The sequence below is a fragment of the Halodurantibacterium flavum genome (genome assembly GCF_042681825.1).
Classification (GTDB): domain Bacteria; phylum Pseudomonadota; class Alphaproteobacteria; order Rhodobacterales; family Rhodobacteraceae; genus Halodurantibacterium; species Halodurantibacterium flavum.
The window spans coordinates 1-218583 of sequence record NZ_JBHUGH010000005.1 but is presented as its reverse complement, the minus strand read 5'-3'; the positions used below and the strand labels follow the sequence as shown (position 1 = coordinate 218583).

219 protein-coding genes, 3 tRNA genes and 5 pseudogenes (1 of these 227 only partly in view) are annotated in these 218583 nt (G+C 65.4%); 89 read left to right on the top strand and 138 right to left on the bottom strand.

Going from position 1 to position 218583, the window contains the following annotated elements:
• The 5 genes from ACFSGJ_RS07700 to ACFSGJ_RS07680 form a co-directional block, all read left to right on the top strand.
• A protein-coding gene (locus ACFSGJ_RS07700) for an FAD-dependent oxidoreductase (RefSeq protein WP_390260432.1) crosses the window boundary here: on the top strand, window positions 1-482 show its 3' end. 739 nt of this gene lie to the left of the window's left edge; the window shows 482 of its 1221 coding nt (coding positions 740-1221); its start codon lies beyond the left edge, outside the window; it ends in the stop codon at window positions 480-482.
• Window positions 483-616: 134 nt separating this feature from the next.
• Window positions 617-2197 carry a sodium:solute symporter family transporter gene (locus ACFSGJ_RS07695; protein ID WP_390260430.1) on the top strand — a complete coding sequence of 527 codons (1581 nt, stop codon included), beginning with the start codon at window positions 617-619 and terminating at the stop codon, window positions 2195-2197.
• A gap of 12 nt (window positions 2198-2209) precedes the next feature.
• Entirely contained in the window at window positions 2210-2938 is a 729-nt protein-coding gene (locus ACFSGJ_RS07690; protein WP_390260428.1) for a hypothetical protein, read from the top strand.
• 70 nt (window positions 2939-3008) lie between these two features.
• Window positions 3009-3503 carry a ferritin-like domain-containing protein gene (locus ACFSGJ_RS07685; RefSeq protein ID WP_390260426.1) on the top strand — a complete coding sequence of 165 codons (495 nt, stop codon included), beginning with the start codon at window positions 3009-3011 and terminating at the stop codon, window positions 3501-3503.
• Between the two features lie 132 nt (window positions 3504-3635).
• On the top strand, window positions 3636-4727 hold the full coding sequence (locus ACFSGJ_RS07680; RefSeq protein WP_390260424.1) for a DNA topoisomerase IB: 1092 nt from the start codon (window positions 3636-3638) through the stop codon (window positions 4725-4727).
• On the opposite strand, the gene ACFSGJ_RS07675 is transcribed toward ACFSGJ_RS07680, so the two are convergent.
• From ACFSGJ_RS07675 to ACFSGJ_RS07665, 3 genes are all read right to left on the bottom strand, one after another.
• A complete protein-coding gene (locus ACFSGJ_RS07675) occupies window positions 4715-5308 on the bottom strand; it encodes an exopolysaccharide biosynthesis protein (RefSeq protein ID WP_390260422.1) in 594 nt (197 codons plus the stop codon). The genes ACFSGJ_RS07680 and ACFSGJ_RS07675 overlap by 13 nt on opposite strands.
• Window positions 5309-5370: 62 nt before the next feature.
• A complete protein-coding gene (locus ACFSGJ_RS07670; protein ID WP_390260420.1) occupies window positions 5371-5499 on the bottom strand; it encodes an entericidin EcnAB in 129 nt (42 codons plus the stop codon).
• A 59-nt stretch (window positions 5500-5558) separates the two neighbouring features.
• On the bottom strand, window positions 5559-8021 hold the full coding sequence (locus ACFSGJ_RS07665) for a penicillin acylase family protein (protein ID WP_390260417.1): 2463 nt from the start codon (window positions 8019-8021) through the stop codon (window positions 5559-5561).
• An 86-nt stretch (window positions 8022-8107) separates the two neighbouring features.
• Here ACFSGJ_RS07665 and ACFSGJ_RS07660 point away from each other — a divergent pair, with 86 nt between their 5' ends.
• Window positions 8108-8986 carry an NAD(P)-dependent oxidoreductase gene (locus tag ACFSGJ_RS07660; protein WP_390260415.1) on the top strand — a complete coding sequence of 293 codons (879 nt, stop codon included), beginning with the start codon at window positions 8108-8110 and terminating at the stop codon, window positions 8984-8986.
• Window positions 8987-9111: 125 nt separating this feature from the next.
• Here ACFSGJ_RS07660 and ACFSGJ_RS07655 read toward each other — a convergent pair whose 3' ends face one another.
• Together ACFSGJ_RS07655 and ACFSGJ_RS07650 are read right to left on the bottom strand one after the other, a co-directional pair.
• Window positions 9112-10488: a GntP family permease gene (locus tag ACFSGJ_RS07655; protein WP_390260413.1), complete on the bottom strand. Its 1377-nt coding sequence runs from the start codon at window positions 10486-10488 to the stop codon at window positions 9112-9114.
• 952 nt (window positions 10489-11440) lie between these two features.
• Window positions 11441-11713, bottom strand: a complete 273-nt coding sequence (locus tag ACFSGJ_RS07650) for a metal-sensitive transcriptional regulator (RefSeq protein WP_390260411.1) — start codon at window positions 11711-11713, stop codon at window positions 11441-11443.
• Window positions 11714-11915: 202 nt separating this feature from the next.
• On the opposite strand from ACFSGJ_RS07650, the gene ACFSGJ_RS07645 reads away from it, so the two are divergent.
• Window positions 11916-12776, top strand: a complete 861-nt coding sequence (locus ACFSGJ_RS07645) for a DUF305 domain-containing protein (protein ID WP_390260409.1) — start codon at window positions 11916-11918, stop codon at window positions 12774-12776.
• Window positions 12777-12829: 53 nt separating this feature from the next.
• A complete protein-coding gene (locus tag ACFSGJ_RS07640; RefSeq protein ID WP_390260407.1) occupies window positions 12830-13441 on the top strand; it encodes a class I SAM-dependent methyltransferase in 612 nt (203 codons plus the stop codon).
• Between the two features lie 17 nt (window positions 13442-13458).
• Here the strand turns inward: ACFSGJ_RS07640 and ACFSGJ_RS07635 are convergent, their stop codons facing one another.
• The 5 genes from ACFSGJ_RS07635 to ACFSGJ_RS07615 form a co-directional block, all read right to left on the bottom strand.
• Window positions 13459-13923: a c-type cytochrome gene (locus ACFSGJ_RS07635; RefSeq protein WP_390260405.1), complete on the bottom strand. Its 465-nt coding sequence runs from the start codon at window positions 13921-13923 to the stop codon at window positions 13459-13461.
• A 159-nt stretch (window positions 13924-14082) separates the two neighbouring features.
• A complete protein-coding gene (cueR, locus tag ACFSGJ_RS07630) occupies window positions 14083-14481 on the bottom strand; it encodes a Cu(I)-responsive transcriptional regulator (protein ID WP_043869430.1) in 399 nt (132 codons plus the stop codon).
• Between the two features lie 120 nt (window positions 14482-14601).
• The gene (copM, locus tag ACFSGJ_RS07625; RefSeq protein WP_390260402.1) at window positions 14602-15096 is read right to left on the bottom strand and encodes a CopM family metallochaperone; all 495 of its coding nucleotides are present in this window, start codon (window positions 15094-15096) and stop codon (window positions 14602-14604) included.
• A gap of 41 nt (window positions 15097-15137) precedes the next feature.
• Window positions 15138-15509, bottom strand: coding sequence for a hypothetical protein (locus tag ACFSGJ_RS07620; RefSeq protein WP_390260400.1), 372 nt, complete (start codon window positions 15507-15509; stop codon window positions 15138-15140).
• 98 nt (window positions 15510-15607) lie between these two features.
• On the bottom strand, window positions 15608-15805 hold the full coding sequence (locus ACFSGJ_RS07615; protein ID WP_390260398.1) for a heavy-metal-associated domain-containing protein: 198 nt from the start codon (window positions 15803-15805) through the stop codon (window positions 15608-15610).
• Between the two features lie 158 nt (window positions 15806-15963).
• Here ACFSGJ_RS07615 and ACFSGJ_RS07610 point away from each other — a divergent pair, with 158 nt between their 5' ends.
• Entirely contained in the window at window positions 15964-18477 is a 2514-nt protein-coding gene (locus ACFSGJ_RS07610) for a heavy metal translocating P-type ATPase (protein WP_390260396.1), read from the top strand.
• A 119-nt stretch (window positions 18478-18596) separates the two neighbouring features.
• On the top strand, window positions 18597-19070 hold the full coding sequence (locus ACFSGJ_RS07605; protein WP_390260395.1) for a DUF411 domain-containing protein: 474 nt from the start codon (window positions 18597-18599) through the stop codon (window positions 19068-19070).
• 25 nt (window positions 19071-19095) lie between these two features.
• On the opposite strand, the gene ACFSGJ_RS07600 is transcribed toward ACFSGJ_RS07605, so the two are convergent.
• The 7 genes from ACFSGJ_RS07600 to dsbD (ACFSGJ_RS07570) form a co-directional block, all read right to left on the bottom strand.
• A complete protein-coding gene (locus tag ACFSGJ_RS07600) occupies window positions 19096-19353 on the bottom strand; it encodes a hypothetical protein (protein ID WP_390260394.1) in 258 nt (85 codons plus the stop codon).
• Window positions 19354-19455: 102 nt separating this feature from the next.
• The gene (locus tag ACFSGJ_RS07595; protein ID WP_390260392.1) at window positions 19456-19986 is read right to left on the bottom strand and encodes a hypothetical protein; all 531 of its coding nucleotides are present in this window, start codon (window positions 19984-19986) and stop codon (window positions 19456-19458) included.
• 325 nt (window positions 19987-20311) lie between these two features.
• Window positions 20312-21256, bottom strand: coding sequence for a phage minor head protein (locus ACFSGJ_RS07590; protein WP_390260391.1), 945 nt, complete (start codon window positions 21254-21256; stop codon window positions 20312-20314).
• Between the two features lie 241 nt (window positions 21257-21497).
• On the bottom strand, window positions 21498-22202 hold the full coding sequence (locus tag ACFSGJ_RS07585; RefSeq protein WP_390260390.1) for a L,D-transpeptidase: 705 nt from the start codon (window positions 22200-22202) through the stop codon (window positions 21498-21500).
• 54 nt (window positions 22203-22256) lie between these two features.
• Complete coding sequence (locus ACFSGJ_RS07580) at window positions 22257-22892, bottom strand: DsbA family protein (protein WP_390260389.1); 636 nt, start codon at window positions 22890-22892, stop codon at window positions 22257-22259.
• On the bottom strand, window positions 22889-23722 hold the full coding sequence (locus ACFSGJ_RS07575) for a prolipoprotein diacylglyceryl transferase family protein (RefSeq protein ID WP_390260388.1): 834 nt from the start codon (window positions 23720-23722) through the stop codon (window positions 22889-22891). The genes ACFSGJ_RS07580 and ACFSGJ_RS07575 overlap by 4 nt, the downstream gene beginning before the upstream one ends.
• Window positions 23719-25533, bottom strand: coding sequence for a protein-disulfide reductase DsbD (dsbD, locus tag ACFSGJ_RS07570; RefSeq protein WP_390260387.1), 1815 nt, complete (start codon window positions 25531-25533; stop codon window positions 23719-23721). Before dsbD (ACFSGJ_RS07570) ends, ACFSGJ_RS07575 begins: the two co-directional genes overlap by 4 nt.
• Before the next feature lie 81 nt (window positions 25534-25614).
• Here dsbD (ACFSGJ_RS07570) and ACFSGJ_RS07565 point away from each other — a divergent pair, with 81 nt between their 5' ends.
• Complete coding sequence (locus ACFSGJ_RS07565; protein ID WP_390260386.1) at window positions 25615-26274, top strand: response regulator; 660 nt, start codon at window positions 25615-25617, stop codon at window positions 26272-26274.
• Window positions 26271-27647, top strand: a complete 1377-nt coding sequence (locus tag ACFSGJ_RS07560; RefSeq protein WP_390260385.1) for an ATP-binding protein — start codon at window positions 26271-26273, stop codon at window positions 27645-27647. The genes ACFSGJ_RS07565 and ACFSGJ_RS07560 overlap by 4 nt, the downstream gene beginning before the upstream one ends.
• A gap of 35 nt (window positions 27648-27682) precedes the next feature.
• Here ACFSGJ_RS07560 and ACFSGJ_RS07555 read toward each other — a convergent pair whose 3' ends face one another.
• Window positions 27683-28000: an ArsR/SmtB family transcription factor gene (locus ACFSGJ_RS07555; RefSeq protein ID WP_390260384.1), complete on the bottom strand. Its 318-nt coding sequence runs from the start codon at window positions 27998-28000 to the stop codon at window positions 27683-27685.
• Between the two features lie 87 nt (window positions 28001-28087).
• Here ACFSGJ_RS07555 and ACFSGJ_RS07550 point away from each other — a divergent pair, with 87 nt between their 5' ends.
• From ACFSGJ_RS07550 to ACFSGJ_RS07530, 5 genes are read left to right on the top strand one after another with little or no spacing between them, the layout of a single operon-like run.
• Window positions 28088-28546 (top strand): YeeE/YedE family protein, encoded by a 459-nt coding sequence (locus ACFSGJ_RS07550; protein WP_390260383.1) that lies wholly within the window; start codon window positions 28088-28090, stop codon window positions 28544-28546.
• Window positions 28546-28983: a DUF6691 family protein gene (locus ACFSGJ_RS07545; RefSeq protein WP_390260382.1), complete on the top strand. Its 438-nt coding sequence runs from the start codon at window positions 28546-28548 to the stop codon at window positions 28981-28983. Before ACFSGJ_RS07550 ends, ACFSGJ_RS07545 begins: the two co-directional genes overlap by 1 nt.
• Entirely contained in the window at window positions 28983-29894 is a 912-nt protein-coding gene (locus ACFSGJ_RS07540) for an MBL fold metallo-hydrolase (protein WP_390260381.1), read from the top strand. The genes ACFSGJ_RS07545 and ACFSGJ_RS07540 overlap by 1 nt, the downstream gene beginning before the upstream one ends.
• A gap of 10 nt (window positions 29895-29904) precedes the next feature.
• Entirely contained in the window at window positions 29905-30288 is a 384-nt protein-coding gene (locus ACFSGJ_RS07535) for a rhodanese-like domain-containing protein (protein ID WP_390260380.1), read from the top strand.
• Window positions 30289-30291: 3 nt separating this feature from the next.
• Window positions 30292-32088 carry a SulP family inorganic anion transporter gene (locus ACFSGJ_RS07530; protein WP_390260378.1) on the top strand — a complete coding sequence of 599 codons (1797 nt, stop codon included), beginning with the start codon at window positions 30292-30294 and terminating at the stop codon, window positions 32086-32088.
• A gap of 78 nt (window positions 32089-32166) precedes the next feature.
• On the opposite strand, the gene ACFSGJ_RS07525 is transcribed toward ACFSGJ_RS07530, so the two are convergent.
• From ACFSGJ_RS07525 to ACFSGJ_RS07445, 17 genes are all read right to left on the bottom strand, one after another.
• A complete protein-coding gene (locus ACFSGJ_RS07525; protein WP_390260377.1) occupies window positions 32167-32889 on the bottom strand; it encodes an OBAP family protein in 723 nt (240 codons plus the stop codon).
• A 33-nt stretch (window positions 32890-32922) separates the two neighbouring features.
• Window positions 32923-33369, bottom strand: a complete 447-nt coding sequence (locus ACFSGJ_RS07520) for a hypothetical protein (protein ID WP_390260376.1) — start codon at window positions 33367-33369, stop codon at window positions 32923-32925.
• A 302-nt stretch (window positions 33370-33671) separates the two neighbouring features.
• The gene (locus ACFSGJ_RS07515) at window positions 33672-33929 is read right to left on the bottom strand and encodes a hypothetical protein (RefSeq protein WP_390260374.1); all 258 of its coding nucleotides are present in this window, start codon (window positions 33927-33929) and stop codon (window positions 33672-33674) included.
• Window positions 33926-34600 (bottom strand): YcbK family protein, encoded by a 675-nt coding sequence (locus ACFSGJ_RS07510; protein WP_390260373.1) that lies wholly within the window; start codon window positions 34598-34600, stop codon window positions 33926-33928. The genes ACFSGJ_RS07515 and ACFSGJ_RS07510 overlap by 4 nt, the downstream gene beginning before the upstream one ends.
• A 74-nt stretch (window positions 34601-34674) precedes the next feature.
• Window positions 34675-34962: a DUF6127 family protein gene (locus tag ACFSGJ_RS07505; RefSeq protein ID WP_390260372.1), complete on the bottom strand. Its 288-nt coding sequence runs from the start codon at window positions 34960-34962 to the stop codon at window positions 34675-34677.
• Window positions 34963-34981: 19 nt separating this feature from the next.
• On the bottom strand, window positions 34982-36058 hold the full coding sequence (locus ACFSGJ_RS07500) for a DUF2793 domain-containing protein (protein WP_390260371.1): 1077 nt from the start codon (window positions 36056-36058) through the stop codon (window positions 34982-34984).
• A 74-nt stretch (window positions 36059-36132) separates the two neighbouring features.
• Window positions 36133-36513 carry a hypothetical protein gene (locus ACFSGJ_RS07495; RefSeq protein WP_165828115.1) on the bottom strand — a complete coding sequence of 127 codons (381 nt, stop codon included), beginning with the start codon at window positions 36511-36513 and terminating at the stop codon, window positions 36133-36135.
• Window positions 36514-36566: 53 nt separating this feature from the next.
• Window positions 36567-40532 (bottom strand): baseplate multidomain protein megatron, encoded by a 3966-nt coding sequence (locus tag ACFSGJ_RS07490; RefSeq protein WP_390260370.1) that lies wholly within the window; start codon window positions 40530-40532, stop codon window positions 36567-36569.
• Window positions 40533-40541: 9 nt separating this feature from the next.
• The gene (locus tag ACFSGJ_RS07485; RefSeq protein WP_390260369.1) at window positions 40542-40976 is read right to left on the bottom strand and encodes an NlpC/P60 family protein; all 435 of its coding nucleotides are present in this window, start codon (window positions 40974-40976) and stop codon (window positions 40542-40544) included.
• A complete protein-coding gene (locus ACFSGJ_RS07480; RefSeq protein ID WP_390260368.1) occupies window positions 40973-41857 on the bottom strand; it encodes a DUF2163 domain-containing protein in 885 nt (294 codons plus the stop codon). Before ACFSGJ_RS07480 ends, ACFSGJ_RS07485 begins: the two co-directional genes overlap by 4 nt.
• A gap of 10 nt (window positions 41858-41867) precedes the next feature.
• Window positions 41868-43328 (bottom strand): SGNH/GDSL hydrolase family protein, encoded by a 1461-nt coding sequence (locus tag ACFSGJ_RS07475; RefSeq protein WP_390260367.1) that lies wholly within the window; start codon window positions 43326-43328, stop codon window positions 41868-41870.
• Window positions 43329-43339: 11 nt separating this feature from the next.
• Window positions 43340-43990: a phage distal tail protein, Rcc01695 family gene (locus ACFSGJ_RS07470; protein WP_390260366.1), complete on the bottom strand. Its 651-nt coding sequence runs from the start codon at window positions 43988-43990 to the stop codon at window positions 43340-43342.
• Complete coding sequence (locus ACFSGJ_RS07465) at window positions 43990-46167, bottom strand: phage tail tape measure C-terminal domain-containing protein (RefSeq protein ID WP_390260365.1); 2178 nt, start codon at window positions 46165-46167, stop codon at window positions 43990-43992. The genes ACFSGJ_RS07470 and ACFSGJ_RS07465 overlap by 1 nt, the downstream gene beginning before the upstream one ends.
• A complete protein-coding gene (locus tag ACFSGJ_RS07460) occupies window positions 46148-46288 on the bottom strand; it encodes a DUF7697 family protein (RefSeq protein ID WP_390260363.1) in 141 nt (46 codons plus the stop codon). The genes ACFSGJ_RS07465 and ACFSGJ_RS07460 overlap by 20 nt, the downstream gene beginning before the upstream one ends.
• A 98-nt stretch (window positions 46289-46386) precedes the next feature.
• Window positions 46387-46842, bottom strand: coding sequence for a hypothetical protein (locus ACFSGJ_RS07455; RefSeq protein WP_390260362.1), 456 nt, complete (start codon window positions 46840-46842; stop codon window positions 46387-46389).
• Entirely contained in the window at window positions 46842-47783 is a 942-nt protein-coding gene (locus ACFSGJ_RS07450; protein WP_390260361.1) for a phage tail tube protein, read from the bottom strand. Before ACFSGJ_RS07450 ends, ACFSGJ_RS07455 begins: the two co-directional genes overlap by 1 nt.
• A 24-nt stretch (window positions 47784-47807) precedes the next feature.
• Entirely contained in the window at window positions 47808-48227 is a 420-nt protein-coding gene (locus ACFSGJ_RS07445) for an acyl-CoA transferase (protein ID WP_390260360.1), read from the bottom strand.
• Between the two features lie 99 nt (window positions 48228-48326).
• Between ACFSGJ_RS07445 and ACFSGJ_RS07440 the strand changes: the two genes are divergently transcribed.
• Entirely contained in the window at window positions 48327-48587 is a 261-nt protein-coding gene (locus tag ACFSGJ_RS07440) for a helix-turn-helix domain-containing protein (RefSeq protein ID WP_390260359.1), read from the top strand.
• 74 nt (window positions 48588-48661) lie between these two features.
• Complete coding sequence (locus ACFSGJ_RS07435; protein ID WP_390260358.1) at window positions 48662-50383, top strand: SulP family inorganic anion transporter; 1722 nt, start codon at window positions 48662-48664, stop codon at window positions 50381-50383.
• A 42-nt stretch (window positions 50384-50425) separates the two neighbouring features.
• Here the strand turns inward: ACFSGJ_RS07435 and ACFSGJ_RS07430 are convergent, their stop codons facing one another.
• From ACFSGJ_RS07430 to ACFSGJ_RS07395, 8 genes are all read right to left on the bottom strand, one after another.
• Window positions 50426-51055: a DUF6441 family protein gene (locus ACFSGJ_RS07430; protein ID WP_390260755.1), complete on the bottom strand. Its 630-nt coding sequence runs from the start codon at window positions 51053-51055 to the stop codon at window positions 50426-50428.
• Window positions 51056-51060: 5 nt separating this feature from the next.
• The gene (locus ACFSGJ_RS07425) at window positions 51061-51372 is read right to left on the bottom strand and encodes a head-tail joining protein (protein WP_390260357.1); all 312 of its coding nucleotides are present in this window, start codon (window positions 51370-51372) and stop codon (window positions 51061-51063) included.
• Window positions 51372-51707, bottom strand: a complete 336-nt coding sequence (locus tag ACFSGJ_RS07420; protein WP_390260356.1) for a DUF2190 family protein — start codon at window positions 51705-51707, stop codon at window positions 51372-51374. The genes ACFSGJ_RS07425 and ACFSGJ_RS07420 overlap by 1 nt, the downstream gene beginning before the upstream one ends.
• Before the next feature lie 74 nt (window positions 51708-51781).
• Window positions 51782-53821 carry a prohead protease/major capsid protein fusion protein gene (locus ACFSGJ_RS07415; RefSeq protein WP_390260355.1) on the bottom strand — a complete coding sequence of 680 codons (2040 nt, stop codon included), beginning with the start codon at window positions 53819-53821 and terminating at the stop codon, window positions 51782-51784.
• Window positions 53822-53824: 3 nt separating this feature from the next.
• Window positions 53825-55321 carry a phage portal protein gene (locus tag ACFSGJ_RS07410; RefSeq protein WP_390260354.1) on the bottom strand — a complete coding sequence of 499 codons (1497 nt, stop codon included), beginning with the start codon at window positions 55319-55321 and terminating at the stop codon, window positions 53825-53827.
• On the bottom strand, window positions 55321-55530 hold the full coding sequence (locus tag ACFSGJ_RS07405; protein WP_023851464.1) for a phage head-tail joining protein: 210 nt from the start codon (window positions 55528-55530) through the stop codon (window positions 55321-55323). Before ACFSGJ_RS07405 ends, ACFSGJ_RS07410 begins: the two co-directional genes overlap by 1 nt.
• Before the next feature lie 2 nt (window positions 55531-55532).
• The gene (locus ACFSGJ_RS07400; protein ID WP_390260351.1) at window positions 55533-57536 is read right to left on the bottom strand and encodes a phage terminase large subunit family protein; all 2004 of its coding nucleotides are present in this window, start codon (window positions 57534-57536) and stop codon (window positions 55533-55535) included.
• A complete protein-coding gene (locus ACFSGJ_RS07395) occupies window positions 57484-58080 on the bottom strand; it encodes a hypothetical protein (protein WP_390260349.1) in 597 nt (198 codons plus the stop codon). Before ACFSGJ_RS07395 ends, ACFSGJ_RS07400 begins: the two co-directional genes overlap by 53 nt.
• A 112-nt stretch (window positions 58081-58192) precedes the next feature.
• On the opposite strand from ACFSGJ_RS07395, the gene ACFSGJ_RS07390 reads away from it, so the two are divergent.
• From ACFSGJ_RS07390 to ACFSGJ_RS07380, 3 genes are all read left to right on the top strand, one after another.
• On the top strand, window positions 58193-58417 hold the full coding sequence (locus ACFSGJ_RS07390; protein ID WP_390260347.1) for a hypothetical protein: 225 nt from the start codon (window positions 58193-58195) through the stop codon (window positions 58415-58417).
• A 90-nt stretch (window positions 58418-58507) separates the two neighbouring features.
• Window positions 58508-59080 (top strand): DUF3489 domain-containing protein, encoded by a 573-nt coding sequence (locus ACFSGJ_RS07385; RefSeq protein WP_390260345.1) that lies wholly within the window; start codon window positions 58508-58510, stop codon window positions 59078-59080.
• Window positions 59081-59197: 117 nt separating this feature from the next.
• Window positions 59198-59584 (top strand): nuclear transport factor 2 family protein, encoded by a 387-nt coding sequence (locus tag ACFSGJ_RS07380; protein WP_390260343.1) that lies wholly within the window; start codon window positions 59198-59200, stop codon window positions 59582-59584.
• Window positions 59585-59624: 40 nt separating this feature from the next.
• Here the strand turns inward: ACFSGJ_RS07380 and ACFSGJ_RS07375 are convergent, their stop codons facing one another.
• From ACFSGJ_RS07375 to ACFSGJ_RS07290, 18 genes and pseudogenes are all read right to left on the bottom strand, one after another.
• On the bottom strand, window positions 59625-59840 hold the full coding sequence (locus ACFSGJ_RS07375; RefSeq protein WP_390260342.1) for a DUF7220 family protein: 216 nt from the start codon (window positions 59838-59840) through the stop codon (window positions 59625-59627).
• Window positions 59837-60319, bottom strand: coding sequence for a hypothetical protein (locus ACFSGJ_RS07370; RefSeq protein ID WP_390260763.1), 483 nt, complete (start codon window positions 60317-60319; stop codon window positions 59837-59839). Before ACFSGJ_RS07370 ends, ACFSGJ_RS07375 begins: the two co-directional genes overlap by 4 nt.
• A gap of 205 nt (window positions 60320-60524) precedes the next feature.
• Window positions 60525-61031: pseudogene (locus tag ACFSGJ_RS07365) on the bottom strand (DNA cytosine methyltransferase); the annotation flags it as partial.
• A 1-nt stretch (window position 61032) separates the two neighbouring features.
• On the bottom strand, window positions 61033-62406 hold the full coding sequence (locus tag ACFSGJ_RS07360; protein WP_390260340.1) for a site-specific DNA-methyltransferase: 1374 nt from the start codon (window positions 62404-62406) through the stop codon (window positions 61033-61035).
• A 406-nt stretch (window positions 62407-62812) separates the two neighbouring features.
• Window positions 62813-63193: a DUF6362 family protein gene (locus tag ACFSGJ_RS07355; protein ID WP_018303644.1), complete on the bottom strand. Its 381-nt coding sequence runs from the start codon at window positions 63191-63193 to the stop codon at window positions 62813-62815.
• Window positions 63186-63386, bottom strand: a complete 201-nt coding sequence (locus ACFSGJ_RS07350; RefSeq protein ID WP_390260339.1) for a hypothetical protein — start codon at window positions 63384-63386, stop codon at window positions 63186-63188. Before ACFSGJ_RS07350 ends, ACFSGJ_RS07355 begins: the two co-directional genes overlap by 8 nt.
• On the bottom strand, window positions 63383-63922 hold the full coding sequence (locus tag ACFSGJ_RS07345; RefSeq protein ID WP_390260338.1) for a hypothetical protein: 540 nt from the start codon (window positions 63920-63922) through the stop codon (window positions 63383-63385). The genes ACFSGJ_RS07350 and ACFSGJ_RS07345 overlap by 4 nt, the downstream gene beginning before the upstream one ends.
• A gap of 340 nt (window positions 63923-64262) precedes the next feature.
• On the bottom strand, window positions 64263-66584 hold the full coding sequence (locus ACFSGJ_RS07340; RefSeq protein WP_390260337.1) for an AAA family ATPase: 2322 nt from the start codon (window positions 66582-66584) through the stop codon (window positions 64263-64265).
• Window positions 66581-67351 carry a hypothetical protein gene (locus tag ACFSGJ_RS07335; protein ID WP_390260336.1) on the bottom strand — a complete coding sequence of 257 codons (771 nt, stop codon included), beginning with the start codon at window positions 67349-67351 and terminating at the stop codon, window positions 66581-66583. Before ACFSGJ_RS07335 ends, ACFSGJ_RS07340 begins: the two co-directional genes overlap by 4 nt.
• Complete coding sequence (locus ACFSGJ_RS07330) at window positions 67348-67758, bottom strand: DUF6511 domain-containing protein (protein WP_390260335.1); 411 nt, start codon at window positions 67756-67758, stop codon at window positions 67348-67350. Before ACFSGJ_RS07330 ends, ACFSGJ_RS07335 begins: the two co-directional genes overlap by 4 nt.
• A gap of 3 nt (window positions 67759-67761) precedes the next feature.
• Window positions 67762-69450 (bottom strand): DEAD/DEAH box helicase, encoded by a 1689-nt coding sequence (locus ACFSGJ_RS07325; protein WP_390260334.1) that lies wholly within the window; start codon window positions 69448-69450, stop codon window positions 67762-67764.
• Between the two features lie 14 nt (window positions 69451-69464).
• Complete coding sequence (locus tag ACFSGJ_RS07320; protein WP_390260333.1) at window positions 69465-70088, bottom strand: hypothetical protein; 624 nt, start codon at window positions 70086-70088, stop codon at window positions 69465-69467.
• A gap of 101 nt (window positions 70089-70189) precedes the next feature.
• The gene (locus ACFSGJ_RS07315) at window positions 70190-71065 is read right to left on the bottom strand and encodes an ATP-binding protein (protein ID WP_149894354.1); all 876 of its coding nucleotides are present in this window, start codon (window positions 71063-71065) and stop codon (window positions 70190-70192) included.
• On the bottom strand, window positions 71065-71361 hold the full coding sequence (locus ACFSGJ_RS07310; RefSeq protein ID WP_390260332.1) for a hypothetical protein: 297 nt from the start codon (window positions 71359-71361) through the stop codon (window positions 71065-71067). The genes ACFSGJ_RS07315 and ACFSGJ_RS07310 overlap by 1 nt, the downstream gene beginning before the upstream one ends.
• A gap of 38 nt (window positions 71362-71399) precedes the next feature.
• Window positions 71400-71594: a hypothetical protein gene (locus ACFSGJ_RS07305; protein WP_390260331.1), complete on the bottom strand. Its 195-nt coding sequence runs from the start codon at window positions 71592-71594 to the stop codon at window positions 71400-71402.
• Window positions 71595-71678: 84 nt separating this feature from the next.
• A complete protein-coding gene (locus tag ACFSGJ_RS07300) occupies window positions 71679-72401 on the bottom strand; it encodes an RNA polymerase sigma factor (protein WP_390260330.1) in 723 nt (240 codons plus the stop codon).
• Window positions 72402-72500: 99 nt separating this feature from the next.
• Window positions 72501-72746: a hypothetical protein gene (locus tag ACFSGJ_RS07295; RefSeq protein ID WP_390260329.1), complete on the bottom strand. Its 246-nt coding sequence runs from the start codon at window positions 72744-72746 to the stop codon at window positions 72501-72503.
• A gap of 78 nt (window positions 72747-72824) precedes the next feature.
• Window positions 72825-75074 (bottom strand): hypothetical protein, encoded by a 2250-nt coding sequence (locus tag ACFSGJ_RS07290; RefSeq protein WP_390260328.1) that lies wholly within the window; start codon window positions 75072-75074, stop codon window positions 72825-72827.
• A gap of 390 nt (window positions 75075-75464) precedes the next feature.
• On the opposite strand from ACFSGJ_RS07290, the gene ACFSGJ_RS07285 reads away from it, so the two are divergent.
• From ACFSGJ_RS07285 to ACFSGJ_RS07250, 8 genes are all read left to right on the top strand, one after another.
• Window positions 75465-75920 (top strand): DUF2924 domain-containing protein, encoded by a 456-nt coding sequence (locus tag ACFSGJ_RS07285; RefSeq protein WP_390260327.1) that lies wholly within the window; start codon window positions 75465-75467, stop codon window positions 75918-75920.
• Entirely contained in the window at window positions 75917-77242 is a 1326-nt protein-coding gene (locus ACFSGJ_RS07280) for a recombinase family protein (RefSeq protein ID WP_390260326.1), read from the top strand. Before ACFSGJ_RS07285 ends, ACFSGJ_RS07280 begins: the two co-directional genes overlap by 4 nt.
• Window positions 77239-77622 carry a hypothetical protein gene (locus tag ACFSGJ_RS07275; protein WP_390260325.1) on the top strand — a complete coding sequence of 128 codons (384 nt, stop codon included), beginning with the start codon at window positions 77239-77241 and terminating at the stop codon, window positions 77620-77622. Before ACFSGJ_RS07280 ends, ACFSGJ_RS07275 begins: the two co-directional genes overlap by 4 nt.
• A gap of 403 nt (window positions 77623-78025) precedes the next feature.
• Entirely contained in the window at window positions 78026-79069 is a 1044-nt protein-coding gene (locus tag ACFSGJ_RS07270; RefSeq protein WP_390260324.1) for a DNA adenine methylase, read from the top strand.
• Window positions 79066-81288, top strand: a complete 2223-nt coding sequence (locus ACFSGJ_RS07265; protein WP_390260323.1) for an Eco57I restriction-modification methylase domain-containing protein — start codon at window positions 79066-79068, stop codon at window positions 81286-81288. Before ACFSGJ_RS07270 ends, ACFSGJ_RS07265 begins: the two co-directional genes overlap by 4 nt.
• The gene (locus tag ACFSGJ_RS07260; RefSeq protein WP_390260322.1) at window positions 81285-81851 is read left to right on the top strand and encodes a hypothetical protein; all 567 of its coding nucleotides are present in this window, start codon (window positions 81285-81287) and stop codon (window positions 81849-81851) included. The genes ACFSGJ_RS07265 and ACFSGJ_RS07260 overlap by 4 nt, the downstream gene beginning before the upstream one ends.
• Entirely contained in the window at window positions 81844-82962 is a 1119-nt protein-coding gene (locus ACFSGJ_RS07255; RefSeq protein WP_390260321.1) for an AAA family ATPase, read from the top strand. Before ACFSGJ_RS07260 ends, ACFSGJ_RS07255 begins: the two co-directional genes overlap by 8 nt.
• Before the next feature lie 5 nt (window positions 82963-82967).
• Window positions 82968-84257 (top strand): 5-methylcytosine restriction system specificity protein McrC, encoded by a 1290-nt coding sequence (locus ACFSGJ_RS07250; RefSeq protein ID WP_390260320.1) that lies wholly within the window; start codon window positions 82968-82970, stop codon window positions 84255-84257.
• Between the two features lie 361 nt (window positions 84258-84618).
• Here the strand turns inward: ACFSGJ_RS07250 and ACFSGJ_RS07245 are convergent.
• The 3 genes from ACFSGJ_RS07245 to purB all read right to left on the bottom strand — a co-directional run bounded on the left by ACFSGJ_RS07245 (window position 84619) and on the right by purB (window position 87913).
• Window positions 84619-84708 (bottom strand) — tRNA-Ser (locus tag ACFSGJ_RS07245).
• Between the two features lie 740 nt (window positions 84709-85448).
• Window positions 85449-86450 (bottom strand): flagellar motor switch protein FliG, encoded by a 1002-nt coding sequence (locus tag ACFSGJ_RS07240; protein WP_390260754.1) that lies wholly within the window; start codon window positions 86448-86450, stop codon window positions 85449-85451.
• A gap of 152 nt (window positions 86451-86602) precedes the next feature.
• Entirely contained in the window at window positions 86603-87913 is a 1311-nt protein-coding gene (purB, locus tag ACFSGJ_RS07235; RefSeq protein WP_390260319.1) for an adenylosuccinate lyase, read from the bottom strand.
• Between the two features lie 181 nt (window positions 87914-88094).
• Between purB and sugE the strand changes: the two genes are divergently transcribed.
• A complete protein-coding gene (gene sugE / locus ACFSGJ_RS07230) occupies window positions 88095-88409 on the top strand; it encodes a quaternary ammonium compound efflux SMR transporter SugE (protein ID WP_390260318.1) in 315 nt (104 codons plus the stop codon).
• A gap of 25 nt (window positions 88410-88434) precedes the next feature.
• On the opposite strand, the gene moaA is transcribed toward sugE, so the two are convergent.
• Window positions 88435-89439 (bottom strand): GTP 3',8-cyclase MoaA, encoded by a 1005-nt coding sequence (gene moaA / locus ACFSGJ_RS07225; RefSeq protein WP_390260317.1) that lies wholly within the window; start codon window positions 89437-89439, stop codon window positions 88435-88437.
• Between the two features lie 148 nt (window positions 89440-89587).
• Here moaA and ACFSGJ_RS07220 point away from each other — a divergent pair, with 148 nt between their 5' ends.
• Window positions 89588-90076 carry a hypothetical protein gene (locus ACFSGJ_RS07220; RefSeq protein WP_390260316.1) on the top strand — a complete coding sequence of 163 codons (489 nt, stop codon included), beginning with the start codon at window positions 89588-89590 and terminating at the stop codon, window positions 90074-90076.
• On the opposite strand, the gene ACFSGJ_RS07215 is transcribed toward ACFSGJ_RS07220, so the two are convergent.
• From ACFSGJ_RS07215 to glmU, 3 genes are read right to left on the bottom strand one after another with little or no spacing between them, the layout of a single operon-like run.
• Entirely contained in the window at window positions 90066-90749 is a 684-nt protein-coding gene (locus tag ACFSGJ_RS07215) for a DNA alkylation repair protein (protein WP_390260315.1), read from the bottom strand. The two genes, ACFSGJ_RS07220 and ACFSGJ_RS07215, sit on opposite strands and share 11 nt — an antisense overlap.
• Window positions 90750-90757: 8 nt before the next feature.
• Window positions 90758-92569, bottom strand: coding sequence for a glutamine--fructose-6-phosphate transaminase (isomerizing) (gene glmS, locus ACFSGJ_RS07210; RefSeq protein ID WP_390260314.1), 1812 nt, complete (start codon window positions 92567-92569; stop codon window positions 90758-90760).
• 1 nt (window position 92570) lies between these two features.
• Window positions 92571-93911 carry a bifunctional UDP-N-acetylglucosamine diphosphorylase/glucosamine-1-phosphate N-acetyltransferase GlmU gene (gene glmU / locus ACFSGJ_RS07205; RefSeq protein ID WP_390260313.1) on the bottom strand — a complete coding sequence of 447 codons (1341 nt, stop codon included), beginning with the start codon at window positions 93909-93911 and terminating at the stop codon, window positions 92571-92573.
• A 161-nt stretch (window positions 93912-94072) separates the two neighbouring features.
• Between glmU and ACFSGJ_RS07200 the strand changes: the two genes are divergently transcribed.
• Window positions 94073-94741, top strand: coding sequence for an HAD-IA family hydrolase (locus tag ACFSGJ_RS07200; RefSeq protein WP_390260312.1), 669 nt, complete (start codon window positions 94073-94075; stop codon window positions 94739-94741).
• A 5-nt stretch (window positions 94742-94746) separates the two neighbouring features.
• On the opposite strand, the gene ACFSGJ_RS07195 is transcribed toward ACFSGJ_RS07200, so the two are convergent.
• From ACFSGJ_RS07195 to ACFSGJ_RS07185, 3 genes are all read right to left on the bottom strand, one after another.
• Complete coding sequence (locus ACFSGJ_RS07195; protein WP_390260311.1) at window positions 94747-96453, bottom strand: ABC transporter ATP-binding protein; 1707 nt, start codon at window positions 96451-96453, stop codon at window positions 94747-94749.
• Window positions 96454-96547: 94 nt separating this feature from the next.
• Window positions 96548-98677: a TonB-dependent siderophore receptor gene (locus tag ACFSGJ_RS07190; RefSeq protein ID WP_390260310.1), complete on the bottom strand. Its 2130-nt coding sequence runs from the start codon at window positions 98675-98677 to the stop codon at window positions 96548-96550.
• Between the two features lie 117 nt (window positions 98678-98794).
• A complete protein-coding gene (locus ACFSGJ_RS07185; protein ID WP_390260309.1) occupies window positions 98795-99379 on the bottom strand; it encodes a DUF2238 domain-containing protein in 585 nt (194 codons plus the stop codon).
• A 129-nt stretch (window positions 99380-99508) separates the two neighbouring features.
• Here ACFSGJ_RS07185 and ACFSGJ_RS07180 point away from each other — a divergent pair, with 129 nt between their 5' ends.
• The 4 genes from ACFSGJ_RS07180 to ACFSGJ_RS07165 are packed head-to-tail and all read left to right on the top strand — an operon-like array spanning window position 99509 to window position 104354.
• Window positions 99509-100744, top strand: coding sequence for a glycosyltransferase (locus tag ACFSGJ_RS07180; protein ID WP_390260308.1), 1236 nt, complete (start codon window positions 99509-99511; stop codon window positions 100742-100744).
• Window positions 100741-101919: a lycopene beta-cyclase CrtY gene (gene crtY / locus ACFSGJ_RS07175; RefSeq protein WP_390260307.1), complete on the top strand. Its 1179-nt coding sequence runs from the start codon at window positions 100741-100743 to the stop codon at window positions 101917-101919. Before ACFSGJ_RS07180 ends, crtY begins: the two co-directional genes overlap by 4 nt.
• The gene (locus ACFSGJ_RS07170; protein WP_390260306.1) at window positions 101916-103406 is read left to right on the top strand and encodes a phytoene desaturase; all 1491 of its coding nucleotides are present in this window, start codon (window positions 101916-101918) and stop codon (window positions 103404-103406) included. Before crtY ends, ACFSGJ_RS07170 begins: the two co-directional genes overlap by 4 nt.
• A 6-nt stretch (window positions 103407-103412) precedes the next feature.
• Window positions 103413-104354: a phytoene/squalene synthase family protein gene (locus tag ACFSGJ_RS07165; RefSeq protein WP_390260305.1), complete on the top strand. Its 942-nt coding sequence runs from the start codon at window positions 103413-103415 to the stop codon at window positions 104352-104354.
• On the opposite strand, the gene ACFSGJ_RS07160 is transcribed toward ACFSGJ_RS07165, so the two are convergent.
• The 3 genes from ACFSGJ_RS07160 to ACFSGJ_RS07150 form a co-directional block, all read right to left on the bottom strand.
• Window positions 104342-104857: a sterol desaturase family protein gene (locus ACFSGJ_RS07160; protein ID WP_390260304.1), complete on the bottom strand. Its 516-nt coding sequence runs from the start codon at window positions 104855-104857 to the stop codon at window positions 104342-104344. The genes ACFSGJ_RS07165 and ACFSGJ_RS07160 overlap by 13 nt on opposite strands.
• Window positions 104854-105765: a polyprenyl synthetase family protein gene (locus tag ACFSGJ_RS07155; protein WP_390260303.1), complete on the bottom strand. Its 912-nt coding sequence runs from the start codon at window positions 105763-105765 to the stop codon at window positions 104854-104856. The genes ACFSGJ_RS07160 and ACFSGJ_RS07155 overlap by 4 nt, the downstream gene beginning before the upstream one ends.
• 410 nt (window positions 105766-106175) lie before the next feature.
• A tRNA-Gln gene (locus ACFSGJ_RS07150) sits at window positions 106176-106250 on the bottom strand.
• 122 nt (window positions 106251-106372) lie between these two features.
• Between ACFSGJ_RS07150 and ACFSGJ_RS07145 the strand changes: the two genes are divergently transcribed.
• Window positions 106373-107548, top strand: coding sequence for a BaiN/RdsA family NAD(P)/FAD-dependent oxidoreductase (locus ACFSGJ_RS07145; protein WP_390260302.1), 1176 nt, complete (start codon window positions 106373-106375; stop codon window positions 107546-107548).
• A 16-nt stretch (window positions 107549-107564) separates the two neighbouring features.
• Here ACFSGJ_RS07145 and ACFSGJ_RS07140 read toward each other — a convergent pair whose 3' ends face one another.
• The 6 genes from ACFSGJ_RS07140 to ACFSGJ_RS07115 all read right to left on the bottom strand — a co-directional run bounded on the left by ACFSGJ_RS07140 (window position 107565) and on the right by ACFSGJ_RS07115 (window position 113819).
• Window positions 107565-109061 carry a phosphomannomutase/phosphoglucomutase gene (locus tag ACFSGJ_RS07140; protein WP_390260301.1) on the bottom strand — a complete coding sequence of 499 codons (1497 nt, stop codon included), beginning with the start codon at window positions 109059-109061 and terminating at the stop codon, window positions 107565-107567.
• Between the two features lie 72 nt (window positions 109062-109133).
• Window positions 109134-109967, bottom strand: a complete 834-nt coding sequence (gene kdsA / locus ACFSGJ_RS07135; protein WP_390260752.1) for a 3-deoxy-8-phosphooctulonate synthase — start codon at window positions 109965-109967, stop codon at window positions 109134-109136.
• Window positions 109968-109975: 8 nt separating this feature from the next.
• Window positions 109976-111646, bottom strand: a complete 1671-nt coding sequence (locus ACFSGJ_RS07130) for a KpsE/RkpR family capsule polysaccharide export protein (protein ID WP_390260300.1) — start codon at window positions 111644-111646, stop codon at window positions 109976-109978.
• Complete coding sequence (locus tag ACFSGJ_RS07125) at window positions 111624-112283, bottom strand: ABC transporter ATP-binding protein (RefSeq protein WP_390260299.1); 660 nt, start codon at window positions 112281-112283, stop codon at window positions 111624-111626. The genes ACFSGJ_RS07130 and ACFSGJ_RS07125 overlap by 23 nt, the downstream gene beginning before the upstream one ends.
• Window positions 112284-112411: 128 nt before the next feature.
• Entirely contained in the window at window positions 112412-113491 is a 1080-nt protein-coding gene (locus ACFSGJ_RS07120) for a permease (protein WP_390260298.1), read from the bottom strand.
• Window positions 113484-113819, bottom strand: coding sequence for an ArsR/SmtB family transcription factor (locus tag ACFSGJ_RS07115; RefSeq protein ID WP_390260297.1), 336 nt, complete (start codon window positions 113817-113819; stop codon window positions 113484-113486). Before ACFSGJ_RS07115 ends, ACFSGJ_RS07120 begins: the two co-directional genes overlap by 8 nt.
• A gap of 91 nt (window positions 113820-113910) precedes the next feature.
• Here ACFSGJ_RS07115 and ACFSGJ_RS07110 point away from each other — a divergent pair, with 91 nt between their 5' ends.
• From ACFSGJ_RS07110 to ACFSGJ_RS07085, 6 genes are all read left to right on the top strand, one after another.
• Window positions 113911-114504 (top strand): uracil-DNA glycosylase family protein, encoded by a 594-nt coding sequence (locus ACFSGJ_RS07110; protein WP_390260296.1) that lies wholly within the window; start codon window positions 113911-113913, stop codon window positions 114502-114504.
• Complete coding sequence (locus ACFSGJ_RS07105; RefSeq protein ID WP_390260750.1) at window positions 114491-115273, top strand: SseB family protein; 783 nt, start codon at window positions 114491-114493, stop codon at window positions 115271-115273. The genes ACFSGJ_RS07110 and ACFSGJ_RS07105 overlap by 14 nt, the downstream gene beginning before the upstream one ends.
• A 159-nt stretch (window positions 115274-115432) precedes the next feature.
• The gene (gene rplM / locus ACFSGJ_RS07100) at window positions 115433-115897 is read left to right on the top strand and encodes a 50S ribosomal protein L13 (protein WP_390260748.1); all 465 of its coding nucleotides are present in this window, start codon (window positions 115433-115435) and stop codon (window positions 115895-115897) included.
• 2 nt (window positions 115898-115899) lie between these two features.
• Window positions 115900-116385 carry a 30S ribosomal protein S9 gene (rpsI, locus tag ACFSGJ_RS07095; protein WP_390260295.1) on the top strand — a complete coding sequence of 162 codons (486 nt, stop codon included), beginning with the start codon at window positions 115900-115902 and terminating at the stop codon, window positions 116383-116385.
• Between the two features lie 432 nt (window positions 116386-116817).
• Window positions 116818-117072 carry a hypothetical protein gene (locus tag ACFSGJ_RS07090; protein ID WP_390260294.1) on the top strand — a complete coding sequence of 85 codons (255 nt, stop codon included), beginning with the start codon at window positions 116818-116820 and terminating at the stop codon, window positions 117070-117072.
• Between the two features lie 887 nt (window positions 117073-117959).
• Window positions 117960-118655, top strand: a complete 696-nt coding sequence (locus ACFSGJ_RS07085; RefSeq protein WP_390260293.1) for a hypothetical protein — start codon at window positions 117960-117962, stop codon at window positions 118653-118655.
• Here ACFSGJ_RS07085 and ACFSGJ_RS07080 read toward each other — a convergent pair.
• The 7 genes from ACFSGJ_RS07080 to ACFSGJ_RS07050 form a co-directional block, all read right to left on the bottom strand.
• Window positions 118652-119269, bottom strand: coding sequence for a TetR/AcrR family transcriptional regulator (locus ACFSGJ_RS07080; RefSeq protein WP_390260292.1), 618 nt, complete (start codon window positions 119267-119269; stop codon window positions 118652-118654). The genes ACFSGJ_RS07085 and ACFSGJ_RS07080 overlap by 4 nt on opposite strands.
• Entirely contained in the window at window positions 119262-120140 is an 879-nt protein-coding gene (ppk2, locus tag ACFSGJ_RS07075) for a polyphosphate kinase 2 (RefSeq protein WP_390260291.1), read from the bottom strand. The genes ACFSGJ_RS07080 and ppk2 overlap by 8 nt, the downstream gene beginning before the upstream one ends.
• A gap of 26 nt (window positions 120141-120166) precedes the next feature.
• Entirely contained in the window at window positions 120167-121171 is a 1005-nt protein-coding gene (locus tag ACFSGJ_RS07070) for an alpha/beta fold hydrolase (protein WP_390260290.1), read from the bottom strand.
• Window positions 121146-122063 carry a homoserine O-acetyltransferase MetA gene (gene metA, locus ACFSGJ_RS07065; protein WP_390260289.1) on the bottom strand — a complete coding sequence of 306 codons (918 nt, stop codon included), beginning with the start codon at window positions 122061-122063 and terminating at the stop codon, window positions 121146-121148. Before metA ends, ACFSGJ_RS07070 begins: the two co-directional genes overlap by 26 nt.
• 48 nt (window positions 122064-122111) lie before the next feature.
• On the bottom strand, window positions 122112-122975 hold the full coding sequence (locus ACFSGJ_RS07060) for an ATPase (RefSeq protein ID WP_390260288.1): 864 nt from the start codon (window positions 122973-122975) through the stop codon (window positions 122112-122114).
• 111 nt (window positions 122976-123086) lie between these two features.
• Entirely contained in the window at window positions 123087-124169 is a 1083-nt protein-coding gene (locus tag ACFSGJ_RS07055; protein WP_390260287.1) for an OmpP1/FadL family transporter, read from the bottom strand.
• Between the two features lie 87 nt (window positions 124170-124256).
• Window positions 124257-125174, bottom strand: a complete 918-nt coding sequence (locus ACFSGJ_RS07050; protein ID WP_390260286.1) for a DMT family transporter — start codon at window positions 125172-125174, stop codon at window positions 124257-124259.
• A gap of 149 nt (window positions 125175-125323) precedes the next feature.
• Here ACFSGJ_RS07050 and ACFSGJ_RS07045 point away from each other — a divergent pair.
• The 5 genes and pseudogenes from ACFSGJ_RS07045 to arsB all read left to right on the top strand — a co-directional run.
• A pseudogene (locus ACFSGJ_RS07045) lies at window positions 125324-125605 on the top strand (hypothetical protein); the annotation flags it as partial.
• A gap of 304 nt (window positions 125606-125909) precedes the next feature.
• Entirely contained in the window at window positions 125910-127349 is a 1440-nt protein-coding gene (locus ACFSGJ_RS07040; RefSeq protein WP_390260285.1) for a hypothetical protein, read from the top strand.
• A gap of 562 nt (window positions 127350-127911) precedes the next feature.
• Window positions 127912-128229 (top strand): ArsR/SmtB family transcription factor, encoded by a 318-nt coding sequence (locus ACFSGJ_RS07035; protein WP_390260284.1) that lies wholly within the window; start codon window positions 127912-127914, stop codon window positions 128227-128229.
• A gap of 193 nt (window positions 128230-128422) precedes the next feature.
• Entirely contained in the window at window positions 128423-129664 is a 1242-nt protein-coding gene (locus tag ACFSGJ_RS07030) for an MFS transporter (protein ID WP_390260283.1), read from the top strand.
• A 120-nt stretch (window positions 129665-129784) separates the two neighbouring features.
• On the top strand, window positions 129785-130837 hold the full coding sequence (arsB, locus tag ACFSGJ_RS07025; protein WP_390260282.1) for an ACR3 family arsenite efflux transporter: 1053 nt from the start codon (window positions 129785-129787) through the stop codon (window positions 130835-130837).
• A 396-nt stretch (window positions 130838-131233) separates the two neighbouring features.
• Here the strand turns inward: arsB and ACFSGJ_RS07020 are convergent, their stop codons facing one another.
• Window positions 131234-131344: an entericidin EcnA/B family protein gene (locus ACFSGJ_RS07020; protein ID WP_390260281.1), complete on the bottom strand. Its 111-nt coding sequence runs from the start codon at window positions 131342-131344 to the stop codon at window positions 131234-131236.
• Window positions 131345-131358: 14 nt separating this feature from the next.
• Complete coding sequence (locus tag ACFSGJ_RS07015) at window positions 131359-133158, bottom strand: extracellular solute-binding protein (RefSeq protein WP_390260280.1); 1800 nt, start codon at window positions 133156-133158, stop codon at window positions 131359-131361.
• A 287-nt stretch (window positions 133159-133445) separates the two neighbouring features.
• Here ACFSGJ_RS07015 and ACFSGJ_RS07010 point away from each other — a divergent pair, with 287 nt between their 5' ends.
• Together ACFSGJ_RS07010 and ACFSGJ_RS07005 are read left to right on the top strand one after the other, a co-directional pair.
• A complete protein-coding gene (locus tag ACFSGJ_RS07010; RefSeq protein ID WP_390260746.1) occupies window positions 133446-134219 on the top strand; it encodes a 3-hydroxybutyrate dehydrogenase in 774 nt (257 codons plus the stop codon).
• A complete protein-coding gene (locus ACFSGJ_RS07005) occupies window positions 134219-135256 on the top strand; it encodes a patatin-like phospholipase family protein (protein ID WP_390260279.1) in 1038 nt (345 codons plus the stop codon). The genes ACFSGJ_RS07010 and ACFSGJ_RS07005 overlap by 1 nt, the downstream gene beginning before the upstream one ends.
• Window positions 135257-135259: 3 nt before the next feature.
• Here the strand turns inward: ACFSGJ_RS07005 and ACFSGJ_RS07000 are convergent, their stop codons facing one another.
• The 3 genes from ACFSGJ_RS07000 to ACFSGJ_RS06990 form a co-directional block, all read right to left on the bottom strand.
• A complete protein-coding gene (locus ACFSGJ_RS07000) occupies window positions 135260-135943 on the bottom strand; it encodes a DUF502 domain-containing protein (RefSeq protein ID WP_390260278.1) in 684 nt (227 codons plus the stop codon).
• Window positions 135944-136009: 66 nt separating this feature from the next.
• Window positions 136010-136924 carry a pseudouridine-5'-phosphate glycosidase gene (locus ACFSGJ_RS06995; RefSeq protein ID WP_390260277.1) on the bottom strand — a complete coding sequence of 305 codons (915 nt, stop codon included), beginning with the start codon at window positions 136922-136924 and terminating at the stop codon, window positions 136010-136012.
• Window positions 136921-137802: a PfkB family carbohydrate kinase gene (locus ACFSGJ_RS06990; protein WP_390260276.1), complete on the bottom strand. Its 882-nt coding sequence runs from the start codon at window positions 137800-137802 to the stop codon at window positions 136921-136923. Before ACFSGJ_RS06990 ends, ACFSGJ_RS06995 begins: the two co-directional genes overlap by 4 nt.
• A 200-nt stretch (window positions 137803-138002) precedes the next feature.
• Between ACFSGJ_RS06990 and rpsB the strand changes: the two genes are divergently transcribed.
• The 3 genes from rpsB (at window position 138003) to ACFSGJ_RS06975 (ending at window position 141077) form a co-directional block, all read left to right on the top strand.
• Window positions 138003-138761, top strand: coding sequence for a 30S ribosomal protein S2 (gene rpsB, locus ACFSGJ_RS06985; RefSeq protein ID WP_390260275.1), 759 nt, complete (start codon window positions 138003-138005; stop codon window positions 138759-138761).
• Window positions 138762-138881: 120 nt separating this feature from the next.
• Window positions 138882-139757 (top strand): translation elongation factor Ts, encoded by an 876-nt coding sequence (gene tsf, locus ACFSGJ_RS06980; protein ID WP_390260274.1) that lies wholly within the window; start codon window positions 138882-138884, stop codon window positions 139755-139757.
• A 135-nt stretch (window positions 139758-139892) separates the two neighbouring features.
• Window positions 139893-141077 (top strand): NAD(P)/FAD-dependent oxidoreductase, encoded by a 1185-nt coding sequence (locus tag ACFSGJ_RS06975; RefSeq protein WP_390260273.1) that lies wholly within the window; start codon window positions 139893-139895, stop codon window positions 141075-141077.
• Here ACFSGJ_RS06975 and gph read toward each other — a convergent pair.
• Window positions 141070-141726, bottom strand: coding sequence for a phosphoglycolate phosphatase (gph, locus tag ACFSGJ_RS06970; RefSeq protein ID WP_390260272.1), 657 nt, complete (start codon window positions 141724-141726; stop codon window positions 141070-141072). The two genes, ACFSGJ_RS06975 and gph, sit on opposite strands and share 8 nt — an antisense overlap.
• Window positions 141723-142424: a ribulose-phosphate 3-epimerase gene (gene rpe, locus ACFSGJ_RS06965; protein WP_390260271.1), complete on the bottom strand. Its 702-nt coding sequence runs from the start codon at window positions 142422-142424 to the stop codon at window positions 141723-141725. Before rpe ends, gph begins: the two co-directional genes overlap by 4 nt.
• A gap of 149 nt (window positions 142425-142573) precedes the next feature.
• On the opposite strand from rpe, the gene ACFSGJ_RS06960 reads away from it, so the two are divergent.
• Together ACFSGJ_RS06960 and ACFSGJ_RS06955 are read left to right on the top strand one after the other, a co-directional pair.
• Window positions 142574-143125 carry a putative pterin-binding protein gene (locus ACFSGJ_RS06960; RefSeq protein WP_390260270.1) on the top strand — a complete coding sequence of 184 codons (552 nt, stop codon included), beginning with the start codon at window positions 142574-142576 and terminating at the stop codon, window positions 143123-143125.
• Between the two features lie 5 nt (window positions 143126-143130).
• Window positions 143131-145851 carry an ATP-binding protein gene (locus ACFSGJ_RS06955; protein ID WP_390260269.1) on the top strand — a complete coding sequence of 907 codons (2721 nt, stop codon included), beginning with the start codon at window positions 143131-143133 and terminating at the stop codon, window positions 145849-145851.
• Between the two features lie 42 nt (window positions 145852-145893).
• Here the strand turns inward: ACFSGJ_RS06955 and ACFSGJ_RS06950 are convergent, their stop codons facing one another.
• Entirely contained in the window at window positions 145894-146934 is a 1041-nt protein-coding gene (locus ACFSGJ_RS06950; RefSeq protein WP_390260268.1) for a sensor histidine kinase, read from the bottom strand.
• A 199-nt stretch (window positions 146935-147133) separates the two neighbouring features.
• Here ACFSGJ_RS06950 and ACFSGJ_RS06945 point away from each other — a divergent pair, with 199 nt between their 5' ends.
• A complete protein-coding gene (locus tag ACFSGJ_RS06945; RefSeq protein WP_390260267.1) occupies window positions 147134-147517 on the top strand; it encodes a hypothetical protein in 384 nt (127 codons plus the stop codon).
• Window positions 147518-147580: 63 nt separating this feature from the next.
• Here the strand turns inward: ACFSGJ_RS06945 and ACFSGJ_RS06940 are convergent, their stop codons facing one another.
• From ACFSGJ_RS06940 to ACFSGJ_RS06925, 4 genes are read right to left on the bottom strand one after another with little or no spacing between them, the layout of a single operon-like run.
• Complete coding sequence (locus ACFSGJ_RS06940; RefSeq protein ID WP_390260266.1) at window positions 147581-148756, bottom strand: trans-sulfuration enzyme family protein; 1176 nt, start codon at window positions 148754-148756, stop codon at window positions 147581-147583.
• Between the two features lie 25 nt (window positions 148757-148781).
• Window positions 148782-149306 carry a gamma carbonic anhydrase family protein gene (locus ACFSGJ_RS06935; protein ID WP_390260265.1) on the bottom strand — a complete coding sequence of 175 codons (525 nt, stop codon included), beginning with the start codon at window positions 149304-149306 and terminating at the stop codon, window positions 148782-148784.
• A complete protein-coding gene (gmk, locus tag ACFSGJ_RS06930; RefSeq protein WP_390260264.1) occupies window positions 149303-149941 on the bottom strand; it encodes a guanylate kinase in 639 nt (212 codons plus the stop codon). The genes ACFSGJ_RS06935 and gmk overlap by 4 nt, the downstream gene beginning before the upstream one ends.
• Window positions 149942-149943: 2 nt before the next feature.
• Entirely contained in the window at window positions 149944-150837 is an 894-nt protein-coding gene (locus ACFSGJ_RS06925) for a YicC/YloC family endoribonuclease (RefSeq protein WP_390260263.1), read from the bottom strand.
• A gap of 208 nt (window positions 150838-151045) precedes the next feature.
• Between ACFSGJ_RS06925 and ACFSGJ_RS06920 the strand changes: the two genes are divergently transcribed.
• Window positions 151046-151678, top strand: coding sequence for a PAS domain-containing protein (locus ACFSGJ_RS06920; RefSeq protein ID WP_390260262.1), 633 nt, complete (start codon window positions 151046-151048; stop codon window positions 151676-151678).
• Between the two features lie 79 nt (window positions 151679-151757).
• On the opposite strand, the gene ACFSGJ_RS06915 is transcribed toward ACFSGJ_RS06920, so the two are convergent.
• The gene (locus ACFSGJ_RS06915; RefSeq protein ID WP_390260261.1) at window positions 151758-153131 is read right to left on the bottom strand and encodes a class II 3-deoxy-7-phosphoheptulonate synthase; all 1374 of its coding nucleotides are present in this window, start codon (window positions 153129-153131) and stop codon (window positions 151758-151760) included.
• 157 nt (window positions 153132-153288) lie between these two features.
• Between ACFSGJ_RS06915 and ACFSGJ_RS06910 the strand changes: the two genes are divergently transcribed.
• Window positions 153289-154290, top strand: coding sequence for a GlxA family transcriptional regulator (locus tag ACFSGJ_RS06910; RefSeq protein WP_390260260.1), 1002 nt, complete (start codon window positions 153289-153291; stop codon window positions 154288-154290).
• Between the two features lie 63 nt (window positions 154291-154353).
• On the opposite strand, the gene ACFSGJ_RS06905 is transcribed toward ACFSGJ_RS06910, so the two are convergent.
• Window positions 154354-155499, bottom strand: a complete 1146-nt coding sequence (locus ACFSGJ_RS06905; RefSeq protein WP_390260259.1) for a PQQ-dependent sugar dehydrogenase — start codon at window positions 155497-155499, stop codon at window positions 154354-154356.
• A gap of 182 nt (window positions 155500-155681) precedes the next feature.
• On the opposite strand from ACFSGJ_RS06905, the gene ACFSGJ_RS06900 reads away from it, so the two are divergent.
• From ACFSGJ_RS06900 to ACFSGJ_RS06870, 7 genes are all read left to right on the top strand, one after another.
• Window positions 155682-156869, top strand: coding sequence for an ABC transporter substrate-binding protein (locus tag ACFSGJ_RS06900; RefSeq protein WP_390260258.1), 1188 nt, complete (start codon window positions 155682-155684; stop codon window positions 156867-156869).
• 119 nt (window positions 156870-156988) lie between these two features.
• A complete protein-coding gene (locus ACFSGJ_RS06895; RefSeq protein WP_390260257.1) occupies window positions 156989-157774 on the top strand; it encodes an ABC transporter ATP-binding protein in 786 nt (261 codons plus the stop codon).
• On the top strand, window positions 157771-158475 hold the full coding sequence (locus ACFSGJ_RS06890; RefSeq protein WP_390260256.1) for an ABC transporter ATP-binding protein: 705 nt from the start codon (window positions 157771-157773) through the stop codon (window positions 158473-158475). The genes ACFSGJ_RS06895 and ACFSGJ_RS06890 overlap by 4 nt, the downstream gene beginning before the upstream one ends.
• 4 nt (window positions 158476-158479) lie before the next feature.
• On the top strand, window positions 158480-159490 hold the full coding sequence (locus tag ACFSGJ_RS06885) for a branched-chain amino acid ABC transporter permease (RefSeq protein ID WP_390260255.1): 1011 nt from the start codon (window positions 158480-158482) through the stop codon (window positions 159488-159490).
• Window positions 159487-160788, top strand: a complete 1302-nt coding sequence (locus ACFSGJ_RS06880; RefSeq protein WP_390260254.1) for a branched-chain amino acid ABC transporter permease — start codon at window positions 159487-159489, stop codon at window positions 160786-160788. Before ACFSGJ_RS06885 ends, ACFSGJ_RS06880 begins: the two co-directional genes overlap by 4 nt.
• A 151-nt stretch (window positions 160789-160939) precedes the next feature.
• Window positions 160940-163342, top strand: coding sequence for a GcvT family protein (locus tag ACFSGJ_RS06875; RefSeq protein ID WP_390260253.1), 2403 nt, complete (start codon window positions 160940-160942; stop codon window positions 163340-163342).
• Complete coding sequence (locus tag ACFSGJ_RS06870) at window positions 163335-163925, top strand: nucleotidyltransferase family protein (RefSeq protein WP_390260252.1); 591 nt, start codon at window positions 163335-163337, stop codon at window positions 163923-163925. Before ACFSGJ_RS06875 ends, ACFSGJ_RS06870 begins: the two co-directional genes overlap by 8 nt.
• A gap of 33 nt (window positions 163926-163958) precedes the next feature.
• Here ACFSGJ_RS06870 and ACFSGJ_RS06865 read toward each other — a convergent pair whose 3' ends face one another.
• Window positions 163959-164393 carry a hypothetical protein gene (locus ACFSGJ_RS06865; RefSeq protein ID WP_390260251.1) on the bottom strand — a complete coding sequence of 145 codons (435 nt, stop codon included), beginning with the start codon at window positions 164391-164393 and terminating at the stop codon, window positions 163959-163961.
• Window positions 164394-164780: 387 nt separating this feature from the next.
• Here ACFSGJ_RS06865 and ACFSGJ_RS06860 point away from each other — a divergent pair, with 387 nt between their 5' ends.
• Window positions 164781-164969: a hypothetical protein gene (locus ACFSGJ_RS06860; protein ID WP_390260250.1), complete on the top strand. Its 189-nt coding sequence runs from the start codon at window positions 164781-164783 to the stop codon at window positions 164967-164969.
• Between the two features lie 182 nt (window positions 164970-165151).
• Here the strand turns inward: ACFSGJ_RS06860 and ACFSGJ_RS06855 are convergent, their stop codons facing one another.
• Both ACFSGJ_RS06855 and ACFSGJ_RS06850 read right to left on the bottom strand, forming a co-directional pair.
• Entirely contained in the window at window positions 165152-165433 is a 282-nt protein-coding gene (locus tag ACFSGJ_RS06855) for a hypothetical protein (RefSeq protein ID WP_390260249.1), read from the bottom strand.
• 108 nt (window positions 165434-165541) lie between these two features.
• Entirely contained in the window at window positions 165542-166177 is a 636-nt protein-coding gene (locus ACFSGJ_RS06850; protein ID WP_390260248.1) for a helix-turn-helix domain-containing protein, read from the bottom strand.
• Between the two features lie 64 nt (window positions 166178-166241).
• Here ACFSGJ_RS06850 and ACFSGJ_RS06845 point away from each other — a divergent pair, with 64 nt between their 5' ends.
• The 3 genes from ACFSGJ_RS06845 to ACFSGJ_RS06835 all read left to right on the top strand — a co-directional run bounded on the left by ACFSGJ_RS06845 (window position 166242) and on the right by ACFSGJ_RS06835 (window position 169793).
• Complete coding sequence (locus ACFSGJ_RS06845) at window positions 166242-167765, top strand: class I adenylate-forming enzyme family protein (RefSeq protein ID WP_390260247.1); 1524 nt, start codon at window positions 166242-166244, stop codon at window positions 167763-167765.
• The gene (locus ACFSGJ_RS06840) at window positions 167762-168397 is read left to right on the top strand and encodes a DsbA family oxidoreductase (protein ID WP_390260246.1); all 636 of its coding nucleotides are present in this window, start codon (window positions 167762-167764) and stop codon (window positions 168395-168397) included. Before ACFSGJ_RS06845 ends, ACFSGJ_RS06840 begins: the two co-directional genes overlap by 4 nt.
• A 187-nt stretch (window positions 168398-168584) precedes the next feature.
• Entirely contained in the window at window positions 168585-169793 is a 1209-nt protein-coding gene (locus ACFSGJ_RS06835; protein ID WP_390260245.1) for a multidrug effflux MFS transporter, read from the top strand.
• On the opposite strand, the gene mfd is transcribed toward ACFSGJ_RS06835, so the two are convergent.
• Both mfd and ACFSGJ_RS06825 read right to left on the bottom strand, forming a co-directional pair.
• Entirely contained in the window at window positions 169790-173239 is a 3450-nt protein-coding gene (gene mfd / locus ACFSGJ_RS06830; protein WP_390260244.1) for a transcription-repair coupling factor, read from the bottom strand. The two genes, ACFSGJ_RS06835 and mfd, sit on opposite strands and share 4 nt — an antisense overlap.
• Before the next feature lie 31 nt (window positions 173240-173270).
• Window positions 173271-173801 (bottom strand): component of SufBCD complex, encoded by a 531-nt coding sequence (locus tag ACFSGJ_RS06825; RefSeq protein ID WP_390260243.1) that lies wholly within the window; start codon window positions 173799-173801, stop codon window positions 173271-173273.
• Window positions 173802-174081: 280 nt separating this feature from the next.
• Here ACFSGJ_RS06825 and hemB point away from each other — a divergent pair, with 280 nt between their 5' ends.
• The gene (gene hemB / locus ACFSGJ_RS06820) at window positions 174082-175086 is read left to right on the top strand and encodes a porphobilinogen synthase (RefSeq protein WP_390260242.1); all 1005 of its coding nucleotides are present in this window, start codon (window positions 174082-174084) and stop codon (window positions 175084-175086) included.
• 182 nt (window positions 175087-175268) lie between these two features.
• On the opposite strand, the gene ACFSGJ_RS06815 is transcribed toward hemB, so the two are convergent.
• The 5 genes from ACFSGJ_RS06815 to tgt form a co-directional block, all read right to left on the bottom strand.
• Entirely contained in the window at window positions 175269-175829 is a 561-nt protein-coding gene (locus ACFSGJ_RS06815) for a lipid-binding SYLF domain-containing protein (protein ID WP_390260241.1), read from the bottom strand.
• Window positions 175830-176428: 599 nt separating this feature from the next.
• Window positions 176429-176503: transfer RNA gene (locus tag ACFSGJ_RS06810), tRNA-Val, on the bottom strand.
• Window positions 176504-176881: 378 nt separating this feature from the next.
• On the bottom strand, window positions 176882-179287 hold the full coding sequence (gene lon, locus ACFSGJ_RS06805; protein WP_390260240.1) for an endopeptidase La: 2406 nt from the start codon (window positions 179285-179287) through the stop codon (window positions 176882-176884).
• Between the two features lie 178 nt (window positions 179288-179465).
• Window positions 179466-180035, bottom strand: coding sequence for a hypothetical protein (locus tag ACFSGJ_RS06800; RefSeq protein ID WP_390260239.1), 570 nt, complete (start codon window positions 180033-180035; stop codon window positions 179466-179468).
• 35 nt (window positions 180036-180070) lie between these two features.
• The gene (gene tgt, locus ACFSGJ_RS06795; protein ID WP_390260238.1) at window positions 180071-181201 is read right to left on the bottom strand and encodes a tRNA guanosine(34) transglycosylase Tgt; all 1131 of its coding nucleotides are present in this window, start codon (window positions 181199-181201) and stop codon (window positions 180071-180073) included.
• Window positions 181202-181293: 92 nt separating this feature from the next.
• On the opposite strand from tgt, the gene rimK reads away from it, so the two are divergent.
• A complete protein-coding gene (gene rimK, locus ACFSGJ_RS06790; RefSeq protein WP_390260745.1) occupies window positions 181294-182706 on the top strand; it encodes a 30S ribosomal protein S6--L-glutamate ligase in 1413 nt (470 codons plus the stop codon).
• A 110-nt stretch (window positions 182707-182816) separates the two neighbouring features.
• Window positions 182817-183182: an SUF system Fe-S cluster assembly protein gene (locus ACFSGJ_RS06785; protein WP_390260237.1), complete on the top strand. Its 366-nt coding sequence runs from the start codon at window positions 182817-182819 to the stop codon at window positions 183180-183182.
• 3 nt (window positions 183183-183185) lie between these two features.
• Here ACFSGJ_RS06785 and tspO read toward each other — a convergent pair whose 3' ends face one another.
• On the bottom strand, window positions 183186-183647 hold the full coding sequence (gene tspO, locus ACFSGJ_RS06780; RefSeq protein WP_390260236.1) for a tryptophan-rich sensory protein TspO: 462 nt from the start codon (window positions 183645-183647) through the stop codon (window positions 183186-183188).
• A 136-nt stretch (window positions 183648-183783) separates the two neighbouring features.
• Between tspO and ACFSGJ_RS06775 the strand changes: the two genes are divergently transcribed.
• Window positions 183784-184140: a HesB/IscA family protein gene (locus ACFSGJ_RS06775; protein ID WP_390260235.1), complete on the top strand. Its 357-nt coding sequence runs from the start codon at window positions 183784-183786 to the stop codon at window positions 184138-184140.
• Between the two features lie 133 nt (window positions 184141-184273).
• Window positions 184274-185011 carry a triose-phosphate isomerase gene (tpiA, locus tag ACFSGJ_RS06770; RefSeq protein WP_390260234.1) on the top strand — a complete coding sequence of 246 codons (738 nt, stop codon included), beginning with the start codon at window positions 184274-184276 and terminating at the stop codon, window positions 185009-185011.
• Window positions 185012-185085: 74 nt separating this feature from the next.
• Here tpiA and ACFSGJ_RS06765 read toward each other — a convergent pair whose 3' ends face one another.
• From ACFSGJ_RS06765 to ACFSGJ_RS06740, 6 genes are all read right to left on the bottom strand, one after another.
• Window positions 185086-185688, bottom strand: coding sequence for a superoxide dismutase (locus ACFSGJ_RS06765; RefSeq protein WP_390260233.1), 603 nt, complete (start codon window positions 185686-185688; stop codon window positions 185086-185088).
• A gap of 151 nt (window positions 185689-185839) precedes the next feature.
• The gene (locus ACFSGJ_RS06760; RefSeq protein ID WP_390260232.1) at window positions 185840-186406 is read right to left on the bottom strand and encodes a sarcosine oxidase subunit gamma; all 567 of its coding nucleotides are present in this window, start codon (window positions 186404-186406) and stop codon (window positions 185840-185842) included.
• Window positions 186399-189347 (bottom strand): sarcosine oxidase subunit alpha family protein, encoded by a 2949-nt coding sequence (locus tag ACFSGJ_RS06755; protein ID WP_390260231.1) that lies wholly within the window; start codon window positions 189345-189347, stop codon window positions 186399-186401. The genes ACFSGJ_RS06760 and ACFSGJ_RS06755 overlap by 8 nt, the downstream gene beginning before the upstream one ends.
• Window positions 189344-189667, bottom strand: a complete 324-nt coding sequence (locus ACFSGJ_RS06750; protein WP_390260230.1) for a sarcosine oxidase subunit delta — start codon at window positions 189665-189667, stop codon at window positions 189344-189346. Before ACFSGJ_RS06750 ends, ACFSGJ_RS06755 begins: the two co-directional genes overlap by 4 nt.
• 36 nt (window positions 189668-189703) lie before the next feature.
• Window positions 189704-189868 (bottom strand): hypothetical protein, encoded by a 165-nt coding sequence (locus ACFSGJ_RS06745; protein ID WP_390260229.1) that lies wholly within the window; start codon window positions 189866-189868, stop codon window positions 189704-189706.
• 73 nt (window positions 189869-189941) lie between these two features.
• Window positions 189942-191189, bottom strand: a complete 1248-nt coding sequence (locus ACFSGJ_RS06740; protein WP_390260228.1) for a sarcosine oxidase subunit beta family protein — start codon at window positions 191187-191189, stop codon at window positions 189942-189944.
• A 241-nt stretch (window positions 191190-191430) separates the two neighbouring features.
• On the opposite strand from ACFSGJ_RS06740, the gene ccmI reads away from it, so the two are divergent.
• The 3 genes from ccmI to ACFSGJ_RS06725 are packed head-to-tail and all read left to right on the top strand — an operon-like array spanning window position 191431 to window position 193428.
• Window positions 191431-192690 (top strand): c-type cytochrome biogenesis protein CcmI, encoded by a 1260-nt coding sequence (gene ccmI / locus ACFSGJ_RS06735; protein WP_390260227.1) that lies wholly within the window; start codon window positions 191431-191433, stop codon window positions 192688-192690.
• Between the two features lie 7 nt (window positions 192691-192697).
• The gene (ruvX, locus tag ACFSGJ_RS06730; RefSeq protein WP_390260226.1) at window positions 192698-193177 is read left to right on the top strand and encodes a Holliday junction resolvase RuvX; all 480 of its coding nucleotides are present in this window, start codon (window positions 192698-192700) and stop codon (window positions 193175-193177) included.
• Window positions 193174-193428, top strand: coding sequence for a DUF1289 domain-containing protein (locus ACFSGJ_RS06725; RefSeq protein ID WP_390260225.1), 255 nt, complete (start codon window positions 193174-193176; stop codon window positions 193426-193428). Before ruvX ends, ACFSGJ_RS06725 begins: the two co-directional genes overlap by 4 nt.
• 6 nt (window positions 193429-193434) lie before the next feature.
• Here ACFSGJ_RS06725 and ACFSGJ_RS06720 read toward each other — a convergent pair whose 3' ends face one another.
• Together ACFSGJ_RS06720 and dusA are read right to left on the bottom strand one after the other, a co-directional pair.
• A complete protein-coding gene (locus ACFSGJ_RS06720) occupies window positions 193435-194259 on the bottom strand; it encodes a sulfite exporter TauE/SafE family protein (RefSeq protein WP_390260224.1) in 825 nt (274 codons plus the stop codon).
• A gap of 475 nt (window positions 194260-194734) precedes the next feature.
• Window positions 194735-195757 carry a tRNA dihydrouridine(20/20a) synthase DusA gene (dusA, locus tag ACFSGJ_RS06715; protein ID WP_390260743.1) on the bottom strand — a complete coding sequence of 341 codons (1023 nt, stop codon included), beginning with the start codon at window positions 195755-195757 and terminating at the stop codon, window positions 194735-194737.
• A 125-nt stretch (window positions 195758-195882) separates the two neighbouring features.
• Between dusA and ACFSGJ_RS06710 the strand changes: the two genes are divergently transcribed.
• Complete coding sequence (locus tag ACFSGJ_RS06710) at window positions 195883-196953, top strand: tyrosine-type recombinase/integrase (RefSeq protein ID WP_390260223.1); 1071 nt, start codon at window positions 195883-195885, stop codon at window positions 196951-196953.
• A 136-nt stretch (window positions 196954-197089) separates the two neighbouring features.
• Here the strand turns inward: ACFSGJ_RS06710 and ACFSGJ_RS06705 are convergent, their stop codons facing one another.
• Window positions 197090-197299, bottom strand: a complete 210-nt coding sequence (locus ACFSGJ_RS06705) for a hypothetical protein (protein WP_390260222.1) — start codon at window positions 197297-197299, stop codon at window positions 197090-197092.
• A gap of 116 nt (window positions 197300-197415) precedes the next feature.
• On the opposite strand from ACFSGJ_RS06705, the pseudogene ACFSGJ_RS06700 reads away from it, so the two are divergent.
• Window positions 197416-197775, top strand: a pseudogene (locus ACFSGJ_RS06700) (transposase); the annotation flags it as partial.
• Window positions 197776-197915: 140 nt separating this feature from the next.
• Here ACFSGJ_RS06700 and ACFSGJ_RS06695 read toward each other — a convergent pair.
• From ACFSGJ_RS06695 to ACFSGJ_RS06635, 13 genes are all read right to left on the bottom strand, one after another.
• Complete coding sequence (locus ACFSGJ_RS06695) at window positions 197916-198515, bottom strand: class I SAM-dependent methyltransferase (protein ID WP_390260221.1); 600 nt, start codon at window positions 198513-198515, stop codon at window positions 197916-197918.
• On the bottom strand, window positions 198512-198748 hold the full coding sequence (locus tag ACFSGJ_RS06690) for a rhodanese-like domain-containing protein (protein WP_390260220.1): 237 nt from the start codon (window positions 198746-198748) through the stop codon (window positions 198512-198514). The genes ACFSGJ_RS06695 and ACFSGJ_RS06690 overlap by 4 nt, the downstream gene beginning before the upstream one ends.
• On the bottom strand, window positions 198748-198861 hold the full coding sequence (locus tag ACFSGJ_RS06685; RefSeq protein WP_390260219.1) for a rhodanese-like domain-containing protein: 114 nt from the start codon (window positions 198859-198861) through the stop codon (window positions 198748-198750). Before ACFSGJ_RS06685 ends, ACFSGJ_RS06690 begins: the two co-directional genes overlap by 1 nt.
• A gap of 2 nt (window positions 198862-198863) precedes the next feature.
• On the bottom strand, window positions 198864-199763 hold the full coding sequence (locus ACFSGJ_RS06680; RefSeq protein WP_390260218.1) for an MBL fold metallo-hydrolase: 900 nt from the start codon (window positions 199761-199763) through the stop codon (window positions 198864-198866).
• Window positions 199764-199782: 19 nt separating this feature from the next.
• Complete coding sequence (locus ACFSGJ_RS06675) at window positions 199783-201522, bottom strand: SulP family inorganic anion transporter (RefSeq protein ID WP_390260217.1); 1740 nt, start codon at window positions 201520-201522, stop codon at window positions 199783-199785.
• Window positions 201523-201615: 93 nt separating this feature from the next.
• The gene (locus tag ACFSGJ_RS06670) at window positions 201616-203295 is read right to left on the bottom strand and encodes a bifunctional protein tyrosine phosphatase family protein/NAD(P)/FAD-dependent oxidoreductase (protein WP_390260216.1); all 1680 of its coding nucleotides are present in this window, start codon (window positions 203293-203295) and stop codon (window positions 201616-201618) included.
• Window positions 203296-203374: 79 nt separating this feature from the next.
• The gene (locus tag ACFSGJ_RS06665; protein ID WP_390260215.1) at window positions 203375-203866 is read right to left on the bottom strand and encodes a bacterioferritin; all 492 of its coding nucleotides are present in this window, start codon (window positions 203864-203866) and stop codon (window positions 203375-203377) included.
• Window positions 203867-203900: 34 nt separating this feature from the next.
• On the bottom strand, window positions 203901-204782 hold the full coding sequence (locus ACFSGJ_RS06660; RefSeq protein WP_390260214.1) for an MBL fold metallo-hydrolase: 882 nt from the start codon (window positions 204780-204782) through the stop codon (window positions 203901-203903).
• 29 nt (window positions 204783-204811) lie between these two features.
• Window positions 204812-205243, bottom strand: coding sequence for a DUF6691 family protein (locus ACFSGJ_RS06655; RefSeq protein ID WP_390260213.1), 432 nt, complete (start codon window positions 205241-205243; stop codon window positions 204812-204814).
• A 3-nt stretch (window positions 205244-205246) separates the two neighbouring features.
• Window positions 205247-205678, bottom strand: coding sequence for a YeeE/YedE family protein (locus ACFSGJ_RS06650; protein WP_390260212.1), 432 nt, complete (start codon window positions 205676-205678; stop codon window positions 205247-205249).
• Between the two features lies 1 nt (window position 205679).
• Entirely contained in the window at window positions 205680-205895 is a 216-nt protein-coding gene (locus tag ACFSGJ_RS06645; protein WP_390260211.1) for a YgaP family membrane protein, read from the bottom strand.
• Between the two features lie 97 nt (window positions 205896-205992).
• Window positions 205993-206658 carry a Crp/Fnr family transcriptional regulator gene (locus tag ACFSGJ_RS06640; RefSeq protein ID WP_390260210.1) on the bottom strand — a complete coding sequence of 222 codons (666 nt, stop codon included), beginning with the start codon at window positions 206656-206658 and terminating at the stop codon, window positions 205993-205995.
• Window positions 206655-207125, bottom strand: a complete 471-nt coding sequence (locus ACFSGJ_RS06635; protein ID WP_390260209.1) for an Rrf2 family transcriptional regulator — start codon at window positions 207123-207125, stop codon at window positions 206655-206657. Before ACFSGJ_RS06635 ends, ACFSGJ_RS06640 begins: the two co-directional genes overlap by 4 nt.
• A gap of 120 nt (window positions 207126-207245) precedes the next feature.
• Between ACFSGJ_RS06635 and ACFSGJ_RS06630 the strand changes: the two genes are divergently transcribed.
• Genes ACFSGJ_RS06630 through cydB form a run of 4 tightly spaced genes read left to right on the top strand, consistent with a single transcriptional unit; the run spans window position 207246 to window position 210887 of the window.
• Entirely contained in the window at window positions 207246-207878 is a 633-nt protein-coding gene (locus ACFSGJ_RS06630; RefSeq protein WP_390260208.1) for a peroxiredoxin, read from the top strand.
• 35 nt (window positions 207879-207913) lie between these two features.
• Window positions 207914-208345 carry a DsrE family protein gene (locus tag ACFSGJ_RS06625; protein ID WP_390260207.1) on the top strand — a complete coding sequence of 144 codons (432 nt, stop codon included), beginning with the start codon at window positions 207914-207916 and terminating at the stop codon, window positions 208343-208345.
• A 56-nt stretch (window positions 208346-208401) separates the two neighbouring features.
• Window positions 208402-209850: a cytochrome ubiquinol oxidase subunit I gene (locus ACFSGJ_RS06620; protein WP_390260206.1), complete on the top strand. Its 1449-nt coding sequence runs from the start codon at window positions 208402-208404 to the stop codon at window positions 209848-209850.
• Between the two features lie 5 nt (window positions 209851-209855).
• Entirely contained in the window at window positions 209856-210887 is a 1032-nt protein-coding gene (gene cydB, locus ACFSGJ_RS06615; protein ID WP_390260205.1) for a cytochrome d ubiquinol oxidase subunit II, read from the top strand.
• 702 nt (window positions 210888-211589) lie between these two features.
• Here cydB and ACFSGJ_RS06610 read toward each other — a convergent pair.
• The 3 genes and pseudogenes from ACFSGJ_RS06610 to ACFSGJ_RS06600 form a co-directional block, all read right to left on the bottom strand.
• Window positions 211590-211709, bottom strand: a pseudogene (locus ACFSGJ_RS06610) (IS3 family transposase); the annotation flags it as partial.
• A 124-nt stretch (window positions 211710-211833) separates the two neighbouring features.
• Entirely contained in the window at window positions 211834-213099 is a 1266-nt protein-coding gene (locus ACFSGJ_RS06605) for a sensor histidine kinase (RefSeq protein ID WP_390260204.1), read from the bottom strand.
• A 41-nt stretch (window positions 213100-213140) separates the two neighbouring features.
• A complete protein-coding gene (locus ACFSGJ_RS06600) occupies window positions 213141-213824 on the bottom strand; it encodes a response regulator (RefSeq protein WP_390260203.1) in 684 nt (227 codons plus the stop codon).
• Window positions 213825-213877: 53 nt separating this feature from the next.
• Between ACFSGJ_RS06600 and dsbD (ACFSGJ_RS06595) the strand changes: the two genes are divergently transcribed.
• From dsbD (ACFSGJ_RS06595) to ACFSGJ_RS06575, 5 genes are all read left to right on the top strand, one after another.
• Window positions 213878-215692 (top strand): protein-disulfide reductase DsbD, encoded by a 1815-nt coding sequence (gene dsbD, locus ACFSGJ_RS06595; protein WP_390260202.1) that lies wholly within the window; start codon window positions 213878-213880, stop codon window positions 215690-215692.
• A complete protein-coding gene (locus ACFSGJ_RS06590; protein ID WP_390260201.1) occupies window positions 215689-216543 on the top strand; it encodes a prolipoprotein diacylglyceryl transferase family protein in 855 nt (284 codons plus the stop codon). Before dsbD (ACFSGJ_RS06595) ends, ACFSGJ_RS06590 begins: the two co-directional genes overlap by 4 nt.
• 53 nt (window positions 216544-216596) lie before the next feature.
• Window positions 216597-217184, top strand: a complete 588-nt coding sequence (locus ACFSGJ_RS06585; protein ID WP_390260200.1) for a DsbA family protein — start codon at window positions 216597-216599, stop codon at window positions 217182-217184.
• Between the two features lie 68 nt (window positions 217185-217252).
• Window positions 217253-217804 carry a L,D-transpeptidase gene (locus tag ACFSGJ_RS06580; RefSeq protein ID WP_390260199.1) on the top strand — a complete coding sequence of 184 codons (552 nt, stop codon included), beginning with the start codon at window positions 217253-217255 and terminating at the stop codon, window positions 217802-217804.
• A gap of 7 nt (window positions 217805-217811) precedes the next feature.
• On the top strand, window positions 217812-218420 hold the full coding sequence (locus ACFSGJ_RS06575; RefSeq protein WP_390260198.1) for a L,D-transpeptidase: 609 nt from the start codon (window positions 217812-217814) through the stop codon (window positions 218418-218420).
• 59 nt (window positions 218421-218479) lie between these two features.
• Here the strand turns inward: ACFSGJ_RS06575 and ACFSGJ_RS06570 are convergent.
• Window positions 218480-218583 (bottom strand): annotated as a pseudogene (locus ACFSGJ_RS06570) (IS5/IS1182 family transposase); the annotation flags it as partial.

Here is a 218583-nt window from a genome sequence, read left to right as displayed (position 1 = left end):
GCCCCGAGGCGATGGAGGTTCGCTTGGGCGAGGAGGTCATCCCGGTCGATGTCTGCAACGTCGTCCCGGCCCAGCGGGCAGGGCCGGTGGTGGCGGCGCTTGCCGATGGCGCCGGCCGCGTGCCGGCAAGCCCCTGGACATTGCAGGCCGAGGCCGACCCACGCGTCTTTGTCCTTGGTGATCTGGCGGCGACCGGTGCCCCGCGATCCGCACAGATCGCCCTGACCCAGGCCGAGGCCGCCGCCTCGGTCCTTCTGGAAGAGATCGCGGGCAGCTTCACGCACCCGCCCGATTACACCGACCGCGCCTGGCCCGCCCTCGGTTCCGGTGCGGCGGCGGAATGGGTGGCGCGCCATGACCTTGCGCCGGAGGGGCTTTCGGCCCCGGAGACCGGGCAGAACCTGACCGATCCGGCGGCGAACTGGGCCGCGGGCCTTGACGCCCATGACGGGATGCTGGCGCGGATGCTCGGCCCGCGATGACGCCGCCGTGGCCCGTGCCGCGCAGCCATGTCGCGCGCGGCGAGACATGGTTCGCCCACTGATTGTGCATTCCGTGGAACCGCTTGTTCTTTCGTGACGTTTCACACGAAAGCGTGAGCGGAAGGGAGAAAGCCATGCCCGATTTTGAGGTGACGACGCTCGATCTGGTCATCGTCGTGATCTACATCCTCGGCATCCTCGGGCTGGGGATCTATATCGGGCGCCAGCAAAAGGATTCCGGCGGGTTCTTTCTGGGCGGGCGCGGGGCGATCTGGCCGATCATCGGCCTCTCGCTCATGTCCGCGAACCTTTCCGGGACCTCCTATGTCGGGCTTGCCGGCGCGGGCTATGACGACGGGATCGCGGTCTGGAACTACGAATGGATCGCGACGGTCGTTCTGGTCTTCTTTGCCGTCTTCATCCTGCCGTTCTACCTGCGGTCCAAGGTGGAAACGATGCCGGAGTTTCTGGAAAAGCGTTACAGCCGCCGCACGCGCTATGTCTTTTCCGGCTTTTCGGTCGTCACGGCGATCTTCATCGACAGTGCGGGTGCGCTCTTTGCCGGGGCGCTGACGCTTCAGTTGCTCTTTCCCGAATATTCGTTGTGGTTTCTGGTCGTCGTGATCGCGGTTCTGGCGGGCGGTTATGTGATCCTTGGCGGATTGCGGGCGGTGATGATCACCGACACGGTGCAGGCGGTGCTGCTGCTGATCGTCGGCACGGTGATCTTTTTCATGCTGTTCCGAGAGATGGGGTCATGGGAGGCGATCCGCAACGCCGCGCCCGAGGGGGGCTTTACCCTCTTCAAACCCGCCGATGATGATTTCCTGCCTGCGCCCGGTATCCTGACGGGGGTGTTGTGGCTCGGGCTCTATTACTGGATCGCGAACCATGTGGTGGTGCAAAAGGTGCTGGCGGCGCGTGACACCAACCACGGCCGCTGGGGGGTGCTATTGGCGGGGGCGCTGCAGCTTCCGTTCCTCTTTATCCTGATCATGCCGGGCATGATGGGGCGGGAGTTCTTTCCCGATCTGGAGGACCCGGATCATATCTGGCCGGCGCTGGTCTTCGATTTCCTTCCGGTGGGCATCCGGGGGCTTGCGCTGGCGGCGCTGATCGCGGCGCTGATGTCGACGCTCGACTCCGTGCTGAACGGGTCGGCCTCGATGATCATCAACGACTTCGTCAAGACCCGGAAAAAGGACATGGATGAGGCGCGGCTCCTGTGGCTCAGCCGGGCGGCGGTGGCGGGGCTGATGGTGATTGCCGCGCTCTGGGCGCCGATGATCGGGATGTTCGGCAATATCGTCGAGTATTTCCAGTCGTTCCTCGGGCATCTGACCATGCCGGTGGTCGTGGTCTTTCTGGGCGGCCTGTTCTGGCGGGGCGGGACGGCGGATGCCGCCTTCTGGACGCTCGCCATCGGCGTGCCGGTGGGGATCATCGCCTTCATGCTCGGTCAGGTGCTGGAGGTCTTCCAGATCCAGTTCCTTTATGCCGCGGGTCTCATGCTGCTGTTCAGCGCGGCGCTCTTTGTCGTGGTCAGCCTGCGCACCGAAACCGGCGATACCGATCTTGATGAGCTTACCTGGTCGCGCCGCTTCTGGGATGAGGAAAGCGATGAACTGAAGGAGATCCCCGCCTGGCAGAACTATCGCTATATCGGGATCGTGCTGATTGCGATCACCGCCGTGATGGTCGCGATCTTTGCCTGAGCGTGGCCGCCCGTGACCGAGACCGAGGCCCTGTTCCTCAGCCTTGTCGTCGTGGTGGTGCTGGTCGCGGCCCATATCTCGGCCTCCAGCCTGCGCCCCGAACGCTGGATCACGACCGAGGCCTGGCGTTCGCTGGCGGGGGGCGTGGGCTGCGGCTATGTCTTTGTCTTCGTGCTGCCGGAACTGGCCGCGCATCAGGCCCAGCTTACGCCTGACGCGCCCCTGACAATGCGCGAGCGCGAGGTGTTCCTGACCGCGCTTCTGGGGCTTGCCGCCTATTACGGGATCGAGGCCGTGACGCGGGACGAGGGTCCGGACATGGGTCCGCTGCGCCACCGGGGCTTCTGGGTGCATATGGCGGGGTTTGGCGTCTATAACGCTATTGTCGGGTTCGTACTGGCCGAGCGTCCCGCGAACGGTCCGGGCGAGATCCTGGCTTATGGCGGGGCGCTGGCGCTGCATTTCTTTGCCAATGATCACCATTTCATGAACCGCTATGACGGGCCCTATCAGCGCCACGGCCGCTGGGTGCTGTCGGTTGCCACCATTGGCGGCTGGGCGCTTGGGGTCGCACTGCCGGGCGCGGGCGGGGTGGCTGGGTTTCTCTTTGCCTTCCTCGCAGGGGGGATGATCCTCAACATCCTCAAGCAGGAACTTCCTTCGGGCACGAAAAGCCGGTTCTGGGCCTTTGCGCTCGGGGTCGCCGCCTATGCGATCGTGGGCGTCATCCACGGCCGCTGAGCGGACAGGTTCGGGGAACAACGCCCGCAGGCCCCGCGTTGGGATGCGACACCGAACAACGGAGGCCATCATGGCAATCAACTCGCTCAAGGATCTCTATATCGACCAGCTTCAGGACATCTACAGCGCGAACAAGCAGGCGCTGGAGGTGACGGGCGAACTCGCCGAGGCGGCCAAGGATCGCGACCTGAAAAAGGCGCTGAAGGCCGGGGTCGAAGGTATCCAGAACGGTATCGACACCCTCGACAAGATCATCCGTGGTCATGACGCCGACCCCAGTGGCGAACATTGCAAGGGTATGGAAGGGCTGGTGCGCGAGGCCCGGTCCCACGCGTTGGAAGAGGAATATGGCAGCGACGACACCCGCGACGCGATGATTATCGCCCAGTATCAGCGGATGGTGCATTACGCGATTGCGGGCTATGGCTGCCTTGTCGCCTATGCAAGCCGTCTGGATCTGTCGGACGATGCGGCGGCGCTGCAGGAATGTCTGGATCATTCCTATAGCGGCGATGACACGATGACCGAGATCGCGACCGGCGGCGTCAATCAGGCCGCCGAATAACACCTTCTCGTGCCGAAACGGATCGCCCCGCCAGACTGGCGGGGCTTTTCGTTTCTGCAGGTCACTTCTGCGGGGGTGCTGGAACCGGGGAATGGCCTGAGTGGTTTCCCCACACGCCCCAAAGGATGTTTCATGACCCTTCACAGCCCCAGACCCGCCGCCGCAGAACCCGTGCGTCCGGCGCCCGTAAGTCCGGCGCTTGTGCGGCCGCGCCTTGTCCATTCAAGCGACGACATGCCCGGCATCCGCCGCAGGCGCTGCGGCAAGGGCTTTGCCTATACCGACGCCGATGGCAAACCGCTTAGCTGCGCGGAGACGCGCGCGCGTGTCCTGTCGCTCGCCGTGCCGCCGGCCTGGCAGGATGTCTGGATCTGCGCCGATCCGAACGGACATATTCAGGCCACGGGGATCGACGCGCGCGGGCGCAAGCAATACCGCTATCACCCGGATTGGAGCGAGTGGCGCAGCGGCGTCAAGTTCTCGCAGCTGCCGGAATTCGGGCTGGCGCTGCCGCGCATCCGGCGCCGCATGGAGCGGGATCTGAGGGCCGAACCGGGCAGTCCCGAATTCGCCATCGCCGCGCTGATCCTGTTGCTGGACCGCGCGCATCTGCGGATCGGCAGCCGGCGCCACACCACCGCCAGCGGCACCTATGGGGCGACGACGCTGCTGGCGCGGCATGTGCGGCTGGCCAGGGACGGGACCGTGCGCCTGTCGTTCCGTGCCAAGGGCGGCAAGCGTGTGCAGCGCAGCCTGCGCGACAAGCGCCTGCACAAGGTGCTGCAGGAAATCGACGATCTTCCGGGCAAGAACCTCTTTACCTGGATGGATGATGAGGGCGGCGCCCATCCCGTCACATCGGGTCAGGTGAACGACTGGCTGGCGGACGCGGCCGGGGGCATAGATGCGACGGCCAAGACCTTCCGCACCTGGGCGGGCAGCGTCTCGGCCCTGCGGGCGGCGGCGGCGATGTCCCGGGCGGGGGAACGGCTGACGGTGAAGGCGCTGACCGAGGCCGCGGCAGAACGGCTGCACAATACCCCGGCGATCTGCCGCAAGTCCTATATCCACCCGGATATCCTGACGCTGGTCGAACTCTCGCCCGAGGATCTGCTTGCGATCCTGCCGCCCCGTGCCCCCGGCGTGCCGCGCGGACTGGCGAGCGACGAACGGCGTCTGCTGGACTTTCTGGCCCGTCAGACTCTGGGCGGTCAGAGGAAATAGCTCGCCACCGCCACCCCGATCCCGACGACGCAATATCCGATAAGCACAAGAACCCCGTCCCGCACCAGAAGCCCTGCGGCAAAGAACGAGATGGCCGTCGCGGCGATCGAGGCCATCATAGGCACGACCTCCATCAGCGGCATGGTGAAGGTGATCAGCAGGCAGGTGATCAGCGCGACCCAGCTGCCGGGGCGGACGGTCAGAAAGGTCAGGCGCTCTTTCAGGATCGGCTCGATCCAGCCGATGGGCTTGCGCAGGAACTCGACCGCCTTGTGCATCCGCTCGGACGACACCTTGCGGTTGCGGATGAAGGCCGGAAGCCACAGCCCCTTTTTCCCTATCAGCATCTGCACCACGATCAGCGCGATGATAAGGGCGGATATGGTCGGCGTGCCGGGAATGCTCGATATCGGCGAGACCATGATAAGCGCGGGCACCAGCAACAATGGCGCAAGCGAGCGGTCGCCCATCCCCTCGACCACCTGACCGACGGAAACGGTCTCGTCATCCCCGGCCTCATCGAGGTTGTCGAGGACCTTGGAAATCTCTCCGCCGGTTTCGTCCTCTTGGTCCTTGCTCACCTGCGCATCCTCCAAATGAAAAAGCGGGCCTTTCGCCCGCCTTTCCTTTGCCGTCGCTGCCCTTACTGGGCCGCGCGCGCCTCTTGCTGGACGGCGGTGCCTGCGGCTGAAAGGTCCGCGCCCGCACCTTCGACCGTGTTGCAGGCGGCAAGGCCCAGAACGATAAGCACCGGGAAGAGTCGGTAAAGCATCTTCAGCACTCCTGCTTGGTTTCGTGGGTCTAACGCAGGCAGATGCCGATGGTTCCCGATTATTCCAGCGGTATCAGGCGGGTGAGCCCGACCGCCGCCGCACGCGCCAGATCCGGGTCGAGCGACATCGGGATGTATTCGCCGCGCCGCCACAGATCGCCCAGATCGTCGTAATGCCGGCTGAGCGGATGCCCCGATTGCCCCGTCGCGATGATGAAGACCGAGCTGTCCGGATCGCCGAAGTCATAGACCCCGCGATAGCCCGCGCCATGCACGTTGAAGAACGGGTTCGGCCCCTGTGCCGCCAGCGCGCCGCGCATCAGCGTGTCACCGTCGCCGCTGGTGGATTGCCGGATGTTCACGAAATGCCGCAGCACCCGCACATCGCCCAGAACCGGGTGGTCATGCGTGGCCTGATGCGCATCGCCCCAGCGCCAGCTTTCGATGTTGTTGCCATAGGTTTCCGAGAGGCGGACCAGCGCATCGTCCAGCGCGATCCGGGCGATGTCGGTGCAGGTTTCCTGGGCCGAGGACTGGATGATGTTGCACCAGGCGGCCGCCCCGCCCGTGTTGCGATAGACCCGCTCGATAAAGACCGGCTCCACCCGGCCGAACTGATCGGCAAGGGGACCCAGATCGTCGCGGATCAGCCGGTCCTGAAGGGCGCGCATCCAGGCGGAATAGATCAGCGGTTCGGGCAGATGTTCGTTCATCTCGCCGTTCCATTCGGCCAGCAGGGCCAGCGCCCGCTGACGACGGCGTTCGGGCGTGCCCTCGGGCGCGGCTTCGCCCGTGAACCACAGATCGCCCCCGACCAGCGGCAAAAGCGTGCGCGCGGTGTTGCTGACCGTGTCGAGCTGCGCCTCGATGAAGCTGTCGCGGGTATGGACCTCGCGCATCTGCATCAGCCGCAGCCAGCGCTGTATCCGCTGCGTGTCGCCCCAGACAAAGCTCACATGTTCGGGGAAGGGCCGGTCGATGATCTTGTTGTTGGTATTGCCCAGAAGCGAGGTGTCCGGGTCCGTGAAGGCCGGGTTGACCGAGAACGGAAAGGTGCCCTGCCAGCGGTTCGTCGCGATCCAGCCGGGGCTCGGGATGCGCCCCTGCGTCTGGTGCGCGGCGTTGCGGGCGGGCATCGCGCCGACCATCTGCATCGCGATCCGGTCTCGGTCGACCAGTGTCAGGTTCTGCGACGGCGCGATGAAGAGGGGCGCGGCCTCCAGCGCCTCATCGACCGACTGTGCCTGCATCAGGCGCATCGCCGCCGTCATCGAGGTGTCGGCAGGGCTGAGCAGCGTCCAGGCTAGGCTTGCCACATGGCCCTGCGGCGTGATCGAGCCGATATCGTAGTGATAACCCGGCAGGACGGGGCCGTTTTCCGTCCAGCGCAGGGTAAAGGTGCGGGGCTGTTCCTCGGCCACGCGGATGATGGTGCGGCGCGTCTCGAACTGGGCCCAGCCTTGGGGGGTCTCGTATTCCTCGGGGTTGTCGGGGTTCAGGCGTTCGATGAACAGGTCCTGATCGTCCAGATAAGACGATGTGACCGCCCATCCCAGCCGGTCGGACCGCCCCGCAAGAACCAGCGGTATGCCCGGGATCGTCGCGCCGATCACCCCGCCCGAGGCCAGGTCCAGCCGCGCCAGATACCAGACCGTGGGGGCCGAAAAGCCCAGATGCGGGTCGTTGGCCAGCAGCGTTCCGCCCGCCGCCGACCGGCCGCTGGCCGCAGCCCAGGCATTCGACGCCCCCGCAAGTCCCGGTTCCGGAAAGGGCGAGAGGCTGTCGCCGGGCATCCGGATCGTCGCATAGGACGGCGCCACATCGGGAAAGAGCGCACCGAACCGGGGCAGCGAGGCGACCGGCGTCGAGGGATCGTCGGGCAGGATGTCACGCAACCGTTCCGGGGGCAGCACAAGCGACAGACGCGCGCGGATGACCTCTTCGCCCAGATGCCCCGAAAGCTGCACCCCCAGAAGCTTGATGAGCGCGATGGAATCCGCCGGCTGCCAGAAGGCGATCTCGTTGGAAAAGAGAAAGAACTCGGGCGCGCCGCGTCCCAAGGCCTGTTCGTTGACCTCGGCGATCCAGGCGTTCACGCCCCGGGAATAGGCCTCGAGCGCCGCGCGGGTGGGCGCGTCCTGCGCCTCCAGCGACCGCACCGACAGGGTGTAAAGGTCGAGCCGCCGCATCAGCTCATCCGTGCGCAGCGTCCGCGCGCCGAAAATCTCTGACAGGCGGCCCTGCACCGTCCGCCGCATCAGCGTCATCTGCCACAGCCGGTCCTGCGCATGGGCATAGCCGAGGCCGAAAAAGACATCCTCGTCCGCGGCGCCGAATATATGGGGCACATTCGCGTTATCGCGGACGATCTCGACCTCGGCCGAGATGCCGCTGACCCGATGCGTTGCGGAATAGTCGGGGATCGAGCGCGTGGCGAAGTAATAGACCACGGTCAGCGAAAGGCCGCCAAGCACCGCGAGGCCAAGGAAAAGGCGCAAAAGCCAGCGGAACAGGACGACCATGACGGACCCGCAGTTGACGGCAGAGACGCAGCCGGTAGTTAGAGACAAAGCAGACAGGATGCAATCGGTGCAGGGGGCGGACGGACATGGCTAAGGTGGCTTTTCTCGGGCTGGGGGTGATGGGCTTTCCGATGGCGGGGCATCTGGTGCGCGCGGGCCATGAGGTGGTGGTCTACAACCGGACGGCGGCCAAGGCGGCGGATTGGGTGGCCGCACATGGCGGCACATCGGCCGAAAGCCCGGCGGCGGCGGCCCAGGGCGCGCAGTTCGTGATGGCCTGCGTCGGCAATGACGACGATCTGCGCAACATCTGCCTTGGCGAGCAGGGCGCGTTTGCCGGAATGTCCGAGGGGGCGGTCTTTGTCGATCATACCACCGTTTCCGCCCGCGTGACGCGCGAACTGGCGGCCGTGGCCGCCGACCGGGGGTTCGGCTATGTCGATGCGCCGGTCTCGGGCGGGCAGGCAGGGGCCGAGAACGGCGTCCTGTCGGTCATGTGCGGGGGCAGCGAGTCCGACTATGCCCGGGCCGAACCGGTGATCGCCGCCTATGCCCGCATCTGTCGGCGGCTGGGCGAAAGCGGGGCAGGGCAGCTCGCGAAGATGATGAACCAGATCTGTATCGCGGGCCTCATGCAGGGCCTCTCGGAGGCGCTGCGCTTTGGCGAGAAGGCGGGGCTTGACGGTCGTGCGGTGGTCGAGGTCATCAGCCAGGGCGCGGCAGGGTCATGGCAGATGGCGAACCGGCACGAAACCATGCTGGAGGGGCGGTTCGATTTCGGCTTTGCCGTGGACTGGATGCGCAAGGACCTCGCGATCTGCCTCGACACCGCCGAGGAAATCGGCGCCCCCCTGCCGGTCACGGCGCTGGTGGATCAGTTCTACAAGGACGTGCAGGCGCTCGGCGGCGGGCGCCACGACACATCGTCGCTGATCCACAGGCTGCGGGCACTGTCGGGAGGGTAGAGCCACCCGGGCGCAGACGTCGGCGCCCGGCCGGAACGGCCCGGGTGCGACAGACACTCAGGCAGATCGCCACCCGCGCCTTCAATTTCCGATCCAGGCGTCCAGAAGGCGGCGAAGACCCGACCCTATAGCGCGAGGCTGCCGAGCGTGATCACGACGATCGTCGCGAGCACGGGGATAGCGACGGCCACGACAAAGATGTCGGGATAGGATTGCCGGTGCGTCAACCCGCAGATGCCGAGCAGGGTAATGACCGCGCCGTTGTGCGGCAGGGCGTCGAATCCGCCGGAAGCCAGTGCGGTGACGCGGTGCATCAGCTCCAGGCTGACGCCGCTGGTCTCAGCAAGTTGGCGGAACTGTTCGCCGAGGGTCTGCAGCGCGATTGACATGCCCCCCGAGGCTGAGCCCGTAACACCCGCCAATACGTTGGTGGCCACGGCAACGGAGATCAGCGGGTTGCCCGGCGCGATGTTCAGCACGGCGTCGCGGATCAGCGCGAACGCGGGAAGGGAGGCGATTACAGCGCCATAGCCGACCTCGGACGCAGTGTTGAAGATCGGCAGGAGCGCGCCGTAGGTGCCCTGATTCACACTCTCGAGCACGTTGCGATATCGTCGCCAGTGCAGCGCGAGCAGGAGCGCGATGGATGCCACCAGCGCGCCTATGATGGCCCAGACGCCGCGCACGGCGCTGACGTCGGTCGCGCCGTATTCCGGTTGGGCCAGGTAGGTGTTGTCAAGGTTCGGAATGACGATGTAGGTGAACAGGGCGTTCAGCGCGATGACGAGCATTGCCGGGGCGAGCGCGACGGCGACGGAGGGAAGCTCGACATCGGCGGCCTTCTGCTCGGTGACGGGGTGGTCGCCGTAGCCCTCGCCGGCGGCGGCGAGGCGGGCACGGCGCCAGTTGAGCCAGAGCACGCCTCCGCCGGCCATGATGAGGCCCGCGATGAGGCCGAGAAGCGGCGCGGCGAAGGCGTCGGTGCCGAAGAAGGGCGCCGGGATGGCGTTCTGTATCGCGGGCGTCCCGGGCAGGGCTGTCATGGTGAAGGTGAACGATCCCAAGGCAATAGCGGCGGGGATGAGGCGCTTGGGGACGTCCGCGCGACGAAAGAGCGCGTTGGCGATGGGGTAGACCGCGAAGGCGACAACGAATAGCGATACGCCGCCGTAGGTCAGGATGCCGCAGCTCAGGACGATGGCGAGGATGGATTGTTCGGCGCCGAGGCGGTTGACGCCCCATTCGGCGATGGCGCGGGCAGAGCCGCTGTCGGCCATCAGCTTGCCGAAGATCGCGCCCAGCATGAACAATGGAAAGAACTGGACGACGTAATTGCCAAGCGACCTCATGAAGACCTGAGTATACGTCGCCATGATCGGCAGTCCTCCCGCCATAGCGACGGCGAGAAGCGACAGGATGGGCGCAAGAATGAGGACGTTTATCCCGCGATAGGCGAGATACATGAGAAGGATCAATGAAATGAATATGCCGAACAGGTCCACGGCGCTACCTTTTCCCTCTGGAGGGGCGCGGCGCTGCCCCGGTCTTCGGTTAGCGCTATCACCGCAGGTTGCAGGAGGCAACCGCGGTCAGTGTTCCTGTTCTGCCCGGAGACGCTCGGGGCCCGAATGGGGACGGTGAGAAGGCGGGAGCCGTCGTCGACGATGGACTGGCCGGTGACGTAGTCGGAGGGGACAGCAAGAAAACTGCCGTGACTTCGCTGGCTTCGGACATGCGCTTGACCGTGACGTTCTTGGCGGACCGCTCCATGCCCCAGTCGAAAGATTCACCAGCATTGCCGGCGCCATTCTGCGCGACCCTCTGCATCATCAGCGTGTTCACGATCCCCGGCGCGTAGTCTCTGACGGTGATCTCTCGCACCGCACACTTGTTGGTCCCGGAATAGACCGCCAAAGCGGCGTTCCCAACGTGATCGGCCTGTGAGGCGCCGCTGATGATCTTGCGCCATCCTCTCTGAGATCGTCCCTCTCGACAGTCAGGAACCTTAGATTGGCGAGCGGAGGCACCTCGCCAGCGTGATGGACTTCGCCTGCGGTTCGGGTTCGCTGCTGCTCAATGTGCGCAAGCGTATGACCTGAGCACAGCAAGAATTCGATTTCTGGTCCATCAGGAGTAGGTCACCGGACTGCAAGTGTTTCAGCTGGGCACACGAAAAAACAACGCAATTTCGATGTGTTGTGAGAAATTCACTGGATCGACGCAGGCAGCAGGCCCAGAGAATATCAGCTCTGAAAGACCGCTTTTCGGGTCTCCCGGCGACAGGGCCAGTCCTCGGCCCCTCCCGCATAACCCTCGAAAACAACGGAAAAATCCGGCCGCAGCCGGATCGGGAGAACGCTTTCGCGAGGGTATGTGGCGGAGGGGATGGGCCTGATATCCGACCTTCTTCAGCCAACCTATTGATATAAAATATGTTTTACTCTCAGATCGGAGCTACCGGCAGACCTTCTCGAAAACCTCCACCAGTTCCTTGAACTTGCGACGCTGCTCGTCGGGATCTTGGGAGCGGATCGCATCGTCCACGCAGTCATCCGCGTGATCCTGCAGAGTTAGTATTTCGACCTGCGAAAGGGCCGCCCGGATCGCCAGGGATTGATTGAGAATGTCGATGCAGTAGCGACCTTCTTCAATCATGCGGACAATCCCCCGCACCTGTCCTTTGAGACGCGCCAGTCGTTGGATGGCTGCTTGCTTTCGATCTTTCATGACGGGCTGATCGCTTCCTGCGATACGAAAGAACCGGCCTTGGTCGGGAAGGGTTCCTCGGAACCTTGGAGGCCAGCGCGTGTTGAAACATACCCCCATGGGGTATTGGGCTGCGTGTCCGGGCGCCCATCGAATTCTGCGTTGGCAGATACGGTTGCCTGTTGCCCTCAGGCAGATCGCAGAACGAGCAGGAACTCTCGACATGTCCTACGTCCGCTTCGGCCTGATGATCCTCACTTCCACCGTCGTGATGTTCATCCTTATGTACCTTAACACCTATGCTTGGGAGCACGTCTTCTTCTCGGAGACACGCACCTACATGGCGATCATGATGGGGGCGACGATGGCTGTCATCATGCTCGCCTACATGCTCGGCATGTATTCGAACAAGGCGCTGAACATCGCGATCTTCGGCGGCGCGATCATCGTCTTTGCCCTGTCGCTCTGGCTGGTCCGCAGCCAGGTCACGATTTCCGGCCCGAGTTACATGCGGGCAATGATCCCGCACCACTCGATTGCGATCATGACCTCCGAACGAGCGCAGATTCGCGACCCGCGCGTCCGCCACCTCGCCGACGAGATCATCGAGGCGCAGCGGCGCGAGATTGCGGAGATGCGCTACCTGATCGCCGACATCTCAGAAGGAAATGGGGTGGACAGCATCTATCAGGATCCGCCGGCCGAGCCGGGCAACGTCGAGGATGCGCTGGCCAACACCCTCATCAGCACGCTCGATCTCGCACCGATGCCCGAGGCCGAGGCCGAGCGTGTGCTTGGGACCGCCGCTCCCTGCACCTTCAACCGCAGCCCGGAATCCGACCCGATCCTCTGGGCGAGCGAAGGCGGTGCGGCTGCGATGAAATTGAACGGTGTCCTTGTCGGTCTGGAGGCGCAGGGCGATCCGCAGGAGGGTGCGGCGACGTTCTCGGCGCCCGGCACTACGGTGGCCGTGCGGCCGCTTGGCGACGAGGCCGACTGGCGCCAGAACGCGGAGCTGGTGTTCGAGCTCGATCAGGGCCTCAGCGTGGGCTACCGCGGCTTCTACGGTTGCGAAGCGGGCTGAGCGTCATGGCAGGGGTTCGGTGATCACCCACGTCGAGTTGTGAGGGATTGACGATGGCCGAAACACCGAACCGCTGGGAAGGCGTCTACCGGAGCAAGGAGGAGGCTGAGACAAGCTGGTTCGAGGACCGTCCGCAGGTATCGCTCGAGCTCATCGCCGAGACCGGCGCGGGCAAGGATGCGGCCATCGTAGATGTCGGTGCCGGCTCATCGAGGCTGGTGGACTGCCTTCTGGAGCAAGGGTTCCGCCGGATAACGGTTCTCGATCTCTCCGAAACCGCCTTGCGCATGGCGCGCGCGCGGCTTTTGCTAGATGCGCCGGTTGAGTGGGTGGCGGCGAACGTCCTGCACTGGCAGCCCTCCGGCCGCTTCGACCTCTGGCATGATCGGGCCGCGTTCCACTTCCTGACCGAGGCGTCCGATCAGGACGCCTATCTGCGTGTCATGGATCGGGCCCTTGTCGCCAGCGGCCACGCCATCATCGGGACATTCGCGCCAGATGGTCCGGCCTCGTGCAGCGGTTTGCCGGTCGCTGGCTATGACGGGGCCCTGCTTTCCGAACGGCTGGGCAGCGGATACCAGCTCGTCCGATCGCTGAGCCACGAACACCGCACGCCGTGGGGCAGCGTACAGCGGTTCCATTTCGGGCTCTTTCGGAAGGTGTAACGGGTGTCGGGAGATCGTCAATCTGCGGCCGCGTTGGACCGCTGCGCCTGCGTGTCGCGAATGTGTTCGGGCCACGTTGACTTGATGTAGTCCAGAATGGCTTCGATCTCGCCTTGGTCCAGCACGGAGCCGAAGCCCGGCATGCCGGACGTGAAGGTCACGCCCATGTCGTCCAGAACGGCCTGACCGCCTCGGGTGATGTAGTCGATGAGCATGGCGTCATCGTGATGCCAGGTGTGGCCCGTCTTGTCATGTGGCGGCGCCGGATAGAAGCCGTTGGCGTCGGGGCTGCGCCAGTCAGGCTGTCCCTCGAGATCGACGCCGTGGCAGGCCGCGCAATGCTCGACGTAAAGCGCGCGGCCGGAGTCGGTGTCCGTCTCGGAAGCGTGGAGGAACGCCGCAGCCGGAAGCGGCATGAGCCCGATCATCAGGGAGAATGCAGGCAACAGATGCCGACCGGGCAAGAGCGGTTTGGCCGGCATCCTGTGCCCCCGTCTGCGCCACGACTCTGCCATCAGCGAAAAACGACGTATTTGACCAGTGCCGCCATGACGAGCACCACGAGACTGGCGACCACGGCGCCCCACAGCCCCATTCCCCACATCATGCCGCCGCCCGTCACCGTTCCGATCTCCTGAGTGCTAGTGGTCGCGCGTCTTTCCCGCCAGCCCGTCGATGATCGGGCAGTCCGGGCGGGCGTCGCCGTGACAATTCTCGACAAGATGGCCGAGCATCTCCCGCAACCCGGTCAGTTCCGCGATCTTGCGGTCGATCTCGCCAAGCTTCTCGGTGGCGATCGCCTTCACATCCGCGCTGGCGCGGTCGCGGTCGGTATAGAGGGAGAGCAGCTGCCGACATTCCTCGACCGAAAACCCGAGGCTGCGGGACCGCTGGACGAAGCGCAGCCGGTGGACGTCCTCGTTGGAATAGTCGCGATACCCGTTGGCAGCCCGGTCGGCGGTCAGCAGACCGATGTCCTCGTAGTAGCGGATCGTCTTGGGCGGCAGGCCCGATTGCCTGGCGGCTGCTCCGATGTTCATGGCGGCATCTCCGTAGCTTCTTCCGCCAACATAGGGGTTCCAGTCGCTGGAAGCTCAAGTGAATTCGAGGTGAGCGGACAGAAGTGGCCGCGCGGTCTGCACCGCGCGGCCACTGTGGTCTCAGTTGGCGTTCTCAGCCAGCCAGGTGGTCATCCGCTCGATCTCGGGGCCCTGCGCCGCGATGATCTCTTCGGCAAGCGCGCGCATCTGCGGATCGTCGCCGTGCTCGAGCAAAACCTCAGCCATGTCGATGGCGCCCTGATGGTGGGCGATCATTCCACAGGCGAAGGCCACGTCGGCATCCCCCATCATCATGCCTTCGTGCATGGCCGGCATGGTGATCATCATCTTGCGCATGTTCTCCTGGACATGCTCGGGCATGGATTCGAGGTCCATGCCTCCCATACCCATCATTTCCATCATGCCCGCGTTCATGCCGCCGCCCTGATTGCCGTGCATGCCGCCATGTCCCATGGCCGAGTGATCCATACCACCCGAGGCAGCCGCTGTCGTGCACTGCTCGGGGAGCTGGAATTCCGCGTCCTGCGCCATGACGGGCGCTGAGGACGCGGTTGCAGCGATAGCCGCGGCGAGGATCGTCTTTGCGATTGTCATCTTGAGTTCTCCTGAATGTATGATTGGTCGAGCGATCAGAGTCACAGGCGTCGCGGAGGGGGGAGGATCACCCCAGGGTCGCTTCCCAAGCCCGGCACCGGCGTCGCAGCCGTCGTCTCGTCGCTGGCCGTAACGGTCGTGATTTCATGCGCTCCGACTGAAATCCCCGGACAGCAATGAGCCATCATGCAACAGCCTGCTGCCGCAGCATCGCAGTCAGCCTCCATCTGAACGGTGAGAAGGCTGTGCTGGTCGCCCCGTTTGGCATGAGCCTGGTGAGTATGGGCTTCCGCTTGCGCCGCGTGATCATAGGATAATGGGGAGCCAAAGCTGGCAGGCGGCCAGATGAAGGCGAATGCCAGCGCCAGTACCGCTGCCATTGCCATGTTGCAAATCCGCGCTGATTTTTTCATCAGTAGTGATCCACCAGGGAAGACGCTAGCTCAGCAGTTAAAACCCGCTCCAAGTGAGCGCGCTCCTCTTGGTGCTGCTTCCAACTATTGGCCGAGCGTCATGCCGCAGGGCGAGGCGAGAACCCGGCGTCCTCGAGCACGGCTGCAACAGCAGATCGATCGACGCCCGATTCCACGGTCACCCGCTTCTGGGGCAAATCGACGTCGACCTTTGCCTGCGGGTCGACCGAGTGGATCGCCTTGGTGACGCCCTTGGCGCAGCCGCCGCACGTCATGTTGTCGATCTGGAACTGCATGGCACTCTCCTGAAGGGTTCTGCTTCCTCGCTTTCTACAAGATGGGGCTTCCAGTTGGTGGAAGGTCAAGGGCGACATCAGCACGAAATCGGGTGTTGACCTTCCAGTGACTGGAAAGAGCAGAAGAGTTCCAACGGCACTCGCCAATGGAGTTGACAATGAACGTCCAAGCGAAAGGAAGCGCCGAGATCGCTTCCAACCTGACACCAAGACAGGCCACTGTCTCGCTACCGGTCATCGGGATGACCTGTGCTTCCTGCGTCGGGCGAGTCGAGAAGGCCTTGAACCGCGTTGAAGGCGTGGGAAAGGCGACGGTCAACCTCGCCACCGAGCGTGCCGATATAACGTTGGTCCAGCCTGTCGATCAGGCCAGGCTGGTTCGGGCGATCGAAGACGCAGGCTACGAGGTTCCAGGTCGCGCGATCACGCTCGCCATCGATGGCATGACCTGCGCGTCCTGCGTCGCGCGTGTGGAAAAGGCGCTGCTCGCAGTTCCGGGCGTCGCATCCGCCACCGTGAACCTTGCGACCGAACGTGCTTCGCTTTCGACGTCCGGCACTGTCGCGGATCGCGATCTTGTCGCTGCAGTCGCCTCTGCGGGGTATGAGGCGCGGACGGTAAGCGGAAACGAAGACGACGAGACGCAGGCGTCCCGCAAGCAGGCGGAGCAAGCGGCCTTGGGTCACGACGTTGCCATCGCGGCCATCCTGACGCTGCCGGTGTTCGTGCTGGAGATGGGCTCGCACCTGATCCCGGCCGTCCATGACCTCGTCATGACCACCATCGGCATGCGCGAAAGCTGGTACCTGCAGTTCGTTCTGACGACAGTGGTGCTGTTCTGGCCGGGCCTGCGGTTTTACCGGATCGGCCTGCCGGCGCTCATCAGGGGCGCGCCGGACATGAATTCGCTGGTCGCGGTCGGCACGCTGGCCGCCTGGACCTACTCGGTCGTCGCGACATTCGCGCCGCAGATTTTGCCCGCAGGAACGGTGAACGTCTACTTCGAGGCGGCTGCCGTCATCATCACGCTGATCCTTCTCGGCCGCTATCTGGAGGCTCGGGCCAAGGGCAGGACCTCGGAAGCGATCAAGCGCCTTGTCGGTCTCCAGCCGAAGACGGCCCGCGTCCGCCGCGATGACAAGGTTGTCGAGGTGGCGCTTGGCGACGTCGTGACAGGCGACCTTGTCGATGCCCGACCCGGGGAGCGGATCGCCGTGGACGGCGAGGTCGTCGAGGGCGTGTCCTTCGTCGACGAAGCCATGATCACCGGAGAGCCGGTGCCGGTCGAGAAGCAGGCTGGCGCGACCGTGGTGGGTGGAACCGTCAACCAGACCGGCGCACTCACCTTCCGCGCAACCGCGGTCGGCGCCGACACCATGCTCGCGCAGATCATCCGTATGGTCGAGGAGGCTCAGGGTTCCAAGCTTCCCATCCAGGCGCTCGTTGATCGCGTGACGCTGTGGTTCGTGCCTGCCGTCATGGCGGCGGCCGCGCTCACTTTCCTTGTCTGGGCGATCTTCGGCCCGGAGCCTGCGACCACCTTCGCGCTCGTCAATGCCGTCGCCGTGCTGATCATCGCGTGCCCCTGCGCGATGGGCCTCGCGACACCCACGTCGATCATGGTCGGAACCGGGCGCGGCGCGGAGATGGGTGTGCTGTTCCGCAAGGGCGAAGCGCTGCAGTCGCTCAAGGACGCCCGCGTGGTCGCGCTCGACAAGACCGGGACGCTAACCGAAGGCAAGCCCACCCTCACCGACCTTGAGACCACCGGCGGTCATGCCCGTAACGATGTTCTGGCACTGGTCGCCTCCGTCGAGGTGAAATCGGAGCATCCGATCGCGCGCGCCATCGTCGAAGCCGCCGAGGCAGACGGGCTGAAGCTGTCCGATTTGGCCCGGTTCGACAGCGTGACGGGCTATGGGGTCAGCGCTGATGTCGGCGGACGCCGCGTCGAGATCGGCGCCGATCGTTTCATGGAGAAGCTCGGGCTCGATGTCGGTGAATTCGCGACAATCGCCGCGCGACTGGCCGACGAGGGCAAGTCGCCACTCTACGCCGCCGTCGACGGCGAGCTTGCCGCGATCATCGCTGTCGCCGATCCGATCAAGCCATCCACGCCGGAGGCCATCCGAGCCCTGCACGAACTCGGACTGAAGGTGGCGATGATTACTGGTGACAACCGGCGCACGGCGCAAGCCATCGCACGACAGCTCGGGATCGACGAGGTCGTGGCCGAGGTGCTGCCGGACGGCAAGGTGGAGGCCGTCAGGGCGCTGAAGCACCAACATGGTGGGCTTGCCTATGTCGGGGACGGCATCAACGACGCGCCCGCATTGGCCGAGGCGGATGTCGGTATCGCCATCGGCACCGGCACCGACATCGCCATCGAGGCCGCCGATGTGGTCCTGATGTCGGGCAGCCTCAAGGGCGTTCCTAATGCGATCGCGTTGTCAAAGGCGACGATCCGGAACATCCGGCAGAATCTGTTCTGGGCCTTCGCCTACAACACTGCGCTCATCCCGGTTGCAGCCGGGGCGCTCTATCCCGCCTTCGGGTGGCTCCTGTCGCCGGTCCTGGCGGCCGGTGCCATGGCGATGTCGAGCGTGTTCGTGTTGGGCAATGCGCTGAGACTGAAGCGCTTCCGGGCTCCGATGGCTGACGTCGGTCGATGATGAGGAACTGGGAAATGCTGCCGCATGGCACGGATTGGCTCTCTGCGATAGACAGGCAAGAACGTCGGAAACACATGACCCGCAGCGCTGCAGAGAACGTCTGAGAAACGGAGGAAGAAATGCAACTGATACTTTCCCGACGAGGCTTCGTGCTGGGCGCATGCGCTGCCTCGGTTGCCGGTGCTGTCCCCGCAATGGCCATCGCAAGGTCTGCGCTCCACGTCCTCAAGGATCCCAACTGCGGATGTTGCTCGGCCTGGGTCGAGATTGTGCGGGCCGACGGGTTCGATGTGACGGTCGAGGAGAGCATGGGGACGCTGCTCGCCCGCTACAAGCTCGACAACGGCATCCCGCAGGAAATGGCCTCGTGCCACACAGGCAGGATCGCGGGCTACATGATCGAAGGTCATGTTCCGCCCGCCGATATCCGGCGGCTGCTGGAGGAACGCCCGGACGCCATCGGTCTCGCCGTGCCCGGGATGCCCTACGGGTCGCCCGGCATGGGCCCGGAAGCCGAGCGCGAGGCGTACGAGGTGTTCCTGATCCGGCGCAGTGGGTCGACCGAAGTTTTCTCCAGCTATGGCGCAGCCTGAGTTCCGAGCAGCCAGTCCATAGCCGTCAGGGACGAGTGCAAGCGCGCGCCTGATCCCGCATTACGCTGTAGTCGGCGATCATCTCGGCGACGGCCGACCGCTCTGGCAGGAGCTCGAGTTCCTCGGCTGCCCGCGTCTGGACCTCGCGGCTGTATTCGACAGCGGGCGGACAGGAGACTGACCCCAGCTCGTCAGAACCGACCATCGCGCAGCCGCTCAGCAAGCTCGTCGCGGTCGCGAGGGCGGCGAGCTGCTGCTTCCAGCATCTGGCGTTGGGCATCATTGGTCTTCTCCAAGGTTCCGAGACGCTCAGAGAAAGTTTTCGCGGGGGCAAGTGGCGGAGAGGGTGGGCCTGCCGTCGAACCTTCCCCACCTACGCGACACCCTAATTATTTGTTTTTAATTGAAATCTAAAGGGGCTCCCGCTCTCGTTCGAGATGCATTCAACGAGGATCGACGGTTGCATAGCCATGTCTTCCGCTGCAATTTCAGAGCTGTCGAGCAAAGCAATGTCGGTCAAGGCACCCTCCACCACATCGATGAAGGCAAGATCGGTCGCACGAAAGGCGAAGGTGTCCAGGATCCTCGCAACTTGTGGCCAATGGTGGCGCCAAGGGTAATCGACCGTCAGCAGGATGGCATGGATGTCGCAAATGCGTCTTTGCTCGAACTGAAATGGCGTTGGCATTTCTGGAACAGAGGCATCGAATTCATGTCGGCGCTCGAAACCCGTTTCGTTATTGCGTAGCGTCACCGAAAAGCGAATGTCCTGATCCACCGGGGCGAGCCGAATGGTCAGTGCTTGGGTCGCGACACTCGTTTCATCATACAATGTCTGAAAGTAGCTCAACTCCTGCGCCGAAGCGCTCCCGGTGGACAGTAACAGAAACAGCGAAAGAACCGATTGCCTGCTCATTCGGCGTCCTCAAATCGCGGACGGGCAACCGAGAATCGACAAATCCCATTGAACTGGCCGCCATCCCGGAGAACTCTCATGATGGCCTGTCGCTCCTCATAAGTCCTTGTATGACGATTTATTCGCCTCGTTATCGAGTCCGTGACTTGATCGGTCAGTCCCTCGTCTGCGAGACGATGCAGACCATGATCAAGCCAGAAGAAGACAGCCGATCTGACAGCGTAAACCGGGTCCGCGGCCAGGCCCGGTTCGGCTTCAAAATCGATGCTCTCGCCAAAAACCGTAAGATGCCACTGCGTGAACGCCCGATAGTTGGCACGACCCGTCAGTAGAAACAAGCCGCGACCGCGAAATGCCCATCCGTCCCCGCTTGCGGCATCTCCATTGCCGTTTCGATTGGCGTAAGCGAGGTTGGCAATCGACACGCGATCTGCTGGTTGTGCATCTGTCCGGCCATAACGCTCGGCGTCCTGAGGTTGTTTCTGAAGTAGCTGAACGTGCTTTTAAGACCCCGTGGATTGTAGTTGAGATTTTCTTCGAGGCGCATGTTGGGGCCTGCCTCTTGGCGCATCTGTGCGAGGAAGTGGATCAGGCGTTCCCGGCGATCCAGGCCGCCGGATACGATCCGAAGGTCGAGCTCGCGCGCGATCGCCAGAAGCCTGTCAGCGGGAGCGTCCGGAAATACTTCCGACAACCTGTCTCCCGTCAGGATGTCGCAAACCGCGCCTTCAGGAATCTCCTGCGGATCGATGACTGGTTCGGCGATGCAGCGGCAGTTCCAATCCTGGCCAGGATGACCGCCAGGGGGCGGAGAGGACCACGCGAAGATCTGACCGTTGTTCTCCCTGTGTGCAGCCCGAACACGGTCATCGCCCTGACTGCGCCAGGTGTAGGTTTCGAGCTGAAGCGCATCTCTTTGACAATGACCGTTCAACGCCTCAGTATATCGCGCGAGGATCGCATTGATGACCGGATCGTTGGGATTGACTGGAACACTCGTTTCGTTCAGCTGGTCCGCGACAGAAGTGCGAAGTTGATCTCTGATCGTAGTCAGGTCGACCGACGTGATATCAATGCTGAAACCCTCGGGGAGAAAACCGTTCAGCCGGGCAACGCCTTCGGCCAACGCATCGTCGATGATGCTGTCCAGCAGTCGGTCCGGGACCACCGAGAACTTGACTTCCGGTGCCTGAACCGGACCAAGCGGCAAGACGAAGACGCTGTTGCCGCCTGACCTGATCCAGGCCGCAAACTTGCTTTCGTGCCGCATCGGTTCCTCCGCATCGTTCCCCGAAAGCAGTATCAGATTGGAGTTAAGGTTGCGTTAACCCTCCGAACGCACCGTCGCGTCTGGCAGAGAAGGTTAGATTTCGCTGGCGTTCGGGTGGCGGAGGGGACGGGACTGCGGTCGAACCTTCTCTGGGTTCGGGCGTCTTTATATACTCGCAAACTGCTCAAATGCGCGACTCCTGCGCCGGAACCCGGCGGTGAGTATCCCGGACTGTTCGTGTTCAATACAGCGAGCTCAGGTGTTCGGGTTTCAAAGACGGAAGCACGATCACATCTGCCCCGTGAACGGCCTTCTCGTGAAGATGTATCACGTCCTGATCCAGCATCCGGATGCAGCCGGAGGACACAGCCTTTCCAAGCTCACGGGCGGAAGCGTTGCCATGAACCCGGTAGAGGGTATCGACACCGTTCTGGAACAGGTACAGGGCTCGGGCACCCATCGGGTTATCTGGGCCCGGATCCATCCCGCCATTGGCGACGGAATACGGCTCGAGTTCCGGCTGTCGCTCGATCATGGATTGCGGTACCTTCCAGCGCGGCCAGGAGCGGCAGAACTGCAACCGGGCCGTCCCCTCCCAGTCGAACCCGGCCGCACCGACACTGACGCCGTAGCGGGTGGCGGTCTCGGGGTTCTCGACGAAGTGCAGCAGTGCGGCGTCGGGATCCACGACGATGGTCCCCCGCCGTTTGTCCGGCCAGGGGTTCGATACCTCCTGCCGCCAGTATTCCGGGCTGAGGACGCCTTCCTCGACAGCCGGAACCGGATACGGCTCATCGAGAATCGGACCATAGAAGTCGGGCAATGCGGGCAGTTCAGGAGGCGGGGCGACCGTCGCCGCTCTGTTCACAGGTTCCATATCGGGGCGGACGCAGGCCGACAGGGCGGCAACCGCTCCGACCGAAACGAAGGTGCGACGGGTAAGCATGAGATGGCTCCATCTGATCCGAGTTCGGGTGCCGACTTTCGAGGCGATCCTGGCTTACGTGGATCGTGCCTGTGAGACGGCGGTGGAAAGTGCGCGCCCATCAAGCGCGCCCGCGTAGATGCGCGTGCCGATGATGAAGGCGGGGGTGCCTCGAAGGCCAAAGACCGCAGCCTGCTTAGAGTTGCGCGTCATGAAGCGATCCCAGCGGTCGCGGTTCGCCTTGTACGCTTCCTCGGCGGCGGCGGGATCGACGCCGGCGGCCTCGAGCGTCTCCTCGATCAGCGCGTTCGAGAGTCTGCCTTCCGTCGCCATCAGCGCGTTGTGCGCGGCCTCATAGTCTCCGAGCTCGACGGCGCCGAGGGCGAGCTGGCTTGCCTGGACCGAGGGCGCGCCGAAGATCGGCCAGTCCTTCATGACCAGCCGCAGATTCCCGTCCCTTGCCACGAGGTCGAGGAGCATCGGGTGGTTCATCTTGCAGTAGGGGCACTGGTAATCGAAGTACTCGACGATGGTCACGTCGCCCTCGGGATTGCCCTGCACCGGCCCGTCGATGTCATAGAGGACGTCCTCGACACCGAGGCTGTCCCGCGACTCGCCGCCGCTGCCGAGAAGCGGGAGAGCGGTTACGGCCAGACCGCCAGCGCCGAACGCCGCGGCGCCTCCGAGGATGCTGCGTCGCGTCAGGGTCATGTCTCGTCTCCTGTGAGTTGCTGGTTCTGTTGCAGGTCCTGCATCCGCGCGGTGAGTTCGGCGCGGGAGATCTCGCCGACATGGACCGCCTGAACACGGCCCTCGGCGTCGAAGAAGAGGGTGGCGGGCAAGCCCACGGTGCCGAACTTCTCCATCAGCGCGCTCTGCGGATCGAGGAGGATGCGATCCCCGTCGAGGCGCGTCACCTCGAGAAAGCGGCGAATGCGCTCAGGCGTCTCGCCCTGGTTGGCGAAGAGGATGTCGACCGCGTCGGATTCGCCGGCGACCTCGACCATCATCGGCATCTCGCGCACGCAGGGCGGGCACCAGCTGGCCCAAAGGTTCAGGACGAGCGGCTTTCCGTTGCGGTCTGCCGGTGTGACCGGGGTGCCGGAGAGGTCGGCGAAGCGGGCTTCCGGCAGGCGCCCCAGCCTCTCGGCGCTGGATACGATCTCTACCGCCTGGAAGCCGAGCGCTCCGACGAGTGCCGACACCACGAGCGGTCTGGCGACCGCCGCGCCGCGGAGAAGCGACACGATCACCACGGCAACGAATCCGTAGACACCGATCTGCGAGGCGAACCCGCCCTGCCAGACGGCGAAGACGTCGAGGGGCGTCTGCCGGTAGCTCTCGAGGTTCGCCAGCACGAAGCCCAGTCGAGCCGAGAGGATCCCGACCGCGACCGCCGCGAAGGCCCAGGACGCGATATGCGCGCGTCGCCCGCGCCAGAGACCCCAGACCTCGGCCGCGACGAGAAACAAGCCGATGCCGACGATCGCCGCCAAACGTTCGGCCGAGAAGACGAGCGGTCCGATGGCGATGGCGTTCATCGCAGCGCCTCCGCCGAACGGATCAGGTCGTCCGTGCCCGGGGTGCCGACGAGCCGGGTGCCGGGCACCTCGGCGCGGCCGCCGTCGAGGAAGATCATCGTCGGCGGCCCGACCGCACCCAGCTCTTTGAGCATCGCCTGGCCCTCGGGCCCGAAGTCGCTGACATCGGCCTTGATCAGCGTCAGCGGGTCGAGCGCGGCGCGGACACCTACATCGGGCAGGACGCGGCGGTCGATGACACGGCAGGTCACGCACCAGTCGGCGGTGACGTAGACCATCGCCGGCCCCTGCGCCGAGGCGAGGCTTGCCGCCAGCGTCTCGGACGAGGTGGCCTGCGCGAAGACCGTCTCTCCGCCGTCGTCGTCGTCCGGTGCGCGTGTCAGCCCCGCGAGCGGCCGCAGCGGGTCGTCGCCGCCGGATGCCGCGCCGAGCGCCATGATCCCGCCGGCGAGCAGGGCTAGAATGCCCGCGGTCCTGCCCGCGCGCGGCCCGACGTCGGCATCTTTCGGCAGGAGGTCGAGGGCGCCGAGGAAGACGCCCGCCGCGACGAGGAGCGCCGCCCAGAGCGCCAGCGTCGCCTGCCCAGGGATCAGGCGCGACAGGAGCCAGATCGCGAGCGCGAGGAAGACGAAGCCGAAGACGCGCTTCGCCCCCTCCATCCAGCCCCCCGCGCGCGGCAGGATGCGCGCCCCGAAGATGCCGACCAGCAGCAGCGGCACGCCATGTCCCAGTCCCATCGCAAAGAGCGCCGCCGCGCCGAGCGCCACGTCCCCGCTCTGCGCGATGTAGAGGAGCGCGCCCGCGAGTGGCGCGGTGACACAAGGCCCGACGATCAGCGCCGAGGTGAAGCCGAGCGCCGCCGCGCCGCCCAGCGTGCCGCCGCGCCCGCCGAGCCCGGAGATGCGCGCGGTCCACGACGCGGGCAGGTTCAGCTCGAATAGCCCGAACATCGATAGCGCCAGCGCCACGAAGATCGCGGCGACGACCATAACCGCCGCCGGCGATTGCAGCACGAGCTGCAGGTTCGCCCCCGACCACGCTGCCGCCACGCCGAGGAGCCCGAAGGCCGACGCCATCGCCAGCACATAGGCCAGCGACAGCGCCGCACCCCGTCGCGCTGTCAGCGTCCCGCCCTGGCCGGCGAGAATGCCCGCAAGGATCGGGAACATCGGGAACACGCACGGGGTGAACGCCAGCAGCAGCCCGAAAACGAGGAAGGCGCCGAGCACCAGCGCCGGACCGCCCCGCGCGCTCAGCCCGTCGAGCAGCCCGGCATCGTCCGCCAGCGTCACCCCGGCCGCGCTCGTCGCTGGAGCCGCAACCGGCGAGGAGGCCTCGGAAGCCGGCGCGGCACCGTCGGCCGCGGCCAGCGTTACGGTCTGCGGTGGATAGCAGATGCCGTCGTCCTGGCAGCCCTGGTAGGTGATTTCGACCGGCCCAGCAGCGGCGGGGAGTTCCGCCTGTGCCGCGCCGTAGTAGACCTCCATCGCGCCGAAGGTGGGATCGTCCTTGACCACGCCCGGCTCGGTGTCGAGCGGCAGCGAGGCGCCGTCCGCCGCCACCGCCGCGAGGTGGTCGCGGTAGAGGTAGTAGCCCTCCGCGATTTCCCACTCGAGCAGGTGCGCGCCGTCCTCGCGGACGGTGACGTCCAGCCGGAACGCCTCGTCTGCCGGGATCGGCGCGCCCACGGTGGCGCTGGTCGTCGGAAAGCCCTGGGCCGCAGCGATACCCGCGAGCACCGTCAGGATCAGCGACGCTGCGGCGAGACGCATGGCGGCCAGCGCGGCGGAGATATAGGTTGCACTCATCATGCGGCCCTGATTCAGGCCGCCGCTTAAGCCAGGCTTAAGGCTGCGCCGCGACAGCCTAGTCGCAGCTGGAGAACGGAACCCATGCGGATACTGATCGTAGAGGACGACGAGACGCTGGCCGACGGGCTGACCGTGGGCCTGCGGCTCTCGGGGTTCACGCCCGAGCACGTCGCCACCTGCGCCGATGCGCGCGAGGCCCTCGGGCAGGACGGCTTCGCCGGCGTGGTGCTCGACCTGATGCTCCCCGACGGCTCCGGCCTCGACATCCTCGGCGAGCTGCGCGCGAAGGGCTCGCGCCTGCCGGTCCTGCTGCTGACCGCGCTCGATGATGTGCGGGATCGGATCGCCGGGCTGGACGCCGGTGCTGACGACTATCTCGGCAAACCCTTCGATCTCGAGGAGCTGGGCGCCCGGCTGCGCGCGATCCTCCGCCGCGGCGAGGGCCGGGCAACGGCCGAGCTCGCCTGGAACGGTCTCGTCGTCGATCCGGCGCGGATGCGCGGATGTCGCGATGGCGCCGAGATGGCTTTCTCGCAACGCGAGTTCGTGATCCTGACCGCTCTGATGGAGCGGCCCGGAGCGATCCTCGACAAGGCGGCGCTGGAGGAGCGGCTTTACGGCTGGCAGGAGGGTGTTGAGAGCAATACCGTCGAGGTTCACGTCCATAAGCTGCGCGCCAAGCTCGGGGCGGACTTCATCGAGACGGTGCGCGGCGCCGGCTACCGGTTGGCGGGTCCATGAACTCGATCCGCCTCCGCCTGTTCCTGATCCTGATGGTGGCGACCGGGGCCATCTGGCTAAGTGCGGTCTTGTGGATCCAGCATTCGACCAGCGCTGAGGTGGAGCGCGTGCTTGACGCCCGCCTCGCCGAAGCGGCGAGGATGGTGTCGTCGCTGATCGAGGACCGCCGCATCGACGTGGCGAGCGCTGCGGTTGCCGTGACGGATGCGCCCGTGGGGTTCGAGACCGCCGCGACTGGCTACTCCCACCAGCTCTCCTGCCAGATCTGGTCGCTCGACGGCACGCTCGTCGGCCAGTCGAGCGGCGCGCCCGGCGAGCGACTGACCGGGGAAAGCGAGGGTTTTTCCACCAACGTGGTCGATGGCGAGACCTGGCGCGTCTTCGCCGTCTCGAACGTCGAGCTGGGCGTCCGGGTGATGGTCGGCGACAGCATGCAGGTGCGCGACGAGTTGGTGGCCGACGTCATCACAGGCCTCATCCTGCCGGCGCTGCTGATCCTGCCGGCGCTGGCGGCGCTGATCTGGCTCAGCGTCGGACGGGGACTGATGCCGCTCGAACGGATGGCGCGGGCGCTCGCCGCGCGACCGGCAAGTGACCTCAGCCCGTTGCCCGATGCGCCGCTGCCGCGCGAGATCCGCCCCATGGGCGCCGCCCTCAACGGCCTCTTCCGGCGCGTCGAGGCGGCCCGCGAGCGCGAGCGCAGCTTCACTGTCTTTGCCGCGCACGAGCTCAAGACCCCGCTCGCCGGTCTTCGCGCGCAGGCGCAGGTGGCGGCGATGGCGCCGGACGAGGAGACGCGGACGCGCGCGCTGGATTGGATCGGCCAGAGCGTGCAGCGCACCGACCGCATGGTGCGGCAGCTCCTCGAGCTGTCGCGGGTCGATACGGAGGTCCCAGACGAGTCCGGACCGGCACAGTCCGTCGTCGACCTCGCCCGAGCGGTTGTCGAGGACCTCCAGCCCGCCGCCTCAGCCCGCGGCATCGACATCGTGGCGGACTCGGAGATGACGAATGTCCCGCGACTCGGTGGAGACGCGTTTCTCTTCGTGGCGGCGCTGCGGAACCTCGTCGAGAACGCGATCACCGCCTCTCCCGACAAAGGCACAGTAGACGTGACGCTCGCGTCGAGCGACGGCCAGCTGCTGTGCGCCGTTTCCGATCGCGGTCCAGGCATCGCCGAGGGGGACCGGGCGCGCGTTACCGATCGCTTCTATCGCGGCCGACAGGCGCCGGAGGGCGGCAGCGGCCTCGGCCTCGCCATCGTTGCCATGGCGATGGAGCGGCTGGGCGGTTCTTTCAGCCTGACCCCGCGTGAAGGCGGCGGAGAGATCGCGACGCTGTTCATTCCGGAGCCGTGCCAGGCGCGGCGGTGAGATCTTCCAGTTGCAACTTCGAGGTACCGCTCCGGTCAATCGTCCTTGCAGAACGCGTCGTAGAGCGCGGCCATGAGGGTCTCGAGGTCAGGATCGCTGATCCGGTAGTAGATCGTCTGGCTTTCGCGGCGCGTGGCGACCATCCCGGCTTCGCGGAGCTTGGCGAGGTGCTGGCTGAGGGCCGATTGGCTGAGCCCGACTGCCGATTGAAGCGACCCAACCGAGCGCTCGCCCTTCACCAGCTCGCAAAGAATGAGCAGTCGCTTCGAGTTTGCCACCAGCGCCAGGCGAGATGCCACGTGGTCCGCCTTTTCCCGAAGCGCGGCGACGGAGGCGTCTACATTCATCTCCATACATTAGCCTTGACTTATTTAGCTACGGCTCATATTTAGCCGCTTGTTCCGGCCGAAGCAAGGCTGGTCCCAGCGTGGAGACACAATATGGAGACAGCGACGGTAACTGCGTTCACGCCCTGGGCATCGCTCTTTGGCGGCGTCCTGATCGGGCTCAGCGCGGTGATGGTGATGGGCCTATTCGGACGCATCGCCGGGATCTCGGGGATCACCAACGGGTTCCTCGGGGCGGTGGTGCCGATGGCGGGCGCACCGCGGGACCGGGACTGGCGCCTGGCGTTCCTGCTCGGCCTGATCGCGGCGCCGCTGGCGCTGATGCTGGCGGGCGGCACGGTCGAGCAGACGGTGCCCAGGAACCTTGCCGGCATGGCGGTTGCCGGGCTGCTGGTCGGGCTGGGCACTGCGCTTGGTTCAGGCTGCACGTCGGGTCATGGCGTCTGCGGGCTGGCGCGGCTGTCGCGCCGCTCGCTCGTGGCGGTCCTGACCTTCATGGCCGCGGGGTTTGCCACGGTCTTCATCCTGCGGCACATCCTGGGAGTTTCCTGATGCGCATCGCACTCGGTTTTCTGAGCGGTCTCGTCTTCGGCCTCGGCCTCATCATCTCAGGCATGGCCAACCCCGCGAAGGTGCTGAACTTCCTCGATCTCGGGGGCACCTGGGACCCGAGCCTCGCCTTCGTCATGGGCGGAGCGACATTGACCGCCTTCATCGGCTACCGCCTCGTCTGGCGCAGGCCCGCTCCGGCGCTGGGGACCACCTTCGACGTGCCCTCGAACACGCGGATCGACCGGCCGCTAATCACGGGCGCGGCCCTGTTCGGCATCGGCTGGGGGATCGGCGGCTTCTGCCCGGGTCCCGCATGGACCGCTCTGCCGCTCCTCGCCCCCGGAACCCTTGTCTTCCTGCCGATGATGCTGCTCGGCCTCTGGCTCGGCTCGCACGGCAAGAACCTCTCAATCCTGAATCCGAAAGGAGCCTTCTGATGAGCAAGCTCAAGGAACGCGTCGTCCGCCACTCTCCGTCGCGCGGGACCGGGAGCCCCGATGTCTGGGGTATCTACGAACCCGACACCGGCTCGATCCAGTACATCTGCGCTGACCCGGCGACGAAGAAGGCCGCGCTGATCGACATCGCCTGGAACTTCGACCCGCAGCACTACCGCTTCTCGACCGAAAGTATGGACCAGGTGCTCGACCTCGTGCGCGAGAATGGCCTGACGGTGGAATGGGTGCTCGACACGCATCCGCACGCCGACCACGTCATGGCCTCCGCGCACCTCAAGGAGCGGACCGGCGCGCCGAACGCCATCGGCGAGAAGGTGCACGACATCGCGAAGCTCTGGGAGGAGATCTACAACATGCCCGGAGTCTTCGACCCGGACCGGGACTTCGACCGGCTGTTAGCGGAGGGAGAGACGTTTCGCATCGGCGAGCTGGAAGTGCGGGTGATGCTCTCGCCCGGGCACACGCTGGGCTCGATCACTTATGTCTGCGGCGACGCCGCCTTCACTCACGACACGCTGATGCAGCCCGACGTCGGCACCTCGCGCGCCGACTTCCCGGGCGGCAACACCGCGCAGCTCTGGACCTCAATCCAGGACATCCTGGCGCTGCCGCCCCAGACGCGGATCTTCGTTGGCCACGACTACGGCACGGACGAGCGTGACGAGCCGGAGTGGGAAGCGACGGTGGCCGAGCACAAGGCCGGGAACCGGCACGTAAAGGACGGCACGTCGCGCGAGGAGTGGATCAAGCGCCGCGACGAGCGGGACGCCACGCTGCCGCTGCCTGACCGCATCCTCGCTGCGCTCCAGATCAACCTGCGCGGCGGGCGCCTGCCGCCAGCCGAAGATGATGGCCGCGTCTACCTCAAACTCCCCGTGAACCGCTTCTGAGGAGCCAACGATGACCATGACCATGAAAGACCTCGTCGCCGATGCCCGTACCCGCGTCGGCACGGTTTCGCCCGAGGAAGCGGAGCAGGCGGCCCGCCAAGGCGACCTCATCCTGGATGTACGCGAGCCGGCCGAGCTGGAGTCGGCCGGGCGCATAGGCGGTGCGCTGCACGTCCCGCGCGGCATCCTCGAGACGCGAGCGGATGCGACCACCGACGTTGCCGAGGCGCGCCTGACGCGGGTGCGCGGCTCCGGCCGTGTCCACGTGCTCTGCGCCTCGGGCGGACGCGCCGCGCTGGCGGCGGACACGCTGCGACGGATGGGCTACGACGCAGACCTCATCGAGGGCGGCCTCGGGGGGTGGAAATCCGCCGGTCTCCCGGTCGAGAGCTGATCCATGGACAGGCTGGCCGGATACCTTCCCGTTCTGGACTGGGGGCGTCGCTACGACCGGCAGGCGTTCCTCAGCGATGGGCTGGCCGCGGCGATCGTGACGATCATGCTGATCCCGCAGTCGCTCGCTTACGCCATGCTGGCCGGCTTGCCGCCCGTCGTCGGGCTCTATGCCTCGATCCTGCCGCTGGTGGCGTATGCCGTGTTCGGTACCAGCCGCACCCTCGCGGTCGGGCCGGTGGCGGTAGTCTCGCTTCTGACCGCGACCGCCGTCGGCGCCGTGGCCGCGCCGGGAAGCGCCGAATACGTCACGGCCGCGCTGACGCTGGCCCTGCTCTCGGGTCTGATCCTGTTCCTGATGGGGGTGTTCCGCCTCGGGTTCATCGCGAACCTGCTGTCGCACCCCGTGATCTCGGGCTTCATCACCGCGTCGGGCCTGCTGATCGCGGCGAGCCAGTTGCAGCACATCCTCGGCGTCGGGGCCGGAGGGCACACTCTGGCGGAGATCGGCGGCGCGCTCCTGCGGGCGCTGCCGGAGACGAACCTGCCGACGCTGCTGGTGGGCGCTGCGGCGACCGCATTTCTGTTCTGGTCGCGCTCGGGTCTGAGACCGGCGCTGGAGCGCCTTGGCGTGACGCCGGGGGCGGCGGCACTGCTGGCGCGGACGGGGCCGGTGCTGGCGGTCGCCGTCTCGATTCTGGCGGTGGTCGGGCTAGACCTCGCGGCGCGCGGGGTGGCGGTGGTGGGCGAGGTGCCGCAGGGCCTGCCGCCGCTGTCGCTGCCGCCGCTCGACCCCGCGCTCTGGGCCACGCTCGTTCCCGCGGCGTTCCTCATCTCGATCATCGGCTTCGCGGAATCCGTCTCGGTCGCGCAGACGCTCGCAGCAAAGCGCCGCCAGTCGATCCGCCCCGATCAGGAGCTGATCGGCCTCGGCGCCGCCAACGTCGCCGCGGCTTTTTCGGGGGGCTATCCGGTGACGGGCGGCTTCGCGCGATCGGTCGTGAACTTTGATGCGGGCGCCGAGACCCCCGCCGCAGGCGCCTATACGGCCGTCGGCATCGCGCTCGCCTCGCTGTTCCTGACGCCGCTCCTCTTCCACCTGCCGACGGCCGTTCTCGCCGCCACAATCATCGTCGCGGTCCTCAGCCTCGTCGACCTCGGCGCGCTGCGACGCACCTGGGCCTTCTCCCGCTCTGATTTCGCGGCGATGGCCGGCACGATCGTCGTCACCCTCGGCTGGGGGGTGGAGGCAGGGATCGTCACAGGCGTTGCGCTGTCAATCCTTCTGCACCTCTGGCGCACGTCGCGCCCGCACGTCGCGGTGATCGGCCAGATCCTCGGCACACAGCACTTCCGCAACGTCCTGCGGCACGACGTCGTCTGCACCCCCGAGGTGCTGAGCCTGCGCATCGACGAAAGCCTCTACTTCGCCAACGCCCGCGCCATTGAGGACGTGGTGCAGCAGGCCGTGGCCGAGCGTCCGCAGGTTCGCCACGTCGTCCTCAACTGCGCCGCCGTCAACGGCATCGACGCCAGCGCGCTGGAGAGCCTCGAGCTCATCATGCACCGCCTGGGCGACGCCGGCATCAAGCTGCATCTCTCCGAGGTGAAGGGCCCGGTGATGGACCGCCTGGCCCGCAGCGACTTCGTCCGCCACCTCACCGGCCGCGTGTTCCTCTCGCATCACGAGGCCCTGGCCGAACTGGCGCCGGAGACAACCAGCCGCGCCGACCTCGAAGCACGACCAGCCATCGACGCAGCGCGAACCTTCCCCGAGCGGCCGAGGCGGCGCCCAGGTTGAGGTCGGTGGCAACTACCGGCTCGTTCGTTCCGACTTCCAACATTCTTCCCGATCCGGGATCGGATCGGAACGCCGGGGTCAGGAACCCTCGTCCACATCGCGGACGCCCTCTGGGCGCCCGTCCGAACCGGGGAAGGCGGACTTCAGCGCGTCCACGCCCCTTTGCGGATGCGCGTGCCGAGCAAGGTCGCGGCGCTTCTCCCGCTTCTTCATTTCGTCGATCCCCATCGCGGAGTTCAACTCGTCCTTCAGCCGCGGATCGACCTCGCCGTCGCGGTTGAAGGACCACATCAGGCGCGCGTCTCCGTAAGGCAGGGGGTCGCCCGGCATGCCGAGGCCGTCGGCGCGCCCCGTGTGCCAGGTGTGCCAAGTCTTGCCGTAGCTGTTGATGAGTAGCCGCACCAGCTCGTGTTCCGCGCTCTCAGGCAGGTTCGGCGCGGTCAGCTGACCCGACAGCACCTCGTAATTGTGCGGGTGCCAGTAGGTCTTCTCCTCCTCCGGCAGCCCATCGAAGAGCTTCTCCGAAATGATGTACTCGATCCCGATCAGGTTCGCATCGCGCGTGTTGCCGTCGAAGATGGCGCATTGCAGCACGTCGGAGTTCACCTGCCGGCAGTAGTGATGCGCCTCCATCTGCATCTTTGGCGCGTGCTTGGCACAGTGGAACCCCACCACGTAGATGTCGAAGTCCTTGAGCGGCGAGGTGTCCTGGAGCGCCCGCGACCCCGTCTCCAGCGTCGTGCGCCAGAGCGTCTTGCGGTCTCCCGGCGGATGGATCTTCGGCTCCCGGGTCTTGGTCATACTTCCCTCCCTGATGCAGGCACGTGGCGCCCGTCAGTGCGCCGCATCGAAGGCTTCACTGGCCCGCGGATCTGGCGCACTCTCCTCAGGCAGATCTTTGAAGTCACCCCGAATGGCCTTCAGCGCATAGCGCTCACGCTCGATCTCCCCCGCGGTGCGGAAGCCGAGCGATCTCAGGATCGGAACCGGCGGGCACCAGCCCTGGGTCGCGTGTTGTAGGAGGAACCCGGTCACGACGAGCGGCAGGAACGCCCACCGCCGGTCGTGCGTCATCGATAGAACAGTGCCGGTCATCGCCAGCGTGGCGGCATTGGCCTCGATCGCGCGCTCAATGTCCCACTCCTCGTCCAGTTCGCGGAGGCGGCGCTCGATGAGGCGTGGCCGTGATGCATACCATTCCAGCCGGTCCTCGGCCTGCCGCTCGAATTCGCGGTGCGTCTCGGGGCTTCCTTGTGATCTCGTGGCAGTCGTGGCGAACATCGGAACATCCTTTGCAACGATCGCCGGAACTTAACCTGCCGCCCCTGGGGCTTGTTCCCGACCTCGCGTCACTCATCGGCTCGGAACGGCCTCGGTTCGGCACGCCCGTTCGATGGGAGAGCCAATCGGCGCGGGCATGCCATCAGTCGCAGGCGGATGCCTGCTCCCGCATCACGGCATAGTCACTCAGCATTTCTGCGATCGCCGAGCCCTCAGGCAGGAGCGCCAGTTCCTCGACCGCCCGCCCTTGAAGCTCTCGGCTGTACTCGACGACCGGGGGGCAGGCCGAAAGCCCCTCCCGATCAGAAGCGACCGTTGCGCAGCCGCTTAGCCAGATCGTCGCGAGAACGAGGGCGACGCGCCGCCGCCTCGAGCATCCGTCTTTGCGCGTCATGGTTTGTCTCCATAGTCTCGAGCCGCTCGGCCACTCGTCCGGCGCGCTCGCCGGAGCGGCGCAGGGCCAGCAGGAACAGAAGGATCGCGAGGGCGGTGACGCCGTAGCGGAGCGCCGTACGCGCCCATGCCGGTCCGGCGAGCGTGGTGAGGAGCCCGCCGATCACCGCCGCCCCCGGCGCCAGTCATCGAGCCGGGCGTAGATTGTGACCGCGATCCCCCCGAGCGCCACGGCGATGAACACCCAGCGGAGCGTATCGAGATACGGCACCAGCGGCAGGATGGCGGTCTGGGTCTCGGCCAGGACGCTCTGCGCGACCTCGACCCCGGCTGCGCCCAGCGTCGCCACGCCAGCCGCGCCACCGCCCTTCATGGTGCGGCTGTCGGCCAGCACTTCGCGTGCGGGCGGCGCCTCGGCTGCAAATGCCGTCTCCCGGACCGGGAACCGCTCGCCCCACTGGCGCGCGGGCCCGAGGTCGACGTGGATGAAGCCCGAGCGCGGGTAGAAGCCGAAGCCGAGGAACCCGACCTCTCGCGCCGCCGCCTCGAAGGCCACCGGGTCATGGTTCGCCATGGCGATATCGAAGGCGGCGCCGTCGAGGTGTTTCGACCGGGTCGCGCCGCCGACAGCACGGTTGTGCTCGGGGCTGCGATAGGCGGAGCGGACGATCAACGGCTTGCCGAGCCGGTCGCGCAGCGCCTGCAGCTTGTCGAGCGCGGGCTCGTTGACGAGCAGCATGCCCGTCCCTCGGCAGGCAATTTCGGCCGGCGAGAAGTTGGGCCAGCGCCAGGTGCCCTCGAGCATGTCGCGCCAATGGCGATGGAATGTCGTGGTCATGGGGTCCTCCGAAAACGAAGAAACCCGCCTCAAGGGCGGGTGCGATTGGGCTGATGAATGGGGATGGGGCTCGGCTACGGGCCGCCGCCGAAGATCTTCAGCTTGATGGCGATGCCCGCCAGCAGCGCCAGCAGGACCGCGGTGGTGATCATGCGGACGGCGGTCTGCATGGCGGTGCGGCGCACCAGCCGGATGCAGTCCACCAGGGAGCGCAGATCGCGGATGTCGAGCGCGGCCTCGTCGCCGTCGAGGCCGACATCGGCGAGCGCGCGCTTCGCACCTTCCTCGGCCGCCCGCGTCAGGATAGCCTCGAACTCGGCGTCGGGCATGCGCACGAAGCCCTCGGATCGGGGTGGTGTCATCGGATCCTCCTTCCTCCGCTCAGCCGATCTTGCAGCCCCAGAAGGACGTCTGGTCGGCGGCGAAGTAGCCGTCGGCAGCGCGGAAGATGCCTTGCAGCTCGACGGTGTCGCCCGCGGTGAGAGGTGCGATGGTCTGCAGCCAGAGTGCAGTCCACTCGGATACATGCGCTCCGCTGATCTCGCCGAAGGAGCCCCGAAGCACGGTTGTTCCGTTCAGCACCAGCCGCCCGCTCATGCGGGCCGCGGTGCTGGCGTTGACCTTGTAGAGCAGCGTCGCGCCGAAGTGGTAGGTGCCGTCCGCCGGCGCCACGAAGTGGTTGTTCGCGGCGTCGAACGCGCCCTGATCGTTGTAGTCGGTGTTGTTGAGGCCGATCTTCGTCCAGGTCCCCACGCCCACGTAGTTGTCGTAGTTGGTCCAAGCCTTGAACCGCGGCAGCCGGGGCTGATCGACGATGCCGGTGGCGTTGTCGACGCTGAGGCCATCGAAGAAGGTGCTGCCGTCGGCCGAGACCGCGAGGCGGAACCGGTCGGAGCCGAAGAGCCCCACCAGCGCCTTGGTCACGAAGTTGGTCTGCAGCGTCAGGCCGAGGTCGTCTCCGGCGGCCTCCTTGTTCATGGTGTAGAACAGATCGCCGGTGCCGCCCTCGGCGACGGTCTTCGCCGTCCAGAGCGCGGCGTTCAGCTTGGCCGAGAACGGGTTCGACGCATCCGCGGTGGTCCCGAGTCCCAGCAGTGCGAGGTTCTGCAGCGCGTCCGACGTGGTCCCGACCCAGCCTGCGCCGTCGTAGACCAGCAGCAGGTCCTCGTCCTCGACCCATGCCCGCCAGCCGTTGCGCGGCGGCAGTCGGAGCCAGGCACCATCGGTCCAGAGCGCGACGTTCAGGTCCCAGCCTGCCCAGTCGCCCGTTGCGCCGGAGGCGACGATGTATCGGTCGCCGTCGGCGGGGCTTCCGGGTGGCGCGGTCAGGTCCCGGTCGAGGACGGAGAGCTGCACGAGTCCGTCGAGGATCCTCAGCGCCTCGTTGTGGGTGACGTGCTTCTGGGCCTGCGCCGCCAGGATGTATGGCAGCAGCAGATGGGTCGTGGCATCGGACATGGACGGTCTCCAGAACGAAGAACGCCGCCTGCATGGCAGGCGGCGAACAGTGGCGCAGCGGTGGTGCTGACGAGCTACCCGCGCTCGGGCGTCTTCCCCGGAATGGCCGACAGAACCGGGTCGGGCTTCGGCGCGTCCCACGTTGCGGTCATTGCGGCCCAGCGATCAATCTCGGCCCGGAAGGCCGGGTCGTCGATCCTCAGATGGAAGGTGTAGAGCCGATCCACGATCTCGCGCATCAGCGCGCGCATCTCGTCGTCGTCGATCCGCGAGACCTCGGACCACGGAATGCGGTTGCCGTCCGCGTCCACTACGATGACGTCGCTGCCGTCGCCTGTGCGCGAGGCAGGCACCTGACCCGCGTGGAGTGTCTCAAGCTGCGTGTTGCGCACGCAGGCCACGGCCATCACTCTGGCAAGCTGGGCTGCAATCCTGTCTTCGTCCTCGGGGCGCATGTCCCAAGCCTACGACGTAGATCGCGCGCCGTGCCAGAACTCATTGCGCTACCTCAGAAGCTCAGCGTTACAGCCTTGGGCGCACCCCGCCCGACAAGGGCGGAGAGCTGATGGATGCGGATGTCTAGCGTGTCGCCGGGCCCGAGCGGCCCGCCCCAGTCGGCGGTCTGCTGGTCGGCGGTGTAGACCGCGCTGGTGGTGGCCGTGCTCAGCACCCGCTTCACGGTCACGCCATCAAGAATCTCGACCTCGTAGGTTTCGATCTCCTCTCCGAGCGGCACCTCGAGCCCACCCCAGTTGTCGGCCGCGAGCGACCGGGACCGGCGCGTCCAGCGGATCGTGAGATCGCCGGGACTGCGTGGCATGCGCCAGGGCTGCTCCACATGGGCGACCGAGAACGGCCGCAGGCCCGTGCCCGCGGGCGTGAAGGCCTGCGGCACATAGGTCTCGTCGCTGACCGGGCGGCTGGCCGGACCGATGCGCCAGTTCCACGGGATGCCGAGATCGGCCTCGGCGATGGGCAGTGACGCAAGCGCGGTGTCCAGAACCACGACCCGAGCGCCAGCGGGCGCCGGGTTGCCAATGGCGCCCTCGGTGCCGCGCTGGCCGCGCAGGAGCCGGGTCAGACGATATCGACCCGGCGCCAGCAGCTCGGTCGTACCCGCCTGCGCGATCTCCCAGACGCCGGGCGCGCTCTCGATGGCCAGCGCGTTCGCCCCGCCGAACAGGGTCAGGTCCGTGACGCTTTCCAGCGTGCCGGTCAGCAGATCGACCACCAGCGCATTGCCGAGATCGAAGCGCGACGTCGGCCCCGCGAAGAAGTCGGAGACCAGCGCCCCGATCCGGGCGCGGCTGCCAAACGTCGTCAGCAGCTCGAAGCCATCGGTCGAAGGGCTGCGGAACACCGCCATCTCGCCCGGCCAGGGAAGAGCGTGGGCGGCGACCAGCGGCCGATGCGCGGGCTGGTCCTCGGTCAGCTGCGGCAGGTCCATCAGCACCGCATCCGGTGCGCCGAACACCACCGCCCGCGTTAGCGATGCCGCGCGGGGATCGCCGGGCGGCAGATCGTAGGTCGCGCGGTCCTGGCGGACCGCCTCGATGCCGCGCGCCTCGGCGTCGGCGATGGAGACGAGCCGCAGATCGACCAGCCGTCCGTCATGCTCCAGCCGGATCGCGTCGGCCGGATCGAGCGCGAGACGCGAGGGCGGCAGACGGAACGCCGCCGTCTCCCGGCCCACCCACGCCTCCATCAGCGCGCGGCGGCAGCGGCGCTCGGCTTCCTCGGGCGGCACGGTCATCGGGAAGGACTCGGACGCGATCCGGGTCGTGTCCACGGTGATGCGCCGCGCCTCGACGAGGGCCGCGTCGTAGTCCTCGTCCGCCCGGGCGACCTGCCACTTCAGCGCCTGTGGCAGCTCCGTCTCCTGGCCACGCGTCAGTTCCAGCACATCGCCTTCGCGAGGGGCGACCAGATCGTCGGGCGCAAGGGTGGCGACGGAGGCCCGGCCGCGCATGACGAAGCGGATCACGCCCTCAGTTTCGACGGCGTCGAAGCCGAAATGGCGCGACAGCGTCGTGATCGAGGCGCGCGGACTCTCTAGCGCGGTGATGGCGCAGCCCTCGACCGCGCCCCAGAGACCGGTGACGTCGATGCGGTCCTCGGGGAGCCCCGCCCGCTGGCAGAGGTGGCGGACGAGTGCGGCCAGCGACACCGTCCCCAGCCGTCCCGTCAGCCAGTGGCCGAGCCGCCAGTTCGCGCCGTCCGTCCAAACATCGGTCAGTGCCGGGAAGAACGGATAGGGTCGCGCGTCCCAGGTCCAGGCGGCGCATTCGGGCACATGCACCATCCGGCCGCCGTAGACCGAGGACACCGGGTTGTTCGCGGCCTCGCCCCACCAGAGGTACGTCGCCTCGAGATACGCCCTCTGGATCGCGTCATCGCGCCAGCCCCGCGAGAAATGCGGCGTGAAGCTCTCCGACGACTTCGGGTCGAAGAAGACATTGGGCTGGTTCGTGCCACGGTCGATGGCGGGACAGCCGAGCTCGGTGAACCAGATCGGCTTGGACTGCGGCGTCCATGCCGTCGCCGTCCCGCTCTCCACGCCACCGGGGCGGTTGTAGTGCGCGTTCGACCACCAGCTTCGCAGATCCTTATAGCGGAAGACCCATGGCTTGCTGGCGGCACCGTCGGTGATCGGGGTGCGGACCTGCGCGGTGCGATCCGCCGCGTCGGCATAGAACCAGTCGAAGCCTTCGCCGCCCGCGACGTTCCCCTGCAGGTAGGCCCGGTCGTAGATCCCGGGCCAGCCCTCGGCCGCGTCGAGATGCTCGAAGCCGTCGCGCCAGTCCGACAGCGGCATGTAGTTGTCGATCCCGACGAAATCGATCTCGGGATCCGCCCAGAGCGGGTCGAGATGGAAGAACACGTCGCCCGAGCCATCGCCCGGCTGGTGCCCGAAATACTCCGACCAATCCGCCGCGTATCCGATCTTCGTCCCCGACCCGAGGATCGAGCGGACATCCGCGAGCAGGTCCCGGTAGGCCTGCACCGCCGGATAAGTAGACGCGCCCGAGCGGACCGTCGTCAGCCCCGGCATCTCGGTCCCGATCAGAAAGGCATCGACCCCGCCCGCCGCCGCGCAGAGATGGGCGTAGTGCAGGACCATGCGGCGCAGGCCCCAGTCGCCGGGCGTACCTGTCCACGACACCGACTGACCCGAGACGCTGAAGCTGGCGGGCGTGGCCGCGCCGAACAGCGCCGCGACCTGGCTTGCCGCCGTCGCCGTCTTGTCCACGGTCCCTGCGAACCCCGCTGCGGGAGAACAGGTGATCCGCCCCCGCCAGGGGAACGCGGGCTGATCTGCCTCGGCGGCGTTGTCGGAATAGGGGTTCGGGAGGCTGTTGCCCGGCGGCACATCCATCAGGATGAACGGATAGAAGGTGACGCGCAGCCCGCGCGCCTTCATCTCTTGAATGGCCTGCACCACCGCGAAGTCGGACGGCGTGCCGCCATAGACGGGGCGATCCTGATCGTCGCGGCTGACGAGGAAGGCGCTGGCGCGGCTGACGCCGTTCACCGACCAGGTGGCGGGCGTGGTCGACTTGGCCGATACCTCGACGCCCGGCCGTACCTTGCAGGAGCCCGCGCGCAGATCGTCGCCGAACCAGGCCACGACGAGGCTGATGCTCTCGACCTTCGGCGCCATGGCCTGCAGCCGGTCCAGCGCCTCCACCATGTCGGTGGAGTCGGCCAGCGCGTTCAGGTTCTCGGGCACCGTCGCGCCGCCATCGGTCTTGCGGATCGCCTGCGTGGCATAGGTGAACTCGCCAGAGGCCGGGATCATGGTGACGGCGCGGGTCAGCCCCTCGGCGGTGTCGGGATCGGCCAGCGGCCGGAACACCTCGAACGACAGTTGCGGCAGGCGGTTGCCATAGGTGGAAAGCGCCAGTTCCTCGAAGACCACATAGGCCGTGCCGCGATAGGCGGGCGTGCTGGCCGCGCCCATCTTCGCGGCGATGAACGGGTCCGCCGTCTGTGTTTCGTCGCCGGGATACCAGCGCCAGGTGACGCCGGAGAGGTCCATCGGCTTGCCGTCGGCCCAGATGCGCCCGATCCCGGTGATCGGACCCTCGCAGAGCGCCACGGCGAAGGAGGCATAGTAGAGATACTCGGTCGTCCTGACCTTGCCGCCCCCGCCGCCCTTGCCGCCGCCCTGCGAGGTAGTCTTCGTCTCCTCGCGGAAATCGGTCGCCCAGATGATGTTGCCGCCCATCCGCATTCGGCCATAGAGCCGCGGGATGACCGCGCCCTCGGTGGCCGAGGTGATGCGCAGCGTGTCGAGCCGCGCGCCCTCGATGCGCTGCGTCGGCGCCAGCGACGAGATGATCCAGCTGTCGACGACCGAGCCGATGCTGGAGCCGATGAAGCCGCCGATGGTCGCGGCGCTGACGCCGAGAATGGCGCCGCCGATGCTGCCGCCAATGGCGGCGCCAGCGGCACCGAGGACAAGCGTTGCCATGTTGGGGTCTCAGCGTTGCGGGAACAGGAAGGCGAAGGTGAGGCGCCGCCGCCAGGCATGGGTGAGCGACTCCTCGATGACGCCGAGCCGCTCGTAGGCGTGGAGGAAGGTATCGGGCCCGGTCAGGATCCCGACATGCTTCGCGATGGCGCGCGGCTTCATCCGGAAGAGGACCAGCGCGCCGGGTCCGGCTGCCGCCGGTTCCACCTCGGTCATCATGCGCCGCGCGCCCTCGGCCAGAACTTCGCGCGGGCCGGTCTCGCCCCAGTCGCGGCTGTAGGGCGGGATCGGGAACGGCTCAGGGCCCACCACCTCGCGCCAGATGCCCCGCGCGAGCCCGAGGCAGTCGCAGCCGACGCCCCGAAGGCTGGCTTGGTCGTGATACGGCGTGCCGAGCCAGGACCGTGCGATGGTGATGACGCGCTCGGGATTGGCGGAGGTCACAGCACGGACCCCTCGTGCCCGCCGTCCTTCGTGGCATAGCGCAGCACCGTGTCCTGGCCGGGGATGTGCGGGAAACCGCGAAAGTTGAGGATATTCGCGAACTTCGCGCCACAGGTCTCCATGCGCTTGTCGCAGCCCGCGCGCATGGTGAAGGCGTCGCCCTCGGCGATCGGACGCACCGGCGCCTCGAGCAGGGTCAGCACGGCGATGCCGTCCGTCACGTCATGGCCCAAAACCTCGGTGCGCCGCCCCGCGTTCGCGCCACTCGTCCAGTACAGCGTGCCGAAGGTGAACCAGCCAGAGGCGAACCCGCCGAGCCCGGAGGCGGTGAAGGACCGGTCGCGCAGCAGATCGATGACGGCGCCCGCGCCCTTGAAGGCGGGGGCCTCCAGATCAACGCCGCACCGCGCATCCCCAAGCGCGGCATCGCAGGTCGCCTGGAAGGTTCGCCCGACCGTCTGGCCGAGGACATGGGCGAGCGAGCGAACCTCGGCGACGAAGGCCAACCGCCCGCGCCGGATCTGGCCGATAGCGCCTCGGCGCATCAGAACGCGCTGGCTCGCGTCGGCCCAGTTCACACGCCAGACCTCCACCTCCGCGTTGTCCCAGCGCCCGTCGATGATGTCGGTCTCGGTAATCCGGTCCGAGGTCAGCACGCCCTCGGCGTCCTGAGCGTCGACGGAGAGGTCCGATCCCGCGCGAACCTCGGATGCGGTCAGCCCGCTCTCGGGCTCGAACTCGGTGCCGTCGAAGGCGACCGTCCGATCGTGGTCGGTGAAGCCGAAGGCCACGCCATCGGCGCGGGCGATCCGCCAGCACCAGGCCAGCGTCGTGGTGCCCTCGTCGAGATGGTCCTGCAGACCAGACGGGAGAGACTTCATGTTCTGGCTCTCATGTTTGTGCAACGAGGGAGCGGATGCGGCCATTCAGCCAGACCCCCAGCGCCTGATGGCCTGCGGCATCGGGATGAGTGGCATCCGATTTGGTGAAGTCGATGCCCTGGCTGTCGATGAAGAAGAACCCCGTGCGACCGGTCAGGGCGGTGATGATCGAGGCTTTCACCTCGGCATAGCCCGCATCGGGCGCCAGTGGCGCGGCGCGATCCCAAGGGCCCAGCACGAAGACCAGCGCGGCAGGGCAGCGGTTACGGATGATGTCGAAGCAGGTTGCCGCCGCAGGGGCGATGCCACCGGACCCGATGTCGTTGATCCCCATCGCCACGATGACCAGCTGAGGCGGCGCGCCCTTCTCGTCCACATAGCGCTGGATGTCGGTGCCGATGCGCTGGGGCAGGGCGAAGACGGTGCCGCCGGCCGTCGCCACATAGCCCGAGCCGCCGACGCCCGAAGCCCAGAGCGGCAGGCCGAGATGATCCCCCGCCACCACCGCCAGCCCGTCTCCATCGCGCCCCGCCGGCACGCCTGTCGCGCCGGTGAAACTGTCGCCGAACATCAACGCCCCGAAAGGGGCCTCCTCCAGCCTGGTGACAGTGTCGGCCGGAGCGATATGGATGCCGTCGAGTGCCGCCGCCTGACTGCCCTCGATCTGCACCACCCGCACCGCCTTCGTCCCGAAGTCCAGCACGATATACTGCCGCCCGCCCGTTGTCATGGAGGTGGGGGTGACGGACACATAGCGGCCGTCCACGATCATGCGGTAGTTGAAGACCGAGGAGCCTACGACGCGGAAGGCCAGCGCCGCCGCATCGACGACGAACCCCGCGCGCCAACTGACCGCATCCTCGCCGTCATTGGCGTTGCCGCCGGTGGCCGCCCGTGTCGCGACCGGGAAGCGGCGATAGTCAGTGAAATAGGGTTTGCCGCCGCCGCCGTCGAAGCGCGCGACATTGGCCAGCGTGCCTGCGGCATACCGATAGGATTTGGTGAGCATGTCGTAGGGGGCGGCCGGTGCCGCTGGCCCACCGGCACCGGTAACGACCGTCGGTGGCGCCGGCATTGCGCCCTGCGAATGCGGATTGGCCGCGCCGCTGGTGGTGGAGAGGAAGGACCGCAGCAGGATCCGCGTCGTCTCCCAGGGTTCGGACGGTGTGGCGGGCACCTCCTGATACATCCCGTCCGCGATGTTGAACGTGCCTTCTCCCTCGGGGATGGTGACCTGGATGTAACGATCCGCATCCGCAAGCGAGACCATCACCAGATACTGGCCCGGCACCACGTCGACATTCACGGCGCCATCGGCCCCGGTGACGGAAAAGAACCGTTCGTCGACAAAGCCTACCCCCTCGCGCGCCACGGCACGACGGGGGGCAGGGGACCAGGTCATGGTCTTGTTGGCGAAGGGCTGGCCGGATCGCGTGCGCAGTACGCCAGTGACAGTGCGGGTGTCGGACATGGATGCTCTCGTTACAACGGAAGCGGCGCGTCGCGTTCGCGCAGCTCGATGAGCTGGATCGATGGAATTGAGCCCAGGCGCTCGACATCGAGCGTTACCTGCAGCAGGTCGCTGTCGAAGCGGACCGGAACGTCGAATTCGAAGCCCGCCCGCACCTCGATGCCGGGCTCGGGTGCCGCGGCGAAGATCAACGTTCCGGAGCCGGCATCAAGCGTCCAGCCGTCAAAGCGCTCAATCTCGCCAAGCGCCACGCGCACGGAGCCGGCGACCGGCTTGCGGATCGCGCGCCACCAGCCGCCCGTCGTCTCGCTGCCGTAGAGCTTGCGCAGTCGGAAGTGCCGCTGGATGCCATTTCCAGTTCCGAGCAGCTGGTCCTGCGCCTTCGGCACCCGCGACGGTGGACCTGACCGGTAGTCAGCCCAATCCTTGAAGCGAAACCCGTACAGCCGACCGTTGCGCGCCTCGAAGAAGGCCACGACCGCCGCCAGATCATCGGCGCGACGGATGCCATAGGACACGTCATAGCGGCGACGCGAGTCGGCCCAGCTGGCATTGCGCTCCTCGGCGCCGGACGCGAGTTCGACAATCTGCGTGCGCCGTTCCGGCCCGCCGCGCGCGCCGCGGCTGATATTATCAGGAAAACGAACCTCGTGAAACGCCATCACATGCCCCTCCGCCCGAGCGACACGGCGCGGGCGATGTCGGCAGCGACCTGCGTGCGGGACTGCCGGAAGCTCTCCACGTCGCGGGTGGCGATGGTGACGTTCACAATGGGCGCATCGCCCTGACGCTGCCCGTACTCCGCCGCCTCCCGCCGCGACAGCACCCGCTCGCCCCGCTGCAGGATCGCCGGCACCTCGTCGTGCCGAAGCCCGGCAACACCGCTGGAATGCATCCGGGGCGCGGCCGCGAAGGCCAAAGCTGGGACCATCCGGGAGGGGCCAGCCGATCCGACCATGCCGCCTGCATGCAGCACGTTGGCGAAGATCCCGCCTGCGCCGCCAAGCGCGCCCGAGAGCGCATTGGCGATCGGCCCCAGGATAAAGCGCCGCGCGCCGAGCCGTGCCAGATCGGCAATCATGGACGTGACGAGGTCGCGGAAGTTCAGCTTGCCGGTCTTCACGAACTCGGCCACCGCGTTCTCGGCGCTGGTGAAGGCCCCGACCAGCGCCTGGCCGATGTCGCTGCCGATCTCGCGCGCCTTGCTTGCGTAGTCGCTGAGCGCTGCCGTGACTGCCTGCCATCCGGTCAGGGCTTGCTCGGAACCAGACGCGGTGTCCACCCCTGCTTGCTGTCCGGCCGAGCCTGCGCGGCCCGCAGCCGTCTCTGCCTGATCGAGCGCATCGGTTACGCGCTGCGCGCCTGCCGCGGCCGCATCCAGCGCGTTATGGGTGTCCTCGCTGGATCCGCGCATGGCATCGACCAGTGCCGCCACCGCATCGCGCACGCCGTCGAAGGCTGTGGCACGTGTGTCGGTCGCGCGCTTGCGGAAGCGCTCGGCGCTCGCGCCCATGTTGCTGGCGGCATGATCCAGCATCGACGCGTAGGACTGCGCGCCAAACCAATCGATCTGGAAATCCGCCCCGATCCGGTCGGCGACCGCGTTGAAGGTCGGGCCGATCTGGCCCAAAAACTCGGCCCATTTGCCGGACAGGAACGCCATGAGCCGCGTCCAGATGCCCTCGACATCGGCACGCAGCGCGCGGAAATCGTCGATGAAGGAGGACATCGTGGTCTTGATGCCGTCCCAGACCGCACGCGCGACATTGCCCATCAGTTCAAGCGCATTACTGAGCCCCCCGGCGCCGGTGACAAGGCGGGAGAACTGGTAGACCAGCTCTCCCGCGCCGACGATCAGTGCGCCGATGCCGGTGCGGATCAAAGCGCCGCGCAGAAGCACGAGCGCGGTGGCGAGCCCGCGCACGGACACCGCCGCAGCGACCAGTCCCGCGACCCAGCGCCCGGCCATCAGGGCGGCGAAGGTGGCGGCATAGGTGGTCAGGCGGCCGATATTGTCGAAGAGCGTGCGGATGGCGATGCCAAGCGGGCCAGTGGTGCGCGCGACCGCCGCCATGGCATTTGCGATCGCTTCCAGCGCGGGGGCGCCGGCGACCGCCAGCTGGTTCGAGAGCCCCCGCCAGATCAGGCCGAGGCGCGAGATGGCATCGTTCGTGCGCTCGATCTGGCGCGCATCCTGATCGCTGACCACCACCCCGAAATCCCGCACATCCTCGGTTGCCTGCCGCAGCGTCGCGGTGTCGATGCGCGTGAAGACCAGCGCCGCCCGGTCGCCGAAGAGCTGCGAGGCCACGGCCGCGCGCTCGGCCTCCGGCACGTATTGCCCCAGTGCCTGCTGGATCGCGGCGATGCGCGCGTCGAGCGGCAGCCGCTGCAGATCCTCGGCCGACAGCCGCAGGCGACGCAGCGCTTCCATCGCAGCACCCGTGCCGGAAGCCGCCTGGCTGAGCCGCCGCGTCAACTGGACTGTGGCCTGCTCGACCTGACCCATCGACACGCCCGCCAGATCGCCCGCGCGCTCAAGCACCTGAATGCTGGCGACGGTTGTGTCGAGAGACGCCGCGAGCTTGGCCTGCGCATCGACGGTCTGCAGACCGGAGCGGATCATCGCCACGCCAGCGGCGGCAGCGGCTGCCATGGCGGCGGCTGCCGCGACCCGGACGCGCCGCGAGAAGGCCGCGAGCCGGGCGTTTGCCGCCTCCATCTCCCGGCTCAGCCGTCCGAAGCCGCGCGACCCGGCTTCGCCCACGCCTTCCAGTTCGGCGCGGACTTGGCGGCCGCCCACGGCCGCGAGGCGGACGCTAACCCGTTTTTCCGCCATGGGAATGATCCATCTGTTCGTTGAGCTTGGCGACCATTATCGCTTCGATGACGGGCAGCAGTTCGGCCATGGCGAGCGGCGGCACGCCGAGCGCATGACCGGACGCCAGCGCCGCCGACATGTCCCAGCCGATCACAGCGCCGGGCAGAACGCGCAGCTGGCCGCCGAGACGACCGACGAGGTCCCAGACCTGCCAACCCTCATGGGTGAGCGGCCGGTTCAGCCGCGCCGGGCAGTCCGGGCAGGCTTGCTCGCGGCCCTCGTAGGGTGCGCAGGCATGGCAGTATCGCTCGCCCCCGCCGAAGGACCATTCGGCGAGAGCGCGGAGGCGTTTTTTTCCTGTTCCAGCAGCAGGCCCTTCGAGACGTAGGTCAGCTGGAAGGCCTCGAAGATCGGCCAGACGTCGAGCAGCGCGTCGATGGCCTCCGGGCTCGGATCGATGGCGTTGCCGTCGGCGTCGCCGATGCCCTCCCAAGCGAGCACCGCCCGCCGCGCGAGCGCCTTGGCGAAGGCGACCGCGCGTTCCTCGTCCGAGGCCGCCTCGGGCACCGCCTCGACGGCCGGATCGCTGCGCGTGGCCACCATCAGCGCGGTAGTGAGCGGGCGCAGCTGCACCCGGACGCCGGGCGCGAGGTCATGCCAGCGCGGCGCGTTCGTCAGATCAAGCGTCAGCATCAATACGTCTCCACATCGTTCACAAGGGTGGCGGTGCACATCCGGCCGACCACGCTGTCGCGGGCGGCCTGCCAGTCGAAGGTCGCCTGCACCCCCTGCGGCCCGGAGATCTCGATGCGCGGGCGCGGCAGGTAGACGGCGTGCACCGTGAAGGTGAAGGTCTCGCCCGAGGGCAGGACGTAGGCGAATTCCATCTCGCAGGCCTCGCCATTGATCGCCTGTGTCACCAGCGTCTGGTCGGCGAAGCGCACCTCGATCCGACCGGTCAGCGCGGCGATGGACGGGTCCGCCCCGTCGATGCGGCCGTCGTTCCGGATCGTCTCGATCCGGTCGAGGTTGTTGGCATAGGTGATGTCGGCCGAGACCACGTTGCCGAGCGCGGTCCCGTTGCGCGTGATCGATCCGTTGAAGTGACCGAAGCGCTTGAGCTCCAGCGCGGCGGGTGTTCCGGCGCTGGAACTCGTGCCAACCGTCTCGCCTTGCGCCACCAGCCGCGCGGTTGCCGTCAGCAGACCCGACCGCTGCATCTGCCAGGTGATCTGGTCGAGCACGCAGCCCGAGTACATCGCGTAGCGCGGGACCTCCGGCATGCCGGTCTCGATCGACATGCTGGGCAGCGTCCAGGACCCCGACTGGAACTCGTGGGTGTACGGGGCCTCCGCACCGGTGGTCGTCGGTGTTCCGAAGGCCGCCTTCAGCCAGAAGCCGAAGGCCTCGGCGTCGAGCGGCACGACGACATCGCCATCGGCCGTCACCGCATCCTTGATCGGCGCCAGCGGATCGCGGCCGTAGCCGAGAAGCTCGGAGTTCAAGAGCGGCTGCTCCGCGCCGAGCGAGGTGCTGGCGAAAGGCATGCGGGTGAAGCCGCTGACGGGCGGCGTGCCATAGGTCGTCTCGAACGCAAGCGCCATCAGCGCCCGCGCCCCCTGGGCTCGTGCCATGGTGTTCTCCTCGGGTTGTCGGGATCAGCCGAGCGGATCGGCCGTGGAATAGTGCAGCACGACCGGGATCACGGCGGCCTTCAGGCTGGCCGCGCCCTCGACAGGCAGATCGACCGGGCGCGGGGCTTCGGCCTCGACCCAGTCGCAGAGCCCGCCCAGTGTGCGGTCGGCGGCGAGTGCTGCGCCGATGCTGGCGGTCAGCGTGTCGAATAGGACATCACGGGCGGCGCCTTGCACGACCGCCTCGATCTCGGCGCGGTGCTGGTAGTGGTAGCGCAGCGGCGAGAGCGTGACTTCCGGTTCCCCCGGCTCGCCGTCCCGCAGGATCAGTAGACCCTCGGCCGGCACGCGCTCGGGCAGCCCCTCGCCGCGCAGGGCGGTAGCGGGCAGCGCCGAGAGCCGCGCGTGCAGCGCGACTAGGATGGTTTCGCGTGGGGTGGGCATCATTTGTTCCCCAGAGCTCGATTGTAAACATCGTGACTGATGTTTGACATATCTGTTTGCATATCCTAAATACTGCTTATCCCGCTCAGGACATGATCCATGATCACAGGCCCTCAGATGCGCGCCGCCCGCGCCTTGCTCGGTATCGACCAGAAGACCCTGGCCGAGCTGGCGGGGCTATCCGTGCCGACGATCCAGCGTATGGAGGCCAGTAGCGGCAATGTGCGCGGTGTCGTGGACAGCCTGACCAAGGTTGTGGCGGCGCTCGAACTCGCCGGCGTCGAACTCATCGCAGAAGGCTCCGCCAGCACGGCAGGCGGACGCGGCGTGCGCCTGAAGGTACCCCCACCCAGACATTGATCTCTCAACCCGCGACGGCGACCGCCGACGACATGCCGACGATCCCGCCGCAGCCCTCAAAGGTGCGGCCACAGATGAAAGACCAGACCACCAGACGGAGCGACGCTCCGAGCTTCGCCGAGCTCTTCACCCCGAAACTCGTGACCGTCCTGCGCGAAGGCTATGGCTTGTCGCAGTTCCGCGCAGACGCCATCGCCGGACTGACCGTCGCAATCGTTGCGCTGCCGCTGTCGATGGCGATCGCCATCGCATCCGGCGCTACTCCGGCTCAGGGCCTCTACACCGCCATCGTGGGCGGGTTCCTCGTCTCCATGCTTGGCGGCTCGCGCTTCCAGGTCGGCGGCCCGGCCGGCGCCTTCATCGTGCTGGTGGCCAGCACCGTCGCGCTGCACGGGATGGACGGGCTGATCCTCGCGACGTTCCTGTCCGGACTGATGCTGGCCGCTGTCGGGTTCCTGCGGCTCGGCACCTTCATCAAGTTCATTCCCTTCCCGGTGACCGTAGGGTTCACGGCGGGCATTGCGGTGATCATCTTCGCCAGCCAGCTCAGGGAGCTGTTCGGGCTGGCGCTGGAGCATGAGCCCGGCGAGCTTCTGGAGAAGCTTCCCGCCTTGTGGGCGGTCCGGGATAGCGTCACGCCGGCTGCGATCCTCCTGTCCGTTGCGACAGTTGCAATCATCCTTGGCTTGCGCCGCTGGCGTCCACACTGGCCGGGCATGCTGATAGCGGTCGGTCTGGCTGCGATGGGCGCCGCCCTCCTGGGGCTGCCCGTAGAGACCATCGGCGCGAAGTTCGGCGGCATCCCGTCGTCGCTGCCGGCCCCGAGCCTGCCGGAGCTGTCGATGGACAAGTTCATGGCGGTACTCCCGGCTGCGATCTCCTTCACGCTGCTGGGGTCCATCGAGTCGCTGCTGTCGGCGGTCGTCGCCGACGGCATGACCGGCCGGAGGCACCGCTCAAACTGCGAACTGGTGGCACAGGGCGCCGCCAACATCGGCTCGGCGCTCTTCAGCGGCTTCTGCGTGACGGGAACCATCGCGCGCACCGCGACCAACGTGCGGGCGGGCGCACACGGGCCGGTCGCGGGGATGCTGCACGCGGTGTTCATCCTTCTCTTCATGCTCGTGGCGGCGCCACTCGCCGCCTACATCCCGCTTGCGGCACTGGCGGGCGTGCTTGCCGTGGTGGCCTGGAACATGATCGAAAAGCCCGCCATCGCGATCCTGCTGCGCTCGGGCTGGGGCGAGGCGACAGTGCTTGGCGCCACCTTCTTCCTGACCATCTTCCGTGACCTGACCGAGGCCATCGTCGTCGGCTTTGCGCTCGGGTCGGTCCTGTTTATCCACCGAATGAGCCGGACGACCGAAGTCGCCACCAATACCGCCTTCGTCGGCCGCGACGAAGCGGACACCGCGCGTCCGCGCGAGGCCTATGACGAGGAACAGGCGGCGGACCCCGACGTCGTCATCTACCGCATCAGCGGGGCGCTGTTCTTCGGGGCTACGGCCTCGATAGGCTCGGTTCTCGACCGCATCCAGGACACCCACAAGGCGCTGATCGTCGACTTCTCGAACGTGCCGTTTCTCGATTCAACAGGCGCCAACATGATCGAGGGTCTGGCGCACAAGGCACATCGACGCGGCGTCACGCTCTGGCTGACGGGTGCAAGCCGGGACATCCGGCGCGCCTTCATCACGCATGGTCTCAGGAGACCGCTTGTGCGCTACGCAGCGACCATCGAGGATGCGGTGGTCAAGATGCGCAACGGGGTCGGCGCGGACAGAGAGGCCGCCTGATCGGCAGAACACCCTGCATCTGTCCCGAAGTGTCGCCGGACATCACACCTTGGTCTCCACCCAGTTCGCCACGATCAGCCCCGGCACGCTGTCCAATGCCCGGTCCGCATCCCGCGCGAGGTCCAGCCGCTTCGGCAACTTGACCTGCGGCACGAGCAGGAAGATCGGGGCGGTGACCTTGCCGCGCCCGGTCTTGGAGCGCGACTCCACCGCCTGGCCCTTCGTGTTCAGCCTGCCCTCCGCCACCAGCAGGCTCGGGCCCGTGCGACGATAGACGAAGCGCAGACGCAGCCCGCGTCGCCGTTCCCATTCGCCGGGGGTGATCCGGCCGCCGCGCAGGGACTTGCCTGCGGCGGGCAGCGGGATCGCCAGCCAGAAACCGTTCTTCGAGCGGATCAGCGGCCCCGTGTCATGCGCGCCGACGATGACCGGAGCCTTCGACCAGACCAGTGCTGCCGCTTCCAAGCTGTCGCCTGACCTCGGGAAGTTCTGGCTGCGGATCGAGTTGGCCAGCCGTGTGCCGAGCCCCGCGCCGGTGATCTGCAGCCGCCAAGCGGTCTTCAGCCCGGTTCCGGCCTCGCGCATGGCGGCGGTCACGGCACGTTCGCCCGCCGCAACCTCGGCCGCCATCATGGCTACGATGTCGGGATCGATGTCGAGCTTCAGTTTCATGGCCATTACGCGGGCCTCAGATCGACGGTCCAGACCAGCCGCTCGCGGTCGCGGACAGGCTCGCCCTGAATGAGGAAGGCGTCGCCGTCGATCTCGATGCGGTCGCCGGGACGCGGGTTCGCCACCTCGGCGACGCGCAGGTCGATCCGCGTGGTTTCTGACCAGAGCCGGGCGTCGCCGAAGTCGGTGACGGCGTCCGCGCGCCGGGCGACGGCACGCACCAGGACGGGCGCGCCGCCATCGGCGATGTAGACCGCATCCCGGCCGATGTTCGGATCGGCGAAGAGCGCGCTGAGCGCGGCGGCGAAGGCGCTCATCAGAACGTCGCGTTCAGCCGCACCCGGCCGTTGGTGTCGCCCGCGCCGCTCGCCACCGCCTCGACGGCCACGCCGATGAGCGTGTTGTCGGTCGCGACCGTGGTGCAACGCTTGTTGGTGTCGTCCCAATAGACCTTGGCGCCCACGGTCCAGGCCTGCGAGCCGACCTTGGTGATGTCGAAGACGCCGACGAGCGCAGCCTCGACGGACTCGCCGAGGGCGGCTTCCCCGGCGGCGATGCCGAACATGGAGCCGACGAGCAGCCCATCGCCGGAAGCGACGGCGTAGGGCGCGGTCAGGGTGATGGTGTTGCCGGGCTGGACGTAGTTTTTCATAGGGGTGATCCTCGTGGAAAGACGAAGGGCGGCCCGATTGGACCGCCCGTGTGTCAGGGTTCAGGATGGGTGCGTTATGCGCCCGGGTTCTTGTAGAGGCCGCGCCAGTCGATGGCCTTGGCGCCGAAGTCGAGGCGGCACTTGATCTCGACGCCGTCCACGTCGAAGCCGTTGCGGGTCTCGATGTAGGCGCCCTGTTGACCCTCGAGATAGGCATACTCGATGGTGTCGATCTGGTTAGGCGAGGCCGCCAGATACCAGGCGGTGGCGCTGGCGGCGTCGAGGCGCGGCTCGCTGATCGGCGACAGCGTGCGGATCGACTGCGGCACCACCTTGGCGCTGTCGGCGGGCACGAGGTTCTGGGCCACCAGCTGTTCGGCCTTCAGTTCCAGCGCCGCCGGCACGATCAGGAAGGCGGGGCGGATGTTCAGCACGGTCTTCTTGTCCAGCCCGGTCTGCTTAGCCATCGCCGCGCGGGCCGCACCCACGCTGCTCACGTCGAGCGCCGCGCCGGTCCCGGCGAGGTTCTTGTGGGTGGTGTGGAACAGCGCGTTGCCGTCGGCCATCGCCGGGTTGGCGGTGATGATGCCCCAGACCACGTCCGATTCCAGCTGGGCGATGGAGTTGCCGTACATCGCCGGGATCCGGGTGAAGGCGTCGAGATCGTCGTTGATCAGGGTCTGGCGGGTGATCGCGACCACCCGGCCATAGGTCTTGACCTTGTAGCTCTCCTTGCTCTCGCCCAGCGTGCCGCGCTTGAACTCGCCGCTCTCGCCCACCTCCAGCAGCTGCGGCGCTTCGCCGAGCTGGACGCGATGCATAGCCTTGAAGTCGGTGGCGAGCACCTGGCGGCAGAACAGCATGAAGGTGCGGGGATAGGCCTCGTAGGCCTGCCGAAGGGTCTTGTTGGTGACGGCCGAGAGGATCTCGGGGAAGTCCGAGGTCGAATGCAGCGCGCGCGTCGCCACCTCGTCGCGCGACAGACCCCGTGTGTTGACCCCCGCACTGCCGAGGCTCTCGCGGGCGAGCTCCAGCAGTGTCATGCCGCGGTACTGGCGCGCGGCGTCCTCGAGCGGGAACAGCGTCGGGCTGTAGCGGTGCAGCAGCGCGTTCGCCACGGCGTCGCGGCGGGTGATGCGCTCGTCCCGACCGCCGAGGGGGACGGAGACGTGGGGGAAGGTCCGGGTCTCGTCGGATTTCGCGGCGACTTGGTCGAGGATCAGGCGGCGGGATTCATCGACGCTGACGCCGCGCTTGACCAGATCCTCGGCGAAGCTGCGCTCGAGGTTCAGGCGGCCCGCCAGATCGTAGATGGTGGAGACGCGATCACGCTCGGCCTCGCGGGCGCGGGTCGCGATGGTCTCGGTGTCGGGCGCGGGCGTTGCCTGCGGCTTCGGCTGGTTGCGCGTTTCAACTGCGGCAGCCTTCGACTCGGGCGCAGCCGCTTTCGGCTCGGTCATGGTGGTGTCCTCGGTATCATTCGGCTCGGTCGGCTGGGGGGTGACGGCGTCGCTCGCCGGGGTCTTGTCGGTCATCGGGGATGCTCCTTCTTGCGTGGGGGCGTCCCGGCGATGGAGGACGCAGTCGTGGTGTTCGCCCTTGGCGCGGAACCCGGCGGCGGGATCGGCGCCGACCGGCACGGCCGAGACCTCGAACGGGGTCCAGTCGACCGCCCGCCAGAGCTCGCGCCCGCCATCGGGCTTTGAGATGTCGAAGCGGTGGACCTGGTAGCCGATGGAGACCGCCCGGATGTGCCCGGCCTGGATGTCGCGCCAGATCGGCTCGACATCGGCGCGCTCGCTGATGCGCACCAGCGCGATGCCGCGTCCGTTCTCGATGCGCGCGGAGCCCGGCACGACCGAACCGATGACGGCGTCGAGCGTGTCGAGCTCGTGCACCTTCAGGAAGGGCGCGCCCGCGTTCAGCCGGTCGAGCCGCACATGGGCGGGATCGAGGCTCAGCTCCTCGTCATAGCGCTCGCCGAAGAAGCTGGCCCGGCGGACGCGGGCCCCGGCCGACCAGACCACCTCGACGGTGCGGCTGTCGGCATCGGCCGTGTTCGGCGCAAGCTCCGCCGACCGGCGCATGGCCGGCAGTTCGATCATCGTGTTCATGGGTCAGTCCTGCTGGTCGGCGGCGGGGTCGGCCGGGTCTTTCGTCTGCGCGCTGCCGGTCTTGGTGACGCGGCGCGGATCGCTGTCGAGCACGAGGCCGAGGCCGTCGAGCTTGGCGTTGGTCGCGGCGATTTCCGCGAGGACCGCGTCCGGGTTGTGGCCCTGCCGGGCGATGGCCTGCGCCAGCGTCATGGTGCCGGTCCGGATCGCCATCAGGTCGGCCATCGCGTCCTTGTAGGGATCGACCGCGTCGAACTTGGGCGGCGACCATTCCACCGGCACGTCCGGCGTCGGGATCTGGCCTGCCGCCCATGCGGCCTCGGTGAACCAGCGCCAGACCGGTCCGCAGAGCATCGGGATGAAGAGCTGCCACTGGACTGCGTCGATCTGGCGGCGGAACTCGACGAGCCCGGCCCGGATCGAGGAGTAGTTGACCTGGGACAGGTCCCCGGTCAGCAGCTCGTAGGGCACCCGGAAGCCCGCCGAGATCGTGTGCAGGCTGGCGCGCTTGTATTCGCCATAGCCGCCCGTCGCCGATGGCTGGTTGAAGCGGATGTCCTTGCCGCCCCTTGCATAGGCAATGAGCCCCGGCTCGAACTGCTCGACCCGGTTGCCATCGGCATCGACCACCGAGGGCGCGATCCCCTGCTGCGCCTCGTCATCGCCGAAGACGATGGCGGTGACGCAGGCCTCGGTCTTCTTGCGGACCAGTTCCGCCACCTCGTAATCGTCGAGGTCACGCAACGACCGGATCACCGGCGCACCCCAGGGAACGCCACGTGCCTGCGTGCGCTGCTTCTCATAGACATGGGCAATCTCGCTCGCCGGGACCGCGTGCGATCCGAGCCCGCCCTGCAGCGCGCCCCAGGCATCGCCCGGATGCTCCGCGTGCAGCCAATAGGCCCGGCGCTTGCCGACCGGGTCGAACTCGATCCCCTGGACGAGGCGGCCCGCGCCGAGGGCGCCGGACTTGGTGGCGTCGAGGAAGTCGGCCTCCAGCACCTGCAATTGCAGCGGCACCGGCAGGCCGTCCGAGGATCGCCGCAGACGGCGGCGCACCAGCACCTCGCCCGCCTCGACCATCTCGCGGCAGATCAGCGTCTGCAGGCCGTAGAAATCGAGCTGACCGTCGGCATCGCACTCCGCCGTCCAGCGTTCAAACAGCGCATCGACCTTGCGGTCCAGCGTGTCGTCGCCACTGGCGGCGCGGGGCATGATGCCCGCGCCGATGATGTTGTTGACCAGCACCGCGACGGCCTTGGCCGCGTGCGGATTGTTGCGCACAAGATCCCGCATCCGGTCGCGCAGCAGCGCCCCGGCCACGCCGATCTCGGTGTCGGCCGAGGATCCCGGCGCACGCCAGCCCTCGGTCCGCCGCCCGCGCGCGGCCCCGTCATAGCCCCGCGTCAGGGTCTCGAAGGCCTGCCGCGCCATCACGCGCCGCGCGGCCATGCGCGGCGCAACCGTGGCGATGGCATGGTCGAACCAGGTCGCCGACATCACCGGTCCCCGCGCGAGAAGCCCGCAAGCCCGGCCACTGGCAGCGGTCGGCTGACGCCTGCAATCGCGCGCTCGATGGTGCGGATGCGGGCAAGCAGATCCTCGGCCGAGCCGTAGTCCACCGACTTGCCGTCATAGCTGACGCGCGTCGTGCCGCTGGCATAGGCCCGGCGCAGCGCCGAAAGCTCGGTTTCCGTCCAGTCGGTCATGTTCAAAACCATCCTCCGCGCCGTCCGAGCCAGTCGGAGCGGCGCTTGCCCTGCGGGGCCTGTCCCGGCCGGTTGATCTGCCCGGCGGGATCGGTGTCGGTGGGGGCGGCCCCGAGCTGATCCTCGAGGTCGCGCCATTTCTCCTCAGACCAGCGGTCCGCGCCCGCGATCCAGGCGGCGGCGCGGGCATAGACCCGGCAATCCAGCGCCTCGTTGCGCTCGCGCAGCTTCTGCCATTCCAGCCGGGCGAAGCCGCGCTTGGTGCGAACCGTGACCAGCTGCTCGGCCACGAACTGCTTCAGCCATTCGTTCTCGACCCAGTGCGGCAGATGCACCGAGCCGGGCGGGAACGCTGCTCCGTCGGCCATATCCTCCTCGGTCGGGCGCGCCAGCCGCAGGAAGCGGTAGGTCTCGGCCTTGAAGGTCGACACCGCCACGGTCCAGAGCCGCGCCCCGCGCCGCAGGCGTTTTCCGCCCTCGGTCGCGTCGACGAAGGTCGGCCCCGAAACCGGGCTCGAGCGGTTGAACCCCTCGACGCCCTTGACCGGCGACACCTGCGCGAACCCCTGCGCCCGCGACCAGGAATAGACCGCCGGGGCCTCGTAGCCCGTGTCGATGGCGAGCCGCGCGATCCTGAGATGCGCGCCGCGTTCATGCGGCCAGCTTCGATCCAGCAGCGCGGTCAGCTCCGACCAGGCGTCGTGCCGGTCGGGGCCGCCCTCGATGACGACGTGATCGACGAGCCAGCTTTCGAGCCCGCGCCCCCAGGCCCAGACATCGACCTCGATCCGGTCCTTCTGCACGTCGGCCCCGGCGGTCAGGAACAGCCCGCCCGCAGGCACCGTGCCGGATGTCCAGCGCTCGCGCCGGTCGTAGAGCCGCTGCCAGTCTGGCGCTTCCCCGGTCTCGACCCATGTCTCGCCGAGGATGGTGTTGCGGAACGCCTTGATCGCCTCGTCCGACCCTTGGGCCGCGTCCCAAGCCCGCACGATCCGCTCCCAGCTCAGCCAGCCGATCGGCGAGTAGAGCGCCGAGAGGTGATACCCGACCGTGGTCGGATCGGCGGCCGTGGCGGTCGCCCGCCATTCGCCGCCCTCCAGCATTGCCGTCTTGTGGTGCTCCGCGACTGCCGCGTCGCAGCCCTCGCAGTGATATTCCGCCGTCTCGGGACGGCCCTTTTGCCAGCGCAGCCGGTCGAACTTCAGCCACTGCAACGCGCCGCAATGCGGGCACGGCACGAAGTATCGGCGCTGGTCGCTGGCCTCGTATTCGCGCTCGATCCGGCTCAGACCACGGATGGTGGGCGTCGAGACCAGGAACACCTTGCGCCTATGGGCGAAAGTCAGGGACCGGGCTTCGGCCAGCGTGACCGGGTCGCCTTCCTCGTCGGCCGACGCCGGATAGGCATCGACCTCGTCGAGGAAGATGTAGCGTGCCGGGGTGGACCGCAGCCCGACCGCCGAGTTCGCGCCCGTCATGATCAGGATGCCACCCGCGAACTCCTTGGACAGCATGGTGTTGCCCGCGTCGCGGGATCGCGCGGGCTTCACTCGCTCGCGCAGCTCCGGGCTCTCGTCGATCAGCGGGTCGATCCGCTGGCGCGAGTTGCGCTTGGCCAGTTCCACCGTCGGCTGGACCGCGAGCATCGGCCCCGGCGCCTGGTGGATGGCGAACCCGATCCAGTTGTTCCCCGCCTCGGTCGCGCCGACCTGCGCGGCCTTCATGAACACGATCCGCTGTGTGGGATCGCCGGGGCTCAGCCGGTCCATGATCTCGCGCATGTAGGGCGTGCGCACGGTCCGATAACGCCCCGGTTCGGCCGAGGCGCGGCCCGAGAGCATCCGGTGCCGGTCCGCCCATTCCGAAACGGTCAGGTCCGGGTCGGGCCGCAGCCCGCTGCCCCAGGCGCGCAGGATCTCGCCCGCGCCGTCGAAGTCGGTCAGCGCGTCATCTTCACCGGAAGTCGGGCCGGACCTCGGCGAGTTCGTCGAGGTGGGCGCGTACATGTTTCTCCAGGACCTTCTGCATCGCGGCTGGCTCCACGGTGATCTGCTGGCCCGTCGCGTCGCTGGATGAGCCCGAGAGCTCGGCCGCCATCAGCGCCGCCGCGCGCGCAGGCCAGTTCACCCATGCGTCCCGTTCCTCCCGCGCCAGGCGGAACACCAGCGCCAGCGCGCGGGCCCGCTCGATCAACTCCCCCTTCAGCTTCTGCAGACGAATGCGCCGCTCCTGCGCCTTCAGCACCTCGTTCGCGGTCTTGGCCTGCAGGAAGGTCGTGCCGCCGCCCACCGCCGGGACCGCCAGCCCCTGTTCGCGCAACGTGTCGCCGACGGCGGCCACGGCAGCCTCGGGGACGGGCCTCAGCTTCGGCGCGGGCGGTTTCCTCGTCTTCGACGGGTCCGTCGTCTCGGCACGTCTGGCGTCGCTGGCGGCCGCGTTGATGCTGCCGTCGGGATAGAGGACCAGACGTTCGGCCGTCTTCGCCTTCTGGATCGCGCCCCGCGACAGCCCGACATGCGCGGCGTACTGGCGCTCGCTCATGCCCTGCATCGACGGCTCCGATTATCATTCAGAATCAAGTGCTTATCGAGTTGATAAGCGGCGCCACCGGAGCGAACGTCCATCTCACAAGGACGATGCAACTCACCACGGAGCCACCACGATGACCCGCCGCGCACAGGACAACACGAAAGCCCTCGACGCCTTCATCGCCGCGAAGACCGAGATCGACGCGATGCTGGAGCGGCTCGCCGCCCTCAGCGCGGACCATCTCGAGACCCATCCCGACGAGATCAACTGGGGCCATGTCGGCACCCTGAACCACTACCGCGCCAAGCTGCGCGAGATCACCGACATGGCCTTCAGCGAAGGCGAACACGCCGAGTAAGACGACCCGCTCCCGGTCCCGCCCGCCGACTGGCGGGCTCGACCTCGTAGAAGGGCCCGCATCCCGCGCGCCCCGATACGGGAGACGACGATGACCAAGCTTTCCGACACCCAAGCCATGATCCTGAGCGCCGCCGCACAGCGGCCCGAGCACATCGCCCTGCCGCTGCCCGAGAGCCTGCGGGGCGGCGCCGCCGCCAAGGTAGTCGGCGCGCTGCTCGCCAAGGGCTTCCTGCAGGAGGTCGACGCCGACATGCGCAAGGGCGAGCCCGTCTGGCGCGAGACCGGCGACGGCCACGGCGTCACGCTGGTCGCCACCGACGCAGGCCTCGCCGCCATCGGCATCGAGCCCGAGGACGCGGACCCTGCGCCTGCGGGCGCGACGGACGCGGCGACCGAGGAGCCCGCGCCGGACACCCCCACCGAACCGAAGGCCGCGCCCAAGACGCGGACGCCGCGCGAGGGCACCAAGCAGGCCACGCTGATCGCCATGCTGCGCGCGCCGGACGGCGCGACCATCGAGGAGATCATCGCCGCGACGGGCTGGCAGTCGCACACGGTGCGTGGCGCGATGGCCGGGGCACTGAAGAAGAAGCTCGGGCTCGAGGTGACTTCCGAGAAGGTCGAGGATCGGGGGCGCGTGTACAAACTCCCCGCCGCCTGACGCGCCGGACCCCAACAAGCTGATGGCCGCCTTCCCTCCGGGGCGGCGGTCGATCGTTCCCCGTACACGACGAATCCGACGCGAGGAGCGCGTATTGACCGCCAGAAAGTCGACCGTATGCTGAATGAGCCAAGCCGGGAGGTGAATTTGACCCAAGTTAAGGGCAGCAAAGACTGTGGCAATTCGCCCAAGAACAAGTTTGTTCAGGATGTGGCTGTCGCTATGGAATGCGGCGAAGCAGTGCCGGATGCGTTCAGCGAGGACGTGACTTGGGTGCTACCTTCTGCAGACCCAGTGTCGGGAAGGAGTGCCGTTCTTGAGCATGTTGGATCTCGTACAAGGCCAAGCTCTGTTACCGTTCAACACGCCATTTCACATGGAAAGGTCGGTGCTGCGAGCGGAGAGGTAACCTTGGCGAACGGGCACACTCAGCGCTTCTGCCATGTATTCGAGTTTACAAACACTAAAGCAAACTGCGTCGCAGTCGTCAGAAGCTATAGCTGATCGTGCAGATGTCCTCTCGGTCTCGACAAGACGACGATCGCTACCGCATCCGGATCGCCTCGAACACCCGCCGCAAGGCGAAGGATCGTGCGATGCTCACCACGGTGAACACCGCGCCCATCTTCAGGTTCTGCGCCAGCGTCGTGTGCAGCCCGAAGACCGGGAAGATCAGGATCTGCGTGACCACGGCGACGCCGTAGCCCACGATGACGTTGGCGACGGACTCGACCAGCGACATGAGGCGGGATTGCTTCATATCGCTGCCTCATCCATCGGCCAGCAGTTCAGCCGCCAGAGTTCGCAGCGCATGCGCCGCAACCAGAGGGACCACGCCGTTGCCACAGAGCCGAAGCCGGTCCACCCGGTGGGCCAACCCATCAGCGCCTCGACGAACAGCGGGTTCAAGGTCCGGCGCGGCTCGGAGGTATCTCTCCCAGCCATCGGCGTCACCAGGACCTGGCGGCCAAGCAGGCCGTTCACCGGCGTGTTCGCCAATGTCGTCGCCCCATCCTTGTGATCGCGCGCCGTCGGGGTCATCCACATCCCAGCCGCATGGGTCAGATCGGCCTTCCGGCGGTTGCCCGCGCTCGGCTTGCAACCGTCGTTCGCCATCGGCGTCGGCCAGTCCCGCGCCATGCGGTCCAGACCCTTCTCGTCGCGCCGTTCGCCACCCCGGCTGCGGAAACTGTCGATCTGCGGCGTCGGCCACATCGCGGCCGTCGTCGCCAGGTTCATCCCGTGCTGGCCTGCTTCCTGCGATGGCGTCGGCTTCGTCTGCCGGTTCTCGTTGGCGCTGGCCCTCGGCGTCGGCCAGAGGCGCAGCAGTTCCGTCCGGTTCCCGCCACTCGACCGGGTGCCAGAGCAGGCGCGCGGGGTCGGCCAGTTCGTCTCTCTCGCGGATGGCGAGGATGAAGAGACGTTCGCGCTTGTGGGGCGCGCCGACTTCCGCCGCCGTGAAGAGGCCTGCCGCAGGGCGGTAGCCCATGCCGACCAGTCCGCTGGCGACTTCGGGGAAGCCGAGGCGGAGATGATGAGCGACATTCTCGAGGAAGACGAAGGGCGGCTCACACTCGCCGATGATGCGGGCGACATGCGGCCAGAGATGGCGCGGGTCGTCCGCGCCCCGGCGCTTGCCCGCGACGGAGAACGGCTGGCACGGATAGCCCGCAGTGACGATATCCACCGCGCCGCGCCATGGGCGGCCATCGAAAGTGGCAACATCGTCCCAGACAACAGCCTGATCCAGGGACGCGTCTTCCATCCGCGCCACGAGAGTGGCTGCGGCGTAGGTTTCCCGTTCGACATGGCCCACAGCACGATATCCGGGGATGGCGATAGCAAGCCCGAGATCGAGCCCGCCTGCGCCGGAGCAAAGGGAGAGGCCGAGCAGGCGTGCTTCTCCGACTCCGGAGCCAGGTCCGGAGGGATGTAGAGCCAGGTCATGCATGTCACGCGGCGGTCTTGCGCTTTTGCGCGGGTTCGGTTTCGGCGTTGATGTCGGGCGCCGGGGTGCGGGCGGCAGAGTTGTCGCTCAGCCGCTCGGCTTTCACCTGCGCGAAGGTCTGGCCATCGCCATCGAGGATTGCCTCGCGACCGGTTTCTACCTGCCAGCGTTCCACAGCAACATCGACATAGGCCGCGCTGATCTCCATCGCGAAGACGCGGCGGCCGTTGGCCTCGCCAGCCATGACCTGCGAGCCCGAACCACAGAACGGCTCGTAGCACAGCTCGCCTCGCGCCACATGCTGGCGCATCGGGATCCCGAATGCGTCCAGCGGTTTCGGCGTCGGATGGTCGGGGCGCTCGTCCTTGGCGAAGGACGGCATCTCCCACGTAGAGGGCAGCGTCTGCTCGGCGACCTTCGGCGGGCGCTTGCCCTTGATCCAGCCCATGAAGCAGGGCTCGTGCTTCCAGAGGTAATGCGACCGGGTCAGGACACCACGGTCCTTCACCCAGATGATCTGCTGATGCACGAAGGCGCCGGCCTTTTCCCAGCAGGCTTCGAGCATCGCCTGGCGGCGCGAGGCGTGCCAGCAATACCAGGCAGCATCCTCGGCAATCGCCTCGGCCACGGCCGCCGCGATGAAGCCGTCATAGAGTTCCGCGCCCTGCGAACTGTCGTCCCAGGTCGCGCCGTAAGACGCAGACCAGTCCTTGTTACGCGTCGGATGGTTCGAGCCGTCATAGTCCACGAGATACGGCGGATCGGTCGCGAACAGCACCGCGCGCTCGCCGTTCATCAGGCGGCGCACATCGGCATGGCTAGTCGAGTCCCCGCAGAGCAGCCGGTGCTCACCGAGGATCCACAGGTCGCCGGTCCGCGACGCTGGATTGCGTGGCGGTTCGGGGATCGTCACCGGCGGAACACTGGCGCCACCGCCGTCCTCGCCGTCGCCCTCCGGCACGAACGCCAGCAGCTTGTCCAACTCGCCGTCGGAAAACCCGACGAGCGACAGGTCGAAGTCCTCGGCCAACAGGTCGTTCAGTTCCGCCGACAGCAGCGCCTCATCCCAAGTGCCGAGTTCGGTCAGCTTGTTGTCCGCGATCCGGTAAGCCCGGCGCTGTGCCTCGGTCAGATGCCCGAGCACGATGACCGGCGCCTCGGTCAGCCCGAGCTGGGTGGCTGCCAGCACGCGCCCATGGCCCGCGATCAGCTCGCCGTCCTCGCCGACGAGGCAGGGCACGGTCCAGCCGAACTCGGCCATGCTGGCGGCGATCTTTGCGACCTGGTCCGCGCCGTGCGCCTTCGCGTTCTTCGCGTAGGGCTGGAGCCTGGCCAGTGGCCACGTCTCGATCGCATCCGGGGCGAAGCTCAGCGTCATGGTGGGCAAGGTTCCTCGGTCGGGTGGATGTGGGTGGCTTCCGGACTCCGGATGCCGGGCTGGACTCCACACGGAGTCCAGCGGCGTCCGGTCGAAAGGCCAGCGTTCATTGGTGTTTGCGCGGGGCGCGCGTGGCTCCGGCTTTCGGGTGGCTTCCCAAAAAACCGGCCCTGTCGCTGGCGATGTCCCGCGCTTCGCCCGCCAGCATACGAATATCGCCAGGAAGGAACCGGAAACTGCCGTGGGCTGGACCCCGGCCGGACCCTCGCTGGATACCGGGGTCCAGATGGTCCCCGTCAACGCAAAGGGGAGAGCGAGCCCTTCGGCGCACTCTCCCCATCTTGCCTTCGGAATAGCATGGATCTGTTGCAGATGTCGAAGGGAAAAGTGTTGCGACACATTGGAGTCACTGCGCATTCAGGCGCGCAGCGATCTTGGTCAGCGCCAGCTGCCAGCGACGCCAGGCGGTCGTGCGGTCGCACCCCAGCTCGCCGCTGATCTGCTTCCACGGCACCCGGGCGGCACGAGACCAGACCAGCTTGCGCTCCGCCTCCTCGATCCAGAGCACCCAGTCGAAGGTCTGCTCGAGCCGGGTGATCGCGGCGGCCGAGGGCCAGACCCGCATCGGCTGCGGCTCCATCGCCGCGATCTCGCGGCTGGTGCGCACGATGTCGGGCCAGGTGTTGAAATAGCCCTGCGCCTTCACGGGCGGCAGCTTGCGCAGCGTGCGGAACGCCTCCTCGAAATGATCGGCGACGCAGTCGGCGGTCCATTCGCGATCAGCCATGGCGCACCTCCCTGTCGGACGGGCGCGGGCCGTAGAGCTTCTCGCCGAGCTGGCGGACCAGTTCACGCTCGGGCCAGGTGAGGCGGTCGTCATCGGCGGAGACCGCGAGGACGCCCTGTTCCCGCCAGCCCTCGCGCTTGACCTGCTCGGGATCGCGGCGCCGACCGCCGTAGCCGTGGGGGTGCCATCTCATGCGACACCTCCCTTCGTCTCGATCGCCCAGAGCAGGATGGCGATGGCGTCGGCCTCGTTGTCGTCGGCCGGGCTGAAGCCGCGGGCGCGGACGGCGGCGACCATGGCGGCCTTGTCGGCGTTGCCCTTACCCGAGGCGTGGCGCTTGATCGTGCCGACCGGAACGCCCTCGTAGGGCACGCCGCGCAGTTCGGCCCATGCGGTCAGCGTGGCCATGAGACCGCCGTAGATGTGGCTCGCGTCGATGCCCGCGTGGCGACGCACCTCCTCGAACCAGATGGCCGCGACAGGACCGGAGAGCCGGTCGATCTCGGTCAGCCAGTTGGTGAAGCGCAGGTAGCGCATGCCGCCGCCGTCGAAGCGGCCCGGGCGGAGCGAGACGGTGCCGCTGGTGATCAGACCGTCATGGCCGCGGATCGCCCAGCCGGTCGAGGTGCCGAGGTCAAGCGCGAGGATGCAGCGGTTGCGGGGCGTGTCGAGCGGCAGCGATTCAAACCTTGCGCCGTCGCAATTGGGGATCAGAGTCGGCTGAGCCATGATGGGTCTCCTTTGCCGGTGGCCTGTGGTGGTGGAAGACGACGGCGGTCTGGTGCTTGGCGGTACGGGGCCGCCGTCGTCGGATCGGGAAGCGCAAGGAAGCGTCACGGCGGCGCGCGCGGCTGGCCCGGACGTATGGGAGGAGTGGCCACCCCCGTGGGGTGGCCCTCCCATACGTAGTATGGGGGTTTGACACCTAACTGTTCCGGGGAGAGCAAGTTGCTGAAATCATTACGGAATAAGACTTCATGAAGTCTTCGGGCATGAGTTAGGGACCTAACTCTTATTTGTCCGTAACCCGTTGATTTCGTTGAGTTCACAGTTGGCGCTGTCATATGAGTCAGGCCTCACTCATATGAGTTAGGTCGTCCTCGAGCCCCTCCGGGTAGACCCAGACGGCGGGGTTTTCGACCTGCAGGCAGAGCCCGGATTGGGGGCATTTGAAGTGACTGGGCAGGACCGGACGGGCCTGGGTGGTGACCTCGCCGGTGTCCGGATCGACCTCCTCGACGGGCACGCCGAACTGCATGCCCTCGACGCAGAGGTAGCCGAACCGGGACCGGGTCACGGGGAAGCCGAACCCCGAGGGGTCGCGCAGGAACTTCACGAAGCCCTTGGTCGCCAGCACGCTGAGGCGCTCGCGGATGGTGTGCTTGCTGCCCAGACCGCCCCGGTTCTCGAAGGTCTCGGCGAACTGCATGGCGGTGTAGAGGCGCTCGCCCGCCGCCTCATCCAGCAGCATGCCGAGGATGACATCGTGCTTGCGCAGCCGCTCGGCATCGAGCTTGGCGCCAACCTCCTTGCGCACCAGGCGCTCGTTCATCGGGTTCAGCTCGACCCATTCGCCCTTCACCTTGTCGATCAGCTTGCCCGGCAGCGCGGGGCCGTTCCGCAGTTCGATTTCCAGCCTGCGGACGGTGCTGTCCTCGTCGGGCCGGTGCATGAGCAGCCCGGAGGTGTAGAAGCCGCGCAGCGCGCTGGCGCCGGAGAGCGCGAGGAAGGGATCGTCCTTGACCTGGTGCTTGCTGGCCTTGCGGGTGTGGTGAGCGAGGATGACGCCCGCGTCCGGATTGACCGCCTCGCGCAGTAGCTCGACTCGGTCCTTCAGGAAGAACATCATGGCGGTGTTGTCGTTCTCGCCGCCGCCCTCAGGGCCGCCATCGAAGAGGTTGCGGATCGGGTCGATGACGATGATGTCGGGCGGCGCGTCGGGGAATGCGGCCCGGATCGCCTCGGCCACGCGGGCGACGCCCTCCGCGTCGAGCAGCAGCTTCAGTTTCGGGGTGGCGATGAAGGTGTCGCGCGCGGCGGCGATCACGGCGACGGGCAGCGCGATCTGCTGCATGCGCTCGCGCAGATAGTGATACTGGATCTCGGCCTGCAGGTAGAACACGCGCAGCGGCCGGGGCGGCGTGAAGCCGAGGAACGGCACGCCCGCCGCCATGTGCACGAGCCAGGAGATCAGGAAGTCGCTCTTGCCGACCTTGGGCGCGCCGCCCAGCACCAGGAGCCCGCCCGGGGTCAGCACGCGGGGGCCGATGATGTCCTCGGGCATCGGGCTCGTGTCGTCGAGGAGCGCGCCGAGGCTGAAGGTCGGCAGCGGGCTGGCCGGGGCGTCGACGCGGGCCGCGCGCAGGAGCGGCGGACCGTTGCGCTTCACATGCAGCTCCCAGAGCCGTTCGGACTCGGCCATCAGCCGATCGAGCGGCCAGGACGGGCGCAGCATGGCGGCGTTGTAGCCGCAGATCGCCTCCCAGCCCGCGAAAGGGTCGAGGCGGCCCTCGTGCACCAGGCGCACGTAATGGCCGATGGCGGCACTGGCCCCCTGGAACCGCGACCAGTCGTCGACCGCGCCTTCGCGCACCGGCGTGGTGAGCACCGCGTCGATGCCGGGCTTGGCCTGCGGGGCCGAAACGTCGCTGGCGAAGCCCACGCCTGGCAGCGGCGGCATCTCGGCGACCTTGTCGGCGAAATCCGCAAGGTCCACCTCGACGTCGCGATGTTCGCGGATCTGCACGAGGCGTTGATGACCGTGCTTGTGATAGACCGTGCCCGGCACCCGGATCGGCTGGTGCGCCGAGCGGAAATGCGTGTCGCCGCCGACCTTCACGGCGATCTCGCCGCGCAGGCGGCAGAGGGTGGCCAGGTCCTCACCCTCGGCCGGTTCGGTCAGTTTCCACCAGACATGGAGCTTTGCAGCGCCCTCTGGCGTGCGCCCGCCGCTTTCGATGATCAGCGTCGGCGCGCCGAGGTGGCGGGTGACATGGTCCAGCTTGGCCGGGATGTCACCCGCGTCGAGATCGACGACTATGGCCTGCATCTGCAGCACGTCAGCGGCGCGGGCCTGGCCCTGTTCCTCGACCGTGCCGGGGATGACATACACCGCAGCGCCTTCACGGTTGGCCCATGCGGCAAAGGTCGTGAGTTTCCCTGGTGCGCCGTCGTCGGCCGCGATCCAGATATTGTGCGGCTTGCCGTCTCGGCCCTGACCCTTGTCGACGAAGCCGCGGAGCGGGATCAGCCCCTCGCACCAGCTGAAGACCGTGTCGAGGAAGACGGCGATCTGCTCGGGGTCGGGGTCGCAGCCGAAGGGGTTCTCGGACGGCGGCCCGTCGTTGAAGTCCATCCACGGGTTGAAGTGCAGGATGCCGTCGTCGCTCATGCGGGCAGCCCCCAGCAGCGCTCGGCCCACGGGCAGAAGCGGCATCCGAAGAAGTCGGGCGTGGTGGCGATGCGCGGCAGCAACTCGCCCGCATCGGTCGCCTGAAGGATCCGCACGCCACGGTCGGACATGCGCTGCGCGAGATCGGCGTCGAAGGGCACCAGTTCGTGGTGCAGCTCGGCGGTGTCCTTGTTGATTGCGGTGAACACGGCGGGCGCGGCGCTGATGCCGGGCACGCTGGATTCCATGTAGGCCTGATAGACCGCGATCTGGGCGGCGTAGACTGGCTTCGACTTGGTCACGCCGTCCTTGACGCAGGCGCGCCAGTTCTTGGCGTTCATGGTCTTGCATTCCCAGAGCGCAGGAACGGCCAGACCGAAGCCTTCGGGCCCCGCAGCGAAGATGCCGTCGACATGACCGCGGATGCGCCCGCCCGCGACCGAGAAGCCGAACTGGCCGCCATCGGGACGGTTGCCCTTGCGGGTGTAGAGGTCGAAGCCCGCGCCGCGCAGCCAAGCGACTGCCAAGTCCTCGAGCGCGTGGCCGATGGCGAAGATGCGCAGCGACTGGCCGCTGAAATCCTGGCCCTCGTCCTTCGGCGTCGCCGTGAACTCGAACTGCAGGGCGCGCTCGCAGGCATGGCCGAGACGCGAGCCGCCGAGGTAGTCGCGGGGCGGCCGCGTCGCCTGATCGGCGGTCAGCGCCTGATCGACGGCGGCGTTGACCTGCTCCGCGAAACTGGGCCGATGATTGTAATCGAGGGTCAAAACGGCACCTCCGGCGTCTGCCCCTGGGCGATGTCGGACATGGCCTCGCGGAAGCCCTCGACGGCTTCCTCGATCAGCGCGCGCACCTGCGCCTCGGTCAGATCGGCAAGCGGGGTGGCCCAGCCGATCTCGTCCATCAGCAGCGCCATGCGCTTCAAGGTGGCGGTGATCGCGGCGCGCTCTTCCTCGGTCAGGTCAACCATGGCGAAACGCTCCCGCGCCAAACGCGTCCAGAAGGACTGGCAGGGCATCGAGCAGAACCAGACCGATGGCCGGCGCCGCTTCGACCGGTGCGGATCGAACCAGCCAAAACCATGGGTGGGTTGCCGGCAGACAGCACAGAGCGTTCCACACGGATGCCAGAGCCGCCGCCGGTCCTCGGCCGGGATGGGGTTGGATGTGGACATGGGTCATGCCGCCCTCCGTTCGGGAGAGGCCGCCGTGTCGATCAGCTGCCGGATGGCGCGCTTGTTGAAGCCGAAGGTCATCAGCGCCGAGGCGCGGTAGCGCGTCAGGCCGAAGTCATGGCGGCACTCGGGCGGCAGGTATTGCAGCTGCTTCTCGGTCGGCGGCTGGCGAAGCCAGCCCCTCGTCTTGAAGGCGCTCTCGTCGGTCTCGTGCGTGTTCAGCCAGTCGTCGGCCTGCGCGAGGCAGACCGTGCGCTCGCCCACACCCAGCAGATGCGGGCGTTCGCCCTTCGCGCCGCCGATGGCGTACCAGACCCCGTCCAGCCAGAAGATGCCGCCCCAGGCCGCGAAGCCCGTGGCCATCAGCGCATCGTCTGTGCCGTAGAGGTCGACCCACGCGAAGCTGGACCGCTTCAGCAGGTCGATCTCGGTCATCATGAAGCCCGAGAGCGGCGCGGCGTTCCCGCCTTCGCCCGCATCCAGATCCTCGCGCGGGAACGCCTCGCCGCAGAGCGGGCATTCGGTGGCGGCCAGCGGGATCTCCGCCTCGCAGGCCGGACAGGTCTTCGTCGGCGCCTCGCCGGTTTCGGTCTTGCCGTCGAGATCTACATCCTGTTCCAGCGTGCCGTGGATCAGGCTGGAGGTGCCGAAATCCAGCACGACGCAGTCGGTCTTGACGATGCCGGGATGTTCCTCGGGATCGACGGTGCGCAAGCCGCGCCCGACCATCTGGATCATCGTGGACTTGTAGGAGCTGGGTCGCAGCAGCACGACGCAGGAGGTGGGCGGATGGTCCCATCCCTCGGTCAGCACCGCCACGTTGACGACGACGCGGATGTCGCCCGCGGCGTAGTCGGCGAGGATCGCCTTGCGGGTCTCGGCCGCCAGATCGCCGTGGATCAGCGCGGCAGAGACGCCAGCCGACCTGAACGCGTCGGTGACGTGTTCGGCGTGCGCGACGGTGGAGCAGAACACCACGGTCTGCCGGTCGCCCGCCTTTTCCTTCCAGTGGCGGATCACCTCGTCGGTGACGGGGGCGCGATCCATGATGCCCGCCACCTCCGCCATGTCGAAATCCGACATGGTCTTGCGGACCGAGCGCAGCTCGTCCTGGACACCGACATCGATGACGAAGGTGCGGGGCGGCACGAGGTGGCCAGAGGCGATGAGCTCGCCCAGCCGGACCTGGTCGGCGACATTGTCGAAGACCTCGCGCAGGCCCTTCCTGTCGCCCCTGTTCGGCGTCGCCGTGACCCCGAAGATGCGGGCCTCGGGATTGGCCTCGCGCACCCGGTCGATGATGCGGCGGTAGCTGTCGGCGACGGCATGGTGCGCCTCATCGACGACGAGCAGGTCGAGGCGCGGCATGTCGGCGAGGTTCGACGCCCGCGCCAGCGTCGGCACCATGGCGAAGGCGACCTGGCCGTTCCAGGACTTCTCCGTGGCGTCGATGATCGAGGTGGCGACGCCCGGCACCACGCGCTGGAACTTGGCGCGGTTCTGCGCCGTCAACTCGTCACGATGGGCCAGCACGCAAGCCTTGGCCCCGTCGCCGATCATCTCGCCGGTGACCGCCGAGAGCATGATGGTCTTGCCCGCACCGGTGGGCGCCACGCCCAGCGTGTTGCCGCGGGAAGCGAGCGCAGCCACGCTGCGCTCGACGAAGGTCTTCTGGCGGGGGCGCAGGCGCATGGCCGGTCTCCCCCTTACTGCGCCCAGCTCGGCCGCCCGGCGGCGCCGGGGGCGGACGCGGGCTGGCTGGGCTGGGTGGCCGTGGTGAGCTGCTGCGGGGCGTGGCCCTGCGCCAGGGCGGCGGTGAACTGCGGCGCGACCGCGCCCATCAGCGCGGCGTAATCGCGATGGTCGGGCGTGACGGCGGCGCGGATCTCGTTCTTGTCCTCGCCGTTGGTGTCGGTGCCGATGTCGATGCGGGCGATGAACTCGACGCCGTCGAGATCACCGAAGCCGTTGATGCGGCGGCGGGCCTGCGCCTCGGGCGAGTTGTCCTTGTCTGACACGCCGCGCGCCGAGTTGAGGATGCCGCGGATCAGGCCGCGCCCCATGTTGGCCCAGTCCGGGCCCTTGGGGCTGTAGAGGCCGATCAGCGACCAGACCTTGCGCCGGGCATAGGGCCCCTCGAGCACCGTGTATTCGGCGTCGAGATAGACGGCGCCGGTGGCGGCGCGGCGCGCCCAGCCGCCGGTCCAGCCCTGCGAGGGGTCGTCGAAGCCGCCGGGGCGGAGCGTCAGGCGCACCTTGGCGAGGGTGCCCTTCGGGATGACGTTGGTATTGGATTGCGCGGAGTTGAAGTCGTTCCAGGGTCCGGACATTGCGCGGCTCCTTTCAGTTGGAGGATGGGACGCGCAGCGGCGTCGATAGGGGAAAGCCACCCCGGCGACCGGATCGGGACACGGGGCGTGGCGAGAGGCGCTCAGCCATGGCCGGGCTCCTGCGCGGGCGCGGGATCGGCGGGCGTCACCGGCGGCCAGGTCAGGCGTTCGGAGGCTGGCGCCGCGGGACGCTGGATCTTCTCCATCAGCCGCCCGAGATGCGGGGCCTCGACCATGTCGAGGCGGCCCGAGCGGTCCTTGGCCGGATAGCCCCAGGGGTTCAGCGTCTGGCAGACGAAGGCGCGCTGCGGCTGGCCGCCCGGGTCCGGGATGTCGGCCATGGTGATGACCTGATCGACGATCCCCGGCAGTTCCAGACCGGTCTTCGAGCCGTCGATCTGCGGCTGGAAGACCTTGCGATTGAAGTCGTCGAGCCGCTCGTCGAGGATGCCCACGAACCAGACGTGCTTTCCGCGCGTGTGCTGCAGGTGGGTCAGCCAGCCGATCATCTCGCGGCCGTGCAGCCCGTAGGCGCCGCGGATGTCGGGCTTGCCGGTCTTCTCGGAGAAGGCCTCGGGCTGGCCGCGGCACCATTGGAAGCAGAGACGACCGGCCACGGTGATCGAGTCGATGAAGACGGTCTCGTATTTTCCGATCACCGCCGGATCGCCGTAGCGCCCGCAGACCTCGTCGAAATGCGCCTGGCTGTAGGGCTGGTCCTCGCGCAGCGCCGGGTTCGGTCCGCCGATGAACACCGCGAAGTCGCGGCATTCCTTCCAGGTGCGGGGCCGGAGCGTGTCGATCTCCAGCCCCTCGACTGCCAGATCCCCGGCCTCGAGGTCGAGGAAGAGCGTGGTCGAGGCGTTCAGCGTCCAGAGCAGGCTGGTCTTGCCGATGCCGGACCGGCCGAAGATGACGCCCTTGATGCCCTTGCGCTGCGCGAGCCGTTCGTCGGCGCCGATGATGGGAAGGGCCATCAGCGGCCCTCCCTATTCATCACCGCCGTGGCGGCGCGGTCGGCACCGATGCACCCCGCCTCGCGGGCGAGCTTGTAGAGCCGCTTCAGCGCGTCGGCGCGGCGGTAGGCGGCCGTACTCTCCCGCTCCGCCTCCACGATGGCGAAGGCGATCTCGTCGACGGTCGCATCGACGACCGGCAGCGGCTCGCGCGGCTCGTCACCGGGGCGCTGCAGGAGGGCGATGGTTTCGGGGAGGTCTTCGAGGGCGTAGCTCGCCTTGCGAAGACGGGTGATGTCGTCCGGCTGGTCCGGCATGGCTTTTCTCCGTGGGATGATGTGATCGAGGAGGCGCATCAGGCGACCTCGCGGACGTCGGGCGCGGGCTCGGCGACGTAGATCGCCAACAGCGGCGTCCCGTCGGCATGGGCGCCGGCGTCCTCGATCTGATAGTTGCGGTTGGGCTCGCAGACCTCGGTCAGTTCCCAGCGGCGATAGAGCCCCGGGAGACGCCTGAAATCCTCGAGCGACAGATCGGCAGTGCGGTTCATGCGTGTCTGCTTTCGGTTGGAGGGAAGGCGCTCGGGGCGCTCGAATGGGAAAAGCCACCGGCGGGACCGGATCGGGACATCGGTTCAGGAGATTTCATCGAGGGCGTCGTTCAGTCGGCGCATCGCGCGCTGGTACCGCTTGCGAGCGGCGGCCTCGGTCAGCCCCAGTTCGACGGCGACCTCGGCTTGCGAGAAACCCTCGATCGCCACGCGGATCACGAGAAGGGCGTCGTCGCCGAGCAGCTTCCGCACGGCGCCGTTCAGCCGTGCGTACCCGGCCGCGCCGATCCCGCTGTCACCGCTGTCCGCCACCTCGTCGGGATCGGCGCCGCTGGCGAGATGTTCGCGTGTCTGGTCGCGCTGGCGCACGCGGATCATGTCGCGCTCGACATTCCGCAGCACTGTGGCCGCGATCCAGTTGACACGCCCGAGGTCGAGGCCGCGGACAGCCTCGGTGGTGCGCGCCAGAACATCGGATGCGACCTCGTCGGCGGTGCCGATCCTGCGCCAGATCGACCGGCGCCGGATGGCGTCGAGGCCGGGCCAGAGTGCCAGCAACAGCAGCGTCAGGGCGCAGTCGGACGCGGGCCCATTGCCCTGCGCCGCCCTGACGAGCGCGGAAAGGATCACGTTCTTCTGGCCCTGATCGCCGGGCGTGCGGTGCAGCCCATCCAGCAGGGCCGCCGGATCCCGGAACGGTGCGAGGGCGGCCTGCGCACGCCTGACGGCGTCGAAACTGCGCTGGAAGTGAAGGTTCGTGGATGAATGCATGAGGTGATCACGGATCTCGTGCCACGCGAAGGACATCGGACGCCTGCCTTGCGGCCAGGCGTCCGGCGCCTTCTCGTGGCCAGGTCAGGACGTCGCGCGTCTCTGCGATTTCAGGGGGGTGGGTGAATGCGCGCGTCAGCGCGCGGGCGCGGTCGCGTGGTTCAGCGTGCCGCAGCCGCGGCAGGTGGCCTGAACCGGGAAGCCCACGAAATACTCGTGCCCCCGCGCGAAGCGCAGGTGCATGCGGCCGTCCCGGCAGACGCCGAGCAGCTTGTCACAGCGCGTGCAGCGCCATTCCGAGTTGGAGGTGGTGGGTTTGGTCGTCGCGTCGCCGGACCAGCTCGTCGGGGCTGCCTGGCGCGAGGGAAAGGGAGTCGGCATGGAAGTGCTCCTCTATGTGGAGCCCTTCCAGTAATCAGCGTTTTGTTAGACCGTCTCCCGCCGCATGTTAGACCGCTGTTAGACGGTCACTTCCTCGGTTGGCTCGGCCACGGCTTCGGTTGGCTGCGCAATGAGTAGCAGTCGCCAATATCCGTTCTTCGCACCCTTGCCGATATAGACGTCCCGGATGCTGTCCCAGGTCTCCTTCCGGAACGCCTGCTGGGGGCTTCTGGACTCGAAGCCTTCCATCAGCGCCTTTACCTGAACGTCGGGACTGCCTTTCGCGGCTGCGACCACCAGGCGCTCGAAGATTGTAAGTTGATCGTTCCCAGCGAGGTGAAGCGGCTCCCTGCCAGGAATGAACAGCGTGCCGGACTGCTTGCCTGTCCGAACCACCCGCGGCGACACGCCCCCGCGTGCGAGTGAAAGACCGTCTCGGTACGCGAGTTCTATTCCGCCGCGCGCAAACAGCATTTCCTCGTCAGCCGATGCGAGATGGGACAGCAGCGGCATGACGACGTTCGGCCCAAGATGTGACGGCATCTCTTCGCTCGCGGCGAAGACGATGCCCACCCCAGCGGTGTCCCGCGCGCGCAACATCAGATCCAGTCTCTGCGCCGCGTTGGGATCATTGAGCCGCCGGGCGAAATAGACGGGCACATCTGCCTCATCGATCTGGATCGCGCCGACGAGGGTCAGGTCCGGGTCCAGGATCTGGGCCGCCCGCTTGCTCAGCAGCGGCTTCATCAGGCGCATGAGCGTCTCGTGAAGCCACTGAGCGTTGACCGCGAACATCTCGACATCCGACGCGGGGCGCTTGCCGACATCTTCGCCGAAAGGACCGACAGCCTTTACCATGCCTTGGGTCACTGATGGTTTGACGGCGCCTTCCCCATCGACGTCGTCGTCCTCGATGAGAACCACATCCTGACGGTCGCAGCGTTCGAGCAGGCCACCTTCGATCAGACGCTTCGGGTCAAGCCCGAGTTCCAGCAGATAACTTCCGCTGACCTCGTCCTCGATGCGGTCGTGGAGTTGAACAAGCTGGGGGAATATCGCGCGAAGGTCATCATGCGCGATCTGCCTGAACGCGCTCAGGATTCCCCATTCCTTGAGTAGCGCGAAGCCGAGGCTGCGTTCCTCCGGATCGGGCTTGCTCTGCAGGTTGCAGCTCTTCGTGCCTGCAATGGTGATATTGAGCGTCCGCTGCTTCTCATCGCCGATCAGGTTGTAGGCCACCGCGATGGTGATCCGGCTGAACGCTTCGGCGCGCCGAAAGATGTTCCGCGCCCCGAGATATCGGTCGGCAACCTCCTGGATGTCATCGTCGACCGTCACCTTGAGCTGAAGCTTGCGGCGCCAAGTTCCCAGCCGGATCTCGGCTTCGATGACGCGCGCGAACTCGAACGCATACCCTTCGATCTCAGGGGGCTGCAGGAGAAGCGAAGAGCGAAAGCGCGAGAGATTATAGCGCTTCCAGGTCAGCGGCTTCTGGGAGATGTCGTGACCGAGCGCAACTTCGGCGAAGGAGTCGCTGACCGTCTGGCGCACCACGGGGCTGTCCGCGCAGACCTCGATCTGCCGCATCGAGGGCGTGTAGATCAGCGTCGCCTCGTTCGGCGGGCGGTAGTAGATGGTTCCCCGCCGTCCGTCTTGCCGGTGATCGTAGACGCTCGAAAGCGGGCCGCCGTGCCGGACGATCAGCATGATGGACGCAGGGTGCGTATCGGTGGCAGGCAGATCGAGCGCCTTGACCGTGCAGGATATCTCGGGCTTCAGCTCGAGCATGCCCTTGATCTTGGACGCCAGCGCCTTTTCGTCGATGGCCGCCGCGTCGAGGGCTACCTGGTTCTCCAGTTCGACCTCGAAGGCGTCGTAGAGTTTGCCGTGGTCGCGGAACTGTCGGGCGAAGTGAAAGCTCTCCGCATCCTCGAAGGTCTCGCGTTCATGGAGATAGGCCCAGATGCTTCTGCACAGTTCATCCGGTTGTCGGTGAAACTCCTGCGACCGGGTGTTGTCGAGCTGTTGCTGGACAATGGTGGTGAGAGAGGTGACGCCCTTTTTCTCGGCGAGGGCTCGGATCCTTCGTGATCTCTGCTCCGCAGGCCGCAGGTCATCGCGGTCGAAGTCCGACAGCGTCTCCACAAGCGCTTGCCGAAACGCCTCTACTCCTTCTTCGTCGGCGAGGTCGGGAACGTCCTCGGGCAGCTTGAAATCCGGCTCGTTGTCGCCCTCTCGCACCGCGAGGGCAGCCCGGGCGAGGTCTACGCGCGCATCCTCGATCAGCGCCAGAACATGCGGACCGATCGGGGATGCTTTGCGCGCCATAAACTCACCTCAATGAACTACTGCTCTCGATTGATTCAACCTGCGATAATCATGGACAAATCCGTGATCGGCAAGCCCTGATGTTCTCTCCCTGTTCGCATTTCTGCATCCCGTTCCTTTGAGATGTCCCGTCCCAGGCAGCTGGGTGGCTTTTGATCGGTAGCACACCATCGATTATGGCCACCGAAACATGAAACGCCCGAACCCGCTCCCTCCCGACCAGATGAGCGCCGCTGAGCGCCGCGCCGAACTGTGCGGCCTGCTTGCGCTCGGGCTGGTTCGGTTGCGGATGCGGGATGGGGGCGAAGTATCTGACGATACCGGAGAACGTTGCCTACACTATCCGCCCGACCAATGCCGTCATGCAACTCCAACTCAACGGAGAAATGCATGAACAAGCCCGATCCCATCCCCGCGCGCCTGGCCGCGCTGAAGACAACGCCGACGCCCGACCTGAAGAAACAGTGGCGCGACCTGTTCGACAGCGAGCCGCCGCCGTTCAACCGCCGCTATCTCGAAAGCCGCATCGCTTATCGCATCCAGGAACTCGCCTATGGCGGGCTGAAGCCGGAGACGATCCGGCGCCTTGAGCGGCTGGGCGAGGAACTGGACGGCGGCGACAAGAGGAAGCGCAGCATCCGCGCCGATCGCGACCGCCCGATCACCGGCACGCGGCTGCTGCGCGAATGGCAGGGCGTCGAGCAGATCGTCACTGTCACCGCCGATGGCTTCGAATGGCAGGGGCGGCCGTACAAGTCGCTGTCAGCCATCGCCCGCGCCATCACCGGCACGCGCTGGAACGGATGGACCTTCTTCGGTCTCAAGAACCACAGGGGGCGGACATGACGAAGCCGCCCGAGAAATCGAAGGTCGTCCGCAAGCTGCGCTGCGCGGTCTACACACGCAAATCCTCCGAGGAAGGGCTGGAGCAGGAATTCAACAGCCTCCATGCCCAACGCGAAGCCTGCGAGGCGTACATCGCCAGCCAGCGGTCTGAGGGCTGGGTTCTTGTCCGCGATCAGTATGACGACGGCGGGATCTCGGGCGGCACCCTGGAACGCCCCGGCCTGAAGCGGCTGCTGGAGGACATCGAGGACGGGCTGGTGGATGTAGTCGTGGTGTACAAGATCGACCGCCTCAGCCGCTCGCTCGCCGACTTCGCCAAGCTGGTCGAGGTGTTCGACCGGAATAGGGTGACTTTCGTCTCGGTCACGCAGTCGTTCAACACAACCACGTCGATGGGGCGGCTGACGCTGAACATCCTGCTGTCGTTCGCCCAGTTCGAGCGTGAGGTGACGGCCGAGCGCATCCGCGACAAGGTCGCCGCCAGCCGGAAGAAGGGTATGTGGATGGGGGGCGTGCCGCCCTTCGGCTACCGGGTGGAAAACCGCAAACTGCTGGTGGACGAGGAAGCCGCCGCGCACGTCCGCTGGATCTTCGCTCGATTCCTCGACATCGGATCCTGCACGGAATTGGCGCGGGAAGTCGGCGCGCGCGGCATCCGGACGCCGCGCGGCAACCGAATCGACAAGAAGTACATCTACCGGATGCTCAGCAACCGCGCCTACATCGGCGAGGCGGTCCACAAGGGCGACAGCTACCCCGGCGAGCATGAGGCCATCATCGACCGCGAGATGTGGGACCGGGTTCACACCATCCTGCAGGAAAGTCCCCGAAAGCGCGCTGCCCGGACCCGGGCCGACACGCCCGCGCTGCTGAAAGGGCTGCTCTACGGCCCAGACGGTGCGGCGTTCTCGCCGACCCATACCCGCAAGGGCGACAGGCTCTACCGCTACTATGTGAGCCAGACGGTGCTGAAGCATGGCGCTGGGGCGTGCCCGGTCGGCCGCGTGCCTGCGGGCGAGATCGAAGCCGCCGTGATCGACCAACTCCGCGCCGTGTTCCGCCAGCCCGAGATCGTTGCGGGGACATGGAAGTCCGCCCGCGCTCACGCTGCCGACATCACCGAGGCTGACGCTCGCTCGGCGCTGCAGAGACTTGATCCACTGTGGGACGAATTCTTCCCCGCCGAGCAGGCCCGCATCGTGGCACTGCTGGTCGAGCGCGTGGGCGTCGGCACGAACGGGCTCAATGTCCGGCTCCGGATGGACGGCCTCGGAGGGCTCGCGCGCGAGATGCTCTCTGGCAGCATCGGGGAAGCGGCATGACCCGCGCGACGGCGGTCCCCGAGACGGTTACAATCCACGTGCCATTCTGCGTCGTGAAGCGTGGCGGGCGGAAGGAGATGCAGATGCCCGAGGGCGCCACGCAGCTGCGGCGGATGGACAACACGCTGGTCAAGGCGCTAGCCCGCGCCTTCCGCTGGAAGCGGATGCTCGAGTCGGGTGAGTTCGCTACCATCGCAGAACTGGCCGAGCGGGAGGGGATCGCGACGTCCTACATGACCCGTGTCCTACGTCTCACGCTGCTCGCGCCCTGCATGGTCGAGGCAATCCTGGACGGGAAGCAGGGTCCGGAGGTGACGCTGGCGGGAGTATTGAAGGACGTGCCGTTGGTGTGGGAGCGCAGGGAGTGGAGGTTAGACTGAACGGCGACAAAGGCCCAATCAAGCCAGTCGGCTTCGCCCATCGCTGCGTAGCAGCTCCCCTGCGGCAGGACCAAGGGGCGCCCTCATGAGGCTCGGAAACTCAAGCTCCTGGCGATCGAGTGACAAGTCCAAGATCAAATGCAGGCCCCACTACGAACGGAGCGCAACAGCCGAGCAAGTCAGTAGCATCCATGCTGCGCGAGCCTACAATATATTGCGTCCTGCTCGCCGTATGTGCAATGTTGGCGGAGTAGACCAACCTAAGCCCATGCTACCCAATCAGACCGAACAAATCACCACTGTTAACGCCTGAGCAGTCTGCATGGGCTAAGAAACGATCCATGCCACCCCGCTCATTTCCCGGCATGACAACAAAAACCAAGCAGGCAGGGAGACCGAACGCATGTCATTCCGGTACATTGGCTCCAAGGCGCGTATTGTGGAAGCCATCATTGATCACATTGGCGCGCCTGACGGCGGTGTGTTCGTGGATGGCTTCTCGGGGACAGGAGCAGTAGCCGAAGCAGCGGCCCGCGCTGGCTGGCCCGTTCACGTTAACGATCATTTGGCTTCCTCGGCCATCATGTCCTACGCGCGCGTGACGTCCAAAGCCGATATCCCTTTTAAGGGGCTTTCGGGCTACGACAACGCAATTGCTGCTCTTAATGACGCACTGCCCGTACGCGGCTTCATTTGGCGCGAGTACAGCCCAGCATCATCAGGTCATTGCGAGGTCTCCCGGATGTATTTCACCGAAGAGAACGCTCAAAAAATCGATGGCATGCGGCAGAAGATCCGCGCCTGGCGGCAAGGCGATATAATCACGCCACATGAAGAGCGCGTTCTCATTGCCGATTTGATGCGCGCTTCAAACCGCGTCGCAAATACTGCCGGAACCTACGGCTGCTTCCTGTCCAAATGGCAGAGGCAATCGCTAGATGCCTTGGTGATCGAGCCTGGCGAATATCTCGAAGCCTCTCCGCATGCGACCATGAGCACGCGGGACGTTCATCAGGTGCCGTGCGCGGCGGAGGATACGGTCTATCTTGACCCTCCCTACACCAAACGCCAATATGCAGCCTATTATCACATTCTTGAAACCATCGCCCTTGGTGATGAGCCTCAAGTTGAAGGGGTCTGCGGCATTCGTCCGTGGCGAGAAAAAGCATCTGACTTTTGCTATAAAGTCAGAGCCGCGAAGGCTATCGAGCGTCTTATTTCGGAACTCCCGGCTCGCCGTATTTTCCTTTCCTATAGCACCGAAGGTCACGTCCCGATCAAATCGCTTTCCGATTCTCTAGCTGGCATCGGAAAACTCAGCGTTCATTCGCTCCAGAATATCGGTCGCTATCGCCCCAACAAAGCCGCCAGCAAAGCCGCCTCCGACGTCGGAGAGCTGCTTTTCTGCATCGAGAAGACCAAGGAAGCAAAGCGCGCCGCCGCATGAAACCATCGAGTACAGTTGAGGGCAAACGTCTTACAAAGGCCGATGCCTACATATCTCAATGCCTGAGACGCTATCGCGGGAACAACGATGAGTTGCGCTTCCAGCTATTGGAAGCGGCATCTGCCCGCCTTGGTGGATTTGATTTTCAAGCATTTTGCTCGAAGTTCGCGATCAAACCCTTGATGGCCCCTGAGCGCCTGCTTGATGATGCGAAAGCGCTTGTTCTGCTGTTAAATGATACCGGCATTCACCCCTCGCTTTGCTTAAGCGCGCTGGCTCGGGAAGCACTCGATCACAGTGAGCAACGAAATAACGGCGCGTATCACACGGACTTTCGGCTAGCCCTGCATCTCGCTCACAGCGTTGACGTGCATTTTACGAAAGGGGCTAAGGTTCTCGATCCGGCCTGCGGTGCCGGGATATTGCTGACAGCCGTTTCCATCGTGGCCTGTGGACCGGATCGTCTACTAGCCAGCGAATGGCTTCGCGAGTCCGTTTATGCCGCCGATCTTTCACCGCTCGCTTTGCGCGGCACTCGGTTGTCACTCGCGTCGCTGACCGATGACTTGGATGCCATCGCAACGATGTGCGCCCGCTGGCGAGCACAGGACAGCCTGCTTGTACCTGACGCCACTTGGCTTGAGCTAAGTGAAGACGGTTTTGACGTCGTGATCGCAAACCCTCCTTGGGAAAAGGTCAAGCTTACACGGCATGAATACGCTAAAGCGAACGGAGAAACCCGCGACTACGGAACGAGCTACCGCCTGCAATCACTTGCTGGGTACGAAAAAGCCAAAACCGAGCGCGCCGCAATGGCGGGATCACTTATTGATCGCTACCCTGTCCTGGCAAAAGGCGAGCCTGATCTCTACGTCGCCTTTGTCGAGCTTCTCTACAAGCTGACTCGGGTAGGCGGACACGGTGCTCTCTTGGTTCCGGCAGGCCTGATCCGCTCGCTCAGCACTGAAACTCTGCGGCGGGCGCTCGTAGAGGGTACGGATGATCTTGCCTTCACCATAATGGAAAATCGTGCACGGCATTTCGCCATTGACACGCGGTTTAAGTTTCTTGTTGTAAATTATCGCCGCAAGGCGAGTTCCAGCAAGGCGCTAGCGGCAGTGAAGATTGGCCATGCAAGTGCCAATAGCGAGCGCGTCATACCCGCACCGCAGGTACGTCTTGCGCTCAAGGATATCGAGCATTTGCGCTCCGACCTTACTCTTCCCGAAGTGCGCTCGGCAGAGGAATGGCATCTTTTCAAGAAAATGCAGAACAACGGGTCGGTGATCTCATCCGAGGATTCACCTTGGTATCCTGAGTTTTGCCGTGAGGTCGATATGACTCACGGCCGCCGCTATTTCGTGAAACGGCCAGAAAAAGGATGCCTTCCGGTCATTGAGGGCCGAATGGTCCAACCCCACCGTCTGGGCTGCAAATCTTATGTCTCTGGTGAAGGAAGAAGCGCCGTTTGGTACAATCTCCCGCCAGGTCAAAGCAGGGTCGCACCACAGTTCTGGCTGCCGTTGAGAGTCGCGTCCGCAGAAGCTTCGCGGCGCTCTCGGCGCATGCGCGTAGGCTTTTGTGATATTACGGGGCAAACCAACGAACGATCAATGATGGCTGCGTTGATCCCACCAGAGGTCATCTGCGGGAACAAGGTTCCGACGATTTCTTTCCCCAATGACCCATCGGATGATCGGCTTTTCCTTTGGCTCGCCATTGTCAACTCGCTTCCTTTCGATTGGCTGCTTCGGCGGATCGTTACGACGACAGTAAATTACTTCGTCCTGCTCTCCCTTCGACTACCCAACCTTGATATCAGTTCACTCCCTGCACAGCGCCTGATTGGCCTCGCCCGAAAATTGCATGAGCTTGACCAGTCAAAAAATTCGAGCTTTGAGAATGTTTGGCGCATTGCCGAACTGCGCTGCGAAGCGGACGTTCTGGTCGCACGCGCCTATGGTTGTTCCGAGGATGACCTACGGCTCATGTTGCAGGACTTCCCCCTGTTGGATCGCGGCCAACCCGCAATACAGGGCGAGACATCGTCCACCGTCACAGAAGACGTCCTGCTTTCGGCTTGGCTCCGGAACGCAGAAACGGGAAGTGAACAAAGCGCCCAACGTGTGGAACGCGCGCGCAAACTCGGCGCTATACCCTATGTCAGCTCCGAGTTCGTCAACAGCATCCAAGAAAAATCCAACGAGGTTGTGCGGTGAGCAGTAGTTCGCAGGCCATTGAACGGGTTCTCCTTCAAAATATCGAAGACGGAGATCGTCGAAAGTTTATCGCCAAGTCAAATGACGCCGACAGCGGGGGTGGCGCTCGCGATCTGCGTTTTCGACCGGAAACCGAGTTCTTGCCTTTTTTTCGGCGCATGTTCCCGAACAAGACAACCAAGACACGTAAGGCAAAAGGGGTTACGTCTCAAATCGAAGTTCTGAGTGGCACGGTCACTTGGCATGAACCAACGGGTGATAAGAGCGCCACCATGGAGATATGGCCTGCCACGGACGCGCGCCCGAATGAATGCCGAATAGCACGCATCTCCGAGTTTGCGCTTGATGGCTTGATCCAAAACGATCCCAGTGGCGGTCGTTCGGTTTTCATGATGTTCCAGCAAGCCAATGGAGATATTTGGCTGTATTTCACGACCGAGACGAGTCTTCTTACCCAAAATTGGGATCCGAAAATCAAGAAGTTTGCGCAGGATTGGTTCGACGACGGCTGCAAGTCAGCGTTTCTAGACCTGGTAACAAAAGAGCAATACCCACATGTCTGACGCCAACGACATTCTGGACCTGCTGGAAAACCGCCGCAACGTCCTGCTTGCCGGGCCGCCGGGCACGGGCAAGTCCATGCTGCTGAGTGAGGTTGCGAGCCTCTTTGAAGCTAAGGGGCACTCCAGCACGCCCATTCATCAGCCAGGTGCACCAGTCCCCATCCCGCCCACGCCTACGACAACCCTGCCGGGGGCAATGGGGACGTCCTCCAACCGGAAGGTCTTTCGCTGCGTTCTTCATCAGTCCAGCAAGTACCGTGATTTCCTGACAGGCGTGATGCCTGACGTCCGCACAGGTACGCCACCGGGCACGTTCAGAATTACCGAAGGCATTCTCTACCGTGCCAGTGAGTATGCAAAGCAGCCGGACAGCGCGGCGCTGCTTATTATTGATGAAATCAACCGCGGCCCGACCGTACAAGTTTTCGGTGGAGCTATCGTCGCCATCGAATCCGACAAGCGCCTTGCACCGGACGGCAAGTCAACGCCTGCAACACAGTTCTTCGATTTGATCAATCCGGCAGACGGCGATCTGATCGAGTATGCTTTTCCATCGAGGCTCTACATACTAGCAGCAATGAACCAGGCGGATGTCTCGGTCGAGCCGCTGGATGTAGCCTTCCTTCGGCGTTGGGCTCCTTTCAATCTGGAACCCAAGTCTTCGGTTTTGCGGGCGCATTTCGGAATTTCCGCGACACCGACCGCGAGTTTGCCGCCAAGCCCTAGCTCCGCAGATGATGTGAGCGAGGCTGCTATCCAAGCGTTTGATGCGATAAACCAAAGCATTGCACTCGGACGAGGTCCGGAATTCAGGATCGGTCACGGCGTGCTCATGGCCAACAACGCCAAGCCCTCAAACGTGGCTGAGGCTCTTGCCCACTTTGCGACAGCATGGCGAACGGTCAAAAATCACATCGATGAAGCGTTCTTCGGTGACGTACGCGGAACCGCCATCGTCTTGAACGCAGATCGCGGCATTGCCGGAAACCCGTACAGCTTGGAAGAAACCTCCTTCGGAGATGCCCCCCGCGCCATGATCAATGGTCCGGTGAGCATTGATGCTTCGCAGGTCTATGATCTGTTTGTCGCCCTGTCCCAAAGGGCTGTTTAGTCGTCATGCGCCAATGGCAGCGCTTCACAGCAGTTGAGTATGCGAAGCCTTCGGCTCTCCACGAGGAAATTGCCAAGCGTAGCGATGTTTCAGCGTCCACCGCGCGCGAGCTTTTGCTCCGTGCCGGAGACCGTGTGCGCGGTATCCTCGGACTGGCGAGCGTTCCGCTATCCATTAATGCCGACCGCTTTCAGTTTCAGAATGTGGCGGGTTTGCTTGTCCTTGCGTCAGGTCTGGAACTCGAAATTGCTCCTAAATTTCTCGGAAATGCACCCGGGTGGCGTGAGGACTTCTTCCTTCTGGCCACGCTTTCACACCATGGGCGGCTACTCGACAACGAGGGATTGAAATCATCGGCACGCGCGACTTCAGATCTTGCGACACTGATCGGTCGCTCTCTTGTCGAAATGTACTGGAAAAACCAGCGTAGACCACTGCGAACCTATCGCCGTTTGTCCCACAGCGAGTTCGCCATTGAAGGGGATTTTGATCCCGAGGATCTGTCTGTTCCAACGGAGGAAGGCTTTCCGCAATCGGTGACCTCCTTCACCCGCGAAAATCCCTACAATGCTGTAATCAGGGCGGCTGCGGCTGGTCTTGCGCCCATTGTTCCCGACGTCGAAACCCGCGTACGTCTTGAGCGTCTTGCGCAACATCTTCCGCATCAGCAAAGGCCATCACGTCTTCAGGATCGGCGAATGCCGAGCCGTTCGCGCGCTTGGCAACCAACATTTGATCTTTCTCTCGACATCCTGCGGGGGCTTGGCGGGGCCTATGATCCGAAGAACGCTCTTGCGCCAGGCTACGTCATGCAGACATGGCAAGTTTGGGAGCAGCTCGTTTCGCTATCGCTCCGCAACGCACTTTTGCCCAAGAATGTGCTGCTCCAGTCACCCAGAAGGCTCGGGACGAGAACGCAGGATGGCGAAGTAAGAGTGCTCAACGTCGTTCCCGACGCGATTGTCACGATTCCCAATACCACTGGTTCGCGCCGGGTCATCGTGGACGCAAAATACAAAGGGCATGTGGATCGCTCTACTACCTCGATTTCCAATGCCGATATCTATGAATCTTTGGCGTTCTCGCGCGCAACGGGGATCTTCGAGGTGGTGCTGGTCTATCCGCGGACAGTGGACGACGCGCCTTCCTCTCACTACGAGGTCGGACATGCAGCAGAATTTGCAAGGGCTGTAGCAGACGGTGTACTCATCCGGGCAGTTGAACTTGGTGTTTGTCGTATCTCAGAGCGGCGTGGCTTGAAGCGCTTTGCTGATGCGCTTGCCAAGAGCCTTTAGCGGCTTCTGAGGAGCACTCTGCCTCGCGAAGATAGGCTTTCGTGAACGGAATTTGACGGAGCAGTCCATTCTTTCACTTGCCGATTTTTTTTGGGAGAGTGTTCGATTTCTGTTCCGCCCGACCAAACGCCGCTGGCGTCGAAGTGCTCAGGTGCCGCGCACAAAATCTGTTTTGATACAGCGTCTTGCAAGCTGTTTACTGAAATAGCGCAGTCATCAGGTCCAGAGAATAACCAGCCAAGAGAACGGATTTTGGGCCAACAGCCGCCTCGGCGGTGCTCAACCCATTCCGCAAACGCCTTTGAAAACACGGGAAAATCCGGCCGCGGCCGGATCGGGAGAACGCTTTCGCGAGGGCGAGTGGCGGAGCGAGAGGGATTCGAACCCTCGAGACGGTTTCCCGCCTACACACTTTCCAGGCGTGCGCCTTCGACCACTCGGCCACCGCTCCGTGGGGGTCTCTCTAGCGTGAGGCTGCGAGGGACTTCAAGGATAATTGCGGGGTTTCAGGAAATAAAGGCGATGAGTCAGTCCCGTTGCTTGGCGGCGGTCAAGGTTCAGGACCCAGGTTTTTCCGTGCTCGCCCGGCACTGGCTTGCGAAGAGCGGATTTTGCTAGGGAGGAAGACACATTCAACAGCGCCGCGGGGTGGGAAGGCAGCGAAGTTTCCCGTCCGGACCTTGCAGGTCTGATCGATGGTTCTGGGAGCGGGGCCGCATAACCTTCTCTCATCCGCAAGGCGGAGCGCAAGGATGAAGTCGCCGATGCAAGAAGGTTAGCCGAATGGCGCGGCATCTACCTTACTTTCGGTGAAGGCGATCGCCGACCCTAGGTCGGCTCTGCCTAGGGCCGCTACAAGATTTACGACCGGTGGAAAAGCTACGCCCACAATGGTTACGGTAGGAACCGCGAATTGCGCGGCCGCGACCTTACAAATTTCGGTTCAGCATTCTCGAACGCCTCGCGCCAGACATGCCGGCCGAAGATGTCATCGCTTTCGAGAACAACTGGAGGCTGCGGCCCCATTCCCGGCAGCCATTAGGGCTCAACGCCAAGCAAGTTATCCTCGTTGCGCAAGAAGAAATAGGCCTCCAACCTGCTTTCAAAGGACGGTTCCAGTATCTCCTCCTGGTGTTCACCCCATTCTTCGGGAAATCTGGCGTAAGCGCTTCACCGGTCCTCGGCCTTTGCTCAATCCTCTTCGGGGTAGATCAGCGTGATTTCGCCGTCCGCCTCCAGCCGGCGGATTGCGGCGATGACGGCGTTGCGGGCGGCCTCCGCGTCCTTTTCACGATAGGTCCCAAGCTCGGCCATTTCCTCGCGCAGGGTGCCGGCCAGCCGTTGGGACATGTTGTCGAGGATATAGTCGGCCACGATCCTGTCCTCGCCCTTGGCGCTGGCAAGGGCGAGGACGAGTTGCGGCTGTTCGACGGCGCGCATGACGCGCGAGATATCGCGCGCCTCTACACGGTCGGGGATGTTTGGGAAGGTGAAGATCGCCTTGCGGACGCGTTCGGCGAAATCGGCATCCGTTTCCTCCAGCCCCTGCAGAACCTCTTCGCGCTTGTCGGTCGCGGCGAAATTGAGGATCGCGCCGACCCGTTCGACCGGCGTCTTCCGGAAGGCCCGGGGCGGTCGCGCCTCGAGCTGACCGGAGAGAGAGAGGCCGATCCGGCGGACGGTTTCCGGGTCCACATCTTCGGTGAGCGAGACGGCATAGGCGATCCGGCGTGCCCGTTCGCCGGGCAGGCGCCCCAGCAACTCGGCCGCCTTGGTCACGCCGAGCTTCGACAGAAGAACCGCCGCGACCTCGATGCTCTCCTGTTCCAGAAGCGGCAGGAGGTCCTTTGCATCCTGGCCGACGATGCGGTCCCAGGCGTCCCCCTGACCGGTCGCCGCGGCCATGCGGCGCAGGCGGTTCGCGGCGCCCGCGCTGATGTGGCCATCGAGCATCGAGAGGGCGCCATAGATCCCGTCGGGGAAGGCGACACCGGCGCCCTCAAGCTCGGCGGCGAATTCCTCGACCACCTGGTTCATCGTGTCCCGGTCGACAAGACGCAGGCGGCTGAGTTCCTGCGTGAGATCGGCCTGCAGATCCTCGGGCAGGGCCAACAGGGGCAGGGGCGCCCCTTCGGCCAGCAGCAACCGCACAATGACCGCCGCCTTCTGCCGCTGGCTCAGTTGTGGTGGCATTCGCTTGGGGCGGTCGTCATCGACAACCTCCCCGCGCGAAAAGAGCCCATCGCCCAGACCAAGACTTCCCAATGCAACCGCAGTCGCCACCTGTGACCTCCGCCAACCTGTTGCGGGCAGACTCGCAGGCAAGGATTAAGGGCGCGTTACCTTCATCCGTCTTTGCCGAAGACACGGGCAAAGATCGTGTCCACATGCTTGGTGTGATAGCCGAGATCGAACTTTTCCTCGATCTCCGCATCGCTGAGAACCGCGCTCACCTCCGGATCGGCCTTGAGTTCCGACATGAAATCAGCGTCTTGCTCCCAGACCTTCATGGCGTTCCTCTGCACCAGCCGATAGCTGTCCTCGCGGCTCACGCCTTTTTGCGTCAATGCCAGAAGCACACGTTGAGAATGAACAAGCCCGCGGAACTTGTTGAGATTCCTCATCATGTTGTCGGGGTAGACGACAAGGTTCTCGATCACGCCTGTCAGCCGGGCAAGGGCAAAGTCCAGCGTCACGGTCGCGTCCGGGCCGATGTTGCGTTCGACCGAGGAATGGGAAATGTCCCGCTCATGCCAGAGCGCGACATTCTCCATCGCGGGGATGGCCATCGAGCGCACGAGCCGTGCAAGCCCGGTCAGGTTTTCCGTCAGCACAGGGTTCCGCTTGTGCGGCATCGCGCTCGAACCCTTCTGGCCCTTGGAGAAAAATTCCTCCGCCTCAAGCACTTCGGTCCGCTGCATGTGGCGGATCTCGATCGCGACATTCTCGACCGAGGACGCGATGACCCCCAGCGTGGCGAAGAACGCCGCATGGCGGTCGCGCGGGATCACCTGCGTCGAGATCGGTTCGGGCGTAAGGCCGAGCATCCTGCAGACATGTTCCTCGACCCTCGGATCGATATTGGCGAATGTCCCCACCGCGCCGGAAATCGCACCCGTCGCGACCTCGGCCCGCGCCGTTTCAAGCCGCTGGCGGTTGCGGTCCATCTCGGCGTAGAAGCGGGCAAAGGTCAGGCCCATCGTAGTCGGCTCGGCGTGGATGCCGTGGCTGCGCCCGATGCGGATCGTGTCCTTGTGCTCCATCGCGCGGCGCTTGAGCGCGGCGAGCAGCCGGTCCATGTCGGCCAGCAGGATATCGGCCGCACGCACAAGCTGGATGTTGAAACAGGTGTCGAGCACGTCCGAGCTCGTCATGCCCTGATGGACGAAACGCGCCTCATCCGGCCCCACGATTTCCCCCAGATGGGTGAGGAAGGCGATCACGTCATGCTTGGTCACCGCCTCGATCTCATCGATCCGGGCCACGTCAAAGGTCGCGTCCTTCGCCTTCCACACCGCCTGGGCATTTTCGCGCGGGATCACCCCGATTTCCGCCATCGCGTCGCAGGCATGGGCCTCGATCTCGAACCAGATGCGAAAGCGGCTCTCGGGGGACCAGATGGCGACCATGTCGGGGCGGGAATAGCGGGGGATCATATGCGGGGCCTCTCGGTTCAGCGGGGTGCGCGTTGCGGCGGTTCTAGACGGGCGCGGGCAGGCTCGCAACCCTTGGCCGCTTGACCCGCAGCGCAGGGCCCCCTATGTCGGCGGCGCGGCGGGACGACCCGCCCTTTTCCCAAGACATGTCGGGACGGCCCGCGCAGGAACGGAGGCTTTCATGCCCTGGATCATCCTTACGCTTGCCGGCATCTTCGAGATCGCCTGGGCCATCGGCCTGAAATACACCGAAGGCTTTACGCGCCCGCTCCCGACCGCCCTGACGGTCGGGGCGATGATCGTCAGCATCGGCCTTCTGGGCCTTGCGCTGCGCGATCTGCCGCTGGGCACCGCCTATGCGATCTGGACGGGCATCGGCGCGGTGGGCACAGCCACATTGGGGATCGTGCTGTTCGGTGACCCGGCCCATGCGGCCCGGCTCTTTTGCATCGGGCTGATCCTGGCGGGGTTGGTTGGGCTCAAGCTCGTGTCCTGAGCCGCACCGGTCAACAGCGGGGGCGTCAGCCGCCCGTATGGCTCATGTGGCGCGACATCTGGCCGGCGACGGCCTGCCGGGAATAGTCGAAATCATGGCCCTTGGGCTTGAGCGCGATGGCCCGGCGGATCGCATCCTCAAGCCCTGCGTCATCGCCGCTGGCCCGCAGGGGCGCGCGCAGGTCGGCCATGTCTTCCTGTCCCAGACACATGTAAAGCTGCCCGGTGCAGGTCAGCCGTACCCGGTTGCAGCTTTCGCAGAAATTATGGGTGAGGGGGGTGATGAAGCCGATCTTCTGCCCTGTCTCCTCCAGCCGGACATAGCGCGCGGGGCCTCCCGTGCGTTCTGCCAGATCGACAAGCGTGAACCGTTCCGCCAGCCGCGCGCGCAGATCGCGCAGCGACCAGTATTGGTCCAGCCGGTCCTCATTGCCCAGATCACCCATCGGCATGACCTCGATAAAGGTCAGGTCCATGCCTTCCGCGGCGCACCAGTCCGCAAGGCTGAAAAGTTCATCCTCGTTGAAGCCCTTCAGCGCCACGGTGTTGATCTTGACGCGGATGCCGGCCCGCTGCGCCGCGCGGATGCCGTCCAGAACCTGTTCCAGCCGGCCCCAGCGGGTGATTGCCGCGAATTTTTCGGGCACGAGCGTATCGAGCGAGACATTGATCCGCCGCACGCCGCAGGCCGCCAGATCGTCGGCAAACCGCGCAAGCTGCGACCCGTTGGTCGTCAGCGTCAATTCCTGCAGGGCGCCGCTGTCCAGATGGCGGGACATGGCGCGGAAAAAGGTCATGATATCGCGCCGGACCAGCGGTTCGCCCCCCGTGATCCGCAGCTTTTCGACGCCGAGCCCGATGAAGGCGGAACAGAGCCGGTCAAGCTCTTCCAGCGTCAGAAGCTCCTTCTTGGGCAGGAAGGTCATGTTTTCGGCCATGCAATAGACACAGCGGAAATCGCAGCGGTCCGTCACGGAGACGCGCAGATAGCTGATGGCACGGGCAAACGGATCGATGAGCGGGGCTTTCATGGACACAACTTAGGCGCGGCCGCGCGGCGCGGCAAGCGGGCAACCGCAGATCGGGCGGGCTTTGGCATTGAAAGGCGCGGGGCGTTGAAAGGCGCGGATAGGGCCCTAAGCTCTGGTCCAACCAGAATGAGAGACCCGGAACACATAGATGACCAGACTGTCCCCCCTCCGCCTTGCCACCGCAGCGCCGCTGCTTCTCGTGCTCGCCGCCTGTGCGGATACCGAGCACGGCACCGCCGCCCGCACCCAGGCGCCCCTTGCCGAGGCCCCGGCGCCCGCCACGGCCGCACCCGCCCCCCGTCCCGGCGCGATCGTCGGCGGGGCAGGGACGCAGGCGGCGGCCTATGACGTGGCGACCCCGGAACAGCGCGCGGCCGCGACGGCCCCGGCCACCGGCGGGCGGGAATTGGGGCGGGCCACGGTGTCGCTGGGCAACCCGGCCGAACAGGGGTTCTGGCTGCGCACCCCGCTGGTCAGCACCGAGACACCGGGCCGGGTCGTCGCGGCCAATGGCCAGTCGGTGAACGTCACGCTGATCCCGGCCACGGGGACCGGGGGGCGCCTGTCGCTTTCGGCGTTTCAGGCGCTTGGGCTGCCGCTCACCTCGCTGCCGTCGGTGCAGGTCTTTACACGCTGAGGTGACGCGCGGCCTCTTTGCGGGCGAAGGATTTCAGGCCAGCGCCCTCGGAGGCCAGGAAGGCGCGGCTGCGGTCGGGATCGTGTTTCGAGAGGTCGCGCAGCCACCAGGCGACCGCCTTCTGGATGAACCAGTCGCGATCGGCCACATAGGTCGCGGCCCAGTCCAGCACGCGTTCCCGGATCGCAAGATCGGCGGATTTGGGAAAGTTCATCTTGGCCCAGGGCAGGGTGATGACCAGCGCCGCGCGGCGGATCCACATGTTGTCGTTGCGCGTCCATGCCTCGACCACCTCAAGGCGGGACGGATCGGCCAGCAGCCGCTTTTGCCCGGCGATGCAGACGGTATCGGCGATGGCCCAGCCGTCGAACTCCGGAACCCAGGCCGCGATCAGATCCCAGGCGCCGCTGTCATCGGGGCGGATGCGCGCCTGCGTCAGCAGCTTTGCCGCGGCGATCCGCCCCTCGAAAATGTCGCTGTCCCAGAGCCCGGCCGCAAGCGTCAGCCGGTCCCCGAGCGAAAGATCCGCCCGCCAGCCACGCGCCAGATCGTCGATGACCGGCGTCGCGAGGCCGAGGATTTCCCGCGTGGTCTTGTGATAGGCGGCCATTTCCGCGGCCCGGTCCGGATCGGCCTCTGCCCGCAGGGCCGCAAGCGCCGCATCCGGGGTCATCCGGGGGATCATTCGACCGTCACCGATTTCGCGAGGTTGCGCGGCTGGTCCACATCCGTGCCCTTGGCGATGGCGGTGTGATAGGCGAGCATCTGCGCCGGCAGGGCATAAAGCACCGGCGCCAGCCACGGTTCGATCCGCGGCAGGGTAAGGCTGCGCCAGACACCGCCCCCTGCCTCCTCCACCCCTTCGGCGTCCGAGATCAGCAGTACCTTGCCATGCCGGGCCATGACCTCTTGCATGTTCGACACGGTCTTTTCGTAAAGCGCGTCGCGCGGGGCCAGCACGACCACGGGCACATGCTGGTCGATCAGCGCGATCGGCCCGTGTTTCAGTTCGCCCGATGCGTAACCTTCGGCGTGGATGTAGCTGATTTCCTTGAGCTTCAGCGCGCCTTCGAGTGCCAGCGGATACATCGGCCCCCGTCCGAGGAAGAGGATGTCCTGCGCCTCGGCCAGATCGGCGGCGATCCGGGCGACGTCGTTCGACAAAAGCAGCGCGTGGTTCATGAGCCCCGGCAGGCTGCGCAGATGGCCCAGATGCGCGGCAAGCTGACCCGCATCCATCCGGCCGCGATCCACTGCCGCCTTCAGCGCCATCAGCGCCAGAACCGTCAACTGACAGGTGAACCCCTTGGTCGAGGCGACCGAAACCTCGACCCCCGCAAGGATCGGCAGCGCCACATCGCTTTCGCGGGCGATCGAACTGGTCGCCACGTTCACGACCGATACGACCTTGGCCACCCTGTCGCGGGTATAACGCAGGGCGGCGAGCGTGTCGGCGGTTTCGCCCGACTGGCTGACAAAGACCGACCATGAACCCGGCGACAAGGGCGGCTCGCGATAGCGGAACTCGCTCGCGATATCGACATCGACGGGCAGGCCCGCCAATTGCTCGAACCAGTATTTCGCCACCATGCAGGCGTAAGAGGCCGTGCCGCAGGCCACCATCACCAGCCGGTCGCATTCGGCAAAGTCGAGCCCGGGCATCGCGATCCCGGCATCCGTCAGGTAATGGTCCAGCGCCGCGCCGATCACGCCCGGCTGCTCGGCGATTTCCTTGGCCATGAAATGCTTGTGCCCGGCCTTGTCGATCCGCGCCGCGCCGATCTGGATCTGCGTCACGGCCCGGTTGGCGCGCCGGCCCGCCGCGTCAAAAATCTCGGCGCCGCTGCGGGTGATGACGGCGCGGTCGCCTTCCTCCAGATAGGTGATGCGGTCGGTCAGCGGCGCCAGCGCGATCGCGTCCGACCCCACGAACATCTCGCCCTCGCCGTGGCCTATGGCCAGCGGCGAACCCTGACGCGCACAGATCAACAGATCCTCTTCGCCGTCGAACAGGAAGCAGAGCGCGAAGGCCCCCGTCAGGCGCCTGATCGTGGCCTCGGCGGCCTCGGCCGGGGTCATTCCTTCGGCCATGTGGCGTTCGGTCAACAGGACGACGGTCTCGGTATCCGTCTCGGTATGGAACGCGGCGCCTTGCGCGGTCAGCTCTTCGCGCAGTTCGCGGAAATTCTCGATGATGCCGTTATGGACCACCGCCACGCCGCCCGCACGATGCGGGTGGGCGTTGGCGACCGTCGGTGCCCCGTGGGTTGCCCAGCGGGTATGGCCGATGCCGGCCTTTCCGGCCAGCGGTTCATGCACCAGAAGATCCGAGAGGTTCACAAGCTTGCCGACAGCCCGCCGCCGGTCCAGCCGCCCCTGATGCACGGTCGCGATGCCCGCGCTGTCATAGCCGCGATATTCGAGCCGCTTCAGCGCCTCGACCATAAGAGGGGCGGCCTCATGTTCGCCCAGAACGCCGATGATCCCGCACATGCTATTTTCCCCCCTTGGCGGCGCGCAGCTTTTCGAACAGGCGGCGGGCAAAGCCCTCCTTGTTGACCTGCCGCGCCCGGCCCACGGCCATCGCATCGGCGGGCACATCGGCGGTGATCACCGACCCGCTGGCCGTCATCGCGCCGGCACCGACGCGCACCGGCGCCACCAGCATCGTGTCCGACCCGATAAAGGCCCGCGCGCCGATTTCCGTGCGGTGCTTGGACACGCCGTCATAGTTGCAGGTGACGGTGCCCGCGCCGATATTCGCGGCCTCGCCCACATGCGCGTCGCCGATATAGCTGAGATGGTTGACCTTGGCCCCGGCGTCGAGCACGGCGTTCTTGATCTCGACAAAGTTGCCGACGCGCGCGCCCTCGGCCAGTTCCGCCCCGGGGCGGAGCCGCGCGAACGGCCCGACCTGCGCGCCCTGGCTCACATGGCAGCCCTCCAGATGGCAGAAGGCGCGGATCTCGGCGCCGGATTCCACCGTCACGCCGGGGCCGAAGACGACGTTCGGGCCCACGACCGCATCGCGTCCGATCACCGTGTCAAAGGCAAAGTGGATCGTCTCCGGCGCGATCAGGCTCACACCGTTTTCCAGCGCCTCGGCCCGGGCGCGGGACTGAAAGGCGGCCTCGGCGGCGGCAAGCTCGGCCCGGGTATTGATGCCCAGCGTCTCGGCCTCATCGCAGGTCACGACACCCGCCGACATGCCCCGCGCGCGGGCAAGGGCCACGATATCGGGGAGGTAGTACTCCCCTGCGGCATTGTCGTTGCCGACCTCGGCCACCAGCGCCATCAGAACCCCGGCATCGGCACAGATCACGCCCGAATTGCAGAGGGTGAGGCTACGTTCCGCCTCGGTCGCGTCCTTCCATTCGACGATACGGGTGAGGTCCGCCCCCTCGACCACCAGCCGGCCATAGCGGGCGGGATCCGCGGCCTCAAACCCCAGAACGACGACGTCATGACGGGCGCGCGCCCGCAGCATCGCGGCAATGGTCGCGTCCGAGATGAAGGGCGTGTCGCCATAAAGCACGATCGCATCGCCCCGCGCCCCCCGCAGCGCCGGTTCCGCCTGCAGCACGGCATGGGCGGTTCCAAGCTGTTCGGCCTGCTCGACCACCTGGACATCCGGGTTGAGGCCGCGGGCCACCGCCGCCACCTCGGCGCCGCCATGACCCGTCACGACGACCAGCCGTTCGGGCGACTGCCGGTCGGCGGTTGCCATCGCATGGGCCAGAAGCGGCGCGCCGGCCAGTTCATGCAGCACCTTGGGCCGCTCGGAGTTCATCCGCGTGCCTTGCCCCGCCGCCAGAATGATGAAGGATACCGCCATGCTCTGCCTTTTCCGCGCGCCCCTCGGGGCCTGTTCTTTGGCCCAAGGGGCCTTTTCTTTCGATCTGGCCCGTTTTACCGATGGCAGGGGCCATCGCAAGGGTGGGCGGCTTCACTTCTCTTTACCGCGCATTTCAGACGCGGGCCATTGCCGGGGGACATATGACGCGGACGGTGATTTTCGATCTCGACGGAACGATCGCGGACACGAGCGCCGACCTGATCGCGGCGGCCAATGCCTGCTTTCGCGGATTGGGCCATGGCGACCTGCTGCACCCCGAGGATGACGCGCTGACGGCCTTTCATGGCGGGCGGGCGATGCTGCGGCTGGGGTTCGGGCGCGTGTCGAAGAACTGGACCGAGATGCTGGTCGATGAACAGTATCCGCTGCTTCTGCAGGCCTATGCCGAGGAAATCGCGACCCATACCCGCCTTTACCCGGGGGTAGAGAATGCGGTGACCCGCCTGAGCGACGCGGGCTATCGTCTTGGCGTCTGCACCAACAAGCCCGAGGGGCTGGCCGAGACGCTGCTTCGGCAGCTCAGGTTCCGCGATGTCTTTGCCTCGCTGGTGGGGGCCGACACGCTGCCGGTGCGCAAGCCCGATCCGCTGCCCTATCGCACGGCGGTCGAACGGGCGGGGGGCGTCGTCGAACGCTCCATGCTGGTGGGCGACACGGTGACGGACCGCGACACGGCGCGCGCGGCGGGGGTGCCGGTCGCGCTCATCACCTTTGGCCCCTCGGGGCGAGAGGTGGAACAACTGGAACCCGAGGCGCTGCTCGATCATTTCGACCAGCTGTTCGATCTGGCCGAAATCCTGATCGACTAGACCCGCTACACGGCGGCGTTCAGCCGGGCATAGCGCCCGCCGGAACCAGCCAGTTCGCCATGACTGCCGATCTCGGTGATGCGCCCGGCCTCCATCACCACGATCCGGTCCGCGTGGCGGATCGTCGCCAGCCTGTGGGCGATAATCAGCGTCGTGCGCCCCACCGCCAGCGCGTCGAGCGCCGACTGGATCTCGCGCTCGGTCTCGGTATCCAGCGCCGATGTCGCCTCGTCGAGGATCAGGATCGGCGGGTTCTTGAGGAACACCCGCGCGATCGCCACGCGCTGCTTCTGCCCGCCCGACAGCATGACACCGCGTTCGCCCACGACCGTATCGAGCCCCTCGGGCAGGGCGGCGATCATCGGGCCAAGCTGCGCCTGCTTGGCGGCGCGGACGATCTCGGCCTCGGTCGCGCCCAGCCGGCCATAGGCGATGTTCTCGCGCAGGGTGCCGCCGAACAGGAACACGTCCTGGCTGACGATGCCGATCTGGCGGCGCAGGCTCTGGATCGTCATGGCGGCAAGCGGAAGGCCGTCGATGGTGATCCGCCCGGCGGTCGGGTCGTAGAACCGCGGCACCAGCGCCAGAAGCGTCGTCTTGCCCGCGCCCGAGGGGCCGACAAAGGCCAGCGTCTCGCCGGGGCGGACGGCAAGGTCGATGTCATGCAGGGTGGGGCGCCCGTCGTCATAGGCAAAGCTCACGCCCTCGAACCGGATCGCACCGCGCAGGGGCGGGGCCGCGACGGCATCGGGGCTGTCGGCGATTTCAGGCTCGGTCGCCAGCAGTTCCTGATAGCGGCGAAAGCCGGCGATCCCGCGGGGATAGGTCTCGATCACCGCCGCGATCTTGTCCAGCGGGCGAAAGAACACGCCCACCAGCAGCAGGAACGCCACGAACCCGCCGGTGGTCAGCGACCCGTTCAGCACAAAGATCGCGCCGACGACCATCACCACGACCTGAATGGCGCGCATCCCCATGTAGTTGAGCGCCGAGGACGCCGCCATGACCTTGTAGGCCCGCAGCTTGGTATCGCGATAGCGGGCGTTGTCCCGGGCGAAAAGCGTGGTTTCATGCGTCTCGTTGGCAAAGGCCTGCACCACGCGGATGCCGCCCACGTTTTCCTCCAGCCGGACGTTGAAATCGCCCACGCGGGAATAGATCGCGCGCCAGGTCGCCGTCATCCGCCCGCCATAGATCGTGACGATGGCGACGGTCGCGGGCACGATGGCCGCCGTGATCAGCGCCAGATCGACATTGATCGTCAGCATCAGAAGGAACGCGCCCAGAAAGGTCATGATCGCGATGAAAAGATCCTCGGGGCCATGATGGGCGACCTCGCCGATTTCCTCCAGGTCGCGGGTGACGCGCGCCACCAGCTTGCCCGTCCGCACCCGGTCGAAATAGCGGAAAGACAGCTTTTGCAGATGCTCGAAGGCGCGGCGCCGCATCTCGGTCTCGATATTGATGCCGAGCTTGTGGCCCCAATAGATCACGATGGTCATCAGCCCGGTGTTGACCAGATAGATCGCAAGCAACCCGCCAGCGGCCAGCAGCGTCAGCGTCAGATCGCCCCGGGGCAAAAGCTGGTCGATGAAGAGCTGCACGGCCAAAGGAAAGGCAAGCTCCAGAAGGCCAGAGGCGACCGCGCAGCCGAAATCGACCCAGAAAAGCCCCATCCAGGGCCGGTAATAGGAAAAGAACTGGCGCAGCATCAGACCGTCCGTGCTTGGCTGCCCGCAAGGCCGCCGTCTGTTAGTGACGGGCGACAACGCCCGGTGGGCGGCCCCCTTTCGGGGACCTGCCCGATTACCAGCGCTTGCGCAAGACGAGGCTGGCGCGGCGCCCCTCGCCGTAAAAGCACGACAGCGCCGTTTCGCAAGAGGCGACGTAAAGCTCATCGGTAAGGTTCGCGATGGCAAGGTTCATGTTCCAGCCCTCGCCGAAGTCATAGCTCGCCCCCGCATCGAACAGCGTCGCATCCGGCACCCGCAGCGTGTTTTCGTTATCCGCCCAGGACCGGCCCAGATAACGGATGCCGCCCGTGACGGTCAGGCCCTCGACCTGCGGCAGGTCATAGGCAAGCTGCAAGGCGGCCTGACGCTCGATCGTGGCATAGGGGGTGTTGCCGACGATGGCCGTATCCGCATCCTCGGTGATTTCCACATCCATCGCCGTGACCTGCCCCAGAAGGCGCAGCCGGTCGGTCAGTTCCGCCTGGGCCTCGAGCTCCACCCCGCGGGACCGGACCTCACCCAGCTGGGTTTCCGCGTTGAAGGGGCCGGTCACGACACCTTCGCGCCGGATCTCGAACGCGGCGAGCGTGAAGAGCGCGTTCATCCCCTCGGGCGCCCATTTCACGCCCGCCTCGACCTGCTGCCCCGTCTCCGGGTAAAGCGCGCCGACCGAGGATGTCCCGATCTGCGGGTTGAAGAAGGTCGCGTAGGACAGGTAGGGCGTCACCCCCCGGGCAAGCTCGCGGGCGATCCCGGCGCGCCAGGAAAATTCGTGGTCGGTGCTGGAATAGGCGGGGGTGCCGGTCGCCTCCAGGTCGACCACGTCGAACCGGCCGTTCAGTGTCGCGATCCAGCCCTGACCCCAGCGGATCTGGTCCTGCACATAAAGCCCAAGCTGCTGCTGGGTGATGCGCTGGTCGATATAGGGCGTCGGGTCGGGTTGCGGCGCGCCATAGACCGGGTTCGTGACCGAAATACCCGTCGCCGCATCCGGCCAGGCGACCGAGGCCTGCACCTGATCCATCCGGAACCAGCGGTAATCGACCCCGGCCAGCAGCCGGTGTTCCGTGCCACCGAAATTCGCCACCGTCTCGACCCGCGTGTCGTTCAGAAAGCTCAGCGTTTCGGTCTGGTGCTGGAAGAAGATCCGCGCCAGCGTGTTGTCGGGGTCGGTGGGCGTCGGCGAATAGCCGGCATAGCCAAAGCCGTAGACCTGGCTTTCATCCACATCCGACCACGACAGCCGGCTGGTATTGGTCAGCGTCAGGCCGTTGTCGAACTGATGCCGCACGATCGAGGACAGCAAAAGCTGATCGCGCCGATACCAGTCCAGCGCCGGTTCGCCGCTGTTGAAGTCGCGGTCGATCCGGCCAAAGCCGATATCCTCCACCGTCCCGTAATAGGGCAGCCACGCGCCGCCGACGTGATCCTCGTCGATATGGGTATAGCTCGCCATCAGGGTGACGTCGGTGCCGCCGTCCAGCGTGAACGAGAGCGACGGCGCGATCACCCCGTGCACGCCGTCGTCGAAGGCGCCATAGCCGTCGGTCCGCGCGAGCTTGCTGACCAGCCGCCAGCGCAGGCCCCCCGCCGTCACGCCGTTCTGGTCGGCCCCGGCCCAGACGCGTCCGTTTTCGTCCACGCCCAGTTCGGCCATGCCGTCGTCCGTGCCCGTGGGCATCTTGGAGACGTAGTTCAGGAGCCCGCCCGGATTGGCGCCGCCATAAAGCACCGAGGCCGGACCCTTGAGCACCTCGACCCGTTCCAGCGTGAAAGGATCGATATAGAACCCGCCGAAGCCATAGGAATAATGCGCAAGCCCGTCCTGGAAGACCCCCGTGGCGCTGGCCGGAAAGCCGCGGATCACCACCCAGTTCGTGTCGCTGTCATAGCCGTAGGGCTGCGGCGCAACGCCCGCGGTATAGCCCAGAATCTCGTCGATCTTGGCCGCGTTCTGCGCCGCGATCCGTTCCGACCCGATCACCGTCACCGATTGCGGGATCTCGGTCAGGGGCGTCGCGGTCTTGGACCCGGCCTGCGTGGCGGGGTTGGTCTGGCCGGCGACCGGGCCGGTGCCGGTGCCCTCCAGCTCGATACGGCCCAAAAGCATCGGGTCGGCCGCATCCTGCGCAAGGACGGCGCCCGGCAGGCAAAGGGCAATGGCGGTGGTCTGCCCCAGAAGGCGGGCACGGGTGAGTTTCATTCCGGAATCCCTCGGCTGACCCGCGCGGCGGGTATTTCAACCTGTTGCGATTAGGGCCGGGAATGCAGGATGCAGGCCCCGGCGATGCAGCCGTGGTGGCGCGATGCGGCCGGAATGTCAATCCTGACTGTTTCGGTTTGAATTGCGGTGCAGCAGCATTGCCGCAGTCACGCTGCCCAGCACATGCGCCAGGATATCCGTCATCGTGTCGTCGAGCCCGTCCTCCTGCGCGTCCGAGTCGAAGATCACGTCGAGGCTGTATTCCAGCACTTCCCACAGGGCTGCCGCCGCGATGGAGAATGACAGGATGAAGATCATCCGCAGCGGCCCGCCGATCGGCACCTCGCTGCCCCGGCGCCCCTGCAACTGGTCATGAACCAGCGCCGCCAGCAGGACCAGCAGCACGCCCGCCACCCCATGCGCCGCCAGATCCCACCACCAGAGCAGATCGTAGAACGAGAGCCTCTCGCCAAGGAAAATCGTCGCCGTGACGAACAGGGCGGTCGCCCTGTCGACCCCGTCCGGCAGGTCGAGGCGGGTGTTTTCCCGCAGCGCCGTCGGGATCAGGCAGGCCCCCAGCGCGCCCAGGGCCGCGATCGCGTCCCATCCGCGGCCCAGCAGCAACTCGGCCGGGATGAGGCACAGAAAGAGCGCTTGCGACAGGACCAGCCAGCGATCCTGCCGCATCAGCGCGGATATCATCGCGCCAACCCGGCCGGCGGCATATCGGCACGGTCTTCGCCCGTCTTTCCCTCTCGCGCGTGTTTCACTTGATTTCCCCGGGCGGCTCTTTAGCTTCCACAGCTAACCGATTGGCGGCCGAAGGCAATAATGGCGCATCTCGCGATGATCTCTCCGGCTTTGGTCAGCCATCTTGCGGTGCATCTGGCCACCGCCGAGGTGCTGATGCGGCGGGGGCACCGGGTGACGCTGATCGCGCCACCGCGTCTGGCGCAGGTTGTGTCCGGGATGCCCGCGCATCTGCGCCCCGAGCGTCTGCCGGACTTGCTGCCGCTGGACGGCCCGCCCATGGCCCCGCCGCAGGGGATGCGCGCGCTGCTGGCCCATGTGGCGGCTGAAACGGCGGCCCATTGCCGCCAGACCCCCGACCTGCTGGCGCGCATCGGCGCCGATCTGGTGATCGCCGATCAGATGGAACCGGGCGGCAGCCTTGCGGCCGAGGCTGCGGGCCTGCCGCGCGCGACGCTGGGCGCGGCCCTGCCGGTCAACCGCGAGCCCGGCCTGCCGCCCGCCTTTGTCGGCTGGGCCTATGCGACCGGCGCGCGGGCGGAAAAGAACTATGCCGGGGCATGGCGCGTCACTGACTGGCTGATGGCGGCGCAGGGCCGGGCGCTGGCGCAGGGCTGCCGCGACCACGGGCTTGCGTCGCGCGACCGGCTGTCGGACTGGGTCTCGCCGCTCTGCGACGTGGTGCAGGGGGTGGGCGCGCTCGATTTTCCGCGCCTGGCCCCGGGGCCGGGATTTCGCCGGGTGGGCGCGATCCGCCGGCCTGAACCACCCGCGCCCCTTCTCGACACCGGCGGGCGTATGGCGGTCTTTGCCTCGGTCGGCACCTTGCAGCCGGGGAAGGCGGGCCTTTTGCGGCGGATCGCGGCGGCGGCGGCCGATCTGGACCTGTGCCTTGTCCTTGCCCATTGCGGTGCCCTGACGCAAGCCGAGGCGCAGCGCCTGCCCGGGCGCCCGATCGTCGCGGATTACTTTGCCCAGCGCGGGGTGCTGGCGCAATGCGCGGCGGCGATCATCCATGGGGGGTTCAACACGGTGCTTGATGCTGCGGCGCATCGGGTGCCGATGGTCGTGCTGCCGCTTGCCTATGAACAGCCGGGGATCGCGGCGCGGGTCGCGCGCGCCGGGGCGGGCGTCGTGCTGCCGCGCTGGGGCAGGGGCCGCGCCGCGCTGCGCCATGCGCTGGAACAGGTGATCCGGGATCCCGGCTTTCGCTGCGCGCTCGACCCGGCGGCAAGCCAGCTTGCGGCGGCGGGGGGCGCGGACGGGGCCGCCGACCTGATCGAGCGGTTGTTGCCCGCCGCCCTGAGCGCCGCATGACCGACGATACAGCGACACCCGACGTTCTGATTGCGGGCGCGGGCCTTTCGGCGAGCCTTACCGCGCTGTGCCTTGCCGCGCGTCGGCCGGGGCTGCGCATCCTGCTGCTCGACCGGCGGGCGGAACCGGGCAGGGACCACACATGGTCCTTTCACGATCCGGACGTAACGCCCGAAAGCCGTGTCTGGCTCGCCCCCGCCATCGCCCATCACTGGGCGGGGCAAGAGGTCCGCTTTCCCGCCCATCGCCGCAGCCTGCCCACCGGCTACAACACCGTGACGCCCGGGGCGCTGCGGGACGCGGTCGCCGCGCAACCTGACATCACCGTCCGCCGGGCCGAGGTCGCCGCGGCGGCGGCAGATGCCCTGCACCTGTCGGACGGCACCACCCTGCGCGCGCCCCTGATCCTTGATGCACGGGGCCAGCGCAAAAGCCCGCATCTGGCGCTTGGCTGGCAGAAATTCACCGGCCTTGAACTGCAGGTGCCGGACGGCCACGGGCTGCGCCACCCGGTCATCATGGACGCGACGGTCGCGCAGCGCGACGGCTACCGCTTTGTCTATTGCCTGCCCTTTGGCCCCGACGGCCTTCTGGTCGAAGATACGCGCTACAGCGATCATGCGACGCTCGACGCGGCCAGTTGCGCCGCCGACGCCATGGCCTATGCGCAGGAACAGGGCTGGGCGGGCGCGACCGAGTTGCGGCGTGAAAGCGGCGTGCTGCCGATTGCCCTTGCGCTCGATGCGCGCGCGCTCTGGTCCGCACAGGCAGGTGGGGCGGTGCCGATCGGGCTTTCTGCGGCGCTGTTCCACCCGGTGACGGGCTATTCGCTGCCCATGGCCGTGCGCGCGGCCGAGGTGATCGCGGCCAGCCCGCGTCTCGACACAGCGGATGTCATGACGCGGCTGCGCGATTTCGCGCTGGAACGGGCGCGCGAACAAAGCTTCCTGCGGCTCCTGAACCGGATGCTGTTCCGGGGCTGCCCGCCCGATGAACGCTATCGCCTGCTGGAACGGTTCTATCGCCTGCCCGTGCCCGTGATCGAACGGTTCTATGCGGACCGCCTCACATGGGCCGACCGGCTGCGGATCGTGACCGGCCGTCCGCCCATCCCCTTGCATCGCGCCGCCGCCTGTCTGGCCGAGCGGCCCCTTCTTTCGGAGACCAGAGAATGACCGAACGCAGTGCCGCCGTGATCGGGTCGGGTTTCGGCGGGCTTGCCCTTGCCATCCGGCTGCAAAGTGCGGGCATCGCAACCACGCTTTTCGAAGCGCGGGACAAGCCCGGCGGCCGCGCCTATGTCTGGCATGATGAGGGCTTCGTCTTTGACGCGGGCCCCACGGTCATCACCGACCCCGACGCGCTGCGCGAGCTTTGGGACCTGAGCGGTCGCCGGATGGAGGATTACGCGCCGCTGGTGCCCGTCACGCCCTTTTACCGGCTGGCCTGGGAGGACGGCACCCATTTCGACTATGACAACGACCAAGGCTCGCTGGATCGCCAGATCGCCGCGCGCAACCCGGCCGATGTGGAGGGATATCGCCGCTTTCTCGACTACAGCCGCGCCGTCTATCGCGAAGGCTATGAGAAATTGGGGATGGTGCCGTTCCTGCGCTTTGCCGACATGGTGCGGGCGGCACCGCAACTCGTGCGGCTGCGGGCGGATCGTTCGGTCTATCAGGCGGTCGCGCGCTTCATCCAGGATGAAAAGCTGCGCATGGCCTTTTCCTTTCACTCGCTTCTGGTGGGCGGCAATCCGTTCGAGACCTCGGCGATCTATGCCCTGATCCATGCGCTGGAACGTCAGGGCGGCGTCTGGTTCGCCAAGGGCGGTACGGGGCGGCTGGTCGATGGGATGGCGCGGCTTTTCACCGATCTGGGCGGCGATCTGCGCCTGAACACGCCGGTCGCGCGGATCGAGACCGAGGGCAGCCGCGCCCGCGCCGTCGTCACCACCGCCGGAGAGGTCGTGCCCGTCGACATGGTCGCCTCGAACGCGGATGTGATGCACAGCTATCGCGATCTCTTGGGGCAGACCCCGCGCGGGCAGGCCGAGGCGCGGCGGCTCGACAAGCGCCGCTGGTCGATGTCGCTTTTTGTGATCCATTTCGGGCTGCGCCGCCGCCACGACCACCTGAAGCATCACACGGTGCTTTTCGGCCCGCGCTACCGCGAACTGGTGCGCGACATCTTTCGCGGCAGCGGCCTGCCGGACGACTTTTCGCTCTATCTGCACGCGCCCAGCGTCACCGATGACAGCATGGCGCCCGAGGGCTGTTCGAGCTATTACGTGCTCTCACCGGTGCCGCATCTGGGGCAGGCCGATATCGACTGGGCAGTCGAGGGGCCGAAATACCGCGACCGCATCCTCGCCTATCTGGAGGAACGCCATATTCCGGGTCTGCGCGACGATCTCGTGACCTCGCGCATCTTCACGCCCGCCGATTTCCGCGACGAACTGGCGGCGCATCACGGCTCGGCCTTCTCTGTCGAACCGATCCTGACCCAGAGCGCCTGGTTCCGCCCCCATAACCGCGATGCGGAGATCGGGAATTTCTACCTCGTGGGCGCGGGCACGCATCCCGGCGCCGGTATCCCGGGGGTGGTCGGTTCGGCCAAGGCCACGGCAGGGCTGATGATCGCTGACAGCGCGGCCGGGTGACCAACCATGGGTGATGCGGCGCTGGAGGAGTGGGCACGCGCCCAGATGGCCGCGGGGTCGAGCAGCTTCGCCATGGCGGCGCGGGTCATGCCGCGGGCTGCCCGGCGCGATGCGATGCTGCTCTATGGCTGGTGCCGCCACTGCGACGACATGATCGACGGGCAGGACATGGGCGGCGCCTTGCGCGAACCGCCGCAGGCGGAACAGCTTTTGCGGCTTGCGCGACTGGAGGATCAGACCGCCGCCGCGCTGGCGGGGGCAGATGGTCTCGACCCGCCCTTCGCGGCGCTGGCCCGGGTCGCCGCGCGTCACGACTTTCCCGATGCCTGGCCCCGCGATCTGCTGGAGGGGTTCCGCTGGGATGTCGAGCGGCGGCCCTTTGTCAGCATCGAGGATACGCTGCGCTACAGCTATCATGTCGCCGGCGTGGTGGGGGTGATGATGGCGCGGATCATGGGGGTGCGCGATCCGGTGGTGCTGGACCGCGCCTGCGATCTGGGGCTCGCGTTCCAACTGACCAATATCGCCCGCGATGTGCAGGAGGATGCGCGCGCCGGCCGCGCCTATCTGCCGGCTGACTGGCTGGCTGAGGCGGGGGTCCGGCTTGACCCCGAAGCGCCGGATCCGGCGGTCTTTCCGCTGGTGCTGCGCCTTCTGGACATGGCCGAACCCTATTACGCCTCGGCACGCGTGGGCATCCGCGCACTGCCGCCGGGTTGTGCCTGGGGGATCGCCTCGGCCGCGCGGATCTATCGCCAGATCGGGGTCCGCCTGCGTCAGGCGGGGCCTGCGGCGCTGTCGGGCCGCGTCTCGACCGGAACGGGGGAAAAGCTTCGTCTTGTGGTCAGCGGCCTGGGCGACGCGGCAGCAAGCCGCCTGCCGGCCCGCGAAACGCCGCGCGAAGGCCTGTGGACCCGGCCGCGAAGCCCGGGCGATCAGACATCCTGACGGGGGGAAACCTCGGGCCTCAGCTCCGGTCGGATGGACTTGTTGCCCTGCAACTGACGCTTCAGGTCCGGCACGGGCGGCGCATAGATAAAGCCGAAGGACACGCAGCCCTCGCGCCCCTCGACCGCGTGATGCAGCCGGTGCGCCTGATAAAGACGGCGCAGATAGCCCTTGCGCGGCACATAGCGGAACGGCCAGCGCTGATGCACCAGCCCGTCATGCACAATGAAATAGATCAGCCCGTAAAGCGTCACGCCGGTCGCGATCCACGTGAGCCGCCCCCACCAGAGCGATCCGGCCGCGAAGAGCGCGATGGCCACGACCGCGAAACAGACCGCATAGAGGTCGTTCTTCTCAAACGGCCCGTGGGTTTCCTCATGGTGCGATTTGTGCCAGCGCCAGCCCAGGGGGCCGTGCATCACCCAGCGATGGGTCGCATAGGCGACGAATTCCATCAGCGCGACGGTGCCGAGAACAAGCAGGACATTTATCAGGACGTTCATGCCGGAAGCCTCCGTGCCAGCATCTGCCCGACATAATCCCGCAAGGGTCCGACGTCCAGCCCGGTTTCCGTGAGGGCCGTTTCGACCTCGGCCACCCGGGCGGCGTAAAGCGCCGCGATCTGGGCCCGTTCAAGAACCTGTGTCAGGGCCAGCCGCGTGCCATCCCGCTGGGTGGTCTTGCCATGCGCCGCCTCGGCCTCGGCGCCGGCGGCGAGGTCGATCAGATCGTCATAGGCCTGAAACGCAAGCCCCAGCGCATCGGCGAAACGGCAAAGCGCCTCGGTCTGTGGGGGCGGCAGATCGGCCAGCGCAGCCACGGCCCGCACCGATGCGAGAAACAGCGACCCGGTCTTGAGCCTGTGCGCCACCGTGACCGCGCCGACGCCGCCCGACGGATCGCCGTGCAGGTCAAGGTCCTGTCCCGCGCTCAGCCCCGCATGGCCGACCGACCCCGTCAGCAGCGCGACAATCGCCGCCCGCCGGTCCGCCGGAATATCGGCCGAAGTCGCGACCACCTCATAGGCCAGCGACAAAAGCGATATGCCGGCCAGCACCGCCACGCTTTCGCCGAACTGCGCATGGGCACTGGCCCGGCCGCGCCGCAGGGGCGCGTCGTCCATGCAGGGCAGGTCGTCAAAGATCAGCGAGGCGCCATGCAGCATCTCGATCGCCGCCGCGAGGTCGAGGGCCGCCGCGCGCGGCACATCCGCCGCTTCGGCCAGCAACAGCACAAGGCCGGCCCGGAACCGCTTGGACGGCGCCATCAGGACGTAATCCATCGCCTCGATCAGGCGCGGGGCTGGGCCGGAGGCAGGCAGGCGGGCCGCAAGCTCGGTCTCGAACTGGTCCAACAGGCCGAGGGCCGGAGTCGCGCGGGGGCGCGAAAAGGCTTCGGTCGTATCTCGCAAAAGTCTCTCCCTGGTGGCGGCCGCTGCGGGCCGTCCTCTTGGTTGCGTGACATGATGATACGGGATTGTCCAAAATCAACGCAGAGAATTGTGCAGCCCGGTCACGTTTCACGGATACGTGTGATCCTGCGCCCATCCTGACACGAAAAACGAACATGAACGAGCGTAATTATTGAAGAACGCGCATCTTTGCCCGCGCATCGTTCCGATCCGGACGGGCCAGCGACGGTGGAATGGCGGCGCGCCGGGCTGCGCATGATCCGCCCGGTGCCGAAACCCATCGGCAGTATGTGCGGCAGGAACGCCCTCGACAACGCCCGGCGCGTCGAAGGTCTGGCCGCATGGAAACGGGCCGTCAACGCGACGATGCGCAGCGGGCTGAGCGCCTTATATCCCTGGTCCGGTGAAGTTGGCTGGGGCGGTAGGATTCGAACCTACGGTACACGGTACCAAAAACCGATGCCTTACCACTTGGCCACGCCCCAACTCTGCGGCGGTATTTAGCCAAGGGTGCGGGGTGCCGCAAGACCAAAATCACGCGAAATGTGACATTAATCACGTGAAATGTGACATTGTCCGGAACGGCGCGGACCGGTAAGCCGGGGCCATGGAAAACCTTGATGTCATAGTGCTTGGGGCGGGTGCCGCCGGTCTTTTCTGCGCGATCGAGGCGGCGCGGCGGGGGCGTCGCGTCGTGGTTCTGGATCATGCAAAGGCGCCCGGCGAAAAGATCCGCATCTCGGGCGGGGGGCGCTGCAACTTCACCAATCTCCAGATCGCGCCGGAGCGATTCCTGTCGCAGAACCCGCGCTTTGCGCTTTCGGCGCTGCGGCGCTACACGCAGCACGATTTCATCGCCCGGGTGAACGCGGCCGGAATCGCGTGGCATGAAAAGACGCTGGGGCAGCTGTTCTGCGACGGCTCGGCCCGGCAGATCGTGGACATGCTGCTGCGCGATCTTGCAGCGGCCGGAGGGGTGCTGCGGCTGGGCGTGGCCCCGCGCGAGATCGGCCATGACGGCAGCTTTGTGGTCCGGACCGACGACGGCGGGTTCCGTGCCCCGCGTCTGGTCGTGGCGACGGGCGGCAAGTCGATCCCCAAGATGGGGGCGACGGGCCTTGGCTATCGCATTGCGGAACAGTTCGGGCTGCGGCTGGTGGAAACGCGGCCGGGGCTTGTGCCGCTGACCTTCGGGCCCGAGGTTCTGGAACCTTTGCGCCCCCTCGCCGGCATCTCGGTCCCCGCGCGGGTGTCCTGCGGCAAGGCCGGGTTTCAGGAAGGCCTTTTGTTCACTCATCGCGGCCTCTCCGGGCCCTCGATCCTGCAGATATCTTCTTACTGGCGCGAGGGGGACAGCCTGCGTGTCAACCTTGCCGCGGATCGCGACGTGGCCGCGGATCTTGCCGCGATCAAGGCGTCGCAGGGGCGGATCGCGGTCAAGACGGCGCTGGCGCGGATCCTGCCCGAACGGCTGGCACAGGTGGTGGCCGAGCGGCTGGCGCTGAAGGGCAATCTGGCCGACCAGCCCAAGGCGGCGATGGCCGCATTGACCGCCGCCGTGACGGAGTGGGAGGTCAAGCCCAACGGGTCCGAGGGCTACCGCACGGCCGAGGTGACGCTGGGCGGCGTCGACACGCGCGATCTGGACGCCCGCACCATGGAGGCGCGGGCGGTGCCGGGCCTTTATTTCATCGGTGAGGTGGTGGACGTGACCGGCTGGCTGGGTGGCTACAACTTCCAGTGGGCCTGGTCATCGGGATGGGCGGCGGGGCAGGCGGTCTGACCCGCCCCGCAGCAGGTCAAAGCGTCTGGTCGTAATCGCCGACCGAAGGCTCGGTCCGGATCACCGCGTCGATATCCTCGAAAATCGCGCGCAGTTCATCGTGGCTTTCGGGGCTTTCGCAGACGACCACCAGGTTCGGCGTGTTGGACGAAGCCCGCACCAGACCCCAGCCCCCGTTGTCGAGGATCACCCGCGCGCCGTTCACGGTCACCACCGTCTCGATCTTGCGGCCGCCGAGGGTGCCGCCCTCATCCGCACGCGCGACGAGCTTTTCGACCAGCCGCTCCAGCACCTGATATTTCTCGCCATCGGCGCAATAGGGCGACATGGTGGGCGAGGAATAGGTGACGGGCAGGGCCTTGCGCAGGTCGGAGAATTTCATCTCGGGGTTGCGGTCCATCAGCTTGCATATCTCGACCGCGACGCGCATCCCGCAGTCGAAGCCGCGCCCGATGGCGCCCGACAGGAAATAGTGGCCCGACTTCTCGAACCCCGCCAGCGCGCCGATCTCGCGCACCCGGCGCTTCATGTGGCTGTGGCCGGTCTTCCAGTAATCGGCCTTGGCGCCATGTTCCTTCAGCACCGGGTCCGAGGCAAAAAGCCCGGTCGATTTCACATCGGCCACGAAGGTCGATCCCGGATAGATCTTGATCAGGTCGCGCGCCATGATGACGCCGACCTTGTCGGCAAAGATCTCTTCACCCTCATCGTCCACGACGCCGCAGCGGTCGCCGTCGCCGTCAAAGCCAAGCGCAAGGTCCGCGCCCGAGGCTTTGACCGCATGGGCCATGTCATGCAGCATTTCCAGCGCTTCGGGGTTCGGGTTGTAGTTCGGGAAGGTGTAGTCGAGCTCATTATGCAGCGGCACGACCTCGGCACCCAGACGGCGCAGCAACTCGGGCGCAAAGGCCGACGCGGTGCCGTTGCCTGTCGCGCAGACGATCTTGAGCGGGCGCGACAGTTTGAAATCGCCCGCCAGATCGTCGAGATATGCCTCCTTGACGCCATCGACGAATTCATAGCGTCCGCCCGCGCGCGTTTCGCCCAGGCCGCCCATGACGATGTCGCGCAGTTCGGCCATTTCATCGGGGCCATGGGTCAGCGGGCGGTCAAAGCCCATCTTGACCCCCGTCCAGCCGTTCGGGTTGTGGCTGGCCGTGACCATCGCCACCGCCGGCACATCCAGATGGAACTGCGCGAAATAGGCCATCGGCGACAGCGCCGGGCCGATATCCTTGACGTGGATGCCTGCCTGCATCAGCCCCAGCACCAGCGCGTTCTTGATGGCGAGCGAGTAGTCGCGATAGTCGTTCCCGACCGCGATCACCGGCTCCAGCCCGCGCTTGTGCATCTGCGTGCCAAGGCCGAGGCCAAGCGCCGTCATCCCGGGCAGGTTGATTTCCTGCGGATATTTCCAGCGCGCGTCATATTCGCGGAAACCGGTGGGCGCGATCATCGCGTCGCGCAGGAAGGACCAGGTGTTCGGCGTGACGGAAGGGATGGGTTTCATCATGAACTCTCGGCTTGTTTCGGTCAGAGTCGGTATGGGCAGAGGCGGTTTGGTCAGGTCGAAATCGGAAGGGGGTCAAAGGCGGATCGGGCGGGCCTTGGCCAACGCGTCAAAGGCGGCAAGGGTTTCGAGAACCCGCTCCATCTGGTCGAGCGCGATCATGTTCGGCCCGTCCGACGGCGCGCGGTCCGGGTCCTCATGCGTCTCGATGAAGACGCCGGCGATGCCGAGACTGACGGCCGCGCGCGCCAGGACCGGCGCGAATTCCCGCTGCCCGCCCGATGCGCCGCCCAGACCGCCGGGCTGCTGCACCGCATGGGTTGCGTCCATGATGACCGGATAGCCAGTGGCCGCCATCTGCGGCAGCCCGCGCATGTCGGTGACGAGGGTGTTGTAGCCGAACGAGCTTCCGCGCTCGGTCAGCAGGATGCGTTCGTTTCCGGTCGAGGCGACCTTGGCCGCGACATTCGGCATGTCCCAGGGGGCAAGGAACTGCCCCTTCTTGATGTTCACCGCCGCACCGGTTTCCCCGGCGGCCAGCAAAAGGTCGGTCTGGCGGGACAGGAAGGCCGGGATCTGCAGCACATCGACCGCCTCGGCCACGGGCGCGCAATGGCCCGGTTCATGCACGTCCGTCAGTACCGGGCAGCCGATGGCCGCGCGGATGCCCGACAGGATTTCGAGCCCCTTGTCCATCCCCAGGCCACGCCGGCCCGAAAGCGAGGTGCGGTTCGCCTTGTCATAGCTCGCCTTGAACACATAGCCGAGGCCGAGCGTCGCGCAGATCCCGGCCATGCGGCCCGCGATCATCTGGGCGTGATCCGCGCTTTCGAGCTGGCAGGGGCCGGCGATCACCGTCAGCGGCAGGTCGTTTGCGGCCGTGACCGGGCCGATCGCGACCCGCTTCATTTCAGTCGTCATGCAGATACCTGTTCCCTCAGCACCGCCGCTGTCAGCGTCAACATCAGGAATATGCCGCCGAAGATCAGAAAGACCAGCGCCGTGTTCTCGACCGCGCGGGGATAGGTCGCCTCATCCGGGGCGACGGGGCTGACGCCCAGCGACAGATAGCGCACCTGCCGGTTCGCCTCGATCCGCGCGGTTTCAAGCTGTTGCAGCGATTGCGCCAGCATCATCTGGCGCGTCTGCACATTGGACTGGGCGACGACAAGCTCGCTCTGGATACGGGCGAGCGAGAGGCCGCCCTCGCTGCCGTCCCGCGTCAGGCGTGACCGGACCGTGGCGATCTCCGATTCAAGCGAGGCGATGCGGCGTTCCAGCGGGTCGACCCGGGCCCGGTTCGGGTTCGGGTTGGCCAGAAGCTCCTGCAGGGCAAGCCGGTCCTGCGTCAGCTGCGTCTCAAGGTTGGAAAGCTGGGTGGTCAGAAGCCCGACCTCCATGTCGCTCGACAGAACCTCGTAGGATTGCTGCAGCTCGACGACGCGCTGCTGCGCCTCCAGCATCCGTGCCTCGGCATCCTCATGGCTGGCGATGGCGCCGCTCATCTGGTCTTCGCGCAGGCGCTGGGTCAGCTGGTCGACCTGTTCCTCGGCATAGCGGATCAGGGCGAGCGAAAAGTCGCGCGCCATGGCCGGGTCCGCGGCGATCACCTCCATCTTGATGACGCCCTCGGTCGGGTCATAGCCGATCCGCACCATCCGCCGATACAGGCGATAGGCGGATTCGTTCGTCGCATCCGGGGCGAGCCGGTGGATCGGGTCGATGCTCTCGGCCGAGAAATGTTCGCGGAACCCGAGTTCCTGATCCAGCCGCATCATCGCCTCACGCGATTGCAGATAGCCCTGCACGGTCACGGAATCCTGCGAGGTCGCCAGCCCCGAGCCGGAAAAGAGCCCGCCAAGCGCCGAATGCGACGCCCCGTCCGCCTGCTGGATCACCATTTCGGTATTGGTCGCGTAAAGCGGGGTCGCCACGCGGAAGTAATAGAACCCGCCGATGATCGTCGGGATCAGAACGAAGAAGAACAGCTGCGCCACCAGCAGCACCATCCGCCGGCGCCTGCGCCGCGCGATGTCGCGCTGGATCTGCAGGATCTGGCGCGCACGCTCATCCTCGGCCGAGGGGGCCGAGGGGCGACCCGGCGGGGACGGGGGCGCGAATTTCTGCGGCAGCCGGTCGCCATCGAGCCGCAGCACATCGGTCCCCGGACCTGCGGCCAGAAAATCCTCTTCGGCCGCGTCGTTCCTGCGGTTGCGGCGCGGTTGCGGGGGTTTCTGCGCCTCCGCCTGCTTTTCATCGGCCTTTTGGGCGGGTGCGCCCTTCTTTTCCGCCGAGGCCACGACCTTGAGCGCCTGATCCCGGTGGAACGGGTCGATGCCCCGGGCGCGCAGCAGGCGCACCGCGTCGATATCCGAGGCGGGCGACAACCCTTCCTTTTCGGCCAGTTGCATCGCGCGGGCCAACTGACGGTCGGTCAGCCCCTCGGCCCGGATCGCGGCCAGTTCGGCCTCACGCTCGGACGCATCCTGTGCTGCGGCGTCGGCTGCGCCGGTTCCGGGCGCGGCCTGGTTGCCTTCGGCTCCCGTGCGCCCGGTGCGGAACCGCTTAGCCCTGGGTTTGATAGTCATAAAGCTCTTTCGCCTCTTCCAGCGTGTCGAACATATGAAGTTGGCCATCCCGCAGGACAGCGGCGCTGCGGCAGAACTGTTCCAGCGTGGCCGATTGATGCGACACGATCACGACAGTCGAATTGTGCAGCCTTTCGCGCAGGATGGACCCGGCGCGCTGGTTGAAATGCACGTCGGTCGTGGCGGGCATCCCTTCGTCGATCAGGTAGATGTCGAACTCGATCGCCAGCAGAAGCGACAGGTTGAATCGTGACTTCATCCCCTGGCTGTAGGTGCCGACGGGCATGTCGTAATATTCAGCGATGTCGCAGAGCCAGCGCGAGAACGCCTCGACATAGTCGGGGTCGAGCCCGTAGAGCCGCGCGATGTAGCGGGCGTTTTCCTTGCCGGAATGTCTGGCGATCACCCCGCCCATGAAGCCCAGCGGGAAAGAGATGCGGCACAGCCGGCGGATCGTGCCCTCATCGGGTTTTTCCAGCCCCGCCATCATGTTGATGACGGTCGTCTTGCCGGTGCCGTTCGGTGCAAGAATGCCAAGCGAATTGCCAAGCTCGACCCGGAACGACGCACGGTCGAGGATCACCTTCCTCTGTTTGCCGGTCCAGAAGGATTTGCTGACATTGGTGAATTCGAGCATTCGATACAACTTTGGCGCATTAAGCGCGGGACATGTAATTGCCGGACATACATATTTCCCGACGACCCATTATGCGCCAAGGCCGTATCCGTTGACAACCGTCGTGTTGCACTGCGGCATTTGCCCGCCTAGGCCATCTGCCACAGGCTGCCCGCAATAACGGCACCGCCAAGCGCGATGCCGAGATAAGCGGCAAAGACGCGGGGTTTGACCAGCGCCCAGACTGCCACCGCCGCCGGGATGCAGCTGATGCCGCCGGCCACGACAAACGCCATCGCCGCGCCGGGGCTCATGCCCTGTTCGACCATCCCGGCCACCAGCGGGACCGCCGCATAGCCGTTCAGATAGGCGGGTGCCCCCACCAGCGCCGCCAGCAGCACGGGCCGCAGACCCTCGCCGCCAAGCGTCGCGACGATCATCTCGGCCGGGACATAGGCAAGCATCAGCGATTGCAGCAGATAGGCCAGCGCCAGCCACTTCAGCAGAAAGAGGAACTGTTCCGCTGCGGTCCGTCCAAAGACCGTCCGGCGGCCCGCGTCCGTCCAGAACCGCCATTCGGGGCGCACCGTCAACCCGCGCGGGGTTCCGCCGCCACAGCAGGACGCCTTCGGCGCCGGTCCCTTGCGCAACGGATCGGCAAAGACCGGGCTTGCCGCAAAGGCGCGCACGATCAGCCCGCCGCCGATCCCGATCCCGATGGCCGCGGCGGTCTTCGCCAGCGCAAAGTCGAGCCCCAGCCCGCCCGCCGTCACCGCGAACATCGCCGGGTCCATCAGGGGCGAGGCGAGCCAGAGCGCCATCACCGCCGAAAGGGGCGCCCCCAGCGCCAGCAGCGCGGCGATGAGCGGTATGATCTCACACGAGCAGAACGGCGCGAGGCCGCCCACCATGGCCGCGAGCAGGATCATCCGCAGCTCATGCCCCTGAAAGGCGCGCGCGACCAGCCCCTCGGCCTCGGCCGCCTTGAGCCAGGCCACCGCGATCACCGCAAAGAGGATATAGGGCAAGGTCCCCGCCAGTGCCCCGGCTGCGCCGACAAGGGCGGGGCGCACCTGCATCGGATCGAAGAGCGCCAGCAGGACCGGAATGGCAAGAATGGCGATCACCACCTTGTCGACGCCGCGTCGCGCGCCATGACCGTGGTCGTGACTGTGATCAGGACTGGGGTCGTGATGCCCGTCGTGGCTGTGTGAACCGGCGTCAGCCATGGATGTGATCCTCATGCGGGGTGGGGCTGTCGGCGCAACATTCCGACAGCAGGAAATCGGACAGGCGGCGGATGCCGGCATGGGCCGCCGCGCAGATGATCTGGCGCCCCTGCCGTTGCTGCGTCACCAACCCCGCCTGCGCCAGCGTCTTGACGTGGAAGGTCAGAGTCGAGCCGGTGATGCCGCAGCGCGCGCCCAGATCGCCGATGCTCAGCCCCTCGGGGCCGGCGCGGACGAGGGTGCGGAGAACGGACAGGCGCTGTTCCGATCCCAGTGCAGCAAAGGACAGGGCGGCTTCTTCGGGGGGGAGGACATGGTTCGCTTTCATGATTCTATAATTATAGAAATATCGATTCGTCGCAATCCCTTTTCTTCTGCCCCCGCTTTTCTTCTGCCCCCGGTGCACCTAGCTGGGGGCCATGACCCTGACCGACGAGATCACTTCCTGCCGCCTGTGCGCCGGGCGCTTTGCCGCCACGGCGACCGCCCATCAGCCCCGGCCCGTGCCGTGGTTCCGGCCCGGCGCGCGTATCCTGATCGCGGGGCAGGCGCCGGGAATGCGGGTGCATGCGGCCGGCCGGCCCTTTGCCGATGCCTCGGGCGTGCGGTTGCGCGGCTGGCTGGGGATGACCGAGGCCGAGTTCTATGACCGCGACCGCGTGGCCGTGGTGCCGATGGCCTTCTGCTTTCCCGGCTATGACGCCAAGGGCTCCGACCTTCCACCGCCGCCGCTTTGCGCCGCGACATGGCACGACCGGGTGATGCAGGCGATGCCCGGCCTGCGGATGATGCTGCTGGTCGGCGCCTATTCCCAGCGCTGGCATCTGAAAACCCGCGCAAGCGTCACCGAAACCGTCAGTCGCTGGCGCGACCATGCACCGTCGCGCTGGCCCTTGCCGCATCCGTCCTGGCGCACTACGGGTTGGGCCCGGAAAAACCCGTGGTTCGAGGCCGAGCTTCTGCCCGAACTGCGCGCCCATCTGCGAAAGGTCCTGGATGATGACGCCGCTTGATACCGTCCATGCCGCGATGGAAACGGCGCCCGAGGACGATGCAGCCCGGCTCCGGTTCTATGAACGTCTGGCCGATGGAGAGCTTTTCCTGCTGCTGGAAAGCGAGGCCGAGGGCGAGACGCTGACGCCCCGGGTGTTTTCTCTCGAGGATGGCGATGTCGTGCTGGTCTTTGACCGGGAGGACCGGCTGGCCGAGTTCGTCGGCGCCCCGGCGCCCTATGCCGCGCTGCCGGGGCGGGTGGTCGCGCGGCTGCTGGCGGGGCAGGGGATCGGGCTGGGGCTCAACCTCGGGGTTGCGCCGTCCTCGATGATCGTGCCGGCGGATGCGGTGGACTGGCTGGCGCAGACGCTGGGCAACGCCCCGTCCGAGATCGAGGCGCGCCCGGAAGAGGTTCTGCCGCCCAAGGGCCTGCCAGAGGCGCTTTTGACCGCGCTTGACGCCAAGCTCGCGCGGGCGGGCGGGCTGGCGCGCTTTGCCTATCTCGCGGCGGTCCGGTATGAGGGCGGGCGCCATGGCCACATGCTCGCCTTCATCGACGCGGCCGATGGTGCCGAGGGTCCGCTGGCCCGCGCCGCCGCCGAGGCGCTGACCTTTTCCGGCATCGAGGCCGGCGAGATGGACGTGGCCTTCTTCAAGGCGCATGAACCCGTCGCGGCCTCGCTAGCGCGGGCCGGGCTGCGGTTCGACCTGCCGGAGCCGGAGCTGCCGGGGTCCGCGCCGCCACCTCCGCCGGGAATGGACCCGACGAAGCCGCCGAAACTGCGGTGAATTTTGGGGTATCTTGATACCTATTTTTTAACAATATGATTTTGCTACCTTTTATATGGCATGTAACACTTGACGCGAAACTGACGTACTGTAGAACACCGCCATCCTGGGCGGGCCTTGGCGCGCCTTCTGACCGTTTCTCTCGAAATAGGGCGAGCAATGAAAACCTATACCGCAAAACCGGCGGAGATTGAGAAGAAGTGGATCCTGATCGACGCCGAAGGCATCGTTCTGGGCCGCCTCGCCTCTATCGTCGCCATGCGCCTGCGCGGCAAGCACAAGGCGACCTTCACCCCCCACATGGACATGGGCGACAACGTTATCATCATCAACGCCGACAAGGTGCAGATGACCGGTAACAAGCGCAACGACAAGGTCTATTACTGGCACACCGGCCATCCCGGCGGGATCAAGCAGCGCACCGCGCGCCAGATCCTCGAAGGCGACCACCCCGAGCGCGTGATCGAAAAGGCCATCAAGCGGATGCTGCCCGGTGGCAAGCTGTCGCGCCAGCAGATGACCAACCTGCGCATCTATGCCGGCGCCGAGCATCCGCATGAGGCGCAGCAGCCCGAAGTGCTCGACCTCAAGCCGCTGAACCCGAAAAACACGCGGAGCGCATGATCATGGCCGAAGACATCAAATCCCTCGACGATCTGAAGTCGGTCGTTTCGGGCACCCCCGCCGCCGAGGCCGAGGCCCCCCGTGAACCCGTGCGCGACGCACAGGGCCGTTCCTACGCGACCGGCAAGCGGAAAGACGCGGTCGCCCGCGTCTGGATCAAGCCGGGCAACGGCAAGGTCATCGTGAACGGCAAGCCGATCAACGAGTACTTCGCCCGTCCCGTGCTGCAGATGATCCTGCGCCAGCCGTTCCAGGTCGCCAATGTCGAAGGCCAGTTCGACGTGATGGCCACCGTCAAGGGCGGCGGTCTGTCGGGTCAGGCCGGTGCGGTCAAGCACGGCATCTCCAAGGCGCTGCAGCTTTACGAACCCTCGCTGCGCGGCGCGCTCAAGGCGGCAGGCTTCCTGACCCGCGACGCCCGTGTGGTCGAGCGGAAGAAATACGGTAAGGCCAAGGCCCGCCGGAGCTTCCAGTTCTCCAAGCGTTAAGCCGGAACCTGCATCACAGCAGGCAAGTTTCTGGAAAGGCCCCGCAATTCTGCGGGGCTTTTTCGTTTTTCGCGCAGGCCCAAGCTGGAGGCTGGAAGGCGAATCTCACGCGGATCGCAGGCCCCTGAAGCGCATCCTGCTTGGGGCATTTGGGCGGATGTGAGGGCGCAAGGGCTGCGCTTTTTTCATGGCGCAGCGGCTTTTTTCGGGCTCAGCTTGACGGTCGGTTTACCGATCTGTGCAAGGGTGACCGTGCCCATCAAGAATCGCCAGGCATCCGCGCCCGCCCAGCCGCTTGCCTGTCGGACCGCCAAGTTCAATCGACCGTTCAACCGGAGCAACAGATCACGAGGAAATGTAGTCCACAAGATTGACGAAGACCGTGCTGATTCGTCATGCTGCCGCCAGAGCAGTCAAGACCAGAGACCAAAAATGGCCCGTCTTACCGATTACCACAGCCCCTTTGGGGGGCCTTCCCTTGGTATGCGCAAGAACGCCGAGGGGTATGAGATCTACTTTGACGATGGCGTCGCGCGCCGGCTGATCTGGCGGGTTGCAAGCCCGGGGATCAGCGAGCATCGGCTCGGGGACGCGCTGCGGTCAGCGATCCACCAGACGAGGGTTCTGCCCGCGCTCTACGCCGAACTTCGCCAGCGCGGCATCGCGATCGAGAGCGTCTTTCGCTGAGGCGGGGCCTCAGGCCGGAATTGTCCCGAGTAGCGTCAGGCCCCGATCAGTTGTGCAGCCGGGTGCTGTAACTGAGCGTGACGGGAACGCCCTTGCGGCCTTCTGGCCGCAAGCAATCGCGACCTAAGCGCCAAACGCGCGGGAATGTGGTTGAGGTGCCATTTCTGAGCATCGCGTGTCCCGTGAACCCGTCGCGCAGAGAAGGTGTTGCGGAAGGACCGTCAATCGAGATCAGCCCGGCCCGGGCGTGAAAAGACCGCGGTGTGTTCTGCAGGTTGTCATAGCCAATCAATGAGAGGCCGCGTACGGGATTAGCTGATCGCACAACCCGTTCCCGATCTCGCTATAGGCAGACCCCCCCGCGCGCGGGACTTACGATTGCGACAGGCGCCGGGCCGGCCCGGACCGAGGCACACTCCCTGCGCGCGCTGGACTTGCGGCTACCAGTCCACCCGCCCATCATCTGCATCGGCATACCTCCCGCGCAAGGGACTTACCCGCTGGATACACAGGCACCGGCGCTCGCCAGGGCAGAACCCCGCGCACGGGACGAACTGGTGCGAGAAGGGCTGCGGCGCGGCGCGTAGTGGAACGAAAGCTCCGTCTATGTGCAGCATATGCCCGCCCGAGGCCGCCAGCATGAACAGTGCCGCATCAGTTCCGCGAGCGCGGGTGGGACATACGTCATGAGGGCGTGGTGATCCTCCCCGACGCCGCGTCAGCCCGCGTGCTGCCGGACATACGCTTCCATCCGCGCCCGGAGCGGGGCAGGATCAGTCAATTCCGAAAGCAGGCGGATTTTCAGAAGCGATCCTGCTAGACGGCTGCAGATCGGGAGACGTATCAACTCCGCGGGTTCGCGGGGTACACTGCGGGAGGTGACATCGATGATCATGAACCCCGCGGTTTCGGCCGGTCGGCCATTGGCCGAAGGTATTTCCGGCTGGCAGGAGCGGTTGCTTGCGCATTTCGTGGCCGGTCGATGGCAGATGCCGCTCTCGGTCCGGATAGCGGCTGTTCCCGGGTTCGGTACGGCGCGGGTGGTTCGCGCGGGGGCGGGTGATGTTCGTCGAGCGCGGGTGCGGCTGGGAGAGGTCGGCGGATCGGCTGGTTCGCAGCTCGCGGAAGGTTCCGATCCCGAGGGGGCAGCAGATGAACGAGCGCGGCTTCTGGCGGAACTCTCCCATCAGATCGCAGGGTTCGTGCCATCTGCGGCTGGTGACGCGCCCCGGCCCGAGGCGAGCGAACCCGATCAGGGGCTTGAGCCTATCGCCGGCTGGGGTCGCATCTGGCCGGTCGATCACCCCGGCAGCATGATTCCCCCACCAACGAACCGGTCCCAAGTCACCGAACTTGCCCCTGTTGCGGTGTCCGGGTTTTCGCAAAGCATGCCGGTCTTGCTTTGTCAGCTTCGGGAACCGATCGCACCGGAACCGCTGCTCATCACGGTTTTGCCCTATCTGCGGGCCGGGCAGCCGGTTCTGATCCTTGCGCGGCCCGTCGCTGCGATCCCGGCGTTTCTTGTCGTCCGGGCCCTCGACCGTTTTGGGATGGGCCGCAGCCTTGCGCTGCTTTACCGCTAGCTGTCGGGCGGCAGCAGGCCCAGCCCGCGCATGTAGATGCCGATGCCGGTTTCCAGCAGATCTTCGGGCGAAAAGGGCGTGCGGGTGCCGGGCGCGGCGCGGGCGTAAAGCTCGACCACGCCATGGCTCATCGCCCAGATATGGGCCGAGAACATGGCCGCCGGCGGGCGTTTTTCGCGCGGGATATGCTGCGACAACGCCTCGGCCGCGCGTTCCAGAACCCGGTTGGCCCGGGCGGCGGCGGCGGCGAGTTCCGGGGTCTGGCTGTGGGAAACCCCGCTTTCGAACATCGCCATGTAATGCCCCGGATAGCGCCGCGCGAAGGCGAGATAGGCGCGACCCGTCGCCTCGAACGCCGCCAGCGCCGAGGGCTGGCCCTTGTTGAAGGCGTAATCCATCAGGTCCGAAAAGATCTCGAACCCCTGCGTCGCACATTCGGCGATCAGATCCTCGCGCCCGGCAAAATGGCGGTAGACAGCCGCGGGCGTGACGCCGGCAGCCTTGGCGGCCTCGGAGAGCGTGAAGCCCTGCGGACTTTTTTCGCGGATCAGTTCCAGCGCGGCCTCGACCAGCGCCTGGCGCAGGTTGCCGTGGTGATAGCCGCGCTTAGGCATCGGTCGCTGCGCGGATGTCGGGCCCGCCGCAGATCGCGGGATCGGGCCCGCCCACGACGCCCATGTCCCGCCCGTCATAGGCGATGACCGACAGCACATGCCGGATCACCGCCAGCCGCGCGCGATACTTGTCGTCCGCCAGAATGACGGTCCAGGGCGCAAAGTCGAAATGGCTGCGGGCGAGCGTATCGGAAATCGCCGCGCTGTAGGCATCCCATTTGCGCAGGCCCTCGACGTCGATCGCGCTGAGCTTCCATTGCTTGAGAGGGTCCTGTTCCCGCGCCAGCATCCGCCGCAGCTGTTCCGCCCGCCCGATCTCGAGCCAGAGCTTCACGAGATACATGCCCTCCTCGACCAGCATCGCCTCGACCGCCGGAAGCTGGGTGAAGAACCGCGCGCGTTCCGCCTCGGTGCAAAAGCCGAAGACCGGTTCCAGAACGCCGCGGTTATACCAGCTGCGGTCAAAGAGGGTCATCCGGCCGGCCTGGGGCAGACGCTCGATATAGCGCTGGAAATACCATTGCCGCGCCTCGGCATCGCTGGGTTTGTCCAGGGCCTCGATCCGGGCCACGCGGGGGTTGAGGTTGGCCGTGAAGCGGGAAATCGCGCCGCCCTTGCCGGCGGTATCGCGCCCCTCGAAGATGATGACCACGCGCGCGCCGGTCGTCCTGACCCAATGCTGAAGCTTGACGAGTTCAAGCTGGAGCGCGCCCAGCTCTGACTCATAGGCGGCCTTGTCCATCCAGCGCGGATAGGGGTAGCCGGGCGTCACGATGTCCTTGTCCCGCGCATCCTTCAGCGCGTCGCGCACCGGTGGCGGCGCGCCCCGGGCGAGGTAGTCGGAAATCGCACCGTCGAAAGGCAGGGTCATGGCGGCTCCTTGGTCGGTCCCCGTGACTAGCGCGTTTGGCGGACCTTGTGCAACTCGCGCAGGCCGGCACGTTCGGCGGCGCGGTCGATGGCGGCCACGACCTCGGCCGGGGCGGCGTGATGCGGCATATGCCCGATCCCGTTCAGGACGCGCAGATGCGCCGTCGGCACCTGCGACACCATGGCGAGCGAGTTGAGTTCCAGCCCCACGATGCGGTCGCGATTGCCATGCAGGATCTCGATCGGCTGGCGGAGCTGCGGATAATAGGGCGCCATATAGGCGAGATACGGCTTCAGCGCGCCGACCTGATGGGTATTGGCGCGAAAGCTTTCGCGGCGCGCCGCAAGACCCACGCCGATATAGTCGGCATAGCCGGGCGGGACCTCTTGCGGGTTGAAGAGGCCGCGCATGATCCAGTCTTCCGCCTTGCCATAGGGCGCATAGCCGGTGATGAGCGGGATGACCGTTCCTTCGCCGAAACGGCTGCGGATAAAGGGATACCAGCGCCCGAATTCGCCCGGCCAGGGATAGGTGGTGCCCGACACGATCACCAGCGCGGCCGGCCCGTCCGGGTCGCGCAGCGCCCAGGCCATCGCGACCGACGCGCCATAGCTGTGGCCAAGAACGATGGGGTGGCGCGCCCCAAGCTGGTCGGCGGCGGCGCGCAGCAGGTCGGCCTGGGCGATGGGGCTCGCGTTCGGCTCTTCGCCGATGAAGTCGGTCCAGCCATGGCCGGGGCGGTCAAAGACGATGACGCGGTAGTCGTCGCGCAACTGTTCGACAAGGCTGAAGGTGAAATCGCGCGTGTTCCCGCTGGCGCCATGCAGCAGCACCAGGTCCGGGCCGAACCCTTCGACATGGGCATGGACCTGCACGCCGTCGACGTTCAGGATCTGGCCGGTCGGGGGATACATCGCCTCGGCCTCGCGTTCGCGCTGTTCTGCGCGACCGTTGATCGTGGCGGCGCAGCCCGCCAGCAGGAGGGCTGCCACAAGCGCGAGAAGCCTAGCGGCCGATTTCGGCGAGGTCATAGGGCGTGGTCTGATATATCTCGTTGATCCAGTTGCCATATAGAAGATGCGCGTGGCTGCGCCAGCGGTTCATCGGCGTCTTCGCGGGATCGTCATCGGGATAATAGTTGACCGGCACCCGGATCGCCTTGCCCGCCGCCACGTCGCGGTCGTATTCCTCTTTCAGCGTGCCGCTGTCATATTCGAGATGGTTGAAGATATAGAGCGCGCGATGCGCCGCATCCTCGACCAGACAGGGGCCGACCTGATCGCTGCCCAGAAGCGTCGTCAGGCCCGGACGGGCATCGACCTCTGACTGCCGGATTTCCGTCCAGCGGCTGACCGGGATCAGCAGGTCGTCGGAAAATCCCCGCAGATAGGGCGAGGCCGGGGCAAGGTTGCGGTGCCGGAAACAGCCGAAGGCCTTGTCCTCCAGCAGGTGTTTCTGCACACCGTGGAAATGGTTGATCATCGCCATCCCGCCCCAGCAGACGCCGAAGGTCGAATGAACATGGGTCTGGGTCCAGGCAAAGACCTCGGCCAGTTCGTCCCAGTAGGTCACGGCCTCATAGGGCAGATGTTCGACCGGGGCGCCGGTGATGATCAGCCCGTCAAAGCGTTCCTCGCGCACCTCGGCAAAGGGGCGGTAGAATTCGGCCATATGCTCGGCCGCCGTGTTCTTCGTCTCATGCTCGGTCATGCGGATCAGCGACAGGTCGATCTGCAAGGGCGTCGCGCCGATCAGCCGGGCGAACTGCGTCTCGGTCTGGATCTTCTTCGGCATGAGGTTCAGCAGCCCGATCCGCAAGGGCCGGATGTCCTGCCGGGCGGCGCGGATATCCGACATCACCATCACGCCCTCGCGCGAGAGCACGTCAAAGGCGGGGAGGGATTCGGGCAGGGTGATGGGCATGGCTTCTTCCTTTCAAGGATCGGCAGATATGCCCGTTTCGCGGCAGGCTCAACCCCGCTGGTCGAGCCGCGCGGCGATCAGGTCGTCAAACCCGGCCACCGTCGTGACCTGCGCGATTTCCCCGGCGGTGACGCTGATGCCCCAGTTCCGCGCCATCGCGGCATAGCGCGGCTGCCGATGCGCCAGCGCCTGCGCATAGGCCCAGCGGACAAAGGCGTCGGGGTCGACGCCATCGGGGGGCAGTCCGGTCCGGTCGAGATACTGCGCCCAGGTCCGGTGAAGGAAGTCGGGCTGGTAATACATCGGCTTCGGCGCCTTGTCGAAACGGCGGATCAGCTCGTCCGTATGCGTGTCCGATCCTTCGATCCAGACCATCAGCAGGTTGCGCGACAGGGCGGTCAGCACCGGGTCGGCGGGGTTTTCAGGGTCCACCACCTCGCAGATCGAGCCGCCGGTGTCGCAGACGAAATGCGGATAGCCATAGATCGCCTGCGCCCGTTCGATGAAATGAGGCGTGTCGAGCAGCGCCGCCATTTCCGCCGTGCGATGCTGGTCCTGCCGCTTCATGTATTCGTCAAAGGGCAGGCCGCCCCGCGCCGGATCGCCCGGCTTGCCCAGATAGGTCGAGAGCGGCGCGAGATTGTCGAAGGTGATGTTCGAGGAGATGCAGACCGAATCCGACATCAGCAATTCCCGCAAGAGCGGGACCTTCATCGCCTCGCGCTTGAAGTTGTCGGCGATGTGTTCGCCCATGTAGCGGGTGCCGATGCGGTAATCGATGGAATAGTGGAACCAGTCCCCCGACCCCCGCAACAGGGCCGAGACATGCGTCTTGCCCAGTCCCGACATGCCGAACAGCGCCACGCGTTTCTGCGGGGCGCTGCGCCATTCGTTGCCACTGCCGTAGATCATCCTGCCTCCGCCCGCCGTTATCCCTGCCAAAGCAGAGCGCCGCCGCGCGGTCAAGCGGGATGGTCAGGCGGGATGCGGGCCTGCCAAGGGACCCGCACCGCCCGTCAGCCTTCAGAAGCTGTAGCCGACGCGCACGCCCGCCGCCACAGCATGGTTGCCGCTGAAGTCCCCGCCCAGGTTGACCGTGGTCGCATCGCCGAGGTCGATATAGCGCAGGCCGCTGATGATCTTGAAATTGTCCTGCGTATAGGTGACGGCGAGGCCGATGCTGCTCTGCCCGTCGGTCGGGCCGAGGTTCGAGGTGGGCGAGAAGCCGTCGGTCGTATAGCTCGCCATGATCGCGCCGGACCAGTTCTCGTTGAACCGCCGGCCCAGGCCGATCGAATAGGTCACGGCCTCGGTGTTGTATTCGACCAGCGTGCCGCCGGTCTGCGATTCATAGAACGGGGGCGTGATGTCGAAATCTGTCCATTTCACCCAGCGCACCCCGCCCATCAGCAGCGTGTCGGGCGCGATACCGGTCTGGAATTCGAGGTTCACCGATTCCGGGATGACGGTTTCAAAGGTGGTTTCCAGCTGAGCGAGGCCGACGAAGGTCTCGGTCGCGTTGAACTCATGCTTGATGCGCGAATTGTAGGTCAGCGCCACCCGCGCCGCATATTGCGGGATCTCGTAGGCGGCACCGATCAGCCAGCCGAAGGCCACGTCGTCATCCACGCTCATGGTATATTGCGCGGGGCCGGGCAGGAAGAGTTCGACCTCGCCGTTGGTGCGGACGGCGCGCAGGCCACCATAGACGCTCATGTTCGGGTTGATGCGGTAGCGCAGGATGCCGGTGACGCCGATGCTGTTCACCTCGGCGTTCGAGCCTGCGATCGGATAACCCGTGCCGGTCGGATAGCGGACATCGGCGCCGATGGGTTCATCGACGATGACCGCAAGGTCGAGATCCGGCGTCAGCGGCGTCTTGAACGCAAAGGACAGCGAGGTGTAGGACCGCGTCATGTCGCCGCTTTCCAGCAGGCCGCCCGCCACGCTGCCGCTGACCGAGGGGTTCACATGCGTCAGCCCGAATTCGAGGTAACGACCCTCCTCGAACAGGATGCCTACCGACTGGGACGACCGTTCCACGGTCGCCAGCGCAGCCGTCGCCGAGAGCGCAAACGCCCCGGCCGAAGCCAATGCTATTTTCATGGTTGTTTTTTCCTACAGAGCGTTTTTTTTATACACTCAGCCTAGGGTGCGTCGTTCCGCCGCGTCAAACGTGACCCGACGTCAGTTTCATGGTGACGTCACGATTTTTTTGCCCATTTTGGTGCGTCGCGATTCTGCCCAGATGTTGATGAAGTTCGCGCCCAGGATAACGGCCGCCCCGAGCGCCACGGGCCATTCCAGCGCCTCGGCGTAAAGCAGGACGCCGATCAGCGCGATCAGCGGCAGGCGGACGAAATCGAGCGGCAGCACGACAAGCGCCGGCGCATGGCCAAGGGCGCGCGTCAGGCAGAAATGCGCGACAAGACCCGCCGTCCCGATCACCCCGATCCAGGGCCAGTTTTCCGCCCGCGGCCAGGTGATGTCGCCATCGGCCCCCGAGATGACCAGCGCAAAGATCGCCTGCAGCGTCACGAGCCAGAAGAGAATCGCGGTGATCGTCACGCGCTGCGTCAGGACCTTGGTAAAGACCGCCGATCCGGCAAAGCCGATCGCCGCCCCCGCCGCCGCCATGACGCCCACATCCACATTCCCGAAATCCGGGCGCGCGACGATCAGGATGCCGACGAATCCCAGCGCCGCCGCACCCACGCGCAGCGCCGTCACCTTTTCCCCCAGAAACAGCGGCGCCAGAATGATGACCCAGAGCGGCGACGTGAATTCGAGCGCCACCACCTGCGCCAGCGGCAGCACCGTCACCGCGAAAAACCACAGGTTCTGCCCGGTGAAGTGGCTCACGTTGCGCACGACCTGAAGCCCGAAAGCCTCGGTCGTGATCTCGCGCAGGGTGCCCGCGATCCAGGCGGCGACCAGCACGATGCCGATTCCGATGATCGAGCGATAGAGCATCATCTCGAACGTATCGAAGTCGGCCGAAAGCGCCCGCGCCGCCACCGCCATCGAGGAAAACGACAGGACCGATCCGAACATCCAGAGCGCAGCGCGCAGCACATCCGTAGGCGCAGGCGCCGGTTTCACTATGGCCATGATTTTCCTCCCACCGCGCCCCAAGCCGCGCCCCCAGGCGTCCCGTCAGCGCGTCATTCCACTCGATTGTTCTAAACCCGGCTAGCGCATTGATCTAGTAGCACGCGCCAATATCGTGAACTAAGGCTTCGATGAACGGCCGCGCTCCCGTCACCCTGCCGGCCATGACGCCGGGCGAGGAAACGGTCGAGGATTACCCCTCGCTGCGTCTGTCGCTGCGCGCCCATCCCATGGAACTGCTGCGCCCAAGACTGGGGCGCATTCTCGCCCATGGCGATCTGCCGCAGGCTTCCGGGCACGTGGCGGTCGCCGGGCTGGTCATCACCCGTCAGCGTCCCGGGACCGCCTCGGGCGTGATCTTCCTGACCCTCGAGAATGAGACCGGCGTCTCCAACATCGTCGTCTGGAAACGCGTCGACGAGATCATCCGCCCCGTGCAAGGCAGCGTCCGCAGCGCCCGTCACCCCCGGGAACAGGCAAAGCTCCTTTTCCCGGCCGGGATTTTCACTGAAGGGGGCCGAGGGCTTGATCGCACAGATCCACGGAGTTGGAGCGAACCCCGCATGGATGTAGAGAGTGACCAGCCGCCGCAATTGCGGACGGACTCGGCTTGCCTGACCGTCTGCAATGCGGGACGGAGCGGTCGTTGAGTTTTGGGGCCTTAAGCTCCGCTACATACTCCTTGTATTCACCAATGACCAAGGGTTAAGGTGTAGAGAGCAAGGGATTTATCGCATGATAATTACGTTTGCCTTTGACGTGAGGAATTATGTCGAGGTTATGGAGGGTTGGCCCCTCAAGCGCGATAACATGACCTTCTTCTTGGAACGAGAAGGCAGTATCTTAAAGAGAGTGTGCCTGTCATTTTCCGGCGTTAGTAGCGACCATGCGCCAAGTTTTACAGCGCCTAGTAATGAAAACAGAAGAGCGATTCTAAAAACAAGTGATGGTGGCTATGCTGCCTTAGCCAGAAAAAGGATCATGAACTGGCAGGCAATTGTGAGCGGAGTTCAGATTATTGACTTGGACTATGACAATTTTGAGATGCGGTTTCGTGCTGAGAGTACAGACGAAGAGTCCCGCATCCACTTAAAATCTATCAAGACTAGCTATGATCAAGCCCTGAATTCTTCGTGCGATTTTGAACAGTTTGGTAGGGCATTCTGCGCTGATCCGATTCCGGATCATCGAATAGAGTCGACATCCCATTACCGTGAAGGTCGGCTCGCATTTGAAGCTGGTCGGTATGTAGACGCCTATAACAACATGTTCTTGTTTTTGGAAACACGATACTGCGACGGAAAAACAACAACGGCTCAACAGGTTGAACTGCTATCACGAAACCCAGAACTTTGTTCATGCATCGAGAAGAATGCTGCCGAGCTCACAAAGGCGAACCAAGCCCGCAAAGATGAAAAGCTCGATTTGTTCAACTCTTGCGCCAATGTTCGGGATAAAATCAAAGCACTTGTCTCGCTTCGCGGCAAGCTGCGGCATCATTCTCTCAAGAGCCATAACCGATGGGACCCTAATCAGCAAGATAAGCACAAAGGCGAGGCACGTTTCTTGGCTGCCGTGGTACACGACATCGTCATCAAGGAATCTCTGGAAGAAATATATGCCCCCGCTTCACTGGAAGAGTTCAGGAAGCAATCGGTCAGCAGTGGCAATGAAATCAGCATCAAACTCACAACCCATCGCGTGAAAAACGAACCCGCGCTAGAACTGAACATGAGCTACCCGACAACGGTTGTCTCTAGCCTGCTGTGTGTAAACACGGTCACGCACGCAATGGAAGAGTGTGAAAAAGCCGGTCAGCTTGCTGACACTGTTAGGTTTGAGGCAGTCCACAGAGGTCGAGACCTAGAGCTATTCACCATAGATTTTGATGTTTGGGCATATACGGCCAAAGGAGAAATTGAAGTGAATAGGCCAATTAAATTTGTTCGATGCAGCTTTGAGCGTTTTCGCGCCAATTTAATAACTAGGCATCAGTTTTCGATCCCTTGTCAGGGCAATAGGCTCTCTATCTTAGATGTATGGAAATTGTTGAAACGCAGCTTCGATCACATCCACCGAGATCCAACAACACGAATAATGAGTCTAAAGCTCTTTATCAACGATGGCGCAAAGGCCATTGTTTCATATCGCGTAGGGGCACTAGCGAGGTTTTGACTGTCGCCAAATGGGCCTGCTGAGCCAACGAAGGTGTTGAGATGAAAAATGTCAGCTTAGGAGAAGCTGCGATGCACCCTCAGTTTCCGCATTGAATGCCAGCAAGGGGCCGACTTGGCACGTCCGATGATGGCTTTCTGCCGTTTGCGGTCATTGGTGTTTGGTGTAAGGTGTAGCATGCGACACTTTGGGCTCCCTTGCGTCGATCTACGGCGCGCCAACGCGCACCTGAAAAAGCGCTGCACGAGCCAATTTTACCTTTGAAGTGCGGACGACGCAGCGCAACACCGAACTGTTCGACATCCTGGACGTGATCGAAGCAAAAACTATCGCGGGAGGCGCCTCGGGTGCGGTCGTCTATTGCGCTAGCGGTCTGGCGCTGTCAGCAGCTTGCACCGGTGCTGATCTCGGTCGCCGGTTTCTGCGGCCACCGCGGTTTCGCGGTTAACGACAATGCCCTTCCACAGCGGGCTGTGACGGCGCCTCTGGCTGCGCCGCCATGGTCAGACGGTGCCGTGTCAGAATCATTTACAAAACTAGTATTGTAGTCATAACTCGCCGCATGACAGTGACCAGCCCTCACGCCCGTGCGCTTGCCGCCCTTGGACATGATGCCCGTCTCGCGATCTTTCGCCTGCTGGTGAAGGCGGGAGAGGCGGGGCTTCGCGTCGGCGATATCGGTGAACACCTTGGGCTCGCGCCCTCGACACTCGCGCATCACTTGTCGGCGCTGGTCGATGCGGGGCTGGTCGTGCAGGACAGGCAGGGGCGGGAAGTATTCAATCGGGTGGATTACACGGCGATGAAGCGTCTGGTGGCGTTCCTGACATCCGAATGCTGTTCGGGCGTGCCGAGCCTTTCCCTGAAAGAGACGACATGACACCGGCGATGCCTTTGCGTCTTCCGGGCGGCAGACAAGCCGGGGGTCCGGCGGTCTTCGCCGCCCACATTCATGTATCTGCGTCGGACCGGGAAGGCTGAAGAGATGCCTGAACCGCAAGGCTTTGCCCGGGGCGGCAGATCGCCAGAACACCCGCCAGATTGAACAAGGCACCTTCCCGATGCGCGCCTCCATGCCCCACAAACTTCCCCTTGTTGCCGCACTCGGCTTCACGCAGATCATCGGCTACGGCACGATCTATTATGCCTTTCCGATACTTGCCCCCGCCGTCGCGCAAGAATTCGGGGTAAGCGAGCCGTTCCTCTTCGGTCTTTTTTCGGTGGGCCTGTTGCTGGGCGGGTTTGCGGCGCCTGTTCTGGGGGGAATGCTCGACCGGGTCGGCGCGGGGCGCGTCATGACCGCAGGCAGCCTCGGCATGGCGCTGCTGCTGACGCTGCTGGCGTTCTCGCCCAACATCTATGTCTTCGGTGGTCTCACGATCCTGATCGAGCTTTTCAGCTTTGCCGTCCTTTATGATGCGGCCTTTGCCATGCTGGCGCAAAAGCGTCCTGAGGATACGCGAAAATCCATCACGCGGCTGACCCTTATCGCAGGGTTCGCCTCGACGATCTTCTGGCCCCTCAGCGGGTTTCTTGTGGAGGATCTTGGCTGGCGCGGAACGCAGCTGGTCTTTGCTGCGGCGCATATCCTCTGCGCCGGCCTCCATTTCCGGGCGACCGCCTTGCCCGTGGCAAAGGCACCCGCCTCGCCAACCGGTGCTTCCCTGCGATCGCAGCCGCCATCCCCGCCTGTCATGAGCACGGCCCTTGCGCTGCGCGCGTTTCAACTGCTGGCGGCGGGCTTTGCGCTGACCGGAATGGCCATATCGGCACTCACGGTGCATCTGGTCGAGATCTTGCGGTCGCTCGACATCGGAGAGGCCGCCTATATCGCGGCAATGGTGATGGGGCCTGCTCAGGTCGTCGTGCGCGTCATGGATGCGACGGTGTGGCGAAACCGGCACCCGCTCTTTGTCGCCATTCTTTCCTCGGGCGCGATCCTTGTCGCGATCATGCTGTTGCTTCTGCCCGGTCCGGCTCCGGCTGTGGCCTTTGGCTTCGCCGCCATCCTCGGGGCGGGCGCAGGTTTGTCGAGCATCGTGCGCGGCGCGGTGCCTGTCGCTCTTTTCGGCGCATCGGGCCTCGGGCTCCGGTTGGGGCGGCTGGCGGCGATCCGGAATGTGCTGGGGGCGGCTTCACCCTTCCTGTTCGCCTGGGCCGCCGCCGCCTGGTCGATGACCTGGGCGCTTGGTGCCGTGCTTGTCGTGTCGGTGACGGGGCTGGGGGCGCTCGCTCTGCTGCACAGGACCCTTGAGCGGCTCGGCATCGTGCCCCCACTCAGATCGCCGCATGCGAGGCAAGGACTTTCGCCATAGGGCTTCAATAAACGGCTGCCCGGCAGTAAGGCGTGGTCGGGCCGGCGGATACTGGCCGGCGTCGGTTCCGGACCATCACCTGCAACGGAAGATCACGAACTACGGGAAGGCTTGACCACGATGACGGACACGACACAGCCACAGATCGACGCCCTTGGACCGTTCGAGCGCTGGCTGACCCTCTGGGTCGGGCTGGCGATGGTGGCGGGGCTGGCCCTCGGGTCGCTGGCCCCCGGGCTGGTGCAGGCTGTGGCCAGGGCCGAGATCGCCTCGATCAATCTCGTCGTCGCCGTGCTGATCTGGGCGATGGTCTATCCGATGATGGTCAATGTGGACTTCCGGGCGGTCGCAGGCGTGGCGCGCCAGCCCAGGGGGCTGCTCATCACGCTGGCGGTCAACTGGCTCATCAAGCCCTTCACGATGGCGCTGCTGGCGGTCCTGTTCTTCGACCATGTCTTCGCCCCGTGGATCGCGCCCGAGGATGCGCAGCAATATATCGCCGGGCTGATCCTTCTGGGGGCGGCCCCCTGCACCGCGATGGTCTTCGTCTGGTCGCAGCTGACCCGTGGCGATGCGACCTATACGCTGGTACAGGTCTCGGTGAATGACATCATCATGGTCGTGGCCTTTGCGCCCATCGTCGCCCTGCTGCTGGGCGTGACCGAGATCAACGTACCGTGGCAGACGCTGGTACTGGCGACGGTCCTTTATGTCGTGCTGCCGCTGGCGGCGGGCCTCCTGACGCGGCGCGCGCTTGGCGGCCCCGCCCGGATCGAGGCATTCTCGGGGCGGGTGAAGCCCTGGTCCATGATCGGGCTGATCGCGACCGTGGCGATCCTCTTTGGCCTGCAGGGCCAGACGATCCTCGACCGCCCGGCGATCATCGCGCTGATCGCCGTCCCGATCCTGATCCAGAGCTATCTGATCTTCGCGCTCGGCTATGGCGCCGCCTGGCTGCTGCGCGTGCCGCACCGTATCGCGGCGCCCTGCGCGATGATCGGCACCTCGAACTTCTTTGAACTCGCGGTCGCGGTCGCCATCAGCCTCTTTGGCCTGCATTCGGGCGCGGCGCTGGCGACGGTGGTCGGCGTGCTGGTCGAGGTGCCGGTGATGCTGTCGCTCGTGGCCTTTGCGAACCGCACCCGCGCGCGCTTTCCCCAGGCCGGCGGCTGAACGTCATCCGCTGGCGGCTGCCGACTGATGGACGATGTGTGATTGATCAGCGCGGGTCGTGGCGGACTGCCTGACCGAAGCCGTCTTCTCAGCGCGGTGGTTGCGCAAAACAACTGGTGAGCCCTCAGGCCCCGGTATCACCACATGCCGCGCCATCCGGGGGCTTCGCGCGTGTGGCGATAACGTATCAGCAGCGCTTTGTCCCGACGTTCTGTGGCGCCGCGTTCACCTCCACCGCACGACGAACCCCGGCGCGTCGCTTGATCCCCGTCTACCCAGCAGGGCCGAAATCCTCGGAATCCATGTCAGGGCATAAAGTTGAGGGTATCGCCACCTATTTCGTGGGGCGGCCCGGGGATCACGGTCGCTGGTCGGCTCCGCTTCTCATTTTCCCGTTCAGAACCAGCTTCCGACCCGTTGTGCGCCGCCGGAGATGTCGCGGCCCACGCCCTCGACCGTGTTGCACGCCGCGAGCGTGAGGAAGAGACCGGTCATCAAGATCCGCATCGCTGTCATCCCCGTCATTCCTCGAACCACCAGACTTCGGGCTGGAAGCCCAGCCAGTCGCCATAGAGTGGCACGACCTCGGGCGCGTGCAGTTCGCGCCGGTGGGCGACGCGGCCGACCGGGGCAAACCAGGTCGGCACCACATAGCGCCCGGTCATCAGCACCCTGTCCAATGCCTGAGCGGCGGCGACCAGTTCGTCTTGCGTGCGCGAGGTCAGCAGATGCCGGATCATCGCATCCGCCACCGGGTCTGTCATGCCCATCCAGTTGCGCGTCCCCGGAAGCTCGGCCGTTGCGCTGCCCCAATAGGCGATCTGTTCGTTCCCGGGGCTGAGTGAGGCCGAGCGCGCGAACCACGTCATGTCGAACTGCCGGTTGTTCGTGCGTTCGACATATTGCGCGCTGTCCACCGCTGCGACCCGCACGGTGATCCCCAGCCGCCGCAGCGCCTCGGAATAGATCGCCGCAATGCTTTGTGCCTCGGACTGACCCTGTTGCAGCAGGATCTCGATGACAAAGGGCTGGCCGGCCTCATTGCGCAGAACGCCATCGGTGATGGTCCATCCGGCCTCTTGCAAGAGGCGCGTCGCGCTGCGGATGCCGGCGCGGTTGGCCGGATCGCGCGCCTCGGGCAGGGCATAGCCATCAACCGCGCCCGGCAGGAGGTCGGCGGCATGGGGTTCCAGCAGCGCAAGCACTGCGCCCGCAGCCGGTCCGTGATCCATGCCCAGCGGCGAGTTCGAAAAGTAGGAGGTGATGCGCGGCTCGACGCCACCGGTCAGCGTCTCGTTCGCCTGTTCGAAATTGAAGGCCTGAATCATCGCCTCGCGCACACGCCAGTCGGCGAATATCGGGCGGCGCGTGTTCATCACCAGCCCCGTCAGGCCCGAGGGGCGTTGATGCGGGAACTCGGACTTCACGATCTCACCGCGCCGCAGGGCAGGGAAGTCATAGGCGCTCTGCCAGCGCGCGGCGTTGAATTCGCGATAAGTGTCGATGGCGCCCGCCTTGAACGCCTCGAACATCACATTGGCGTCGGCGTAATAGTCGTAGCGGATTTCGTCGAAGTTATGCTGGCCGCGATAAAAGGGCAGGTCGGCGGCCCACCAGTCCGGGTTCTTGCGAAAGGTGATCTGGCGGCCGAATTCATGGGCCGCCACGATGTAGGGCCCGGATCCGATGGGGATTTCATCGGTGGTGGCGAAATCCTTGCCCTCCCACTGCGCCTTTTTCAGGATGGGACGCAGGCCGAGGATCAGCGGCATCTCGCGGTCGGCTTCGGTAAAGGTGAAGCGGACCGACCGCGGGCCCGTCTGTTCCATCGTCTCGATCTTGGACCAGGCCGCGTGGTAGATCGGGCTGCCGAGGGTGCCGAGCGTCTCCATCGAGAACATGACATCCTCGACCGTGACGGGGCTGCCGTCGGAGAATCGAGCCTCTTCCCTTAACGTGAATTCAACGAAGCTGCGGTCATCGTCGGTCTCCAACGATTCGGCGAGCAGGGCGTAGAGCGTGAAGGGTTCATCATAGCTGCGGCCCATCAGCGATTCGACCGACAGGATGCGCACGGGGCCGGGCGACCGCCCCCGGATGACATAGGGGTTGAGCGCGTCGAACCCGCCCAATTCGCCAAAGACGATCCGCCCGCCCTGGGGCGCGTCGGGGTTCACATGGGGCAGATGCGCAAAATCCGGTGGAAGCGCAGGTTCCCCATACATAGCTATGCCATGCACGGGCTCCGCAACCGCCTGTGTCGCCGCAAGGGCAAGCCCCAGCGCCAACCCGCGAATGAGGGGTGCGAATGCGTTCTTCATGCCGCGATTATCCTTCTGCCCCGATTGTTCTTTTGCCACGACGCTACCGCCGCTTGCCCGCCTTTTCAAACTTTTAGCTTGGCCCCCGGCGGAGATAGGCTTATAAGGGCCTTACTGCTCGATAGGTTTCTTGCCTGTATGAAACCTGCCTCAATAACTTGACGCCCGCTTTTTCGCGGGCGTTTTTTTTGGCAGTTACGGAAGTTCCATCTTCCTTTCGCACTTGCAGCATCTAAGTTTGAGGGGTGCAGGACACAGATGTGGGGGCATCCATGCAACATTCGGGCATGCAACTTTCGGGCAAGACCGCCATCGTGACGGGTTCCAATTCGGGCATCGGACTGGGCGTGGCCGAGGCGCTGGCCGCCGCGGGCGCCTCGGTCGTCATCAACTCCTTCACCGACCGGGACGAGGATCATGCGCTGGCCGCCCGACTCGCCGACGAACATGGCGTCCCTGTCCGTTACATCGCGGCCGACATGTCGGACGGCGATGACTGTCGCCAGCTGGTGGCCAAGGCCGGGCGCTGCGATATCCTGGTGAACAACGCGGGCATCCAGCACGTCGCCGCGATCGAGGAATTTCCCGTCGACAAGTGGAACGCGATCCTTGCGATCAACCTGAGTTCCGCCTTTCACACGACGGCGGCGGCCCTGCCGATGATGCGGGCGGCCGGATGGGGGCGGGTCGTCAATATTGCCTCGGCGCATGGGCTGACAGCCTCACCTTACAAGTCCGCCTATGTCGCCGCAAAGCACGGGGTCGTGGGCCTGACCAAGGTGACGGCGCTCGAGACGGCGCGGGATCCGATCACCTGCAACGCGATCTGCCCCGGCTATGTGCTTACGCCGCTGGTTGAATCCCAGATCCCGGACCAGATGAAAAAGCACGGAATGGATCGCGAAACGGTGATCCGTGAGGTGATGCTGGACCGGCAGCCCTCGGGCCAGTTCGCCACGGTAGAACAGATCGGTGGCACGACCGTCTTTTTGTGTTCTGACGCGGCAGAGCAGATTACCGGCACCACAATCAGCGTCGATGGCGGCTGGACAGCGCTCTGATGACACGGCGGCGGATCAACCTTGCGCTTCAGGGCGGGGGCGCGCACGGGGCCTATACCTGGGGCGTCCTCGACCGGCTGCTGGAGGATGAGACGATTGAAATCGCCGGAATCTCCGGCACCTCGGCGGGCGCATTGAACGGCGCCGCGCTGAAGGCGGGTCTGACGCAGGGCGGGCCTGCACAGGCGCGCGAGGTGCTGGACTGGGTCTGGGCGCAGATGGGGGCTGTGGGGGACATGCGCCTGACCGGGTGGTTTTCCTCGGTCCTTCCGGCGCAGGGTGTGTTGACGCGCATCATGGACGGGTTCACGGCGCTCACGCCGCTTGACCTCGCCACCCGTGTTTTCAGTCCCTATGCCTCTGGTCCCTTTTATCGAAACCCGATTGAACGCGTCGTCAGCCGCCTGCATTTCGGCCATGTCTGTTCACGCGAGGGGCCAAAGCTGTTCATTTCCGCGACGAATGTGCGGACCGGCAAGCTGCGCGTCTTTTCGGGGGACGAGATTTCGACCGAAGTCATCCTCGCCTCTGCCTGCCTGCCGACGCTGTTCCGCGCGGTCGATCTGCCCGATCCGGTGACGGGCGAGGCGGAACCCTACTGGGACGGCGGCTATTCGGGCAATCCCGCGCTCTTTCCTCTCTTCGCCGAGGAACTGCCGCGTGATATCGTTGTGGTGAACATCAATCCCTTGCGCCGCGACACGCTGCCGACGACGCCGCAGGAAATCATGAACCGTATCAACGAGATAAGCTTCAACTCTTCGTTGCTGCGTGAACTTCGGACCATCGCGCTCTCCAAGGAAATGATGGCCCATGGCACCATCACCGATGGCGGGATCAAGGACGTTCTGCTGCACATGATCTCGGACGACGACCTGATGACGCAGCTCAGCGAGACGACCAAGCTGGTGCCGTCTCCGCTACTTTTGTATCGGCTGAAAGAGGCTGGACGCGCCGCCGCAGACCGGTTCCTGCAGGATCACAGCGCCGATCTCGGGCACTGCTCCACGCTCAAGCTGGAAGAGGTTCTGGACTAGGCGTCACAGTCTGGCCGGCGGCAGGCGCGGGTCCTTCGGGTTCGGATAGACCAGACCTGCAGAGATCACGAGCTTGGCCGCATCCTCGATCTTCATGTCGAGCATGATCGCATCCCGTTCCGGCACGAACAGCAGGAAGCCCGAGGTGGGGTTCGGTGTCGTCGGCAGAAAGACGGTCAGGATCGTGCCGTCCTCGGGCACCTTCGAAGCGACCTCGCCCTTGGCCTGGGTCGAGATGAAGCCGATGGCCCAGAGCCCCGGGCGCGGGTATTCCACCAGACAGGCGCGATCAAAGGTCGTCTCGGTCTGGGCAAAGACGGTCTCGGCGATCTGTTTCGTGCCGCTGTAGATTGACCGCACGATCGGCATCCGGTCCACCAGCCGTTCGCCCCAGCCGATCAGCGACCGGCCGATCAGCCCCTTGGCCATCCATCCGACCAGCACCGTGAAGACGAGGAAGATGATGACCCCAAGCCCGCGCACATCGTAGCCGATGTAGTTGTGCGGCCGGTAAGGGCCGGGGACGAAGGGCAGGACCCAGCCGTCAATCCAGCCGATGGCGGCCCAGATCAGCCAAAGCGTCAGCGTGATCGGCAGGATGACCACCAGTCCGGTCAGAAAGCTGGCACGCAGGCTGCCGAACAGGGTCCGGCGACGCGGCGGAAGAAGCGGATCGGGCTGGTTCATCGTCGTCTCGCAACGCAAGGGCAGGCGGAACCTAGGGCCGAAGCGGGGCGATTACAATCTGTTCCGTCAGGCCTGTACGGCGATTTGAGCCGCAATCTGCGCGGCGAGGCGGGCGTTGTTCTCGACCAGCGCGATATTGGCCACAAGCGAGCGTCCTTCGGTCAACTCGAAGATGCGCTGAAGCAGAAAGGGCGTGACCCCCTTGGCCGCGATCCGCTGTTCCTCGGCCTCTGCCAGCGCCTGTTCGATGACCGGGATCATCACGTCGCGCGCGATCTCTGCCCCGGCCGGGATCGGGTTGGCGATCAGCTGCCCGCCCGGAAGCCCCAGGCGCCCCCGCATCAGATGCGCCGCCGCGATCTCCGCCGCATCGTTCATCCGCAGCGGCGAAGGCAGGCCCGAGCTGCGCGACCAGAAGGCCGGAAACTCATCCTGACCCAGCGTGATGACCGGCACGCCCAGCGTTTCGAGAACCTCGAGCGTCTTGGGCAGGTCGAGGATCGCCTTGGCCCCCGCCGCAACCACGCTGACGGGTGTTTCCGACAGTTCCCGCAGGTCGGCCGAGATGTCAAAGCTGTGCTCGGCCCCCCGATGGACGCCGCCGATCCCGCCGGTCGCAAAGACCGCGATGCCGGCAAGATGCGCGCAGATCATGGTCGCAGCGACGGTCGTCGCCCCCGTCCGCCCCATGGCGAGGCAGGCGGCCAGATCGGCGCGGCTCAGCTTCATCACGTCCTGCGCCTGACCCAGCGCCTGCAATTCGGCGTCGGTGAGGCCGATATGGATGCGTCCGTCCATGATGGCGATCGTGGCAGGAACGGCGCCGGCGTCACGGACCACCTGTTCGACCTTTGCCGCGGCCTCGACATTCTGGGGCCAGGGCATCCCATGGGTGATGATGGTGGATTCGAGCGCGACGACGGGGGCGCCATTGCGGCGGGCCGTTTCAACCTCGGGCGCGAACACGAACGGGGCAGTCATGAACCGATATCTCCTGATACATAGTCGGCGGCGGCGCGCAGGGCACGTTCCAGCGCCTCTTGCCGGTCCGCGCCGGCCGTTTCAGCGGCGATATGCGCCGCCATGAAGGTGTCGCCCGCGCCCGTCACCCGGGTCACGAGCACTTGGGGCGGCACCGCCGTCAGCACCCCGCCGCTGGCCCCGTCGGCACAAAGCCGCCCGCCATCCGTCACCAGCACGCGCGCAGCGCCGCGTGCGACCAGCGCCTCGGCGGCGGCGCCTGCATCCGGAAACCGCGTGAGACACAGCAGCCCGGCCTCTTCCAGATTGACGTAAAGCGTCGCCTGCGGGCAGTGAAGCAGCGGCGTCAGACGTTCGGCCTTGCCCGGGCTCGCCGGGGCCACGCGCAGGTCGGCCGCGGCGAATAGGGGGCTGCGCCCGATCTCGGCCAGCAGCGCCTCGGTCAGGTTGCCGTCAAGCGCCACGGGGCCGCGCCATTCCCCCAGCCGCCCATCCGCAAGCGGCCGCAGGATCTTGTCGCCCGCGGCCTCCAGCGAATGGGCATCGGCGATGGCCGCGATCAGGCCGTTCGCGCCCTCGACCGCCATGTAGCGGTCGGTCGGCAGGTCGTCGGAGAGATAGATATGGTCGGTCACCATGCCCATGCGCGCGCAGGCGGCCAGCAGTTCCTGCCCCTCGGCGTCGCGGCCGATGGCGGTCAGCAGCGCCGGCGTGAACCCGAACCGGCGCAGGGTCATCGCGATGTTCATCGCGACGCCGCCGGGCAGGCGGGTGATCCGCCCCGGCACATCGCTGCCCAGCCGCATCGTGGCGGCCGAACGGCCAATGATGTCCCACAGCACCGAGCCGATGCAAAGAATGTCAGGTCTGGTCGTCATCGCGCCCTCTTGCCGCGCCCCGCGGCGCGCCGCAAGGTCCAACTGATGCCCGTAGCCCTTGCCACCACCGGAAAAACGCGCTAAGGGGCGCGCACTTCACAGGCGGGACAGGGCCTTTTGGGGAGAAATCCCATCAGGTCCACCGGTTGGGCGAAAGCCTGAAACGTCCCGCCAAGGCGCAAACCGGAAAGGAACACGATATGGCGCTTCCCGATTTCTCGATGCGTCAGCTTCTTGAAGCTGGCGTTCACTATGGTCACCAGACGCAGCGCTGGAACCCCCGCATGGCCGAGTTCATCTATGGCGAGCGGAACGGCATCCACATCCTCGACCTGACGCAGACCGTCCCGATGCTGGACGCGGCGCTGAACGTCGTGCGGGACACCGTGGCCAAGGGCGGCCGCATCCTCTTTGTCGGTACCAAGCGTCAGGCACAAAAGCCGATCGCCGAAGCGGCAGAGAAATGCGCCCAGTACTACATGAACCACCGCTGGCTGGGTGGCACGCTGACCAACTGGAAAACCGTGTCGCAGTCGATCGCGCGGCTCAAGCAGATCGATGAGTTGATGGGGCAGGGCGCCGAGGGCCTGACCAAGAAAGAGCGTCTGGGCATGGAACGCGAGCAGGCGAAACTGCAGGCGAGCCTGGGCGGCATCCGCGAAATGGGCGGCCTGCCGGACCTTCTGTTCGTCATCGACGTGAACAAGGAAGACCTGGCCATCGCCGAAGCGCAGAAGCTCGGCATCCCGGTCGTCGCCGTGGTCGATACCAACTGCTCGCCCAAGGGCGTGGACTATGTGATCCCCGGCAACGACGACGCGGCCCGCGCCATCGGCCTTTACTGCGATCTGGTGTCGCGCGCGGCGCTTGACGGCATGTCGGCCCAGCTCGGCGCTGCCGGCGTCGATCTTGGCGCGCTGGAAGAGGCGCCCGAGGAAGAGGTCGCAGCCGAGGCCTGAGCCCGGCTGTCGGCTGACGGCTGTCAGATAGTTGTCACACGGCGGGGATATTCCCCGCCATGACCGGACAAAGGGCGGGGGCGATCCCCGCCCGATCATATCAATTCGAGGAGAAGCCCAATGGCGATCACCGCACAGATGGTGAAGGAACTGCGCGAGACGACCGGCGCAGGCATGATGGACGCTAAGAAGGCCCTGACCGAAACCGACGGCAACATGGAAGCTGCGGTTGACTGGCTGCGCACCAAGGGTCTGGCCAAGGCCGCCAAGAAGTCGGGCCGCACCGCCGCCGAAGGTCTGGTGGGCGTTGCCGTTTCCGGCGGCAAGGGCGTCGCGGTCGAACTGAACTCGGAAACCGACTTCGTCGCCAAGAATGCCGACTTCCAGAAACTGGTCACGAACTTCACCAATGCCGCGCTGAACGTGTCGGACATCGAGGGGCTGAAGGCCGCGCAGGTCGATGGCAAGCCCGTCGAGACCGTGCTGACCGAAGCCATCGCCGTCATCGGCGAGAACATGACCCTGCGCCGCATGGCGGTGCTCGAGGGCGATACGGTCGTGTCCTACGTCCACAACGCTGCCGCCGACAACATGGGCCGCATCGGTGTTCTGGTCGCGCTCAAGGGCACGGACAACGGCATCGGCAAGCAGATCGCGATGCATGTGGCGGCGACCAACCCGGCTTCGCTCTCCGAGGCCGATCTGGACCCGGCACTGGTCGAGCGCGAAAAATCCGTTCTGAGCGAGCAGGCCCGCGAATCCGGCAAGCCCGAAGCGGTGATCGAAAAGATGATCGTCGGCCGCATGGCCAAGTTCTTTGAAGAGGTCACGCTGCTGGGCCAGAAGTTCGTCATCAACCCCGACCTGACCGTGGCCGAGGCCGCAAAGGAAGCCGGGGTCGAGGTTCTCGGCTTTGTCCGCATGTCCGTGGGCGAAGGCATCGAGAAGGAAAAAGAGGACTTCGCGGCAGAGGTCGCCAAGACCCTCGCCGGCTGACCGGTTTCGGATGACATTTCAGGGGCGGGCGCCACGGTGCCCGCCCTTTTCATTTTTCTGTCGCATTCGCGGCAGCAACCCCCTTTCGTATGCGCCATGCCGTGCTAGAAGGCGCTGTGACTGCCGGGGAATTCAATGACTTCTGAACGTTATGACGTGATCATCGTGGGCGGCGCCGTGATGGGCAGCTCGGCCGCCTTCTGGCTGACGCGGATGCAGCCGGATCTCTCGGTCCTGGTGATCGAGATGGACCCGAGCTATGCCTATTCCGCGACCGCCCTGTCGGTCGCGTCGATCCGGCAGCAGTTCACCAACCCGGTGAATGTGGAAATCAGCCGCTTTGGCATCGGCTTTATCCGCGATCTGGAGGGGTCCCTGGGGCGCGAGGTCGGCATCCCCTCGCTCGGGCTGCGGGAAAACGGCTATCTGTTCCTTGCCGGGACGTCCGGGGCCGCAGCGACCATGCAAGAGGTCGCGGCAATGCAGCGCGCCCTTGGGGCCGGAACCGAGGTTCTGGACGCCGATGCGCTCGCCGCACGTTTCCCGTGGCTCCGGCTTGACGATGTGACTGCGGGTTCCTTCGGTCCCTCGGACGAAGGCTGGTTCGACAATATGGGCCTTCTGAACGGGTTCCGGCTGGCCGCACGGGCACAGGGCGCCGAATATCTGGTCGATCGCGTCACGGATCTGCTGCGCGCGGGTGAACGCATCACCGGCGTCCGTCTCGCCTCTGGGCAAGAGATTTCCTGTGGCGCCCTGATCAACGCTGCCGGCACAAGGGCTGCCGATATTCTTCGAACAGCGGGTGAAGATATCCCTGTAGAACCCCGTAAACGAACCGTTTTCATGATCGACGCGCCGAATGCCCGGCATCCGGATGCGCCCCTGATCGTGGATCACACGGGCTTTTACCTGCGCCCCGAGGGCGAGCACTGGATCACCGCCATCGTGCCCGAGGGCGACGGCCCGGTGGACCCTTCCGATTTTGAGCCCCGCGCCTCGGATTTCGAGGATCTGATCTGGCCGCGCCTTTACGACCGCGCGCCGGGCTTCGACGCGGTCAAGGTGCTGCGCTGGTGGGTGGGGCATTACGACTACAACACGCTGGACCAGAACGCGATTGTCGGGCGGCTTCCGGGGCTTGCAAACCTTTACCTGATGAACGGGTTTTCCGGGCACGGGTTGCAGCAGGCGCCGGCCGTCGGGCGCGGCATCGCGGAACTGATCATGACCGGGGGCTATCGGACAATCGACATGACGCCCTTGGGCGCGGAACGCCTGCAGACCAACACCCCCTTTGCCGAGCGCGCGATTATCTGACGCGCGAGGCCATGATCCGGGGGGCGAGCGTCTCGAACCCGTCAAACGCAAAGCTGTGGGGCAGGGCCTCGACCGGGGTTCTGCGGTACCCTTGGGTGAAAAGGCCAAAGGGCACCCCCGCGCGCGAGGCGGTTTCGGCATCCACCTCGCTGTCGCCGACAAAGATCGCGCGGCTGGTGCCCAGATCGGCCATCGCCTGTCGCAGGGGCGCGGGGTCCGGCTTTTTCACCGGCAGGCTGTCGCCGGCGACCACTATCGGGAAAAACGCCGTCAGATCGAAATGCGCCAGCACATTGCGCGTCGGCGCCAGCGGCTTGTTCGTGCAAAGCGCCATCGGGACTTCCGCATCCGCGAGGCGACGCAGGCAGTCCGCCACACCGGGATAAAGCGTCGTAAGCCCCACCGCATCTTCATAGTGATCGAGGAAGCGCCCCAGCACCCGTGCGAGCGTTCCGGCATCCTGCGGAAGGCCAGCGGCGCCGATGACGCGTTCGATCAGGATCGGCGCGCCATTGCCCACAAAGCCCCGAACCACCGGCAGCGAGAGCGGCGGAAGCCCTTCGCCCGCAAGCGCCAGCGTCACGCAGCGATGGATATCGGGGACCGAGTCGACCAGCGTGCCGTCCAGATCGAAGATGACCGCCGTCATGCCATGCGGCCGGTCGCGGCCTCGGCCGCAGTTCGGATCGCACGGATGTTCTCGCCGTAAGGCTCGGGGTCCTGGACCGAGCCGCCCTTGAACACCGCAGAGCCCGCGACCAGCACATCCGCCCCCGCAGCGGCCACCAGCGGCGCGGTTTCGACCGTCACGCCGCCGTCGATCTCTATATGGACGGGACGGTCGCCGATCATCGCGCGCAGACGGCGGATCTTGTCGAGTTGCGAATGGATGAACTTTTGCCCGCCGAAGCCCGGGTTGACCGTCATCACGCAGATCAGGTCCACCATGTCCAGAAGATGCTCCACCGCGTCGATGCCCGTGCCCGGGTTGAGCGCGAGCCCGGCGCGCGCCCCGGCGCCCCGGATCGCCTGAAGGGTGCGGTGGATATGCGGCCCGGCCTCCAGATGCGCGGTGATGATATCGGCGCCCGATGCCGCAAAGGCCTCGATATAAGGGTCGGCCGGCGCGATCATCAGATGCACGTCCATGACGCCCTTTATATGGGGCCGGATCGCGGCGCAGGTGGCAGGACCAAAGGTGATGTTCGGCACGAAATGCCCGTCCATCACATCGACATGCACCCAGTCGGCGCCCTGGGCCTCGACCGCCCGGCACTCGGCGCCGAAATTCGCGAAATCGGCGGAAAGGATCGACGGCGCGATCTTGATGGAACGGGAAAAGGTCATGCCGGCCCCCTTGGCTGCGAATCCCGGCCCTTTTCCCAGATGTGGGCCGGTGGGGGAAGGGGGCAGCCGGTCGCGGCCCCGATTTGAATCGGACGACCAATACTTTTGAGCATGTCGCGGCCCCGGGATTTTTGCGCAATACTGAAGCCATGGACAGGAAAGGCACCGGCACAACCCTAAATTTTGTCGACAAGGCGGCGGTGGCGCGGGTTGCGGCCATCCTCTCTGCGCTGTTCATCGCCTCGCCGTCGTCGGCACAAGGGTTGCGCAGCCCGCAGGGCGATCCGGTTCTGATAATCGAAGGCGCCCTGACCCACACCAATGACGGGGACCGCGCCGTCTTTGACATGGCGATGCTGCGGGACCTGCCGCAGGTAAGCTTTGCCACCAACACGATCTGGACCGAAGGGGAGCGGAGCTTTACCGGCGTGCCGCTGATCGCGGTGCTGGACGCGGTTGGCGCGCAGGGCGATCTGGTCATCGCCCATGCGCTCAACGACTATGAGGTGGAAATTCCCATAGCCGAGCTGGAGGAGGACGTCCCGATCATTGCCTATGAGATGGACGGTGCCGAGATGTCGCTGCGGCAGAACGGGCCGCTCTGGGTCGTCTATCCCTATGATGCGGCCATCCGCTATCGCACGGATACCGCCTTTGCCCGGAGCATCTGGCATCTGAATCTGCTTCGGGTGCTGGAATAACGACCATGCACCGCTGGCTTTCAGAAGAGGATGATGGCACCGCGCCACGGCAGATGTCGCGGCGTTACCTCGCCTATGGCGGGCTCGCGGCGCTGCTCGCCGGCGGGCTGGTGATGCTGCTGGTGATCTTCAACGGGATCGAACGGCAGCTTGAAATCGTCCGCAGCACATATTCCGACAACACGGCCTGGCTGATTTCACAGGTGCAGGTGGATGCGATGAACCTGCAACTCGCCGTCATGCGGGCAGGGGATGAGGACCCGCCCACGCCCCGGGGGCTGCGCGCTGTCCGCCAGAACTTCGACATCCTCTACAGCCGTATTCAGTTGATCGAGGGCAGCTATGTGCTCCGCCATGCGGAGGTGCCGGAACAGGCGCGCGGGTCGATGGCCGAAATGCGCAGCTTTCTCGATACCTGGGCGATGGTGGTCGATGGACCCGACAGCGCGGTTGCCGCGGCCTTGCCCCGGATCGAGGCGCAGCTCGACCAGTTGGCGCCGGGCGTGAGAACCGGAATCGTCCATCTTTTCCAATCGCTGGTAAACGAAAGCGACAGGCGACGTGCAGCCTTTCGCGCAAGCGTCGGAAATTTCGCGACCGTTTCGCTGATCCTCATCACCCTCGTCTCAATCGTGGTGGTCTATGTCCTGATCCTCTACCGGACGCTGGACCGACGCGCCCATATCTCGTCGCGCATCGCCTCGAACCTGCGCACGACGATCGAGGCATCGCTCGATTCCGTCATCGTGATCGACGCCGAGGCGAAGATCCTCGAATATAACGGTGCCGCCGAGAGGATGTTCGGCCGCAGCCGGCAGGACGCGATCAACAAGGATTTCGGCGAGGTCATCCAGACCGGCGGCAACGACAACTCGCTGCGGCTGGAAATCGCGCGATACCTCCAGAATGGGCATTCCGCGCTGATCAATCAGGGGCGGTTCACCTCGACGGCGGCGCGCGGGGACGGGACCTCCTTTGCGGTGGAGGTCGCGCTGTCGCGCGCCAGCGACGCAAGCGGGCGCCCGGTCTTCATCACCTTTGTCCGCGACGTCGAGGAACAGCGCCGCTATGAGGACTCGCTCCGTGAGGCGCGCAATGCCGCGCAGCAGGGAGAGCAGGCGAAGTCACGCTTTCTGGCCATCATGAGCCACGAGATGCGGACCCCTCTGAACGGGCTTATCGGAGCACTCGAACTGCTGGAGGCAACATCCGGGCTGAGCGACCGGCAGCGCCGGTTGCTGGATGTCGCGCGCAATTGCAGCCAGATGACGCTGGAACAGGTGAACAACGTTCTCGAACTCACGCGGATCGAGGCCTCCGATACGGTGCCGCCGGCGGCTGCGCCATTCCGTCCGGCCAACGTCCTTCAGGAAATCCTCGATCAGAACCGCGCAATGGCACATGCGCGCGGAAACCGCCTGTGGTTGAACCTGGGGCCGGGTTTGGCAGAAATGCAGGTCATGGGTCTCCGGCAGCAGTTTTCCCGGGTTGCGGCCAACCTGATCGGAAACGCGGTGAAGTTTACCGAGAACGGCAAGGTCCGCGTCTCGCTTTCGCTTCACGAGCGCAGCGAAACACATATCGACTTGCTTCTGGAGGTCACGGATACCGGGATTGGCATTGCGCCCGAGAACCTGGAACGCATATTTAACAACTTTGAGACGATTGATGGGAGTTATTCCCGCGTGGCGACTGGAACCGGCCTGGGGCTGGGAATTGCACGGATGGCCGCCGATGTGATGGGCGGCACCATCAGCGTGACCAGCCAGCTGGGGTTGGGCAGCAGCTTTACCTTGCGCGTCGGCTTTCCGCGCGTGACCGCCGCCTCTGTGGAAATGAAATCGAATGAGACGCGCGACCCCGCGCTGGCGTCAGTGGAACCGCCGGATGAAAGCGACGCGCGGACGACGAGCCTTCGGGTTCTGATCGTCGAGGACAATGAGATCAACCGCTTCGTCCTGGGCGAGATATTGCGAAGCCGGGGGCATGATGTTCACGAGGTCTGCGACGGGCGACAGGCCGTCGATGCCGCAACCGGCACGGGACGGTTCGATCTGATCCTCATGGATATCAGCATGCCCGTCATGGACGGGTTGGAGGCGACACGACTGATCCGGGCGGACGCCAGGGTCGGCACGACGCCCATCATCGGCGTCACAGCCCATGCCATTCCCGAAGAGATCGATCGCTTCAAGGCCTGCGGCATGACCGAGGTCATCACCAAGCCGGTATCGGGTGCGGCGCTTGACGCAGCCCTGGCGGCGCTGGCGCAAGCCGAACCGGTCGCGGTGGAGCCTGTCCAGACGGAGCGGCATTCATCAACTGCTCCACAGCTGCAGCCCGTCACTCTGGCTGACTATCCGCTCATTGATCCGGCGGTCGAGGAAGAAACGCGTGAAATGCTTGGCGCCGACCTGCGGCATAACCTGATCGAACGATTTCGCGCAGAGATGGCGACAGCGCTGCCGCAACTGGACGCACAGAGCACGGAGGATGCGGAGAGATGCTCAGCGCTCGCACACAGGCTTGCCGGTGCCGCGGCAGTGATGGGCGCAAGGCGTCTGCACAAGGCATTGCTCGCCTTGGAAGACGCTTTACGAGAAGGTGCGGCGGCACAACCGTCTTTGTCGGACGTCCACATGATCTGGGTTTCGACCGAGGACGCATTGATCCAGCTTGATGATGCGACGGATCCCGCGGAACGGCCAGGGGCTGATGCAACATAATACTGATTATGGGTTGCTCGCGCAAAGTCCCGGCGCCGGAAACTACCCCATAGGAAGACTGATGCTGAAGCGGCTGCCGACGCCGCGCTCGCTCTCGATCCGGAAGCGTCCCCTGTGGCGGTTGACGATGTGCTTGACGATGGCGAGCCCGAGCCCCGTTCCACCCCGTTCCCGCGAGCGGTGATCGTCGATCCGGTAGAACCGTTCCGTCAGGCGCGGAATGTGGATCGGGTCGATACCGTCGCCACGGTCGATGACATCGATCCGGACGGCCGGGCCACGCAGCGAGATGTCGCGTTCTTCGTGACTGACCGCGACCGTCACCTTTTCCCCGGTCGATCCGTATTTGATCGCGTTCTCGATGAGATTGTGCATGACCTGCGTGATCTGGTCGGCGTCGGCGCGCACCTCCAGCGCGTCCTCCGGACCCAGATATTCCAGCGTGATCCCCTGGTCGGCGGCAATCGGGCGGATCGCGGCGATGGACGCCTTGACCAGCGCCGTAAGATCGACAAGCTCCGTCGGTCTGACGCGCTCGGCCGCCTCGACCCGGCTGAGCGACAGAAGATCCGCCACAAGCCGGTTCATGCGCGTCGCCTCACGCTCCATGATGTCGAGAAACCGCTCGCGTGCCGCAGCATCGTCGCGGGCCGCGCCCTTGAGCGTCTCGATGAAGCCCAGAAGCGCGGTCAGCGGCGTGCGCAGCTCATGGCTCACATTCGCCACAAAGTCGCGGCGCATCCGGCCGGCGGTTTCCATATCGGTGATATCCTCGAACGACACGAGCACGCCGCCGCCATCCGCCCCCTCGATCGCCGAGGTTTGGACACGGTAGGTCGTTTCCCGCGAGGGCCCCACGACGATATAACGCGCCTGCCCCGTCTGCCGGTGGCGCAGCGTCCCCTCGATGCAGTCAAGAAGGCCGGGCTGACGCAGGACGATGATGTAATTCCGCCCCTCGATCCCCGTGCCGAAGAGGGATTCGGCGGCGGCATTCGCGGCCACCACCCGGGCGTCGTCGCCGATCAATACAATCGGAAGGGGAACCCCGGCGAGGATTGTCCGCACAAGTTCCGAGTTCATATCGGCCAATCTCCGTGCCCGGCGCGCAAATCTGTGGCGACAGTGCTGCACTGCGGCGGCTTTGTAAACGGCATACAATCTTCAGGTATTGCTCTTGCAGAGGTTGTGTTAACGGTATTTTGACTTTGATGTTCGACTAATTTTCCAGTGTCCCTTTTTTGTTTTTGAACCCCTGACAAACAGGCGCTGGATGCCAAACATGAAAAACAGCTCGTCACTGGCGGTTTCCTTTCGACCTGCCTTGGCAGGATGCGGGCCGCTGCTCGCGATTGACTGCATCGGCCAGATGCAGAACAGACCAATCATTTGTGACAGGCTTGTGAATGAGCCGCCGGTGGCCACCACATTTCGCATGCTCTGTCCGCAGATTCTGGCGCAGATGCGACCTGAAACCATCGTCGCCCCTCTGTTCGGAAGCGGGTATGACGCACTCGATCTGGTCGAACGATTGGCGATGATGGGATACCGTGGGCGGCTCTTCATACTCGCGCCGTCCCTGCCCCGGCCGGCAATCGTTCAGGATGACCTGAACGCCGCCGCCGACGGGATCGATGTGACGCTGATCCTGCCTGGCCAGACCTGACACCCGGCCAGAGGTTCGGCTGCCCGGCGCTGCCGCCGGGCCGATGCGCAGTTCCCGGCCGCCTCAGGCGCGGGTCGCGGCCTCGATGGCGGCGCTGAATTCCGAGATGAGCAGCTCGATCTCTTCGACGCCCACCGAGACGCGAAAGAACCCTTCGGAGATCCCGTTGGCCGCGCGCGACTCAGCCGACATCCCGCGATGCGACGAAGACGCCGGATGCGACAGCGTCGTCCCGATATCGCCGAGCGTCGGGGCAAAGGCGATCTGGGGCGCGGCGCGGGTCAGCGCGTTTGCCGCGGCACGGCCGCCCTCGACCTCGAACGAAAGCATGTTGCCACCGCGCCGGCCCAGAAGCCCGATGGCCCGGTTGTGGTCGGGGTGATCGGGCCGCGTCGGATAGATCACGCGGCGCACCCCGGGCAGCGCCGCCAGATGTTCGGCCAGACGGGCGGCGTTCTCTTCGGCCCGGTCATAGCGCAGCGCAAAGGAATAAAGCCCCCGTTCCGCCAGCCAGCAGTCGAACGGGCTTGCCGTCAGGCCAAGGGTCGTCGCCATGTCATAGATCGCGCGGCGGTGATCGGGGTTACGGGCCGCCACATAGCCCAGCGTCGCATCTGCATGGCCCGCCAGCAGCTTGGTGACCGAGTGGATGACGATATCCGCCCCGAAATCGAACGGCCGCAGCCCCCGGGGCGTCGTGAAGGTGTTGTCCACCGCCAGCAGAATGCCCCGATCCCGCGCCAGCCTTGCGATGCCTTCGATATCGGCCACACGCAGTGTCGGGTTCGAGACCGTCTCGATCAGGATCATCCGCGTTTCGGGGCGCAGGGCGGCCTCGACCGCCGCCGCGTCGGTCTGGTCGGCAAGGCTGTGCCCGATCCCGAAGCGCGGCAGATCCTGCGTCATCATCCGCAGCGACCGGCCGTAAAGCTGGTTGCCCCCGACGATATGATCGCCGCTTTTCAGAAGGCCCAGAAGCGCGGCCGAGACCGCAGCCATCCCCGAGCCCACCACAAGCCCGCCGGTCGCGCCTTCCAGCGCGTCGATCTTTTGCGCCAGCACCGTCGCGTTTGGATGGCCTTCGCGTGCATAGGTATAACCTTGCACCTGGCCCGCATATTGCGCATCCAGTTCGTCGGGCGACTCTGACGCGTAGACGACCGAGGGCTGGAGAGGTGTCACCACCGCCCGGCTGACGCTATCGGGCCAGGGTGTACGGCGGACGAGAGTATCGGTCATCGGTCTTCCTGTCGTTTGGGGGATGTCACAGCGCGCGCAGACCGGTGCGGAAACGGCGCATATTGGCCATGTAGCCCTCGGCGCTTTTGGCAAGGCGGGCGATGGCCTCGTCATCGAGTTGCCGCACGACGCGCCCCGGTGCGCCCATCACGAGGCTGCCATCCGGGATTTCCTTGCCCTCGGTAATCAGGGCGCCCGCCCCGATCAGGCAGTTGCGCCCGATCCGCGCCCCGTTCAGAACCGTGGCGCCCATGCCGATCAGGCTGTTGTCGCCGATCGTGCAGCCATGCAGCATCGCCTTGTGGCCGATCGTGCACATCCGGCCGATGGTCAGCGGAAAGCCCCAGTCGGTATGCAGCACCGCGTTTTCCTGAATATTCGTGCCCGCTCCGACGGTAATGGGTTCGTTATCGCCACGCAAAACCGCCCCGAACCAGACCGAGGCGCCCTGCCCCAGTGTCACGCGGCCTATGACATGCGCCCCCGGCGCGATCCAGAAATCGCCGTCTTGCGGCAGGTCGGGCCCGGTTCCGTCCAGTTCGTAGATCATCTGCGCGCCTCGAATTCCCGGTTGAGCCCGCGCACGAAATCCGTCAGGTCGGGCTGGCGGTCGCGGCGCATCCGCTCGGCCAGAATGATGGTGCGCAGATCGGCCTCGGTCGTGTCAAGGTCACGGTTGATCAGCACATAGTCATATTCCGCCCAATGGCTGATTTCGTCCCGGCTTTTGGCCATGCGGCCGGCGATCACCTCGGCGCTGTCCTGCGCCCGTTCGCGCAGCCGTCGGTCCAGTTCCGCAATCGACGGCGGCAGCACGAAGATCGAAACGACGTCCTTGCCAAGCGCGGAATTCCGGACCTGCTGGCCGCCCTGCCAGTCGATGTCGAAGAGCGTGTCGCGCCCGGCGGTCATCGCCTCTTCGACCGGACCGCGCGGCGAGCCGTAGAAGTTTCCGAAAACCTCGGCATGTTCCAGCATCTGACCGGAATCGACCATGGCGAGGAACTCCTCGCGCGAGCGGAAATAGTATTCGCGCCCGTCCACCTCGCCGGGCCGCGGGGCGCGGGTGGTGGCCGACACCGAAAAGCGCAAAGTCGGGTCCCAGGCCATCAGCCGGCGGGCAAGCGTCGATTTGCCCGCGCCCGACGGCGAGGAAAGGATAATCAGAAGCCCGCGCCGCGTCATGCCTACTCCACGTTCTGAACCTGCTCGCGCATCTGATCTATGACCGCCTTGAGGTCAAGTCCGAGCCGGGTGAGCGTCACGGACTGCGACTTGGAACAGAGCGTATTGGCCTCGCGGTTGAATTCCTGCATCAGAAAGTCGAGCCTGCGCCCGATGGGGTCGGCCAGGGCCAGAAGCGCCCGCGCCGCCGCCACATGCGCCTCCAGCCGGTCGAGCTCTTCGCTGATATCCGCCTTGACGGCGATGAGTGCCAGTTCCTGTTCCACCCGCTGCGGATCGGCACCCGGTGCCCCCTCCATCACGCGGGCAAGGTTCGCGCGCAGCGTCCCGGCGGCTTCTGCCGTCTGAGCTTCGGCAGCGTCGCGCGCACGGGCGACAAGATCGGCGATCGTCGCAAGATGCCGCGAAAGCGCCTCGGCAAGGGTCTGCCCCTCGATCGCGCGCATGTCGTTGAAGGCCGCGAGCAGCAAGGGCAGGTCCGACAAGAGCGCCATACGCAGCGCCGGTTGGCCGTCCTCTTCGGGCGGGCGGGTTTCCTGAACGCCGCGCAGGGTCAGGATGTCGCTGCTGCGCGCCGGTGTCACCGTCACCCCCTGCTGCGCGGCGGCCATCTCGATCTGGCGCAGCGCGGCCAGCGTCGCGGCAAGGGCTGCCGGGTTGACCCGCGGCATCTCGGCGCCGGTGTCACGTGTCACCCGCAGCGAAAGTTGCAGGCTGCCCCGCCCCACAGCCCCAGATATCGCGCTGCGGATGGCGGGCTCCAGCCCCTCGATCCCTTCGGGAATCCGCAGCCGCAGATCGAGCCCCTTGCCGTTCACGCCCCGCAATTCCCACAGCCAGCTTGCCCCGGCGCCCTCGCCGCGACGACTGGCGAAGCCGGTCATAGAGTTTACCATTTACTTAAAATCCTCCGGACTTCGAACTCAGCGGGTGCTATTAACGTTTGGGTAAGTAAGTTTGTGACAGTTACCAGAGGGGGGCGTGAGGGGCAACGCGGCGGCATTCGCCCGTGACCAGCGCCGGGCTTCGACCATGAAAGAAGATGACCATCGCATCGCGGAAATAGTCCCCTTCTCTCGGGCGCAGGAAACATGCAGGGACCCGATGATCCTGGCCGTCCGCAGCTATTGGGACGCGCTGCGGCTTGAGGACGGGATACCCCTGCGGTCGCGGGTCGATCCGCGCGGGCTTGAGACGGTGCTGGACCACGCCTTTCTGCTGGAACGGATCGCGCCCGGAATGGCCCGGTTTCGCGTCGCCGGGCATCACCTTGGCGATCTAATGGGGATGGAGATGCGGGGAATGCCGCTTTCGGCCCTGTTCCTGCCGAATGCCCGCGACACGGTCGGGCGCCTGCTGGAAGGGGTGTTCGCCAATCCGCAGGTCGCCGAGATCGGCGTGCAAAGCCCCGGCGGGTTGCGGCATGAGGTGCTGGCCGGGACGCTCCTTCTGCTGCCGCTCCGGGATGAGGGCGGGACGATCACCCGCGCGATGGGCTGTCTTGTCACCAAGGGCACCGTGGGGCGCACGCCCCGTCGCCTGACCGTGACCGAGGCGCGGACCGAACCGCTGGCGCGGCCAACGGCAAGCGCCGAAGACCTGCCCCCCGGCCTCGCTGCACCACCGCCACCTGCGGCCCGGGCTGGCGGTTTCGCCGAGGAACAGGCGCCGTTCCACACACCTACGCCCTCGCGGCGCCCTTATCTGCGTCTGGTCAAGTCTGACCCGCGAGACTGAAAAGGCTCGCCAACGGGTTCAACCGCGGGCGAGCCTACTCATTTCTATTGGTCGGGAATGGCGCGCCGGCCATCCCCGCTCAGATGGCCGCGCGGCGCGGGCTGGTTTGCCGGCTCGCCGAAAGCTCCTCGGCGATGAGGAAGGCCAGTTCCAGCGCCTGACTGGCGTTCAGGCGCGGGTCGCAGGCGGTGTGATAGCGGTCCGACAGGTTTTCATCCGTCACTGCCCGCACGCCGCCCGTGCATTCGGTCACGTCCTGGCCCGTCATCTCGAAATGGACACCGCCCGCCACGGTTCCTTCGGCCTTGTGGACCGCAAAGAACTCACGCACCTCGCGCAGCACGCTTTCGAACGGCCGCGTCTTGTAGCCCGAGGCCGACTTGATCGTGTTGCCGTGCATCGGGTCGCAGGTCCAGACGACATTGGCGCCAAGGTCCTGCACCGTGCGGATCAGGCGCGGAAGGTGGTCGCCCACCGTGCCCGCGCCGAAGCGCGCGATCAGGGTCAGGCGCCCGGCCTCGTTTTCCGGGTTGAGCCGCTCGATCAGACGCTTCAGGTCATCGGCCTGCAGGCTCGGCCCGCATTTCAGGCCGATCGGGTTCTGCACGCCACGGCAGAATTCCACATGCGCCCCATCGGGCTGGCGCGTGCGGTCGCCGATCCAGATCATGTGGCCCGAGCCCGCCACCGGCAGCCCCGTGGTGCTGTCGATCCGGCACAGCGCCTCTTCGTATTCCAGCAGCAGCGCCTCATGGCTGGTGTAGAAATTCACCGTCCCGAGTTCATGCGCGGTTTCCGCGTTCACACCGGCCGCATCCATGAAGTCGAGCGCGTCGGCGATCCGGTTCGAGAGGTCGCGGTAGCGTTCCGCCTTTTCCCCCTCGGTAAAGCCGAGCGTCCAGCTGTGGACCCGGTGGATATCCGCGAAACCGCCCGTGCTGAAGGCGCGCAGAAGGTTCAGCGTCGCCGCGGCCTGGGTATAGGCCTGCAACATCCGCTGCGGATCGGGGATCCGCGCCTCGGGCGTGAACTCGAACCCGTTGATGATGTCGCCGCGATAGCTGGGCAGTTCCACCCCGCCTGCGGTTTCGGTCGCGGCCGAACGCGGCTTGGCGAACTGGCCCGCCATCCGGCCGACCTTGACCACCGGCACCTTGGCGCCATAGGTCAGTACGACCGCCATCTGCAGCATCACCTTGAACGTGTCGCGGATCGTGTCGGCGGTGAATTCGGCAAAGCTCTCGGCGCAGTCGCCGCCTTGCAACAGGAAGGCCTTGCCTTGCGCCACCTCGCCCAGTTGCCGCCGCAGCTTGCGCGCCTCTCCGGCAAAGACCAAGGGCGGATATTTGGCAAGCTGCGCCTCGACGGCGTTCAGCGCGGCCTTATCCGTATAGTCGGGCATCTGGACCCGCGGTTTCGCGCGCCAGTCAGATTTGCTCCAGCCCTTGGTCATGGTCTTACTCCGGGTTAGCGATAGCAGGCTTCGCATATAACGGCGAAGGCGCTTTGTTGCAAACCCGGAAAAGCCCGCTTGCGCGTAAAGATGAGGCTTGAAGCCCGCACCGATTTCCTGTTTCCGTGTCACGGATACGACATGAACGGGTCGCCAGATGAACAGCCCCAGCCGCCGCGCGGTGGACAGCCGCGAAACCGCCCCGCCGCGCCGGTTCGTCTTTCTGCTGCTCGATCGTTTCACGATGCTGTCATTCGCCGGCGCGATCGAGCCATTGCGGATCGCGAACCGGGTTTCGGGGCGCAAGCTATATGAATGGGTGCTGGCCGGTGAGGGCACCGAAGCCGTCTGTTCCAACGGCGCGGCCTTCCGGCTCGACATGCAACTCGATGAGATCGACCGCGAGGATACCGTGCTCGTCTGCGGCGGCGTCGATGTGCAGGCGGCTTCGACCCGGGCGGTCCTGAACTGGCTGCGGCGAGAGGCACGGCGCGGCGCGACCATCGGCGGGCTTTGCACCGGCAGCTATACGGTGGCGCGGGCCGGGCTGCTGGACGGCAAACGCGCCACGATCCACTGGGAGAACCAGGACAGTTTCGTCGAGGAATTCGAAGAGGTGCGCCTGACGAAATCGGTTTTCGTCATCGACGGAAACCGGCTGTCCACGGCGGGCGGGACGTCCTCCATCGACCTGATGCTCAAGCTCATCGCCAATGACCATGGTGAGGAACTGGCCAACACCGTGGCCGATCAGCTGATCTACAGCGCGATCCGCACGGATCAGGACACGCAGCGCCTGTCGATCCCCACCCGGATCGGCGTCCGGCACCCCAAGCTGGGGCAGGTCATCCAGATCATGGAGCAGAATATCGAGGACCCGATTTCGCCCGCGACGCTCGCGCGCGACGTGGGGATGTCGACGCGGCAGCTTGAACGCCTGTTCCGCCGTTATCTGAACCGCAGCCCCAAGCGGTATTACATGGAACTGCGGCTGCAAAAGGCGCGCAACCTGCTGATGCAGACGGATATGAGCGTGATCAACGTGGCGCTTGCCTGCGGTTTCGCGAGCCCGTCGCATTTTTCAAAATGCTACCGGTCCCATTACAATACGACCCCCTATCGGGAGAGGGGCACGCAGGGCACGCGCCTTTCGATCTGAGGGTGCTGCCTGCCTTTCGCCCCCGGACGGGCCCCTGAGCGCCCGGTCCGAGGGAGCTCGCATTCACTCGGTCAGGTCGGCATCGGCAGGTGCCATGCGTATCAGCGCCCCCTGCCCGATCGACAGGAACCAGATCGTGCCGTCCGGTGCCTCGCGCACGTCGCGGATGCGGATGGTTTCCCCGCTGGCGATCTGTTCCTCGGACCAGTCAGCCGGGTCGAGCCGCGCGATATGGTCGCCCTGCAGCATCCCGATGAAATGGTGCCCCTCCCATTCGGGCCAGAGTGTGCCGGAATAGATCATGTGACCCGATGGCGCGGGCGACGGGTCCCAGTAGTGGTCGGGCTGCTCCATGCCGGGCGCCTCGGTCCCGATGCCGATGGGCGTTCCGTCATAGTTGCGGCCATAGGCGATCTCGGGCCAGCCATAGTTCAGCCCCGGTTCGACCAGGTTGATCTCATCGCCGCCCTGCGCGCCATGTTCGCTGACCCAGAGCCGGCCTTGCGCATCCATCGCTGCGCCCTGGATGTTGCGGTGGCCATAGGACCAGATCTCGGGCTGCGCGCCCTCTTGCCCGACAAAGGGATTGTCGGCGGGAACCGAGCCGTCGCGGTTGACGCGGATCACGGCCCCGTTGTGGTTCGAAAGATCCTGCGCGCTGTCATCGGTGCCCCGGTCGCCGAGACCCAGAAAGACCGTGCCATCCGGACCCTCGACGATGCGCGAACCGAAATGGCGGCCGCCATCGAACCCCTCGGCGGCCTCGAAAAGGATGCGCAGGTTGCTGAGTTCCGACGCCTCGGGGTCGAACGCTGCGGCGGCCAGCGCCGTACCTGCCCCCTGCCCCTGCGGTCGGGCAAAGCTGAACAGGATCTCGCGCGTGGTGTCGAAATCCTGTGGCACGACGACATCCAGCAGCCCGCCCTGCCCTTGGGCAAAGACCTCGGGCAGGCCCGTCACCTCATGCTGTTCGCCGTCGCGGAAATGCAGAAGGCGCCCGTCCCGCTCGCTCACCAGAACCTCGCCCTGCGGCAGGAAGGCGATGGCCCAGGGCTCGTTCAGGCCGGTCGCGATGGTCGAAAGCTGCGCCTCGCCCAGCGAGGTCTCAAGCGTTGCGTCCTGTGCCGTGGCGGCGCCTGCCGCCGCCATGCCGGCGCCAAGGCCCAACGCGATCAGCCCGCGATTCAGCGGCGTTTTCCGGGGGGGCATCCGATCCTCCTTCAAGGTTGCAATCCTGACCCGGATCTAGCGCGGCACCCCCGCGATGCCAGTTTCATAACCCCGATGTGAAGCCCGCAACGTCCCTGCCGAAAACGCTTTTCTTATTGCCGAAGCCGCTCTAACGTCTGCTGCAGGCCCAAGGGCCCAAAGATCCAGACAGGGAGTCTTCAATGAAAAAGCTGCTTCTGACGAGCACGGCGGCGCTGACGCTTGCGGCCGGTGCCGCGGCCGCGCAGGACATCAAGATCGGCATCATCCTCGGCTTTACCGGGCCGCTCGAATCGATCACGCCGAACATGGCGGCGGGCGCCGAACTCGCCATCGCCGAGGTGAACGAGGCCGGCACGCTGCTCGACGGCCAGACCGTCACCTCGATCCGCGCCGACAGCACCTGTATCGACGCCTCGGCCGCCACTGCCGCGGCCGAACGGCTGATCACCTCGGAAGGCGTGAACGCCATCATGGGCGCCGACTGTTCCGGCGTGACCTCGGCGATCCTGCACAACGTGGCCAAGCCGAACGGCGTGGTGATGGTGTCGCCCTCGGCCACCTCGCCCGCGCTTTCGGCCGATGACGATGACGGGCTCTTCTTCCGCACCGCGCCGTCGGATGCGCGTCAGGGCGTCGTGATGACCGAGATCCTGATGGATCGCGGCATCAGCTCGGTCGCCGTGACCTATACCAACAACGACTACGGCCAGGGCCTTGCGGACAGCTTCGTCTCGGCCTTCACCGAAGCCGGCGGCACCGTGACGATCAACGCCTCGCACGAAGACGGCCGCGCCGACTATTCGTCCGAGGTGGGCGCGCTCGCCTCTGCCGGGGGTGAGGTTCTGGTCGTCGCGGGCTATGTGGACCAGGGTGGCCGCGGCATCATCCAGGCGGCGCTCGACAGCGGCGCGTTCGACGTGTTCGTGCTGCCCGACGGCATGGTCGGCGAAAGCCTGGTCGAAAACATCGGCTCGGGCCTCGACGGTTCGTTCGGCCAGTACCCCGGCACCGACAGCCCGGGCGCGGCACTTTATGCCGAAATGGCCTCGGGCGCTGGCTTTGACGGCACCTCGGCCTTCTCGTCCGAAAGCTACGACGCTGCGGCACTCATCATGCTGGCGATGCAGGCTGCGGGTTCCACCAGCTCGGCCGATTTCAAGGACCACATCATGGCCGTCGCGAACGAGCCGGGCGAGCCGATCTATCCGGGCGAACTGGCCAAGGCCATCGAAATCCTCAAGGAAGGCGGCGAGATCGACTATGTTGGTGCAACTGCCGTCGAACTGATCGGAACCGGTGAAAGCGCGGGCAACTACCGAGAAATCGAGATCCAGAACGGCGTGATCGAGACCGTCGGCTTCCGCTGAAACGATTTAGAGTATTGACAGGAACAGGCAGCCCGGGGCAACAGCCCGGGCTGTTTCAATAGATAACCTCCGGGCCGCACCTCATGGGCAGCGGCATCGTGGGGACAGGGAGATCAGCAATGATCGTTGTGGAAAACCTCCACAAGCACTTCGGGGGCTTTCACGCCGTCGACGGCGCTTCGCTGGAGATACGGCAAGGGTCGGTCACTGGCCTGATCGGCCCGAACGGCGCGGGCAAGACGACACTGTTCAACGTGGTCGCCGGGCGGCTTGCGCCCACATCGGGCCGGGTACTTATGGATGGCGAGGACATTACCGGCCTGCCGCCGCACGCGCTGTTCCACAAGGGCCTCTTGCGCACCTTCCAGATCGCGCATGAATTCAGCTCGATGACCGTGCGCGAGAACCTGATGATGGTGCCTGCGGGCCAGTTGGGCGAGACGCTGTGGAACACGTGGTTCCGGCGCGGCGCCATCGCCGCCGAGGAACGCGCGCTGGCGCAGAAGGCCGATGAGGTGCTGGAGTTCCTGACGATCTCGCATCTGGCGGATGAACGGGCGGGCAACCTGTCGGGCGGTCAGAAAAAGCTGCTCGAACTCGGCCGGACGATGATGGTCGACGCCAAGGTCGTCTTTCTGGACGAAGTCGGCGCCGGCGTGAACCGGACGCTGCTCAACACCATCGGCGACGCCATCGAGCGCTTGAACCGCGAACGCGGCTACACCTTCTGCGTGATCGAGCATGACATGGATTTCATCAGCCGCATCTGTGATCCCGTGATCTGCATGGCCGAAGGCAAGGTCCTGGCCCAGGGTACCGTCGAAGAGATCAAGAACGACGAGCGCGTGATCGAGGCCTATCTTGGCACCGGGCTCAAGAACAAGATCGTGGGGACCACGGCATGAGCTTTCTCATCGGCGAGAACATGACCGGCGGCTATGGCGCCGCCGACATCCTGCATGGCTGCACCCTGGCCGTCGACAAGGGCAAGATCGCGGTGATCGTGGGCCCGAACGGCGCCGGAAAATCGACCGCGATGAAGGCGGTTTTCGGGATGCTGAAACTGCGCGGCGGCGCGGTGCGGCTGGACGGAGAGGATATCACCACCCTCTCGCCGCAGGATCGGGTGGCCAAGGGCATGGCCTTCGTGCCCCAGACACAGAACATCTTTACCTCGATGACGGTCGAGGAGAACCTCGAAATGGGCGCCTTTCTGCGCCGCGACGATATCCGCCCGACGATGGAACAGGTCTATGACCTCTTTCCGATCCTGCGCGACAAGCGGCGCCAGCCGGCGGGCGAGCTTTCGGGCGGCCAGCGGCAGCAGGTGGCGGTGGGTCGCGCCCTCATGACCCAGCCCAAGGTGCTGATGCTCGACGAACCCACCGCGGGCGTCAGCCCCATCGTCATGGACGAGCTTTTCGACCGCATCATCGAGGTTGCCCGCACCGGGATCTCGATCCTCATGGTCGAGCAGAATGCCCGGCAGGCGCTGGAAATCGCCGATGTGGGATATGTGCTCGTCCAGGGCGCGAACCGATACACCGACACCGGCGCGGCGCTTCTGGCCGACCCGGAGGTCCGCAGAACCTTCCTGGGGGGCTGAGCCGATGGATTTTCTCAACGCGTTGGTGGTCTTCGCCAATTTCGTCGTCGTACCGGCCACGGCCTATGGTGCGCAACTTGCGCTCGGGGCGCTGGGGGTCACGCTGATCTTTGGCATCCTGCGCTTCTCCAACTTTGCCCATGGCGACACGATGGCCTTCGGCACGATGATCGCGATCCTGGTGACATGGGGATTGCAGGCGGTGGGCATCACCTTTGGCCCGCTGCCGACGGCGCTGCTGGCGCTGCCCGTGGCGATCGGGGTGACGGCGCTCTTGCTGCTGGGCACCGACCGCATGATCTACCGCTTCTACCGAAAGGTGCGCGCGGCGCCGGTGATCCTGGTGATGGTGTCGCTTGGCGTCATGTTCGTGATGAACGCGCTGGTCCGGTTCGGGATCGGGGTGAACGAATACCGGTTCGAGGACGGCGCGCGTTTCGTGATCGACGCCCGCGGTTTCCGCGAGATGACGGGCCTGGCCGAGGGGCTTGCGATCCGCACCACGCAGGTCATCACCATCGTGATGGCGGTCATCATGGTTGCGGCGCTGTTCTGGTTCCTGCGCCACACCCGCACCGGCAAGTCCATGCGCGCCTTTTCGGATAACGAGGATCTGGCGCTCTTGTCGGGGATCAACCCGGAACGGGTCGTGGCCGTCACCTGGATCATCACGGCGGCGCTCGCCACGACTGCCGGCGTGCTCTACGGGCTCGACAAAAGCTTCAAGGCCTTCACCTATTTCCAGCTTCTGCTGCCGATCTTCGCCTCGGCCATCGTGGGCGGGCTGGGTAACCCGCTGGGGGCCATCGCGGGCGGGTTCATCATCGCCTATTCGGAAATCATGGTGACCTATGCGTTCAAGCGGATGCTCACGCATCTTCTGCCTGAAAACCTTGCGCCGGACGGGTTGGTCCAGCTTCTGTCCACCGATTACAAATTCGCCGTCAGCTTCGCGATCCTGATCATCGTGCTGTTGTTCAAGCCGACGGGCCTGTTCAAGGGGCAACAGTCATGACCGTGAACCTGCGAAATGTCGGGCTTTTCGCCCTCGTGGCCGCGCTCTTTGTCATTACCGGGATGACGCAGAGCTGGAACGTGACGCTCACCATCTTCAACATGGGGCTGATCTCGGCGATCCTCGCGCTTGGCGTGAACATGCAATGGGGCTATGCGGGGCTTTTCAACATCGGGATCATGGGCTTTGTCGCGGTGGGCGGGCTCGCCGCCGTGCTGGTCTCGATGCCGCCGGTCAATGACGCATGGGCGGCGGGGGGTCTCCAGATCATCTTTGGCCTGATCCTGGGCGCGGCGACCATCGCGCTGGCGATCCAGTTCTGGAAACGCATGGCACCGGGGCGCGCGCGGGCGCTGGGGATGCTCGTGATCCTCGTGGGCGGCTTTTTCCTGTTCCGGGCGGTCTTTGACCCGGCGGTCTCGGCGGTCGAGGCGGTGAACCCCGCCGCGACGGGCTATCTGGGCGGGCTGGGCCTGCCGATCCTGCTGGCCTGGCCCGCGGGCGGTCTCTTGGCCGCCGGCTGCGCCTGGCTGATCGGCAAGACGGCGCTGGGGCTGCGGTCGGATTATCTGGCCATCGCAACGCTGGGTATCGCCGAGATCATCATCTCGGTGCTCAAGAACGAGGACTGGCTCGCGCGCGGGGTCAAGAACGTCGTGGGCCTCCCCCGCCCTGTCCCGTATGAGGTCAACCTGCAGCGCAGCCCCGAGTTCGTCGAGCGTGTGACCGCCTGGGGCTTTGACCCGGTCACCGCCTCGGGGATTACGGTAAAGCTCGCCTATGCGGGGCTCTTCGCGACGGTCCTGCTCGTGCTCGTGCTGCTGGCGGAACTGGCGCTGCGTTCGCCCTGGGGCCGGATGATGCGCGCGATCCGCGACAATGAGATCGCAGCCGCGGCGATGGGCAAGAACGTGACCAAGCGGCACCTGCAGATCTTTGTCATCGGCTGCGCCGTTTGCGGCATCGCGGGCGCGATGATGACGACGCTGGACGGCCAGCTTACGCCGGGCACCTATCAGCCGCTGCGTTTCACCTTCCTCATCTGGGTGATGGTGATCGTGGGCGGGTCGGGCAACAACTGGGGCGCCGTTCTGGGCGGCTTCCTGATCTGGTGGCTCTGGGTGATGGTCGAGCCGATCGGCCTGTGGCTGATCCAGTCGGTCGTCGCGGGCATGGGGCCGGGGATGCTGCGCACACATCTGATCGAATCCGCGGCGCATATGCGGCTTTTGACGATGGGCGTGATCCTGCTTCTGGTGCTGCGGTTCAGCCCGCGCGGGCTGATCCCCGAGAAATAGGCACCACGCGAAAGCGCGGTCAGCAGGGCGCCTTCGGGCGCCCTTCTTCATCCACCCATTGCCCTTCCGCGACATTTGCTGTCGTCTTTCGCCATGCCGCCCGCGCGGCGCGCTTCCACTCTGCCCCCAGACGAACAGGGAGCAAGGGGCCATGAAGACCCATACGAAGGTTCTGGTGATCGGCGGCGGCGTGGTCGGGTGTTCGGTGCTTTACCACCTCACCAAGCTCGGCTGGTCGGATGTCATGCTGGTGGAGCGGTCGGAACTCACCTCCGGGTCCACATGGCACGCGGCGGGCGGGTTCCACACGCTCAACGGCGATACGAACATGGCGGCGCTGCAGGGCTACACGATCCGCCTCTATCGGGAACTCGAGGCGATCACCGGGCTCAACTGCGGCCTGCACCATGTGGGCGGCATCACCCTTGCCGACACGCCGGAACGGTTCGACATGCTCAAGGCCGAACGGGCCAAGCATCGCTACATGGGCCTTGATACCGCGATCCTGACGCCGGCCGAGGTCGCCGATATGACCGACGGCATGGTGAACACCACGAATATCATCGGTGCGCTTTACGACCCGCTGGACGGGCATCTGGACCCGTCGGGTACCACCCATGCCTATGCCCGGGCCGCGCGGATGGGCGGCGCCGAGATCGTGCTGCACAACCGGGTCCTGGAAACCAACCCCCATCCCGAGGGTTGGGAGGTCGTGACCGAAAAGGGCACGATCATTGCCGAACATCTGGTCAATGCCGCGGGCCTTTGGGCGCGCGAGGTGGCGGCGATGGCGGGGGTCTACCTGCCGCTTTTGCCGATGGCGCATCAGTATCTGGTGACGGACGACATCCCCGAGATCTACAATCGCGGCACCGAGTTTCCCCATGTGATGGACCCTGGCGGCGAAAGCTACCTGCGGCAGGAGGGGCGCGGGCTCTGCATCGGGTTCTACGAAAAACCGTGCGAGGCCTGGGCGGTCGATGGCACCCCCTGGACATTCGGGCACGAACTGCTGAACGAGGAATTCGACAAGATCGCCGACAGCGTCGAATTCGCCTATCGCCGGTTCCCTGTGCTGGAACGCGCAGGTGTCAAACGGGTGATCCACGGCCCCTTTACCTTTGCGCCTGACGGCAACCCGCTGATCGGCCCGGTGCCGGGGCTGCGCAACTATTGGTCCGCCTGCGCGGTGATGGCCGGTTTCAGCCAGGGCGGCGGCATGGGGCTGGCCCTTGCGCAATGGATGATCCATGGCGAGGTCGAGCGTGATCCGCGCGGCTTTGACGTGGCGCGCTTTGGCAACTGGACCACGCCGGGCTATACCGTCCCCAAGGTGATCGAGAACTATCAGACCCGGTTCTCTGTCGCCTATCCGAATGAGGAAAAGCCCGCCGCACGACCCTTCCGCACGACGCCGATGTATGACCGGTTCACGGAAATGCGCGCGGTCTGGGGCCAGCAATACGGGCTGGAGGTCGTGAACTACCACGCCCTGCCCGGCGAACCCGTCTATGAAACCCCAAGCTTCCGCCGCTCGAACGCGTGGGAGGCTGTGGCGCAAGAGGTCGCCGCGGTGCGCGGCGGTGTCGGCATCAACGAGGTCGCGAATTTCGGCAAGTATCGCGTCACCGGCACAGGGGCGCGTGCCTGGCTGGACCGGATCATGGCGGGGCTCATCCCGGCGCCGGGGCGGCTCGCGCTCAACCCGATGCTGGCGCCATCGGGCAAGATCATCGGCGACTTTACCGTGTCCTGCCTGTCCGAGACGGAGTTCATGCTTACGGCGTCCTACGGGGCGCAGGGCTGGCACAGCCGCTGGTTCGAGCAGAACCCTGGTCCGGATGTGCGGGTCGAGAACATCTCGGACAGCCGCACGGGCTTTCAGATCGCGGGGCCGCAGGCGCGGGAACTGCTGTCGCGGGTGACGCGGGCGGATGTTTCGGGCGCGGCCCTGCGCTTCATGGATGTGCGGCGCCTGACCGTGGGGATGGCCGACTGCATCGTGCAACGCGTCAGCTATACCGGCGATCTGGGGTATGAGATCTTCTGCGATCACATGAGCCAGCGCGCGCTTTGGGATGTGCTGTGGCAGGCCGGTCAGGATCTTGGCCTGCGTCCCTTCGGGATGCGCGCGATGATGAGCCTGCGGCTCGACCGGTTCTTCGGGTCATGGGGGCGGGAATATTCGCCCGACTATACCCCGGCGGAAACGGGGCTCGACCGGTTCATCCGCTGGAACAAGCGCGATTTCATCGGCCGCGCCGCCGCCCACGGGGCCGTGCCCGGCCGGCGGCTTTGCGCCTTCGTGGTCGATGCGACGGATGCCGATGTGGTGGCCTGGGAACCGATCTGGCTGGACGGAGAGGTCGCGGGCTTCTGCACCTCGGGCGGGTATTCGCACCATGCGGGCAAGTCGGTGGCGCTCGGGTTTCTGCCGCCCGATGCCGGCACCGAAGGGCGGGAGGTCGAGATCGAGATCCTGGGCGAGCGCCGTCCCGCCCGCGTGGTGACGCAGCCGCTCTTTGATCCCGAGGGGACGCGGCTGCGTGGCTGATCCCGCGCGGCTTGGCATCCTGATCCCTGCGGCCGGCGCCTCGGCCCGGATGCGCGGGGGCGACAAGCTGCTGGAGCGGGTGGGGGCAGAGCCGATGCTGGCGCGCCAGCATCGCATCGCGCGGGAAACGGGGGCCCGGGTTCTGGTGACGCTGCCGCCGGATGCCGCGGCGCGCCGGGCCGCGATACCGGGGGCCGAGGTGTTGGTCGTTCCCGATGCAGCGCGGGGGATGTCAGCCTCGCTGCGCGAGGGCGTGGCGGCGCTGGCGGATCATGCGGGTGTGATGATCCTGCCCGCCGACATGCCGGAACTGGAGGCGACGGACCTTGCGGCGATGATCGGCGACTGGAACGGCGCGGAGATCCTGCGGGGTGCGGCGGGCGACCTGCCCGGCCACCCGGTCATATTTCCGCGCGCCCTTTTCCCCGGCTTCGCGCAACTGACCGGGGATAGCGGCGCGCGGGCGATCCTTGGCTCCCATGCCGATATGGTGCGCCTTTATCCCCTGACCGGCCGCCGCGCTCTGACCGATCTCGACACACCCGAGGATTGGGCGCGCTGGCGCGGGTCACAGGTCAGCTAGCCGGGCACAGCTGTTCAGTCGGGCACACCGTCCTCAGTCAAGCACACCTGCCTGTTTCTGTTCGCGCGCATAGGCCCAGATCGCAGCCGAGATCGCCACCGCCGCCACGATGAGCGCGATATGCCCGCCCCGTGCCACCGCCAACAGCCCGGGCGGGATCCAGAAAAGGCCGACAAATAGCACCAGCGCCCCGAGAAACCCGATGGCAAGCGCGAGCGCCGCCCCCGCGACCCGTCCGATCATCAGGAGCGCCCCCAGAAGCCCCGCCCAGACCGACAAGGCCCAGAGCAGGTCGGCCCAGAGCGGCAGCGAAGCAAGATAGGCATCGAGTTGCGGCGGAACGCGCGTGACCCAGGCCTCGGCGCCGCTCCTGCTCAGGACATGGCCGGCGGCGAGCGCCCCCTGCCACACGGTCGTCACGAGGGCCATCGGCCAGAAATGCCACGGTGTTTCCACGTGATAGGTCATGACGCCCCCTTCCGCCCGCAGCCTGCCCGCAGCCCGCACAACTGTCCAGCCCGGAAAGATCACGGACGGGTGTTTCCGCCCGTCGCCCGGATCGGGGGAGTGGCGAGGCGGGGCAGGATGGTCAGCTGTGGCGCGCGTGGGTGGCCGCCGGGGCTCTGCCCCGGACCCCGGGATATTTCTGCCAAGAAGAATGAGGGGAAGGCGGTTCGGGCCCGAGCGCAGGCCAGCGGCGCCGGAGGGTTCTGGGGTGCTACGGCCCTTTTGCCGCGAGCTTGCCATGGGAACGGAGAAGATTTTGTGAACCTTTTCCGGAGTTGAGGCGTTCATTCGACGCATGAACCACGCGGATTGGCCGCGCGGCGTCCCCTCAGACCGACGGAGAAATCCATGACCCGTAGCCTCAAACTCGTAGCTCCCGGCCTTGCCGTTCTTCTGCTTGTCGCTGCTTGCGGCGAAACCCGGACCCAGCGTGCCGCAACCGGCGCCCTCGGTGGTGCAGTTGCCGGTCAGGTGATCGCGGGCGAACCGGTTGCCGGTGCCGCGATCGGCGGCGTCGGCGGTGCCCTGCTGCCCTGATCTCGTCTTTCGACCAGAAAAGCCGGAGCGTTCATCGCTCCGGCTTTTTCGTGTCTGGAACCTTTCCGGTGGTAACGGATCCCCCACCACTTCCGTTGATCACTTGCCCGTGGATGACCCGCGAGCGCGTGGCGCGTCCTGCGCGCAGAGCGGGTCGGGAGGGGCGGCTCCGGCCTCGCCCGTCAGTTCGCCGGTGCTGCCGGGGCGGCAGGCTCATCCACTGTGGGCGCCTGGGGTTCGCTTGTGTCGGTCGTCGGCCCTTCGCTGCCAGGCGTTTCGCCTCCCGGAACCGCACCTTCGGGCGGCAACAGGGTTTCGGCATCGACCTCGGGCATCGAGGTCCCCTCGCCCTGCCAGCTGCAGGCATAAAGCCCTGCCGCGGCAAGGATCAGAGCCAGAACGACGATGATCCCGAGCGAACGTTTGGTCTCCTTGCGATCCACCGGCTTTGTCGGTCGCGCCATGATGTCCTCCTGATTGTCACCAAGGAAGAACACGCGACGGAGGAATTCGATCCCCGCGCCACACCCATCGCCACACCCATCCAGGAGCCGCGCCATCAGCCCAGCCCGTCAGCCCAGCGAGGTCACCCAAAGGATCGTCGCATCCTCGGGGCTGAGCGAGATCACGTTATGCCCCATCGACGCGTCATAGTAGGCGCTGTCGCCGCGCCGCATCTCGACCGGTTCGTAGAATTCCGTGTAAAGCCGGATCACACCGGTCAGGACGTAGAGGAATTCCTCGCCGTCATGCCTGATCCAGCCCTCGAATTCCTCGAACCGCCGGGCGCGGATGCGGGCGCGATAGGGCAGCATCTGCTTGCGGGTCAGCGCACCGGCCAGAAGTTCGTGTTCATAGGTCACGGTCGCGACATGCTGTCCCTCGCCGCCCCGGGTCAGCGCCATGCGGCCCGTCACCTGCGTCCGGCTGGGCGGCGTGAAGAGCTGCGGGACCGAGATCGAGAGCCCCTCGGCCAGCTTTTTCAGCGCCTCGAAGGTGGGCGACATCTGCCCGTTCTCGATCTTCGACAGGGTGGAGCGCGCCAGCCCCGCCTGCCGCGCGGCCTGTTCCAGTGTCCAGCCCCGCGCCTTGCGCAGATCGCGCACCCGTTCGCCCAGGTCGAGCGGTTCGACCGAAACCTGTTCGCCGCTTTCGCGGGCGACGCGGATGATGCTTCGAGGATCGCTTTGGGGGTCGGGCTGGGTCATGGAACGGCTTTAGGCCCTGCCCCGGCACCTTGCAACAGGTCGCGTGTGGGCGTAGCTCTGTTCCATGATTTCCGTCGACGATCGCGGCCCGCCGCCCCCCTGCCCAAGGCAGATGAACCTTGCCGCCGAGGTGCTGCAGGCCGGGTCGCGCGAGCCTGGGAGGACCGCGCTGGAAGTCCTTTCCGCCGACCGCGCCGAAAGCTGGACCTATGCGCGGCTGATCGCGGCAGTGCGCGGCACGGGGGCGGGCCTGCGGGCGATGGGGCTTGGGCCGGGCGACCGTATCCTGATGCGGATCGGCAACCGTGTCGAATTCCCGATCCTCTTTCTGGGGGCCATCGCGGCGGGGCTGGTGCCGGTGCCGACCTCGGCCCAGCTGACGGTGCGGGAAATCACGGCGATGGCGCGTCAGGTGTCGCCCGCACTGATCGTGGCCGAGGAGGGCGTGGCGCTGCCGGACGGGACCACGCCCGTTCTGCTGCTCGGCCTCGACCGGCTGCGGAGCTTCTTTGACGGGCCGCCCTGCGACTGGGAGATGGGGGCGCCGGACCGGCTTGCCTATCTGATCTTCACCTCCGGCAGTTCCGGAACCCCGCGGGCGGTGGCCCATGCGCATCGCGCCATCCTTGCGCGCCGGATGATGTGGCAGGGCTGGTATGGCGCGGGTCCGACGGACAGGCTTCTTCATGCCGGGGCGTTCAACTGGACCTATACGCTGGGGACCGGGCTGATGGACCCCTGGGCCATGGGGGCGACCGCGCTGATCCCGGCCGGCGCCGCGCCGGGCGACCTCTTTGCGCTGCTGGACCGGGCGAAGGCGACGCTGTTCGCTGCGGCCCCCGGTGTCTTTCGCCAGATGCTGCGCGACGGGGGCCGTCGGCTACCCCGGTTGCGCCATGCGCTTTCGGCGGGCGAGCATCTCTCGGACGGTGTCCGCGCGGCATGGCGCAGCGCCACGGGGACCGAGATTCACCCGGCCCTTGGCATGTCCGAGGTTTCGACCTTCGTCTCGGGCAGCCCCGCACACCCGGCACCGGGCGGGAGTTCGGGTTATGTCCAGCCTGGCCGCCGGATCGCCGTGCTGGACGAAGGCGGGGCACCCGTGCCGCGGGGAACGCCCGGGGTTCTGGCCGTGGACCGGCGCGACCCGGGTCTCTTCCTGGGCTATGACGGCGCGCCCGAGGAGACCGCCGCCCGCTTTCAGGGCGACTGGTTCCTGACCGGCGACATGGTCGAGATGGGACCCGACGGGGCGATCACCTATCTGGGGCGTTGCGACGACATGATGAATGCGGGGGGCTTTCGCGTCAGCCCGCTGGAGGTCGAGGCGGCGCTGGCGCAGCATCCCGGAATTGCCGAGGTGGCAGCGATCGAGCTTGCCGTCCGCGCCGATGTGACCGTGATCGCCGCCGTCTATGTGGCATCCGCGCCCCTGCCCGAGGCCGAGCTTGCGGCCTTTGCCGAAACCCGTCTGGCGCGCTACAAGCAGCCCCGCGTTTACATCCATGCCGACAGCCTGCCGCGCGGCGCAAACAACAAGGTTCTGCGGCGTGCCCTGCGCGCCCGATATGCAAAGGACGCCCCATGATCCGTCTGGACATCTTTTTCGACCCCGTCTGCCCATGGTGCTATATCGGCAAAGGCCTTTTGGACCGGGCGCTGGAAAGCAGGCCCGGCCACCGCTTTGCGATCAGCTGGCATCCGTTCCAGCTCAACCCCGACATGCCGGCCGGGGGAATGGAGCATACCGCGTTCCTGGAGGCGCGTTTCGGAAGCCGTGCCAAGGCGGTCGAGGCGTTGGCGCAGGTTGCGGCCGCCGCCGAACGGGCGGGGCTGGACCTCGACCCCGCACGGATCAGGCGGATGCCCAACACGGTCGACGCGCACCGGCTGAGCCACTGGGCGGGCCTTGAGGGCGTGCAGAGCCGGGTCGTCGCGGGCCTCATGCGGGCGCATTTCCGCGACGGTCAGGACATCGGCGACGCCGCGACGCTTGCCGCAATCGGCGCGGCCGCAGGGATGGACGGCGCGGTGCTGCGGCGGCTGCTGGACAGCGATGCGGACCGCGAGACGGTCCAGCGGCATGAGGCGCATGGCCGCGAGCGCGGCATCCGGGCGGTGCCGACCTTCATCGTCGCCGACCGCCATGTGCTGCCGGGGGCGCAGCCTGTCGCCCTGTGGCAAGAGGTGATCGACGAAACGATTGCATCGGGGAACTGAGCAGCCCCGCTTGGGTGGGGACAACCCCGCCTCTGGCTTTGCGAAAGCCGGGCGCCAGGCTTTAGCCGCGCGGCGCAAGCCTTGAGCCCTGACCTCGTCGCAGACCGGCTTTGCATGAACTGCAACAACTGCGTGACACGCATTTTTTCCTCTGGCGGGGCTGCTTGCGCCATGCTAGCCGGTCGAAATGTCGCAGCTCTTCCGCCCCACCCGCCCGGTTCCCTTTGCCGAGTTCGTCGCCCTGATGGCGGCCCTGACCGCGCTTGCGGCGCTGAGCATCGACGCGATGCTGCCGGCCATCCCGCAGATCGCCGCGGACCTGAGCCCCGACGACCCGAACCGCGCGCAGCTTGTCGTGACCAGCTTCATGGTCGGGATCGGGTTCGGGATGCTGGTCATGGGACCGCTGTCGGATGCGATCGGACGGCGCCCGGTGATCGCGCTTGGCGTCGCGCTCTATGTCGTGGGGGCGCTTCTGGCGGTGATCGCGGACAGCATGACGATGCTTCTTGCGGCACGGGTCTTGCAGGGGCTTGGCATCTCGGCGCCGCGCACGGTCAGCGTCGCGATGATCCGGGACCGCTATGCGGGGCGCGAGATGGCGCGGGTCCTGTCCTTCGTGATGACGGTTTTCATCCTCGTGCCGGCGGCCGCCCCGTTCTTGGGTCAGACGATCCTCGGGTTTGCGGGCTGGCGGATGATCTTTGCCTCGTTCATCATCTTTGGAACGCTGGTGATGATGTGGATATTGCTGCGCCAGCCGGAAACGCTTGCCCCTGAGGCGCGTCGGCCGTTCCGCGCCGGCACGATTGCAGCCGGGATGCGAGAGGTCGTGTCGAACCGCCGCGTGATGCTCTATGTGCTGACGCTGGTCTTCGGCTTTGCACAGATGATCGCGCTTTTGTCCGCGTCGCAGCCGGTCTATGACGTCTATTTCGGGCGCGGCGACAGCTTTGCCATGTGGTTCGCGATTCAGGCGCTGGCGGCCGGAACGGCGGGGATGCTGAACGCGGCCCTTGTCGTGCGGCTGGGGATGCGCCGCATGGTGATGGCGGCCTATGCGTTCCAGATCGCGGCCTCGGCGCTGGCGACCGGGCTCTGGGCCAGCGGCACCTTCGGCGGGCCCGAGGCTTTCCCGGTCTTCTTCCTCTGGGCGGTGGGCGTCTTTTACATCGCGGGACTGACCTTCGGCAACCTCAACGCACTGGCGATCGAGCCCCTGGGCCATATCGCGGGCGTGGCCTCGGCGGTGATCGGCGCCATCTCGACGGTGCTGGCGGTTGTCATGGCAGTGCCGGTCAGCCTGGCCTTCGACGGCACGCCGCTGCCGCTGATGATCGGCGTTCTGATCTTTTCCACTCTTGCGCTGCTGACGATGGTGGCGAACCGCCGCTAGGCCTTCGCCACCGCCTTTACCTTGGCGGCCAGATCGCGCGCGATTGCGTGGGCGCCGCGGATGCGGTCGCTCTCCTTGGGCCAATCGCGCTGGACGATGATCTTGTTGTCCTTGATCCGGGCGCCCGCCCCCTCGTTCTGCACGAATTCGACCAGCCCCGCCGGATTGGCGAACTTGTCGTTGTGGAACTGGATCGTGATGCCCTTTGGCCCGCCGTCCAGCCGCGCGATCCCCGCCAGCTTGCACATCGCCTTGATGCGCATGATCGCAAGCAGCGTGTTCACCTCGCGCGGGAGAGGGCCGAAGCGGTCGATCAGTTCGGCCGCGAAACCCTCAAGCTCCACCTTGCCGGAGAGCGTCGAAAGCCGCCGGTAGAGACCCAGCCGCACATCGAGATCAGGCACATACTCCTCGGGGATCAGGACGGGCACGCTCAGGTTGATCTGGGGCGACCATTCGCCGTCATCCGCCGGGCTCGTCAGCTCACCCGATTTCAGCCGCGCGATGGTTTCCTCAAGCATCGACTGGTAGAGTTCGTATCCCACTTCCTTGATATGGCCCGACTGTTCCTCGCCCAGCAGATTGCCGGCGCCGCGCAGGTCCATGTCCTGGCTGGCCAGCGTAAAGCCCGCGCCAAGACTGTCGAGGCTGCCCAGAAGGCGCAGGCGTTTCAGGGCCTGCGGCGTCAGGGGCGTGCGTGGCCGCGTCGTCAGGTAGCAATAGGCGCGGGTCTTGGCGCGGCCCACCCGCCCCCGGATCTGGTAAAGCTGCGCAAGCCCGAACATGTCGGCGCGATGAATGATCATCGTGTTCGCGGTCGGAATATCGAGACCGGATTCGACGATGGTCGTCGCCAGCAGCACGTCATACTTGCCGTCATAAAAGGCGTTCATCCGGTCGTCGAGCTCACCCGCTGCCATCTGTCCATGTGCGGTGACGAACGTGACCTCGGGCACCTGTTCGCGCAGGAACTCCTCGATCGTCGCAAGATCGCTGATGCGCGGCACGACGTAAAAGCTCTGCCCGCCGCGATAATGTTCGCGCAGCAACGCCTCGCGGATCGTGACCGCGTCGAATTCGGAGACATAGGTGCGGATCGCCAGTCGGTCGACCGGCGGCGTCCCGATGATCGACAGATCCCGCACGCCGGTCAGGCTCAGCTGCAGCGTCCGGGGGATCGGCGTCGCAGTGAGCGTGAGGACGTGGATCTCGCTCCGCATCTCTTTCAGGCGCTCTTTGTGGGACACCCCGAAATGCTGTTCCTCGTCAATGACCAACAGGCCGAGGTTGCGGAACCTCACCCCCTTGGCCAGCAGCGCGTGCGTACCGATCACGATATCGACGCTGCCATCGGCAAGACCCGCGCGGGTTGCCGATGCCTCTTTCGCGGGGACAAAGCGCGACAGTTGACGCACGTTGACAGGAAAGCCGCGGAAGCGTTCGGAAAAGCTGCGGAAATGCTGGCGCGCCAAAAGGGTCGTAGGCGCGATCACCGCCACCTGCGCGCCGGACATCGCTGCAACGAAGGCCGCGCGCATCGCGACCTCGGTCTTGCCAAAGCCCACATCGCCCACGATCAGCCGGTCCATGGGGCGTCCGGCGGCCATGTCTGTCAGCACATCCTCGATGGCGGCAAGCTGGTCGTCGGTCTCGGTATAGGGAAAGCGGGCCGAGAACGCCTCCCACGCGGCGCCGGGCAGTTCATACATCGGCGCGCTGCGCAGGATGCGTTCGGCGGCAATGCGGATCAGCTTGTCGGCAATCTGGCGGATACGCTCTTTCAGCCGCGCCTTCTTGGCCTGCCATGCCCCGCCGCCAAGCTTGTCGAGCAGCCCTTCTTCATGGCCGAAGCGGGACAGAAGCTCGATATTTTCGACCGGCAGGAACAGGCGATCGCCACCGGCATATTCCAGCGCGATACATTCATGCGGCGCGCCCATGGCCGTGATCGTTTCAAGACCCGTGTAGCGCCCGACGCCGTGATCCACATGCACGACCAGATCGCCGGGTGACAGCGCCTGCGCCTCGGTCAGAAAGTTTTCGGCCTTGCGGCGCCGTTTGGGGGCGCGGATCAGCCGGTCGCCCAGCACGTCCTGCTCCGAGATCACGGCAAGCCCCGGGGCGATGAACCCGTGTTCCAGCCCCCATGTCACCAGAAAGAGGCCGCCGCGCCCCTCGGGCACGTCGCGCATGTCGCGAATGGGCGTGGCGCCGGTGACGCCCTGATCCTCCATCAACCCTTTCAGCCGTTCGCGCGCGCCGTCCGAATAGCTGGCGACGACGACCTGCCGGTCTTCGCGCAGTTCCTTGAGATAGGCCGCCAAGGCCGCGAAGAGGCTGATGTTTTCCTGCTGGCGCTCCGGGGCAAAGTTGCGCCCGATCCGTCCGCCGGCATCCAGCACGCCCGGCCCCGTGCCCTGCGGCAGCGGGTTCAGTTGCAGCACCCGCTGGTCGGTCAACGCCCCTTCCCATGCGGCGTCGTCCAGATACAGGAGCCCCGGCGGACAGGGTTTGTAGACCGTATCGCTGCGGTTCTTCGCGCCCATCGTCTCGCGCCGGGTGTCGTATTGGTCGGCTATCCCCTCCCACCGGCTGAGGCGCTGCGCGGTGATCTGGTCATCGAGCAGGACCGACGCCCCGGGAAGGTAGTCGAACAGGGTTTCCAGCCGCTCATGGAAAAAGGGCAGCCAGTGCTCCATCCCCTGATGCTTGCGCCCCGCGCTCACCGCCTCATAAAGCGGGTCGTCCGTGCCGCCGGCGCCGAATTCCACCCGGTAGTTCTGGCGGAACCGGGTGATCGCCGCGTCGTCCAGAATGATCTCGGACATGGGCGCCAGCTCGACCATGTCGAGCTTTTCGGTCGTCCGCTGCGTCGCCGGGTCGAACCGTCGCGCGCCGTCCAGAACATCGCCGAAGAGATCGAGCCGCACCGGCCCGCCCTCGCCCGGCGGATAGATGTCGATGATCCCGCCCCGCACCGCATAGTCGCCGGGCTCCGTCACCGTGGGCGACTGGGAAAAGCCCATCCGCACAAGGAACTGCCGCAGCGCCCCTTCGTTGACGCGACCCCCGACCCGGGCGGAAAAGGACGCGCCCGCGACCACATCCCGCGCCGGCACGCGCTGCATCGCGGCCGAAAGCGTGGTGAGCAGGACAAACGGCCCCGGCACCCCATGCGCCAGCGCCGCGAGCGTCGACATGCGCGCCGCCGAGATCGCCGGATTGGGCGAGGACCGGTCGAAGGGCAGGCAATCCCAGGCGGGAAAGGCCAGCACCACCGCCTTGGGCGCGAAAAAGCGCAGCGCCTCGCGCATCGCCTCAAGCCGCTTGTCGTCGCGGGCGATATGGATGACCGGCGCGCCGGTCTTTTCCATTTCACGCGCCAGCAGGCGGGCGTCATAGCCTTCGGGCGCACCGCCCAGTGTGATACGTGCAGCTTTGGTCATGGGGCCGGAGGTAACGGCTGCGGCGGCAATGTCAATTGCCCAACACACCGGTCGTCAGGCTGTGCCACATGCCCCACAGCACTGCGAGGAAGACGCTCGTCATCGCCAGAAACTGCACCCAGCCGCGATGCCGCAGCATGAGCCGCGCCAGATCCTCGCCCGCCGGGGCGTCGCGCAGGATGCGCCGCGCCAGCGCAAGCCGCATCAGCATGAGAAGGCAGAGCGGCAAGGCGAAGAAAACCGCCGCCTGGGCAAGTTCCAGCCCGTAGAAGAATCCGAGCACCAGCAGCAGCGCCAGAACCAGCGCCGCGAGGGCCACGGCGATCAACCCGCCTGTGCCTTGCGTCAGGGCCATCTGCCGCCGGGCCAGAATGGGAGTCATCGTCTCCAGATCGGCGGCGGCGGTCTCGCTTCCCTGCCGGGCCGCAAAGGCAATGTCATAGGGCAGGCCAAGAACCCGCCCGCCCGCAGCCGACCAGAAGCCCAGAAGCGCGATCCAGTACCAGAGGGTGGAAAAGGAGCGGGTGTCGAGGATTTCCAGAAGGCTCTGATAAAGGCTCACGTTCGGTCGGCCTGTCATTGGGGAGGGTCGCATTAGACTAGCCGCCGCCGCACCGGAATGCCAGAGGCGCCCTGTGACGCAGCAAGGCTGCGTCGGAGACCCGCGGCGGGTCTTGGTGCTTCAGCGCATGATCCTCCCGCTTGCGCCGCTGCGGCGCGACGTGACTCCGGGCCGGGTCTCTGCCGCCTTGCCAATCCAAAGGACAAGCGCCGCGCCGGGTCTTGAGCCTGCGGCGCAAATCTGCGAACGGGGTTCTACACGTTCGATAAGCGAGGTTGCCATGCACCCGATCCACGCACCGTTCCCGGCCGGCCGGCTGCGCCGCACCCGCAAGAGCCCCGCGCTCCGCGATCTCTGCCAGGAGAACGTGTTGACGGCAAAGGACCTGATCTGGCCGGTCTTCGTGCGCGAAGGCACCGATGTCGAGGAACCCGTCGCCTCGATGCCGGGCGTATCGCGGCTGTCGGTCGATCGCGTGGTGCGCGCGGCGGAAGAGGCGGCGGGTCTGGACATCCCGGCGATCTGCCTCTTTCCCTATACCGAGCTTCACCTGAAGACCGAGGGCTGCGAGGAAGCGTGGAACCCCGACAACCTGACAAACCGGGCGATCCGGGCGATCAAGGCTGCGGTACCCGACATCGCCGTGATGACCGATGTGGCGCTCGACCCCTATAACATCACCGGGCATGACGGTTTCCTGCGCGACGGCGAGATCCTGAACGATGAGACGCTGGAGGCGCTGGTGCGGATGGCGCTGGCACAGGCCGAGGCCGGGGCCGATATCATCGGCCCCTCGGACATGATGGACGGGCGGATCGGTGCGCTGCGCAACGCGCTGGAAGGCGCGGGCCATCGCAATGTCGTCCTGCTGTCCTATGCCGCCAAATATGCGAGCGCGTTTTACGGCCCGTTCCGCGATGCGGTCGGCGCCGGCAGCCTGCTGACCGGCGACAAGAAGACCTATCAGATGAACCCCGGAAACAGCGACGAGGCGCTGCGCCTTGTGGCGCGCGACCTGGCCGAGGGCGCGGATATGGTGATGATCAAGCCGGGTATGCCCTATCTCGACATCTGCCGCCGGGTGAAGGAGAACTTTGGCGTGCCGACCTATGCCTATCAGGTATCGGGTGAATACGCGATGATCCGGGGTGCTGCGGATCGCGGCTGGATCAATGGCGAAGCGGCGATGATCGAGAGCCTGCTTGCCTTCAAGCGCGCGGGTTGCGACGGGATCCTGACCTATTTCGCGCCCGAGGTTGCGCGGCTGCTTGGACGGGCGATGTGACGCCTGCGGGGCAGGTCGGGGAGTAAGGCCATCGGACGGAGGGCCCGCGGGCAAAGACGGGGGCTCTCCCGCCCGTCTTCGACGCTGCCGCGCCTCATCCCGTTGGGCCGGGCCGCGCGCTGTCGCGCGCGGGGGTTGCGCCCCCCTGTTCCCGTCAGGAACCGGCGTTCAGGCGATGCCCGTCAGGGAATGATCCGCGTGTATTTCGTCCCGCCCAGCGTCGCGCCTGCGATCAGCCCCGACTGACCAAAGACCACCGCGATCACCGGCGCCTGCTGCGTCGTGCTGTCGAGCCCCGCCGCGCCGCCGCCATCGGGCAGCGCATAGCGCACATCGGCGTTCACGGCCCACCCTTCGGACTGGCGGAATTCGGTCAGCGCCTCTGACGTCATGAAAAAGAGCGCATGGGCATATTGCTGCGCGCCGATCTGAAAGCCGATGGTCGCCCGCGCGGCGGAATAGTAATCGACCGTCACATCCCGGATGCGCAGCGCCCCCTGCCCGTAGCTGCCGCCAAAGCCCAGCCCCGCCTCGGTGATCAGCGGCATGTAAAGGATGCCCTGCGCCCGGCTGGCGAGATCCTGCGTCCCCGGATACCGGCTGAACAGGAAATCGCGCGTCGCGTCGACCCGCGCATCGAGCCGCTGCGCCCCGTCGCTGCCGATCGGATTCCCGCAGGCCGAAAGCGCGGTCAAAGAAAGCCCGCCCAGCAGAACGCCCCTGCGTGTCAGATACTTGCCCATCGTTTGTCCCGCCCGGTTTGTTGTTTGGTGCGAGACTAGCAATTTTTTCCCGCACTGTCACGGGGTTGGGAGGCTTCATCGTAAATGCCGGCGGCGCCTTGCCGATCCTGGCGGGGGATACGGTGCGCGTACGGGACGACGACTTGTCGCGGACTCCGCGCCGCCCTTTGCCGCAGATCGGTCGCCGTTGATCCTGGGCCGGGGGCATAGCGGGTATGCCCCGCCGCTTGCAACCTGCAAGCAGTGGTGCGCGGATGTCAGACCCCGCGCACGCCATGGACGCTGCAGTTGTCGTCTACCCGCCCGCTCGCAGCATAATCACGAAAGCCGCCTCATCATGACCTCCGGCATTACACCAGCTTGACGGGGTTTCACCGCGCGTTCTGCGGCATACTGCGGCGGATAACATGGCAGAGGGCGGCGTTCCAATGTCGAGGAAGCCGGTATCCGGGCCAACCAACAGCCGTCACCGCGCGCTTACGCCCGCTATGTGCCAGATCATCTGGCAGAGGCCGCGGGGATTCTTGACTTCGAAAAGCTTCGAAAGGTTCAACAAACCTCAGAACGCTTTGCAGATGGCAGACAAGTCACTGAAATCATGGTGGGTGATAAGAGATTCGAACTCCTGACATCTTCGATGTGAACGAAGCGCTCTACCACTGAGCTAATCACCCTTGGGCGCTGCTATTATCGCCATCCGTTGGGTGCCGCAAGGGGGCATTGACCGAAAATGCGAGGTTCCGGACAGATGGCGTGGATTGTGGGTAATGGTGGGGGTGATGGCGAAGCTCTGTTTGGGGAGGGCTCCCGGGCCATGCCGGAGGTTTCACCTCATGGACCATGTTGTAGGGGGCCTACCGCGGAATTTCGGTACCGCTTAACGCGCCGGGGGATGGGCGATGGACACGCCTCGATAAACCCGCACCTGCAACCTTCCCCTGATCCGGTGTTACGCCACCCCGCCTTGAGTTCGGGGCACCAGCCCGAACGAAAAAGGCCCGCCATCTGGCGGGCCTTTCCCTTCATCGCAGTTCGGCGCCTGCACGACCCGCTCAATGCGCGGTGCGTGCCTCTCCCTGGCCCTCGTTGCGGCGGGCGGCGAGTGCGGCCTCTTCGGCGGCCTCGTCCCATTCCACCGGCTCGGGCTGGCGGACCAGTGCGTGTTTCAGCACTTCGCGCACATGGCTGACGGGGATGATCGTCAGACCTTCCTTCACGTTGTCGGGGATCTCGGGCAGATCCTTGGCATTGTCCTCGGGGATGAGCACGGTCTTGATGCCCCCCCGCAGCGCCGCCAGAAGTTTCTCCTTCAATCCGCCGATCGGCAGCACGTTGCCGCGCAGCGTCACCTCGCCCGTCATCGCGATGTCCTTGCGGACAGGGATGCCCGTCAGGACCGAGACGATGGAGGTCACCATCGCGATCCCCGCGCTCGGCCCGTCCTTGGGTGTCGCGCCTTCCGGGACGTGGACGTGGATGTCCACGGTCTCGAATTTCGGCGGTTTCACCCCAAGCTGCGGGCTGATCGAGCGCACGAAGCTGGAAGCCGCGTCGATCGACTCCTTCATCACGTCGCCCAGCTTGCCGGTCGTCTTCATCCGGCCCTTGCCCGGCAGGCGCAGCGCCTCGATCGACAGAAGCTCACCACCGACGCTGGTCCAGGCAAGGCCCGTCACGACGCCGACCTGATCTTCCTTCTCGACCAGACCATACTTGAAGCGTTTCACGCCAAGGAAGTCCTCCAACCGTTCCGGCGTCACCTCGACCGTCTTGGTCTTGCCCTTGATGATCTCGGTCACGGCCTTACGCGCAAGTTTTGCGATCTCACGCTCAAGGTTCCGTACACCGGCCTCGCGGGTATAGGTGCGCACCATCTCGGTCAGCGCCCCGTCCGTCACAGCGAACTCGCCCTTGCGAAGAGCGTGGTTCTTGATCTGCTTCGGCACCAAGTGCTGCTTGGCGATCTCGCGCTTTTCATCCTCGGTGTAACCCGACAGCGGAATGATCTCCATCCGATCCAGAAGCGGCCCCGGCATGTTGTAGCTGTTGGCCGTGGTCAGGAACATGACGTTCGAGAGGTCATACTCCACTTCCAGATAGTGGTCGACGAAGGTCGCGTTCTGTTCGGGGTCAAGCACCTCGAGCATTGCGCTGGCCGGATCGCCACGGAAGTCCTGCCCCATCTTGTCGATTTCATCGAGCAGGATGAGCGGGTTCGTGGTCTTGGCCTTCTTCATCGCCTGGATGATCTTGCCGGGCATCGAGCCGATATAGGTCCGGCGGTGGCCGCGGATCTCGGATTCGTCGCGCACGCCGCCAAGGCTGATGCGGATGAACTCGCGCCCCGTGGCCTTTGCCACCGATTTACCCAACGAGGTCTTGCCGACGCCCGGAGGGCCGACGAGGCAGAGGATAGGACCCTTGAGCGCCTGCGACCGCGCCTGAACGGCAAGGTACTCGACGATCCGCTCCTTGACCTTCTCAAGGCCATAGTGGTCGCGGTCCAGAACCTCCTGTGCCTTGTTCAGGTCCTTCTTGACGCGGCTTTTCACGCCCCACGGGATCGACAGCATCCAGTCGAGGTAGTTGCGCACAACCGTCGCCTCGGCCGACATCGGCGACATCGACTTCAGCTTCTTGATTTCGGCATCCGCCTTGGCGCGCGCCTCTTTGGACAGCTTGGTGGCCTTCACCCGCTCTTCCAGTTCGGCGATCTCGTTCTGGCCTTCCTCGCCGTCGCCCAGCTCCTTCTGAATGGCCTTCATCTGCTCATTCAGATAGTATTCGCGCTGGGTGCGCTCCATCTGCGACTTGACGCGGGTCTTGATCTTCTTCTCGACCTGCAAGACCGAAACCTCGCCCTGCATCAGGCCATAGACCTTTTCCAGCCGCTCGGCCACGTCGAGCGTTTCCAGAAGCTCCTGCTTCTGGCCGACCTCAAGACCCAGATGCCCGGCGATCAGGTCCGCCAGCTTGGCGGGCTCCTTCGCCTCGGTCACGGCCGAGAGCGCCTCTTCGGGGATGTTCTTCTTGATCTTGGCGTAACGCTCGAACTCTTCGGCGACCGAGCGGAGCAGCGCGCGGACCGTCTCCTGGTCGCCCGGCTCTTCGTCCAGCGCCGAGGCGCGGGCCTCGAAAAAGTCGGCGTTATCCAGAAACTCCTCGATGCGCACCCGCCGGCGGCCTTCGACCAGCACCTTTACGGTGCCGTCGGGCAGCTTGAGCAGTTGCAGCACATTCGCCAGAACGCCGGTCCGATAGATGCCTTCGGTCGACGGATCATCGACGGTCGGGTCGATCTGGCTCGACAGCAGGATCTGCTTGTCATCGGACATGACCTCTTCGAGGGCACGCACCGATTTTTCCCGCCCGACGAACAGCGGCACGATCATGTGCGGAAACACCACGATATCGCGCAGCGGCAGGACGGGATAGCTATGTGCGAGGGGATCTTGCATCATCTTTCCTTATGCTGGCAGGAAGGCACCGGCCCCGGACATCGGCGGCCCCGGCCTCCCCCGTATTGGTCCATATCTGGGGGATCGCCCCTCGGGATTCAACCAGTTCCGGTTACAGCTTCGTGACAGAGAATGCAGGAGCGGCCGCGCCGCTTCAACCCCCGAGATGAGGTCCCGGCTACCTCGTAAAACGACTGATGACGCGGGCGACGCCGGCCGTCCCGTCAGGCGCGTCGAGGTCGGCCACGGTGACGGCATAGACCGTGTCGGCATCGGGCATCACGAGGTAGAGCATGAAATCGACCCCGCCTTCCGCATCTTCCAGCCGCCCGCCCGTGCGATAGCGCGGCAGTGCATCCAGCGGGCATTCAAGACCAAAGCCGAAGGTCGGATCGTCAAAGACCGTCTGGGCCGGCAGCGCGTCCTCTCCGCCCATGGCAAGGTCCCAGCTTTCGCCACCGGCGGGCAACAGCTCGAACTCGGCTGGCGTCTGGGGCGGGGCAAGGAACAGCATCCCGCCATCGGCCCGGAAGGTCGCGAGACCGCTGATCCGTTCGGGCATTGCGACGGCCTCTCCCTCGACAAAGGCGAGGCCGGAGAGCGTCTCGCTCGACCAGGCCCCGTCGACCGAGGGGGCCACGATCTCGGGCCACTGATCCTCGGGCAGGTCGCACCAATTCGCAAGGGCTGTGGCCGGCAGGCCAAGGGTAAACACAAGGGCGGCAGCGTGGGCGGCAGCGAGGCGCATCGAAACATCCTTCCGGTCATGGGCCCCGGCGTCGGTCAGATCGGCTCGATATCCCCCTCTGCCCGGCGGGCATGAAAATCCGAGACGAATGCCGCCAGCCGCCCCTCGGCGATGGCGTCGCGCAGGCCCTGCATCAGTTCCTGAAAGTAATGCAGATTGTGCCAGGTCAACAGCATCGAGGCGATGATCTCCTGCGCCCGGTTCACGTGGTGCAGATAGGCGCGGGAATAGTTCCGGCAGGCCGGGCAGGTGCAATGTTCGTCCAGCGGGCGCGGGTCGTCCTGATGGCGCGCATTGCGGATATTGACCACGCCGAAGCGGGTAAAGGCCTGCCCCGTCCGCCCCGACCGCGAGGGCAGGACGCAATCCATCATGTCGATGCCGCGTTCGACCGCGCCAACGATGTCATCGGGCTTGCCCACCCCCATCAGATAGCGCGGCCGGTCCTCGGGCAGCATCGCGGGCGCATATTCCAGCACCTCGAACATGGTCGCCTGCCCCTCGCCGACGGCAAGACCGCCGATCGCGTAGCCGTCGAAACCGATCTCGCGCAGCTTGTCCGCGCTCTCCTGCCGCTGGTCGCGATAGACGCTGCCCTGCTGGATACCGAACAGCGCGTGTCCGGGCCGGTCGCCGAAAGCCTCGCGCGACCGCCGCGCCCATCGCATCGACAGTTCCATAGAGCGGCGTGCCGTCGCCTCATCCGACGGAAAGGGGGTGCATTCGTCGAATGCCATCACGATGTCCGAGCCGAGCAGCGCCTGAATCTCCATGCTGCGTTCGGGCGTCAGCGCGTGGCGCGATCCGTCGATATGGCTTTTGAAGGTCACGCCCTCTTCGGTCAGCTTGCGCAGGCCCGCAAGGCTCATGACCTGAAAGCCGCCGGAATCCGTGAGGATCGGCCGGTCCCAGTTCATGAAGCGGTGCAGCCCGCCCAGCCGTGCGATCCGTTCCGCTGTCGGGCGCAGCATGAGATGATAGGTATTGCCCAGAAGGATATCCGCCCCTGTCGCGCGCACGCTTTCGGGCAGCATCGCCTTGACAGTCGCGGCGGTGCCCACGGGCATGAAGGCGGGTGTCCGGATCTCGCCCCTCGGGGTGGAAATGACGCCGGTCCGCGCACGCCCGTCGGTCGCTGTCACATCAAAGTTGAATTTCTTTGTCATCTGGTATCTCTGCGCGTCCTTCGGGCCGCAGCCCTTGTAGGCGATTCCCCGGCGATGCCAAGGGCCGGGCGCTTTTTCAGAGAGATGTGATGATGAAAGACATGGACCCGGGCTTTGCCGAGACCTTTCGCCTCGGCTGGGAGGAGTGGCTGGCCCTGCCCGGCCTGGGCCTGCCCGCGCTCAAGGCAAAGGTGGACACGGGCGCACGCACCTCGGCGCTCCATGCCTTTGACATCGAGCCCTTTGGCCCGGTCGACACGCCGCATGTCCGCTTTTCGGTCCATCCGATCCCCGGCCGCACCGATCTTGTCATCCCCTGTTCGGCCGAGGTCATCGACCGGCGCGAGGTCACGAGCTCGAACGGCGAGACCGAATTCCGCTTTGTCATCCGTTCGGATATCGTCATCGGGACGCGCCGCTGGCCGATCGAGTTGACACTGACCGATCGCGGGTCGATGGCCTACCGGATGCTTCTGGGCCGCCAGGCCCTGTCCGAGGATGTGGTGATTGCGCCGGGTGAAAGCTTTTGCCAGCCTGCGCTGTCCTATGACGTCTATCATTCCGCACAGGTCGCGGCGGCTGCCCCTGCCCGCACCCTGCGTGTCGCGATCCTGTCGCGCGAAGGCGGCGCCTATTCCACCCGCCGCATCGTGGCCGAGGGCGAGGCGCGCGGCCATGTGGTGGAGGTCATCGACACCACCCGCTGCTACATGGCGATCAACGCCCTTGCCCCCGAGATCCATTACGATGGCGCCCGCCTGCCCCGCTTTGACGCGGTGATCCCGCGCATCGGCGTTTCCGTCACCGCCTACGGCGCTGCCGTCATGCGGCAGTTCGAATCCATCGGCACCTTTTGCGTGAACGGGGCCGAGGGCATCCTCGCCAGCCGCGACAAGCTGCACGCCCATCAGATCCTTGCACGGCACCGGATCGGGATGCCGGCCACCGCCTTTGCCTCCAGCCCCAAGGATACCGACAACCTGATCGCGCTGGCCGGGAACGCGCCGCTGGTCGTCAAGCTGCTGGAAAGCACGCAAGGAAAAGGCGTCGTGCTGGCCGAAACCAAGAAGGCGGCGCAGTCGGTCATCTCGGCCTTCCGGGGGCTGCGCGCGAATTTCCTGGTGCAGCATTTCGTCAAGGAAGCCGCCGGTGAGGATATCCGCTGTCTCGTGATCGGAGGCCGCGTGGTCGCGGCGATGCGCCGCCGTGCCGCCGAGGGCGAATTCCGCTCGAACCTTCATCAGGGCGGCAGCGCCGAGCCGGTCCGCATCACCAGGGCCGAGCGCGACACGGCGATCCGCGCCGCCCGGGCCTTCCGCCTGAACCTTGCCGGGGTGGACCTGCTGCGCTCGTCCGAGGGGCCGAAGGTGCTCGAGGTCAATTCCTCGCCCGGGTTCGAGGGGATCGAGACGGCGAGCGGGCGCAACATCGCCGCGGCGCTGTTCGACGAGATCGAAAAGCGCGTCCGCCCGACACCCGTGCGCCGGAAGATCCCGCGCGGCTGAGGGTGGCGCGGCTCCTTCCGGAGGGACGGGCGTCGGTCACAGCCGCGTGGGCCACTTTACCCGGGCGTCTCAATTCCTTATATCTTTGCTCAACCATGAGCGAGGCCCCCATGACCGTTCCCGCATCCGAACCCGTTGAGGGCACGCCCCTCATCCGCCCCTCGACGACCGATCACCCGCTTTACGATCAGGTGGTCGAGGCGTGCCGCACCGTGTTCGACCCGGAAATTCCGGTCAACATCTACGATCTGGGTCTGATCTACACGATCGACATCAGCCCCGAGAACGAGGTGGAGATCATCATGACGCTCACCGCGCCCGGCTGCCCCGTGGCGGGCGAGATGCCGGGTTGGGTCGCAGATGCGGTCGAACCCCTGGCCGGCGTCAAGCAGGTGAACGTTCAGATGACGTTCGAGCCGCAATGGGGCATGGACATGATGAGCGATGAGGCCCGGCTCGAGCTTGGCTTCATGTAGACGTCACGCGGGCGGTCGCGGGTTCAGGCGCCAGATCGCCGCGTTCAGCGCCGCCGCGTAGCTGACCCAGACGAGGTAGGGCAGCATCATGAGCCCCGCGATCCAGTCGAGCCGCCAGAAGGCCAGCAGCGTTCCCGTGACCAGAAACCACAGGATCGCGATCACCACCAGCGCCGCCATGATCCGGCGAAGCCCGAAGAAAACCGGCGTCCAGAGCGTGTTGAACGCGATCTGCGCGGCCCAGAGCGCCAGCGCCAGACCCGCGCCCGGCAGGGGTGCGATGCGGGCCGCGGCGGCGGCCATCATCAGGTAAAGGAGGCTCCAGGCGACCGGAAAGGCCCAGTTGGGCGGCGTGAAACCCGGCTTGTCCAGTTGCCGATACCAGTTGCCCGGCGGGAACAGCACACCCGTCGCAGCCGAGGCGCCGCAGGCCACAAGAAAGATGCCGAAGGTCGTCCAGTCCATGCCGCTTTTCCCCCTTCATATCGGCCCTGTGGCGTTCATGGCAGCCTAGCGCCTGCCGCAGCGGCGTCCAGCCTGCTTGCCGTTTCCCGCCCCGATGACTACATTGTCCATAAGCCCAAGCGAAGGACCTGAGCCCATGTTCGGTATTCCCGGCAAAGCCGCCGTCACATTGACCCCCACCGCCGCCCGCCAGATCGGGCGCCTGATGGAGCGCCAGAACGCCGCCGGCCTCCGGATCGGGGTGAAAAAGGGTGGTTGCGCGGGGATGGAATACACCATGGACTATGTGTCCGAGGTGAACCCGATGGACGAGGTCGTGGAACAGGACGGTGCGCGCGTGATGATCGCACCGATGGCCCAGATGTTCCTGATCGGAACGGAAATCGACTACGAAACCTCGCTGCTCGAAGCCGGTTTCAAGTTCCGCAACCCGAACGTGGCCGAGGCCTGCGGTTGCGGTGAGTCGATCAAGTTCAAGGACGCGCCGGTCTGACCCCTTGTCTGCCGGCTGCGCGCCTTATCCCGCGCGACCGGCGATTTTGTCGGCGACTGTCCGGCGCTAACAGTCTTTACCCCCTGCCCCGGCTCCCGTATCCCTTTGGATTGGTTCCATAAGGGAGACAGGGATGGCCCGCAAACTCGCCGCCGGAAACTGGAAGATGAACGGGCTCGCCGCCGATCTTGCCGAGGTCGAACGTCTCTGGGCCGCCCATCCCTCGCCGCGATGCGAGGTGCTGATCTGCCCGCCTGCCACGCTCTTGTCCCGGATGGCCGAGCGTCTTCGCGACACGACCTACTTTGTCGGCGGGCAGGATTGCCACAGCGGTGAAAGCGGTGCCCATACCGGCGACATCTCGGCGCGGATGCTGCTCGATGCGGGCGCCAGCCATGTGATCCTTGGCCATTCGGAGCGTCGCGCCGATCATGCCGAAACCGACGCAATGGTGCGGGACAAGGCGCTTGCAGCGCAGGCCGCGGGGCTGACCTCGATCATCTGCGTCGGGGAAACAGAGGCGCAGCGCGATGCGGGCGATGCGCTGCCTACGGTCAAGGCGCAGCTTTCGGGCTCGCTTCCCGACGATCCCGCGCTGCTCGTCGTCGCGTATGAGCCCGTCTGGGCCATTGGCAGCGGCCGGACACCGACGCTCGACGATATCGCCAGGGTGCACGGCGCGATGCGCGAGACGCTTGCCATCCGCTTCGGCCCGGCAGCCGATGACATTCCGCTGCTTTACGGCGGATCGGTCAAGCCCGCGAATGCGGCCGAGATTTTCGGGGTGCCCAATGTGGATGGCGCGCTGGTCGGCGGGGCGTCCCTGACCGCGGACGAATTCGGTGAGATCATCGCGGCGCTCGGCGGTTGAACCGGCTGAAATGCAAAGCCCCGCGCCACTGAATGGCACGGGGCTGAAACTGCGGTCCTGCGCCCTTGGGCCAATCAGGCCATGCGCGCGGCCACGTTTTCCCAGTTGACCAGCTTCTCAAGGAAGTTGCTCAGGTAGGCCGGCCGCTTGTTGCGGAAGTCGATGTAATAGCTGTGTTCCCACACGTCACAGCCCAGAAGCGCCGTCTGACCAAAGCACAGCGGGTTGACGCCGTTCTCGGTCTTGGTGACCTTGAGGCTGCCATCCGCGTCTTTCACCAGCCAGGCCCAGCCCGAACCGAATTGCCCGGAACCGGCGGCCGAGAATTCCTCTTTGAACTTGTCCACCGAACCGAAGGTCTCGGTCAGCGCTTTCTCAAGCTCGCCGGGGATCTTTTTCTCGCCCGGGCCCATCATCTCCCAGAACTGGTTGTGGTTCCAGTGCTGGCTCGCGTTGTTGAAGATGCCGTTCTGTGCGACCGCGCCGGGCTGATAGGTGCCCTTGATGATCTCTTCGAGGCTCTTGTTTTCCCACTCGGTCCCGGCGATCAGCTTGTTGCCGTTGTCGACATAGGCCTTGTGGTGAATGTCGTGGTGATACTCCAGCGTCTCCCGCGACATGCCGAGATCGGCCAGGGCGTCATGGGAATAGGGAAGATCGGGAAGTTCGAAAGCCATCGCGTGTTCCTCTCGCGCTTTTCGTGTCGTCCATGGGGAATAAGGCGGCTTGGAACGGCAAGGTCAAGGCTCGGCAGGGAATTTTCGCGCGGCCCCGGGCCAGAAAACCGGCGGACCGGGGGCGGGATGAAAGGGGTCCCGGCCCGGCAGGTCAGAAAACCCCCACCTCCGATCCCGGTGTCGCCGCCGCGCAGAGGAGGTCGAACATGTAGCGCCCGACCGAGCGGAAGCAGACAAGCGTGATCGCGCCGTCATCCTCCATCCAGAACGCCGCCGGAACCTGCGCCGCGCGGGTGCGGCGCAACTCGCCCGGTCCGAACCGCCCCATGTCCACGGGGGCGAGTTTCGCAAGAACCTCGCGCGCATGGGGACCGCTGATGCGGAAAACCGCCCGCATGTCCGACACGTCCTGCACCAGATGATGGCTGCCCGCCAGCCCGTCCTTCAGCGCGGCAAGGGTCGCCGCGACGCCCGCATGCGGCAGGACCAGCAACAGTTCATCCGGCGACATCCAGCCCACGGCGCGATCGCCATCGTGCAAGAGACCGCGCTGGTCCGGCACGGCAAGGCCAATCGCGGCCCTCACTGCGGTCGAGGTCGCAGGATCGGCAAGCGGCGCCCGCAACAGGATCATGCCCCGGTCCGAAAGCTCCTCCACCGTCGCAATTCCCCTGAAGATCGCGCCGGAAGCCCCTGACGTCATTGCAAGATCAGACATTCTGCTTGTCCCCCTTGGCATCGTAAAAGACCGGAGAGACGATCCGCGCCTTGACGCTGCTGCCGTCGAGCATCGCAAAGACCACCGTCTCGCCCATCCGTTCCGGCCCGCGCCGGATCAGGCCCATGGCGATGCCGCGCCCCAGCGTGGGGGAGTAATAGGTGGAGGTGACGCGCCCCTCGGTCAGCCGCTGGCCATTCCCGTTCACGCCCTCGATCACCGCATAGGCGCCGTCCGGCAGGACCGACCCGTCGAGCGTTTCGAGCCCCACCAGTTTCCAGCGGTCCGGGTCGGTCAGGAACGTCCTCTCCTGTCCGCGCTTGCCGATGTAATCCGCCTTCTTTCGCGAAATCGCCCAGTCGAGGCCCAGATCCTGTGGGATCACGGTGCCGTCGGTTTCATCCCCGATCATGATGAAGCCCTTCTCGGCCCGCAGCACATGCAGCGCCTCGGTGCCGTAGGGCATGACGCCCAGATCGGCGCCCTCGGCCACAAGCAGATCCCAAAGCACGCGTCCCTGCCCGGACGGCACGGCGATCTCATAGGACAATTCGCCCGAAAAGCTGATCCGGAAGACCCGCGCGGCGATGCCACCCAGAACACCCTCGCGCCACTCCATGAAGGGCAGCGTCTCACGGCTGACATCCATCCCGCCCAGACGTTCCAGAAGCTGCCGTGCCTTGGGTCCGACGACGGCGATCTGGGCGAACTGCTCGGTCAGGTTGGCGGTATAGACCTTCCAGTCCCACCATTCGCATTGCAGCCAGTCTTCCATATGCGCGTGGATGCGATCCGCCCCGCCCGAGGTCGTGTGGCAAAGGAACGTGTCGTCATCCAGCCGTGCGACAACTCCGTCGTCGATCAGAAAGCCGTTCTCGTTGCACATCAGGCCATAGCGGCATTTCCCCACGGGCAGCGTGCTCATCATGTTGGTATAGAGCATGTCGAGGAAACGCCCCGCATCCGGTCCCTTGACCAGGATCTTGCCCAGGGTCGAGGCATCGAGTAGCCCGACCGCCGCGCGGGTGTTCCGGACCTCGCGATGCACGGCGTCTTCCACGGTCTCGCCGGGGCGCTGATAGCAATAGGGGCGCCGCCAATGGCCGACAGGTTCCCACCATGCGCCGTTGGCCTCATGCCAGTCATGGATGGGCGTGCGGCGCAGCGGCTGGAATATCTCGCCCCGCGCCTCGCCGGCCAGCGTGCCGAGCGTGACAGGTGTGTAAGGCGGGCGGAAGGTGGTCGTCCCCACCTGCGGCACGGGCTGAGAGATGGCGTCGGAAAGCACCGCAAGGCCGTTGATATTGCTCAACTTGCCCTGATCCGTCGCCATTCCCAGCGTGGTGTAGCGTTTGGTATGTTCAACGCTCTCGTAACCTTCGCGCGCCGCAAGCTGGACGTCCGAAACCTTTACGTCGTTCTGGTAGTCGAGCCACATCTTGGCGCGCAACTCGGCCTTTGCACCCTGCGGCATCATCCAGACGGGTTGCATGGGCGCCTCTGTCGGGGCCTCGACCGCAAGGCCGGGCAGACAGTCCGCCGCCTGCATCGCGCCCGATGCCGCGCCGACAGTGGTCACAAAACCCTGCCCGTCGGCCCCCAGCGGTGGGCGCGCGGGATCGGGGCAGAACATGCCCTGCGCCTCGTCCCAGATCAGCTTGCCGCCGCAATGGGACCACAGATGCACGACCGGCGACCAGCCGCCCGACATGGCGACCGCGTCGCAAGCGATCTCCTCCAGCACCGCGCCTTCGCCGGCCTGCGCGCAGATCGCGACCCCGGTGACGCGCTTGCCGCCCTTGACCTTGGCGATGCCGCGCCCCGTTTCGACCCGGATGCCAAGCGCCCGGGCGCGCTGCGGCAGCTCTCCCTCGGCGCGGGGGCGCGCATCGAGGATGACCGGAACCGAAAGCCCCGCCTCAACCAAGGCGATCGCCGTCCGATAGGCGTCGTCGTTGTTCGTGACCAGAACCGTGCGGTCGCCGGCGCTCACGGCCCAGTTCGCCACGTAATCCCTGACCGCGCTGGCGAGCATCACGCCCGGGACATCGTTTCCGGCAAAGCTCAGCGGGCGTTCGATGGCACCGGTCGCCGCGACGATCTGCGCGGCGCGTATCCGCCACAGCCGCTGGCGCGGTCCCGGCGCACCCGGCAGATGGTCGGTCAGCCGTTCGGCGGCCAGTGCATAGCCGTGGTCGTAAACCCCGGCCACGGTGGCCCGCAGGCGCAGCGTGACGTTTTCCATCGCGCCGAGCGTGGCGACGGTTTCCCCCACCCAGTCCGCGGCGGGCTGCCCGTCGATGACGACACCGTCCACCGGCGCCCGCCCGCCCCAATGGGCCGCCTGCTCCATCACGATCACGCGCTTGCCGGCACGCGCGGCCTCCAGCGCCGTGTGAAGCCCGGCGATACCGCCCCCGGCAACCAGCAGATCGGCAAAGGCGTAGAACTGTTCATAGCTGTCCGCATCCCGATCCTGCGGCGCGCGGCCCAGCCCCGCGGACCGTCGGATGATCGGCTCGAACACGTGTTTCCAGAACGGGCGCGGATGGATGAAGGTCTTGTAGTAAAAGCCCGCCGGCAGGAACCGCGACAAGGCGCTGTTGACGACGCCCAGATCGAATTCGAGGCTCGGCCAATGGTTCTGGCTCTCGGCGGTCAGCCCGTCGAAAAGCTCGGTCGTCGTTGTGCGCTGGTTCGGCTCGAACCGGGCGGCGCGCCCCATATTGACAAGGGCGTTCGGCTCTTCGGCGCCGCTTGCGACGATCCCGCGGGGGCGGTGATACTTGAAGCTGCGTCCCACAAGCATCTGGTCATTGGCCAGCAACGCCGAGGCGAGCGTATCGCCCGCATACCCGCGCAGCCGCCTGCCGTTGAAGGTGAATTCCTGCGGGCGGGTGCGGTCGATGAGCCGCCCCCCCTGCGAAAGACGGGTGCTCATTCACGGCCCTCCCAGTCGGGGCGTCGGTCCTTGATGGTGTCGATGATATGCGCGGGCGGCTCGGTCGTCTGGGCGGGATAGGTGCCGAAGACCTCGAGCGTCGCGGTGCAGCGCGCGGCGATGAACCACTTGCCACAGCCGTAACTGTGGCGCCAGCGTTCGAAATGAACGCCTTTGGGGTTCGCGCGGGCGAACATGTAGGCCTCGAATTCCGCGTCCGAGGAGCCGGGGCCGAAACGTTTCAGATGGGCCTGGCCGCCATTGGTCAGTTCCGTTTCATCGGCCTGAACACCGCAATGGGGGCAATGAAGGGTCAGCATGGCGCGCGCTCCGCAGGGCGCGCCATGCGCGCCGGGTCAGTTCTGGGGTTCGGGCAGGTCGATGGTGATGGTGGCGTCGTTGCCGCCCCCGCCGCCGGGAAGATCGCCGCCGGTGAAAAGATACCAGATGATCCCCAGAAGCAGGATAACGACGATCCCCATGAGGAAGCCCATTCCGCCACTGCCGTTCGGTTCGGCCATGTCGCATTCTCCGTCTGCGTTTCTGTTGTGAAACGAACGGACTGGGCCGGCTTCCGGTTCCTCTTCTTCATCATCAGTGCGCCACCCCCGCCGCGACGCTTTCGTCGATGAACCGCCCCTCGCGGAAGCGATACATCGAGAATTCCGCGGCCAGCGGCCCGGGCTCGCCCCTGGCCATCAGTTCGGCCATCGCCCAGCCCGATCCGGGGATCGCCTTGAACCCGCCGGTGCCCCAGCCGCAATTGACGAAACAGCCCCCCAGCGGCGTTTTCGAGATGATGGGAGAGCGGTCGCCGGTCATGTCCACGATCCCGCCCCATTGCCGCAGCATCTTGAGCCGCGAGAGCATCGGGAAGGTCTCGATCAGCGCGCGCAGCGTTTCCTCGATATGATGGAAGCTGCCGCGCTGGGTGTAGTTGTTGAAACTGTCGGTGCCGCCGCCGATCACCATTTCGCCCTTGTCGGACTGGCTCATGTAGCCGTGCACGGTGTTGGCCATCACGACGACATCCATGCAGGGCTTGATCGGTTCCGACACCAGCGCCTGAAGCGCCATGGATTCGATCGGCAGGCGGAAACCGGCCTTTTCGGCCAGAACGCTGGAATGACCGGCAACGACCATGCCCAGCTTCTTGCAGCCGATGAAGCCCCTGGTCGTGTCCACCCCCGTTACCTGCCCGGCCTCGGACCGGACGCCGGTGACCTCGCACTGCTGGATGATGTGCATGCCCATGGCCGAACAGGCCCGCGCATAGCCCCAGGCCACGGCATCGTGCCGCGCCGTGCCGCCCCGGGGCTGCCAGAGCGCGCCAAGCACCGGATAACGCGGCCCGTCGATATTCATGATCGGGCAGAGTTCCTTGACGCGCTCCGGCCCGATCCACTCGGTCTCCACGCCCTGAAGCGCATTGGCATGGGCCGTGCGCTTGTAGCCGCGCACCTCATGATGGGTCTGGGCCAGCATCATGACGCCGCGCGGGCTGAACATCACGTTGTAGTTCAGATCCTGGCTGAGCGTTTCGTAAAGATCGCGCGCCTTTTCATAGATCGCCGCGGAGGGGTCCTGCAGGTAGTTCGACCGGATGATCGTCGTGTTCCGCCCGGTATTGCCGCCGCCCAGCCAGCCCTTTTCGATCACCGCCACATTGGTGATCCCGAAATTCTTGCCAAGGTAATAGGCAGTGGCAAGCCCGTGGCCGCCCGCGCCCACGATCACGACGTCATAGGACGCCCTCGGCTCGGGCGAGGCCCAGGCCCGTTCCCATCCCTGATGGTGGCGCAATGCCTCCCGGGCGATGGCGAATACGGAATAGCGTTTCATGCCCTGTCTCGCGTCCCCTGCTTATGCCGCTGGCCGTTGCGTCCGCTTTGCGTCTCTTCTGGCCCAGCCCCAGCTTTTACCCGCAGCCCATAGCGGCACAATCGGGAAATTTGCGACATGGGGCCGACATGGGGGCCTTGGCCTGCGACGCGATGCCCCTGCCCCCGACCCGGCCGCCTGCCCTTTGGGTCTTTTGCGCAGCCCCTCGCGACGTTACATCATGTGCAACGAAGGAGGCCGCATGTTTTTCTGGATCGCGATCACGCTCATGACGCTGGCGGTGGGCGTGCTCTTGTGGCTTTCGGTGCGCCGGGGGCGCGAAGGGGACATTGTCGCAGCGGCCGAATACGACCTGCGCGTCTATCGTGACCAGCTGCGCGAGATCGAGAAGGACGTCGCCCGCCGCGTGATCGCCTCCGAGGATGCCGAGCGCCTGCAGGTCGAGGTCTCGCGCCGGATACTGGAGGCTGATCGCGCGCTGACCCGTGCCAAGGGGGGCGAGGCCACGGCGCGCACCACCCCGCAGGGCGCAGCGGTCGCGTTCGCCGCGCTGATTGTGCTTGCCGGGGCGGGTGCCCTGGGAACTTACTGGTATCTGGGCGCGCCCGGCTATGGCGATCTGCCGCTGGCGAGCCGGATCGCCGCTTCGGACGCCTATCGCGCCAGCCGTCCCGCGCAAGCCGATATCGAGGCCGAGATCGAGGCAGAGGCCCCCGCCCCCGCTGCCGAGGGTGCCGAGGAATATGAGGCGCTTGTGGCCCAGCTGCGGCAGGCACTGCAGGACCGTCCGCTCGACCTCGCCGGCCATCAGCTTCTGGCGCGGAACGAGGCCGCGCTGGGCAATTTCGCGGCGGCCCATCGGGCGCAGGCGCAGGTGATCGACCTGAAAGGCACTGACGCGACCCCCGACGACTATGCCGAGCTTGCCAATCTCATGATCCTTGCGGCGGGCGGCTATGTCTCGCCCGAGGCGGAACGCGCCCTGACAGAAACGTTGCGCCGCGACCCGCAGCATGGGGCCGCGCGCTATTATTCCGGGCTGATGTTCGCGCAATCCGACCGGCCCGATCTGGCCTTCCGGCTGTGGCGCCCGTTGCTGGAGGACAGTGCCGCCGACGATCCCTGGACCCCCTATCTGCGCGCGCAGATCGAAGAGGTCGCATGGCGCGCGGGCCAGAACTATACCCTGCCGCCCGAGGCGGGGCCGCGCGGACCCTCGCTCGCCGATATCGAGGCCGCTGAGGGTCTTTCGGACGAGGCCCGCGCCGCAATGGTGAGGGGCATGGTCGAGAGCCTCTCGGCCCGGCTCAACAGCCAAGGCGGCACGGCGCAGGAATGGGCGCGTCTGATCCGCGCCTATGGGGTGCTGGGGGAAACCGCTCAGGCCAGCGCGATCTGGACCGAGGCGCAGGTCACCTTTTCCACCCGCCCGGAGCAACTGGAACTGATCCGCGCCGCGGCGGCGGATGCCGGCGTCGCCGAGGGTGGAACCACAGAATGATCGCAGAATGATTCACGAAACGATCGAGGAATTCGCCGCGGCGCTTGCGCCGATGCGCGCGCTTGCGGGGCTCGACCTCGGGGACAAGACGATCGGCGTCGCGGTGTCGGACAGCCTTCGGTCGGTCGCAAGCCCGCTTCAGACGATCCGGCGCAGCAAGTTCACCCTCGATGCGGAGGCCCTGCTGAAGATCGTCGAGGCGCGGGCCATCGGCGGCCTCGTGCTGGGCCTGCCGCGCAACATGGACGGGTCCGAGGGGCCGCGCTGCCAGTCCACCCGGGCCTTTGCCCGCAACCTTTCGCGCCTCACCGATCTGCCGATCGGGTTCTGGGACGAACGCCTGTCCACCGTCGCCGCCGAACGCGCGCTGCTGGAGGCGGATACGTCGCGAAAGCGTCGCAGCGAGGTGATCGACCACGTGGCGGCCGGCTATATCCTGCAAGGGGCGCTGGACAGGCTGGCGCATCTGAAACGGACGGGCGCATGACCGGCGATGGTGTCTGGCAACGGCAGGAGGTTCAGAGCCCCTGCGTCAAGATCTGCGTCATCCACCCGGCCGAGGGGCTTTGCACCGGCTGCCTGCGCACGCTGGACGAGATCGCGCGCTGGTCGCAGATGACATCGGCCGAGCGTCGCGCGATCATCGACGCCCTGCCCGCCCGTGCCCCGCGCCTGAAGCAGCGGCGGGGCGGCCGCGCCGCCCGTGTGGGCGACAGGAAAGACGGCAGCGGCGACTAAACCGGGTCAGTACCCCAGCGCCTTGCGCAACATGTTCAGTGAGACCGCGATCAGGAACACCGCGAACACCCGCTTGAGTGGTCTGGGGTCCATCGCATGGGCCAGCCGGACGCCGAGCGTCGTCGTGTAGATCGTCGTCACGATGGTGATCACGAAGGCCGGCAGGTTGACCGCGCCGATGGTGAAGGGCGGCCGCACCGCCTCGGGGATCTGAATGAACAGAAAGCCGATGACCGAAGGCACCGCGATGATCAGGCCAAAGCCTGATGCCGTGGCCACCGCCCGATGGATCGGCGCGCCGTAAAGCGACATGATCGGCACCGCGAACGATCCGCCACCGATCCCCATCAGCACCGAAAGAACGCCCACTACCGGCGACAGGATAGAGCGGGTGATGATCCCCGGCATCTGGTCGGCGATGCGCCAGCGCTCGCTGCCGACGATGAAGTAGAGCCCGATGATGAAGCCGAGGACGCCGAAAATCCCCTGCAGAACCGTGGATCGCAGCATCGAGGCCACGACAACCCCGATCACCGCGCCAATCATGATCCCCGGCGCCCATTGCCGCAGCACCTGCCAGTCGACCGCGCCCTTGCGATTATGCGACTGGAGCGACCGGGCCGAGGTCACGATGATCGTCGCAAGCGAGGTCGCAAGGCAGATCTGCATGAGCTGCGGGCTGTCGTAGCCGAGCACCGAGAGCGCATAGAAAAAGGCGGGCACGAGCACGATCCCTCCGCCGACCCCCAATAGCCCGGCCACCACCCCGGCAAAGGCGCCGATGACAAGAAGAAGGAAGAACATCGGAAGAATCGTCGCGAGATCCGGCATCGGCTGCTCCTGGGGCTGCTCCTGGCTTTTTTGCCCGCATACACCCTGGGCCGGACCTCTGCCAGTGCCGCGTTGATGCCGTATGACAGTCGTCTGACGTGGCGGGCGGAGATGCCCTTCCGCCGGAGCGCCGGTCGGTCGTCATCCTGCGGCGAGAGGAAGGGGCCCCGGCGCGGGACCGGCCGGCTTGCGCGGCAGGCCGGGGCCGTGCCGATGCGCGCCCGTGTCGCGTCTGGAGTGTCGCGTCGGGAGCGTTGCGACTGGGCACGGGCCCTCCCGCCCGTCTTCGCGGCGCCAGCGCCGCTCATCCCGTTGGGCCGGGCGCCGCCTGCGGCGGCGTACCGGGGCTCCGGGATCGGGCCGCCCACATCTGTCGGACGCTTGAATGTGCAGGATCTGATGCTGCGCCGTCGTTCCACCGGCGTCCCACGCCCCGCAAGTCCCGGCGCAGCAGGCAAAGGCTGCGCGCCGTCGTTCAGCCCTGCGCGCGAACCGGCGCCGCCACGTCCCGCCCCAGTTCCGCCAGCGCACGGTCCAGCAGTTCCAGCCCCGCACCGGGGCGATGCGCGCCCTCGGAGAGAACGCGGCGCCAGCCCCGTGCGCCTGGGCGGCCGGCGAAAAGGCCCAGCATGTGGCGTGTGATCGAATGGAGCCGCCCGCCCGCCGCCAGATGCGTCTCGATATAGGGCCGCATCGCCTCGACCGCGGCAAAGGCGTCGCGGCCCCCCTCGGCGCCGAAGATCCGCCGGTCGGCATCGGCCAGGATGGCGCCGGGATCGTGATAGGCGGCGCGGCCGATCATCACCCCGTCCAACCCTTCGGCCAGCAGCGCCTCTGCCTGATCGAGGTTGGTGATGCCGCCGTTGATCGACAGATGCAAATGCGGAAACGCCCGCTTCATCGCGATCACAAGCGGGTAGTCGAGCGGCGGAACCTCCCGGTTTTCCTTGGGCGAAAGCCCCTTCAGCCAGGCCTTGCGGGCATGGATGGTGAACCGGGTCACGCCCACCGCGCTGACGGTTTCCAGAAACCGGGGCAGGATGTCCTGCGGGTCCTGGTCGTCGACGCCGATGCGGCATTTGACCGTGATCTCGACCGTTGCGGCATCCCGCATCGCCGCGACGCACTCCGCCACAAGGGCCGGACGCTCCATCAGCACGGCGCCGAAACAGCCCGACTGGACCCGGTCCGAGGGACAGCCGACATTCAGGTTGATCTCATCATAGCCATACTCCGCGCCGATCCGCGTGGCCTGCGCAAGCTCTGCCGGGTCCGATCCGCCAAGTTGCAGGGCCACAGGATGTTCCGCCGGATCAAAACCCAGCAGGCGATCCCGGTCGCCATGAATGGCAGCGGGGGCCGTCACCATCTCGGTATAGAGCAGCGCCCGGCCCGACAACTGCCGGTGAAGATAGCGGCAGTGACGGTCCGTCCAATCCATCATCGGCGCAACGGACAGACGGGACGCCCTTGATATGTCTTGTTTTTTATATTTCAAAGTCACTTACAGGCACCTACAGTTCGTCTCGTTTCCGCTCATTATGGACCAAACCCGTCGATTTTGACACTAGATTTGGTCCTGTGGACCAAGTACAATTTCGTGGACCAAACGGGGAGACCATCATGGGCTCGATCACCACACGCAAACGGAAGGATGGAAGTCACAGCTACAGGGCACGTGTACGAGTGATGCGCGAAGGCACCGTCTATCACGAGACGAAGACTTTTGACAGACGCCCAGTTGCGGCCGCCTGGATAAAGAAACGCGAGAAAGAGCTAGCAAAACCTGGTGCGCTGGAAGAGTTGAACGCATCCGACCCTCCGCTGTGCAAAGCGATCGAGCGCTACACTGAAGAGACAGTGAAGGACATCGGTCGCACAAAGGCGCAGGTCCTCAGGACCATCGCCACCTATCCGATCGCCGATCTGCCCTGTTCCAGCATCAAATCGAAGGATATCATTGAGTTCTTTCAGTCACTGCCCGGACAACCGCAAACAGTCGGGAACTACGCGAGCCATCTCGCCTCCATTTTCGCGATAGCTCGGCCGATGTGGGACTTCCGACTGGATGACCGGGAGATGAGAGACGCGATCACCGTCGCGCGCCGCATGGGGATCATCTCCCGGTCCGCACAGCGGAACCGCAGGCCCACCCTCGATGAACTCGACCGGCTGCTGGCTCATTTCATTGATCGACGCCATAGAACACCTCAGGCCATGCCCATGCACAAGGTGATCGTGTTCGCTCTCTTCTCGACGCGCCGACAGGCAGAGATCACCCGCCTCACCTGGGATGACTTCCAGAAGGAGCACAAGCGTATCCTGGTCCGTGACATGAAGCATCCCGGCGAGAAGCTCGGAAACGATACCTGGGTCGATCTGCCCGAGGAAGCCATTCGGATCATCGACAGCATGCGCAAGAGCAAGACTGAGATCTTCCCCTACTCTCCGGACGCGATCACGGCCAACTTCACCCGCGCTTGCAAGCTGCTCGGGATCGAGGATCTGCACTTCCACGATCTGCGCCACGAGGGCATTTCTCGGCTGTTCGAGATGGGTTGGAACATCCCCCATGTCGCGGCTGTCAGCGGACACAGGTCTTGGGTTAGCCTGAAACGCTATACGCACATCCGGGAAACAGGCGATAAATATGGCAGCTGGCGTGGAATGCAGTTCGCAATCGGCAACACGTGATGCGCCAGTGCGTCAATCTCATCGAAAGGCCCCGCGCATCACTCAAGGTTTTACTAGGTACAAACATCAACTTTCATAGCCGCTGAATGCTGAGATGGAGGCAAGTTAGCGATATGCCGTCCATCCTATTGGCTCCCTATTCATCCTTGAACTTTCGCTGGTAACGCTCCTCGGGCGAAACCCACTGCTCGATGAATGATAGCGGATCAAGATCGCCCAGCATCGAACGCGCCAAACGCAGCCGGGATTCCAGACTCACGCGCTGCTCTGCGTCCACCATCTGCATACGCTTTTCGGCCTCGACGAAGAACATCTCGACGGAGGGTGCCTTGGTCCAATCCGCCATGATATCCGAAAGCTGTTGAAGGCTCTCGGAGCGGCTAATGTGATCCCGGAAAACGCCCCCGTTCCAGCTTAGAGTTTTCCGGACGGAATCCTTGGCTGGAAGAGGAGAGGAAACGCATGAAGGCATCGAAGTTCACGGACGCGCAGAAGGCGTTCATCGTCAAGAACGCGGAGGATCGCACGCCTGTCCTGACGGTCTGCCGAAAAGCGGGATCAGCACGGCGACCTTCTTCAATTGGAAGAAGAAATACTCAGATTTATGGCGTCCGAGATGATGCGGCTGCGGGAGTTCGAGCAGGAGAACGCTCGGCTGAAGAAGATCGTCGCCGATCTCGCGCTAGACAAGAAGATGTTGCAGAACATCATCAAGTGAAAGCTTTTAGGCCTGCCCGGAAGAGGACGCTGGTCGACGAGAGGCGGGCGGATTGGCAGGTGTCGGTCCGCCGCGCCTGCGAGGTGATCCGGTTCGATCCAAGGCGACGCTGATCGCATGGAAGCTTGTAGTCTTTGCCAACGCCCTATGCAAAAGGCGGCGGGTATCGGAGCCCAGCCCCCTAAAAGATAAAACTGCTAGCGTTCAGACTGCTGGACTTAGTTTAATTAAGCCATTCGTCTCCTCAAGTTTGTGTGCGAGCCACCAAGTCGATCAGCGCTGAGCGTCCCACATGCGCAGAGCCTTCTGAAATTTCAGCCTCGTAGCTCTCGATACGCAGAATGTCCGTTCCAGCGAATTGGTCTCGAAGGATAGCATCGGTATATAGATTCTCCACAAAGGGAGGACCTCCCGTGCCGTGCTTCAGCTGCTCGACGGTATATCCGTGCAGCATCACTATCCCGCCCGGCCGCGTCGTTCGGATCATCCCTTCGAACATCTCGTCGCGCAGCTTGGGAGGCGCGAACTGGATGAAAATTCCGATCACCGCGTCAAAGCGCGCCTCGGGCCACGGATACTCGGCGGCGTTCTGAGCCGAAAAGGTCACATCGACACCGCGAGCGTGCGCAAGCCTGCGTGCCTTCTCGATCGCGACTACCGAACTGTCCCACGCAGTAACTCTATGGCCCAATTCCGCTAGCCAGACCGAATTTCGGCCCTCGCCGTCCGCTACGACGAGCACTTCGGAGCTTGGAGGTAGCCAATGCGCATGTCGCTTCAAGAAACGCGCCGGTTCGGTCCCGAAGAGGTATCCCTCTCCGGCAAAGCGGTCATCCCAGTTCATGAGTCTGCGTCCATTGCTTTGGGCGCGCCCGTGGCCATGTCGGTGCCGGTGTAGGGCAGTCCGGCCTGCTTCCATGCGCCGAAGCCGCCCTCCAAGTGGGCAAGTGGCGACAGTCCGGCTTTCAGGGCAATCTCGGCCATCCTGCCGGACCGGGCGCCCGAACCGCATTGAAGAACAATACGTTTGCCGTCCTGCGTGGGCAGCGCCTCGGGGCGGAAGAACGCCATGGGCATCAACAGCGCCCCATCATGTATTCGGGCGGTGTGCGCACATCGATCAACACGATCTCCTGAGCGTCGAGCGCCGCCTTTACCTTTTCGGGAGACCAATTTTCGACTTGTGCCATGATCAGAACCTGTTCGCTGGTATCTTGAGGTAGGTGTTTCCATCAGCCTCCGGTTCCGGCAAGCGACCGCCCCGCAGGTTGACCTGGAGCGCGTGCAGCATCCTGTCGGGCAGATTGAGTGTCGCGTCGCGTTCCTCGCGCACCTTAACGTATTCGGGCTTTTCGACGCCGCCGCCCAGATGCTTGTTCGAGTCTTTCTGCTCGGCCACTGTGCTTTCCCAGGCCGGCTCGACGCGGCCTTCCGCGCCGTAGTCGTGTCCGATGAAGATCCGGAAGTCGTCGGGCAGCGCTAGGATCGCCATCAACGAGTCGTAGAGCATGGCCGCCGATCCGCCGGGGAAGTCTGCACGCGCGGTGCCGCTGTCGGGCTGCATGAACGTATCATGGGCGAACACAGCGTCCCCGACAATATAGGTGATCGAGCCGAGGGTATGGCCCGGCGACAGCATCACGCGCACATCGAGCTCGCCGATCAGGAAAGTGTCGCCGTCAGCGAACAAGCGGTCGAAATCGGCCTCCGGGTCGAATGCGTCCGGCGTGTTGTAGAAGTCGCGCCAAAGCCCCGCGATTTCCCTGACTTTCTCACCGATGGCGTTCGGCGCTCCGGTCTTCTGCTTGAGATACCCAGCCGCCATCAAGTGGTCGGCATGAGGGTGCGTGTCGAGGATCCATTCAAGCGTCAGACCCTCACGATCGATCCAGTCAAGAGCCCAGTCGGCGGCCTCGGTCGAGGTGCGGGCGCGGGCTGGGTTGAAGTCGAGAACGACGTCGATCAGCGCGCATTTCTTCGTCGCCGGGTCGACGCAGATATATTGGCAGCTTCCTGAAGCGTCGTCGTAGAAACCAACGACATCGGGGCTTCCGGGTCCACGGGATGCGCTTTTTGAATGTGTGATTGTCATTTAGTGCTTTCCTTTCCAGTCATTCTGCGGCTTTGGCCGGGTCGGCCGGTTTGGCGAGGGCCTTCCAGGCATCATACTGGGACAGGAAGACGCGTCCGTTGAGCTGATCGAGGAAGTGAGTGCTCCCGAGACGGTCCATGACCGGCCCCTTCACTTCCGAGAGGTGCAGCCCGACCCCCAGATCAGTGAGCCTGTGGTTGATCGCCTCCAGGCTCTCGAGCGCCGAGTAGTCGATCTCGTTCACAGCGGAGCACATGAGAATCACGTGACGCAGCGTGGCGCCGTCGACCACGTGGTCCTGGATCAAATCCTCGAGGAACCGGGCATTCACGAAGTAAAGGCTCTCGTCCACCCGCAGCATTAGTATCTCGGGATCGGTCTCGACGTCGTGCCGGTTGATATTGCGGAAGTGGTTGGTGTCCGGGACGAGACCGACCTCGGCGACATGGGGTTTCGACGTCTTGTAGAGGTGCAGCGCGATGGAGAGGATCACACCGGACGCAACGCCAATCTCGACGCCCAGTGAAAGGGTCAGAAGGATCGTAGCTGCGACCGCGGTGAAGTCGGCGCGCGAGTAGGACCAAGTCTTCTTCAGGATCGAGAAATCGACAAGGCTGAGAACGGCGACGACGATTGTGGCGGCCAGTGTCGCGTTGGGCAGATAATAGACGAGCGGCGTCAGCGCGAGCGCGGCAATAGCAAGGCCGATGGCCGTGAAGGCGCCCGCCGCGGGTGTCTCGGCGCCAGCGTCGAAGTTCACTACAGAGCGTGCGAAACCGCCGGTGACAGGATAGCCGCCGGTGAAGGCTGCGCCGAGGTTGGCGGCGCCGAGGCCGATGAGTTCCTGGTTCGGGTCGATGCGCTGACGCTTCTTGGCGGCGAGCGTCTGCGCGACGGAAATGGATTCCACGAAGCCGATGATGGAAATCAGGATTGCCGGGATCGCCATTTGGCGGATCAGGTCCGGCGCGAAACCGGGAAGGGTCAGCGGCGGCAGGGCCTGCGGCACCTCGCCGACGATGGAGACGCCGAGGCCCTCAAGATCGAAAGCCCATACGGCAAGCGTCGTGACGACGACCGCCGCCACGGGCCCCGCCTTTGTGACGATGTCGGCCAGAAGTGGGCCTGCTCCCATCCTCCGCAGGAGCGGCTTGAGGCCCTTGCGCACCCAGAACAGAAACGCGGTCGCCATGACGCCGATGACCAGCGTTATCGGATTGATCTGCCCAAGATGCGAGACAAGCGCACCGACCATCTCGATCAGCGTATGGCCTCCGGCCTCGATACCGAGGATATGCTTAAGCTGGCTGGTCGCGATCAGGATGCCAGAGGCCGTGATGAACCCCGCAATCACCGGATGGCTGAGGAAATTTGCCAGAAACCCCAGGCGGAAGACGCCGAGCAGCAACAGGAAGCCTCCGGACAGCCCCGCAAGCGTCAGCGCCGCGACGGCATAACCCGCCGTGCCCTGCTCGGCGACCTGACCGACAGCGGAGGCTGTCAGAAGCGAGATCACCGCCACAGGCCCCACCGCGAGCGCGCGGGAGGTGCCGAAAACCGCGTAAAGGAGGATCGGTGCGATCGAGGCGTAGATCCCTGCCTCCGGCGGCAAGCCCGCTAGAAGCGCGTAGGCGAGCGACTGGGGGATCAGCATGATTGTCACGATCACTGCCGCGACGAGATCGTTTGTCAGCGCGGATCGATTATACTGCCGCCCCCATGTAAGGATCGGCAGATATCGGGAAAATCGTGACGTCATGGCGTTCTCTCGGGATTGGGGAGCGGGGAGCAACCTGTGCGCCCCGCTCGCGGACGCGCGGACAGCGGGAGGGAGTGCCGGCGCGCCGTTCGGTTATTCGGCCGCGGCTTCGAGCTTTTCGGGCTTTGCCATCCATTCGCGGCCCCGAAGCATCGCTTGCCAGTAGATCGGCGGCAGCATCTTTTCCTTCAGGAACCACGCTGCGCGGCTTGGCTTCGTGCCGTCGATCATGAAGGCCGGGAAGCTCGGCTTCACCGCGCCTCCGTAGCCGAACTCCGCGAGCACGATCTTGCCGCGCTCGACCGTCAGGGGGCACGAGCCGTAGCCGTCGTATTGTGCCACGGCAGAGCGTCCCGCGATGTCGGCGGCGATGTTCTCGGCCACCGTGGGCGCCTGTTTCCGCGCCGCCGCCGCCGTCTTGGCATTGGGTGCGTTCATCACGTCGCCAAGCGCCCAGATGTTGTCGAAGCTCTTGTGGCGCAGCGTCGCCTGATCAACGTCGACCCAGCCCGCCGGATCGGCCAGCGGCGAGACGCGAATGAAGTCCGGCGCCGTCTGTGGCGGGCAGACATGCATCATGTCGAACGCCATCTCGACCCGGCGCGGTTCTTTCTCCGGCTCCCTGACCTCGAAGGTGGCCGTCTTCGCCGGCCCGTCGACTGCCACGAGATTGTGGAAGAAGTCGAGCGTCGCGTCGTACTTCTTCACGTATTCCATCAGTGGCGGCACGTAGTCCTTCACGCCGAAGAGCACGCCGCCCGCGTTGCAGAAGTGGATGTCGATGTCCTTGAGACGACCGGACCGGTGCCAGTGGTCGGCCGAGAGATACATCGCCTTCTGCGGCGCGCCGGCGCATTTGATCGGCATCGGCGGCTGGGTAAAAAGCGCGGTACCGCCGCGCACCTCCTGCACCAATTGCCAAGTATAGGGCGCGAGGTCGTAGCGATAGTTGGAGGTGACCCCGTTGCGGCCGAGCGTATCGACGAGGCCTTCGACCTTGCCCCAGTCGACCTTGAGACCGGGACAAACAACGAGCCGGTCATATTTCACGACCCGGCACCCATCGAGAATGACCGCGTTGTTCTGCGGCTCGAAGGCCGCGACGGCGGCCTTGATCCACTTGACCCCTTTCGGGATCAGGCTGCCCATCGTCTTGGCGGTTTGCTGTGCCTCGAATATGCCGCCGCCAACCATGGTCCAGCCGGGCTGGTAATAGTGTATCTCGGCAGGATCGATGATCGCGATCTCGAGGCCCGGTTTGCGCGATTTCAGGCTGGCCGCGACGGCGATGCCACCGGCACCCGCGCCGACGACAACCACCTTGTAGTGCGCATCGCCGCTGTCGGTCGGGGTCTTGCCACCGTTGGCGATGCGGCGCGCGACACCGTTCATGTCGTAGCCTGCCGCCTGCGTCATGGCGAGAATTTCGGAAACGGGCCGCTTCTGCGCCTCGTGCAGCGACCAGAGGGTCGCCGAGCGCGTGCCGGTCCGGCAGTAAGCCAGCACCGGGCGTTGCACCTCTGCCAGCGCCTGGCCGAAAGCAGCGACGTCCTGATCCGAGACCATCCCCGATTCAACCGGGACGTAGCGCGTCTCGATCCCCTCGGCCTTGGCAGCCGCCTCGATCTCTTCGTAGCTCGGTTGATCCGCGCCTTCCCCATCGGGGCGGTTGCAGATGATCGCACGATAGCCTGCCGCCTTGATTGCGGCCATGTCCATGGCTGCGATCTGCGGGGATACCGTTACTTTCGGCGAAATCCTTTTCAGTTCCATCGTCGTATTCCTCCCTATTGGTTTCGATCAGGGACCACACAGCAGCGCCGATGCGCCGCCATAAGCCCTGATGACCGCGTCAAGTGGATGGGTTTTCGTCTTGAATGATCGAAACCATTTTCGCGCTGTACGCCCGCTCACCGATGCGTTCGATCAACTCGAGTTGCAGCTCCAACCAGGCCTTATGGCCTTCTTCGTCCATCGCGATTTTTTCGAAGAGCATGCGCGATCCGACATCGTTGGTCTCATAGGCCTGTCGGGCCGCGGTGAGGTAGAATTCAACGGCCTCCTCCTCATCGGCAAGGTCGGCCTTGAACATATCTGAGAGGGTTTCGGCACGCTTTGGCTCTTTGGCGAAAGCAATCTCGGGCGTTCCTTTCAGGAACATGATGCGCTCGATGAACAGGTCGGAGTGCCCGATTTCTTCTGCCTGTTCCTCGCGCATCTTGTCTGCCAGCAAATTGAGGCCCCAATCGTCGAGGACATGGGCGTGCAATTGATACTGATGCGCGGCGCTCATTTCCATTTGAAGCGCCTTGTTCAGGTTTTCCACCGTTGCGTTGTTCGACATTGTCTTTCCTTTCGATCTGGAACCGTAGTCATTCTCAAAGACCGTTGAGGGGCACCTTGAGCGTCGGGTTGCCGTCCTTGTCGGTGGGCACCTCGCCCGCGCGCATGTTCACCTGCAGCGACGGGATGATGAGCTTGGGCATGGCGAGGGTCGCGTCACGCTCGGTGCGGAACTTGACGAAATCCTCCTTCGTCTTGCCGCTGCCCACATGGATGTTGTGGGCCTTCTCCTCACCCACCGTGGTCTCCCACTGAATGTCGCGCCCGTTGGGCCCGTAGTCGTGGCACATGAACAGCCGCATCTCGTCCGGCAGGGCCAGGACCTTCTGGATCGATTCGTAGAGCGTCGCCGCATCGCCGCCCGGGAAATCGGCACGCGCCGAGCCTCCGTCGGGCATGAACAGCGTGTCCCCCACGAAAGCCGCGTTGCCCATCACATGCACCATGCAGGCCGGGGTGTGGCCGGGCGTATAACTGGCGAACGCGGGCATGTTTCCGACCATGTAGGTGTCGCCGTCGTCGAACAGGCGATCGAACTGGCTGCCGTCGCGCTGAAACTCGGTGCCCTCGTTGAAGACCTTTCCGAAGGTCTCCTGAACAACCATGATCTTCGATCCGATACCGATCTTGCCGCCCAGCTTCTGCTGAATGTAGGGGGCTGCGGAAAGGTGATCGGCGTGGACGTGGGTCTCGATGATCCACTCCAGCTTCAGCCCCTGCGACTGCACCTGGCGGATCAGCTCGTCGGCGTGGTCGTAGGTGATGCGCCCCGCGGCGTAGTCGATGTCCAGGACGCTATCGACGATGGCGCAGGCATCGGAACTGGGGTCCTTCACGATGTAGCTGATCGTGTTCGTGGCCTCGTCGAAGAAGGCCTGGACCTCGGGTTTGATGGTCATGTCGATGGGATAGGTCATGGTGTTCTCTCCTGGAATGGTGCGGTGGGTCAGGATGTTGCGCGCGGCTGCCCGAGTGGTGCCAGGACGCGGCGCAGCCAGAAGCCGAGGATGACGGCGGCGAGGAACAGGGCGACTTCCCAGCGTCCGGTTCCGAGAGCAGGAATGGCCGCGCCGGGGCAGAAGCCGGCGATGCCCCAGCCGATGCCGAACAGGGCCGACCCGCCGACGAGCTTCATGTCAATGTCGGTCCCCGTGGGAACTTGGAAACGTCCGCCGAAGAGCGGAGCATTGCGCCGCCAGACCAGGCGGTAACCGACACCCGCCACGACCAGCGCTCCGCCCATGACAAAGGCCAGGCTCGGGTCCCAGCTGCCCGCGAGATCGAAGAAGTTCAGAACCTTGGCCGGGTCCATCATGCCCGAGAGGGCGATGCCGGTGCCAAAGACGACACCGGTGAAAAGCGCAAAGACGAGCTTCATTGATCAGCCTCCGAACACGTGACGTACAAGGAAGACGGTGATTGCGGACGTTGCCATGAAGGTGGGCACGGCGACCAGCGATCGGACCGACAGGCGCGACAGCCCGCAGACCCCGTGTCCCGACGTGCAGCCAGAGCCGAGGCTGGCGCCTAGCCCCACGATGACGCCACCGACGACGATCATCGCCGGGCTGACCGGAACTGTCAGAGCCGGCATCGCGCCTGTAATGGCGAAGATAAGCACGGGTGCGAGGATCATTCCGGCGATGAGAGCCAGCCGCCAGTTCATCTCTTCCCGGCTCTCTGCAAAGATCGCGCCCGACAGGATGCCCGTCGCGCCGAAGATCCGGCCGAGCCCGAGCATCAGAAGGACCGCGCCAAGGCCGATCAGTAGTCCGCCGCCGAACGAGGTGAGTGGTGTGAAAGCAGTCTCCATCTCAGCAGTCTCGGCAGGTCTTGAGGCCGAGCATGGAATAGAGCGGGCACATCTTCATCAGCGACGTCGCGAGCATGACGACGCCGATGACGGCCGCACCATACTTGAAGAATGGCTCGGCGAAGAGCGGCAACCCGCTGAGGAATGCGAGATAGAGCAGGACCATCCCGAGCGCGGCGCGCAGGATTCGGTCGAGGGTTCCGACATTGGTCGTCATGGCGTCCTCCGGACTTCAAAGTTGACCATGACGTATATGTTTGGCGGCGCCGCTTCAGTGATATTGTCACCGAGCGCCGATTTTCCTCGTCGACTTCCTAGTCGCTGTCGGCAAGTGCCCGCAGGGCCGGCTTGTCGGTGATCTCTATCCGTCCCCGCGATTGCGCAATGTAGCCGCGCTTCTGAAAATCGTGCAGCACGCGCGAGATGACTTCCCGTGCAGTTCCGAGTTCGGTCGCAATTTGCGCATGGGTTGCGACGATTTCCTTGTTGCCGCCCGCGAGGGTGAGCAGGCGTTCCGCGAGCCGGACATCGATCCTACCGAACGCGACATCGTCAACCACGCGCAAAAGGTCGATCAACCGTCGTGAATACGCAGCGAACACGAAGTTGCGAAAGGCCGCCTCGTCGGCAACGAGCGCGTCGAAGGCAGGCCTCGGAAGGACGACGACGCGGATCTCGGATTCCGCCAGCCCCTCAGCGTTGTAAGCCTCTTCCGCCAGCATGCATGCCGTAGTCAGGACGCAGCTTTCGCCCGCGTCGACGCGGTAGAGCACGATGTCACGTCCGTTCTCGGAAGTCTGCGAGACGCGGATCGTCCCCTCCAGCAGAAACAACAGGCTGTCGGGAATGTTGCGCGGACCGAATACTTCCTGGCCTTTAGGGTAAGTACGGATCTGCGCTACCTTGAGCAGCCGATCCCGCACACCGCGCGGCAGGGCTCGGGTCCCCTGAAACCGTTCGGTCCAGTCTCCGATGCTCATCGCGCCCTCCGCGATGGCCAGACGATGCCCTCTTCTATTAGCGTGATGCGGGACAACAGCTCACTCTTGTTCGACGCGATATCCGCGAGCGTCAGGTCGTCGAGCACTTCCATGAACGCCTTCGTCGCCTCCCTCAGCGCCCGCGAAAGCTTGCAGATGCCGATCAACGGGCAAGTATTTTTCTCAGGGTTAAAGCACTCGACCACATCGAGCGGTCCTTCGGTCAGCCGGATGACATTCCCTACGACGATTTCCTCCGCAGGACGCGCCAGCCTGAATCCGCCGCCTCTGCCCCTCCTTGTCTCCAGAAATCCAGCCTGTCCCAGTTCGTGCACGATCTTCACGATATGCGGTCGAGCCAGCCCATGCACCCTGACCACGTCATCCACGCGGACAAGCTCGTGTGACCTGAGTGCGGCAAGCTGAAGCGATCGGAGCGCGTAGTTCGAATATGCCGTAAGTTTCATCTATGTCTCGCGGTAGAAGTTCTACTCTTCGTATAACTTTTATACAAGCTGGGTGACAATGTCACTGAAGCGCACGGCGCGGCGCGGTAGCCGGTAACCAAACCACGGAAAGGAACCACCATGCCTCTGCTTCTCGGAGACATCGTCCCGGACTTCACCGCCGACACGACGACAGGCCCCGTCTCCTTCCACGACTGGATCGGCGATGACTGGGCCTTCTTCTTCAGCCATCCGGCGGACTTTACCCCGGTCTGCACCACAGAGATGGGCCGAACCTCGCAGCTCAGCGCCGAATTCGACAAGCGGGGCGTCAAACCCATCGGGCTCAGCACGGACTCCGTCGACGAGCATCTGAAGTGGATCGACGACGTGAACGATACCCAAAACACGACGCTGCGGTTTCCGATCGTCGCTGATCCCGACCTGCAAATCGCGCGCCTCTATGACATGATCCACCCGGCCCAGTCCGAAACGGCAGCCGTGCGCTCGGTCTTCATCATCGACAACAACAAGAAGCTGCGCCTGACGATGACCTATCCGATGAGCGTCGGGCGCAACTTCGATGAAATCCTGCGCGCGGTCGATGCCTTGCAGGCGGGGGACAGGCACCGGATTGCCACGCCCGCCGACTGGCGACCCGGGGACGAGGTCATCATCCCGCCCTCTATCGACGACGCCGCAGCGAAGGGTCTGTTCCCTCAGGGTTGGACGACGCACCGCCCCTACCTGCGGACCACGCGTGTACAAGACTGATTATTGTTCACGGATGAAGAAGAGAGAGAGACGACATGAGAGGTATCGCATTGGCGGCGCTGGCCGTTTTGGGACTCGCCGGGAGCGCTCAGGCGCAGGAAGCGCCAGAATTGGTGACGGTCCTCGCCTCAGAGGACGCGCAAACCCAGCTGATGGGTATGGTTCTGACCATGCAGGCGGTTCAGCAAGGTGCCGAGGCACACATCCTGCTCTGCGGACCGGCCGGTGACCTGGCCCTGAAGGACGCCCCCACTTCCGCTACCGCCCCGCAGGAACCGCGTGGCATGAGCCCCCAGGGACTGATGATGCAGATCATGGAGCACGGCACCCAGGTCGAGGTCTGCGCAATCTACTTGCCGAACAAGGGAGCAGGCCCCGAGGTCTTGCTCGACGGGATTACCCCTGCTGATCCGGCCGCAATGGCCGCGCGTCTGCTGACGCCGAACGCGCGCATTTTGTCCTTTTAAGCCGCTCCCAGCGGGCGGTCACGCAGCCCGTCCTACCGCACCCCGGAGACCACCTCATGCTCGCCTCCTTCGACGCAGTCCTCTTGGCCCGCATTCAGTTCGCCTTCACAGTGAGCTTTCACTTTCTCTTTCCGGCCTTCACCATCGGCCTCGCGAGCTACCTCGCGGTGCTCAACGGGCTGTGGCTCTGGACGAAGGACCACAAGTATCTCGATCTCTTCCGCTACTGGGTGAAGATCTTCGCGCTGGCCTTTGCCATGGGCGTCGTGTCGGGGATCGTGATGTCCTACCAGTTCGGCACAAATTGGTCGGTCTTCTCCGACAAGGCCGGGCCGGTCATCGGCGCACCAATGGCCTACGAAGTACTCTCGGCCTTCTTCCTGGAGGCGGGCTTCCTCGGGATCATGCTCTTCGGACGTGAGCGCGTGGGACCGGGGCTGCACATGACCGCAACGGCGGCTGTGGCCTTCGGTACGTTTTTCTCAGCCTTTTGGATTCTCAGCGTGAATAGCTGGATGCAGACGCCCGCGGGCTTCTCCATCGACCCGGACACGGGCCAGTTCCTGCCGGAGAACTTCTGGGAAATCATCTTCAACCCCTCGTTCCCCTATCGTCTCATGCATACAGTGACGGCCGCCTACTTGACGACAGCGTTCATCGTCGGCGGAGTCGCGGCCTTCCACCTCCTGCGCCGCCGTCGGCGGGGCGAGACGCCGTCCGAAGCCACGAGAACAATGTTCTCCATGGCGATGTGGATGGCAGCCATCGTGGCGCCGATCCAAATCTTCCTCGGGGATCTCCACGGAATCAACACGCTGGAACACCAGCCCGCCAAGGTCATGGCCATGGAGGGCCACTACGAGAGTCACCCGGAGGGCGCGCCGCTCTATCTGTTCGGGATCCCCAATGACGAAACGCAGACCCTCGACTACGCGGTCGGCATTCCGAAGCTGTCCTCGTTGATCCTCAAACACGATCTCAACGCTCCGCTGGCTGGGCTCGACACGATCCCCGACGACGAGCAGCCACCCGTAGGCATCGTTTTCTGGTCCTTCCGTGTCATGGTCGCCCTGGGCTTCGCCATGCTGGGGCTCGGCGCCTGGTCGCTCTACGCCCGATGGAAGAGGCGGCTCTTCGAGGCGCCGTGGCTGCACCGCGCCGCCCTGGCCATGGCGCCATCGGGGCTGATCGCCGTCCTTGCCGGATGGATCACCACCGAGGTCGGACGCCAGCCTTATACCGTCTACGGGATGTTGCGCACGTCCGAGAGCGCAGCGCCGCTCGACGCGGCCGCCGTCGGCACATCTCTCGTCGCCTTCATCGTGGTCTACTTCTTCGTCTTCGGCGCAGGCACCTTCTACATCCTGCGACTAATGAGCCGCCCGCCGGTCTTCGACGAACCACGCCTGAAGGACGTCACCAAGGGACCCATTCGCACGGCCGGCATCACGCCAGCCATCGAGGAAACCATGCGGCGCCAGAACGCCGCCCATCCGGGGGAGTGAGAACGATGCCGATCGCAGAAGGGGTCGCATTCGACCTCACCTTTGTCTGGGGCTTCCTGATCGCCCTAGCCGTGCTCATCTACGTGGTTCTTGACGGGTTCGACCTGGGGCTGGGGATGCTCTTTGCTGTCGAGTCCGAGCGACGCCACCGCGACGTGATGATGAACTCGGTTGCCCCCGTCTGGGACGGGAACGAGACTTGGCTCGTTCTTGGAGGCGGCGGCCTTTTCGCGGCCTTCCCGTTGGCTTACGCCCTCATCCTTCCAGCTCTCTATGTGCCGATCATGGCAATGCTGTTGGCCCTCATCTTCAGGGGCGTCGCATTCGAGTTTCGCTGGCGCACCGAGCGTTGGCGTGGCGTCTGGGACATTGCCTTCATCGGCGGCTCCGCGGTGGCCGCGCTCAGCCAAGGCATCGCACTTGGCGGGCTGCTGCAGGGCATCACGATTGACAAGGCCGCTCGCGCCTATGCTGGCGGCTGGTGGGACTGGTTGACGCCGTTTTCGGTGACGGTCGGGCTTGCCGTGATGGTTGGCTATATGCTCCTCGGAGCGACTTGGCTCATCATGAAAACTGATGGCGAGCTTCAGGATCGCATGCGTAGCCGTGCCTGGATCCTAGGCATTGCAACGGTGGCGTTCATCGGCGTGGTCAGCCTTTGGACTCCGTTCTTGCAAGAAGGATACTTCGTGCGCTGGTTCGCTGGCACCCGCATCTTGCTTGCCGGGCTGGTGGGAGCTGCAGTTCTTGCCCTCGCATTCCTGATGTTCCGGGCTCTTCACGTGCATCGTCACGACTACTGGCCTTTCCTGCTCGCCTTGGCGATGTTTGGGCTGTGCTTCGTGGGCCTCGGAATCTGCATGTTCCCCTACATCGTGCCAATCGAAGTCACGCTTTGGGAAGCGGCCGCCCCGTACAGAGCTCAACTCTTCATGATCATCGGTGCAGGCATCCTGATCCCGATCATCCTTGCCTATACGGCCTATGCTTATTGGGTGTTCAGGGGGAAGGTCGATCCTGAGGCGGGGTACCATTGATGCCCAGTCGATCCCGATACTCGCACTGGCTGTGGTTCATCGGATTGTGGGCTGCCAGCGTCAGCCTGCTGGCCGTGGTCGCTTTCGCGATCCGCCTCGCAATACATTAATCGGCGCCGTCTGCTGGCCAACTTCGCCCTCGTCGGCCGGCGCCCGTCGCTGACCTCCCTGCGCAGCGTTGTTCCGAGAAGCACCAGTCGCGCATTTCGACAGATGTCATGCGGCGGCACGCGTAAACCTCTTGCTCACAATATTCTTGATCGCGACTTCTGGGCGGAGGGCCCGAACCAGAGGTGACTGGCAGACTTCAGCTACCTCTGGACGGCCGAGGGCTGGCTTGATGTGGCGGTCGCGCTGGACCCGTTTTCCCGACGCGTGGTGGGTTGGTCAAAGAAAGCGGATCGGGATACCACATTGTTCACGGACGCGCACATGATGGCCGGAAGGCGCTGCGGCAAGTCCGACGAGTTGTTTCGTCATCCGGACCAACGTTTGCAAGGCGGCTTCAACCGGTCGGCGCACTACTTTAGACTTTATCCTGTTTGAGCAGGCGGTCGAGTGCCTCTGCCGGTGTTCGCAAACTAAGCGTTTTCTGGGAACGGACTTTCAGCGCTTGAGCAACGGCGCTGAGCGCTTCGGCAACGTGCTGTCTCAGATCCGTGTCATTGGGGAAGTATTCGCGAACTTCTTCTTCCAAGGTTAGAGGGCGTATCGGCTCACGACCAGGCGCTCGGCCTCTTCCCTGACCGGGCAGCCCATCTCCGTGATCTGCGCGACGGCGTCTTTCTTGAAATCGTCGCTGAACTTGCTGCTGCTCATCATGGCCTCCTTACGTCAAAATTAGCGAAGAAGGCGTCCACGATACACATGGCTATCCAACCCCAAGTGACAAACGGTGAAAATCACTGACACTCAGGTCCCCTAAAGTCTCTCTTGCCGGAATAACTTACAAAAGCAACTGAACGATCTGACCCCCGCTCTCGGCGCGCTTGAATGAGAATTGGCCACCTAATCTCTCCATCGCACTAGCCACAATCGACAGACCTAGTCCACTCCCGCCAGGGCTCCCCTCGCGCCCCCGTTTGAACCGGGTTTTCATTTGCGAAAGGTACTCCCCATCCATGCCAGGACCATCGTCGACTACCGATATGGCTGTCCCATCCAACATGATCCGCACCTCGGCTTTGATCGGAGAAGCGTGGATCGCGTTTTCTATAACATTGCGTAGTGCTGTCTGAAGAAGGAACGAATTGGTCTTTACCATGACGACGTTGGTGGAGGTATCCGCCGTGAGAGAGACTAACTTCGTGGATGCCATAGGCTTTAGGTCAACGACAGTCTCTGCAATCAATTTTTTCAGGTCCACATCTTCAAGAACCAGGTCGGACTGTTCGACGATGGAGAGCTCTAGGAGCTGTCGAACCATCCTGTCAGTCCGGTCAACAGAACGTTCTAACGCGTTCAAAGCATTTGCTCTCACTGCGGGGTCATCTGACATGCGCATGATCTGCGCCTGCGTGCGAAGTCCGGCAAGCGGTGTCTTCAGTTCGTGGGCTGCATAGGTGGTAAAATCTCGCTCGACGTCACGAGCCGCCGCCACTTTCGAAAAAAGCGCGTTCAGGGCTTGGAGAACAGATCGAATTTCGGGCGGAGATGCCACGTCGGGAATTGCGCTGAGATCATCTGGCGCACGCCTTCGCAAATCTGCGGCAAGACGCTCGATGGGGGCCATCCCTCTCGCAACGCTGAACCAAAGAATGATCGCGAGTACCGGCAGGATAAGTGCTCCCGGCAGCAGCAGGCCTTCCAGAACGTCCCAGATCAGTCGATCACGAACCGCGAGACTGTCTCCAACCATGATGCGAACACCCAACGCCTCATTGACCATCGAGTAAACCCGCCAGGGTTCGCCGTTGACATCTGATTGCGAATATCCCTCGGCTTCCATCTCTGTCAGTCGACCCTGCGGAGCCCCGCTTGATTGACCAACGATGCTACCATCAAGAGCCCAGATTTGGCAGGAGAGTTGCCGAGAATAGCCCGGTGCGGACTGGAGGGGGATTGTGTCAAGCCCAGTCCCGGCCTGCGCGACTTCAATTCGACGATCAGACAGTAGTGAGGACACCATGTGGGCCGCTTCATACAACCTAGCGTCAAGCACTCGCTCAACTTCCGAACGTGTCGATGTTTGGATCCAAATCGCTGCAAACACCCAGACCGTGCTCGTTGCCACCGCTAGTATTAAGAAGAGTTTCACTCGAATTGAGATGGCTGAGCCTCCTCTTCTGCGAGCCGATAGCCGAGGCCACGGACGGTTTCGATGTAGGAGCGCGCGATCTTGCTCCGCAGTTTGTGGATATGCACTTCAACGGCGTTGCTCTCGATGTCCTCCTGCCAGCCGTATAGCTTTTCTTCCAACCTTTCCCGCGACACGATATGCCGGGGATGCTCGATGAGAGCTGCGAGAATTGCAAACTCACGCCTAGAGAACGAAACGGGCTTGTCGCGGTAGTGGCCCGACAGCGAGGACGCGTCGATGGATAGTCCGTTGTAGCTGATATAGCTGCTTGCACGACCGTCCCGTCGCCGGAGCATGGCGCGCAGTCTCGCCGAAAGCTCCTCAAGATCGAATGGCTTGCCGAGGTAATCGTCAGCCCCCGCATCGAGGCCCCGTACGCGGTCGCGGACACGATCGCGCGACGTTAGAAGTAGGACCGGTACTCTGACCCCCTGCGCCCTGATCTCCTGCAGCAGATCCAGTCCAAGCCCGTCGGGCAACATAATGTCGAGAACGATACCATCGAAATCATCGGCTTCGATCGCATCCCTCGCATCTGCAATGGTCGCGACTTGATCGGGCGTGAAGCCGGACAGGCGCAACCCCACAGACAAGCCGTCCGCGAGCACTTCGTCGTCCTCCACGATCAATATACGCATACGTCTTCCCTTTTCACCGCATGTCGCCCTCCAACCTTAAGACCGACTTAAGATTGGCATCGCACCAAAACACCATGAAACCGATCCAATTCTTTCAGGCCGCACTCGCAGCCATCGTTTGTGTCTGGGGCGCGGCAGCTTCGGCTCAGGTGTCTCAGCCACTACCCGCAGCGGAGGCATTCGTTCTGACCGTGACCCCAGATGGGGACACGGCAACGCTCTCTTGGGAGATAGAGGAAGGCTACTACCTCTATCGCGATTATATCTCCGCCACCACAGCCGACGGCGTGGAGATCCCCCTCGACACGCCAGCGGGCGACATGAAGGACGATCCCAACTTCGGGGTGGTCGAAGTTTATCACGACGCGCTGGAAATCAACCTGGCTTCGGCGTCTGGGTCTGTGACGCTTACGTGGCAGGGTTGCAAGGAGGACAGCATCTGCTATCCGCCACAGACCCGCGAGATCTCGTTCGACGGAGACGATACCGCCGCGATAAACGGTGCAGGCACCGAAACGTTCGTCCCGACCGCGGGCGCCGGCACGCCCTTCTCTTCCGATACTTCCCACAGCCTCACCCTGGCCGACGAGCCGGGCCTTCTCGACGGGCTTTCTGCGCGCGGCGGCACGGCACTTGTGGTGGCCGGCTTCTTCGGACTCGGACTTCTGCTCGCCTTCACCCCCTGCGTTTTCCCGATGTTCCCCATCGTGGCCGGCCTCGTCATGGGTCAGCGCGAGCCGCCCAGCATCCGGCGGGGGCTGTCTCTGTCGGGATCCTATGTGCTGGCGATGGCCGTCGCCTTCGCCGGGCTCGGCATCGTCGCGGCGTGGTCTGGGCAGAACCTTCAGGTCGCGCTGCAATCGCCGGTCGCGATCTCTGTGGCGGCGGCGATCTTCGTCCTGCTCGCGCTGTCGATGTTCGGCCTATTCACCCTCCAGATGCCGCGCTTCATTGCCAGCAGGCTGGAGCGGGTTGAAGGCCGCCGCGGCTCGGTCGGCGGCGCAGCGCTTCTGGGCTTCACCTCCGCGCTTATCGTCGGCCCCTGTGTGACGGCGCCGCTGGCAGGCGCGTTGCTCTACATCGCCCAGACCGGCGACGTGGCGCTCGGCGCGCTGGCGCTATTTGCCCTGGGGCTCGGCCAAGGTGTGCCCCTGCTTGCGATCGGCGCCTTCGGTCCTCGCGTACTGCCCCGCTCTGGACCCTGGATGGAAACGACGAAATGGGTTTTCGGCGTGCTGTTCCTCGGCTTCGCGATCTGGCTGGCGGGCCGTGTGCTGCCCGGTGCCGCGACGCTGGCGCTCTGGTCGGCGCTACTGATTGGGGTGGGCGCGATCCTCGCCCAGATGCCGCGCGACGGGCGGGCCGGACGGCTCGGCGGCGCTCTGGGGATGATCGTGCTGTTCGCGGGCGCGCTTCAGGGTGTCGGGGCCGCCGTAGGGGGCGATGATCCGCTGCACCCACTTGCTCCGCTCGCCGGCGGCTTGGGCGGCGGCACCGTGGTGCAGGCTGAGGGTGGAGGCTTTGCCACCGTCTTCACCCCTGCGGAGTTCGAAGCCGCGCTCGGAGACGGCGGCCGCCCGACCATGGCCTATGTCACGGCGGACTGGTGCACGACCTGCCGCAGCATCGAACGCGGCCCGCTCTCCGACCCCGAGGTGCTATCGGCCATGAGCCCACTTTCGCTCGTAAAGGTCGATGTGACCGACTTCGGACCTGACAGCCAGACGCTGCTCGACATGCTCGGGGCCGCCGGGCCGCCCACGATGGTCTTCTTCGACAAGACGATCGCCGAGGCACCGGGCAGCCGCATCGTCGGCAATACCGGAAGCGACGACATGCTGCGCTCGCTGCAGATGGTATCGCAATGAACGGAATTTCTATTGGTCCGCTCGCCTTCGATACCGAGCGCTTTGCCTTCATCGTTGCCGCGATAGTTTTTCTGTCGGTCTTCCACGTCGTGACCATTCCGCAGGCGCGGCGCGGCATCGACCTGCGCCGCTGGGCCTTTCCGGCTTCCCTAAGTTGGCTGGTCGCGGCGCGGGCGGGCTTCGTTGTGCAGCACTGGGCAGTTTTTTCCGAACATCCGCTCGATATCCTCAAGCTGTGGCAGGGCGGCGTCTCAGTCGCGGCAGGGTTTCTCGGACTCGCGGCCCTCTCCGTTTTCCTGATCGTCCGGCGCGAGTCCGTTGTTGCCCCGCTGATGGGCGCGGCCTTCGTCGGCTGGCTCGCCGGCGAGGCAGTGCTGCGGGCTCAGTCGGATGGTCCGCTGGCGATGCTGCCCGAAACCGCTTTCCCCAGCATGGCTGGCGAACCGGTGCGGCTCGATGCGCGCGACGGCACGCCGCTGGTTCTCAATCTCTGGGCGACCTGGTGTCCACCCTGCCGCCGCGAGATGCCGATGATGATGGATGTCGCCGAGCGGATTGAGGGCGCCGACCTGATCTTCGCAAATCAGGGCGAGACCGACCAGCAGATCGCGCAATTCCTCGAAATCCTCGCTCTTGGCGGCGACAACATCTCGCTCGATCCGACCTCCAGCCTGATGACACGCTTCAACGCGGTCGGTCTGCCCACGACGCTTTTCTTCGATGCGTCGGGCACCCTCCGCGACGTTCATTTCGGCGAGATATCCCGCGCCGAACTCATGTCGCAGATCGCGACGCTTCGAGACGCCCCCCCGCAGACGGATGCGGGCCCCGCGTCGCAACCTATCAACTGAGGAGATCTTTGATGACCCTGACACGACGTCGACTATTCGCAGCCGGAGGAGGAATGCTGCTCGGAACCGGTGCGCTAGGGCTCGGCCTCCTTCCCTCGACCGCACGGGCGCAACAACTGACCGTCGACGCAGTTCTGCGCGATCCCGACGCTCCCGTGATGGGTAACCCCAACGGCGACGTGACGCTTGTCGAATATTTCGACTATCAGTGTCCGTTCTGCAAGCGGATGCACCCGACGCTTAAGGAGGTCGTCGAGGAAGACGGAAACGTGCGCCTGATCATGAAGGACTGGCCGATCTTCGGAGCGCCGTCCGTACGCGCGAGCCAACTCGCTCTCGGTGCCGTCGCGCTCGGGGCCTATGGCGAAATCAACGATGCGCTCATGGCAACCGAAGCCAAGCTGAGCGACGCCGATGTCGAACGCGTGGTCGGAGCTGTTGTCGAGGTAGATGAGGCGATGGACGCTTATCGTGCCGAGCGCTCCAAGTGGGACGCTCTTCTTCAACGCAACGATTTTCAGGCTGCATCTCTTGGATTTCGTGGAACCCCGGCCTTCGCCATCGAGAAAACGCTCTACAGCGGCGCTCTGGACCGCGCAACCCTGGAAGAAGCCATAACTAACGCCCGCAGCGCGAGCTGATGCGGGTTTTGTAGACCCAAATCAGCTTTACGGCGCAGCCCACCAAAACTCAACTTAGGAGACCCTCCATGTCGAAATCTGTCACCCGTCGCAGAGCGCTCACTTTAGCCTTGGCCAGTGGGGCTACGTTGTCCGCCCCTTCACTTCTAAGAGGCGAAACTGTCCGCAGGAACGTCTCGAGTTTCTCCATGCAAGACTGGCGCGATCACTTCGACGATCTCGGCAAAGCAACAATCGTAGCGGACACTGCCTCACGGGCTCTCCACTTCTGGAACCACGATGGCACCGACTACCGAATCTACCCGACCTCCGTACCGATTTCAGAGGAGCTGACCAAGCGCGGATACACCAGCATCGTTCGCAAGAAAGTCGGACCTGACTGGACCCCGACCCCAAGCCAGGTGGAGCGTTTTGGATGGGAATATGTACCGCCCGGCCCCGACAATCCGCTAGGCACTCATGCCATGTATCTCAGTTGGCCCGCCTACATTATTCATGGCACGCACGACACCCGCAAGATCGGTCGCCCGTCCTCAGACGGGTGCGTGGGCCTCTACAACGATATGATTGAAGAACTCTACGGGCTTTGCCCGATAGGAACGCAGGTCAGGATCATTTGAGGCCGTAATGCACCGCAGAAGCATCATCTTGGGAGGCCTTGCATTCGCAGGCCTTCCCTCTCCGAGCGGCGTTCTGGCGCAACAGCAGCCACGCGAATCTTCCAACATTTGGGAACCGCATATCATTGAGCTTGAATCCCCTTTCCCGCCTGCGGGAGAAGTTCATGTGATGCCAGGCCCATTCCGGCTCTACTGGATCCTTCCCGAAGGCCGGGCCATGGTGTACCCCGTGCGGATAGGTCGCGGCGACCTGTACGAGGCCGGCGAATATTTCATCGGCGCCAAGAAAGAATGGCCGTCGTGGGTTCCCACCCCTGGCATGATCGAGCGCGAACCCGAGAAATACGCGCGCTACGCGGAGACAGGCATGGCCGGTGGGCCAGGCAACCCATTGGGTGCCCGAGCTCTCTACCTTTTCACTCCGGAGCGCGGCGACACATTTTTGCGAATTCACGGTACAGACGATCCAAATTCGATCGGGCGTGCCGTGTCCAACGGCTGTGCGGGGCTCATCAACGACCACATGATCGATCTCTACAATCGTGTGCCACTGAATGCCAGAGTGTTCCTGCATCCAAAGCCTGGTGACGATGGTTTTAGCCACAGCACCGGTTAGGTTTACCGCACCCGCAACCAAGCTCGGAGAGCCGTATTAGGCTCCAGACTCATTGATTTTCAAAGCCAGAAGATGACGGTTGCGGCGAGAGCGACGGCGGAGAGGAAGGTCGTGGCGCATCTGTCATAGCGTGTGGCGATACGGCGCCAGTCCTTCAGCCTGC

What these genes read in the sequence shown, in the direction of transcription:
- ACFSGJ_RS06640 (WP_390260210.1), bottom strand. Translation starts at nt 206,658, where the DNA reads ATGAGCATCGGAGACTGGACCGAACGGTTTCAGGGGACCCGAGCCCTG.
- ACFSGJ_RS07325 (WP_390260334.1), bottom strand. Translation starts at nt 69,450, where the DNA reads ATGCGCCTGCGCCCCCGCCAGAAGACCTTCGTCGAGCGCAGCGTGGCT.
- ACFSGJ_RS07220 (WP_390260316.1), top strand. Translation starts at nt 89,588, where the DNA reads ATGACCAGACTGTCCCCCCTCCGCCTTGCCACCGCAGCGCCGCTGCTT.
- ACFSGJ_RS06975 (WP_390260273.1), top strand. Translation starts at nt 139,893, where the DNA reads ATGACTTCTGAACGTTATGACGTGATCATCGTGGGCGGCGCCGTGATG.
- ACFSGJ_RS07425 (WP_390260357.1), bottom strand. Translation starts at nt 51,372, where the DNA reads ATGAGCGCCTTCGCCGCCGCGCTCAGCGCGCTCTTCGCCGATCCGAAC.
- ACFSGJ_RS07370 (WP_390260763.1), bottom strand. Translation starts at nt 60,319, where the DNA reads ATGAACCTGGCGACGACGGCCGCGATGTGGCCGACGCCGCAGATCGAC.
- ACFSGJ_RS07130 (WP_390260300.1), bottom strand. Translation starts at nt 111,646, where the DNA reads ATGACTATCAAACCCAGGGCTAAGCGGTTCCGCACCGGGCGCACGGGA.
- sugE (WP_390260318.1), top strand. Translation starts at nt 88,095, where the DNA reads ATGCCCTGGATCATCCTTACGCTTGCCGGCATCTTCGAGATCGCCTGG.
- ACFSGJ_RS07185 (WP_390260309.1), bottom strand. Translation starts at nt 99,379, where the DNA reads ATGATATCCGCGCTGATGCGGCAGGATCGCTGGCTGGTCCTGTCGCAA.
- ACFSGJ_RS07465 (WP_390260365.1), bottom strand. Translation starts at nt 46,167, where the DNA reads ATGGCGGAAAAACGGGTTAGCGTCCGCCTCGCGGCCGTGGGCGGCCGC.
- ACFSGJ_RS07300 (WP_390260330.1), bottom strand. Translation starts at nt 72,401, where the DNA reads ATGTCCTTCGCGTGGCACGAGATCCGTGATCACCTCATGCATTCATCC.
- ACFSGJ_RS07540 (WP_390260381.1), top strand. Translation starts at nt 28,983, where the DNA reads ATGAGCAAGCTCAAGGAACGCGTCGTCCGCCACTCTCCGTCGCGCGGG.
- ACFSGJ_RS06745 (WP_390260229.1), bottom strand. Translation starts at nt 189,868, where the DNA reads ATGGCCGAACCGAACGGCAGTGGCGGAATGGGCTTCCTCATGGGGATC.
- ACFSGJ_RS06650 (WP_390260212.1), bottom strand. Translation starts at nt 205,678, where the DNA reads ATGGAGACTGCTTTCACACCACTCACCTCGTTCGGCGGCGGACTACTG.
- ACFSGJ_RS07435 (WP_390260358.1), top strand. Translation starts at nt 48,662, where the DNA reads ATGAAAGACCAGACCACCAGACGGAGCGACGCTCCGAGCTTCGCCGAG.
- ACFSGJ_RS07620 (WP_390260400.1), bottom strand. Translation starts at nt 15,509, where the DNA reads ATGAAAAAATCAGCGCGGATTTGCAACATGGCAATGGCAGCGGTACTG.
- ACFSGJ_RS07615 (WP_390260398.1), bottom strand. Translation starts at nt 15,805, where the DNA reads ATGCAGTTCCAGATCGACAACATGACGTGCGGCGGCTGCGCCAAGGGC.
- ACFSGJ_RS07105 (WP_390260750.1), top strand. Translation starts at nt 114,491, where the DNA reads ATGACGCCGCTTGATACCGTCCATGCCGCGATGGAAACGGCGCCCGAG.
- ACFSGJ_RS07495 (WP_165828115.1), bottom strand. Translation starts at nt 36,513, where the DNA reads ATGCGCCCCGAGGACGAAGACAGGATTGCAGCCCAGCTTGCCAGAGTG.
- ACFSGJ_RS07585 (WP_390260390.1), bottom strand. Translation starts at nt 22,202, where the DNA reads ATGCTTACCCGTCGCACCTTCGTTTCGGTCGGAGCGGTTGCCGCCCTG.
- ACFSGJ_RS07635 (WP_390260405.1), bottom strand. Translation starts at nt 13,923, where the DNA reads ATGCCGGCCAAACCGCTCTTGCCCGGTCGGCATCTGTTGCCTGCATTC.
- ACFSGJ_RS06585 (WP_390260200.1), top strand. Translation starts at nt 216,597, where the DNA reads ATGCTGCTCGGAACCGGTGCGCTAGGGCTCGGCCTCCTTCCCTCGACC.
- ACFSGJ_RS07035 (WP_390260284.1), top strand. Translation starts at nt 127,912, where the DNA reads ATGACAGTGACCAGCCCTCACGCCCGTGCGCTTGCCGCCCTTGGACAT.
- ACFSGJ_RS06785 (WP_390260237.1), top strand. Translation starts at nt 182,817, where the DNA reads ATGACCGTTCCCGCATCCGAACCCGTTGAGGGCACGCCCCTCATCCGC.
- ACFSGJ_RS06725 (WP_390260225.1), top strand. Translation starts at nt 193,174, where the DNA reads ATGACCGGCGATGGTGTCTGGCAACGGCAGGAGGTTCAGAGCCCCTGC.
- ACFSGJ_RS07565 (WP_390260386.1), top strand. Translation starts at nt 25,615, where the DNA reads ATGCGGATACTGATCGTAGAGGACGACGAGACGCTGGCCGACGGGCTG.
- ACFSGJ_RS07500 (WP_390260371.1), bottom strand. Translation starts at nt 36,058, where the DNA reads ATGTCCGATGCCACGACCCATCTGCTGCTGCCATACATCCTGGCGGCG.
- ACFSGJ_RS06845 (WP_390260247.1), top strand. Translation starts at nt 166,242, where the DNA reads ATGATTTCCGTCGACGATCGCGGCCCGCCGCCCCCCTGCCCAAGGCAG.
- ACFSGJ_RS06635 (WP_390260209.1), bottom strand. Translation starts at nt 207,125, where the DNA reads ATGAAACTTACGGCATATTCGAACTACGCGCTCCGATCGCTTCAGCTT.
- metA (WP_390260289.1), bottom strand. Translation starts at nt 122,063, where the DNA reads ATGCCCATCACCCTGCCCGAATCCCTCCCCGCCTTTGACGTGCTCTCG.
- ACFSGJ_RS06620 (WP_390260206.1), top strand. Translation starts at nt 208,402, where the DNA reads ATGCTCGCCTCCTTCGACGCAGTCCTCTTGGCCCGCATTCAGTTCGCC.
- ACFSGJ_RS07015 (WP_390260280.1), bottom strand. Translation starts at nt 133,158, where the DNA reads ATGAAGAACGCATTCGCACCCCTCATTCGCGGGTTGGCGCTGGGGCTT.
- ACFSGJ_RS07195 (WP_390260311.1), bottom strand. Translation starts at nt 96,453, where the DNA reads ATGCTGCGCCAGTTCTTTTCCTATTACCGGCCCTGGATGGGGCTTTTC.
- ACFSGJ_RS07665 (WP_390260417.1), bottom strand. Translation starts at nt 8,021, where the DNA reads ATGGTCGTCCTGTTCCGCTGGCTTTTGCGCCTTTTCCTTGGCCTCGCG.
- ACFSGJ_RS06920 (WP_390260262.1), top strand. Translation starts at nt 151,046, where the DNA reads ATGATCCTGGCCGTCCGCAGCTATTGGGACGCGCTGCGGCTTGAGGAC.
- mfd (WP_390260244.1), bottom strand. Translation starts at nt 173,239, where the DNA reads ATGACCAAAGCTGCACGTATCACACTGGGCGGTGCGCCCGAAGGCTAT.
- rpsB (WP_390260275.1), top strand. Translation starts at nt 138,003, where the DNA reads ATGGCGCTTCCCGATTTCTCGATGCGTCAGCTTCTTGAAGCTGGCGTT.
- ACFSGJ_RS06840 (WP_390260246.1), top strand. Translation starts at nt 167,762, where the DNA reads ATGATCCGTCTGGACATCTTTTTCGACCCCGTCTGCCCATGGTGCTAT.
- ACFSGJ_RS06855 (WP_390260249.1), bottom strand. Translation starts at nt 165,433, where the DNA reads ATGGCGCGACCGACAAAGCCGGTGGATCGCAAGGAGACCAAACGTTCG.
- ACFSGJ_RS06575 (WP_390260198.1), top strand. Translation starts at nt 217,812, where the DNA reads ATGCACCGCAGAAGCATCATCTTGGGAGGCCTTGCATTCGCAGGCCTT.
- ACFSGJ_RS07660 (WP_390260415.1), top strand. Translation starts at nt 8,108, where the DNA reads ATGGCTAAGGTGGCTTTTCTCGGGCTGGGGGTGATGGGCTTTCCGATG.
- ACFSGJ_RS07480 (WP_390260368.1), bottom strand. Translation starts at nt 41,857, where the DNA reads ATGAAGTCTCTCCCGTCTGGTCTGCAGGACCATCTCGACGAGGGCACC.
- ACFSGJ_RS06925 (WP_390260263.1), bottom strand. Translation starts at nt 150,837, where the DNA reads ATGGTAAACTCTATGACCGGCTTCGCCAGTCGTCGCGGCGAGGGCGCC.
- gmk (WP_390260264.1), bottom strand. Translation starts at nt 149,941, where the DNA reads ATGACGCGGCGCGGGCTTCTGATTATCCTTTCCTCGCCGTCGGGCGCG.
- ACFSGJ_RS06705 (WP_390260222.1), bottom strand. Translation starts at nt 197,299, where the DNA reads ATGGCGGATTGGACCAAGGCACCCTCCGTCGAGATGTTCTTCGTCGAG.
- ACFSGJ_RS07410 (WP_390260354.1), bottom strand. Translation starts at nt 55,321, where the DNA reads ATGTCGGCGACCTGGTTCGACCATGCCATCGCCACGGTTGCGCCGCGC.
- ACFSGJ_RS07340 (WP_390260337.1), bottom strand. Translation starts at nt 66,584, where the DNA reads ATGAGCGACGACGGCATCCTGCACTTCAACCCGTGGATGGACTTCAAC.
- ACFSGJ_RS06775 (WP_390260235.1), top strand. Translation starts at nt 183,784, where the DNA reads ATGTTCGGTATTCCCGGCAAAGCCGCCGTCACATTGACCCCCACCGCC.
- ACFSGJ_RS07505 (WP_390260372.1), bottom strand. Translation starts at nt 34,962, where the DNA reads ATGACACCACCCCGATCCGAGGGCTTCGTGCGCATGCCCGACGCCGAG.
- ACFSGJ_RS07040 (WP_390260285.1), top strand. Translation starts at nt 125,910, where the DNA reads ATGATAATTACGTTTGCCTTTGACGTGAGGAATTATGTCGAGGTTATG.
- ACFSGJ_RS07680 (WP_390260424.1), top strand. Translation starts at nt 3,636, where the DNA reads ATGACCCTTCACAGCCCCAGACCCGCCGCCGCAGAACCCGTGCGTCCG.
- ACFSGJ_RS06900 (WP_390260258.1), top strand. Translation starts at nt 155,682, where the DNA reads ATGAAAAAGCTGCTTCTGACGAGCACGGCGGCGCTGACGCTTGCGGCC.
- ACFSGJ_RS07390 (WP_390260347.1), top strand. Translation starts at nt 58,193, where the DNA reads ATGACCCGCCGCGCACAGGACAACACGAAAGCCCTCGACGCCTTCATC.
- ACFSGJ_RS07385 (WP_390260345.1), top strand. Translation starts at nt 58,508, where the DNA reads ATGACCAAGCTTTCCGACACCCAAGCCATGATCCTGAGCGCCGCCGCA.
- ACFSGJ_RS07470 (WP_390260366.1), bottom strand. Translation starts at nt 43,990, where the DNA reads ATGGCGTTTCACGAGGTTCGTTTTCCTGATAATATCAGCCGCGGCGCG.
- ACFSGJ_RS07360 (WP_390260340.1), bottom strand. Translation starts at nt 62,406, where the DNA reads ATGACGCTGAGCTTCGCCCCGGATGCGATCGAGACGTGGCCACTGGCC.
- ACFSGJ_RS07010 (WP_390260746.1), top strand. Translation starts at nt 133,446, where the DNA reads ATGCAACTTTCGGGCAAGACCGCCATCGTGACGGGTTCCAATTCGGGC.
- ACFSGJ_RS07190 (WP_390260310.1), bottom strand. Translation starts at nt 98,677, where the DNA reads ATGAAACTCACCCGTGCCCGCCTTCTGGGGCAGACCACCGCCATTGCC.
- ACFSGJ_RS07650 (WP_390260411.1), bottom strand. Translation starts at nt 11,713, where the DNA reads ATGAAAGATCGAAAGCAAGCAGCCATCCAACGACTGGCGCGTCTCAAA.
- ACFSGJ_RS07530 (WP_390260378.1), top strand. Translation starts at nt 30,292, where the DNA reads ATGGACAGGCTGGCCGGATACCTTCCCGTTCTGGACTGGGGGCGTCGC.
- ACFSGJ_RS07305 (WP_390260331.1), bottom strand. Translation starts at nt 71,594, where the DNA reads ATGAACCGCACTGCCGATCTGTCGCTCGAGGATTTCAGGCGTCTCCCG.
- ACFSGJ_RS06690 (WP_390260220.1), bottom strand. Translation starts at nt 198,748, where the DNA reads ATGCCCATGGCGTTCTTCCGCCCCGAGGCGCTGCCCACGCAGGACGGC.
- ACFSGJ_RS07290 (WP_390260328.1), bottom strand. Translation starts at nt 75,074, where the DNA reads ATGGCGCGCAAAGCATCCCCGATCGGTCCGCATGTTCTGGCGCTGATC.
- ACFSGJ_RS07695 (WP_390260430.1), top strand. Translation starts at nt 617, where the DNA reads ATGCCCGATTTTGAGGTGACGACGCTCGATCTGGTCATCGTCGTGATC.
- moaA (WP_390260317.1), bottom strand. Translation starts at nt 89,439, where the DNA reads ATGAAAGCCCCGCTCATCGATCCGTTTGCCCGTGCCATCAGCTATCTG.
- ACFSGJ_RS07275 (WP_390260325.1), top strand. Translation starts at nt 77,239, where the DNA reads ATGACCCGCGCGACGGCGGTCCCCGAGACGGTTACAATCCACGTGCCA.
- tpiA (WP_390260234.1), top strand. Translation starts at nt 184,274, where the DNA reads ATGGCCCGCAAACTCGCCGCCGGAAACTGGAAGATGAACGGGCTCGCC.
- ACFSGJ_RS06645 (WP_390260211.1), bottom strand. Translation starts at nt 205,895, where the DNA reads ATGACGACCAATGTCGGAACCCTCGACCGAATCCTGCGCGCCGCGCTC.
- ACFSGJ_RS07590 (WP_390260391.1), bottom strand. Translation starts at nt 21,256, where the DNA reads ATGCGGCACGAAAGCAAGTTTGCGGCCTGGATCAGGTCAGGCGGCAAC.
- ACFSGJ_RS06680 (WP_390260218.1), bottom strand. Translation starts at nt 199,763, where the DNA reads ATGACAATCACACATTCAAAAAGCGCATCCCGTGGACCCGGAAGCCCC.
- ACFSGJ_RS07180 (WP_390260308.1), top strand. Translation starts at nt 99,509, where the DNA reads ATGGCGCATCTCGCGATGATCTCTCCGGCTTTGGTCAGCCATCTTGCG.
- ACFSGJ_RS07445 (WP_390260360.1), bottom strand. Translation starts at nt 48,227, where the DNA reads ATGCCCACCCCACGCGAAACCATCCTAGTCGCGCTGCACGCGCGGCTC.
- ACFSGJ_RS07320 (WP_390260333.1), bottom strand. Translation starts at nt 70,088, where the DNA reads ATGTCCGGACCCTGGAACGACTTCAACTCCGCGCAATCCAATACCAAC.
- ACFSGJ_RS07200 (WP_390260312.1), top strand. Translation starts at nt 94,073, where the DNA reads ATGACGCGGACGGTGATTTTCGATCTCGACGGAACGATCGCGGACACG.
- ACFSGJ_RS07580 (WP_390260389.1), bottom strand. Translation starts at nt 22,892, where the DNA reads ATGACCCTGACGCGACGCAGCATCCTCGGAGGCGCCGCGGCGTTCGGC.
- ACFSGJ_RS07110 (WP_390260296.1), top strand. Translation starts at nt 113,911, where the DNA reads ATGACCCTGACCGACGAGATCACTTCCTGCCGCCTGTGCGCCGGGCGC.
- ACFSGJ_RS07440 (WP_390260359.1), top strand. Translation starts at nt 48,327, where the DNA reads ATGATCACAGGCCCTCAGATGCGCGCCGCCCGCGCCTTGCTCGGTATC.
- ACFSGJ_RS06960 (WP_390260270.1), top strand. Translation starts at nt 142,574, where the DNA reads ATGGACAGGAAAGGCACCGGCACAACCCTAAATTTTGTCGACAAGGCG.
- ACFSGJ_RS07125 (WP_390260299.1), bottom strand. Translation starts at nt 112,283, where the DNA reads ATGCTCGAATTCACCAATGTCAGCAAATCCTTCTGGACCGGCAAACAG.
- ACFSGJ_RS07330 (WP_390260335.1), bottom strand. Translation starts at nt 67,758, where the DNA reads ATGTCCACATCCAACCCCATCCCGGCCGAGGACCGGCGGCGGCTCTGG.
- ACFSGJ_RS07265 (WP_390260323.1), top strand. Translation starts at nt 79,066, where the DNA reads ATGAAACCATCGAGTACAGTTGAGGGCAAACGTCTTACAAAGGCCGAT.
- ACFSGJ_RS06675 (WP_390260217.1), bottom strand. Translation starts at nt 201,522, where the DNA reads ATGACGTCACGATTTTCCCGATATCTGCCGATCCTTACATGGGGGCGG.
- ACFSGJ_RS07595 (WP_390260392.1), bottom strand. Translation starts at nt 19,986, where the DNA reads ATGAGCAGGCAATCGGTTCTTTCGCTGTTTCTGTTACTGTCCACCGGG.
- rpsI (WP_390260295.1), top strand. Translation starts at nt 115,900, where the DNA reads ATGGCCGAAGACATCAAATCCCTCGACGATCTGAAGTCGGTCGTTTCG.
- hemB (WP_390260242.1), top strand. Translation starts at nt 174,082, where the DNA reads ATGCACCCGATCCACGCACCGTTCCCGGCCGGCCGGCTGCGCCGCACC.
- cydB (WP_390260205.1), top strand. Translation starts at nt 209,856, where the DNA reads ATGCCGATCGCAGAAGGGGTCGCATTCGACCTCACCTTTGTCTGGGGC.
- ACFSGJ_RS07460 (WP_390260363.1), bottom strand. Translation starts at nt 46,288, where the DNA reads ATGTCGGCGGCGCTGGCGTCCGGTCATGCGCTCGGCGTGCCGCCGCTC.
- ACFSGJ_RS07215 (WP_390260315.1), bottom strand. Translation starts at nt 90,749, where the DNA reads ATGACCCCGGATGCGGCGCTTGCGGCCCTGCGGGCAGAGGCCGATCCG.
- ACFSGJ_RS07345 (WP_390260338.1), bottom strand. Translation starts at nt 63,922, where the DNA reads ATGGCTCAGCCGACTCTGATCCCCAATTGCGACGGCGCAAGGTTTGAA.
- kdsA (WP_390260752.1), bottom strand. Translation starts at nt 109,967, where the DNA reads ATGAAGCGGGTCGCGATCGGCCCGGTCACGGCCGCAAACGACCTGCCG.
- ACFSGJ_RS07295 (WP_390260329.1), bottom strand. Translation starts at nt 72,746, where the DNA reads ATGCCGACTCCCTTTCCCTCGCGCCAGGCAGCCCCGACGAGCTGGTCC.
- ACFSGJ_RS07055 (WP_390260287.1), bottom strand. Translation starts at nt 124,169, where the DNA reads ATGAAAATAGCATTGGCTTCGGCCGGGGCGTTTGCGCTCTCGGCGACG.
- ACFSGJ_RS07120 (WP_390260298.1), bottom strand. Translation starts at nt 113,491, where the DNA reads ATGGCTGACGCCGGTTCACACAGCCACGACGGGCATCACGACCCCAGT.
- ccmI (WP_390260227.1), top strand. Translation starts at nt 191,431, where the DNA reads ATGTTTTTCTGGATCGCGATCACGCTCATGACGCTGGCGGTGGGCGTG.
- ACFSGJ_RS07310 (WP_390260332.1), bottom strand. Translation starts at nt 71,361, where the DNA reads ATGCCGGACCAGCCGGACGACATCACCCGTCTTCGCAAGGCGAGCTAC.
- ACFSGJ_RS06990 (WP_390260276.1), bottom strand. Translation starts at nt 137,802, where the DNA reads ATGACGACCAGACCTGACATTCTTTGCATCGGCTCGGTGCTGTGGGAC.
- rplM (WP_390260748.1), top strand. Translation starts at nt 115,433, where the DNA reads ATGAAAACCTATACCGCAAAACCGGCGGAGATTGAGAAGAAGTGGATC.
- ACFSGJ_RS06695 (WP_390260221.1), bottom strand. Translation starts at nt 198,515, where the DNA reads ATGAACTGGGATGACCGCTTTGCCGGAGAGGGATACCTCTTCGGGACC.
- ACFSGJ_RS06905 (WP_390260259.1), bottom strand. Translation starts at nt 155,499, where the DNA reads ATGCCCCCCCGGAAAACGCCGCTGAATCGCGGGCTGATCGCGTTGGGC.
- ACFSGJ_RS07415 (WP_390260355.1), bottom strand. Translation starts at nt 53,821, where the DNA reads ATGAACACGATGATCGAACTGCCGGCCATGCGCCGGTCGGCGGAGCTT.
- ACFSGJ_RS06885 (WP_390260255.1), top strand. Translation starts at nt 158,480, where the DNA reads ATGGATTTTCTCAACGCGTTGGTGGTCTTCGCCAATTTCGTCGTCGTA.
- ACFSGJ_RS06750 (WP_390260230.1), bottom strand. Translation starts at nt 189,667, where the DNA reads ATGCTGACCCTTCATTGCCCCCATTGCGGTGTTCAGGCCGATGAAACG.
- ACFSGJ_RS07520 (WP_390260376.1), bottom strand. Translation starts at nt 33,369, where the DNA reads ATGTTCGCCACGACTGCCACGAGATCACAAGGAAGCCCCGAGACGCAC.
- ACFSGJ_RS07670 (WP_390260420.1), bottom strand. Translation starts at nt 5,499, where the DNA reads ATGCTTTACCGACTCTTCCCGGTGCTTATCGTTCTGGGCCTTGCCGCC.
- ACFSGJ_RS07400 (WP_390260351.1), bottom strand. Translation starts at nt 57,536, where the DNA reads ATGTACGCGCCCACCTCGACGAACTCGCCGAGGTCCGGCCCGACTTCC.
- tspO (WP_390260236.1), bottom strand. Translation starts at nt 183,647, where the DNA reads ATGGACTGGACGACCTTCGGCATCTTTCTTGTGGCCTGCGGCGCCTCG.
- ACFSGJ_RS07455 (WP_390260362.1), bottom strand. Translation starts at nt 46,842, where the DNA reads ATGCTGACGCTTGATCTGACGAACGCGCCGCGCTGGCATGACCTCGCG.
- ACFSGJ_RS06835 (WP_390260245.1), top strand. Translation starts at nt 168,585, where the DNA reads ATGTCGCAGCTCTTCCGCCCCACCCGCCCGGTTCCCTTTGCCGAGTTC.
- lon (WP_390260240.1), bottom strand. Translation starts at nt 179,287, where the DNA reads ATGCAAGATCCCCTCGCACATAGCTATCCCGTCCTGCCGCTGCGCGAT.
- ACFSGJ_RS07490 (WP_390260370.1), bottom strand. Translation starts at nt 40,532, where the DNA reads ATGGCAACGCTTGTCCTCGGTGCCGCTGGCGCCGCCATTGGCGGCAGC.
- ACFSGJ_RS07270 (WP_390260324.1), top strand. Translation starts at nt 78,026, where the DNA reads ATGTCATTCCGGTACATTGGCTCCAAGGCGCGTATTGTGGAAGCCATC.
- ACFSGJ_RS06740 (WP_390260228.1), bottom strand. Translation starts at nt 191,189, where the DNA reads ATGAAACGCTATTCCGTATTCGCCATCGCCCGGGAGGCATTGCGCCAC.
- ppk2 (WP_390260291.1), bottom strand. Translation starts at nt 120,140, where the DNA reads ATGACCCTGCCTTTCGACGGTGCGATTTCCGACTACCTCGCCCGGGGC.
- ACFSGJ_RS06910 (WP_390260260.1), top strand. Translation starts at nt 153,289, where the DNA reads ATGAACAGCCCCAGCCGCCGCGCGGTGGACAGCCGCGAAACCGCCCCG.
- ACFSGJ_RS07610 (WP_390260396.1), top strand. Translation starts at nt 15,964, where the DNA reads ATGAACGTCCAAGCGAAAGGAAGCGCCGAGATCGCTTCCAACCTGACA.
- ACFSGJ_RS07560 (WP_390260385.1), top strand. Translation starts at nt 26,271, where the DNA reads ATGAACTCGATCCGCCTCCGCCTGTTCCTGATCCTGATGGTGGCGACC.
- ACFSGJ_RS07080 (WP_390260292.1), bottom strand. Translation starts at nt 119,269, where the DNA reads ATGCCTAAGCGCGGCTATCACCACGGCAACCTGCGCCAGGCGCTGGTC.
- ACFSGJ_RS06600 (WP_390260203.1), bottom strand. Translation starts at nt 213,824, where the DNA reads ATGCGTATATTGATCGTGGAGGACGACGAAGTGCTCGCGGACGGCTTG.
- crtY (WP_390260307.1), top strand. Translation starts at nt 100,741, where the DNA reads ATGACCGACGATACAGCGACACCCGACGTTCTGATTGCGGGCGCGGGC.
- ACFSGJ_RS07395 (WP_390260349.1), bottom strand. Translation starts at nt 58,080, where the DNA reads ATGCAGGGCATGAGCGAGCGCCAGTACGCCGCGCATGTCGGGCTGTCG.
- ACFSGJ_RS07250 (WP_390260320.1), top strand. Translation starts at nt 82,968, where the DNA reads ATGCGCCAATGGCAGCGCTTCACAGCAGTTGAGTATGCGAAGCCTTCG.
- ACFSGJ_RS07280 (WP_390260326.1), top strand. Translation starts at nt 75,917, where the DNA reads ATGACGAAGCCGCCCGAGAAATCGAAGGTCGTCCGCAAGCTGCGCTGC.
- ACFSGJ_RS06940 (WP_390260266.1), bottom strand. Translation starts at nt 148,756, where the DNA reads ATGACCGATACTCTCGTCCGCCGTACACCCTGGCCCGATAGCGTCAGC.
- ACFSGJ_RS07375 (WP_390260342.1), bottom strand. Translation starts at nt 59,840, where the DNA reads ATGAAGCAATCCCGCCTCATGTCGCTGGTCGAGTCCGTCGCCAACGTC.
- rpe (WP_390260271.1), bottom strand. Translation starts at nt 142,424, where the DNA reads ATGACCTTTTCCCGTTCCATCAAGATCGCGCCGTCGATCCTTTCCGCC.
- ACFSGJ_RS07000 (WP_390260278.1), bottom strand. Translation starts at nt 135,943, where the DNA reads ATGAACCAGCCCGATCCGCTTCTTCCGCCGCGTCGCCGGACCCTGTTC.
- ACFSGJ_RS06880 (WP_390260254.1), top strand. Translation starts at nt 159,487, where the DNA reads ATGACCGTGAACCTGCGAAATGTCGGGCTTTTCGCCCTCGTGGCCGCG.
- ACFSGJ_RS06760 (WP_390260232.1), bottom strand. Translation starts at nt 186,406, where the DNA reads ATGTCTGATCTTGCAATGACGTCAGGGGCTTCCGGCGCGATCTTCAGG.
- ACFSGJ_RS07355 (WP_018303644.1), bottom strand. Translation starts at nt 63,193, where the DNA reads ATGGCTGATCGCGAATGGACCGCCGACTGCGTCGCCGATCATTTCGAG.
- dsbD (WP_390260387.1), bottom strand. Translation starts at nt 25,533, where the DNA reads ATGATGAGTGCAACCTATATCTCCGCCGCGCTGGCCGCCATGCGTCTC.
- glmU (WP_390260313.1), bottom strand. Translation starts at nt 93,911, where the DNA reads ATGGCGGTATCCTTCATCATTCTGGCGGCGGGGCAAGGCACGCGGATG.
- ACFSGJ_RS07645 (WP_390260409.1), top strand. Translation starts at nt 11,916, where the DNA reads ATGTCCTACGTCCGCTTCGGCCTGATGATCCTCACTTCCACCGTCGTG.
- ACFSGJ_RS07545 (WP_390260382.1), top strand. Translation starts at nt 28,546, where the DNA reads ATGCGCATCGCACTCGGTTTTCTGAGCGGTCTCGTCTTCGGCCTCGGC.
- ACFSGJ_RS06865 (WP_390260251.1), bottom strand. Translation starts at nt 164,393, where the DNA reads ATGACCTATCACGTGGAAACACCGTGGCATTTCTGGCCGATGGCCCTC.
- ACFSGJ_RS07420 (WP_390260356.1), bottom strand. Translation starts at nt 51,707, where the DNA reads ATGAAAAACTACGTCCAGCCCGGCAACACCATCACCCTGACCGCGCCC.
- ACFSGJ_RS07240 (WP_390260754.1), bottom strand. Translation starts at nt 86,450, where the DNA reads ATGCCACCACAACTGAGCCAGCGGCAGAAGGCGGCGGTCATTGTGCGG.
- ACFSGJ_RS06945 (WP_390260267.1), top strand. Translation starts at nt 147,134, where the DNA reads ATGAAAAACAGCTCGTCACTGGCGGTTTCCTTTCGACCTGCCTTGGCA.
- ACFSGJ_RS07550 (WP_390260383.1), top strand. Translation starts at nt 28,088, where the DNA reads ATGGAGACAGCGACGGTAACTGCGTTCACGCCCTGGGCATCGCTCTTT.
- cueR (WP_043869430.1), bottom strand. Translation starts at nt 14,481, where the DNA reads ATGAACATCGGAGCAGCCGCCAGGCAATCGGGCCTGCCGCCCAAGACG.
- ACFSGJ_RS06860 (WP_390260250.1), top strand. Translation starts at nt 164,781, where the DNA reads ATGACCCGTAGCCTCAAACTCGTAGCTCCCGGCCTTGCCGTTCTTCTG.
- ACFSGJ_RS07315 (WP_149894354.1), bottom strand. Translation starts at nt 71,065, where the DNA reads ATGGCCCTTCCCATCATCGGCGCCGACGAACGGCTCGCGCAGCGCAAG.
- ACFSGJ_RS06710 (WP_390260223.1), top strand. Translation starts at nt 195,883, where the DNA reads ATGGGCTCGATCACCACACGCAAACGGAAGGATGGAAGTCACAGCTAC.
- ACFSGJ_RS06955 (WP_390260269.1), top strand. Translation starts at nt 143,131, where the DNA reads ATGCACCGCTGGCTTTCAGAAGAGGATGATGGCACCGCGCCACGGCAG.
- ACFSGJ_RS06950 (WP_390260268.1), bottom strand. Translation starts at nt 146,934, where the DNA reads ATGAACTCGGAACTTGTGCGGACAATCCTCGCCGGGGTTCCCCTTCCG.
- ACFSGJ_RS07060 (WP_390260288.1), bottom strand. Translation starts at nt 122,975, where the DNA reads ATGATCTACGGCAGTGGCAACGAATGGCGCAGCGCCCCGCAGAAACGC.
- ACFSGJ_RS07255 (WP_390260321.1), top strand. Translation starts at nt 81,844, where the DNA reads ATGTCTGACGCCAACGACATTCTGGACCTGCTGGAAAACCGCCGCAAC.
- ACFSGJ_RS07405 (WP_023851464.1), bottom strand. Translation starts at nt 55,530, where the DNA reads ATGACCGACTGGACGGAAACCGAGCTTTCGGCGCTGCGCCGGGCCTAT.
- ACFSGJ_RS07050 (WP_390260286.1), bottom strand. Translation starts at nt 125,174, where the DNA reads ATGGCCATAGTGAAACCGGCGCCTGCGCCTACGGATGTGCTGCGCGCT.
- ACFSGJ_RS06875 (WP_390260253.1), top strand. Translation starts at nt 160,940, where the DNA reads ATGAAGACCCATACGAAGGTTCTGGTGATCGGCGGCGGCGTGGTCGGG.
- ACFSGJ_RS07030 (WP_390260283.1), top strand. Translation starts at nt 128,423, where the DNA reads ATGCCCCACAAACTTCCCCTTGTTGCCGCACTCGGCTTCACGCAGATC.
- ACFSGJ_RS06670 (WP_390260216.1), bottom strand. Translation starts at nt 203,295, where the DNA reads ATGGAACTGAAAAGGATTTCGCCGAAAGTAACGGTATCCCCGCAGATC.
- ruvX (WP_390260226.1), top strand. Translation starts at nt 192,698, where the DNA reads ATGATTCACGAAACGATCGAGGAATTCGCCGCGGCGCTTGCGCCGATG.
- ACFSGJ_RS07600 (WP_390260394.1), bottom strand. Translation starts at nt 19,353, where the DNA reads ATGATGCCCAACGCCAGATGCTGGAAGCAGCAGCTCGCCGCCCTCGCG.
- ACFSGJ_RS06995 (WP_390260277.1), bottom strand. Translation starts at nt 136,924, where the DNA reads ATGACTGCCCCGTTCGTGTTCGCGCCCGAGGTTGAAACGGCCCGCCGC.
- ACFSGJ_RS07380 (WP_390260343.1), top strand. Translation starts at nt 59,198, where the DNA reads ATGCTGAATGAGCCAAGCCGGGAGGTGAATTTGACCCAAGTTAAGGGC.
- ACFSGJ_RS06895 (WP_390260257.1), top strand. Translation starts at nt 156,989, where the DNA reads ATGATCGTTGTGGAAAACCTCCACAAGCACTTCGGGGGCTTTCACGCC.
- ACFSGJ_RS07430 (WP_390260755.1), bottom strand. Translation starts at nt 51,055, where the DNA reads ATGAAACTGAAGCTCGACATCGATCCCGACATCGTAGCCATGATGGCG.
- ACFSGJ_RS06660 (WP_390260214.1), bottom strand. Translation starts at nt 204,782, where the DNA reads ATGACCTATCCCATCGACATGACCATCAAACCCGAGGTCCAGGCCTTC.
- purB (WP_390260319.1), bottom strand. Translation starts at nt 87,913, where the DNA reads ATGATCCCCCGCTATTCCCGCCCCGACATGGTCGCCATCTGGTCCCCC.
- ACFSGJ_RS06580 (WP_390260199.1), top strand. Translation starts at nt 217,253, where the DNA reads ATGTCGAAATCTGTCACCCGTCGCAGAGCGCTCACTTTAGCCTTGGCC.
- ACFSGJ_RS07685 (WP_390260426.1), top strand. Translation starts at nt 3,009, where the DNA reads ATGGCAATCAACTCGCTCAAGGATCTCTATATCGACCAGCTTCAGGAC.
- ACFSGJ_RS06625 (WP_390260207.1), top strand. Translation starts at nt 207,914, where the DNA reads ATGAGAGGTATCGCATTGGCGGCGCTGGCCGTTTTGGGACTCGCCGGG.
- ACFSGJ_RS06590 (WP_390260201.1), top strand. Translation starts at nt 215,689, where the DNA reads ATGAACGGAATTTCTATTGGTCCGCTCGCCTTCGATACCGAGCGCTTT.
- gph (WP_390260272.1), bottom strand. Translation starts at nt 141,726, where the DNA reads ATGACGGCGGTCATCTTCGATCTGGACGGCACGCTGGTCGACTCGGTC.
- copM (WP_390260402.1), bottom strand. Translation starts at nt 15,096, where the DNA reads ATGACAATCGCAAAGACGATCCTCGCCGCGGCTATCGCTGCAACCGCG.
- ACFSGJ_RS07285 (WP_390260327.1), top strand. Translation starts at nt 75,465, where the DNA reads ATGAACAAGCCCGATCCCATCCCCGCGCGCCTGGCCGCGCTGAAGACA.
- ACFSGJ_RS07020 (WP_390260281.1), bottom strand. Translation starts at nt 131,344, where the DNA reads ATGCGGATCTTGATGACCGGTCTCTTCCTCACGCTCGCGGCGTGCAAC.
- ACFSGJ_RS07165 (WP_390260305.1), top strand. Translation starts at nt 103,413, where the DNA reads ATGGGTGATGCGGCGCTGGAGGAGTGGGCACGCGCCCAGATGGCCGCG.
- ACFSGJ_RS07115 (WP_390260297.1), bottom strand. Translation starts at nt 113,819, where the DNA reads ATGAAAGCGAACCATGTCCTCCCCCCCGAAGAAGCCGCCCTGTCCTTT.
- tgt (WP_390260238.1), bottom strand. Translation starts at nt 181,201, where the DNA reads ATGACAAAGAAATTCAACTTTGATGTGACAGCGACCGACGGGCGTGCG.
- ACFSGJ_RS06765 (WP_390260233.1), bottom strand. Translation starts at nt 185,688, where the DNA reads ATGGCTTTCGAACTTCCCGATCTTCCCTATTCCCATGACGCCCTGGCC.
- tsf (WP_390260274.1), top strand. Translation starts at nt 138,882, where the DNA reads ATGGCGATCACCGCACAGATGGTGAAGGAACTGCGCGAGACGACCGGC.
- ACFSGJ_RS07085 (WP_390260293.1), top strand. Translation starts at nt 117,960, where the DNA reads ATGATCATGAACCCCGCGGTTTCGGCCGGTCGGCCATTGGCCGAAGGT.
- ACFSGJ_RS07475 (WP_390260367.1), bottom strand. Translation starts at nt 43,328, where the DNA reads ATGTCCGACACCCGCACTGTCACTGGCGTACTGCGCACGCGATCCGGC.
- ACFSGJ_RS06815 (WP_390260241.1), bottom strand. Translation starts at nt 175,829, where the DNA reads ATGGGCAAGTATCTGACACGCAGGGGCGTTCTGCTGGGCGGGCTTTCT.
- ACFSGJ_RS07145 (WP_390260302.1), top strand. Translation starts at nt 106,373, where the DNA reads ATGGAAAACCTTGATGTCATAGTGCTTGGGGCGGGTGCCGCCGGTCTT.
- ACFSGJ_RS06665 (WP_390260215.1), bottom strand. Translation starts at nt 203,866, where the DNA reads ATGTCGAACAACGCAACGGTGGAAAACCTGAACAAGGCGCTTCAAATG.
- glmS (WP_390260314.1), bottom strand. Translation starts at nt 92,569, where the DNA reads ATGTGCGGGATCATCGGCGTTCTGGGCGAACATGAGGCCGCCCCTCTT.
- ACFSGJ_RS07575 (WP_390260388.1), bottom strand. Translation starts at nt 23,722, where the DNA reads ATGAACGCCATCGCCATCGGACCGCTCGTCTTCTCGGCCGAACGTTTG.
- ACFSGJ_RS07350 (WP_390260339.1), bottom strand. Translation starts at nt 63,386, where the DNA reads ATGAGATGGCACCCCCACGGCTACGGCGGTCGGCGCCGCGATCCCGAG.
- arsB (WP_390260282.1), top strand. Translation starts at nt 129,785, where the DNA reads ATGACGGACACGACACAGCCACAGATCGACGCCCTTGGACCGTTCGAG.
- ACFSGJ_RS06850 (WP_390260248.1), bottom strand. Translation starts at nt 166,177, where the DNA reads ATGACCCAGCCCGACCCCCAAAGCGATCCTCGAAGCATCATCCGCGTC.
- ACFSGJ_RS07605 (WP_390260395.1), top strand. Translation starts at nt 18,597, where the DNA reads ATGCAACTGATACTTTCCCGACGAGGCTTCGTGCTGGGCGCATGCGCT.
- ACFSGJ_RS06685 (WP_390260219.1), bottom strand. Translation starts at nt 198,861, where the DNA reads ATGGCACAAGTCGAAAATTGGTCTCCCGAAAAGGTAAAGGCGGCGCTC.
- ACFSGJ_RS06630 (WP_390260208.1), top strand. Translation starts at nt 207,246, where the DNA reads ATGCCTCTGCTTCTCGGAGACATCGTCCCGGACTTCACCGCCGACACG.
- ACFSGJ_RS07640 (WP_390260407.1), top strand. Translation starts at nt 12,830, where the DNA reads ATGGCCGAAACACCGAACCGCTGGGAAGGCGTCTACCGGAGCAAGGAG.
- ACFSGJ_RS07170 (WP_390260306.1), top strand. Translation starts at nt 101,916, where the DNA reads ATGACCGAACGCAGTGCCGCCGTGATCGGGTCGGGTTTCGGCGGGCTT.
- ACFSGJ_RS06935 (WP_390260265.1), bottom strand. Translation starts at nt 149,306, where the DNA reads ATGATCTACGAACTGGACGGAACCGGGCCCGACCTGCCGCAAGACGGC.
- rimK (WP_390260745.1), top strand. Translation starts at nt 181,294, where the DNA reads ATGAAAGACATGGACCCGGGCTTTGCCGAGACCTTTCGCCTCGGCTGG.
- ACFSGJ_RS07070 (WP_390260290.1), bottom strand. Translation starts at nt 121,171, where the DNA reads ATGACCTCGCCGAAATCGGCCGCTAGGCTTCTCGCGCTTGTGGCAGCC.
- ACFSGJ_RS07555 (WP_390260384.1), bottom strand. Translation starts at nt 28,000, where the DNA reads ATGGAGATGAATGTAGACGCCTCCGTCGCCGCGCTTCGGGAAAAGGCG.
- ACFSGJ_RS06890 (WP_390260256.1), top strand. Translation starts at nt 157,771, where the DNA reads ATGAGCTTTCTCATCGGCGAGAACATGACCGGCGGCTATGGCGCCGCC.
- ACFSGJ_RS06720 (WP_390260224.1), bottom strand. Translation starts at nt 194,259, where the DNA reads ATGCCGGATCTCGCGACGATTCTTCCGATGTTCTTCCTTCTTCTTGTC.
- ACFSGJ_RS07535 (WP_390260380.1), top strand. Translation starts at nt 29,905, where the DNA reads ATGACCATGACCATGAAAGACCTCGTCGCCGATGCCCGTACCCGCGTC.
- ACFSGJ_RS07090 (WP_390260294.1), top strand. Translation starts at nt 116,818, where the DNA reads ATGGCCCGTCTTACCGATTACCACAGCCCCTTTGGGGGGCCTTCCCTT.
- ACFSGJ_RS06915 (WP_390260261.1), bottom strand. Translation starts at nt 153,131, where the DNA reads ATGACCAAGGGCTGGAGCAAATCTGACTGGCGCGCGAAACCGCGGGTC.
- ACFSGJ_RS06800 (WP_390260239.1), bottom strand. Translation starts at nt 180,035, where the DNA reads ATGCGCCTCGCTGCCGCCCACGCTGCCGCCCTTGTGTTTACCCTTGGC.
- ACFSGJ_RS07005 (WP_390260279.1), top strand. Translation starts at nt 134,219, where the DNA reads ATGACACGGCGGCGGATCAACCTTGCGCTTCAGGGCGGGGGCGCGCAC.
- ACFSGJ_RS07525 (WP_390260377.1), bottom strand. Translation starts at nt 32,889, where the DNA reads ATGACCAAGACCCGGGAGCCGAAGATCCATCCGCCGGGAGACCGCAAG.
- ACFSGJ_RS07160 (WP_390260304.1), bottom strand. Translation starts at nt 104,857, where the DNA reads ATGAACGTCCTGATAAATGTCCTGCTTGTTCTCGGCACCGTCGCGCTG.
- ACFSGJ_RS06755 (WP_390260231.1), bottom strand. Translation starts at nt 189,347, where the DNA reads ATGAGCACCCGTCTTTCGCAGGGGGGGCGGCTCATCGACCGCACCCGC.
- ACFSGJ_RS07510 (WP_390260373.1), bottom strand. Translation starts at nt 34,600, where the DNA reads ATGACCACGACATTCCATCGCCATTGGCGCGACATGCTCGAGGGCACC.
- ACFSGJ_RS07450 (WP_390260361.1), bottom strand. Translation starts at nt 47,783, where the DNA reads ATGGCACGAGCCCAGGGGGCGCGGGCGCTGATGGCGCTTGCGTTCGAG.
- ACFSGJ_RS07140 (WP_390260301.1), bottom strand. Translation starts at nt 109,061, where the DNA reads ATGATGAAACCCATCCCTTCCGTCACGCCGAACACCTGGTCCTTCCTG.
- ACFSGJ_RS06655 (WP_390260213.1), bottom strand. Translation starts at nt 205,243, where the DNA reads ATGAAGCTCGTCTTTGCGCTTTTCACCGGTGTCGTCTTTGGCACCGGC.